The following is a 230,686-nucleotide window of genomic DNA, read 5'->3' on the forward strand; positions in this document are numbered from 1 at the left end:
AGGCTGTGGTGAGGACAATCCATGTGGTGGGAGATCCCGGTTCGGCACCTCCGCTCCGCTGCGGTTTGACCGGGATGACGGGTTTTTTCTACTCTACACCCTACCCAAGGGCTGTCATCCCGCACGAAGTGAACACGGAGATGCGGGATCTCCTTGACGCAACATCGCTCTGGCCACGGGCATCCACCTCATCCTTGTTCTATTCCTTATCATCCAAAAGAGTAAAAATTAGTCCGTCGTCCCAATGAAATGCGATGGGCGATGTGCGATGGACCGAACGGCGAAGGAATGGCAAGGACATAAACAAGCCAAGGTCTTCAGACCTGCATGACTAAGCCAACCAGGTCATTTCAAACAACCGGGACCCGTATCAGGGAGATTGCCGCGTTGTTGAAACTCCCAAACCCGCATTCCACCTCCCGGGCTCCTCACAATGACGAAATAAAAAAGCCTGCAGTTTTACAGCCGCAGGCTTTGGGTCTCCAACAACAAGATTTTGGTCAATTCAATTATACAAGACCTTTTTTAAGCTCGCGTGCAATAATCAATCGCTGCACTTCAGAGGTTCCCTCGCCGATGGTCATCAGCTTGGAATCTCTGAGGAAACGTTCTACATGGTATTCTTTGGTATATCCGTACCCGCCGTGAATTTGGATGGCATCCAGCGCAGCACGAACCGAGAGTTCGGAGGCAAAAAGCTTGGCCATGGAAGCTTCGGTGGTATAACGTTTACCATTGTCTTTGAGCCAGGCCGCTCTTAATACCAGCAGCCGGGCGGCATCAATTTCAGTAGCCATATCCACCATCTTCCCTTCTATATACTGGAAATTTCCGATGGCAGAGCCAAATTGTTTTCTCTCCATGGAATACTTCAGCGATTCTTCCAGGGCACCGCGTGCAATCCCGACGGATAATGCGGCAATCCCTACACGTCCGCCGTCCAATACTTTCATGGTATCCACAAATCCCTGTCCTTCTTCACCTAATAAATTTTCTGCGGGTACCTCCACATTCTCAAAAACAACTTCGGTGGTATCCGATGAATTCATTCCAAGCTTGTGCATCCCCGGTCCCGGTTTTACTCCGTCCCACTCCCGCTCTACGATAAATGCAGAAATACCTTTCGTTCCTTCATTTGGATCGGTTTTGGCAAGAACCACATAGGTATCACCTACAGAACCCTGGGTGATAAAAATCTTGGTGCCGTTAAGGATGTATTTATCTCCTTTCTTTATCGCTGTTGTCTTCATTCCCGAAGCATCACTGCCTGAACCGGGTTCCGTTAAACACCAGGCTGCCAATTTTTTTCCGGAAGTAAGTTCCGGCATATACTTCAGTTTCTGTTCGTGATTTCCTGCCAGGGCAATGTGTCCGGTTCCCAGGGAAGTATGGGAAGCCACCGTCAGCGCCAGGGAAGCATCCCACCGGGCTATTTCTTCCAGCACCAGACAAAAGCTGACCACATCAAAGCCGCCACCGCCATATTGTTCTTCATGATATATTCCCAGCATCCCCAATTCACCCAGTTCTTTTACAATTTCATGGGGAAATTCTTTGCTGTTATCTCTCTCCATCACCGTTGGGGCAACATTGCGCTCTACAAATTCCTTAACGCTGTCGCGAATCATTTTTTGATCATCGGTAAGCTCAAATGACATCTCTCGGTCTAAAACAGTGTCCATATTATTGTAATACTTTCTATCTAATTATATTTGCTTGTTGGAAACGCTTCCAAGATAACGGTTTGTTTGTTTAATATCGTTCAGGAAGGTGTAAAAATTGTCCAAACTGTTAAATTAGTTTCAAGGGGCAAGGTCCAAGTGTTTGGGATTTGGTATTTCAAACAACCGGGTGCTCGTTTCAAGGAGATTGCCGCGTCGTTGGACTTCCCAAACCTGCATTCCATCTCACAGGCTCCTCGCAATGACCGGTCTTTTTTGGAATTTTTTTCACCCGTCATCGCGAGGCATCCGTTAAATCCTGTCCATCCTGAAAATCCCGGTTCAGAGTGATGGATGCGCCACCAGCTCATGGGTAAAATATCATTCGTAAAAAAACCACTTAGCCCTTGCCACCACCGACCCTCCTCTTTATCTCCTCCCGGGAGGAGAAACTCTGTGGAAATTTCCGGGGAATTTCCACCTCAGAATCCATTTAAGGAGAAACTTGAAAACACGGGGAAAGAAGTAAACAACGGTTGAGAAGGTGGGTAAGCAGGAACCGTGCAAGTGTTTACCGGGCCTGCGATCTTCGTGTTTTCTTGATCTTTTGGTTCGTTTTGGATGACAGGAGCCTTTTAATACACACATAGCCATCCGCCGGTTGGCGGACGGGCATTGCCTTTCAGGCAACAGTACACCATGACCGGCACGGGCATCCACCACGACAGTGGCGCCTGATCAGCAAACACCGACCATGTCATCCTGAGGAGTGAGCGGAGCGAACAACGAAGGATCTCCATGACATGTCCGGGTGATCGCTTCAGGGAGATTGCTTCGTCGACCAACCTCCCAACCCTGCATTCCACCTCCCGGGCTCCTCGCAATGACCGGGCCTTTTGGAATTTGGTCATTGCAACTTGATCCTTGGAATTTACCCCCCTATTCTTCTCTTTGCTGCCAGTATGCCTTGGTAACTTTATCGCCTTCCAGGATTCGGTCCACCACCTCCATTCCCTCCGTTACTTCACCCACGATGGTATAGTCTCCATTCAGATGGGGTTTCCACTGGTGCATAATAAAATATTGGCTTCCTTCGGTATCCGTACCCGCGCTGGCTATCCCTACCATGCCTCGCTTATAATCTTTTTCGGAGCCCTCCGTCGGCACCACATATCCGGGACCGCCCGTGCCAAGGCCGGACTCCACATCCCCGCCCTGAATTACAAAGTTTGGCACCACCCGGTGAAAGGCTACTCCATCGTAAGCGCCGGCTTGAGTCAGGCTGTCCATTCCGGCAATGGTTGCCGGGGCAATCAATACATTCATTGCAATTTTAATGGTTCCTTTTTCTGTTTCGAGCACCCAAATCGGTTCGTATTCCAGTTCCGCAAGCCGTTGCCAGTTTGGGGTACGGAACGTTTGAGGTTTCCCTTCTTCATCCGGAATCTCCCAGCCCTGCCCGTGAAGCGCACTATTAAGGGCTGCATTCCCTTTCTGCACTAATGCATCAATAACAGGGGCGGCGCGATCTTCAAAATGCTCTTTCAACAAACTTCCATACGCCTGAAAAACCTCTACATCTTCCGGCAGCCGGTAATCAGACAAAAGTTCTTCAAGCCGTTCAAAATCATTTTCCTCAACCAGACCTGAAGCGGTTAAAAAATTGAGAGTGGTATAGGTGATACTCCGGTCTTTCTGCTCCAGAAGTTCAAACACCAGGGTCCTGATTCTTGTTCTGAACGAGGTGCTTTTACGGGCCTCACTCAAATTCGTCCACCATCCGGACAACGCCTGCACAGCAAATGTACCTTCCATCCTGTTTTCACTCACCGCATATTCTTCCAGCGTCTCCAAATACTCTTCAGCGGCCAATCCCTTTTGATAGATATTCAATTTCTTAATCAATAAGTATTCGCTTTCCTCAGCAAGGGTGTCCGCTAAACTCAGATATCCCGATACCTCGCTCAAAGCCAAAATACCTGATAGCCGAACCGATGCTTCTTTCTCTTCATTCTCCACCACTTCCGAAATTATGACCTCATCAAAAGCAGCAACTTTTCCGGGATGATTTTTGATCTGGCTGAGTGCCACCTCATTTACTGCGGGATTGGAATGATTTAGCAGCCGGCGATATAAATTCTCCAGTTTCTCACTCCAATTCAACTTTCCGGTATGCTGAGCCAGTTCAATGGCCAATTGCACATTCATTTGTGAGGCGTCCCCAATCGGCAGGCGCGCAAAGAACCATTCGGCATCGGTATTAAACAGAATCTTTGCCGCATATTGTTTTATTTCGGGCCTTTGTGTCCACTCATAAGTCTCCCAAAGCGTTTGACGCATATCATCGCCAGCCAGGGCTTGATTACTTCTATAGAGACCATAAAAATAGGCGCGGAATAATTCAGGATCATCAAGTATTGCAGCATACCGCAGTAGAACCTTTTGGTTCGATTCATTCAGTTCATGTTCAATGGATAACCGGCTAATAGCTAACGCTGTTTCGTATTCATAATCGGAATCCATGATGGTTTCAAAATTCTGTACCAAAAAATTTAATGAAGCCTGATTTCCCTGCCGCCCCAAAACCAAACTGATTCCATTTCGAAGAGAAGGGCGGATTTCCCATAAATCCTGCAGCCGGCTTAATTGCTCATCGGTAAGCTCCTGATGACTTAACGCCACCCAGGCTACCTCTGAATCAGCGTATTGCACCCTGGTTATAAATTCGTCCATACTTTCAACCGGGGTGCTTATCAACCCACGCCAGGCTTGATTTCGGATATATTCATTGGAATGATCCGTAAATGCTAACAATGAATCCGCATTTCTCTCAAAAACATAGGTGTACAACTCCGGGTAATCCTCAGTCAGCAGTTCCGAATAGGCACTTTCCCGGGCACAGGATATGATCATTAAAAACACCGTACACAGGGCTATCAGCCTGTACATGTTTTTTACACATTTACTATTGAACTTCATATATAAACTCCTTTTATTACACATATATTTTACATAAAATACAGATTACCATGGATAATGCACATTTAACGCGCAAACAGCACGAGTTTTTCAACTTCATTGTCGATTATAAAAAAGAACATGAAGTTTGGCCGACGTATAGAGAAATAGCCGATCATTTTGGGTATGCATCGCCCAACAGCGTCACCCAAAATATACAGGCGTTGCTTAAGAAAGGCTATCTGGTAAAACGGGATGATGAAGAATATGATTTACCGCCTGAAAAGAAAAGCTTACTGGGTGAGACGGAAGCTCAGGAAGGCATCCCGATTCGCGGATTGATTGCGGCCGGTTCTCTGCAGGAAGCCGTTGAAGCCAATTTGGGCAGTATTACCATGGATACCCTGTTCCCGGACCTGGATGATTTGTTTGCACTGCGGGTGACGGGATTCAGCATGAAAGATGTGGGCATCTATGACGGTGATTTTGTGCTGCTGATGGATACTGATGTAAAAAATGGAGATATCGGAGCAGTATTATATGACGGAGAAACCAGTCTTAAGAAAATTTACTGGGATGACAATGGTTTGCGTCTTGAGCCTGCCAATCCCGAGTATGACGATATTTTTATTGAGCCGGATGTATTTGAAGAGGTGCGCATCATTGGCAAATATATCGGCCATGTAAACCGTCAGGGCTTCCAGCGCGCGGTTCCAAAAGTGGCGTAGAGTGAATGGGCGGGAATAAGGGGCTACACACATATGACCCCGTTTGGGTCGGCTTGCCAACAGAATCCATGGAATCCTATCATCCGCCTAATCCGGGGTTCTCAGATGATGAGTCGGGGTAAATATTCCAAGCCGTATCAGGGAAATCCTTCACTCCGCATGCGCTTCGTTCAGGATGACAGCACATCATGACCGGCACGGGCATCTGCCACGACAGTGGCGCTTGGACACTTACCACCACCCCCGTCATCCTGAGGAGTGAGCGCAGTGCATACGCAGCGAACGACGAAGGATCTCCTTAAAGCGAGCAATGCACTTGCCAAAGACTCGAACCTTGTGTCCCTTTGGAGGGACAGGGTTTTAGCCGTTGTTGCACAGCCGGGTTCGTATCAGGGAGATTGCTTCGTCGTCCAACCTCCAGCCCTGCATTCCACCTCACAGCCTCCTCGCAATGACCGGGCTTATTTGGAATTTGGAGCTTGGAATTTTAAATAACGGGTATCAATCTATAAACCTAAGGAAGCGGAGAATTATCAGGCAGGTGTGAAGGAAGATCTTTATCATCTAAAATGGTTGTTTTCTTGTGGGGTACTTTCAGATCCCTGGCAATGGTAAGAAAACGGCCGTTGGCATCTTTGCGGGCCTCGTGAAGCTGCGAATCTTTAATCCATGCGCGGCCTCCGTCACGCTGCAATCGCTTGGTATTTTTATATTTGAATGCCTGTTCGTGCAGTGATGGTAATTTTTTCATGCTTCTAAGGTAATTTATTTTTCTCTAAAGTTAAGTGAACTTTCTGAATTAATCAGTTCAGATTTGCTTTGTTTTGTACGAAGTAAGCCTTATCTTTTCAAGCTCTGAATTAAATGCAAAAGAAAGAAATTAAACGATTATGTACGCTATAGTTGAAATCGGCGGACACCAATATAAAGTAGCAGAAAACGACGTGCTGTTTGTTGACAAGCAAAACGCCGACGGTGAAAAGCTTACATTTGATAAAGTGTTGCTGATAAAAGATGATAACGGAAATGTAAATGTTGGGACTCCGGTTGTTGAAGGAGCAGAAGTTTCCGCCACTATTTTGGATACTGTTAAAGCTGATAAAGTATTAGTGTTCAAGAAAAAACGTCGTAAAGGATATCAGAAGCTTAACGGCCACCGACAGGTAATGTCTCAAATTCAAATTGAGAGCATCTCCGCTTCCGGTGCCACTTCGTCCAAAAAGAAATCAAAATCATCCAAAAAAGATGAAGCTCCGGCTAAGAAGGCTGAAGCCAAGAAAGCAGCTCCTAAAAAAGAAAAAGAAGAGTCTGTTGATTTAAGTTCAATGACAGTTGCTGAGCTTAAAGAATTGGCAAAAGAAAGAGGCCTTACCGGTTACTCCAGCTTGAGAAAAGCTGAATTAATTGAAGCTTTAGAAAAATAAATTTTTCATTACTAAACCCTTATTGTTATGGCACATAAGAAAGGTCAAGGTTCTACCAGAAACGGTCGTGATTCCAACTCCAAAAGACTTGGCGTAAAAAAATTCGGCGGCGAATATGTTCGCGCCGGTGGTATTATTATTCGTCAGCGCGGCACTAAATTTCACCCCGGTGAAAACGTGAAACGCGGCGGAGACGATACACTATTTGCTACTGCTGACGGAACTGTAAATTTTGCAGTACGCTCAGGCGGCCGTAAGCACGTAAATGTAGATCCTGTAAACTGATCCACATATCTATGAAATTAAAAGCCCCGCACATAGTTTATGTGCGGGGCTTTTTTTATATCTTAGTGTATGCAAAATCCTGAAATCCCCGGCCTCGACCTACCCGTACGCAATATCTATTGTATCGGACGAAATTACGCTCAGCATGCAAAAGAAATGGGAAGCCCCATTCCTAAAATGCCCTTGGTATTTTTAAAACCCCTGGGTACCATTTGTTATAATAATGCGTCCATCTCACTTCCTGTACAAAGTAACGATATCCATTTCGAGGCTGAGATTGTTGTTGCCATTTCAAAATCAGGTAAAAATATCTCGCACGGCTCAGCCATGGATTATATTGCCGGATATGGAGTAGGAATTGATTTTACGGCTCGTGATATCCAGCAATTAGCCAAGAAACAAGGCCACCCATGGTCTGTTGCAAAAGGATTTGATGACTTTGCCCCAATCAGCGAGTTCCTCCCTCCTTCTGAAATTGAAGATCCGGATAATATGGATATCAAACTTTTTCAAAATGGCTTTGTAAAACAGCATGGAAATTCTTCTGAAATGATTTTCCCAATACCCAACTTAATTACTTTTCTTTCCCAGATTTATACTCTCCACCCCGGCGACCTCATTTTTACCGGCACCCCGGAAGGCGTGGGCCAGGTAAGTTCAGGAGATAAACTGGAAGTCCTCCTTAACAACGGGAAGCAATCTTTAACTGTGAATATCGGGTAAATTGTGCGGCTGTTATTAACTGTATTTTTATTTTTATCCATTCTGTTCTGCTCCCCTGTTGTGCATTCACAACATTACTTATGGCCGACCGACTCAGGACAATACCTGAGTTCTACTTTTGGAGAAACCCGGGAGGCCCATTTCCACGCCGGACTTGATATCAAGACCTGGGGACGGGAAGGTTATCGTGTTTTTGCTTCCAGGGATGGCGTTCTTTATCGGTTACTGGTAACCGAGCGGGGCTATGGAAAAGCCATTTACTTAAAACATCCTGATGGCACCTTCACCGTTTACGCTCATCTTCAGCGGTTTAATGACGAATTTCAGGCTTTGGCAGATTCCATTCGCTTAAAAGATTTTTCATTCGAGATGGACGCCCAGCTCGATACCCTCGGTATTTTCGTAGAACAGGGAGATGTGATTGGATACACCGGCTCCACCGGTATTGGCCCTCCCCACTTACATTTTGAGGTTCGGGATTCTTTGCAAAATCCGGTCAATGCCCTTACTACCAATCTAAGGGTCAAAGATGACATCCCTCCTGTTTTTTCTTCTTTAATTGTAGAACCGTTGTCAAAAAATAGCCGCATAGAACAACACCCCGTTTCCCACAATCGCCGCCCGGAGGTCAAAAACGGCATATATGATTTTGGCGAAGTTAAAGTATCCGGCAAGGCCGGGCTGGCTGTCAACGTCTACGATCAGGCAAATGATGTGTACAATGCATATGCCGTTCACACACTTGCTCTCATACATCAATCCGACACTTTATTTTACGAAGAGCTTAATTCATTCCCTTTTGATGAATCCGGTGAGATGTTTCTGGATAGAATTGCTCCTTTTGGGTCCACCCGCCGGGGACATCAGCGCCTATATGGTAAAGACGGAAACCAAAACCCGTTCTATCTCATCGACAAACCCGGGGCACGAATCCACGCATCAGACTCAACCCGGACCTATACCATTGTTGCCGCTGATTACTTTGGCAATACCTCCACGGCCCGGATAACAATCACACCCGACCCGGAGACGCCCTTTACTTTTAATCTGCCGTCCATATTGCCGGCTCTTGAAAACTGGTATTGGCATGAAGACTGGGTTTCCCCGGATCTCAACAATACATTCAGCTTGAACGAAGGTCTTGGTGGGTTTCACTGGAAAGAAACTCAGCAAATTTTTCTTCGGGGTTCACTGCCCCCCATAAATTTCGCCCGTATTTTCCCCGAATACGCTCAAAAAGTTCATACCCCGGACCGTCGTTTATCCGTTAAATTCAACGCGAATTCATTTTTTGACACACTGAGTGTGGCCGTTTCTTATGCACTCGATGATGAAATATTACTTTCCATTCAGCCACAAATGCTCGCTGTAAAGTCTGAATTCAGGATTGAGTTCTTCCTTGGGGATTATTTTGAGGAAGGAAACCGTTATCGCCTTTTTCGAGTATCCCCTTCTGATGGCGAATTATCTTACGTAGATTCTGAGCTCAGGGGTCAAACCGTACATGGCTATCCTTCAGAGCCGGGAAATTTTATCATTAAAGCGGATAATGAGCCCCCGCAAATGTCTGATTTCAAAGTATATAAAACCGATTATGGAAAGTGGCTGGCAACTGTTCATATTGAAGATGAACTTAGCGGAGTTAAAGCCTCTTCGGCTGAATTTATCATAAATGGCGAACAAGGAATTGCCGAGTATGATTATGAAGAAGAGTTACTCATCTATTATCATCCTCAATTCATGCCTGAAGAAGTAAATACTGTCATAATCAGCGTTGAAGATAAAGCCGGGAACCATACCTTATTCTCTGTAAAACATACAGTACCCGACTTTTGAAGTTTATTTATAAGTAGGCAATACAACTTATTTCTACCAGTACGTTCTTCGGCAAAGTTTTTACCGCTACCGTTTCCCGTGCCGGCGGATCGCTTTCAAAGCGTGCTCCATACACTTCATTAACGGCTCCGAAATCATCCATATCCGCTAAAAAGATGGTGCATTTTAGCACATTTGAGAAGCCAATACCCGCTTCTTTTAGAACAGCCTCTAAATTTTTCATCACCTGCCCGGCCTGTTCGGCGGCATTATTTCCTACTATTTCCATGGTTTCCGGATCTAATGGAATTTGGCCGGAACAATAAAGTGTGCCATTATGTGAGGTTGCTTGACTATATGGGCCTATTGCAGCCGGTGCTTTATCTGTTGAATGTATTTTTTTCATGTAAAAGTTCTATATGTTTAGTTTGATTTAGGAACCAAAAGCATATGTGCTAATAAATTGCAGAAAGCAACACATATGATTATTTTCGTGAACATATAAATTTGTTCTGACTACAACCAAATTCAATCTATACACAAAATGAAAAAGCTACTTAGTAATTTAATTCCCGTGCTCCTTTTCTTTGGGATACTTTCAGGGTGCGAAACTACTGACCCTGTTATTGATGAAGCCCAACTGAATATATATACTCAAAACTATGATAGCGCGCATGCCAGCCTTGATCGGTTTATCGAGCAGAACCCTAATAATGGCATCGGCTACTATTATAAAGCATTAGCTTACTCTCAGCAAGCTGCTAATATTCAGCCTCCAAGCGACAGAAAGCCCTATTACAGAGATTTCAGAGAGTCCATAGTTAAATCAAGAGATCTTTTTGAAGATGTTGAAGAGAAACCTGATGAAGCTGCAGAAGTTGATAATTTGATTCTAAATGCCTGGGGAAGGGAACATAATGCTTCTCTGGAATATGCAACCAATGACAGCGTAATGGCTTCCATGGAGGAACCGTTGAAAGTTGCGGTAGCTCACCTGGAAAATGCTATTATCGTAAATCCGGATAGTACACTTTCTTATGATGTGCTGTCTCAAATCCACTATATGGATGGCAATTTTGAAGCAGCTGCTGAGGTTTTAGCAGAGTCGATGGAGCTTAAAAACCCTCCCCCCGCTGAGGATTATGACCGTATTGCCGCTTTTTATGCTCAGACCGGTAAGAATGAAAAAGCCATTGATATGCTTCAAGAAGGATTGGAACTCTATCCTGACAGCGTAAGTCTTACCCAAAAGCTTGCTGACAATTATATGAACGTCGGAGAAAGAGGGCGCGCAATCGAAGTACTTGAAGAATTAATAGCCTCCGATCCCGACAACCCACAGTACCACCTTGTGTTAGGGACTATTATTCTAACTGAAACAGAAGGTTTTACTCAAAGAATCTCAGAAATATATGATGAGATTTATGATCTCAGAAGTGAGTTAAGAAATGCCAGCGGTAGCAAAGCAAATGATTTGGAAAACCAGATTGAAACTTTGGAAGAAGAAATTGACGAACGTTTGGCTCAAACCAATGAACTCAATGATCTTGCTGAAAAAGAACTGCTCAGGACTTTAGAATTAAGACCTGATGATGAAACTGCTTATAATGCATTGGGCGTTTTATATCAGAACCGTGCCGCCGTACTTTTTGGTCAACGTAACTATACTGATGACATTGACTTAGCTGATCAATACGATGCGGAAGCCAAAGCATTGCTTCAAAAAGCTATGGAAAACTATGAAAAAACAGTTGAACTCAATCCGGAAAACAAAGGTGCATGGCAGAGTCTGGCTAATATCTATATTACCCTCGACATGCAGGATAAGTACGAAGAAGCGATTGAAAAAGCAGGCAACTAATTGCCAAATGCACACAAATATATAAATATGAATGTATCAACCTTTACCCGGCTTGCAGGCTTACTACTTGTAGCCGGGTTTTTTTATTCTTGCGGTTCATCCGGGGCTAACCTTGATGAATTAATTGCAAACAATAATTATCAAAAAGCACTTACCGAAATAGACAGCCGGCTGGATGAGAATCCTTCACAACCTGCACTCTATATCCAACGCGGTGAGATAAATGCGGAATTGGCAAGAGAAACCGACCCTGAGCTAAGGGCGGAATTCTATACAAAAACAGCTGACGATTTTAACTCAGCCATAGAATATGATGCCAGTGAATCACAACTTTCAACCATCGACAGCCTGCGCCAGCAGTATTGGAAAGATGAGCATAACGCGGGACTGCGAATTTCAGAAAATGAAGCCGTGTCTGAAAGATACCAACGGTCTGAAATACATTTCCAAAATGCTCTAATTCTCAGGCCGGATGCCGTAAGCTCATATCGAAACCTTTCGGTTGCCCAGTTTAACCTTGGGGAAATTGATGAAGCCATCACGAGCCTGGAAACCGCCCTTGATTATGCTGATGAACCCTCAGCTGAACTCTACGAAAACCTTGGCTATTTATATCTTGAAAAAGGAAATCCTGCCGAAGCCGCACAATACTATGAGTTGGCTAATACAAATATGGAAGATGACCTGAATTTAGCTTTTGGGCTCATTAACGCATACATCTCAAATGGCAACAGCGCTGAGGCAGCAAACATGCTGGAAACACTTGTGGATGAAAACCCGCAAAATGCGAACCTGAGAAATGTTTACGGAACCCAGCTCTATGAGATTACATCCGATATATTGGAAGAGCTCAAAACGGCTTATTCCGATAACAACTCAGAATTGACCGAAGATTTACGTGCTGAAGCTGAAGAGATGGGGCAAGAAGCTGAAGAACATCTAATTGAGGCTTTTAAAAGAGATACATCAAATACAAAATACCTGGAAAGTTTAGCTGTTTTTTATAACAACCTGGCATCTCAATATCTTGCTTTAACAAAGGTATCATTCGAAAATGACCGGACTGCTCTTCGACAAAAAGCTTATACGCTAATCGATTTTGCCATTGAGTATTATGAGAAATTGATTGACATCGATCCCAATAACGATGAATATGGAGATAAACTCGAGGTACTGAAGAAATTAAAAGAACGTCAAACCGTCTCTGCGAATAATTAATTATGAAATTTAATACCAAGACTATTCATGCCGGCCAGAAGCCCGAAGAAACTTCCGGTGCGGTAATGCCCCCAATTTTTCAAACATCAACGTACGCACAGGAAGCCCCAAACCAGCACAAGGGCTATGATTATGCCCGTGTTGGCAATCCCACCAGAACGGCACTTGAAAAAATGATTGCAGGCCTGGAAGGCGCTGAAGAAGCGGCCTGTTTTTCCAGTGGCGTAGCTGCAATGGACGCCCTGATGAAGATGTTGCGTCCCGGTGACCACGTAGTTACCACTAACGATTTATATGGCGGATCCTACCGTCTTTTTACAAAAGTATTTGAACCGTACGGCATCAATTTTACTTTTGTGGACATGACTGATCTTGATAAAGTAAAAGAAGCTATCACTCCCAAAACCAGGTTGATGTGGATCGAAACCCCCACCAACCCTTTACTTCGGGTCGTTGATATTAAAGCACTGGTTGAGCTTGCAAAACCAAAAGATATTTTGACGGTTGTGGATAATACTTTTGCTTCACCTTACTTACAACGACCCTTAGAGTTTGGAGCGGATGCTGTTCTTCACTCCGCTACCAAATATTTAGCCGGACATTCAGACGTTATTCACGGCGCCGTGGCAAGTTCCAATAAAGAGATTATGGAGAATCTTCGGTTTCAGACAAAAACTTCCGGGGCTGTTCCCGGCCCAATGGATTGCTACCTTACTTTAAGAGGTATCAAAACGCTGAGTGTTCGTGTTCAGAGATCCGTAGATAATGCCAAACAAATAGCCGAATTTCTTGAAAACCATTCTGAAGTTGCTTCTGTCTTGTATCCGGGGCTTAGCTCACATCCTCAGCATGAATTGGCTAAAAAACAAATGGATGATTTTGGAGCAATGCTTTCCTTTACCCTCAAAAATGATTCTATCGAAGCAGCTGTTAAGTTTATGAGCAATACCAAGATTTTCACACTTGCAGAAAGCCTGGGTGGAGTGGAGTCACTCATCAGCCACCCGGCATCCATGACGCACGGCTCTATACCGAAAGACGTTCGGGAAAAAGCCGGATTGAAAGATTCTCTCATCAGAATTTCCGTGGGAATTGAAGATGCCGACGACCTGATTGACGACTTAAACCAGGCATTTTAACATATCATCATTTCCCGGGCTTTAGTATTTTTATTTATATAAAAAAGCGCTTACAGAACTTCTAATCTAAATTATTTTTGATCATGCGAGACGTAGTTATAGTATCAGCAAAACGAACACCCATGGGTTCCTTTGGAGGCAGCCTGTCATCTTTTACGGCACCGGAACTGGGGGCTGCGGCCATACTTGAAGCGGTAAAGGCAGGCGGTATCAAAGCAGATGATGTTCAGGAATTATTAATGGGCAATGTACTTTCAGCCGGAATCGGCCAGGCCCCTGCACGACAAGCCGGTATGAAAGCAGGCTTGAATCAAAGAACTCCGGCAACCACGGTGAACAAGGTATGTGCATCCGGGATGAAAGCAATTATGATTGCGGCCGACCAAATCCGTTTGGGTGAAGCTGACATCATTGTAGCGGGCGGCATGGAGAGCATGAGTAATGTTCCCTACTATCTTCCCAAACAGCGTTTTGGATCAAAATACGGACACACACAAGCTGAAGACGGTATTGTCAAAGACGGGCTTTGGGATGTATATAATGATTACCTGATGGGGAATGCCGGTGACCTTTGTGGGAGAGAATGTAACATAAGCCGTGAGCAGCAGGATGAATATGCTGTCACTTCATATAAAAGGGCTATTGAAGCTACGGAAAAAGGCTACTTCAAGGATGAAGTAATCAAAATGAAGGTTAAGGACCGCAAGGGGAATGTAACTGAAGTAGAAAAAGACGAGGAATTGGATAAAGTTCGTTTTGAAAAAATCCCCGAACTCCGTCCTGTTTTTGATAAAGAAGGAACCGTGACTGCAGCAAATGCATCCAGTATTAATGACGGGGCAGCAGCTGTTTTGGTTATGAGTGCAGACAAAGCCGAAGAATTGGGCCTCAAGCCTCTTGCTAAGATACTGAGTCATGCTAGTGCGGCTAAAGCTCCTGAGTGGTTTACAACCGCACCGGCTGATGCCATCCCCATTGCTTTAAAGAAAGCCGGGCTTACTAAAAATGATATTGATTTATTTGAAATCAACGAAGCCTTTTCGGTAGTTGCTTTAGCTAATAACCAAATTCTTGAATTGGATCCCGAGAAAGTTAATATCCACGGCGGTGCCGTTAGTATTGGGCACCCTTTGGGTTGTTCCGGGGCTCGCATTATTGTTACACTCATTCATGCCCTTAAGAGAACACAAGGCAAATACGGATGTGCCGGTATTTGCAACGGCGGCGGCGGCGCTTCCTCCCTCGTTCTTGAAATGCTTTAATCTTTTTTGAGCCCGTCTTGAAGCGGGCTCATTTTTCTATTGACATTTTTAGCTCACCAACATATTATAGTACTGACCTGAAACCAAAAATACCTGTCATATAATAGAACGCTACTATTTTTTGTTATTTATTAATGATACAGAACGGGTATAATACCCTTATCCCTAACAGGTCAATTTTAACTAATAGAACGGCACTTTATAGTTATACTGCTACAAAATTTTAAGCGTTTCATACGCATAGTGCATTAAATACTTTCAATTGGTTTTATATGCTAAACGGCTGCATATAAGAGTGGTTTGCTTTATTTATTAGTTTTCATTGTTCAAGGTGTTAAACCCCGGTAAGTGAAAGTGATAATAAAAAGCTCATAATTGTATGCTACTGTCGTAAATTAGACTTGAATCACTTATATTATATCTATACTAAAATTTAGCTCTATGAAAAGGACACTATCCATAATTGCAGCAGCGACGTTATTCCTGTGGCCTGCTATCTCAAATGCACAAGTTGCTATTACAGCCGTTCCCTTTCTTCAAATTGAACCGGATTCCCGTGGAGCAGGTATGGGCAACACCGGCGTAGCCATTGCTGACAATGCTTCCGCTTTATTCTGGAACCCGGCAGGCTTAGCTTTCCAGGATGAAACAAATCAAGCCGGTATCACCCATTCAAACTGGCTGGCTAATTTTAATGTAAGTGATCTCTTCTATGATCAGGTAGTAGGTAAGTACTATATTGAGGGTATTGGCACTATTGGAGCTCACCTGACTTACCTTAATATGGGAGAACAGGTGGTAACCCGTGAAACAGGACCTGAGCCTATTTCTCGTTTCAACAGTTATGAACTTGCTTTCGGCGCCTCTTACGGACATAAATTCAGCGAAAACTTTGCCGGGGGAACAAGCTTGCGAATTATTTACTCGAGCCTGGCAAGCGGCACCTCCATAAGCGAACAAAAAGTAAGTCCGGGCAGCAGTGTCGCAGTCGACCTCTCCGTCTTATACCGTACCGACCCTTTTGCTGTTGGAGGAAGAGATGCCCGATTTAGCTTTGGAACCAACTTGTCTAATATTGGGCCCGGAATCCAATACACTGACAATGCACAAAAAGATCCGCTGCCTACCGTTCTTCGATTTGGCTGGGCTTTTGATCTTGACCTCGATGATGCAGGCATCAACAAAATTACCATCGCCAATGACATTTCCAAAATAATGGCACGCACCAAACCTGTTTATACAACAGATAATGAAGGAAATGTAGATACCTCTCGTGTTGCTTCCGGACCGATTGAAGCCTTGTTTACTTCCTGGAGCAGTTTTAAACGATTTGACGGTCAAAGCACCATTGAAGTTGGGCTTATGCAACAATTTATGATTGGTGCAGGAGTTGAATATTGGTATGCCGATCAATTTGCACTCAGAAGCGGCTACTATTTTGAAGATCCGCAAAACGGAGACCGGGAATACATTACTTTCGGAGCCGGCATTCGCTATGACTTTCTCGGGGTTGACTTCAGTTACATAAAAACCCTTGAATCAGACCATCCACTTGCAAACACCCTGCGATTCAGCTTGCTGATTGACTTTTAATACATGTACGGTTTGAAGGACTTCTTTAAGAGCATGTTAGGTATCAGCATGCTCTTTCTATTTGGTTTTCAAAATCTTACAGCGCAAAATATATCTGCTCAACGCTCCCATGCTCTTTCTGAGCAGCAACCATTGCTCACAGAAAATCTAAACGCCACAGGGGTTTTAAATGTGGTTGCCATAATGGTTGAGTTTCAACCCGATGACAATCGCCTGACTTCGGGAACCGGCATTTTCGGACCGGACGGAATGGATGGGCTGCCCTATATTTCGGGCACTGATACCCGTATTGACCCTCTTCCCCATGACAGGAACTACTTTGAGGCACACCTGGAGTTTGCCAAAAACTATTATGAAAAATCCTCTGACGGACAACTGACCATTGATTATCAGGTACTGCCCGGTATCTATCGCCTCCCTAAAAAAATGGAAGAATACTCTCCCATCGGAGAAACATTTACGAATGAGAAAATAGCTGAGCTTGCCAAAGATGCCTGGCAACTAGTTGAAGACGGAGCTGATTTTAATGCTTCCGGGCTTGACCCCGAAACCACCGCTTTTATTATTTTTCATGCCGGTGTCGGGCGTGATATTGAACTCACCGGGACCAACCTCGATATCACTCCTTATGATATCCCTTCCCTTTATCTTCGAAAAGAAGACCTGGGTGATCTTTTAAATGAACCGGGATTCGATGGCTTCCCGGTAAATGATGGCACTTTTCAGATAACCAATTCCTTGATTCTTCCGCGAACCGAAAGCCGCCGCGGACTTGATATACAGGATAACGAATTTGTCTTTCCACTTTCCATCAATGGCCTTTTGATTGCTTCAATAGGCAGTCATCTGGGACTGCCTGATTTGTTTAACACCGAAACCGGAGATCCCGGAATTGGCCGTTTTGGCCTGATGGATGGAGCGGGATTTTTTGCTTACAACGGGCTGCTCCCACCGGAACCCTCAGCCTGGGAAAAGATTTACCTGGGCTGGGAAACTCCTATTATTATTGACAAAATCATGACCGGGGATATTTCCCTCCCGGCAAGTTCTTTGAATCAGCCAAACAGTATTGCGAAATATAAACTATCCGATTCGGAATATTTTTTGATTGAAAATCGCCACCGGGATCCCGATGGAACCGGTATCACTGTCACCATTCGGAAACCTGACGGCATTGAAGTACAACAAACATTTACAAATGAGGATGAGGCCTTCGTTTTTCAGGAAGCCAATTTTGAAAAATTGCTTGAAGCAGGAACTTTTGTAGATGCCTCAAACCTTGATTTCAGCCTTCCAGGAGGTTTTGATAATGCCGCCGATAGAAATTTAAACGGGGGAATTCTTATCTGGCATATTGATGAAGCCGTAATCAACACGCAACTCGACAGCGACCGTGTTAATGCAGATCCCAAACGCCGGGGTATCGACCTTGAAGAAGCAGATGGAGCTCAGGATATTGGTCAGGCAACCCCCGGAAGCCTGGATAACAGCGCAACATTCGGCACGGCTTATGATTTTTGGTGGAGCGGAAATGACTACCGTGTAATTTTGGAAACGGGACGCGAAGTGAGCCTTTATGAAAACAGGTTTGGCACCGATACCTATCCGAATAATAACAGTAATTCAGGTGCTCCGTCATTTTTTGAGCTGTACGATTTTTCCGATAACCAACCCATCGCTACTTTTAAAATCCGCGCCATCGAACCTAATAGTGAGTTATACACTTCCGGCTTTTCAATTCAATTAGACTCCACCAAAAACTACTTTACCCCTGACGATTCATATTATAACTATTTTCCCCTTTCACTTTCTGTCTTTGAAGCACAAAATGACACCTTCCTGATTGTCCCGGCTCAAGAATTTGTAACATCTGTATCCCTTTCTGATCCTGTAAACATGCAATACCGACTTACAGGAACTTCTATACAGCAACCTTTAATCAACAGAGAAGACCTCGTTTTGGCAACAAAACCAGATAATTCTGCCTCCGATATTAATGTGGCTGCATTGAGTTGGAATATAAGTTCTTTTGATACCGTCTGGACAGCTACCCTTCCGGCAAATCGCGGGTTCTTGAGTTCACAAAACGGGCAAATCATTCATGCTGATTTTACGGCAGCCGGTCTGAATGCAAACGACGGGAGTATCACATCGACAGGGCCGTCCCCTCTTCAGAGATCAGAAATTATAGTAGGAGATTTTTCCGAAGCATCAAATTCAGGGGTGGTTTTTTCTTCGATTCCCAATTTCATTTTTTACCCGGAATCTGCTCAAAACAGACTGTACACCGGGTCCATTCAATTAGGAAACCGGGTTTTGTTTTATGTGTTTGAAGACGCCCGCTTTTCACTTATTGATCCCTCACTTGACAATTCCTCAATTACTCTTTTTGAAGAAGATTCAGCAGGATGGCCGGCCATCCTGGATGATGCTTCAATTTTACGTATCGATAAAATCAATAATCAGTTGATCGGTATGAACAAAATTGGCGGAATACAAAACTATACTCCCATCCGGGCACCCGAGGGGATACAGTTTATTGGAACTCCGCTTTATACAGACCTCATTGTCCCGGGCGAGGAATATGCCACACTTGTTATGGGGCAAGATAATTACTCCCTGAACATCTATGCGTACAGAGAGGATGGTACACTTGTAAATGGATTTCCCCTATACGTGGGGAAATCGGTTTCTGCTGATACGCAACCTATCCACCCTATCATCTATAATGGCACTTTATATGCTCTCAGCCATAAAGGCTTCCTGAAATCATGGAATTTAACGCAGGTCTCCGATACCAAATGGAGCAGCCGATATGGGAATAATGATTTAAATAAGGTTTCAGCACGGGTACCCGATAATTCCGATGATCAATCATCCGGTTTTGGGGTGCTTAATGGAGCGGAAACCTATAATTGGCCCAATCCTGCCAATGATGAAACCAATATTCGTTTTCAATTGGCACCACCGGGAGGAACCGTTGAAATTACCGTAATTACTATGAGCGGACGTATTATATTTGAGGAAACTGTATCTACTTCAGGCGGTTTTCCACAAGAAGTACGGGTAAATACCCGGCAATGGGGAAGCGGAGGCTATGTAGCCCGGGTAAAAGCAACCGTTGAGGGGAAATCAGAGACCAAACTCATTAAAATTGGCGTGGTACACTAATGACAAGGATGAATCGGCTTTCAGTGTTATTTATACTGGCTGCAATGCTGCCTGTTATTTCTGCGGCTCAAACCGATATCCAACTTTATGATTATCCCGGAAATCACCTGGATTGGTTTACCATTGAAAGCGAGCATTTCCTCGTTCATTTCCAGCAGGGAAATAGCCGGTCGGCGCAAGTTGTGTCCCGTATTGCAGAAGAAATTTATCCGCCCATAACCGATTTGTATCAGCATCAGCCCGATGAAAAAGTAAGTATCGTCTTAAAAGACCGGGAAGACTATTCAAACGGCGCTGCCTATTTTTTTGATAATAAAATTGACATCTGGCTGCCCGCCCTTGATTCTCCTTTACGGGGCACTCATAACTGGCTGCGAAATGTGGTCACCCACGAATTTGTACACATCGTGCAAATACAAAAAGGAATGAAGCGGTCACGAAAGATCCCCTCTTTTTACTTACAGTGGCTTTCTTATGAAGATGTCCGCCGCCCCGATGTGCTCTATGGGTTTCCCAACGGCATCATTACCATGCCGTTTGCGACGGTGAATGTACCGGCCTGGTTTGCAGAAGGAACCGCCCAGTATCAAACCGCCGGACTTTATTATGAGACCTGGGACAGTCACCGGGATATGATTTTGAGAACGCGTATTTTATCTGACACTTATTTTTCTTTGGATGAGATGGCTACTTTTTCCTCCAAGTCAAGTTTAGAACGGGAAACGGTATATAACCAGGGGTTTGCATTCACCATTTACCTGGCTAACCATTTTGGAGACGAAATCCTTCGGGACGTCACTGAAGCTTTAGGACAAAAAGGCGTTTATTCGGTGGCCGAAGCCATTGAAATCGCTACCGGTACCTCAGGCTATGAAATTTTTGAGGATTGGGTTACCGACCGTAAATCATTTTATACCAATGCCATTGAAAATCTAAATACTACTCCTGCAGACACGATTGAGCCACGAGGTTTTTTCAATTTTTATCCCCAACTTTCACCCGACCAAACCAAATTAGCCTACCTTTCGAACAAAGGCTTTGATTACGGCTTGCTTTCACTTTATCTAAAAGACGTAACCGGTGAAAATGAAATAGCGATCGCAACCGTTGATAACCTTGCGAATTATCATTCTCCAAATCACGTGAATGCCCCGGACCGGGAAGTAACCTACCTGGAAACTTCCTTTTCATTCTCCCCTGCCGGAAACAAAATCGCTTATTCCATTAATAAGAAAAATAAATATGGCGAAAGGTTTCGCGATATTTTTGCATATGATATAGAATCACAAGAAAGTGAGCGGCTCACCCAAAGCGCCCGAATACAATTTCCGGCATGGAACCATAAAGGGGATAAAATAGCGGCGGTTCAATATTCACAAGGTACCCAGAACCTTGTTTTGATTTATCCTGATCATCCCGATTCTGTAACTCAGCTAACAACATACATGGACGGAGAATCAGTATACACTCCCCGCTGGAGCTCCGATGATTCCAAAATATTTTATGTGTCTTCCAATCTCTACAACCGAAATATTTATGTTTATGAAATAGAATCAGGGGCAATTATCCCTTTCCTGGATGACTCCTATATCGATTACCGGGATCCTTATGTGGGACCGGATGGCAACTATTTGTATTACTCTTCCAATGCAGACGGGATTTTTAATATATACAGGCTGCCTCTGAACGGTGGTCAGCCTCAGAAGCTTACGGCGGTCATCGGAGGAGCATTTATGCCATATATTGGGGAAAATGGCCGTTTATATTATTCAGAATATCAGAAAGACGGATATAAAATAATGGCTGCAGAGGAGCCTGACCTGCTCTCACATCCTGAAATGGGCTTTTATGAACCGTTGTATTCGGATGATATTTTAACTCCTGATAATGCTGATCTGGCGTATATCCATAAACTAAATGACTTTGATGACTCTGACATCAATCCCTTCTCTGAACAGGTCCATTCTGTAGTAGATACCGGAGATTATCACTTTACCATTAACGGTATCAATGATTATCAGGATCGAAGTTTCCGTAAATATGAAGACACCTATACCGACCTCGGTTTTTACCCGGTACTGCGCTTCGATAATTATTCTCAACTGCACGGAAATAACGGGGCCTTGATTCGAAATGGTAAGTATGGAGAATTTGGGAAGAACTTATTGCGGGATGCCAAACCAGGCGTTTATTTTTCCTCTCGTGATGTAATTGATAAGCTAAGCCTTTTTGGAGGCTTGATGGTTGGATTGGCTTCCCAACCTGCAGGCAGCATCGGTGAATTTTTTCGGCCGGATCGCCTGCTTGGGCTTGACCGGGATGCCTTCCTGATTGCAGAGCACCGCGGACTTCCCTTTATCGAACGCAGCTGGTCGCCCACCGTAGCCATCGAAATTTATAATATGAGACGCAACGTAGCCGATGGCCTCTCTATTGAAGAATTTCCCTGCACCTCCTGCCTGCCCGATACCCTCCATACCGATATTGCTTACGACATTTGGGAAGCCGGTTTATTTTTCCGAAGCAAGCTTAGCCGCCGCAGCCTTTTGGAACTTGGGATTTCTTATAGCCCATACCGGGTATCCACTGATAATTTTTACTCCCGGGAATTACAGCAACAGGTAAGCGGCTCCTCTTCTCAATATTTTAGCGGAACTACATTATCGGCTTCTTATACCTTTGACTATTACAGGTACTCCATTGATGCCGATATAGCCCCACTTGGCTTAAAAGGCTACATGAGATATCAATTCCAGCCATCGAAGTTACTGGAGGAATATCAAATTGATGACGGTGCCCTCAAACCTGTTTTTGAAAATTCAAATAATCACTCTGCCGAACTCCACCTTCGCTATGGATTCAAAACCATTGGCGATCAGGCTTTTCAGGCACGTATCAGAGGCTTCCATTATTTCAATGAACCCGGTGATTCTTTTTATGCGGATTATGTGGGTGGTTTTTCAGGCATGCGAAGTTATCCCTATTTTGCTTTGGGCGGCAATACTACCGGATTTACCAGTCTTTCCTGGTTTGCACCTATTTACCGGGGCATCAACAAGCAAGCCGGCCCTTATACCTTTGATAAAATTTTTGCCCGTTTCTTTTTTGAAGCCGGAAATGGCTGGAGAAGTCCTTACAAAACCGGTAATGATTTAAAATCAGGGGTTGGAGCTGAAATTCGTATGGCAATGAATGGCTTTTATATGTTTCCCCTGAAATTTTTTGTAAGTACTTCATATGGATTCAAAAATTTTACCCTAACCCTGCCCGATGATTTTATCACAAATTCACAAAGTAATCAGGTAACTTACGGGCGTGAACTTCTATTTCACTTTGGCTTAACTTTTGATTTTGAACTTTTATGAAAAAATTCATTGCTATAGGATGGGTGTCCTTCTTTCTGCCCCTGGCTGCATTTGGGCAATCAATTAATACGTTCAGTAACGGCATTTTCAAAAAAGCAGAATCTCCCCAAACAGTTCAGAAGAACGTTCGACTCTCAGATTTTCGATATCAGAATCCCTCATCAGCTAAACTATCTTTCCTGGAAGCTCCCCGAAATAACCCCGGCATAGCCTTTGCCGCATCTGCAATAGTTCCCGGAGCGGGCCAGGCAGCTAATGGAAAATGGGTACGTACCGGTATTTACTTTACAGCTGAAGTACTGGGCATAATTTTTCATCTTGACAGAAATGCCCAAGCCCAAAGGCAGGAACGAGCCTACAAGCAATTCGCTCAGGAAAACTGGAGTGTGGTTGCCTATTCCAAATGGTTGGTAAATTATTCTCAGCAACACCAGCTGAACAACGGATGGCAAACTCTTCAAAATGAAATTTCCGGAGAAAATCCCAATTGGAATAATACGAAACAGGACTGGGATCTCGTTTCCATTTCAACCCTGAGAAACGTTGAAAGGTTAACTCCTTTTTATTTTAAGGATCGTGTCGGAAGTAATTTCTCACATGAACTGCCTGATTATGGATCTCAACAATATTATGAACTCATAAGTAAATACTATCAATTTCAGCCGGGTTGGCGCGATTGGTATGAGGATATCACAATGGCCCAGGTTCAAGATGAATCGTTGTATCGCTATTTTTGGAATGGACAAGATGAACCATTTGAGCTTTTCCACGAAGGGCGTGACCGTGCACAGGAATTCAATCAGAATTACCGTGTAGCGGGGAACATCCTGAAGCTGATTTTGGTAAACCATGTGGTTTCAGCCTTTGACGCTTTATTCACTGTTCAGTTAAAAAAAAGCCGGATTCAAACAGAAACCAATTTATTGAAGATGGAACAGTTTTCAGTAACCTGGCACTTTTAACCCGTCGATAGTTCTCGTATTTTATGGATATGCTTAAATATTTTACATACCTCAAAAATATAATTACAAGTAAATACACCTACATAGCAATGGGGATACTCATTCTATTGGGAGCTTCGTCCATTTTATTGGTCGACAAAGTCATTATGCCTTTCTACACCAATTATAATGAAGGGGTAACGGTACCTGATGTAACCAAAATAACTTTGGATGAAGCTGAAGCTCTGTTAGAAAGCTATGGCCTCCGTTACGAGGTAACTGAGCGCAGGGCTAATTCTGCGTTTCCCGCTGATTATGTAATTGACCAAAGCCCGGTTCCTACCAACATTGTAAAACCTAATCGAAAAGTTTACCTCACCGTAAATACAGAAGTTAAACCACAAGTTGAGGTTCCCAAGGTTGTTGACCTCTCCTTGCGGAATGCTGAAATCCAGCTTCAAAATTATGGATTGCAGGTGGGCACACGCAGTTATGAGTCTTCCCGTTTTAAGAATGTAGTATTGCGACAATCTATTCCAGACGGTGCAACTGTTGCGAAAGGCACCGTAGTAGATTTGGTGATCAGCGACGGCTTAGGAGATAAAATGGTAACAGTACCTGAAATTATAAACCTCAGCTTGCCCCAGGCACAGCTCAAATTACGGGAAGCCGGATTAAATGTGGGGGAAGTTAAATTCCGCCCTACCAAAGATATTGTGCCCAATACTGTATTAGACTTCTCCCCTAAACGAGCAGAACTGCGGGAAGGAGAAACGCTTACATTGGTTATTTCAGAACGGTATGAAGCGATTGAACAAAGTGAAAGCGGTGCCGTGATTATTGATTCTACCGAAAACAATCCCGATTCCCTGAATACTTCTCCCCCCGACTCCCTCAACAATCAACCTAATAACAACAACCAGAACTAAATGAATTTTGAACTTCCGATTCTCGCACCATCAATTTTAGCCGCTGATTTTTCTAAACTTGGAGCAAACATTGAAGATGCAGTGAAAGGGGGAGCTTCCTGGATTCACTGTGATATTATGGACGGGCATTTTGTCCCGAATATCAGTTTTGGGCCAAGTGTGGTAAAAGCCGCCAAGAAGTCAGCCCCGGAAGCTTTTTTGGATGTTCATTTGATGATTGAAAACCCGGACGATTATGTGGAAGGATTTGTGGAAGCCGGTGCCGACTTGATTTCTGTTCATTATGAAACTTGTCCGCATTTGCATCGATCGATCCAAAACATAAAAAAATATGGCCTGATGAGTGGTGTAGTAGTGAATCCGGCTACCTCATTGCATAACATAGAACCCATACTGGAAGAAGTTGACTTGGTTTTGATTATGAGCGTAAATCCCGGCTTTGGCGGACAAAGTTTCATAGAGAGCAGTTACGAAAAATTAAAGCAACTGGCACAACTTCGGGAGGAAAAAGAACTTAGTTTTCTCATTCAGGTAGATGGCGGAGTAAACCTTAAAAACATCCAGAAGGTAGCCGATGCCGGGGCCGATGTTTTAATTGCAGGGAGCAGCGTGTTTAGTGCTGATGACATTACTGCACGGGTTGAAGAGTTGACTGCGAAGATGAGCTAAAATCCTGCCCGGATGATACAGCATTACAGTTTTGAACCTGAATTGCATTTTCACACTCCGCATCATTTCTGCTGCTAAATTCTTATCTTTAGTTCTTCCATTCACTTAAAAAATCATATAGCTATAGAAGACGAAAAAACACTCATAGAAAAAGTCATAGAATTAGAGGGAGCTGATCCGGTTGCTCTTTTCGGCCTCCATGATCATAACATCATTACTTTGGATAAAGCATTTCCTCACACCAAATTCAACGCCCGTGGAAATCGTATAAAAATAGCCGGGCCTGAAAACGAGGTTGAGACAGCTACCAATGTAATTAAGGGAATGCTGGAATTGCTGGATCGAAAAAGCAAAGTGGCCGAAGGCGATATAAATACCCTCGTTAATTTGACATCAGGAGAAAGTACGGCTGCCAAGCCCCAAATTCGCACTTTAGAGGAAACCGGGGATACGATTATCCATACCCATAACGGGGAAGCCATAACGGCTAAAAAACCGGGACAACGACGTATCGTTAAATCCTCTTCAGAAAATGACATTGTATTTGCCATAGGTCCGGCCGGTACCGGGAAAACGTATACCTCGGTTGCCTTAGCTGTTCAGGCTCTGAAAAATCGTAAGGTCCGAAAAATTATTCTGGCTCGGCCTGCAGTCGAAGCCGGTGAAAATCTTGGATTTCTGCCCGGCGACTTAAAGGAGAAAATTGACCCTTATCTCCGGCCGCTTTATGACGCGCTTGAGGATATGATTGACCGGGATCGGCTGGAACTGCATCTTGCTAAAAATATTATTGAAATCGCCCCTTTAGCTTATATGCGCGGGCGAACGCTGAATAATGCTTTTGTAATCCTGGATGAAGCTCAGAACGCCACTAATACCCAAATGAAGATGTTCCTGACCCGAATTGGGTTCAACAGCAGGGCTATCATAACCGGAGATATTACTCAAACCGACCTGCCCCACCGGCAACAATCCGGATTGATTTCCATTCAGAAAATCCTGCAGGATATTGACGGTATCGATTTTGTTTATCTGGGAGAGGAAGACGTTGTACGACATAAGCTGGTACGGGATATTATTAATGCCTACGAGAAATTTGAAGAGAAAGGGAAAAAGTAGCCGTCAGCATTCAGCGCTCAGCTTTCAGTTTTTTACGAGGAATAAAAAAACTGAAAGCTGAAGTCTGATAGCTGATGGCTTAAAACCTTATTCGCTTCAAAAATCATTTCAATTACGTCTCATTTTTTAAACTCTTTCTATTAATCAAACATGAACACCTACGCCTCAGTACTTTATGAAGGAACCTTTTCCGTTGGACTGGATAAAAAATTTGTTCGCATAAACCGGGAAGATCCTCCTGCAAAAGGAGCTTTGAAATTATCCTTGAATCCGGTCCTTATTCATACCCCTGAACGCAATTATCTATTTGATTGCGGGATTGGAGAATTTGGGGAAGATACAGGACCTGATGTCATTCGGGAAAACCTGGATGCCCACGGCCTCACCGAATTTGATATCACTGATATATTTCTTAGCCATCTTCATTACGACCACATTGGCGGACTTGCCCATCGAGAAAATGGATATTGGGAACTCACTTTCCCGGAAGCTAAAATCTGGGTTTCCAAAAAGGGATGGGAAAAAGTTATGGCTCAAGATGAATATTATGATGCCGAAAAAACCGAGTTCATCTCTTTTTTAGATGCTAAAGCCGACCTGCATTTTCTCGGAGAAGAGGAACAACCTTATCCTGACATAAAAGTTCGTAAAATCGGAGGGCATACTGAATTTCACCAGGTTCTGTTATTTGACGACGGTAAGCAAAAATACCTGCAAGCCGGAGATGTAATTGGCACCAAAGGAGCCATCAACCGAAAGTATGCCGCTAAGTATGACTTTGAGCCCAAAGTAAGCCAACAGCGCCGGGAAGAACTTGCAAAAATGGCCTTTGAAGAAGGTTATACAATTTTATCTTATCATGAAGACCTTAACCCTTTATTTAAACTCACGGGGTATGAAGAAAAAACCGGATATAGCACTGAAAACGTAGATTCATATGTCCCTGCCTGATTACATCACCGACATAAAAGATTTTTTAACCGATCACGGTTTTCCTGAACAAATGGAAGCAGCGGTTATCTTAGGATCCGGCTTGGGAAGCTTCGGTGATAAAATTGAAAACTCAGATTCCATTCCGTATGCTGATATTCCTTCTTTTCCTCAATCTACGGTAGAAGGCCACTCAGGGTCACTTATTTACGGTGAAATTGCCGGGAAACCCATACTCGCTTTCTCGGGGCGATTCCATCATTATGAGGGACATGATTTTGCAAAAACTGTGCTTCCCGTTCAGCTTGCCAGAGCTTTTAACGTGGAGAAGCTAATCATTTCCAATGCCGCCGGTGGCATTAATTTCCGTTACCGGGTGGGAGATTTGATGATCATTGACAGTATCATTAAGCAATATGTGATGATTTCCGAGCCGGCTCAACATACCTGGGATTCCAGTTTTGAAGAGTACGCCCGGGAAGTCAAACAAATAGCCCGTAATTTAAGCATAGAGACACACCTGGGAACCTATCTGTATGTGAAAGGCCCACATTATGAAAGCAAGGCCGAAATTCGTGCATTCCGAAGAATGGGCGGTGATGCCGTTGGAATGAGCACCGCACCCGAACTTATCGAGGCTGCAAAACTCGGTGTTAAAACCGCTGCTATCTCGCTTATCACCAATGCCGCGGCCGGAGTTACCGGTGCTAAATTAGACCATGCAGAAGTGAAGGAGGCCGCCGATCAGAAAAAAGAAGTTTTTGCGAAGCTGGTTGAGGGACTTATCAAAGATTTTTGAAGTATATACAAAAAAGGGCGTATGCGATACGCCCTTACTTTCAACTCTCAATCAGAGCGGCAGGTTGTCGTGCTTTTTCTTCGGTACGGCATCTACTTTATTTTGTAAAACTTCCATCTGTTTGATTAGTTTCTCGCGGGTTTCGGATGGCAGGATCACATCATCGATGAATCCGCGTCCGGCTGCAAGATATGGATGCGCAAAGTTTTCGCTGTACTCATCTTCCAGCTCTTTTTGCTTGGCTTCGGGGTCGTCAGCTTTAGCAATTTCTTTGCGGAAAATAATTTCTACTGCTCCTTTGGTTCCCATTACGGCAATCTCTGCTGTTGGCCAGGCCACGTTATAGTCAGCACGGATGTGTTTGGAGTTCATTACGTCGTAGGCTCCTCCGTAGGCTTTCCGTGTGATAACCGTCATCTTAGGGACGGTAGCTTCGCAAAAAGCATACAGCAGCTTCGCTCCGTGTTTAATGATACCGTTCCATTCCTGATCGGTACCGGGCAAAAATCCGGGTACGTCTTCAAAAACAACCAGTGGAATATTAAATGCATCACAAAAACGTACAAAGCGCGCACCTTTCAGGGAAGCATCAATATCCAATACGCCCGCCAGTGACAGAGGCTGATTGGCTACCACGCCCACGCTTCTTCCGCCCAGCCTGGCAAAGCCCACTACGATGTTATCCGCATAGTCTTTGTGTACTTCGTAGAACGAGTCTTTATCCATAACTCCCCCAATCACATCATGGATATCATAGGGTTTGTTCGGATTTAAAGGCACCAAATCCTCAAGTGCTTTAGCCTTGGCTGAATCCGGTTCTTTGGATTCCACCATCGGTACTTTTTCCTCGCAATTTTGGGGAACGTACTTCATCAATTCACGAATGTCATTCAGGCAAACCGCGTCATTGGCACTTGAAAAATGAGAGACACCCGATTTTGTGCTGTGTGTTGAAGCGCCCCCTAATTCTTCGGAAGTCACTTCTTCATGCGTAACGGTCTTCACCACATTCGGGCCGGTTACAAACATGTAGCTGGTATTTTCAACCATAAAAATAAAATCGGTAAGGGCAGGACTGTAAACAGCTCCGCCGGCACAGGGCCCCATCACCGCTGAAATTTGAGGAACAACCCCGGAAGCCATGCTGTTTCTCCAAAAAACTTCTGCATAGCCCCCCAGGGAAGACACGCCTTCCTGAATACGAGCTCCGCCGGAATCATTTAGCCCAATAATGGGTACACCGTTTTTAAGTGCTAAATCCATCACCTTGCAGATTTTCTCCGCATGTGTTTCAGAAAGGGAACCGCCAAACACTGTAAAATCCTGGCTGAAGACATAAACAGGCCGGCCGTGGATTTTACCCATCCCGGTCACAACCCCATCTCCTAAAAATTGCTGTTTATCCAAGCCAAAAGCCGTACTGCGATGTGTTACAAACTTATCAATTTCCTCAAAAGAATCTTTGTCCAACAACAGGTCGATGCGTTCTCGCGCGGTTAATTTGCCCTTTTCGTGTTGTTTTTCAATTCGGGCTTTTCCCCCGCCTTTAAGTGCTTCTTCTCTTAATTTTTGGAGTCGTTCTACTTTTGGATTGGATGCCATGAAATAATTTTTATTTAGGATTTAAATTCATCAAAATAAGACTGCAGTTTATCAGTAAAGTCAACTGCAACTTCAGAAAACATATCTACTTTATTCGGTGAAAATACGTTCTTTTCAAGATAATCGGATGCCTCATCCCAGTTCTCCAATTCCTGAATTTCCTCAAGAGCCTGCTCGTATTTCTTTTTCTTTCCCTTAAAAATGTTTTTCACAAACACTTTTTCCTTTCCGAGCATGAAGCTCTTCAGCTCCGGGCCCTCCCCTTTTTCCGACTCCGGATCTGCTTCATCCACTAACGTATCATCATCACTTAATTCCTCTTTATCCGAAGCTTTTTTTCCCCCCTTTCCCATGAGTACATCCATTTGATCCGGTCTCAGAAATTGCTGCCACATGGGTTCTTCCTCTCCTTCCCCGGAATCATCCGCAATCATACTTTCATCGGCAGCTTCATCCATCATGGTATTCAAATCATCAACTGCTTCTTCCGGCTCCTTTTTTTTGGGTGAAGCTTTTTTAGATCCTGATGATTTTGTCTTTTTTGAAGGCTTTTTCTCTTCTTTTTCTTCCTGCTCCTCTTTCGACAGATTCTGGAAAGAATGAGCTGCCTGATCGAGAACCGTCACCAGGTTTTTTCGAAACTTCTTTATCTCATCGGTTTGCTCTCCGGCTTTCAGTGATTTGGAAATCTCTTCAGCATCGGGAGCTTCCTCAAACTCCTCAAAAATGGTCTTATCTTTTTGCTCCGATTTAAAAAGTGCATTAAACGACTCTTCATCTGTCATCTGAGGGTCATTCTCATTATAATCTCCAAAAAAGCTGTCCAACAGCCTTTGTTCTTTTTCATCAATCTGTTCTACTTCCTCTTCATCAGGATGATCAAATCGGTTCTTTTGAGCAATTAACTCTTCCCGGAATTGATCCCGGAATTTTTCCTGCAGTTTTATATCCAGTAAATCCGGATACGATAAGATTTCGATGAAGCGTTCTTTAGTGATTTGCTCATCCAATTCATTAAAAGCTTTAGCCGTCAGGTACAGGCCTTTATCTTCAAAGAAAAGTTGAATGAGTTTTGCATCAATTTTTCCGCCAAACAAGGTGAAAAGCAATTCCAGCACCTTGGCCCAATCTTTGGCTGTGTAGGATGCCACTAAGTTTGCATCCAGATTGTGAATTAACAGCTTACATCGCTTTTTCTCTAATGTTTTCAGCTTCCGTTTTTGCATGTAAAGCGGGATAGCACGCCCAAAATGTTTGTAAACAGTAAGTTTTTCAGTTCTTTGAACCAGTTCCTCATACCCCAGCTCATCCTTCCCTTTATAAATATATTCAGCCATGTGCTGACGGGGTTCCAGATATACTTTAATAATATCCGTGACCACCTGTCCGGCTACTTCATAAAACTTGTCTTTAGGGATTCTCGAATTCGCAAATAATGCTTGCTGAAAATCTTTCCAGGCATCCTCAACTAAAGGCTGATCAATATTTGCCCATTCCGTTTCTTCAAGTACAAACTCTTTTTTAAGCTTTTCGTTTACTTCTATTCGAATTCTCTCTACGATAAACGATGGGAAGCCGGCTGTAAGAAAGTCCTTTAAAACATAATAGGGCTTATCGGATTTAACCGCGCCTACCAGTTTATCAATAATATTTTCTACCGATTGATGCATATCTTAATTTAGAATTTAACTGAAAATAAAGCCTACCGAGTCGCAATACAATTAAGGATTTAGTAATTCTATTAATGTTTTCAAATTTTATGAATTTTAAATGGATTCTTATTAATCATAAACTTGGTACCTTTAGGGCATGATTTCACTCCGGGTTAACAATCTTACAAAAAAATTCAACCGCCATACCATTTTTTCCGGGCTCAATTTTGAGCATAAAAATGGAGTGCTCGGGATTTCAGGAGCAAACGGGAGCGGGAAATCTACCCTGCTTAAATGCCTTGCCCATCTGTTACGATCAACCTCCGGTTCTATTATCTGGGAAAATGATGAACATTTAATGAACCAAAAACAGGTAAAAGCCCATTTGGGATTCGCAGCCCCCTATATAAATTTATACTCGGAGCTTTCTGTGCTCGAAAACTTGCGTTTCCTGGTTGAAGCCGGTGGTTTTTCTGCTGATGAACATAAATTACTGGAATTGCTTGAACAAGTTCAAATTCCGCATCTTGCTGATCAGCTCTATGGCAGCCTTTCAACCGGACAGCAGCAACGTTCTAAGCTGGCTGCCGCTTTAGTCCGGGACTCACACATTCTTATGCTTGATGAACCGGGTTCTAACCTCGATGAAAAAGGTCAAGCACTGGTTTCCCAAATTGTGAAAAATGCAACCGAGGCAGGGAAGTTAGTCCTGCTTGCCTCCAATAATCCCGATGAAATTACACTTTGCCATAATGTCATCAAATTGAGTTGATGGAGTGAGGAGTGATGAAGTGTGTTTTAATTACTATCTGATTTGATCTATACAATCTTGTTTATCATTAACCATCAAGAAAAACTTAGTAAAATAGTATAGCAACCTACTTCATCACTCCTCACTTTATCACTATGTTACCTATTGATTCAGAATCTTAACTTCTATTCTGATAGTTCATAATTCAAAACTTTTAATTCCCAATTTCCCTATGATTTCAGAACACGATCAACAACTGGCAAGTCTCATCCTGGAACACAGCACTGAAGTTCAAAAAGGCCAAAATGTGATGGTCCAGCTGATTGGACTCAATGGCATCGATTTACTTCGTGCATTGGTTGAACAAATAAGAGAAAAAGACGCCCACCCCTTTATCAAAATAGAAGATGCTGAAACTCAGCGAATTTTAGTGGAAAGCGGAAATGAAGAATTCTGGAAAAATCAGGCAAATGTAGATCAGCTTCCCCTCATGAAGCAGATGGACGCTTTTATCGGGATCCGAGCCTCGCAAAATATCTACGAAAACTCCCAGGCCGGTAAAGAAGCCAACAAAGCCTATTCTGAGCATTTTTTACATCCGGTACATTTTGAAGAGCGTGTTAATAACACCAATTGGTGCATCATGCGGTACCCTTCTGCAGCTTTTGCCATGAATGCCAAGATGCCGACCCGTGCCTTTACTGAGTTTTATTACAAAGCTTGTCTGGTAGATTATGGCCGTTTGGAAGAGGCCATGAAGCCCCTTGAAAAAAGATTACGGGCTACTGATGAAATCCACTTAAAAGGCGAAGGAACGGATATCAAGTTTTCCGTGAAAGGACAAAACTGGGTGCCCTGCTTTGGAAAGCGCAACATTCCTGACGGTGAATTATTTACCTCTCCTGTATTGGATTCAGTAAACGGTGTAATTTCTTACGCTCCTTCCGTATATCAAGGAAAACCTTTTGAATATGTAAAACTGGAAGTTGAAAAAGGTGTGGTAGTTGATTTTGATTCATCTAACAACGAAGCTTTGAAAGACATTCTGGATACAGATGAAGGTGCCCGCCGGTTTGGTGAGTTCAGTTTTGGACTTAACCCGGTCATCGAAAACCCTATGTATGATATCTTGTTTGATGAGAAAATCTACGGTTCCAATCACCTTACATTAGGCAAGGATTATGAAGTAGCTCCCAATGGAAATTCAAGTAACATTCACTGGGACTTGGTATGTATTGGTGCAGATGTCTACCTGGACGGGGAACTTGTAAGAGAAGGGCGTAATTTTGTCAGAGATGATTTAAAAGGGTTGAATCCAAAAGAACTGCTTTAGAACATTTATATGTCCGGTTCTACTTGTGTATCCGGAGTTTTTTGACTGAATGAAATGAGGTTTTTTTAATCCCCCGATTACCTGCAGGTTCTTATCTTGCAAAAAGAAAAAAAAACAAGAACTAAATGCGTAATTCAATTTGGATTTTTGGCGCTGCACTCGGCCTTGCCGCCCTGATTCTAAAAGGTATCGAAATTTATTATACCGTCAATCTGTTGCCAACCGGAATCTATATTGGCATTCTTGCGATCTTGATTGCTGGATTAGGGTTTTGGGTGGGGAAAAAGCTCATTTCAGCTTCATCTCAAAAAGCTGACCAAAGGCCATTCAAAATTAATGAGCAGGCCGCAGAGTCATTAGGCCTAAGTATGCGGGAACTCGATGTACTTGATCAACTGGGTAAAGGGCATTCCGATCAGGAGATTGCAGACAAGTTGTTCATTTCCGTCAATACGGTAAAAAAACACATTTCCAGTATCTATAAAAAACTAAATGTGAGCAGAAGAAGTATGGCCGTCAAGAAGGCCCGTTCGCTTAAGCTGATTCAGTAATTTTTACGGATCAAAATAAAAACCGCCGGTCACACGGGTAAACCGGCGGATTATTTTATTTTCCCAACTTCTCGAACTTTAGTGAACAGCCCGATGCGTTTATTTAGGCTTCAACTCCCACCTTAGGGCCGGCGTTAATTATGTCTTCACTACTGTCTGCTTTATACTTTTCGAAGTTCTTTTCAAAGAGCTTGCCAAGTTTTTCAGCCTGTTTATCGTATTCGTAGGGGTCATCCCAGGTATTCCGTGGTAACAGAATTTCAGCCGGTACATTCGGGCACTCTGTGGGAATTTCGAATCCGAATACTTCATCCGGTACACTATCCACATCGTCCAATTTACCTGCATGAATTGCATCAATGATCGCCCGGGTACTTTTAAGGTTCATACGGCTTCCTTTGCCATACGGCCCTCCCGTTAAACCGGTATTCACCAGCCAGGCACTTGATCCATGGGTACGCATTTTCTCAGCCAGCATTTCCGCATATTTAGCCGGTGGCCAAACCAGGAAGGCCGCTCCAAAACATGCTGAAAATGTTGCTTCAGGTTCAGTTACCCCCACTTCGGTTCCCGCAACTTTTGCCGTATAACCGCTTATGAAATGGTACATCGCCTGCTCAGGAGTAAGTTTACTTACCGGTGGCAGTACACCAAAGGCATCATAGGTTAAAAATATGATGTTCTTCGGATGCCCGGATACGCACGGGATCTTCGCATTTGAGATATACTCAATGGGGTAAGAAGCCCTGGTGTTTTGGGTGATGGAAACATCTTTGTAATCCACTTCCCGGGTTTCTTTATCATAACCCACATTTTCGAGGACGGTGCCAAATTTTATGGCGTTGAAGATTTCAGGCTCATTTTCTTCTGAAAGATTGATGGTTTTTGCATAGCAACCTCCTTCAATATTAAATATGCCCCGGTCACTCCAACAGTGCTCATCATCACCAATCAGCTTTCGGTTGCTATCGGCAGATAGTGTTGTTTTACCGGTCCCGGATAAACCAAAGAACAATGCTACATCATCATCGCTGTTTCCTTCATTCGCAGAACAGTGCATGGAAAGCACATTTTTTTTGGGCATCAGGTAATGCATAACGGTAAAAATACCTTTCTTCATCTCGCCGGCATATTCCGTCCCCAGAATGACCATTTCTTTTTTCTTAAAATTAACATCTACACTGGCGTCGGAAGTCATGCCCTGAGTGTATCTATTGGCAGGGAATTTCCCGGCGTTGTACACCACAAAATCGGGCTCGCCAAAATCAGCCAATTCTTCCTTGGTCGGACGAATTAACATATTATGCATGAATAGTCCGTGATATGGGCGCTCGGCTATAATTCGAACTTTCAATCGATATTCAGGGTCCCATCCGGCAAACCCATCGATCACATACAGCCGTTTACAGGTATTCAAATAATCCGTAGCCCGTTGATGATTGATATCAAATGTTTTCTCATCCAGTGAAATATTTACATTACTCCACCAAATATCATCATGGTTTTCGGGGGTATCCACCACGCGCTTATCGGCCGGACTTCTTCCGGTCCTTTTTCCTGAACGGACAACCAGTGCCCCTTCCCTGGTAATTGCAGACCCTTTATCGTATTTGATAGCCTCTTCGTAAAACGTAGCCGGGGCAGGATTTCTAAGTATATTTTTAACTTTGATGTCATGAGTAGACAGGTCAAATTTTTGTGCAGACATAATGGTGAGTGATTTAGTATTAGTCTTTAATTGACACCTTTATATAACCCATATTTAATGAATATTATGTGAACTCAGTTGTGTAATCTGAGTAGATTATTGCTTATTACAATTGATTAACCGGAAAATTCACATCCGAATAACTTGAACAATTAAATCTAATCCGGAATTATGAAAAAACGAGTAACAGGACTTGGTGGGATCTTTTTTAAAAGTGAAGATCCTGAGAAATCAAAAGCATGGTATAAGAAGCATCTTGGTATAGAAAACGGACAGTATGGCGGAACCTTTGAATGGCGACACGCTGAAAACCCGGATAAAAAGGGATTCACCGCCTGGAGTATCTTTGACCATAAAACCGAATACACCCATCCCAGTAAAAAGGACTTCATGATTAATTACCGGGTTGAGAATCTCGAAGAACTCTTAAAAACGCTGAACGAAGAAGGAGTTGATATAATCGGTGAAATGGAAGTCTTTGAATACGGGAAATTCGGCTGGATTATGGATCCTAACGGAATCAAAATTGAGCTTTGGGAGCCAAATGATGAGGAATTTGACAAGATTAAAGGGGAAACAAATCTTAGCAGTTGATCCGACCTTGTTTTCATTAATAATTCACATAAAAGTACTTCCTTATTCTTATCAATTCCTTAGAATAGGAGGTACTTATGTCAAGTTCAAAACGTGGTTGTGTTTCGAAATTGAAAATCATTACGCTCTTTGCTTTTCTAATAATGGGAATTGTCTTTTCGATCATTGCCCTGATGAATCTCAAGCTCCCTGATGAGTCTTTCATTATAGACCGGCTTAGCGTTGATGAACAACACCGGATCACGGAGATAACACATCTTAAAAATAGTCTTGGGAATGAAATCTGGCCGGGGTGGGGAGATCATAAAACACCTATCTTGGTTTATAATGAAGCCTATGCTTTTTTGATCGGAATCGAAAATCCGGCACCGGGCTGGGCGCGGGTACCATATACAAAACCTGAAGGGGAAGAATGGGAGCAAGTTTCCGAAATCATTAACTATCATCGTCAGCCGTTGCCCGAAAATGGCAAAACACCGCAAGCCTTTATAGTTAAAATTGGAGATGACTTTGTCGCAAGCATGACGACTAAAGATTGGACTCGAATCAGCTTAGTGAAAATGATTAAAGAGGACCTGCCCGGTTTCCTGGAGCCCATAATGCCTTACAGTTTGTTCATTAATCGGTTCAACAGCGACTGGCATATCGCCGGAATTTTGCACGAATCATTTCATGCATTCCAGGCACATCAATCCTATGAACGTGTTAAATCAGCGGAGACAATAACCGCTCTTCATGATTCCTATCCCTGGGAAGATATTGATTTCCGGGAAGCCTGGCTAAAGGAAAGACAGCTATTGGCCAAAGCTCTGCAAACCAAACAACCTGAACAAACAAAAGAAATTGTTCGGGAATGGCTAAGCATGAGAGGCGAAAGACAAAACCGGCTAAGCTCTAAACTTGTCAATTATGAAACTGAGCGGGAGTGGCTTGAGGGCCTTGCTAAATACGCCGAGTTGAAAAGCTGGAAGTTGGCTTCCAATCAAAAACTATATTCTTCTCTTCCTGAAATGGAAGCAGACGAAGATTTTAATCATTATCAGGATGCCGAAAGTCATCTAAAACAGGAACTGCTCCAGCTCCAAAGTGACCTTCAATTCAGTGAAACGATGTTTTATTACAGCGGATGGGCACAAGCAGAATTACTGGATCGCTTATATCCGGATTGGAAATCCCGGGCATTTGAACCGGGAACTTATTTGGATGATTTGTTAGCAGAAACCTGCGTGCCTTTATCTTGCCCGCTTTTATGAGATTCAGGTAATCTTACATCTTCAACAAATCATGAATTACCGGTAATCTCTGCGATGGTTTCTTCAAAAGCCGCCAGTGTATTACTGATATCTTCGGGAGTAAGTGCATTACTCAAGAAAAATGCCTCAAATGGAGACGGAGGAAGATGAACCCCACGCTTCAGCATGCCATGAAAAATCTTACCAAATAATTCTTTGTCGGTGCGATTGGCATCATCAAATGTTTCCACCGGACCTTCACAATAAAACACTCCAACCATGGAACCTACGCGGTTTATGGTGTATGTGATCTTATTTGATTCCAGAATTTGCGCAATACCATTAGCCAGTACTAAAGCCTTCTGCTCTAATTCCTCATAAATCTCCGGATTTTCTTTCAGCTTTTTCAACAATGTAATCCCGGCTGCCATCGCCAACGGATTTCCGGATAAGGTCCCTGCCTGATATACCGGGCCTGTCGGAGCCACATAATCCATGATTTCTTCTTTTCCGCCATAGGCACCCACAGGTAATCCCGCTCCGATAATCTTCCCGTAGGTTACCATGTCAGCCGTAACGCCATAGATTTTTTGGGCGCCTTTGAAATCTACCCGGAAACCGGTCATAACCTCATCAAAGATCAAAACAATTTCATGTTCATCACATAAATCACGAAGACCTTTTAAAAATCCTTTTTTGGGCGGAATACATCCCATATTTCCCGCAATGGGTTCCAGGATGATGGCTGCTATATCATCTTTATTGGCTTCCACAAGCTTCTTCACCGAATCCAGATTGTTGTACTCGGCATTCAACGTGTCTTTGGCGGTGCCCTCGGTTACCCCCGGGCTGCTCGGTTGCCCCATCGTCAAGGCACCGCTTCCGGCTTCAATCAGGAAGGAGTCTCCGTGGCCGTGATAATTTCCTTTAAACTTGATGAACTTATTTTTACCGGTATAACCCCGGGCTACCCTTATGGCACTCATCGTGGCTTCCGTTCCCGAGTTCACCATGCGCACTTTATCTACACCGGGTACTGAAGAGGTAATCAACTCTGCCATCTCTACTTCAAGACGGGTTGGAGCTCCAAATGAGGTAGAATGCTCCGCCGTTTGCTGAACCGCATTAACCACATCCGGGTCAGCATGGCCCAAAAGCATCGGCCCCCAGGAACTAATGTAGTCGATGTATTTATTACCGTCTTCATCCCACAAATAAGCACCGTTAGCTTTGGTAATAAAAATCGGGGTACCTCCCACACTATTAAAGGCACGTACAGGAGAATTCACCCCGCCGGGTATTACCTTTGATGCTCGTTTGTATAGGTCTTTGCTGTTTTTGTAATTCATTTTATTTATTTGTCCATTTTCAATCGGCATACCGTAGAGACGCGATGCATTGCATCTCTACGGTATGCCGGGATATTCATAATTGAATTTACCGACTCCAATGCCATAAACTGGTGCAAGCGTCTCGCTTGTACCAGATCTTTATCTTGATTTCTACGCTCTGCGTTGGAACTAGCTTTGGGCGAATGCGATTCGCCCCTGCGCTACTGAAATCATTGATCTTTGATCAACTTCGCGGCTTGCTTGGCAAAATAGGTCGCGATCAAATCTGCGCCGGCACGCTTGAAGGCCAACAACGACTCCATCATCACCTCTTCCTCATTCAGCCAGCCTTTTTCCGCTGCAGCTTTGATCATTGCATACTCTCCGGACACATTATATACTGAGACCGGAATATTGAAATTCTGTTTGACGGCCCGCACCACATCCAGGTATGGCATCCCGGGTTTCACCATCACAATATCTGCCCCTTCTTCGATATCCAACTCTACCTCGCGAAGTGCTTCATCAACATTGGCGGGGTTCATTTGATAGGTTTTTTTATCTCCAAATCCGGGAGCTGAATCCAAGGCATCCCGAAACGGGCCATAAAAAGAAGAAGCATATTTTGCACTGTACGCCATAATTCCGGTGTTTTCATAACCGGCTTCATCCAAAGCCGTTCGCATGGCTCCGATTCGGCCGTCCATCATGTCAGAGGGAGCCACCATATCGGCTCCTGCCTTGGCATGACTTACCGCCATCTTAGCAAGTACCTTCACCGATGGATCGTTCACAATTTCATCCCCTTCCACAATTCCATCATGCCCGTAGGAAGAATACGGGTCCATAGCTACATCCGTCATCACCCATAAATCAGGATAATTTTCTTTCATGAACCGAACGGAACGCTGCATGAGTCCCATTTCGTTTAATGCCTCTTTACCTTTATTGTCCTTTTTGGAATCCGGTACTTTCACAAACAACAATACCGATTTAATTCCAACTTCAATCAGCTCCTCCAACTCTGAACCAAGGGTATCTAACGAATACCGGTAATAACCCGGCATGCTGGAAATTTCCTCTTTCTGATTTTCTCCCTCCATAATGAAAATCGGAGCAATGAAATCAGATGGATGCAAGCGGTTTTCCTGCACCATCTCACGAATGGCCGGGGTGCGGCGATTTCGTCGTAAACGGTTGTTGGGGTATTTCATTTCAATATCACTTTTAAGGTGTCATTCTGAGCGAAAGCGAAGAATCTTCACAAATCTGAATATGAGAAGATCCTTCGGAAGTATCCTCAGGATGACTGTTAAGAAACTTAGTAATTAATCCAATCAATTGGCTTTAGGTGTTCCACCAATTTGGCTTCGGGACTACCGGGCTCGGGTTGATGGTCGTATACCCACCGGACTTGCGGGGGCAGGCTCATTAAAATGGATTCTATCCGCCCTTTGGTCTTCAACCCAAATAAGGTACCACGATCGTGAATCAAATTAAATTCTACATATCGGCCGCGGCGTATTTCCTGCCACTTGCGGTGTTCTTCCGTATACTCAATATCTTTTCTTTTTTTCAGAATCGGGATATAAGCATCGGTAAAGGCAAATCCACACGTTTTGGCAAACTTAAAAAAATATTCAGCAGTGCGATTCTCATTCGGTCGCTGATAATCAAAAAATAACCCGCCGATTCCGCGCGCTTCTTCCCGGTGATGATTGTAGAAATACGCATCGCATTCCGCTTTAAATGTGGGATAATATTCCGGATCAAATCGGTCACAAGCTTCTTTATGCACTTTATGAAAGTGCTTCGCATCTTCAGGAAAAAGATAATAAGGCGTTAAATCTGCTCCGCCGCCAAACCATTGATCTTTCAACTCACCGGTTTCTTTATCAAACAATTCAAAATAACGGTAATTGGCGTGAACGGTGGGGGCAAAAGGATTTCGGGGATGAATCACCAGGGAAACACCCGTGGCAAAAAACTCGGATTCAGGTACCTCAAACTTCTTCTGCATAGCCTCCGGAAGCGGTCCTCCAACAGCTGATACATTCACACCGCCTTTTTCGATTACCTCCCCATCAGCTATAATGCGGGTACTTCCGCCGCCAAACCCTTCCCGATCCCAATCCTCGATCAAGAATTGCTGGGTTCCCTCAACCGCTTCCAGTTCATCACAGATGTGTTGCTGAACATCTGAGACGTATTGGCTGAATTGGAGTTTTATGGATTTTAATTGATCATTCATATTACAAAGGTTGTCATCTTGAGCGATAGCGAAACACCTTCAAATCTATATTGCGATTCATAATTGTGTAGATCCTTCGGAAGTATCCTCAGGATGACCATTAATTTTTTTATTCCCTTAAGAAGGGGCTTTTTTCCTAATCAGGGCGAATGCGATTCCCCCCCCCTACAATAACATCCGGTTCCTACGCTCTGCGTTGGAACCAATTATCGGCTCATCGAGCAGATGTATATTCATTAATATCTAAAATTCTTTACGGTATCTACGAATGTTTTGGCGTTTTCTACGGGTACATTCGGTAAAATACCGTGGCCTAAATTGGCGATATAATTTCCTTTTCCAAATCTGCGCATCATTTCTTTGGCTTCGGTTTCAATTTGGCCGGGACTCATTAACAATTTAGAAGGATCGAAATTTCCCTGAACCACCTTATCGCCGGCAAATTGCCGGGCATGTTCGGGGGTGCATCCCCAGCCAATGCCAAAACCGGTTACATTGGTGTCGGCAAACAATGGATAACTCCATTCGGCATCCTTACAAAACATAATCAGCGGTACGCCATAATCTTCCGAAGCAATTCGTTTTAAATGAGGAAGGGCCAGTTTCCTGAAATCATCCGGGCCTAATGCTGCTGCCCAGGATTCAAACACTTGCAATACCTGAGCTCCGGCTTTCACCTGATGATGTAAATACTGAATGGTCTGCTCTGTCATCACTTCCAGTAATTTCCGGGCCGCATCAGGCTGAGAAAACAAAAATGACTTAGCTGTCGAAAAAGTTTTTGAACCCTGTCCTTCTACCAGATAGCAAAACAAGGTCCAGGGAGCCCCGGCAAAACCAATAAGCGGTACGCGGCCGTCTAATGTTTTCCGGGTTAAAGTGAGCGCATCATAAACATAGCTCAATTGCTCTTTGGCAGGAATGACATTCAGATTTTTTACTTGCTCCACGCTTCGGATTGGGTCAGGAAGATAAGGGCCAAAACCCGGCTTCAGCTGCACTTCAATATCCAGGCATTCAATCAGAACTAAAATATCGGAAAATAAAATTGCCGCATCAGTTCCCACAATATCGATGGGCTGAATGGTGATTTCACAAGCCAACTCCGGGGTTTTTACCCGCTCAAAAAAACTGTACTTCTTTTTGATTTCCATATACTCCGGAAGGTATCGTCCGGCCTGACGCATCATCCATACGGGCGGACGTTCCGTTTCCTTGCCTTCCAGCGTATCGAGTAACAATCTGTTTTTAAGTTCGGGGAATGACATGATGTAAATTAAAAGTTAAACTTATACTGAACCTAACTAATGGGGCGTATTATGATAAGCCCTCACTGGTCTTACTATCTTTCTTTTCTTACAAATAAAACTCTTGGATGGATTCCATCAGGGAATCCAGGGTTGAATACTCCGGGGTGATGCAATTTTCTATTCCGGCTTCCTGTGCCGCTTCTTCCGTTGTGGGGCCAATGCAAAAAACCACCGTCTTACTGTCGATACTGTTTTCTTTCATAAAAGAATCTATGGCGCTCGGACTCATAAATACAATACCGTCATATTGACCTGTGTTCACTTTATGTGTCTTCAATTTGGTCCGGTACACTTCCACGGAAGTAAGTCTTGTTTCGTCTCCCAGGAGCTTGTCTAAGTCAACGGCTTTCAGGTTACCACAAAAATGAACTACGTCCTTAAGTTCCAATCTCTGCATTTTCTCAGCAAGGGAGGCTGTATTGAATTCATCAGGTATGGTGACTTTTAACCCAAGTTTTTCCAGCTTTTCACCGGTTTTGGAACCGACTGCAAAAATATACGGCGGAATTTCCAGCTCCCTGACTACCGGCTTTAGGGCTTTCACAGCTTTTTTACTGGTGAAAATCCAGGCATCTGTTTTATCAGGAATTTGCCGTCTCCAAACGGCAGGTATCACATATTCGAAGCCTATAAACGGCCGGGTTTCGACGGTAAAAGAACCTGAATTCAGGGCTGCTAATTTCTTTTTTGAAAGCTGTGTGGTAAATAAAATCCGGGGCACTTTGATATTACTCATCATGACTTCGATGGGTTAACAAACCTGCTGCTCCTTCTTTTTTCAGTACTTTTGCCCACTCATTACCCTTCCCGGGATTTGCCGCATCCACCGGGATTTCTCTTTCGATGTCCAAACGTTGAGCCCCATCCGGAGAAAGCACTGCGCCTATAAAATAAAGCATATCATTTTTAATATTTGCATAGGCACCCAGCGGAGAAGAACATCCTGCATCCAGCTCATTCAGAAATGCGCGCTCTATATCCACACAAAGGCGGGTGTTGGTATGATTTATTTTCGCCAATAACTCCCGGTGATCTGAATTTTTCCGGCTCATGATGCCAACCGCACCCTGAGAAGGTGCCGGTATCATCCAGTCGAGCACATTGGAAATTCGATCTTCATAGCCAATTCGTTCTAATCCGGCATAGGCAAAAATAGCCCCGTGCCAGTTGTTGGAATCTACTTTTTGAAGCCGGGTAGGTACATTCCCCCTTAACCCCACAACCTGATCGCCCGGAAAACGATTTTTCCAAAAAGCCGTTCTGCGGATACTCCCCGTCGCTATCACTTTATGGAGGGAGTCTTTTCCCGAAACAGGTCTTACCAATACATCAGCCGGATTGCCCCGTTCGAGTACCGCCGCCAATTCAAGGCCATCCGGTAAAACAGTGGGAACATCCTTCAAAGAATGAACCGCCAGATCAATTTCTTCCGACAACAAGGCTTCATCCAATGCTTTGGTAAAAACCCCTTTATCACCCAGCTTGTGGATAGGAATATCTTGTTCTTTATCCCCAAAAGATTCAATTTCAACCAGTTCGGTTTCCACCTCATGGCTTTTTAGTTCTTCAGCTACTTTCTCAGCTTGCCATAGTGCCAGCTTACTTTTCCGGGTTCCTATTCTAAGCTTCATCTTGTGCCTTTTCAAATTCCCGGTCCATTCGGTCAATATGAATGGCAATAATCTTCTTCTTGATACGACGAGTCACCTCTTCCATTTGTGAATAGGACTCCTGATCCATCTTATTCTTCACTCGCGACAGTTCTGAATCAGTGATGTCGTTGAAACGATGCTCAATTTCTTTAATCCTTGGGAGTAAATACCTCGAACGTTTTACGTGCTTAATGAAATCACTCTTTTCTTCGTCAATGATTGCTTTTATTTCCGGAATTGCTTTTTCTCGCTCTTTAATTGCTTTTTCATTCGCTTCATGGATCGAATCCATATCTATCAGAGATATTTTTTCGATTTTAGCCACTTTTGGATCTACATTTCGGGGAACACTGAGATCCAGCACAAGCTGATGATGATCTACTCCTTCAAAATGTTCCGTATGCAAAATGGGATTCTTTGCCCCGGTTGCCGTAATAACCAAATCAGCTTTTTTGATTTCCTCATCCAAATCAGAAAATGCATGTGCCTTGATATCAAAAGAAGAAGCGAGTTGTTTGGCGCGATCTATGGTTCGGTTCACCACAGAGATATGCTCAGCACCGTTTGAGATCAAATTCTTGGCAGAAACCTTACCCATTTTTCCGGCACCTATAAGCAAGATCCGGATTTTGCTCAGATCTTTAAAATGCTCGAGGGCAAGTTGTGTAGCTGCGAACCCGACGGAAGCCGTACCTTTACCAAAATTGGTTTCGGTACGGCTCCGTTTGTGTGCTCGGAAAACGGATTGTATCAATTGATGAAATTCGCCGGAGAGCCCTTTTCCCTTCGCCTTCTTATAGGCCTGTTTTAGCTGCTGTACGATCTGAACATCTCCAAGTACCTGAGAATCTAATCCCGTTCCTACCCTATATAAATGATCATAGGCCTCGTCCTCGGTATAAACATATCCGTGCTTACGAAAAAACTTACGTTCCGTATTTGTAGACTTACAAAGCGCAGATATGAGTACGTCTGGATCACAAAAAGCATATAGCTCGGTTCTGTTACAGGTATCCATCATTAAAATTCCACCGGGTATATCTTTAGTGTGGAACTCCAACAGTTCCCTGCGATGGGCATCCAAAAAAAATAATTCACGAATAGAAACCTCACTCTTCCAGTGAGAAATACCTATTGCACTAAACCTCATAAGTTATTCTTAAAAATTTTCCGGCACATTGGTTGGCAATGTATTTTTCGAATATGAAGATTATGTGAAGAAAAAATTCATATTCGGAAAATACCAGCGTTTAAATTACAATTAAGCCTGTTTTCATCTTCATGTTATATGAAGTTCAAAGATAAGCCTTCTGCCAAACAATTGTAATTTGTAATATCAATTGAAGTGTTAATTTTTATACGCCCCAAAAACGAACATTAGAAATTTATGAACTCGAAGTTCGGCAAAGCTATCCCTATATTCTATTCTTATAAAATTATTCAGCAACAGAAATCAATCAACTGTCATGGATCTTCAGATCAACGGGAAAGTCACTAAAATTTTAGAAGAGCAATCAGGTGAAGGGAAAAACGGGCCGTGGAGAAAACGGGACTTCATTCTTGAGACCAAAGGAAAATACCCTAAGCAAGTTTGTATTACCCAGTGGGGTGATAATATTGATCAGCACGCGGTAAATGAAGGAGATGAAATAACCGCATACATTGATATTCAGAGCCGCGAATTTAAAGGTAATTGGTACACCGATGTAAAGGCCTGGAAAATTGAACAAGGCGAAGGTGCCGCAGAGGCACCGCCCAGCGCGCCGGGATTAACCATGGAAGGCAATCAGGAAATGGACTTAGATGACGACCTTCCATTTTAGGTTAAAAATCAATTCCTGAAATCCGGCTGAGCCTTTGGCTTGTTATCAAGGATACTTTCTATGGTTTCCATTACCTCATCATCCACCTTATCGATGACGTCCATGGTTTTCATGTTTTGCTCCACTTGACTCACCTTGGATGCTCCTGTTATTACCGTACTCACATTGGGATTCTTCAGGCACCAGGCGAGGGCCAGCTGTGGCATTGAAATCCCCAGATCCTGAGCTACAGGTGCCAGTTGCTTTACCTTTTCCAGCTTTTGGCGACCCCGTTCGGTTTCAAGTAATTTCTTTCGAAGCCAGCTGTATTTTTCCAGATCCAGGCGCGATCCTTCCGGGATGCCTTCGTTGTACTTGCCGGTCAATAAGCCACTGGCAAGCGGGCTCCAGATGGTTGTCCCCAATCCAATGTCTTCATACAAAGGGGCAAACTCAGCTTCCACTTTTTCCCGCTTAAACATATTGTACTCAGGCTGTTCCATTAGCGGCGGACGCAAATGTTCCCGACGTGCAAATTCATAGGCTTTGCGAATTTGCTCTGCACTCCACTCGCTGGTTCCCCAATACAAAGCCTTCCCTTCGCTAATCATTTGGTTCATTGCCCAAACCGTTTCCTCTATTGGGGTATGCAGGTCGGGGCGGTGACAGAAAATCAAATCCACATACTCTGTTTGAAGTCGTTGTAAAGCGGCTTCAGTTCCTTCTTTAATGTGCTTGAATGAAAGCCCCTGATCATTCGGGCCTTCCCCTCCCCAGAAAATCTTTGTTGAGAGCACCAAATCCGATCTCTTCCATCCGGCTTTCTTGATAACCTTTCCCATGATAATTTCCGACTGCCCGGATTCATAAGCCTCCGCATTATCAAAGAAATTCACCCCGGCATCATAAGCCGTTTTCATAGACTCGTAAGCCAGATCGGTATCCACCTGCTCTCCAAATGTAACCCACGATCCAAATGATAACGCCGATACTTTTAATCCTGAATTGCCTAAAAATCTATACTCCATTAATTCAATACTCCGTCTATTTTATTAATTAAATGACCTGTGGTACTTAATCAAAATCAGTGAATATTTTATGAAATTTGTGATCATTTAATAAAATCTTTGATTCATTTCCACAACAGCAGTTATTAAATCTGCGTTCTCTTTTGAACATCCGCTTGAAAGAACAATTTTGCTTATTTCCAGGCGTATTTTCTCGGCATACAGTCTTTTCGGAAGTCTTATTAAGAACACTTCAATCAGTGTTATTGTTCTATAGGTTTCTATTAGTTATATATTGATTTCTAAAAATCAACGAATATAAAATAGATTTGGTCAGCCGGGTGGTCTGTTCGTATATTATCAGGAGTTGCTTGAAACAAAAGCTCATCTGCAAGCAATCATCCCTTTTTTCACCTCTCTGTGGCCTTATTATGGCAATTACTGAATGGAATGTTCAATATTCGATATTCCCCCGGCCCTAGCGCAAAGGTAGATATAGCGGTAATTTAGTATAGTTTGAGGCGGAGCCTCCATAGGGTATTGCGGAGCAGAGCCCGCGCAACGAGAACAAGACTTCTCAGTAGTTTTTGCCTGTTTCCAAGCTTATGTTGGATCTGCTGAAGGTATTACTTTCAAGGAACTTAGGTTAATTCAGATCATAGGTAAAAGACAAACTGACGGTTCTTCCCGGATTCAATGCACTGTTTATAAAATACTCTCCATTATCTTCCTGGTATTGAATGATGCTGAAGTCCAGGATATTGCTCACTGATAATGCCGCCGACAATCCATTTACAAAGGTTTTGCGCACTTTGATATTTAAATCCGGCACGGGCCTTTCTGATTGCAGCTGCCCGTTTCCATCCAGCTTACCGTACATCTCAAAAATATCCGGGGCAGCCCCCGCACCGTTGGCCGTGAGGCGCGGTCCGAATACATTTGCATAAATATTACCATCCCATCCGGTTTCTTGATTTTCATAGTTCAGCATAAAGTTAACGATATAAGGCGATTGAGAAGGAAATGACCGGAATGCTTTAATGGAAGGATCCAGCCTTCTTCTGGTCTCCAGCTCATTATCACTGAGATCAACTCTTGAATTGATATAGGTGAAATTGGTTGAAAACTTAAAGTTGTCAAACCGCGAACTTATGAATCCCAGTCCTTTGCGAAACTCGAGCTCTACACCAAACAATCTTCCGCTGTTGGTATTTATATACTGATATTGCGGCTGATCAGAAGCCACGTCCAGTTCCATTACAATTGGGTTTTTGAAGTCTTTATAAAAAGCACTGATGGCAACCAGCTCTGTGGATTTTGGAAAGATTTCGTACCGAAAATCCAGATTCGTAACATTTGTGCGGGTGATTTCAGGGTTTCCGACTATTGGAAAACCGCCCAGCAAGTCAAAAGAAGCAAAAGGAGCCAACTCGCGGATGTTCGGCCTTGCCAGCGTTTGGCTTGCACTTAACCTTATATTCGTCTTTTCATTCAGTGAGTAGATCACGTTCAAAGATGGCAGTACATCCGTCACATCGATCTCCCCCTTTTGGGCGTTGACAGCCGACGACTGCACGTTGAAATCCGTTTTTTCTACCCTGGCCCCGGCGAAGGCTTTAAAATTATCCGTGAAATCAAATATCCCCATCAGGTAAAATGCTGATACCTGCTCAAAACCCGTATAGCTGTTTTGCGGGCGGGTTTGATCCCTGTACGTGATGCCAAGCAGATTATTTCCATTCCCGTCATTGCCGATCACGCCCGTATTTTCCGGCGAGAAATACCCTTCATAATTCCCCGAAGCTTCCCTGAAGCTGATGAAACCGTCAAAATCAGGATCGGTTCCGTTATTCTCTAACTGGTAACGAAATTCATTAAAATCCCGGTCTTTACGGGTATAAAATGCGCCGGTTTTAAGTTTAAACCATCTTGAGATGTTAGTCTCTCCATCTAGTTTTAGATTGTACTGGGTATCATCCAAATCTCTGAAAAAGTGAAATGGAAGCGGCACCTCTCTCACAAAAAAGTATTGTCCGCTGTTATCCACCGGTGCACCGATAAACCTTGTATCCGGTTCATACTGTGATGACTCGATGTAATTTGCCGACCATTTAACATCAAAACCATCAAAGTGATGCCGGCCTTTCAGCTGGTTGTTAAACAACTCCCGCTGCACAAAAGAGATGACCCGGTTATTATACGTTCCCGAAGAAAGAGCTCCCGGGTAGTAACCGTCCCTCATATCCAACACCGATTCCGATGCACTGTTGTTATAAATGGAGGTATAAGTAAATTCATGATTGGAACCCGGCTGATAGGTAACAGCCCCCATCAACCCGCTGTCCACCTGATCGCTGCTTTCCGAGCCGCTATTCAGCTGAAAAGCCTGCATCCGGCTTGCGCCCTCTTCAGGTATCCGGGCCGTAAAATTATTAATCTCCCTTTCATCGTACTGAACAAATGACTTCGAATAGTTCACACCCAGATTAAAACCAAGGTTGCCGCTCCCCAATGCATACCGGTTCCCAACCATCACATTCAGGCTGTGATTTAATCCCGGGGTCTCATTACTCACTGTGAATGCCCGGTTTGAAAAGGACCGCATGGTGCTGTTAAACGATTCAATCTCAGACGGAGAAAGCATGTTATTCTGAATCTGAATAATATAGTTGTTGAGTTTTTTCAGGTAATCACTGTCCGACCACAGGCTCTCCCTTGCCCTTGACCCGTCATCATAGCCCAAACGACTCAAACTGTTTTTAATCGGATCGCCCATAAAATTATTGTTAAAGGTCGTCTGATCATTATAGCTGACAGTACTGCTTAGTTTAAAATAGAGCCGGTCGGGCAACGATTTAGTAGTCACATCAACAGCACCTCCTGAAAAATTACCCGGTAAATCGGGAGAAAAAGTCTTTTTGACTACAATATTATCTACCGTGCTTGACGGAATCAGGTCAAGGCCCGCGCTGTTTCTGTACGGGTTCGTAGTAGGCAGCACCACACCATCCATGCTCGAAATACTGTAGCGGTCTCCAAGGCCTCTCATCACGATAAATTTACCGCCCTCAACCGAGGCACCGGTAACCTGCCGCATCGATTCAGCTGAATTACTAAAACCGGCCCGGCTCATTTCCTCCGAAGAAATGCCATCCTGAACCGGCAGCGATTTCTGCTGCAGCCTTAACAGTGAAGCTTCATTATTATCCAGCCTTCTTGCGGATATAATCACCTCATCCAGTGCCTCATTATCCGGTACCAGCACGATATCCAGCTGAAGGACTTTCCCGGCTTCCACTTCTACGTCTTCCACAATCTGTTTTTGAAAAGTGATGAAGGAGAACTCAAGGGTATAGACTCCCGGTTCCAGGCGGAGGTTATATCTTCCGGAGATATCGGTGGCCGCTCCTTGCGAGATGGATCGGATAAAAACATTGGCTCCAATCAGCTCTTCGCCCGTCTCTTTATCAACGACTACACCCGTGACAGTGCCTCTTTGGGCTAAACCCTGTGCGCTCATCAATAGAAAAAGTAGAATGGTAAGTAAGTATTTCATAAAGTGTGCTTTCATAATTTTATTTGGCAAAAAACTAAGGCCGGTATAATTACTCTATGTTATCTCTCTGTTATACTACTGTTAAGAAAAAAGGGACGAACCTCATGGCCCGCCCCTTTTTTACCGGATGATTAATAATTATTCAGACAAGTAGCCGTATCGCGCAAGTGAGGTCCATCCGGTAATCCATGCCGGTGATGCAGGATCAAATGCTCCTTTGTATGTGGTTTGATCTACATTGGCATCTGCTACCGTCGCGGCTCCCGATGCGGCCGCGGCTGAAGAAGGAACCGGATCAAGAATACCGCAACCCTGAGTCCGGCAAATGCCACCCAAAGCAGGGTCTTCAAAAACATTATCCCGGTCATTTAACCAGGCCGCTATGGTAGAGCCATCGGTATCCCTCGGGCTTCCGGAGGTAACCTCAATCATTGTTTCGATGCTTGAGGCATTTCCGGTGTACCAAATGTTACCTGTTACCGATGCACCGTCTCCGTTCACATCCAGAATAGTTTTGTCATACGAATCTTCGGATTCACTCCGGTCTTCAATCTCAATGCCAAGGCCATTAAAGTCCGTAATAATGGAGTTGTAGATGGAATAGGCAGACCCATCCCTCATTTTAACAGCAGGGGCATCTGCACCTCGCTCCGTACTGTTTTGTCCCAGGCCAATCAGGGTCATGTTATAAAGACGGGCAGTTGAGTACAGGGGCGCATTATCAGGACTCGCACCATCCCATTCACCTCCGTGATCCGCACCGTTTCCGCCTTGCAAGGCAAACATATACTGTCCTGTACCCGACCATCCAAGGTCAAAATCAAAAGCATCGTCTTCAGCAAAAGCAGCCGAGATATATTTGATGTCCACGGTTCCGCCAAAAATTTCGATTCCGTCATCTGCCGATACGAAAATATCAATGTATTCCAGTGTGGTTCCGCGTCCTACTCCGCCAAGGGTCAGCCCCTGAATTTCGTCACCGGGCCCGATTTCCGCGCCCGTGAAGCGGATAGATACATATTTCAGTATTCCCGAGCTGTGCTCTTCATCATCACCGCCATACTGAGCGCGTGCTTCGCCGTCGGGGATTCCTTCAATTTGAATGGCATCTGTATTACCTGCAGAGTAAGCCGGTGCATTTCCCAGAATAATCAATCCCGCCCAAAGCTTGGAGTTGGTCTGATTCAGGATCAGTGTCTCCCCAAAAGGCTCGCCGTCCAGTTCAGAAGTAAAGATAATGGGATTTTCGGCGGTCCCTTCCGCATCAATCCGGGCATTTCGTGTAATAATGAGGGCTGTTTCATTCCCGTCAGCTACCTCAGAAGGCTCTTCAAAGCCCATAATTACCGTTCCGGGCTCAATGGTAAGGGTTCCGCTTTCCACAAAAACATAACCATCCAGATAGTACACGGAATCAGCTGACAGGCTTCGGTTTCCATCTATTGAGCTTGGGAGGATTACGCCATTATCGCGAATATCACTTGCATAAGGATGTTGCTCAGTGTTATCATCATCGTCATTTCCATTCACCGGGTTATTATCGCTGCTGCACGACACCAGCACGGAACCGGTCAGGGCCGTAATCATAAATATTTTCAGAAGATCTTTGAAGTCCATAAGTATTGATAATTTTGAATTTTTTGATTTCAGTTGAAGTTCAACCGGTTCAAAACTATCTATCGCACATTATGGACAAGTAACTTCAATGTTATGAAATTGAGAACGATTGCCGGGATGGGACTTCAAAATTTTCGGGCTTGGGTGATGGGCTAAAAGCCCCTATCTTCCTGTTGACCGGCGAGTTTATTCCGCTCTTTTTAATTATAAAATCGTTGCAATAACATTCGATTCTGAAAGATAAGATATTTATCTTTGGCGCCTCACTTCGCTAACCAAGTGAACAGATTACAACACGGGCCCGTAGCTCAGTTGGTTAGAGCAGTCGACTCATAATCGATTGGTCGCAAGTTCAAGTCTTGCCGGGCCCACAATTATTGAGAGGGTGTAAAAACCCCCTCAATTCCCTTCTAAGCCAAAAAAAAGCCTAATTACTTACACTAAGTAAGCGAACGCAAAGGAACGAAAGTGTACACTTTCATACCCCTACATTCCCAACTACTATGTACACTACTATGTACAATTTTGGAATGGTCGTTTGCAAAGGCTGCTGAATTAAGAATTCGCTTACCGAACTTTAATTCAGAAGGCAACTACTATGGCATTTCTAATCAAACGCGGTAAATACTACTATGTGAACTTTTACTCTGAAGACCTGGGTAAAAAGAATGTTCGGAAATCATTGGGCACCAGGCACAAGGATGTTGCTCAAAAAATGGTAACTGAACTCGAAAAACTGGAATCGTTAGGCAAGATCAATCCCTTTTCGAAAGGATTCAATCCTAAGAAGGTTTTACAAAGAAACACCAGTAATGAAACCACTGATTGTAACACGGTTAGTGAATCCATTGAATTATTCTACAAATCAAAAAACCATCTCTCCCCGGCAACCATTGGAGCCTACCAGCGAGCTTTAGGTCATTTTGTAGAATTAAATGAGTTATCAGATGTGCATCCAACAAATGTACTGAGCTATCATTTTGAGAATGTGATCTTCAAAAAGAGCATTACTTCTGCTACAAGGCACTATTACTTTCGACATTTCCGGTCTTGGTGGAAGTTTCTGCTGAAAAAGAACATTGTGGAGAAGGATTACTTTCCTGAGATTAAAAAGGATTTGCCAAGAATTAGAGAAAATACCCGACCCAAAATGATTTCTGAGGAAGAACTTGGAATTCTTTTTAAGAAATTCGATGATGAGTTAGCCAGAAAGAAAGACTTACCTGAATTCGATCCTAATTTAGTCCAACACTGGTTCAAACCGATCGTAGCATTGTATTTCTATGGTGGTCTCCGAAAACATGAGGCGGCTTATGACCCTGAGCTTTCGTACTCAGGACTAAAAGGTGAAAACCTGATCTATGAAAGTAAAGAGCTTAGCTACATTTCACTACCACCCACCAAAGGTAGAAAAGAACGGTTAATTCCTATCATTAATGAATTGAAGAAAGAACTGGAGGTGTATTTAAAAGTTCGTGCTAAGATTAGTCCAAGTGATTATGTGTTTATTTACACGGGTGGAAATACAAAAGGTCAACCAGTTCGTGGAATGAGAGTGTATAGGGAATTTAAACGCTACTGTAAGGAAGCCGGTATTCCAACTTCTCGTACTTTACATGGAATGAGACACCAAGCTGTAACTACTTGGATTGAGAAAGGATTTCACACGGCTGAAGCGAGTTATATGGCTGGACATTCGAGCCAGAAAGTAACGGAAAAATACACCCATTTGACTGTGAAAAGACTTAAGGATAAAATGAAAGCTCTCTCCTGATTTATAAATTTATATGAGATTAAAACAATTTTATCAATTTTTAATTTGACTCTGTACCATACTCCAGGTCTTATATTGGTATTGAATTATGTTTCGAATAAAAAGAGGAAATATCATGCCATTTAAGAAAGGAGATGTTTATAAATGTCCAGATGAAAATTGTGGATGCGAGGTAACAGTAACTAAAGGAGCACCACCCAGTTGTGGTGGTAACCAAAACCCAACGTGCTGTTGTGGTAAAATTATGGAAAAGAAAGAATAACAATTAGTAATTAATGAGCCGGGTATTATGCCCGGCTTTTCTTAATAATTGATTGGTTTGTTAAACGTATAATAGAAGTCAGTGAAATGATGAGAGAAAACCAGAATGAAAAGTATCAAGACATCACCACTTTCAAAATTGGTGAAGTAGCTCGCCGTGCAAAAGTTAATAAAGAAACCGTCCGTTATTACGAAAAACGCAGTCTTATTCCCACACCTGACCGAAGACGATCAGGATATCGCATATTTACCCAACGGCATATCGACCAGATCAAATTTATCAAGCGTGCACAAGAGCTGGGATTCACGCTAAGCGAAATCAAGGAATTGCTGGAGCTACGAATTGATGAGGACACTACTTGCTCAGAGATCAAAAGTGAAGCGCAAGAAAAATACCAAGATGTGGTGGAAAAGATCGAAGACCTACAACGAATAAAGAATACCCTGGTAGATTTAATTGATTCTTGTGCTGGGGAAGGACCTAAAGGAGACTGTCCTATTTTAAAGGCTCTTGAAGGCGAAAATAAAAACATCCTTGGCAATAAGTGAATTTTTGAAAGTGTTGATTAGATATAGATTTATAACATAATTCGTTTACGATACTTTTGAGATAAGACAATAAACTTCGTTTAAAATTGGGTTTAGACTCATAATTAGTTCAACAGAATATTTGAAATTTGTCTAATTATGGATTTTGTTTATCGAATTATGTTCCATCTTTCATGGATAGAATTAATTACATATACTTGAAACGTGAAAATTTCTTTAACATATCGCTTTATTGCATCGGTGCTCAGTCTGAGTATCCTGATTGGGGTTTCGGTTCCAACCGGACTTCATGCTATGTCAAATGAACTATGTGAAGAGTTGCAGGAAATGGGAATCCATATGCAGGCTCAAAGTGAACATGCTGAAGATTGCCCAATGACTGTTGAGTTTGCCGAAGTACCGGAACACCAACATCATACTGAAACCAATGAAGATCAAGACCTTGGTATTGTTTGTGCCTGCTCTGTTGACGAATTATCAGTTAAGACCGAAGCTCCTTTATTTCAAAAAGTGAAAGTCAAGGTTCTGGCTGTTGTCCAGATAATTGCGGAAGTTCACACAAACCAAACTGAATCCGACTATCACCACGCTATTCAAACTTCGGATTCCTATTCACCACCCCCCATCTTTTTAGCCAACGAGTCCTTTCTGATTTAGGGATCGGTATATCTTTTCTCCCCTAAAGTCATTCCTGTAACGCCAGGAACCTTGATTCTTGTACTATCTATCTATTGTAAAAAATAGGCTTCAAGGTCTCAGATATCTATCGAGAGATGATCACCTTTTTAATTGTACCGATTCATCAATAATAAACTCATGCTAAATAAAACCATCCGGTTTTTCCTGGAAAATAAACTTGTAGCTGTACTATTCTTGCTAGTCTTAGTAGGCTGGGGACTTGCAGTAGCTCCCTTTAATTGGAATCTTGACTTTCTTCCTCGGGATCGTGTTCCTGTGGATGCTATTCCAAACCTTGGGGAGAACCAACAGATCGTGTATACCGATTGGGAAGGTCAATCTCCTCAGGATATAGAAGATCAGGTCACCTATCCTCTGACTACTCAATTACTGACTGTGCCTGGCATCAAAACCGTTCGAAGTAATTCGATGACCGGTCTTTCCATCATTTACATCATTTTCGAAGAGGATGTGGATTATTATTGGAGTCGCTCCCGCATCCTTGAAAAACTAAACTCACTTCCGGCAGGCACTATTCCTCAAACTGCAAAGCCCGCCCTTGGTCCTGATGCTACCGGACTGGGGCAGATATTTTGGTACACGCTGGAAGGCAGGGATCAAAGTGGAGAGCCCGCAGGTGGCTGGGACCCTCAAGAGTTACGGTCCATACAAGACTTTTATGTGAAATACGGACTATCAGGAGCTCAAGGTGTGGCAGAAGTTGCTTCCATTGGAGGGTATGTAAAAGAGTACCAGATTGACATCGACCCAAACAAACTAAAAACGTATGGGGTTACTCTGCCTGAAGTGATCGATGCAGTACGAAAAACCAATGCTGAGACCGGTGCCCGAACTATTGAGATGAATAACGTGGAATACCTGGTTCGGGGAATTGGGTACATAGAAAACCTGGAAGATTTGGAATCTGCTGTGGTTAAAGTAGTGGATAATACGCCCATTCGAATTCAGGATGTTGCCTTCGTAAGTATGGGGCCTGCTCCACGAAGAGGTGTGCTGGATAAGGCTGGAGCAGAAGCCGTTGGTGGAGTAGTCGTAGCCCGGCAAGGTGCCAATCCCCAGCAGGTAATTGATAATATAAAAGCACAGATCAAAGAGATTTCTGCCGGCCTGCCTGTAAAAACCCTTGAAGACGGAACCGAATCTCAAGTCACCATTGTACCATTTTATGATCGCTCTACGCTGATCTCTGAAACCTTGGGGACGCTCGAAGAAGCGCTCACACTTCAAATCCTGATTACCATTATCGTGATCGTTATAATGGTACTGAATTTGCGAACTTCGGTGCTAATTTCTGCCATGCTCCCCATCGCTGTACTCATGACCTTTATTGCCATGAAGTATTTTGGGGTGGATGCTAACATTGTGGCCCTTTCCGGGATCGCTATTGCCATTGGTACCATTGTGGATATGGGAGTCATTCTTTCTGAAAATATGCTCCGGCATTTGGAAGAGATGGGGGAAGATGAATCACTTCTGGAAGTCATATACAATGCTACTGTTGAAGTTGCCGGGGCTGTATTGACGGCCATAACCACCACCATTGTGAGTTTTCTCCCGGTCTTTACGATGATCGCTGCCGAAGGGAAACTATTCAAACCATTGGCTTACACTAAAACCTTCGCGCTGATTGCTTCCATCATCATTACAATCACACTTATCCCACCCTTTGCCCATTGGTTCTTCGGGCTGAAGATCAATAATAAGAAATTAAAACTTAGTTGGAACGGTTTGCTGGTGATCGGAGGATTCATTGCCATGTTGACTGTTTCAGGTTGGGGTGGTCTGTTGATCATGGGCTTCGGGCTCATCAATGGCGTGGGATTCTTTTTAGGCGAAGAATATCACAAACGAATTCCATTTCTCAATAATGCGCTTTCTGTAGTAGTAGTCACCTGGCTACTGACAGAATACTGGCTTCCTTTTGGGCCATCGGTCTCTTTTGCAGGTAATTTGTTTTTTATCGTTTTAGTGATCGCCCTTATTCTTGCCACCTTCTGGCTCATCATCAAATATTATCAACCCATTATTAGTTGGTGCCTGGATCATAAAAAGATTTTTCTAACCCTTCCATCCTTTTTCGTGATTTTTGGGGTGGTAATTTGGCTGGGCTTTGCAACTACCTTTGGGTTTGTAGCCAAAAGCTTTAATACGGTCGGGGTTGATATAAGCGAAACATCCGTTTGGACTTCAGCGTCCGAAGCTTTTCCAGGACTGGGTGAAGAATTTATGCCTGCCCTGGATGAAGGAGCTTTCCTTTTGATGCCTACTACGATGCCTCACGCCGGTGTAGAAGAGGCAGAAGACGTGATGCGTAAAATTGACCTGTCTGTTAACTCCATACCGGAAGTTGAAATGGTCGTTGGAAAAATGGGCCGGGCTGAATCAGCTTTGGACCCGGCACCTATCTCCATGTTCGAAAATGTGATTCAATATAAATCGGAATACAAAACGGATGAAAATGGCCGGCGGATGCGATTCGAGGTCAATGATTCAGGGGAGTTTGTAAGAGGTGAAGATGGAGAACTGATCCCGGATGAAAACGGTAAGTATTATCGCCAGTGGCGCGATCATATTCACTCCCCGGATGATATCTGGGATGAAATTGTAGCTGCCGCACGCATACCCGGAACCACCTCTGCCCCCAAACTTCAGCCTATTGAAACACGATTGATCATGTTGCAATCTGGCATGAGAGCCCCTATGGGGGTCAAAGTAAAGGGAAGTGATCTTCAAGAAATCGAAAATTTTGGTTTACAATTAGAAGATGTCCTGAAGAATGCTGAAGGCGTAAAAGCTTCATCGGTATTTGCGGAACGTATTGTTGGTAAACCCTATTTGGAAGTTCATTGGAACCGGGAACAGTTAGCCCGCTACGGGTTATCCGTTCAAGACGTGCAGCAATTTATGTCGATGGGTGTGGGTGGGATGGCAGTCTCAACCTCCGTTGAAGGGCGTGAGCGATACCCCATTCGTGTTCGTTTTGCCCGAGAGTTAAGAGATAACCCTGAGGCTTTAAATGAACTTTTGGTTCCCACCAAAACGGGTGTTCAAGTACCTCTTTCACAACTGGCTGAGATCAAATACCGCCAAGGACCACAAGCCATCAAAAGCGAAGATACGTTCCTGGTGGGTTATGTAATCTTCGATAAGTTAGATGGCTTTGCTGAAATTGAAGTGGTAGAAAATGCCAGACGTGCTATTGAAGAAAGTGTGAACTCCGGTAACATAGCGGTTCCCGCAGGTATCAATTTTGAATTCGCGGGCAACTATGAGAATCAGGTCCGAGCTGAGAAACGGCTAAGCGTTATTCTGCCTATTGCGCTGGTCATTATCTTCCTGATCATGTATTTCCAATTTCGGTCTGTGGCTACTACATCCATGATCTTCAGTAGCATTTTTGTGGCCTGGGCGGGGGGATTCCTGCTCGTCTGGCTTTACGGTCAAGGATGGTTTCTGAATTTTGATCTGTTTGGTCAAAATCTTCGGGATCTGTTTCAAATGGGAACCGTGAACTTAAGTGTGGCCGTTTGGGTAGGTTTCATCGCCTTATTTGGAATTGCAGCTGACGGAGGCGTAGTGATGGCAACCTATCTCGACCAATTGTTCGATCGCAAGAAGCCGAAGACATCGGCCGAATTACGAGAAGTAGTGATAGAGGCAAGTACACGCAGAATTCGCCCGACACTCATGACGACAGCCACCACCATCCTTGCTTTGTTACCCGTCCTAACATCCACAGGCCGAGGCTCGGATATTATGGTGCCTATGGCAATCCCGAGTGTAGGTGGCATGTTCCTGCAAATCATCACATTACTGGTTATACCGGTCCTTTATTACATGTGGAAAGAATTTAAAATGAAAAAAGAATTGTCATGAAAGAAGAAAATCGATTAAGGAACATTGAATATCCAATATTGAGCAGGATGGGAAGAAAGTCTTCAGCACTCTTTGCGAAACATCTGCACGCTCTGCTATTAATTGTATTACTTGGCATAATTGCACTGCCTTTTACCGTGCAAGCTCAAACTATTGCAGAATACCAACAACAAGCAGCTAAGAATAATCCCGAGTTGAAGGCTGAATATCAGCACTATCTATCAGCTCTTGAAGAAAGTCCTATTGTTGGTACTTTGCCCGATCCGGAAGTTGCTTTTGCCTATTTCATCAGTCCGATTGAAACCAGATTGGGACCACAAAAAGCAAGGATTTCACTAACCCAAATGTTTCCCTGGTTTGGGAGCCTCTCAGATAAACGATCAATATCGGAAGCGCAGGCTAAAGCGCAATACGAAGTATTTCAGGAGACCCGAAATCGACTGTTTTATCAAACCGAGAAAGCACTTATTGAACTTTATGAGTTGGACCAAAGCTTGGAGATTGCCAACGAAAACCTCGACATCCTAAACTCATTAGTGGAGATAAGTTTGAGCCGATATGAAACAGATCAGGCTTCGCAGGTGGATGTGTTACGGGCACAAATCGAACAGGAAGACCTGAAGACGCAAATTGCTTTGCTTGAAGACAATCGGAATGTGTTAATTCAAAAAGTGAATGAGCTTTTGAATGCTGAGCAAGAACAGGTGATCACCTTGCCGGATACGTTAATTCCTGAAATGAGTATAGAAAGCGAGCCGGAACTACTGAATAAATTGGTTCAACAAAACCCGGCATTAAATCGCCTTAAATATCAGGAGGACTCCGCCCGCGAAATGAAAACGCTGGCAGTAAAAGACGGGAAACCATCCTTTGGCGTAGGCCTGGATTATATCTTCACCGAAGAACGCTCAGATGTACCAACGCTAGCTGATAATGGTAAAGATGCCATCATGGCCAGAGCCAGTTTCAAAATTCCCCTGTTCCGAAATAAATACAATGCCAAGGTTCAACAAGCAGAGCTGAATATTCAATCAGTACAGTCGCAAATAACAAACAAAGAGAACAAGCTGGAAACAGATTTATCCTCTTCATTGAGGGACTATTATGATGCGCGGCGGCGGTTTGATTTGTATGACCAGAAGCAGATTCAACGAGTTAATCAGGCACTGAGCATTATGACACAGAACTATTCAACCGACAGCTCCAATTTTGAAGAAATTCTACGGATGCAGCGCAAGCTTTTGGGTTATCAGCTTAGCCGCATTCAGGCTTTGGTGGATATGCAGGTTTCATCGGCTTACATCGATTACCTGACGGGCAAACACAACATTAATCTACAATAAATAGACGTGTGATTTGAGCCATGAATAGTGAGAAAAACTAATCACTACTCTAATCTCACAACTCAATACTTACAACTATGAAAACAAAAAACATACTTATTTACTCTGGACTTATACTGGGTGGACTCTTACTCGGCTACCTCTTTTTCGGAGGGACTTCGGAACCACAAACACTTGAAGAGCATATATCAGAAACCCACACTGATGAGGAAGGCAATGTGGTTTATACGTGCAGTATGCACCCTCAGATAAGAGAAAGCGAGCCAGGAAATTGTCCAATTTGTGGCATGGAGTTAATTCCGGCCAATGATCTTGATGACAATGACTCAGAATCGCTCAACCCGAATGCTGTTACATTCTCGAAAGCCGCACTTGCGCTTGCTGAGGTTGAAACCACTCCGGTTAGAAAAGGAGTCCCAGTGGTTGAAACCCGGTTACCTGGCAAAGTGGCTGTAAATCAGAACTTGGTATCGAATGTGACGGCTCACTTCCCCGGTCGTGTTCGGGAGTTATATGTAGATTATACCGGTGATTACGTTCGTAAAGGGCAAAAACTGGTTTCTATTTATTCTTCGGAGTTAATTACGGCACAGAGTGAACTTTTGGAAACAGCCCGATTCAAAGAACAAAACCCTCGATTATATGAGTCTGCCCGGCGAAAGCTATTGCTTTGGGAATTTCCGGAAGAGACCATAAACCAGATTGAACAATCAGGAGAAGTGATGGAAGAGTTAGATTTTTTCTCACCAGTATCTGGCTATGTATCACAGATCAATATCTCTCGGGAAGACCATATTCAGGAAGGTTCAATGCTATACCGGATCGCGAAGCTTTCTGAGGTATGGATTGAATTTGAGGCGTATGAATCGTCAGTCAATAATTTAAAAATCGGAGATAAAATTGATTTTACGGTGAGCTCCATTCCTGGGTATACCTATACCGGGGAAGTCAGCTTTATCCAGCCTTTTTTAAATGATAAATCTCGAACAGTAGAAATACGTATTACTGTGGATAATCCGAGAAATGAGATGAAACCCGGCATGTTTGCTGAAGGAGTTATTTCTTCTCAATCAGACCAAGAACAGCAACTTCTTGTCCCCCGAAGTGCCGTGCTATGGACCGGAGAAAGGTCCATTGTGTTTGTGGATGTTTCCACAGCTGAAACTCCTGCTTTTGAAGCAAGGGAAGTTGTATTAGGCAAAAGGGCTGGTAACGAATATGTAATTGAATCTGGACTGGAAGTTGGTGAGCGTGTGGTATCAAACGGCACATTTAAAGTGGACGCAGCCGCACAGCTTAGCGATAAACTCAGTATGATGAATAGAGAACCGGGCTCAGGAGCAAATCGCGGGGCACACGATCACGGTGCTATGGACATGAATAACGGTGATATGAATGAATCCACTATGGATACAACTGAAGATCATTCAAATCATGAAATGGTTAAAAGCCTTGAGGTAGTAGTACCCCAGTACTTGAAACTTCGGGAGGCACTGTCCAAAGATGATTTTGAAACGGCTAAAGAACATGTCCGAGTGTTCTCAACGGATACATTCAGTGATATTGAAGAGCTCAGAGCCGAGTTCAAATCCATTTCAGAAACGCTTATTTCACGAATTGAAGAAGAAGGATATGAAGGAGCACTGTTCAAGCAATATTGCCCTATGTACGGCGGAGGAAGTACCTGGATAAGTGACAAAGAAGATATTGAAAACCCCTTTTATGGATCTCAAATGCACAACTGCGGAGAAACAGTTGAGCAGATGAATTAATGTATAAATCAAAAACAGAGGTATCATGAAATTAGTAAAAGCATACATACGCCCCATGCTACTTGAAGAAGTGTATAAAGCGCTACGTTCTGAAGGCCATTGTTGCATAACGGTTTTCAGAGGAGAAGGAGCAGGTCAATATACCGATCCTGACTATGCCCATGGCTCTTTGCAATTCCCGGCGATGCACTCCAAAGTTGTGAAAATAGAAATAGCAGCGGTAGACGAAGATGTCAATTCTATTATTGAAATCATTCAACAAACTGCTTCAACAGGTTCGCGCGGAGATGGAATTATATTTGTCATGCCTATTGAGAATATGATTAGAATCAGGGATGGTGAGGAAGGACCTAAAGTAATAGAATAATAGGCTTACACTAAATAAACGGTAAGTATTAATCATCATTGTATAAGCTTACCCCTTAGATAAATGATATTTTAAGTAAAGCAAACATTAACAAAACCATAAGATTATGAAAAAGATAAAATCAATCGCACTGTTACTGGCAATAGGTTTAGGTCTAACTATAACTGCTGTGGCTCAGCAACAAAATATGGAGCAGAAAAAGCAGCAAATGATGACCATGATGCAGGACTCATCTATGCAATCCATGATGATGGATCATATGATGGAAAACCCGGAAATGCGTGCCAAGATGATGCAGAGAATGATGAAATCACAAAAGATGGATCATTCTGAAATGATGGAAAATATGCACTCCATGATGAACAATCCTGAAATGAAAGAACGCATGAAAAAGCATATGGAAATGATGCAATCTATGATGGATGGAGATATGGATCACGCTAAAATGATGAATATGATGGATAACTCATCCATGATGAACATGCATATGATGTGTATGCAAATGATGCAGGGAGGAATGATGGATTCGGGAATGAAAATGAAATCAGATTCTACCGATAATAAAGGTATGAACCATCATTAGTAAAATTAAATGGGGATGCACTTCAAAGTCATCCCCGAATTCTAAAACTTTAAATGATAGCACTATGCATGATTTTCAATTTTTTGGAGGTGGCTGGATGATGTTCTTCTGGTGGTTCTTACTAATTGTTTTGGTCATTGTCTTGGCAAGGCCGTTATTCAAGACAAATCAACAAGAATCTGATAAAGAAACTCCACTTGAGATCCTTAAGCGAAGATATGCAGATGGAGAAATTGATCAAGAGGAATTCGAGAAGAGGAAAAAGGATCTGATGTGATCAAGTATTTAATAATACAATCATTATAGTTTCAAATTTATGAAAAGAAAACAATTTTTACGGAGGATAGGTTTTGGAACGGGTGCATTAGCCCTATCACCTTGGTTAACATCCTGCTTGACTTTTTCTGACGATGAGTTGAAGGGTTCTTTTAAAAACAGATTGCCTTTACCGGGTCAAATAACCGATCCTTCATTTAATTTATCTGCCTCTTCTGCAGAAATAGAGCTGCCAGAATCGCTAAGTCTGGCTGCTTTTCAATTTAATAACTCAGTTCCCGGTCCAACAATTCGCCATGTAAAGGGGCAGGAACTTGACATCAAGTTTACTAATAATATAGGTCAGGAAAGCATTATTCATTGGCATGGACTCATTGTTCCCCCCGAAATGGACGGGCACCCCATAGATGCTATATCAAGCGGTAGTTACAATTATCACTTCAAACTTGATCAAAGAGCCGGTACCTATTGGTATCATCCTCACCCTCACAGAATTACCGGAGAACAAGTTTATCGGGGGTTGGCAGGCTTTTTTATTATTGAAGATGAAGAGGAGAAAGCGCTCAACTTACCCGGTGGTAACTACGAGATACCTCTCGTTATTCAGGATCGGAGAGTTAACGAAAGAGGAGAGGTAATATATAATCCGTCTATGCCCGAACGGATGATGACCGGGTTTTTGGGAGATACAATCTTAATTAACGGAGCACCATCTCCTTACCATGAAGTTGAGCCGGGTGTGTATCGATTAAGAGTCTTAAATGGCTCAAATGCCCGAATTTATAATGTAGCGTTTCAAGATGATCTTTCCTTTATGGTCATCGGCACCGATGGAGGCCTTCTACCTGAAGCTATTGAGACGAATGAATTATTAATGGCCCCCGGGGAAAGAGCAGACATACTGATAGACTTCTATGGATTGAAGAAAAATAGTATTAACCTTATCAGTAAACCATTTGATGTGCCTTCCGGCGGCGGTATGATGGGAATGCAAAACATGATGGGGAGCTCCGGCCCCGAACAAGGCACTGGTTTTGATCTTATGGAATTCAGGATTGATGGAGAATCTAAGCAAGAATCAGTGGACCTTCCCGGTCAGCTGTCTGAATCGACCTTTCCTGAAGCTTCATCTGCTGATCGTACCCGCCCCATTCGGTTGGACATGCAAATGATGAACGGCCATACCATTAATGGGCGTCAGTTTGAGATGGAGCGAGTCGATGAACGTGTAGAGCAAGGAAGTACTGAAATTTGGGAGTTTATCAATAACTCAAACGTACCTCACCCCATGCACGTGCATGCCGTTCAGTTTAAAGTTCTTGATAGAAGTGGAAACAGAGGATTAACGCCTACCGAAACAGGTTGGAAGGACACGGTACTTGTCATGCCCGGCGAGACTGTTAGGATCATCATGAGTTTCAATGCGCCAAAAGGCCTGTACGTTTTTCACTGCCATAACCTGGAGCACGAAGACAACGGCATGATGGCTAACCTGGAGATTATATAACCTTTTGGACACAACAATTAATTTCTGAACTCAATTATTTAAAACTTTGGATAACTAATTATGGAATCTTTACTAACTCCTGAATGGGCTCCCAACATTCACCCACTGATCGTTCATTTTCCTATTGCGCTATTAGTGACGGCTGCATTGGCTAATTTTGTATCTCTTTTTTTTCAAGAAAAATGGTGGGATGAAACAAAGAGTACTATCCTTTATGTAGCAGGAGCACTTTTCGCCGGTGTCACCTATTACAGTGGCACCATTGCTGCAGATACGGTTTTTCTACCGGCTGAAGCACAATCGGTACTAAGTGAGCATTCTGACTGGGCGGAGTATCTTCTATGGTTCTTTGTAATATATGCTCTATTGAGAATCGCCTTTCATTGGTTTGATCTTTTTGAAAAGAAAGCCTTTAGAATCATTGCATTCATTACAGTACTTCCGGGATTATTTATGGTTTTTGAAACCGCGGAGTATGGCGGTAAAATGGTATATGGATATGGAGCCGGAACCGGTCAACTATTACAACAAGAAGAACCAGCTACATCTGAAGGCACCGACAGTACTGCAACGGTTCCATCCTCTTTTATCACTAAAGAAAATGGAGACTGGACCTGGGAGATCAACTCAAATTCAGTAAGTGACCTAATCACTAACTTTCACTGGGTGAACGGTTCTTTACAGGCATTAAAGCCAACTATCACTTCAAGTGGTAATCCGTTATTACAGCTTCAAGCTTCCGGGCAAGCGAATCTATTTGTTACCCATCAATCATACCAAAACATACAAGTTGATTACTACCTCAATCTGGATGATTTAGATGGAGAAATAGAACTCATTCATCACCTGCAGGATGCCGATAACTATGATTTTGTTTCACTGAATTCGGATGGGATTATTCGTCAAGGCAGAATCCAGAACGGGGAAACAACCATTTTCGAAGAAGGCACCTATGAAACCGAGGGTCTGTTATTTCTACGTGTAGTGGCAGATGAAACGCACTTTCGCGGATATATTAACAGAGAGATGAAAGTGCACGGCCACGGAGATGCTCCGAAAAGCGGAAGCGTAGGGCTAAAATTACAAGGCCAGGGATCAGTACTCGTATCTAAAATTGAAATGACGCAACTCTAAAAAACTATACCTATGAAACCATTTATAAAAATATTCGCACTTCTTGTGTTTTTATCAGGAACCGTGATGGCTCAAACAAACCAAAAAGAAACCAAGGTTTTAGAAGCACTTGACAACTTTAAAACCGCCATTGTTGACAACGATTCTGATGCCGCATCAAATGTAATGGCTGATGATGTCTTGATACTGGAAGGCAGCGGAATGGAAACGAAGGAAGAATATCTTTCCCATCACTTTCACTCTGATGGTAAATTTTTGAGTGCCATGGATCGTGAGATACTAACTCAAAAAATCAGCATTGAAGGAAATACAGCATGGGTCAGCACGGTTAGTTCCATGAAAGGAACGTATTCCGAAAGAGAAATAGACCTGACCTCTCTCGAACTTGCTGTATTAAAAAAAGAGGGTTCGGATTGGAAAATTACCGCTATTCACTGGTCATCCCGATAAGCAACAAACGATTTAACTAAACAGAGCAGAATATGAACCACGAACATCACAATCACGAAGACCATAACCACGATAAGGAACAAAACCATGATCATGATGGCCATGAAGGGCACTCCCACCATGAGCACCACAAAATGATGGTGCAGGATTTTAAATTCCGATTTTGGTGGGTGCTTGCACTCACGATTCCGATCATGGCCCTATCACCTATGATCCAGGATTTTCTGGGTGTGGACTGGAGATTCACCGGTGACAGCTGGATTTTAGCTGCGTTATCAACCGTCGTTTACTTCTTTGGCGGATGGCCATTTCTCACCGGCCTGATTGATGAACTTAAGAAAAAGCAACCGGGGATGATGACGCTCATCGGCCTTGCTATTTCTATCGCCTATCTCTATAGCACGGCTGTAATCTTTGGCTTTGAAGGCGACCTGCTCTACTGGGAGCTTTCAACTTTGGTAGGCATTATGCTTTTGGGGCACTGGATCGAAATGCGCTCCGTGATGAGTGCCTCTTCAGCATTGGAGGAGTTGGCAGCACTGATACCGGGTGAAGCCCATCGCGTTAATGAAGATGGGTCTACAGAAGACGTCCCTGTGGAAGAATTACAACAGGGTGATAAAGTGCTCATCAAACCGGGTGAAAAAGTACCCGCTGATGGATTGGTTGTGAAAGGGGAGTCGAGCGTAAACGAAGCTATGTTAACAGGAGAATCCAAGCCGGTTAGTAAAGAAAAAGATGATGAGGTAATTGGCGGGTCTGTAAATGAAAAAGGCTCTCTTACTATACAAATTTCTAAAACCGGGGACGATTCATTCTTATCTCAGGTTATTAGCCTGGTAAGAGAAGCACAGGAAAGTAAGTCTCGCACCCAGGATTTAGCCAATCGGGCTGCTTTTTGGCTGACCATCGTTGCTATTACAGCCGGCCTCATCACCTTTGGAGCCTGGATCTTTTTTACGGGACAAAGCTTTGACTTTGCGATGAACCGAACCGTGGCGGTCATGGTGATTACCTGTCCACACGCGTTAGGCTTGGCTATTCCTTTGGTTGTTTCCCGATCAACCAGTATTGCTGCGACCAATGGATTTCTTATACGCAATCGGTCTGCTTTTGAGCAAGCAAGAAACTTGGATTCCATTATATTCGATAAAACCGGTACGCTGACCGAAGGAACTTTCACGGTAACGGATATTCTGAATTTTGGGGATGGTCACTCCGATGAAGAGATACTCAAGTATGCAGCTTCGCTGGAGAAAAACTCCGAACATCCACTTGCAAAAGGAATCCTCGAAAAAGCCGGCGAAACCTGGGAGCCGGATGAGTTTAATTCCATTACCGGAAAGGGAATTGAAGGCAAGGTAAATGGAAAGTCGGTGAAAGTAGTAAGCCCCGGATATATTCGGGAGCAGGAAATGGAATACCCGACATCTGAAGTTGAAAAGGTATCATCTCAGGGAAAAACGGTGGTTTTTGTGATCATTGAAAATCAATTGACCGGAGCCATTGCTTTGGGAGACCAAATTCGAGAGTCGTCTAAGAATGCGATTGATGCACTGCACAAGATGGGGATTGAGTGCATCATGCTGACAGGCGACAATCAGCAAACGGCTGATTATGTGGCTGGAGAATTAGGCATTGATCAGGTGTTTGCTGAAGTGCTACCGGATGAAAAAGCCGATAAGGTCAAGGAGGTTCAGGGGCAAGGAAAACTTGTGGCCATGACTGGTGATGGCGTCAACGATGCGCCCGCACTTGCACAGGCTGATGTAGGAATTGCAATCGGTGCCGGATCTGATGTGGCCGTTGAAACCGGTGATATTGTACTGGTAAAAGATAACCCTCAAGATGTGACGGCACTTATTAAGCTCTCGAAATCTACCTACAGAAAAATGGTGCAAAACCTGTGGTGGGCTTCCGGATATAATATCGGTGCCATTCCTCTTGCCGCCGGAGTACTGTTTGCCTGGGGTATTATTTTAAGTCCTGCCGTTGGCGCCATTCTGATGTCGCTAAGTACCGTTATTGTTGCAATTAATGCCCGGTTCCTGAAACTCGAAAATTGAAGGATATAAAATGGTAACTAAGTTTATCAAAAGATGGGTTCAAAACTGCGAATCTAACTTTAATATTTTCAAATCACTAAATAAGTATATCAACCCAACAGAATAGAGGAGATACTATGAGAAAACTAAACACTAAGAAATTAGGAATAGCGGTTGGCGCAACAGGCGTGATTCTATACCTGGGCTGTGCCTTGTTGATGATTGTGCTTGGCCAGCAAGGAACTATTTCCTTTTTTAACGCCCTCTTGCACGGTTTTGATACGTCATCAATCATTCGAATGGATATTCCTTTGTGGGAATCACTACTTGGAATTATTCTGACCTTCATTATAGGCTGGATATCTGGGGCAATAGTCGCTGCCACGTATAATTATAGTCTAAACGATTCTGAGAATTGAACGTGATTAGTGAACCTGCCAAAAAAGTAATTTTTTGGGCCTTTATCCTTAATACCGTTTGGGAGTTTGTTCAATGTGGCTTTCTATATGGCATGTGGGACTGGCCTTTTCTCAAGGCTACAGTTTGGATGTGGGGAGCTGTTTTAGGGGATATCATCATTGTATTAGGGCTATGGAGAGCCACCTCAATGCTGACTTCATCCGTGCATCTGGAACCTCGTCTTGGTCGCAAAGGATATATTGTGCTTTTCGGCTTAAGCTTTGCAGCAAGTATTTTTCTTGAATGGGCTGCCATTTTTCTTAGCCTGTGGGAATATACTTCTGCAATGCCTGTGCTAACTATTTTTTCTTATGAGGTTGGCTTATCGCCGATTTTTCAAATTACGGTTCTTCCCGCTTTGAGTATTTTTCTTGCTTCAAAGGGAACTAAAATTTCACGTGTATAAAACATAAACAAGCTTCTAAGACTTATGGGCAATAACTACCTAAGGTTCAGTTTTTAAGTTTAACTGCAAAATTTGATATCTTTAAAACATAACTATGCAAGATCTTTTGCAGCTGATAGTCTATTATTAGCATTCACAAAATTTTAGCTTTGCTCAAGAAAATCCACAAAACAAAGATTTTTAAAATGTCAGCACGACTTCTGCTGATCATATTTGCTATGCATGTTCTAAGTGTGCATAGCCTGGCAGAGTCATTGGTGTATTGTTTTGAAGATAATGGCGATGTAAATGTTGAATCAAAGGCAGAGCTCGGACTATTCTTCAATAGTGAGGCTGAAGTTCACGAAAATGATGGTCATGATCACGAACAAGAAACCGTATTTCACCAAGATGGTGATCACCACAGAGATGTTCCTATTTCTTTACTCTGTGCCAAAGAAGACAAGCTGAATCGCTTTGACCAACAAAAGACAGTTGCTGATCTTAAACGAGCTGTTTTTCAAAAAAGTGAGATCACTCCGGCCTCCCGTTCCCTTCAGCAAACTATTTTCTTACCGCCGGTTATAGAAAATTCTATCACCACCAATCTACAGACCGTAGTACTTCTGAATTAGGCCATACAGCCCCTCCTATACCTAATTCACATTGAGAATGCCCTTCATACTTCACAGGATCATAGTATCCCGTGCGCATTTCTCATCAATCTACAACAGCTAAAAGGCTGAATACTACATGTCAAAATTTATCAAAACGATGCTGCTCATCGGTACGCTCGTGCTTGCTGCGGGTTGCGCTAGCGAACGAACGGTACTTCAAACACCATCTAAAAGCACGCTTATAGAACATGAATCCGAGGACTATTCTTCTCAGATTCTAAACAGAAATTCAAACTCTTCGGCCAATTCGATTACTATTGGCGACACGCTGAGCTATCGAACGGCACTGGCTAAAACGCTCCTCGAAAACCCCGGTCTGCAAAGTTATGCCTGGCAAGTTCGGGTTAAGGAAGCCGAGCGCATTCAAGCTGCTTTGTTGCCCAATCCGGAACTGGAAGCCGAAATGGAAAACTTTGGAGGAACCGGCCCTTTTGAAGGCTATGATTCCAGGGAAACCACAATAAGGCTCAGCCAAAAAGTTCTCTTAGGGGCTGATCGGATGAAACGAAAACGACTGGCCGGTTTAACCACTGAGCTCGCCGGGTGGGATTACGAAACCCAGCGTTTAAATACGCTCACCGGACTCACACAAGCTTATACGTCCGCTTTGGAAGCCCAACTGCAATGGGAGCAACAAAAAGAGTTATTAGATGTTGCCCGACAATTTTATGAAAGCGTGTCGGCGCAAGTCGAAGCCGGAAAAGTTTCAAAACTGGAGCAGACCAAAGCCCAGGTTGAACTCTCTCGTGCACGCATAGATCTGGAAAACAGGCGCAATGCGATGCAATCCGCTTTTACCACACTGGCTTCATTTTGGGGAAGTGATCAGGTTTCGTTTATGGCATTAGAGGGTAAATTGGAGATGCCTGAGTCTATTCCAAATTATCAATCAGTGGCCGAATTTATTGAACGAAACCCGGATGTAGCCCGCTGGTCAACCGAAATTCAGCAACGGGAAGCTTCCCTTTCGTATGAGCGATCCAAAGCCATTCCTGATATAAAAATCAGCGGCGGGTATCGCTGGATGGAAGATCTTGGAGCCGAAGCTGCTTTAGTAGGTGTCTCCATACCTCTTCCATTTTTTGACCGGAACCAGGGGAATGTAAAGGCAGCTCGCTATGAGCTCAACCGTGCAGAAACGTTGCGGGAGTCTGCCAGAATTGAGGTGCAAAAAGCCCTTCAAAATAGCTATAACAAGTTACAGGCTGCTTTATATGAGGCCGAGCAACTTCAAGCTGAAGTCTTACCCGGAGCCCAAACAGCCTATGAAGCTGCCCAAATCGGCTACCGGCAGGGAAAGTTTGATTTCCTGGAAGTTCTGGATGCCCAGCGAACTTTATTTACCAGCCGGACCCGCTACGTACAAGCGCTGGCTGAACTGAACCGTGCCATTGCACATGTAGAGCGACTGATAGGCACGCCCTTGAATGAAATTTCTACTAACTAATTATTTGAACCCCATGAAACAGAGATTAAAAACAATGAAGATCATTAACGTATTACTTCCGATGTGGATGTTGCTTTTGAGTGGAGTCGTCATAAGCGGCTGTAGTTCTCAAAATGAATCCACTCCTCAAACAGAAAACCATGCCACCGCTTCTGAACACGGCTCAGACGAAGCCCAACATACGGAGGCAGAAGGCGAGCAATCGGCAGAAGAAGGTGAGCATTCCGGTGAAGTCCATTTATCACAGGAGCAATTAGCTTCTCTAAATATCAACGTAAATACCCTGAAAGCCGGAAGTGCAAGCTCCATAATTCAACGGCCTGCCAGTGTGATGTATGATATGGATCGCATTGCAAAAGTGGGCCCAAGAATTGAGGCCAAAGTGGTTAAAGTGCTTAAAGATTTGGGTGACTACGTGGAAGAAGGCGAGCCCATTGCACAAATGAGCAGCGTTGGACTTGGTAAGATCAAAGCCGATTACATTCGCCTCAGAGCGGCCATGAAGAAAGAGGAAGCCCACTTTAAGCGTGAGCAAAATTTGTATGACCAGGATATCTCCAGTCAGGCTGAGCTGTTGCAGGCCGAATTGGAATATGAACAAGCGAAAGCAGAGCTTGATGCCGCCTCTGAAGCGTTGCGTTTATACGGATTATCCCATAATGATATCCAAAATATTAAGGCCGGAAGTGAGATTCCGCTTTCTTATTTTTACCTGAGCAGTCCCTTGAGTGGTACCATTCAGGAGCGAGACCTTTCTCCCGGACAGACTATCAGCCCCAGTGAAACGCCGGTTCATGTAGCCGACTTGTCTAAGGTTTGGGTGATGATAGACGGATATGAGCAAGATATTCGCTATCTGGAAACCGGACAGGGTGTTGAGCTTTCCATACGAAGCATTCCTGGAACCACCTTTGAGGGAACGACCGACTGGATCTCGTACGAGCTGGAAAAAGAAACCCGAACCATGCCCGTACGTGCGCTTTTTGATAATCCTGAAGGCCAGCTCCGTGCCGGTATGTTTGGTACTGCTCGCATCTACACCAATTCAAAGGAAACCGCTGCCCTCATTCCGGTGGACGCCGTTCAACAAATCGAAGGCACCGACCGTGTATTTGTGCCTGGTGAAGAGCCTGGAAGTTTTCGTCCGGTTGCCGTTACGCTTGGAAATGAACGAGACGGTTTTGTTGAGGTGATCTCTGGCTTAGAACCGGGACAAACAGCTGTTGTTTCCGGGGCATTTGACCTGAAATCAGCCTTAACCGCCGCAACCCGGAGTGCATCTCATGGCCACTAATGCAGATTGGATCAATAAAATTATCACCCTGAATATTTGACCTATGCTTGAACAAATTATTGATAAAGTATTAAAAAACCGGCTGACCATCTTTATTTTGGTAGCCGCAGTAGCGCTCTATGGCTATTTTTCCTTTCGGGATGTACCCATCGATTCTTTTCCCGATGTATCCCCCCCGCTGGTACAGGTATTTACTTCCAGTCCCGGACTATCTCCGGTAGATGTGGAAACGCAGATCAGTTACCCCATCGAGATCTCCATGTATGGATTGCCGAAGCTGGACCGGGTGCAGAGTACCTCCATTTTCGGCCTTTCCAGAGTGAATGTTTACTTTGAGGAAGGAACCGACATTTACTTTGCCCGGCGATTGGTAAACGAGCGATTGGCGCAGGCCAAAAGTGAAATCCCGGACGGACTCGGTGAGCCCCAACTTGGCCCCATCACCACCGGCCTTGGAACGGTATTGATGTATGAGGTCAAGAATAAAGAAGGCTACGATCACTCCCTGATGGATATCCGTACCGCTCAGGACTGGATCGTAAAACCGCAGCTGCGAACAGTACCCGGCGTAACCGGCGTACTGTCGATTGGTGGGGATGTTCGCCAATTTCAGGTCAAGGCCGATATGAATGCCCTGGTATCCCGAGGACTTACCCTGGAAGATCTCGAAGGGGCCCTCAACAAAAACAACCGTACGGTGGGCGCTTCCTTTCTGGAACGCGGAGGGGAAGAATACCTGGTGCGGGGTTATGGCTGGATTCAACCTGACGAAGAAGGTATCAACGATATCGAGAATATTATCGTATCCAACGAAAATGGCACTCCGGTGTATGTGAAAGATGTAGCCGAGGTGGAATTTGGCTCCGAAATCAAGCGGGGAACCCTGGTTGCCAACGGGGAAGAATCGGTGGGTGGTTTTGTGTTGAAACTCATCGGAACCAACACACAGGACTTGCTGGCCGAAATGGATAATAAAGTGGATGCCATTAATAGCGCCCTCCCCGAGGGTATGATTATGGAAACCTTCTATTCTCAAGGTGAACTGGTGGAAAAAGCGGTGGGTACCGTTACCAATGCCCTGTACATCGGGGCCATTCTGGTGCTCATTGTGCTGTACTTTTTTATGGGAGATATCCGGTCCACGCTGATCATTATTTCCACAGTTCCTATCGCTTTTTTGATTGCATTCATTGGGATGAAATGGCTGGGCATATCGGCCAACCTGATGAGTCTTGGCGGATTGGCAATCAGTATCGGGATGATCGGCGACAGTGCTACGGTTATTGTAGAAAATACATACAGGCTGCTTGAGGAGCGGAAAGAAGGGAATGTGTCGCTTACACGGATTGTGAGTGAGGCAGCGCGTGAAGTAATACGACCAGTATTTTTCGCCACCAGCATTATCATCATAGTATTTCTGCCACTCTTCTCGCTTGAAGGTGTGGAAGGAAAGATGTTCAAACCGCTGGCTTATACCATTACCTTTGCGCTGTTCGGAGCCATCTTTTTAGCGCTGACGTACATTCCTATTATCTCCAGCTTCATCCTTCCCGAAAAAGGCATGGACAAGGAACCCTGGTTGGTACGTACGCTCAAAAAATGGAGTGAACCGTTGATCGAGAAGACCTCCAAATATCCTAAAATGGTATTTGGTGCCGCTCTTGTTCTCTTTGCCGGAAGCATGGCCATCTTTCCGTTTTTGGGCACCGAGTTTCAACCTACTTTACGTGAGGGCACCTACGCCGTTCGTTCGGTATTACCACCGGGGGCCAATCTTCCAACCACTACCGAATACTCCAAGCGGCTTCAGGAATCGATGCTAACCTTTCCTGAAGTAGAAAGCGTCTATTCGCGTGTTGGTCGCGCCGAAGTGGGTGGAGATCCCGAGCCGGTGAACGTGGTCTTCAACGTAGTAAACCTCAAACCTTTGGACGCTTGGGAATGGGGACGTGATTACGAAGAACTTCAGACCGCAATGGCCGAAAAATTGTCGGAGGATCTGCCCGGAGTTTCTTCCAACTTCTCCCAACCTATTCAGCTTCGTACTGATGAGCTGCTAAGCGGCGTTCGGGCCCAAGTGGTTGTGAGTTTATATGGCGATGATCTGGACGTTCTGGCTGAAAAAGCAGGTGAAATCCAGGCCATTGCTGAAGGTGTGGAAGGAGCTGTAGATGTCCGCGCCCAGCAACAAGGCGGCAAACCGCAAATCCTGGTTCGTCCGGATCGTGAGCAGTTGGCTCGGTTGGGAATTAGCATGGATGACTTCCTTAACACCGTAGAAACCGGGATCGGTGGATCGGTAGCCGGGCAAGTCTTCGAAGGCATCCGACGCTTCGATATCTTTGTTCGCCTACAGGAATCTCAGCGAACCCACATTGACCAAGTTCGCGATCTTCCCATCCGTACGGCTAAAGGAGCATTGGTTCCGCTGTCACAAATAGCCGATGCGGAAGTCTTTACCGGACCAAAGCAGATCTCCCGAAATAAAGCCAGTCGCCGAACCTATGTGCAGCTTAATGTGCGAGGACGAGACATGGGAAGCGTGGTCAGTGAAATTCAGCAAAAGGTGGCTGAGCAGGTCGAACTACCTGCTGGATATTTCACCGAATACGGCGGACAGTTTGAAAATCAACAGCGGGCGATGGCGCGGTTGTATGTAGTGGTTCCGATTACGCTGGGACTCATCTTCTTCATGTTGTTTTCCACCTTCAGTAGCTGGAAATACGCTGTGCTCATCTTTCTGAATATTCCCTTTGCCACTATCGGGGGTATTGTGGCGCTTTGGGTTTCCGGTCTTTATTTGTCCGTGCCGGCAGCCGTAGGTTTTATCGCCATCTTTGGTATCGCGGTACTCAATGGCGTGGTGCTGGTGTCCTACATCAACCAATTGCGGGAAGAAGGTCTTGAGACCCATAAGGCGGTTGTGGAAGCAGCGCTGTTACGTTTGCGGCCGGTACTAATGACGGCCTTAACCACCGGACTCGGACTCATTCCACTGCTACTGGCAAACGATATCGGCTCGAATGTCCAGCGACCGTTGGCAGCCGTGGTAGTTGGTGGTCTGGTAACCTCGACCCTGCTAACATTGGTAGTACTGCCCACCATCTACAAGTGGTTCGCTGAACCGGTAGAACACGTTGAACTGTAATTTTCAAAATGTACCTGTCCGGATTTAATAACCGGACAGGTCTTAATTCAAAACACCTGATACTATGAAAGAGATTAAAGCATTTATTCGTACCAACATGATTGATTACGTCATTGATGGCCTTGAAGCCTTACCAGAACCGCCTGGTATAACCTTATCGGATGTGCGGGGATGGGGGCACGTTAAAGCCAAAGATAAAGCACGGCTCACCAACCGTATAAAACTGGAAACCGTTGTTCCCGATGAACGGGTTGCTGAAATTATTGATACGATCATCCAAAAAGGGAAAACGGGGAATTCGGGTGATGGTAAAATCTTTGTATCCGAAGTAGATAAAGCTATAAGAATTCGAACTGGGGAAATCGACGATGAAGTGATTCGATAGGCTAAGATTACATCACTTTATACCCCGAGATTGCTGCCATTTGACCGTGGCAGTAGTCATCTGAAATTATATTCGTGATAACAATGAACTGCGATTTGAAATGCACCGCTTAATTGTTGTTACAACAGCAACTTTTTAAACATAACTATGACCATGGAAGAACAAATTTTTCGTATAAAAAATATGGTGTGTGAACATTGCGGAGAAGTACTGGAGAGTAAATTAAATGAAGCTGGTTTTGTAGTAGAATCAATGAGGTTGGGTGCTATAAAGCTCCAAGAACCGGTGAACCGGCTACAGTTTATCAAACTAACAAATATTGTTCATCAAAATGGATTTGAAATTATAAGTGATAAAAGCAGTCAGTTGGTGGAACAAATCAAACATCTGATTCTTGAGATCATTTATGGCCGGAATAAACTGGAGGGTAATCTGTCGGAGTATATAGTGGAGAACATTCACAAAGACTATCAACATCTTAGCAGACTGTTTTCCAGTGTAGAGGGAAAATCTATAGAACGATACTTTATTTTACAGAAGATTGAGCGATCTAAAGAATTGATTGTTTATGGAGAGCAAAATTTAAGTGAGATTGCTTTCGAGCTTGGTTATAGCAGTCAACAGCACTTCTCTCGTCAATTCAAAAAGGAAACAGGACTATCACCATCTCATTTCAAAGAAATTAAAGAACAAAAAAGAACTTCCATTGATCGCTTGTAACATAAAATTGCATATAGATATCATATATGCATAAGATTTCAAAGGAGGAAATGGATACTATTGAACAAAGATGCCAGATGAATGATAAAAACAAGAAAATCATTTAGCTTATACTGGTTATAAACCATCATTAAATCTTTAAAATGAACTTTATAACGATGAAAAAATACAATTTAATATTATTGTTAGTTGCCCTCACTTTAACACTTTCTGCCTGCGGTGAAGGTACCGATGTGGTTGAATCTGGCACTTACACAGGAACTATTGCTGAACTCAACGCCGAAGAGACTGAAATATATGTAGAAACCGAAAACAATAAGCGGCTGGAGCTGTACTTTACGGATTCAACCACACTAACCCGGAATGGGGAAACCGTTCCTTTTAGCACGCTGGAGCAGGGAGATCGGGTAGAAGTGACCGTGGAAAAGGTGGGGCAACGATTGGAACCCAAAAGCGTTAAACTTCTCGAGTAAATGAGCGAGATTCCGAGTATCTGGCGTACGGAATTGTGGCACCCAATGATGGTTCATTTCCCGATTGTACTGCTATTGGGTGCCGCCCTGCTGAGAATTATTCACCCCCTTTTTTCTTCAGGGAATGCCCGGTTTATCAAGAATATGAGCCGGGTGTCATTATACACCGGCATTTTATCCGTTTGGATTACCATCTATACCGGCACGCTGGCCGATTCCATAGTCACCCGAACCTTGTGTGACCCGACGGTGCTGGAGGCTCACGAGAATGCTGCCTTTACCGTTGGATACTTTTTTTCCGCTGCCGTACTGTTGGACGTAATCGACTTCATCTCATGGAAAAAGCTTGCCATCATTAAAAACAAGTTCAAAGGATGGCTGATAACGTTGCTGCTGGTAGTTGGTAGCCTCTATCTGGGATACACTGCTCACCTCGGCGCCAGCTTGGTTTATCAGCAAAGTGCTGCCGTTTATCAACCGACTGAGGGGTGTACTGAGTTTGAGTAACAATGAGAAACATCCTGCAGAAAAAGGATTTCGCACCACTTTCCTTGGCATAGCAGTTAGTATTCTGCTTGCGGCAGGGAAAGCTGTCGCCGGTTTCCTGGGAAACTCCTTTGCCCTCATTGCAGATGCCGTTGAATCGGTAGGCGATATCTTTACGGCCATTGTCATGTATTTGGGGCTTAGAAAGGCTGCCCAGCCACCCGATGAAAACCATCCGTATGGTCACGGTAAAGCCGAACCCATTGCAGCTGTTGTTGTTGTCCTCGGTCTAACCATTGCCGCTGCGTTTATTGCCATTGAAAGTATTGGAAACCTTACGACTCGACATCACCCACCGGCATGGTGGACGCTTATTGTCCTTGCCGGGGTCATTATTATTAAAGAAACGCTTTCTCGATATGTTTCCGATGTTGGCGAATCGGTTGAAAGTAGTGCCATACAAGCCGATGCTTTTCACCATCGCAGCGATGCCATAACATCCGCTGCCGCTTTTATTGGCATCTCCATCGCCCTCATAGGAGGAGAAGGCTACGAGATAGCTGATGACTGGGCAGCCTTGTTTGCTTCAGCAAGTATTCTGTACAACGCCTGGCATATTGGCCGCCCCGCTATTGGTGAACTTATGGATGAACAACCCGCCCCAGAGTGGTTGCATGATGTAGAAAAGATTGCCTTATCCCATCCCGAAGTTCAAAGTATAGAAAAAGTTCGCCTGCGCAAACTGGGGTTCGATATCCTAATGGATTTCCATCTTCGAGTGCCTGCAGATTTATCCGTAGAAGAAGGACATCGCGTATGTCATGAAGTCAAGGACGAGTTGCTGGATTTACATCCTTATCTCAGAGATATTTTGATCCACTTAGAACCGGAATGATATCAGTTTAAATTAAAATTTAGATTTATATCTAAAGACAAAAGGCTCCTGTCTTAATCAATGAAATCATTGCCTCTTTGTAGAAATACAAAAAGGAAACAGGACTATCACCATCTCACTTCAAAGAAATTAAAGAACAAAAAAGAACTTCCATTGATCGTTTGTAACATAAAATTGCATATAGATATCATATATCTGCAAGATTTCTTTGGCGGAAATAGATAGTATGGGTCAAATATTGGTATAAGAAAATATCATTACTGATTAAAAAGGGAGCAATAAATTCTATGGAAATAATGAAAATCGAACTTGGAAAATTATTGAAAAGTGTTTCTGACTCAAGAGATTTTTGCATTGACCGGCTGTTAGGCAGCCTAAAAAAACGGGAAGGAATTTTAAAGATAAAAAAAAGTGAATCAGTTACAGATAAGCCCCAACTCACCATTTCTTTTGATCCAGAAATTATTAGTGAGCATCAGGTAAAAAGGATGGTCAGGGAAACTGCCAATTCGCTCGATCAAACCTTTGGCCACTTTCAAATTAGATTAAAAGAATTCACAGATTCCGAAAAGCTTAAGGCTGCTTCTTCTGTTCTGAAAAATTTGAAAGGAGTTATGAATGTTTTGATCGTACCAACCGGCAGCCTGATTGTTGAATTCAATAAATATATTACCCAAGAGTCTATTCTAAATGAGATAATTAAGAACTTAAATGTACTAAGCTAAATTTAATGAGTAGGTACTTTTGTGAACAAAAGGCACAATTATCATGGACCAAGAAATACTTTCGAAAAATCAAATCAAAGAAATCTACAGTGATTGGGCGGACCGATACGATCTTTCACTTTGGCTGTTCAACCTTATTGGGTTTCAGTATCAGTTTTACAGAAGAGAAGCTATTAAAGGATTATCGCTAAAACTGGGAGATACAGTTATTGACTTGGGATGTGGTACAGGACTAAATTTTTCCATACTCCAGCGAATGGTTGGATACAAAGGCACGATCATTGGAGTTGATTTATCGAAATCAATGTTAGATAAAGCACAGACACGGGTACGACGACACGGTTGGAAAAATGTGCAACTGGTCGAGTCAGATATGGCTGATTTTGCTATTCCAGAACATACGGATGCTGTGCTTTCTACTGCTGCATTGACTATGTCGCCAGAATATGATCAAATCATACAGTACGTTGCTGATGAATTAAAACCGGGCAAACGGATGTCTATTTTTGAATTCAAAAAACCGGAAAAGTGGCCTGAATGGTTAGTAGATGTCACCCTTTCATTCCTGAAAACCTATGGAGTACGAAAGGCTCACACGAAAAGAACTCCATGGAAATCTATGGAACAGCATTTTCAGCAATCAGAAATGAAGGAGTATTACTTCGGAGCTGTCTATGTTTGTTCCGGAACAGCTTGAATAAAAAAAGCTTTATCTATTACCCTGGCCTCTTTAGTCCCCAAAATTTAATTAAGGCGTACCCAAAGAACATTCCACCCAGATGTGCAAAATTGGCCACTCCGGCCTGTGTGCCTAATACTCCGTTCATTAGCTCAATGCCTCCAAATATTGCTACAAAATATTTGGCTTTAATGGGTATAGGAGGAATAAGAAGAACGATATAACGATTTGGAAACATCATGCCAAAGGCAAGCAAAATTCCATAAACCGCCCCCGATGCGCCAACAGTAGGAACGTTGGCATTTACAAATATCAATTGAATAATTGCAGCCCCAATTCCTGTTATAAAATAATAGATAGTAAATCGCTTAGAACCCCAATAGTTTTCAATAGCTTGACCAAACATCCATAGTGCAAAGAGATTGAAAAAGATGTGTGCAAACCCAGCGTGCAGGAAGAGATAGCTCACCGGCTGCCATATTTCAAACCTTCCGGATTCGAGAGGCCAAAGTGCCCCCAATTGGTATAGAAAGTTACCTAAACCCGGAATATTCAACCCTATGAAAACCAACGCGTTTATGATAAGTAAGTTTTTAACCGCGGTTGGGAATACAGAAAATTGTGAGTTTGGTTGATATTGATCGTTTTGATAATTCAAAGTTGAAGTCTTTACTGTTAACTTTTTCTTGTAAACCTTAAACCTGTGGTAGTCTCTTTAAGTTTCGTGAAGTCAGCTTAACAGCAAAATCCTGCACAAGTACCACATAAATCTGCAAGACTCAACAGAGGTAGTATTGTACATTATGGTAAATAATTAGCAACGGTACAGGAATGATCGAAAACTATTATGATAGAAGTTAGTGAACTTAGTGATTCGTCAGTTTTGGTTTTGAATATTTCAGGAAAATTGACAATGCAGGATCTTGATGAACTTATTCCAATGTTAAATAATCATATTTCTCAATCTGACGATCCTCATCTTTATATTAGTATGCAGGGCTTTAAAGGGTGGGAAAGTGTAGCCGCTGCCTGGAAAGATTTAAATCTTGATGCGGACTACATTGGGTATTTCGACCGAATTGCTATTGTTGGTGAAAAGAAATGGCAGGAATGGGGAACACAATTGGTCGATGCAATAAGCAAAGAAGAACTTAAATACTTTTATACAGAAGAAGCCTACAAGGGATGGAAGTGGATTAACAATACACACGAATAAAGTACCTATGCAAAATTATGTGAATAGTACATAAGAATGCACCGTTACAGCTATTCACAAGCTGGATTAGGTTGAATCCTGGTTCAGCTTTTTTTAACTCAAATTAGGACATTATGGAAAAACTTAAACTTGATTTACCTGTTTTATTGCCTGAAATACCTGATTTAAAAGATCAATGTGTGTCCCGGTTAACCGGAACCTTAGAGGGGCGGGAAGGTATTTTTCGGGTGCATGTCAAAAGCGAAGAAAATCCGCCCCAGCTTTGCATTCATTTTGATCCTGATGTCATTACACTGCATCGAATAAAAAGTATTGCCGAACAGACCGGGGCTCAACTGCACGATAAATTCGGCCACTTGTTGGTTGAAGTAGTTGGAAACAGACATGCCCGTCATGCCCGAAGCATTACCCGTATGCTAAATGAATTGGAGGGTGTAGTTGATGCCTTTGCCGGGTCCAGCGGATGGATTCGAATGGAATTCGACAAAAGCAAGACTACAATTAAAGATTTGATAATTGCTCTTCAAGATATGGGGCTGAGCGTTAAGCCAGCATCAATCAAACATCGAAATGAAGAGGTTGAAACTCTTCTTAAGAAGGAATCTAAGTCACGGGATAGAAGCTATGAAATGAATAATGATATAGAAAAACCACCTGCCAAAAATGAAGAGAATCATGAGGAAAGTGAGGCTAATCATGAAGATGATAGCCATGAGCATGATCACGATTCGGATTATGAAGACGAAGAATCGCACGATCATACCCACGATCACGGCGGCATCTTTGGCGAAAAGACCGAGCTGATCTTCTCGCTGATATGCGGTGGCTTGCTCGGCATAGGATTCGGCCTCTCCTATGTGAGCACGGTGCCCGGCTGGGTATCGCTTTCACTATATGTGAGCTCCTACTTCTTTGGTGGATTCTATCTGGTGCAGGAAGCTTACACCGAAGTAAAAGCCGGAAATTTCGAGATTGATTTCCTGATGCTGGTTGCCGCGATTGGAGCTGCAATCCTTGGGGAGTGGGCTGAGGGGGCGCTTCTGCTTTTCTTGTTCAGCCTTGGACATTCCCTGGAACACTATGCTATGGGTCGGGCGCGAGATGCCATCAAAGGGCTTGCTGACCTTGCGCCAAAAACCGCTCTGCGAAAAAAAGATGGAACCACCGAAGAGGTACCTGTTGAGGAGTTGCAGGTTGGAGATGTTATTGTGATCAAACCGAACAGTAAAATTTCCGCCGACGGGGTAGTTATCAATGGCGAGAGCAGCGTCAACCAGGCACCCATCACCGGCGAAAGCGTGCCCGTGGACAAGATGGAATATGACGATCCTGAATCCATCGATGAAGACGCCGATTCTATTGACGATAAGCATCGCGTGTTTGCCGGAACCATCAATGGAAATGGAAGTCTGGAGGTAAAGGTGACGAAACTTTCCAAAGATTCCACACTTTCTCGCCTGATCAAGCTGGTTAACGAAGCCGAAGCCCAGAAGTCGCCGACCCAACAGTTCACCGACAAATTTGAAAAGTATTTTGTACCGTCCGTGTTAGTATTAGTGGTGATATTGAATTTTGCTTTTCTGGTTATAGATGAATCTTTTTCAGCAAGTTTTTATCGGGCCATGGCGGTTCTTGTGGCAGCAAGTCCCTGTGCACTGGCCATTTCTACCCCTAGCGCAGTGCTTAGCGGTGTAGGACGAGCCGCAAGAGGTGGAGTTCTGATAAAAGGCGGTCGCCCCCTTGAAAACCTTGGAATATTAAAGGCGTTAGCTTTTGATAAAACCGGAACCCTCACAGAAGGCGAGCCCAGACTTACTGATGTAATTACCTTTGAAGGTGTCGAAGAGCGGGAGCTGCTGCAAACGGCTGTAGCGGTTGAAGGTTTGAGCGACCATCCGCTGGCTGCTGCCGTAGTACGTGATGGAAAAGAGAAGTTAGGGGAAACTGATTTTCCCGAAGCCGAAGATCTTGAATCCATTACAGGGCGGGGAGTAAAAGCAACGATTAAAGATACAACAGTGTATATCGGGAATGCGGAGCTATTTGAAGAGGCCGATGGTATTAAACTCTCTGAAGACCTTAGACGAAGGGTAGAAGAATTGGAAGGAGAAGGTAAAACGACCATGATTGTTCGTCATGGTGATCGATATCTTGGTATGCTGGGACTCATGGATACGCCCCGCGAGGATGCCAAGGATGTGATTCAAAAACTGCGAGACATGGGCTTGACCCACCTGATTATGCTTACGGGAGACAATCAGCGGGTAGCAGACGCTGTTGCTAAAGAAATTGGCATCGATGACCCCAAGGGTAATTTACTGCCTGAAGACAAGGTGGAAGCTGTCAAAAAGCTTCGTGAAGAGGAAGGCGACGTAGCGATGGTAGGCGACGGTGTAAACGATGCCCCGGCTATGGCCAACAGCACGGTGGGCATTGCTATGGGAGCAGCCGGATCAGATGTGGCCCTTGAAACAGCCGATGTAGCTTTAATGGCCGACAAGATTTCCGTTCTTCCGTTTGCCATCGGACTGAGCCGCAAAACCAAATCGATCATCAAGCAGAACCTGTGGATCAGCCTGGGTATGGTGGCTCTGCTTGTACCAGCTACGATTTTTGGCCTGAGCATGGGTTGGGCAGTCATCGGCCACGAAGGGTCAACAGTAGTTGTGGTATTTAATGCGTTGAGGTTGTTAGCTTACAAATCCTAACCTATTCAAAGATAAATTAGCTCGGCCAATATGTTGCACACTATAACTAAAGCAGTAAGCTTTTTCCTGATACTATTTATTGCAGCAACTTCTTCTGTAGACGCCGGGCAACCTAAACTTTCGCCGGAAGCTCAGGTCAGTCTCCTTACGACTTCTTCCGGTGCTGAATTGTACACTTTGTTTGGCCATACTGCCTTGCGCATTTACGACCCGGAAGCAGGTGTAGATCGCGCATATAATTATGGTACTTTTGATTTCAACGCTCCAGGGTTTTATTGGAAATTTGCCCTCGGCGATCTGCGATATTTTCTTTCGGTGAACAAGTTTGAGAATGCAAAAAAAGCATATTTGAATGACGGCCGCATTATTACTGAACAGCGATTAAATCTAACAGAGAATCAAACCAAACGCTTGTATGATTTTTTGGAGAATAACGCCCGGCCCGAAAATCGATATTATTCCTATGAGTTCTTCTATGATAACTGTACCACCCGGATCTATGAGGCTGTCAAGGCAGTAGCTGGGGATTCAATCCATTTTCAAGAGCCGCAAAATTCGGCAAAGAATAGTTTTCGGCAGTTTATTAATCCCTACGTGAAATCCGTTTCCTGGGTAAAATTTGGGATTAACTTGCTGTTGGGTACTCCCGCCGACCGCAACCCACCCGAGTCGGAAACGCTGTTCTTACCCGACCTGTTAAAAGAGGGATTTTCACACGCTCGGATACAGCAAGCTGATACAAGTCTTGCCTTGGTTTCAGAGCAGAGATTTTATGCTCCTCAGAAACGGTCTGTCATTAGTCCTGCGAGAGTAAGCCCCACTTTAAGCTTTTGGTTTTTGCTGATTACAAGCCTGCTTGCCGGGTTTTTCTATAGAACTAATCACACATTCTGGTTTTGGTTCGACCGTCTGTTATTCGGGATAATTGGGTTGATTGGAGTGTTGATCATTTTTTTGTGGTTTTTTTCTTCGTATCCCTCAACCAAATGGAATTGGAATATAGTGTGGTCTGCCCCGGCCTTGTCGGCCTTTATATTTTCTTTTATGGGCAGAAAACGACTTTCAGAAAATTATAAAGTGTTTTTGGTACTATATGCAGCTATTCTTCTGCTCTTTCTCCTAAGCTGGTCATTTATTCCTCAACAGATCCCCTCTGCAATTTTGCCTCTTCTTTTTTTGTTGGGATTTCGGAGTATTAAAAAGCAATCCGAATCAGTAAATCAGGAAAGGGTCAATGTGTTATAGCTTGCCAATCTTTCACTTATTTAGAATTTTGAAAACGTCAAGATAACTGCTCTGAACTCATATATTTTTATCAAGATCAATAAATATGAGTCTCAAAGATTTTAGTGGTAATTTAGAATTGAATTGGGAAAATTTATACAGGCGACCGGCCCTATGTATGAATATTACTTGTACACATTAATCAACGAATATTATTTCAATAAAGATGACTATTCATGAAAAAAGATTGCAGAGCAGAGATATACAACCGACCGCTATGCGCATGCGGATTCTTCTTTTCATGGCTGAAACTAAGTCGGTAATAAGCCTATCAGATCTTGAAGAAAAGTTTACCCATGCAGATCGGACAACGCTTTATCGTACCTTAAAAACATTCTTAGAACATGGTTTGGTGCATCAAATAAACGATGCAAGTGGGATAACTAAATATGCCCTTTGTTCTGAAAACTGTACCTGTTCGTACCCAGATGATGTGCACGTTCATTTTTATTGTTTCTCCTGTGAACAAACATTTTGTTTTCCACATCTTGGCATTCCTAACTACGATCTGCCCGAAAATTTTACTCCATCCAACGGCAATTTTGTGATAACCGGGAGTTGTCCTTCCTGTTCTTCCTGATCTTTGCAATTGAGTTGCATTACAAATAATCCTTATTATCTGCATTCTACTTAATCACAATATTTCCCCTTAAAGAATTGTATTTTTTCAGAGCATACTTACGTAATCTGAATGTTGCGACTATCGCATCTTTTCTTTTTTCATGGGCAGGGTTTTTCTTTTTTCTACCCTTAAGTGTTTCTGTATTAGCAAGTACTCATGATGTTTCCTCTACCTACAACTTAGATAAAGGCTGTTTTGAAATTGTATTACAACATTCAGAAGAGACTAATTCTGGGTACAAAACAGTTGAAAAAAAGCACCATCAATTTCAAAATCAGTGCTGCTATGATGATGCACTGTTAAGAAATGAGTGCCCGGACTGTAAGTTTATGTTTCCAATCATTCCTTATTTGTTTGGGAACTATGGTGAACCTGTTTTTCAAATTACGTTACCTGTATATCTAAAAGACAATTTATCCCCTCCAATAACTCTTAAGGTTATTAAAGTCACACAACTTCTGATTTAATACCTGCCTTTCTCTATTTAGCAGAAACAAATTCTGCCCCATCCATTTTTTTCAACGAGCTGTTTAACTCTGGTCATTCTGTGGTTTCAGCCAAAGTATTTGAAAAAGATCGGCATCAAAGACTAATCTATATTCACTCAGCTGTAAACATGATCAACAAAATTATTGCCTTTTCGATTAAGAACAAGTTTATCATCGGCTTGTTTATCCTGTCTCTAATAGGAGTAGGATTATATTCTATGATGACCATTAATCTAGGTTCGGTTCCTGATATTACAAATAATCAGGTACAGGTGATTACGGTATCGGAAAATCTATCTACCGAAGACATTGAACAATTTGTAACGTATCCCGTGGAGCTTGCCATGGGTAACCTGCCAGGAGTAACTGAAATCCGTTCGGTATCCCGATTCGGGTTATCCGTGGTTACCATCGTTTTCGAAGATGATATGGGTACCTATTTACCCCGGCAACTGGTACAGGAAAAACTCAGTGAACTGGGCGAAACGATCCCCGAGAATTTTGGAAGTCCATCCATGGGGCCCATTTCAAGTGGATTAGGCCAAATTTACGAGTACTCCATTCAGGTGGACCCTGCATATGAAGATCAATATACGCCTGATGAATTGCGCACAATACAAGATTGGATTATTAAGCGCCAAATGGTGCTCCTGGAGGGGGTTATAGAGGTCAACTCCTTCGGTGGAGGTATCAAACAATATGAAGTAGCCATAAGTCCTGATAAACTAAATGCAATGGGAGTTAGTATTTCAGAAGTATATGAGGCAATGTCCCGGAATAATGTAAATACCGGCGGGGCCTATATCGAGAAAAACAAGATGGCTAATTTTATTCGTGGCGAAGGATTGATACGCAGCCTTGAAGATATAGAAAACATTGTAGTCAAGAACGAAAACGGACTACCCATCCTAATCAGAGATGTAGCAGAAGAGGTTACCTTTGGAACTCAAATTCGTTATGGAGCTTTTACTCAGGATGGTGAGGAAGCAGTAGGTGGCATTATTATGATGCTGAAAGGCTCAAACCCGAATGCAACCATTCAAAACGTTCAGGATAGAATTGCTGAAATTCAAAAGTCACTGCCTGAAGGTTTAAAGATTGAGCCTTTCCTTGATCGAAGTGCTCTTATTGAACGAACCACCAGTACAGTTACCACAAACCTGGTGGAAGGTGCATTGATTGTAGTTTTCGTTTTGGTAATACTCTTAGGAAGTTTACGCGGAGGGTTAATAACCGCCTCACTTATTCCGCTTTCCCTGCTTTTTGCTTTTATAATGATGAAGGCCACCGGGGTGTGGGCCAATCTAATGAGTCTTGGAGCCATCGACTTCGGTATTATTGTTGATGGAGCCGTAATTATAGTGGAAGGCACGGTTCATGAAATTGAAAAAAGGGTGAAATCCGGAAAACGTGCTTTTAGTAAAACACAGATGAATGAAATTGCCTACAAGGCAAGCAGCACCATGATGAATGCTGCCTTCTTTGGACAGTTGATCATCCTTATTGTATTTGCCCCTATCCTGTTTCTGGAAGGAGTAGAAGGTAAGATGTTCCGTCCTATGGCATTCACCTTTGGGTTTGCTGTATTAGGTGCTATTATTTTATGTCTTACCTATGTACCAATGGTCTCGGCACTGTTTATGAAACCCTCACAAAATAGAAAGGGATGGTTTGCCCGGTTCGAGCGAGGCCTCGATCGGGTCAGCAACAAACTTATATCCTTTATTCAGAAGGGCTACGATCCGGTTATCCAATGGTCGTTAAAGCGAAAACCTGTTGTGATTGTAGCTGCCATACTGCTTTTTGGCGGTGCGATGTTCACCTTTTCGAGAATGGGAGGTGAATTTATTCCACAACTGGATGAGGGAGATGTTGCCATGCAAGCCCTATTCCGTCCGGGCAGTGGATTATCAGAGGCGATCGATCAATCCAAGAAAATTGAGACGACACTGCTGGAAGAATTTCCAGAGATAGAAACAGTAACAGCTCGAATTGGGGTAGCTGATATTCCCACTGATCCTATGCCCATGGACATTGCCGACATGTACATCATTCTGGACAAGAATAAAGAAAACTGGATCTCTGCCGAATCTAAAGAGGAGCTGATAGAAAAAATAAAGAGTAAACTCGATCAGACCATGATAGGTGTGAATTTCGTTTTTACCCAGCCGGTAGAGCTTAGGTTTAACGAACTTTTGGAAGGTGTACGAGAAGATATCGCCGTAAAGCTATACGGAGACGACATAGATGTATTGGCGGAGAAAGTTCAGGAAATGGCTCAAATTATTCAAACTATTCCAGGGGTGGGTGATGTGAGTCCCGAACGTACGGCTGGACTACCTCAAATGACCGTTAGGTATGACCGGCAAAAAGTGGCTCAATATGGACTGGATATCACGAAGCTCAATCAGTACGTAAGTTCAGCTTTTGCCGGAGGTGTTGCTGGAGTTGTATTCGAAGGCGAAAGACGATTTGATCTTGTGATCCGCTTTGATGAAGCTCATCGTACTGGCATTGAGGATATTCGCAATCTGTATGTAGATCTGGAAAACGGTGCACAGGTGCCGGTTAAAGAAGTGGCGGATATCAGTTATCAGCCGGGGCCTATGCAGATCTCGCGAGATAACACCTTTCGCAGGAGCTATGTTGGTGTGAATACACGCGGGCGGGATGTGGAATCGGTGGTTTTGGATATTCAAGAAAAACTGGAGGCCGAATTGAATCTGCCGCCGGGTTATTACATTACTTATGGGGGTGAATTTGAGAATCTGCAACGGGCCAAGAACCGATTGGCTATTGTAGTGCCTATAGCCCTGTTTCTTATCTTTGTGCTGCTGTACTTCGCACTAAAATCGTTCTCACAGTCGGTAATGATCTATCTGGCTATTCCCCTGGCTTCTATTGGAGGTGTCTTCTTCCTGGCTTTACGTGGAATGGACTTCAGTATTTCTGCCGGAGTTGGTTTCATTGTATTGTTCGGAGTGGCTGTGCTAAACGGCCTTGTGCTCGTCAGCCGGTTTAATTCATTAAAAATCGAAGGTGTTATGGATTTACAAGAACGAATTTTGACAGGTACCAAAGAGCGACTTCGCCCTATTTTATTGACCGCTACGGCAGCTATTATGGGTTTTCTTCCGATGGCGTTTTCAACAACAGCAGGTGCTGAAGTACAGCGGCCGCTGGCCACTGTTGTAATCGGCGGGTTGATTAGCGCCACGCTGCTTACGTTGGTCGTGCTGCCCATCCTTTATGCGTACATAGAAAAGCGTAAAATGAGAAAACACAAGCCGGGTAGTACTTCTATGGCCTCCGTTGTGTTGCTGATTATTGGTGGAAGCCTGCTGCTTTCTCCCGATTCTGTACAGGCTCAGGAACAGGTGCTGAATGATACCCTCCCGCAAATTGCGCTGGATCAGGCCGTTCAAAAAGCGATAGCAAATTATCCTTCTCTTGAGGCAGCCAGGCTTGGAATTGACAACAGGAAGGCTCTTCGAAAAACAGCCTGGGACTTTGGCGATACGAACCTCTTTACCGGAGGTGAAGAGTTCGGCAACGGTTCGGACGGTGTTACTACAAAATTTGGCATTCAGCAGCAGTTTGATCTGTTCGGTGTTTTACCAAGGCTAAATCATCGGAATGAACAAACAGAACTTGCCAGGCTGAACTATGAATTGTCTGAGTTAGAGCTCAGGCTCCGGGTGAAGCAGGACTGGTCAACGGTTTTCATCGCTAAACAACAATATGAGATCTATAATCGCTTGAACCAGCAATTCAGGGATATTGCTAGGGCTGCGGAAATAAAATTTGAAACGGAGGAAATTTCCAGGCTGGGATATCTTAATATCATGAATCAGGCCAACCAAATTACCATACAAACAGAACAAGCCTTCCGCGATTATGGGGCTGCTGTTCGAGCTTTTAACAAATGGTTTGAGGGGGACTCGTTATACACGGTTCAAAGTGTTTCAGCCGAACAGCTTGTTCAACCTTTACAGGTAGATTCTACATTCGACCATCCGCTGATTGCTTTATATCAACAAAAAATTGATGTGGCGGAAGCATCGATTAAAGAACAAAGAAGTCAGTTTTTACCAAGTTTTCAAGCCAGTTATGGCTGGCAGGAAATAGCTGGGCAAGGTGGCTTTAATTCCTATGAGATCGGGATCAGACTTCCGGTATTCTTCTGGTCTAAGGCCGGGAAAACTCAATCCGCCCGGATTGAACGAAATATTGCCCGTCAAAACCTAGACCAGGCTCAGAGAGAATTCAACAGTACCTATAACAGTATCCGGGAAAATTATCAGAAATGGTTGCGCTCGTGGGAATATTATCGACAGGAAGCACTCCCTCTTGCCAAAGAACAACAGCAAGGTGCCATCACCTCTTATGAAGAAGGAGCCATAGACTATGTGGCTTTCTTTCAAAGCATCAGAGATGCCATTCGCATTGAAATCGACTCATGGAATGCATTTGGCAATTATCTGAATAGCCATTTCCAATTAGAATACTACCTCAACAAAACTCAATAACAGATTTTAAATCAACAAAAAAATGAATAAATCTAATTTATATATAATTTTATTGGCTGTCCTTGCATCTGTTTTTACAGCCTGCGGCGAGATCAATACCGATGAAAAAGAACAAGAAGCAACAGAACTTGCCGGTGTGGCTGAGGCAAAAGAAAACATGGTTCATCTGTCGGAACTGAAGTTCAACAGCCTTGGAATGAAACTGGATACTTTGTCCCTGCGCTTTCTCTCAGAGAGCGTAGAAGCAAATGGTCAGCTGGAAGTTCCCCCGCAGCATGAGGCAAGCGTAACTGCGGTTTTGGGAGGTAATATTGGTTCCATAGAAGTTATTGAGGGAGATCAGGTGTCAAAAAATCAGACTATTGCCTTCCTTTCCCATCCTAATTTAACCAAAGTCCAAACTGAATACGTACGGTTGTACCAGCGCATGTTGTATTTAGATCATGAATTTAAGCGACAAGCAAGGTTATATGATGAAGAGGTAGGCTCCGGCCAAACTTACCAACAAACTAAAGCCGAATACGAATCAGTTAAGGCGGAGGTCAAAGGTTATGAGGCTCAGCTGAATCAGCTTAACCTGGACGTTGAACAAATACAAGACGGCGATATTTATTCGTCGGTGCCGGTAGTAAGCCCTATTGATGGGTACATCGAAAAGGTTCAGATTCAAATCGGTCAGTACGTTGATCCCCAAACAATCATGTTTGAAATTGTGGATAACGAACATGTTCATGCCGATTTGATGGTCTTTGAAAAAGATGTGCACAAAGTTAAAAGGGGCCAATCCATCTCTTTTACTGTACAGTCAGTACCGGATCAAATACTTACAGCTACCATTTACTCTGTAGGCAAACAATTCGAACAAAATCCTAGGGCAGTGCATGTGCACGGCGAAATTGATCAGAAAGAAAACTTCCTGATTCCCGGGATGTATATCAACGGCACGATTCACACTTCCAAAGATAAAGTCTATGCTTTACCCGAGAATGCCATTGTTGAGGACGAAGGCAAAACTTATATGTTCACCGCAGAGCAACAAGAGGAAAACGGAGATATTGAATGGTCTTTTACTCCGGTAGAAATTATGACCGGCATTGAGGAAGACGGCTGGGTTGAAGTGAAACTGTTAGAACCATTGGCGGATGGAGCACGAGTAGCTTGGAACAATGCCTACTACCTGATTTCTGAAATGAAGAAAAGCCAGACTTCCGACGATGATTAACAAAAACTTTCCGGCAAAGCCATATTCATGTTTTTATGGCTTTGCCGGGGTTAATGCATAACACAAAATATTATGAAAGAAATAAAAGCCTTTATAAAACCAAACAGAGTAGAAAATGTAGTTGCAGCACTCCAAGAAGCAGGACATGAAAGTGTTACGCTTTCCAAAGGAGAAGGTACCGGAGCATACAAACAGAAAGATGCGTCCCCATCGCTGGATTTTCACTTTACGGACAGTCCGGTGGTAAAATTGGAGCTGGTATGTCAGTGCAAAGAATCCGATAACGTTGTTCAACTTATCTGCGCCAATGCCAAAACACCGGAACGCGGTGACGGCATCATTTACGTTACAGATATTCAAAAAGCGTTTAGGATTAAAACCTGTGAGCCTTTTGAGGGGTAAGGAACAGGTGATTCTTTGTCACAGTTAAGTTGAAGATGAAAATAATCCCATACATTCAACCATGAAAAAATCTACATTTAACATTCCACAAATGGACTGCTCAGCCGAAGAGCAAATGATTCGAATGAGGTTGGAAGAGTTTGAAGATGTTAAATCTCTAAACTTTGATATCCCGAATCGTACATTAGAAGTGTATCACGAAAATAGGCTTAATGAGATTGAGAAAGCCCTTGACTCCCTGAGTTTGGGCTCTAAATTGGATTCAACAAATGAGGCTCAAATGTCGCCGTTCGCTTCTGATGAACAGCAACAAAAGAACATTCTATGGTGGGTTTTAGGGATCAACTTTCTCTTCTTTATCATTGAAATGACAGCCGGATGGATTATCAATTCTATGGGGCTGATTGCAGACTCACTGGATATGCTGGCAGATTCATCCGTATATGCGCTCAGCCTTTTTGCGGTTGGAGCAGCGGTAGCAAGAAAAAAGAAAGTAGCAAAAATTAGCGGATATCTTCAGATGGGTCTGGCATCACTGGGATTTCTTGAAGTACTGCGGAGGTTTCTTGGAGTGGGTGAAATGCCCGACTTTCAGTGGATGATCATTATTGCTTCAACGGCTCTTGTTGCAAATGTTTTTACCTTATGGCTTATCAATAAAGCGAAAAGCAAAGAAGCACACATGCAGGCAAGCACAATTTTTACCTCCAATGATATTATTGTAAATGGTGGTGTAATTTTGGCCGGAATTCTTGTTTATGCACTGGATAGCAGGTGGCCGGATTTACTCATTGGAGCTGTTGTATTCAGCTTCGTGATGCGAGGTGCAATAAGAATTTTGAAATTATCAAAATAGCAGGTGTTGTTGCTGTTATTTACTCCAGGGCATTCGTAATCTTTGTTATGATACCTTGCTTATCATCATCTGTTGTGATTTTATCAAGAACTTTATTGGTGTTGGCATCAAGCAACAGGACAAATCCGGTCATGCCTTCATTTTTCTCAAAAATTTCTGAAAGTCCTAACCTGGCTGCCATTAACTTTGATTGATGTGCCGTAAAATCATTGGTCATATCCATTTTGACGAAAAGCACCGGTTGTCCTTCAAACTCAGGTTTTGCTTCTTCCATTATTGGCTTTATTGCCTGGCAGGCTCCACACCAATCGGCATACATATACATAGCTATTACCTGAGGATCTTCATCTGAGTTAACCTGATTTGCGTTGAGAGTAAAAAATGATGTTGCAAATACTACGGCGATTAATAGAACTGGATAAGCGATAAATCGTTTCATTTTACTTCTGATTGGTTTAGTAAGTTTTTAAGGGATTACAAAAGCTATGCATTATCTTTGACAGATTCTAAAAATGATTAATGATAATAATGATCTATCTGAAATCAGTATTCTATTTTATCGTAGCGGGACTTCTGGAAATTGGCGGAGGGTATTTAGTGTGGATATGGCTCCGCGAAAGCAAAAGCTGGGTATATGGTATCTCTGGGATGATGCTGTTGGCGCTGTATGGATTTCTACCCACACTGCAACCCGCGCACTTTGGCCGAGTATTCGCAGCATATGGAGGGGTTTTTATTGTTCTATCACTCCTGTGGGGGTGGAAAATAGATGACATTCAGCCCGATAAATTTGATATGATTGGTGCCGGATTTGCCTTAATTGGTGTAATAATAATGATGTACTGGCCAAGAGGATAAAAAGATCCATGAAATTCTGAAATTCGCACTTATCCAATCGTGATTTCATTTTCAATCGGCTTTATGATTCTAAAACAGGGTGGCTTAACACTGTTAGTTGTTTAATGTATAAAAATGCTTGGCAATCATTCCTAAACCATTCCAATAGTTGATGCTTTCACCACTTCTCAAGGGATCAAACTGTTTATTCATTTCTCTTTTCTTACGGATCTTACTGTTTTATTTATCATAAAAAATTCGCATCAGCTAAGTATGGTAGTATTAATTGAACATTGTTTTTAATCAAGACAAATTATATTTTTAGTCAAGGCTAATAAATAATTTTGATTATTAAACATCATGAAATATCGTATTTGGATACCAGTATTGTACACCTGTTTCCTTCTGCTAATGATCGGCTGTGATACAGTTGTACCAGAAGCCCCGGCTGAGAAAGATTTACTGGATGGCCCCATACCCGGACTGACTCACGAAGAACAAGATCAATTTCTTAAAGGGGACATTGCCTTTAATGATGATGTTTTTACACCCCAAACGGGCTTAGGGCCTACTTTTGTGGCCACTTCGTGTGGGAGTTGCCACCCTGGCGATGGAAAAGGGCATCCATCAACATCACTTATCCGATTTGGACAAACCGAGCCTAATTCACCGATTAATGCGCCTGGTGCACCACAACTTCAAAACCGGGCTATTCCCGGATATCAGCCGGAAAAATTACCTGAAGGGGTTCCAAGTATGAAAATGACGCCTCCGGCCGTTACCGGGCTGGGCTTGTTGGCCGCACTGACAGATCAACAAATTCTAGAAAATACCGACCCCAATGATGAAGACGGAGATGGAATTTCAGGTGTTCCCAACTATGTTACTCCGCCGGATTACTTCATCCCGGAAGATCATCATCAGCCAGAAAATGGCAAGTATATTGGCCGGTTTGGTAAGAAGGCCTCAACTGTTAATTTGCTGCACCAAACCGCTACAGCTTATAATCAGGATATTGGGGTCACCTCTACCTTCGAACCTCTGGATGTTTACTCCGGTTTGACGACAGATCCGGAAGTATCGGATCAAGTGGTAAGAGATGTAGTTTTTTACCTGAAGACGTTAAAGGCTCCCATCCAGCGAAAGCCACAAAATCCCCTTGTTTTAAAAGGAAAAGGGATATTCACTACTATCCAATGCAGTTCGTGTCATACCCCGCAATGGACCACTCCGGAAACAGACATTGCCGCACTTTCAAACAAAACATTTTATCCATATACCGATCTATTGCTACACGATATGGGGCCTGAATTGGATGACGGAGCTACGGAAGGTTCAGCGGAAACATACGAATGGAGGACCCCTCCCTTATGGGGATTGGGGTTGTCACCCGATTCACAAGGTGGAAAGTACTTCCTGATGCATGATGGCCGGGCTGAAAGTATCGAAGAGGCAATTTTGATGCATGGCGGGGAGGCTCAAAACAGCCGTGATCAATTTCAATTGCTCTCCCCTGAAGAAAAAGAAGCACTAATCATGTTTTTGGAATCTCTTTAACCAAACACTATGGAACGAAAAGAATTTATAAAAACCTGCAGTTATAGTTGCCTTGGCCTTGTCGGGGCAGCATTTTTCCTGGAAGGGTGCTCAGGTCCAAAATATCTGAATGCTCAATTTGAAGATGAGTATTTACTTGTTCCCCTGTCTTCGTTTGAATATGAAAACAAGGAAGAAAATAAATTCAGGAAATATATTGTGGCCTATAATAACCGACTTAAATACCCGGTATCCATCTTCAGATTTTCTGAAACGGAATACCGAGCTTTGCTTATGAAATGCACCCACAAGGGCACTGAACTGCAAGTATATGGCGACCGGCTTCAGTGTCCCGCCCACGGAAGTGAATTTACCCAAAACGGAGAAGTGCAGAATGGTCCGGCAGAAGCTCCACTTCGAACTTTTCCTGTACAGGTTGAAGGTACTGTATTAAAAATCGATATGGGATAAGTACATCTTTAAAAAATATTTTTAGCCCTTATGAAAAATATAATACTACTTTTTTTAATTCTATTCTGTACAATGAACGCCAACGCACAGGTTGACAGTACCCTGTTCAAAGATACCCCGCGCGATACATTAGCGGAAGATACAATGAACATGGATGCCGTTTATGAGCGCCCGTTTTTCCAGGCGGGAACATCGCCTGTCTCTGTCGGTGGCTATATAGAGGCCGATTACCAATATATAGGAGAAGACGGGATTACCGAAGGCCATACCTTCCGCGTTCCTCGGTTTACACTTTTTGTAGGCTCTTCCATTCATCCAAAAGTCAAGTTTCTTTCAGAAATTGAATTTGAAGAAGGTGGTAACGAGATTGCCATTGAGTTTGCGGCATTGGATATCAATTTTTTCCCGATGGTTAATTTTCGTGGAGGGATTATTATGAATCCTATTGGGGCTTTTAACCAAAATCATGATGGCCCTAAATGGGAGTTTGTTGACCGGCCCATTGCCATGACCGAAATGCTGCCTGCTACTTGGAGCAACGTGGGTTTTGGCCTCTACGGAAAGCGATATGTTAACGATTGGGCCTTTGGCTACGAGGTCTATCTCACCAACGGATTTGATAACAGCATTATCGCAAACGGGGAAAACAAAACCTTTCTCCCCGCAGCCAAAGAAAATTTCGAACGTTTTGAAGAAAGCAACAATGGGCAACCTTTAATTACAGGAAAACTCGCTGTGAAAAATCAGAACATCGGGGAAATTGGCCTTTCTTATATGGGAGGGGTTTACAATACCTTTGAAGATGACGGACTCATTCTGGATGAAGAAAGGCGGTTGGATGTTTTTGCCATAGATTTTAATACCTTCCTGGATAAAACAAATACCTACATAACCGGCGAATGGGCATGGGTGATGGTTGATGTTCCGGAAACTTACGGGCAGCAATTCGGAGACCGGCAGCAAGGCGGATTTGTGGATATCGTGCAGCCGGTTTTCAGGCAGCCGTTGGCTGGTTTTGAGAATGCGGTACTAAACCTGGCTGTCAGGCTGGAATATGTGGACTGGAATGTGGGAACATTTCGAGAAACAGGAGCAAATATTTCAGATGATTTGTGGGCCATTGTTCCAGGTGTGAGCTTCAGGCCTTCTGCTCAAACCGTGCTGCGTTTGAACTACCGATATATGCAGCAGCAAGATATTTTGGGTAATCCAGCGGCAAAAATTGCAGGAATTCAAATCGGGATTTCCAGTTATTTTTGAAAATCTTCTCAAAAATGAAACCATTCTATTTATTATAAAAAAAAGCTTTCCGAATTTACTCGGAAAGCTATTAAATATTTACAGAATGATAGTCGGTTATTGACTTTCAAACTGTGCCAGTAAGGCTGGAATAACGACCATATTAAGTAAGGTCGAACTCAACAGCCCTCCAAGAATAACCTGTGCCATGGGAGACTGTATCTCATTCCCCGGTTCTCCGGCAGCAAGGGCCAGCGGGATGAGGGCGAGTCCTGCCGTAAGAGCAGTCATTAGAATAGGATTTAGTCGTTCCATAGCACCCTGACGGATAGCTTGCAGGAATTCTTTTCCTTCTTTCCGAAGCTGCTGGTAATGGGAAACCATCAGAATACCGTTTCGGGTAGCAATACCAAATAAGGTAATAAAGCCAACCAGTGAGGCAATAGAAATAATCCCGCTGGTAAACAGCACGGTATAGATACCGCCGATCAAGGCAAACGGAAGGTTTACCATGACCAACAAAGCTGTTTTCAGCGAACCGAATTCCAGATACAACAGCAGGTAAATGGCTGCTATGGCAATAATACTGAGCAAGGAAATAGTCCGGGTGGCCTGTGCTTCGCTTTCAAACTGACCGCCGTATTCCACAAAGTAGCTCTGCGGGAAGCTGACATTTTGAGATACATTGGCCCGGATCTCATCTACCGTACCACGCAAATCACGTCCTGCTACATTTGCTGAAACCACAATCTTTCGCTGCACGTTTTCCCGGCTGATGGTATTGGGGCCACTTCGGGATGTCACCGAAGCCAGTTCGGACAGCGGCACAATGGTTCCGTCTTCTAAATTGAAGGTCGCTTTTTGAACCGCTTCGATGCTGCCACGGTGGTCCTCATCAAAGCGAACCAGCAGGTCAAACATCTTGTCGCCTTCCAGAATCTGCGAGACCACTTCACCTGCAAAAGCCACATCCACCATCTCAGCGAGTTGCTGCATGGTAATTCCATAGCGAGCCAGTGCTCTTCGATCGGGACGAATTTGGATCTGCGGAACATTTTGCTGCTGTTCTACTGAGAGATCCACTACGCCTTCTACCGTTTCCATTTGTCCGCGTACTTCTTCCGCCAGTGCTCGAAGCCTGAACAGATCAGTACCAAAGATCTTGACGGCAATGTTGGCTCGGGTCCCGGACAGCATGTGATCAATGCGGTGTCCGATGGGCTGACCAATAGTGATGTTGGTTCCCGATACCACACTTAGGTCTTCCCGAAGCTGAGCTAAAACCTCTTCTTTGGTCGTGCCTTCAGGGATGTCGAGTTCAGCATCAATCTCAGAAGCATTTACGCCCTGTGCATGTTCATCTAACTCGGCGCGGCCAGTACGGCGTGAGGTCGATTCAACGGCCGGATGGTCCAGCAATATCTCTTCGATCCGTTTACCGATGGCGTTGGATTCGGTCAGAGAAGTTCCGGGTATGGTCACTGCACTGATCACCAGCGTGCCTTCATTAAACTCTGGAAGGAATGACCTTCCGAGAAATGGCAGAACCACCAGTGTTCCAAGAAAGAGTACCAAGGTTCCAATCAGAACGGTTTTCTTGATGCGAAGGACTACATTCAACACATGTTCATAGCCTGATTTTAACTTCTTGGTAAACCAGCTTTCTTCCAGTTTTCCTTTGGAGGCCTGACCGGGAAGCAAATAGTAACACATGGCCGGCGTAACAGTCATGGCAATTACCAGAGACGCGCCAATGGAAATGATATAGGCAAGTCCCAGCGGTTGTAACATACGTCCTTCGATCCCGCTTAAGAAAAACAGCGGTAGGAAAACGATCATAATGATTAGCGTGGCATTGATGATGGAAGACCGGATTTCTTTCGAGCCTTCAAATACCACGTCAATGGCCGGTTTCTGCTTAGCTTCCGGCAGCTCTGAGTTTTCCCTGAGCCGCCTGAACACGTTTTCCACATCAATGATGGCATCATCCACGATCACCCCAATGGCAATCGCCATCCCGCCCAAGGTCATGGTGTTGATCGTGATATCAAAGAATTCCAGCACAAAAATCGAGAAGATCAGAGCCAGAGGTATGGCAGTTAGCGAGATCAGTGTCGTTCGGAAATTACCGAGAAAAAGGAACAGGATCACGATCACCAAAAAGGCCCCATCCCGCAGGGCTTCAATGACGTTATCGATGGCCAGTTCAATAAATTCGGCCTGTCGAAACAGGTGGGTGTTGATCTCAAAACCGACCGGGAGGCTCGATTCGATCTGTGCCAGCGTTTCATCCACGCGAGAGGTCAGTTCCAGGGTATTTGCTCCGGGCTGTTTTTGAATAGAAATAATTACCGCCGGCTCAGCATCCACCGAGGCATCCCCGATCTTTTGAGCGGCTGCAATTTCTACCGTTGCCACATCCCCGATCGTGATCGGAATGTTATTGCGCTGGGTAATGACCGACTGCTCCAGATCCTCCACCGAATATGCCCGGCCTAGTCCACGAATGGTGTACTCCTGGCTGTATTCCCTGAAGAAACCTCCTGAGAAGTTTTCATTGGCCTGCTCCGTTGCCTGAAGTACCTGATCTAAGGTGATGTTGTATTGCTTCAGTTTTTCAGGGCTAACCCGCACCTGATATTGTTTCTGCCCACCACCGATGGGGATAACCTGAGCCACTCCTGGAATAGCCAAAAGCCTTCTTCTGATTTCCCAGTCGGCTGCCGTTCGCACTTCCAACTCAGAGTGCTCATCGCTGTTCACACTCACCAGCATGATCTCTCCCATAATGGAGGAGATCGGTGCCATAATGGGCGGCGGGACTTCTTCGGGCAGACTGGTTGCTACCAGCTGCAGTTTCTCATTCACAATTTGACGGGCCCTGAAAATATCGGTGCCCCAGTCAAATTCGACCCATACAATGGATATACCTTTGGCGGTTGACGAGCGAACCCTTCGGACACCTGTCGCTCCATTTACCGACGTTTCGACCGGGATGGTTACCAGCCGTTCTACTTCTTCCGGGGCCAACCCGTGCGCTTCCGTCATGACGGTCACTGTGGGGGCGGTTAAATCCGGAAATACATCCACTGGCATCCGGTCTGCGATATAAATTCCGGCTGCTAAAATAACGACCGAGCTTACCAATACGACCAAACGGTACTTTAATGATCCTCTGATTATTGCATCTAACATAATATATTCTCCTTGGTTTGATTAATGAGCGTGTCCTTCCGCAGGGGCTTCAGAAGACAACGAAGCCAACTTCACCTGATACGCATTGGTCGTTACGATATGCTCGCCTTGTTCGAGGCCGGAGGTCACCTCCACCCAGCCCCGGTTCCTGGTGCCCGTGGTAATAGCTCGCTTCTGAAACGACTCTCCTCCCACCTGCACATACACTGCGAAATTAGCCTCTTCTTCAATCAGGGCTGATTCCGGGATCGCAATCACGTTTTCTTTCTGATCCGTGTCGATCTCAGCGGTAACAAAGAGTCCGCTATGTAATCCTTCCCGGTTATCTATTTCATAGATTAAGGAAATCGTTCGGGTTTGGGGTTCCACTTGTTTCCCCGCGCTCAGCAAGCGTCCGTTCACCTCGTCCATGCCGTACATCTTCTCATTTCCCTGTACGTAAAAAACGACTGCTCCGGGATTTTGAATAGACATTCGCTCAGCAGCCGGAACATGAACGCTCAGCCACATTTTGGACATATCGACAATGCGAACCAGCGGCTCACCGGCTTTCACTTGCATTCCCGGTCGCACATAGGATTCAACTATGGTTCCGGAGATCGGGGCTTTCATGGCAAAGCGGTAGGAAGATTCTGAGTCGCCATAGGTATCTACAGTTGAGGTATCAATTTGAGCGATTTCATTAATCGTCTGAAATTGCGTGAGCGCCTGACGGTATTCAATCCGTGCTCTTTCCAGTTCTACTTCCGGAATTGCCTCTTTTTCAAACAATCGTTTCGAGCGTTCCAAATTCTTTTTAGCCAAAGACAATTGAGACTGTGCATTGATAAACTGCTGGGCATAGTTTTCTCCATCCGCTGATTGAATGGAAGGATTCAGCTGCACCAACGACGTGCCTTTGCTGATGTCCTGCCCTTCAACCGGCAGACTTTGATTGGCACTGCTCAGGATAATTCCTGAAAATGGAGCCGAAACCGTAACTTCTCTGCTTTGAACCGGCTTAATCTCACCGTGGGCATTTACTGTTTCAGATAGCGTCTGTCGGCTTACCTGCTTGGTACCAAACGGAATGTTCCACTGCTGTTCTTTCAGAAATGAGATCAAATTCGGATCTTCCTCAGTGGCCGTTTGTGGAATATCACCGGCTGAACTATACACCGGGATACCATCTACGTAGAGCGTATCATTCACCATTCCCTGAATGGCGATGGTGAGATTATATCGGCCGGCCTTTTCAAACGTAAAATCAGGACCATAAATACCAGGGATTTGAACCTCATCTTCAGTTAAAGAAACCGAGGCTCCGTTTTCAGAGCGCATTGAAAAATTCACTGTTGAATTATCCAAGCCAGCAAAGTCAGAAAGCCGAGTCAAGTGCACGGCAAAGGTCGCTTCCTGTCCTACGATAAGCTCTGGATACTCCATAAAAAGCTCGGTCTCGTCCGTCCATTGTGTGATCACACCTGCGCCTACCAACTGAGGTTCCGCATCTTCATGTTGATGAGCCGATTCCCCCTCATGGCTGTGGGTTTCTTCCCCATCCGAGTGAGTTTCTTCATTAGCTTGAGTACCTCTGTCTGTTTGTTCGGCTTCGTGACTGTGGGCGTCTTCTCCGGCATGGGAATGTTCCTGGTTGTCAGCTTCCTGATTCTGAGCGGGTGTAACTTCGTGGGAATGATCAGCATCCTCACCATGATTATGGTCTTCCTGTTCTGAGCCGCAACCGGCCAAAATAAATGCAGCGCCTATAAATAAGGCTGTAAATAAATTTTTCATTGATCTGTGTTATTTTGAGTTGAAAAGAGTTTTCCTGATGTAATGGTATCGAGTGTGAAAAGGGCTTGTTGGTAATCAGCGGTAATACGATGCTGAAGGCTACGGCCATCGACGTAGGCTTTGGTGGCATCCAGCAATTCGAATAGCGAATAACGTCCTTGTTGATAAGCAGAACGTGCCGTTTCCAGCATTTCAGCGGAAAGTGAATGCTGTTGCATCTCCTGCCACTGCGTATATAAATTCTGAACGCGTTGATAGGCCACATCCACCTGATCGCGAATAGCTCGTCGTTGAATATGTAGAGACGTTTCTACACTTCTTTGTTCTGCCTCCGCTACGGTAATATTTCCACTGTTTCGGTTAAAGATGGGCAGTTGTATGCCCCCGCCGATCACAAAACCTTCCGAGCCGTCCGACTGATTTTTATAGCCGAAATTTATCTTTAAGTCCGGCAAGCGCTCTCGTTTCTCGACTTTGTATTTTAGTCCGAGAGCTTCTGCTTCAAGCTCAATAGCTTGTAAATCGGCCCGGTATTCCAGGGCGTACTGTTTCAGTGTTTCCGAATCTTCCATGATCGGCTCCACCGGCAAATCTGCTTCTACCTGAAAGTCAAAGCCGGTTTCTTCCGAAGAAGTGATCATAGAAGCCAGTTGCTTCCCTGTTTGCATCATTTCCAGCTCAACTTCATTGCGCATACGCAAGTACCGATTTTTTTCCACCGTAAAACGCTGCACCTGAAGACCTGACTCAGTGCCTTCCGTTTGTCGGGCTATGGCTGATGCCAACACTTCGTGAATAACATCAAGTGCTTGGTTATATACCTGAAATTTGTGCTGTAAAAACCAATATTCGGCATACAAGCTTTTTACTTGTTGTATGAGAACCGAGCGGTTATACTCATAGCTCAATTCAGCGGCCTCACTGCTTTTATTAGCGCTTTTGTTTCGGAGGAACGGCTGACCCAGCAGTTCAATCGGCTGCGAGATCTGGTAGGTCGTTTCGTCATAATCGAGCGTACCGGCATTGAGCTGTTCGCTGAAGATGCTGACCTCGGGATTCATGTACGATTTATACTGTTGAGCTGCTCCTTGCTTTCGGAGCTTGTCAAGCTCTGCCAGTTCTTGCTGGAGACTGCGTTGCTTGAACCGTTCAACAACGTCCTCTAAGGAAAGTGTTTGGGATTGGGCGTGAACCTGTAATGGTACCCATAGGAATACCAAAAACAAGATCCACCACTTGGATGAATTCATAAATTTGATGTATTAATGGTTATAGAATGTTAATGGAGATAGCTGATAAGAGATGCTATCTGGCAAAGGGAAGTATTATCCCAGGGGTGGGCCGCGTAAAAAGAGAGGAGGAAAATCTTCTGGTGAGTTAATAAAGTCCGGCGGGGGTAAATCCAGTAATTCCGGGTTCTGATCTATAATCTTGGGTACTCTTGGAGATTCAACAAATTCAAAAAGGATATTTCTTTCGCTGAATGCTTTAGTAGTAGTTTTCTGAGTCAGCGTCCCCGTTAGATCAACCGTTGCCGTTGGGTGTTGGTGGGCATCTTTATCATCAAACTCTAAGTTGTGGCTATGATCTGTATCAACCGGATGGACATGTACATACGTATGAATGTCTCCATGATCGAACAAATGATTAAAAATAGAGTGCAGATGAAGGCCATTGCCAAATAGTGTACATAGAAATAGTGCAATCAAAACAAGATTGATTGTGAACTTTTTATATGTAGTCGATTTTTTTGGCATTGTTTTAATATAGTCTGTACATAAGGTAATTACAAACCTGTATGCTTTCAAAGAATCTTATCTATACAGTTGAGACAAGAAAATAATATCAATCATTTTCAAATTCGATCTAAGATAATGAATGAAGATTTAAGCATGGTATTTAAAGCACTGGGGCATCCACGCCGCCTAAAAATTGTCCGCCGACTGATGGATAGGATTCATGCCTGCTGCGAAGTCAATCAACAGGAGAATTGCTGTCTGGAAGAGCCAACCTGCGACTTTAGCGAACTAACAGAGGAACTGGGTATTCAAAAAGCAACGCTTTCTCTCGATCTAAAAGAGCTTCGCCATGCCGGGATTGTGCAAACAATCAAGGATGGGCGGAAGGTGGCCATTCAAATCAATCCGGAGCTGTTGGAAAAACTTCATACCTTTTTTGAAGTTTCAATAGACCAAAATACCCGTAATAGAATGAGTGAATTGGTTAACGAATAACGACAACAATAGCCGTTCATTCGGTTCGGTCTATATCCGTCGCTTAAGGGTGCCAGGCCTCGTCTGTTCTTGCCCGCTTTCCATTCAGGAGATAACCATTAATACGAAAATAAACTCAACACATTAGCGCTTTCACCTTATACTCAATGGCATTATAACACCTTCAAAAATCAAACTTGAGAACTTGCATTCTGTAGAATTATCCTCTCTTGGTGAAGTAACCTGAAAAAATCTAAACGGCACAGCAACTCAGTTTCTTAACGTCCTTGTCGAAGGTGAGCGCAGCCAGTTTGATGCCCTCTGACAGCGTTAGGTACGGGTGGAATTCGGATTTGAGCGACTGCACAGTCACCCCATGCCTCATAGCCAGAGCCAGTTCCATCAATAGTTCCGAGCCTTCCGGTGCCAAAATACGGGCTCCAATCAATCGGTCGTTGTCTTTGTTACGGATCAACTTGATATAACCACGGGTGTCCCGAGCGGCGATGGACCGAGGTACATTGTCCAGCGTAAGTTTCGTTGCTTGGTAGTTGACTCCCGCTTCTTCCGCTTGCTGTTCATCCATGCCCACACCGGCCACCTGTGGATCTGTGAAAATAACCCACGGTAAGACTGAAAAATCAGCTTTTCCATGACTATCTCTCATCGCATTTTCAGCCGCAATTTTACCTTCATAAGCCGCAGTATATACGAACTGCCGTTCGCCAAGTATATCGCCAGCAGCAAAGATGTTGGCTACATTGGTTCGCATGGTTTCATCAACGGGAATGTAGCCGCGTCCTTTGGTGTAAATTCCGGCAGATTCAAGATTTAAATGTTCTGTATTTCCCTGCCTGCCGGTAGCAACTAATATCTGATCGGCTTTAAATTCCTTTCCTTCTCCGTTCAACGTAAAGCGGATGCTTCTTTTGTTACCTGTTTTTGTTACTTCCAGAATGTCTGTGTTCGTTAAAATGGACAATCCTTCCTCTTCCAAATATCCCGTTAAGGCTGTTGCAAGCTCTTCGGGTTGATCACTTAACACGTGTTCAGATCGCTGCAATACCGTTACCTTGCTTCCAAGCCGACTAAAGAGTTGTGCATTTTCAAGAGCAATATATCCGCCGCCCAAAATGATGAGCTCTTCCGGGAGTTCCTCAAGTTCATAGGCCGATTCATTGGTCAGATATCCCGCTTCTTTCAGTCCGGGTATTTCAGGAATGAACGGGGAAGCCCCTGTGGCAATTAAAATGTTCTCGCCGGTGTAGGTTGAATTATTAACCTGAACCTGATTTGTTTGAATTAACTTTCCGTACCCCTCAATAAGGGTGATGCTTGGATCATCCTTTATCACATTCACATATTTTTCCTGGCGAAGATCACGAACCATCTCCCGTTTTTGCTCAATCACTTTTTTAAAATCACTGATGGTTGCCGTGGTTTCAATCCCTTCAAACCTCGGATGGGAAGCATTGTGAAAGGCTTCTGCTGTTCGGATCAGTGTTTTGGATGGCACGCACCCCACATTTACGCACGTTCCACCTGTTGGCAGACCTTTATTAATAATAAGCGCAGTTCCCCCCAATTCACTGGCTCGGATAGCGGCAGCAAAAGCAGCCGAACCGCCCCCGATAATAATCAACGAGTAATGGTTTTCACCAGTTTGCTCTTTTCCTGATTCGCCCACTACCTGATACTTTCCCGTCTGATTTACGGCTTCAATCACTGAAGCTTTATCAAGGGTGGATTCATCAAATGATACTGTAGCCTTGCCCTTCGGATAGCTTACATCCGTCTTCTGTATTCCGTTTAGTTTGGATAGGTTTTTCTCAATAGAAACGGCGCAATGATCGCACGTCATGCCCGCTATGTTCAGTTCCAGTTCTTTCATCCTATTATTCGTTATCTTGCTCTTGTTGAAGGTGGGCTGTAAATCCGGTCTTATTGATGGCATCCTGGAGGTCTTTTTCCGTGAGTTTCTTTTTTAAATACGAAATAGTAGCCGTTCCGCTGTCGTAGGATACCTCGGACTCAACAATTCCATCCAGTTTACCCAACTCATTTTTTACACTGGCTTCACACCCAGCGCAGGTCATGCCTTCCACATTGAAGGTGACATGTTCTACATCTGCCTCAGAAACATATTGTACTTGAGTGGGCTGAGCGTCAGAGAAAAACCAATGAGAGTAGTTTGGAAAAGCCAGCAACAGCGCCGCCACAACGGTTACGATGCCAAGAAACGATTTAGACTGGGTGAAATGGGCTTCTTCAGGATCACATTCACAGTCGATCTCTTTTGAGGGCTTCAGTTTTTGGTACCATGCAAACCCAAGTAAAAGAACAGTCAGCCCAATTAAATAAGGCCGGAATGGGTCCATGAATGAAAACGTAGAGGCGATACTACTTGTGCCTGCCAGAATAGCCAGCACCGGTGTGATGCAGCAAAGGGACGCAATAAATGCAACTCCGAGTCCCGCACTCAGCCATTTGGTGTCAGTTTTATTGTTTTGCTGCTTGTTCATGCTGCTAATACCTCCATAATGGCATTGTTTTCAATCTGGTTAAAAAGTGGTTTCAAAAGCTCGTCATAAGGTTCTTGCAGAGAATAGAAGATGAGTTTTCCCTCTCGTCTCGAATCTAAAAGTCCGGTGTCTTTCAATTTTCGCAGATGTTGCGATACCGCCGGTACGGTCATATCCAAAATGTCGCTCAAGTCACACGGGCATAAATCTTCCTCCGTGCTCAACAAGAACAGAATTTTCAGTCGAACATCATTTCCGGCCAGCTTTAGTATGTCCGAGAGTTTTAAGATGGATGATTCTACCGCATGGATAGAATCAATGCAGCGGTTGATCTGGCTCAGATCGGCTACATCACGAATACAGGATTGTTTGCTCATAGGAATTATTATTTAAGCGATTGCTTAAATGTAGGGTAAAGACATCATTTAAGCAAATGATTAAATGAACTGAGGAATTTATAAAGATATACTTGTATGAGTGAGACTCTGTTAGTAAAAAAACCTGGAATGATTGAGAGTGACTGAAGCATCAAAAGACCGGATCTTTATAAAGAATAGGAACAGTTATTATTAGACCTTGACGGAAAAAAGATTTAGCATTGTCTTTAAGCCCTGATTTTGTTAGCCTAAGCGCCAACCCAATTGTTTATCTATGACCATTCAGGAATACGTTGATCAGTTAAATCTGCGCTATAAATCAGGCATTTCGCGGGAGCACAGTTACCGGGGCGATTTACAAACATTGCTTGGTAATTTATTACCCGACCTACTCATAACCAATGAACCCTCCCGAACCGATGTAGGCGCTCCGGATTATATCCTCACCAAAGGTAAAATCCCGGTTGGATATATCGAAGCCAAAGACATAGGCGATCCAGATCTTGAGGGTAAAAAGAAGAATAAGGAGCAGTTTGAACGCTACAAAACCGGCCTTCCTAATCTGATCTTTACTGATTACCTCAATTTCCGTGTATATCGGGATGGAGAATTCCTGACCTCCGTTGCTATTGCTGAAATCAAAGACGGTAGCATAGTTGGGTTGACTGGGAATTACGACGAGTTCGAAAACATCATCAAAGATTTTGGAACGCATGTCGGGCAAACCATCCGCAGTGCCAATAAGCTGTCGAAAATGATGGCCGGTAAAGCCCGTATCCTCGCTGATGTAATTGAGAAAGCCCTGAATGCCGATGAAGAAAAGCAGAAAAACAAAGTGAACGAGTCGGCTAACAATACCCTGCGGGAACAACTTGCTGCATTTCAGAATGTATTGATCCACGATATCAAGGCTAAGGAGTTTGCGGACATCTATGCCCAGACGATTGCTTATGGCATGTTTGCAGCCCGACTACACGATTCGACCTTGGATACCTTTGATCGGCATGAAGCAGCTGCACTTATTCCGAAAACCAACCCCTTTCTTCGTAAGCTATTCCAATACATTGCAGGTTATGATCTGGATGATCGTATCGCATGGGTGGTAGATGGATTAGCTGATATTTTCAGAGCTACCGATGTAGATGGCCTTCTTAAGAACTTTGGAAAAGCTACACAGCAGCAAGATCCCATCATTCATTTTTATGAAACGTTCCTGGCTGAATATGATCCCAAGCTTCGAAAAAGCCGTGGAGTCTGGTACACGCCGGAGCCGGTGGTGAACTTTATAGTTCGGGCGGTTGATGACATTTTGAAAGACGATTTTGGGCTAAAAGAAGGCTTGGCTGATACCACCAAGACTAAAGTCAAAGTAAAAGTACCCACTCATGACAAACGTCACAAAGGCGGAATGGTGGAAGAAGAACGGGAAGTCCATAAAGTGCAGATTTTAGATCCGGCTGCTGGGACTGGAACATTCCTCGCTGAAGTGATCAAGCAAATACATTCCAAGTTTGAAGGACAGCAAGGCATCTGGGCTACCTATGTTGAAGAACACTTGATCCCACGCCTGAACGGATTTGAGATTTTAATGGCAAGTTACGCAATGGCTCACCTGAAACTGGATTTGCTGCTACGGGAAACCGGCGTGGAACCAAGCGGCAGTGAACGCTTTCGGGTGTATCTGACCAACTCTCTGGAAGAACATCACCCAGACACAGGAACCCTTTTTGCCGGGTGGCTGAGTGAAGAAGCAAATGAAGCCAACCATATTAAGCGTGATACACCTGTGATGGTTGTATTGGGTAACCCTCCTTATTCAGTCAGCAGTAGAAATAATGGAGAATGGATTGAAGAAAGAATCAAAACTTATAAGGAAGGTGTACAAGGTTATAATAAAAATGCCTTGTCAGATGACTATGTTAAATTTATTCGATATGGGCAGTATTTGATTGAAAAGAATAGTGAAGGCATACTTGCTTACATATCAAATAATAGTTTTATAGATGGTATTACCCACCACAAAATGAGAGAGGATTTACTTAATGCATTTGATAAAATATATGTTTTAGACTTACATGGTAGCTATAAAAAACAAGAAGTAACAGATGATGGAGAGAAAGATGAAAACGTTTTTGATATCCAACAGGGTGTTTCAATAAATATTTTTATAAAGAAAAAAGAGAATCACAATATGGCATCACTATTAAAAAATGATGTCTTAGGTAAGAGGAAAGAAAAATACAATTATTTAACTGACAATAGTTTATCAACAATTAATTGGAAAGCGGTAGCCCCCCAATCACCAGATTACTTTTTTAAAGAATTCAAGTATAAACTGAGAGATCAATTTGAAGAATGGATTTCCCTGGACAAATTATTCATTGAATCTGGTACTGGCATAAAATTCAGAAAAGACAATCTTTTGATTAAGCCTCACTTCGATAGGGATTCAGTAATTGAGTTATTTAAAGACATGAAAAATCTTGATTCTCAGCAAATACTTGAGAAGTATAATATTTCTGATACGAAAGACTGGAAAATTAGTGAGAAAAGGGACCTTTTTGAGGATGAAGCAGATGATATCATGGAAGTGCAATACCGACTATTTGATAGTAGGTTCACCTACTACCCTTATGAAAAAATCCATGAAATTATAGTTCGAGGTGATTCTCGAAGAGAACTAATGAGGAATTTATTTTTTGAAGATAATTTAGCTTTATTGTCTGCCCGTCAACAAAGTGCATATGATTTTCAACATGCGTTTATTTCAGATAGATTGGTTGATATGTGCACATTATCCGCTAAGTCAAAAGAAAGCACGTACACATTCCCTTTATATGTCTATCCAGAAAATAGCACCCAACAAACTTTGGATGGAAGTATAGAACGAAGGCCTAATTTAGAAAAGAAAATCGTAGATAAAATTGCCAAAAATCTGGATCTGAAGTTCTCTCCGGAAAAGATAGAAACCGAAGGCACCTTTGCTCCTATTGATCTACTTGATTACATCTATGCCGTTTTACATTCCCCAAGCTACCGGGAGAGATACAAAGAGTTTCTCAAGATCGACTTTCCAAGAGTACCTTACCCTGAAGATCCCGAGCTTTTTTGGCAACTCGTAGAACTTGGTGGAGAGCTCCGCCAAATTCACTTACTGGAGCATCCTATGGTAGAAGAATTTATAACTACCTATCCCATTGCAGGGAGCAATGTAATTTCCAACCGGCTTACAAAAACCGATCCCGGTTTTATTCCGGAAGACGATGATGAAACCACCGGCAAAGTGTGGATTAATGAAGAGCAGTATTTTGGCAATGTGCCCAAAAAAGCCTGGGAGTTCTACATCGGAGGCTACCAACCCGCCGAAAAATGGCTCAAAGACCGACGAGACCGAGAGTTATCCATAGATGAAATTCGACACTACCAAAAAATCATCGTGGCCCTTATGGAGACAGATAGGTTGGTGGGGGAGATTGATGAGATTTTGGAAGTTTGATGAGTCAAAGTTATTTCAGTTCGATCTACCTTTCATCCTCATCTGATATTTCATACACAAATTTATAGCATACTTTCGCCCACCACTCAAAATGTTCTTCTTTACCTGTATCGTGATAGTAGTTCAGCTTTCTTAGGAAGTCCCCTTTATCTTGCAGGTTTTTCCAATCAATAAACTTACCATAAGCCAGCAAGTAAAGGTTTACGAACAGTCGTGCAACCCTACCGTTACCATCATAAAATGGATGGGTAAACACAAACTTCTGATAGAACCGAAGTGCATCATCAACAGGTGTGTCACTGTTGAAGTCTAACAAGTGCTGAAAGGCTCCTTTTAAATCTTCTTCAATGTTTTCAGGTTTTGACCCTTTGAATCTTGATCGGAATTCTTGGCGTCTTTGGCCTCCAAAATATACCGACCCGGAGCCATCATGCTCAGTGCTTCTAAATTCTCCACTTATAGAAATGATCTCTTTAAAAATGACTATGTGAAAAGACTCACAGAGTTTTAGATAAATGTTTATAGAAGCTCTGGCTTCACCTTTTGTCAACACATTAACGAAGTAAGGGATCAGCTGGTTGTCTAAGGCGTCAAAACGAGTCCGGGCCAAACGGTTCGCTTCTTCAACATCATCAATAGAGTATTTAGCGGGAAAGAGTTCGATTAGCTCCCGTAGTTGCTCTAATTCAGCACTATCACTCAACGCTAATTGATCTGATTTACAAGGAATTTATAGTCTTCAGAAGCTTTTGAAAAGAGACTTTTGTATTCCTCAATAGAATCAAACATTACTTCCGCTGCTTTATCCGATTTGTCCATATCAAAGATAAAGGCATAGTGCGAAATGGTATTGGGCGGATAGTACCCTTGACTCTTGGTTAATGGAAAATTCTTGGCAAATGACTCGTAGGTATAATAATCCAGAATCTCCTGATCAGTAATTCTGCCATTTACTTCTCTCTTGTTAATCCAGGGATCTTCCGCATGCGTTGCTTTGGACAATGTAATAGCATTATAGAAACCATAACTATCCAAAATAAAATCTACTACTTCTTTTTCCTCTTTAGAGAGCGGAATGTAGCTTGGAGTATCTTCGATAGGGTTATTTTTATACTCCTTATACTCATGGTAAATACCGGGATTTACCGGCCCATGCTTCCAAGCGAAGAAAGCATCAGAAGATTTGATCATCTTTTGATCAGCAACAAGTGTCCATACCTTTACATAGTAGAGAAGCTTTTGGAGCTTCATCGGGGTAATTTCTCCTGGATACTTATTCAGGATATAAGACGCTATGTTGTGTAAAGAATGCATTTGTTGATTTTTTTCGGAACACTTAATATAACAAAACTTGCAGTTTCTTATTACCTGAACGTATTAAAAAAGTTCATCATTTCCATATTGGGTAATATGAAACTCTCCACTTAAAGTTCAACTTGTTGAGAAGAACCGGCAATTAAGGCAATAACCCCATACACGTAGCCAATAGCTTCCACGATAGCCAGTATTATGATTACCGTTTCATCCAATTCACCGGCATTAATTCGTCCGGTTGTGATCATTCCGGAGATACCCAAGCTGGTTAGACCGCTTTTGGCAATATCTTTACCTTCCTGCGGAGTTTCTTTTCTGAAAAACGTAATAAGTGTTGGTACGGATTTGATGACGTTTCTAAGTAGTTTTTTCATGAGGAATAAGGCTAAATTAGGTTAATAAGGCTTATTCACCCCCTCTTTCAAGGGACTGAATGCGTTGTTCGTGATTGTTTAGTTCCTGGTCGGTTTTAGTTCGGTAGGTCTCAATGGACTGCTTCAATGATTCCAGGTCAACACCCTGGATCTTCTGCTCGGCCCGAATATTGATCATCAGCTCGTACCACCTTTTGATTTCAGCTGTTTGGTTGTTGATCGAGTCGTAGATACCAGTCAAAAACAGGCAAATAATGGTCGTAATGATCAGCTCTTTATACTTACTGAGGTAATGCTCGGGCTTTGGTAATTTGCTCATAGCGTTGCTCGTAGTCCTGAATAGCTTCTGAAAGCGTTATGGTTTGTTTGTTCTCCCGGCAGTAAAACTGTCCGGTTTTGGTTGACTGGTAGTAGTAATGGCCATTAATCCGGAGCCATCGCAGTGGACGTTCGTTGATCTGCTTCCCACTCCACCCGTCCACATGAAGGCCAATTCCCGGAATCTTTTTTCCATTTACTTTGTGAGTGAATGTCCAGTCGAGATACAACCCTACTCCCTGAAAGGGCCACGTGGTTGCCAGCAGCCAGTGCTGAAGCGGACTTGCCTGTTTGGAAAGCCAGTCGGTAAAGAGCAGACAGTCAATGGCCAGGCCACTCCCATGTGATTTCGCATCGTTATCTCGCCAAGCAGAAGTGATCAGGGTTTTGATTCCCGTCCAATCTCTCCAGGCCAGAAACGAGCGCAGGAAATCCACATCCATTCGGGAGATGTTCCCCTGGACCTCAAAGTCTGACAAGGTAAAATTGCCCCCATAGCTTTCTATAAGGGCAATGTAGTCGGCTCGTATCATGGCTATTTCTTGAACTTTAGCCACAAAAAGCCAGCGCCAAGGGCAATGGCTGCCGCTTTGTACTTCATCGGCACTTCGCCGTTGATGTATTTCTTCGCGGTATCCACCAAATCCATTTTGGTGTTTTCGGCTTCGGCGTTTTTAACGTCCACGACGGGGGAAGAACCGATACCGGCTCCGTTGCATCCACAGCCGCATCCAAGGCCGTTATCAGAGGTATAGCTTGATTTACTCATGAGTTTTCAGGTTAGGTTAGCGTAAGATTTTGAATAGGATTCCGGCTCCAACAATACCAGCCCCGGCCAGCGCGATCATCTTTGTATTGATCGGTTTTTTCTGCGTGGCCACCGGCTCGCTTTTGGTTGTTGCAGGCTGGACAGCTGCCGTAGGCTTTTTGGTCAAATCACGTACCACCGGACTTACTTTGGGTGGTTTGATCTTTGGAAGCCCTGGGAGAATCGGTCTCCTGATTCTGGAAGATGGCCCTGGAGCAATGGAGATAGTGGGCCGAATTCTGCTGATTGATGAGACCGGCTGGATAGCTGTATTTAATTCAGTAGGTAAAGTTGGGTCGAGCATCATGCGTCCCAAACCGGGGGCGTTTTCCTCGCTGTAGATGTAACCGGAAGATGATTTCATAGTGGTTATTGAGTGTTAAAGATTTGGTAGGAAATAAATCCTGTGATGATTAGTGGCAGAATTACCATGCTGGCCGTGGACGCTTTGGAAATGCCCATTACCGACTCCACGATTTCTTTTCGGCGGAGCACATCGGAGGCGTAGTTTTGCCCGGTGGTTACCAAATTGGGATCAATGCCAGCACTTATCGTATTTCGTACTTTTGAGTAGCCTGCGTTGTATGCCGCCACGGCTGGGGTAAGCTTACCGCCAAACTTTCCTATCAGATCTGCAAGGAACTTGCTGCCATAGTGGATGTTGGCGCGATGGTCATTATTAGCATGAGCGTTTGTAAACTCCGAATGATAACGCCGATCAATTTGCATGATGCCAATGCCATTGCCGTTGTCGCCCGTCCAGTTGTCATCGAGGGCTAAGCCCATGTGACTTTCCCTGGAAGCGATGGCTAATAGCAGGGAAACCGGTACATTATTTGCCCGAGAAGCCTCATAAAAGTGCCCCATAATGCCTTTCACCCGAAGGTAGCTGAGCTGGGAAGATATGGACAGCGCGCTACTCACCTATACAATCGCTTTGCAGTTGAAAGTGACTTTAGCCGTTTCACCCGCTTCGATTGTAAACTGATCGACCGGAGCCAATGCTTTACGAGCCAACAGGTGCGGGGAAATCTGGTTTGAATTGTTTTTGTTGCCAAACAAACCAATCTCGCGAACCGTAATCGGTGTTGCGCCCCGGTTTTCAAAAATGCGTTCTACCGGGAAGTACACTTCATTAGCTAAGTCATCAACGACAAGCTCGCCGATATGCGTGCCGTGATGTACCAGTTCACCGTCTCCATAGCCATGTGGAACACCGTTCACTTCCGCATTTTCCGGAGTCAGTGATTGATCGGTCATAGAAACAAACTTGTTCGACTCACCCACACGAACGCCAAATTTCCAGCCGTCCAGGTTACGATAATAGTCAAAATTGACTCCTGTGCCCCCGCCACCCAATCCAGCAGTAAAATGATACTCGTTTTCCCAATTGTGAGCTGCACTTGGGTTAGCAATACGATGTAGGATGTACATGAAATTTTCCGTCCACCCGCCATTGGTTCCATTAGCGTCCGTGTCCTGATTGAAGTTTTCAATCATGGAAATAATCTCGTAATCCAGCGATAACGTAGAGGTGTCACCAAGACTGATCGGAGCCCCCAGCACGTCTCGTGCCATGAGCATGTAGGCACTTCGGTAATCCCCTGACATGATCCCAATTTCCTTGATGTCACGGATACCACCCGACATGTTCGTGAAGGGTCGAGAGAGCGTAAACTTGGAACTTTCTTGGTCGGTAATAAGAGAGGTAATGGACACAGCGCCTTGAGTGCACCCCCGCTTGAAATACCCCGGAAGGCACAAATCTGAGGCCTTTACCGCCTGATCGCTCATGCCAATTATAGGATTCCAGTTGAGAGGCAAGTGATAGTCATTGGACGCCCACTGGTTTCGGTATTTGGCCGCAATCGAAACTCCTGAATTTCCATCCCACACCCCGGTAAGGTGTGGCACAATGCCACGAATGTAATACTTGTACCGGCTATGGCGGTCAAGGGGAAATTGTCCTTTGGTGTTGTCGTGATAATACACCCCGTTTAATCCCTCCAGACCAATGACTCCCTGAATGGTAATTAGGTCATGCTCCACGGTGTTGTACTCGTGATAGTCCGCAATTTCAATGATCAGATCATCCCCCGATTCGACGATGCTAATAATGTTGGTAATGAGCTTTCGGGTGTTATACCCATCCCAGTACTCGTCCTGATTGGTTTTACCCATTTGGATGCGCATCCATTTGAGTAAGTTTCCAACAAAGCTTTCGCATTTCATGCGGTTCAGGTGTCGCTGTTCCAGGGACAGGTCGCAGTACATGTCGAGACCGCTTGCCGTTTTTCCGACGTTTAAATCCGTTGTGATGGTTTTCATGGGGGTATGTTTATGCAACTATGGGTTTATGTAATGGTGAATGTGATCCTGGTGGACAGCGAGCTGTTTGTAACCGGACTCACTGTGGCGGTTTTATCCACCGAAGCAGGCTCGGTGTATTCATGGGCAATCAAGGCAGGCTGATCGGATGAAATGGGTTCGGTTCTATACCCCGAAATGGAAGTGTCCGGAAAGTTCGTGCAGTCAATAATGGTGGCTTTGACCATTACCAGTTCCAATTTTATCTCCGTGGACATTCGACCTCTATTTTTGATGTCCAGATCCGGAGGAACCACGACCATGTATATGTCCGAGATCCCGGTTTTGCCATGCTCGGTTCGCGAGCGCACACGGAAATAATGCCGCTGATCGACCAGGGTTTGGGGCAGGTAGAGCTGGTGATAACGCACCATTTGGTCCGGTTCGGCGTGCACTTCTGGCGTCTGAAATGGAACCGAGTCGTCCCAACCCCAGTCAATCTGGCTCGATGCCGGTTCTCCGGTGGCCCATGAGATCAAAATGGAGCCATCCACAAGCATTCCACTCACGACCCGCATCTTGAAGGCTTCATTGAGACCAAATTCCTGTCCGCTAATCTTACTCATCTCAGCTGGTCCAGAAAATTTCGGTTACCAGGGCTTTGGACTCGGCTCCGGGATTTGTGGCTTCATCCCACAGTCCCATAAAGCCTCCTTTGTAGAGCTCGCCGAACCGGCGAAGATCAAAATGCAGGGTTTCACCTGCCCGCAGTTTGAAGGTGTAGTACTTGTCCGATATCCGCTGGCTATCCAGGGCAATCATCAGCTCGCCTTCGCTGCTGTTTTGGATAATCACTCCAAGCCGGTGTGGGTTTTCGTTGACCAGGCGCACAGGCTGCTCGCCCTGTTTCATCACCGGGGAAATGGAGGACGCAATCCGGGCCTGACTGGGCTGGTTGCCTTCAGTTTTTTGCAGGTTGTTAACCAGCGCTTCCACGTTGGCGGCCAGCTCGCAGAGTACTTTAATCAAGTCGTTTAGCATAGCTACTCCGCTGGGATGAATCCGGTTCTTATCTGCACGTAGCTCTCACAAAGGAAACTTACCTCGGCAGGCTGGGCACCGTAATTGGAAGCGTACACGTCAAAGGGTACGTTCGATCCCACTACAAAGGGCACGTTGATGTACTTGTCGTTGAACTCGTCGTTCACCTGCTCCAGGAATACTTCATCGCGAACCGTGGTGTTGTACACTTTCATCGAGGCGGTAATGACTCCGGGCTGGTTGCTGCTCATCGCCATGCGCCGAACCTGCACGTCCACGCTTTTGCTTTTCACGCCCAGGTCAATGTTGAGACCGCCTGCTGGAACCGTGTTATGTCCATACAGGAATCGGGGCACCGGAACCGAAGCTCCGATCTGCTGGTAGGCCGCGCTTAGTTTGGACAGGGCAAACTGGTCGTAGCCCACAAGCTGAATGTTTACCGTTTGCTTTGCAGCACCGGTATTGGTGAGTTCAAATACGATGTGGTTATTCTTCTGAATGATGAAGGGAGCAAACAGCCCGTCAATGGATTTGAATAGATTGTGCACCACCGAGAGCTGCACATCGCGAAACAGGTACAAATCTTCGTTCAGGCGGGCCGAGATCAAAATGGCATTCATGTTGGCACTGAACGGGAGAATCTTTCGGATGCCGTAGCGTTCTCCGCCCATGCCGTTCATGGTAAGTTGAGTTGTTGCTCCCGGTTGCACCTCGACCGATTTGGCCGGATTGTAGGCCGAACTTTCTTTAGGAGGTAAAAAATTGGAGATAATCTTCATGGTGTTGCTTTGAGGTAGTCAGGGTTGATTGAAAAAAGAATCCCGCCGGAACCGGCGAACCGAAACCGGCGGGACGGGATGGATTACTCAACTTCTGCGACTACCAGAGAAGCCCGGAGCCACAACTCTCCCTGACCGGATTGGTTCCAGTTCTCTGTGGTTGGGAACACTGAGGCGTCATCAAAATGGACGGCAAGGGAAACCGTCTGGTTGATGGCCAGATCAAACGGATCGGCCAGGCGGTACTCACTGGCAGATTTCATGGTAACAAGCCGGCGATACTCAGCTACGGCGTCAACGGTATTATTGGTGGCCGAGGTAAACTGAATACCGGTTCCAGCAAAGTTGGAGAACTCACTCATGGGAGCGCGGAGGAATTCCTTGTTGTCGTTATCGGCCTGAAGCAGAATGGCCGCGTCTTTGAGCCCGTTCACGATGGCGCGTGCATCGATGCCATTGGCTGGATCGTCTTCAATAAATTGTTTGGTGAGTTCAAAGGATAGGCCCAGAATCCGGCGTTTCATAGCTCCGGGAAACGGGTTACTTACATAGTTGTCCCGCGTTAGTTTTCGATCTGCATTAGCAGGAAAGAAATTAAGGACTGATTGATTTTGCTGTACTTTGCGTGTGTCAAAATAGGTCTTGATGCGCGCAGTAGCTGGAACAAGTGCTTTTTTGGAGATTTTATCGCTCATAACTGTGATTTAAAAGGTTTAGAAAATGGCTGATAGCCGGTTTGGTATTACCAGTACCCCTTTTGCAATGCAGAGCTATGAGGCGTTATTTCTAGACTTCGATGGTATTATCAACCTCTAAAGAATGTTCTACCTCATCCACATGGTGTGTTTTTTCCTGGATTTCAGGCAGGTTGTCATACACGTACCCGGAGCCATCCATAAGACCTTGCTGGGGTGTCCAGTCAGGGGTAATAAATTTGATGACTTCCATTACGCCTTGTACGCCCATACCCATGGCCAAACCGCGAACGTGTTTGTTTTTGGAAAGGAGCGTTAGAAGTACTCCAGCGGTGAGAGGGATACCTGCTCGGGTGGCTTGTTGAATAGTTGCTGAGGCGTTGCCTGTCAGCAAGGGGACGGCCAGGACATTCATCTGGGCTGCCACCGCTTGTCCACCAAGAATATATCCGGCGGTGATAGCCTGCTGCTTGAACTCAGAGACCGCCTTCTCGGTAGTGATTTTGCTTTCTGTTATCATATTACTGCGTCGTTTGTTTGGGTTTTCGATGATTTGTAGCTCGGAAGGGTTCTTGGCGAACACGCGCTCTTTCATAGGTGCCTTCGTTGTTCTGGCGGGTGGCTCAATTAAGAATGCCCCTGCCGTCTATGTTGACGTTAGCGATGATGTACACATCACCGTATTTAAACACCGGTCGCTTGCCCGCATCGAAGTAGTGGAAATAGTGATTGTCTTTGCCTTTTTCGTCATCGGCGTAGATAATCTTATCGCTCACATACAGTATGCGGTCGGCGTAACCGGCACTGATCAGTTTCTCGCCCGTAGGCGGAAACAGCTCATAGTCGTAGTTGTCTGCCGGGAAATGATGAAACTCCTCAAACATTTCTGCGGCTTTCGGGTCATTATAGGCTCCCTTTGAGAGCCTCATTAAACTGGTTGGAAACACATAAATAGTGGTGCCCTTGGCGTTGATGATCATCGCCAGATCATCGGATTCTGCTTCCATGCGCCGCATGTAGCCTTTGGCGTCGATGTACTCCAGTTCCTTGACGATGCCGGAATACACCAGCGGTTCTTCATAGAGAGTTTTGAGTACGCCATGCCGTTTGGATGTTTTTCCAGGCGCATGTTCCGTCTTGTTCTCGCGAAGCTGAGGGACGCTTTTAGGGGCATTCCCTTTCAGCGAACCCACATCACGGACGGTAATGGTCTTGCGGATCTTGTATTTCGGGGCGATGCGGTTGATCTCTTCGTAGAGCTCGTTCCGATCGTCGTAGCTCACCGCCACCAGCTGGTTGACCACATCGTTGAGTTCGATCACAGTCTTCTGGTTGTTTTCCCGAGCGGTTTTGGCCGCTTCGAGTTCACTCTTGGTGGATGCCAGCACCTTTTGAAGTTCGGTCAGGGTTTTCTCGGTCTGCCTGAGCTCACTGCTTAGCAGTTCCATCCGGCTTTCGGAAGTTCTGATCCACGCTTTTTCCAGCTCCAGAAATAGTCCAGCCAGTTTTCGGGTGATAATCGGCTGCCACTTTTTGATGGTAAACATCCCGGCGGACTCTTTGATGGCCTTGAAGCTTTGCTCGTTTCCGGCCTCGTCTTTTTTAGCTTTTTCGGCTTCAATGTCGATGCCGTATTCAGTGTAGAAATCTTCCTCAGTGGCAATGATGTTGCCGAGGTTGCCGGAGATGGATTTTCCTTGCCCCGTCTTTTCTTCCAGCGTCCACCCAAAAGCAGCAGCCAGCTCTTTAGAGGCCATGCGTTTGATGGAACCCCACGTCTGTTTGTTGTAAAATGAGCGGTCAGCGATATTGCTATCCGGGATCAGGTGAAACCACACCCGCCCGTTGGCGTTGTTTTCCGGCACGTCCAAGACGGTTTTCATGCGGTAGCCGGAAATGCGTTTGGAGTCGGCGCTAAGCTGGATATCGAGCTGGTACGGCTCACCGTTCCACCCGTACTGCACGTCAAAAAGGTTTTCTTTGAGGGCTTTATCAGCGCTTTCGGGAAGCTTCGAGTTTTGCAAAGCCGATTCCCGCTCTACCACACTTTTCATGCGATCCTGTCTCGTCTGTATATCGGTGGTCGCCTGCGCCTGACTGGCTTCGAGCCGTTGCACTTCAGATTCCAAATTGTCAATCCGGTCATCAAGCACGTTCTTTTGGGCTAAAGCCTCAAAAAACTGTTTTACCCTTGGGTCGGAGTTGGTGGCGGCTACCATTTGTTCATATTCCAGCGATTCGGAGTCGCCTCCGGTGGACACTTCACGCCCGGTGCCAAAGAACAGGTCGTCAATCCAGCTCTGCTTTTTGGAGACCAGCTCCAGCCGGTACTGATCAAAAGAGTCCTGCATCAGGTAGTAGTGAATTTGAACTTCCGGATACTGGTTGCCCTGGCGAAGCCCGCGCCCATTGCGCTGCTGAATTTGAGAAGGCGTATAGGGCACATCCATGTGGTGCATGTCGGTCGTCCACTTCTGAAGGTTCATGCCCTCGGCGATCGACTGGTTGCCAATGACCACCCGGTACTTACCCTGGTTAAACTCATCCTGAACTTCTTTCTTTAATGCTTCCTTGTCGTCCTTGCTGCTCACAAAATAGTCTTTGCCATCTTTTCCGGTGCCAATGATTGCTCCGTTGATGATGGCGATTTCACCTTCCGGGATTCCAGCTTTGACCAGCTCGGATTTGATGAGCTGGTGGAAGCTACCTCCCTGAGACTGATGAAGGCTGATCCAGTCGCAGAAAATAATCTGGTTGCGAATGGCTTGGCTCGCTGGATTGGATCGGCTGGCCTTGATCTGCTCCCACTCTTTATTGAGCTTTTCGGCTCGCTGGGTAGCTTCTTTTTCGCTACCAAAGATGCCTTCGCTCCACGTGTGTTCGGGTTTTTTGGGCTTCAGGATATGCAGGGGCTCATACACTTCTTTCTTTTCATCCCATACCACCCAGTAGCCGCTTTTTTCTTTTACCACACCTTTGCTGGTAATGACTTCAATATGGGTTGGGTTCTCCCGGAGGTGTGGTGGAGTTACGGCCAATTGCCCCCTGCCTGTCCGGTGAAAGTAGTCACCGTAAAGGTCTTCGGGAACGGCTTCGGGAGCTGGATTGGAACGGGCCCCGTAGGAAGCGGCCACATTTTCGACCATCGCCCCAAGCTTGAGGTAGGATCGGTCGATGCCTTCAAAATCTTTATCATATACCCTGAGATCGGTCGCAATCTTGCTGCCATCACCGGTTATTACGAGGAAGTTGTCGCGGGTTTCGCACTGCCGGTCTTTCATGCAGGCAATGACCTCGTTGGCTCGGAGGATAATGTCATCAAAAAGCAGTTTATGCAGCTCGCTGGGTTCAATAATCACATTGCGCGTACTGGCCTTGGGGCGCTTGAATTTGGGCTGGAGCACCTTGGGCTTTCCGTCTTTGCCTTTGACTGTGTTTCCGGACTCGTCCTGAATGTAGTCGGGAAACTCTTTGTAGAAACCGATGAGCTGATCGTAGCTCTTGATGTCCATCACCTCGTCAATGATCTTACGCATTTCCGGCAGGTTGTAGTACCCGGCCACGACGCGCTCGGAGCGGTATTCCCCGTTGGTCTTTTTGACGATCTTTTCTTCTTCCCGGACAAACAGGTTAATGAAGTTGTCGAGGTTTTCAATTTCGTATTTGGCCAGCAAATCCGGGGCGCACAGGTTGAGCATGTGCCATACTTCGACCGGGGAGTTCACCACCGGGGTCGCGGTAAGCACAAACACGTTCTTATGGCCCACTTTGCTGAACAGCCACCGCGTTTTTTGCAGGGCGTCTTCGGCGCGCTGGGAAGGTTTGTTGGCTGAAATTCCCAGCTTGGCGGCTTTGGCCGAACCAAGGGCGTTCTTATAGAAATGCGCCTCGTCAAAGAACAGGCAGTCCACACCCAGCTCGTCAAAGAAAATATCGGTCTCCAGGCGCTTAGCGTGGGCCACATTTCGGAGCTTGGTTTCCCATTCTTCCATCTGCTTTTCCATGCGTTTCATCATGGAGGTCTTGGCCGCTTTCGAGATCGCCTCGTCTTCTTCCAGCAGATCCTCGAAGTTCTCCAGCATCTGGTTGAAGTAGTCGATGCGCTCCTGGTAAATACGAGCCTGCTCAGCTGGGGATAATGGCAGCGATTTAAAGGCGTGGTCGGCGATAAAGATGGCGTCCCAGTTGTAAAGCTGGGCCATCGTAAGTTCTTTGTGCTTGTCGCCGGAGGCCATTTTCATGTTGAGGACTTTGGCGTCTGGAAAGAGCATCAGGTATTCTTCCACCCATTTTTCCTGCACTTTGCCGGGCACGACAAACATGGGTTTTCGGGCGGCTCCCTGCTGGAGCAGCACTTGGGAGGTGATGATGGAAGCGAGCGTTTTTCCGGCTCCAACATCGTGGCAGTTGGCTCCTTTGCCGTTCCACACCAGCTTTTCGGCAATGGCGCGATTGTGCTTGTACACAGTAAAGTCTTTCACCCCGTAAAAGGTGTCGCTCATGCCTCGAACCCGAAGGGTGTGCCCGTCAAAAGGCGGGTTGATCACCGCGTTATAGGTATGGTTGTAGGCGGCCTCGATCATGCCTCGGACTTCGGAGGAAGCTTTGGTGCGCACCCAGTTGTTGAACTTTTTGGGCACGTGCGTAAGCATCCGGTTGTTGTTCTGGCGCTGTATTTTTCGCGCCCGTTCGATGAGCATCTGACCGCGTTCTCCCTTCATGGATTGCGCTTCTTTGAGCGTCATAGACGGCATGAGGTTGTCGTCCTCATCATAGAATTTCAGCGGAAAGGTGCTGTCCTGAATGTACGAGGTAATGATTTTGGTAAATGGCGTCTCGCCCCAGCCCAGGTTGTTGTCGTCGGGGGTTTCATCGCCCGTGCCCACATAACGGCCCCATTTCCGAAGCTTCATGTAGAACCGGTTGCCCAGATCCGCTTTGTCTTTGACCAGACCGGTTTCCACCTTATCGTAGTTCATTTCATCTTTTATCCACTCTTCAATGGCTTTGGCAGGCAGGTAGGTGAACACGTGCTGCGGGTCCACAGTGATATTGTACACGTCGATCCATTCGGGTACTACCTCTTGTAGCGCCTTGATATTCTTTTCCAGCTCGTGCTCTTGAGCCAGTTGCAGCTTCTCGCGCACATTACCCGAGAGGTACTGGTAGCGAAATTCGTGGTTTCCGGTTGCCGGATTCCAGTAAAAGTCAGGGTGATCCTGGAGCGCTTTTTCCAGCTCCTCTTTGCTGGCTGTTCCTCCTTTGTACACCGACTGGTAGAAATCCACGTCCAAAGTTTCACCAATGCTTCGGCCAAACATGGCCAGCTCAGCCAAGTCGTCCGAATCTTTGACGGCGGGCACGTAGTTGCGGTTGAACATGGAATCAGCATCAATGATATCGGCGTGCACCAGTTCCCCGTTAAGCGGATCTCGCTTCACGAGCGTCGTGAGTTTGTAAAGCCGGTTGTCGAACTTGAACACCTTGCGGATGTCCTCGTCTTCATCGGGAACCCCGTACTGCTCGATGTGACCCGATAAAAGCTGCTTGAATTCAGCACGGAGGGCGTCTTTTTCGCTCGTTTCCTGCGCCAGTGCGGTTATATAGTCGTCGTATTTGTCCAGCAGCTGACAGGCCGATCGGGTGCGCGCCTCCAGTCCGGAGCCGCCTTTGAGGGTAAGCCGCTTGAAAAACCGTCGCTGTTTCTCGTAAAAATGGTTCTCGTGGAAGACGATATTTCCCGGATGGTACGACCTTGGTAGGTCGAGCATAATGCCATCATCGGGAATGTTGTACAAGGGCATCTCGACCGGAAGCGAGTAAGGAAAAGTCAGCCCGTCAGAAAGCACGGAGTTAATAACAGATTCAGAAAGTTCACCTTTCACTCCCATACGGGAATAAAACTGTACGTGGTGCCCCTGAATATGCTCACCCAACACGTGGTTTGGGTGTTCTTTATAGTACGGGTTGTAAGAAGCGGTATAGGTTTCACCATTATAGGAGACCTGACTTTCAATCAGCTCCTCTTGGGCAAAAAGTCGGTTGAGTTTCGAGTCCACGTCCGGATGAATGTCGCCCTGATGCTCTCCATATTTCTGGAAGAAAAGAATATCGGTAGTTACCGTGGTATCGGCGTTGTCTTTAAACGCCGTTGAAGGCAGCCGGTAGGCCCCTACAAAATGGGCGCGTTGTACCATTGCCTGCCGAATGGATGGGTCTTTTTTGTCCATCGTGCCGGTTGAGGTAATTACTACCAAGAAACCACCGGGTTTTAGGGCGTCCAGGGATTTCAGGATAAAATAGTCGTGAATGCGGGGGCTAAGTGGAGCCAGCGGGTCGCGGGTGGTATGAATTTTCAGGTCCCCAAAGGGCACGTTCCCAACCACGCCAGTCAGGTTGTATAGGGAAAGATCGGTGTCGGCAAAGTTTTCGTGGCGCACGGTCTGCATTGGGTATAGCAGACTCGCAATACGCGAACTGATGGCCGAGCGTTCGATCATGACCATCCGAAACTTGTCGCGGTCGGGAAGGAATCCGGCAAAGTTGCCCACGCCAGCGCCCGGCTCTAAAATATTGCCACCCGTGACACCCATTTGTTGAAGCTTATCCCAAATGAGTTTGACCACGGGGTACGAGGTGTAGTGCTCATTTAGCAAGCCCCGCTTGGACTGCTCGGTGGATTCGGTGTAGCCTAACCCGCCCGCCCCGGTGTAAGAGCGGAGTAGGTCGATATCGGATTTGGTAATCGCGCGGTCTTCTTTTTGAAGCACCCCGATGGCCGCTTCGTTGGCCTTGCGACGCTCGGAAGCCGTTAGTTTGATGGGAGTAAATTCCGAAAGCTCGGTGTCACTAAACTTAAAAGTTGATTGCCCTGATTTCTTTTTGGGCTGTCCGGCGGGCTTCGATTTTTTGGTAGAGGCCTTATTAAATACCCCATCAAAATCGACGCCAATGATTCGCCCGTGTGCCCTGAAAAGCTCCAAAGCTTCTTCTTTATGCTCCGCCGGAAACTTGTCCAGCTGAAATGCCAAGGCCAGTTTACCTATGGTCTGCTCAAAATCTACCTGAAGCTGTTGGAGCTCGCTGCCTGGATTAGACCGAAGGGTAAGCTGGGTTTCAAGCGCTTCCAAATCGACCAAATAAGGTTCGAGTTTTTCCGCTGATTCGGTGTCGCCTTTGTCGGCTTTCCACGCGAGTTGGGTGAGTTCTTCCAGCAGTGCCCCGTTAAGCTGGCCCACTTTATAGGGCTGGTGCGAGGCCGCCGAAATCATGGACATGCGTTTGGTTTTTACCTGGATTTCGACTGGGTACTGCTCGTCCACAACAAGGATAAAATGATGAGCGCGGTAGCCATTTGCCGGATGTTTATATTTGTCTTCGTGTTCCCAGACTTCACCTAATTCGCCCGAGAGGATACGCTTCACCATCTGATCGACCTGCGCCTGTGTTTCGGCAATAGCCATACAGCCTGCCACATCGGTCAGGCCGGTAGTATATTTTTCTCCGGCTTTGGTAGCAAGCTTTTCGGTAAAGGGGAACCGTTTGCGAATGAGTTTGCCCAGAGTGGAATACACTTCTTTAATGCGCCCCTTTACAACCAAAGCTAAATTCATCCCGATTAGGCCTTTCATAACTTTTTTCAGGGCCGGGATGTAGTTGTTTTTCGCCTGGATCACTGCCTTGATTTGCGGTGCCAGTTCGGCCTCAGAAACCGGGGCGGTATCGCCCGGAGTAAGCGGGTTGGGATCATCAATATTGACAATGCCGTCGGAGTCCCAGTCACCCAGCCAGTGATCAAAGTCGCCGGTGGACAGGTGGGTAATCTGGTCGATATTTGTATAAACTGCTGGCATAGCTTAGCTAAGGACTTTTTCTAAAAAGGTGTCAAGTTTGGCTTGGCTTTTTCGAGCGGCTTCCAGGTCCACCTCAGCCTTTGGAATGGCCTGCTCTTTGGGCTTAGGTGCCGGTTTGGATTTTTTTGCGGCCGGTTTTTTCTTGGCTGTTTTCTTCTTGAGCGGAGTAGGCTTTCGCTTAGGCTTCTTCTTTGTGTTGGATTTTCTTGCTGGCGGACAATCTGAATTCTTACTCTGAAGCTTTTCCTGCCTTCGGTACTCCCGCGCGCCCAGTACTTTTTTCGCGTGATCTTGGGCGAGGATCTGTACTTCCAGATTTCCGTGCTTTTTCACCAGCTGGGCCCAGGATGCCGCAAATCCGCCTTTGGCCCCCTCGGTGCAAATCTGGGTTTTCAGCTCTCCGTCAATGAGCAACTCCACGATGTAGCGTTTGTTGTAGTAGTCGGGCACATAGCGAATGCTCAGTGTTGCCCGTTCGGACTCCCCGGAATGCTGTTTGGCGTAGCACGGCATTTTGGAGCCGAGCAGTGAATTCACCCGTTTCCAGGAGCGCAGTTTGTGGAGGGTATTGATTTTTTTGAGTGAGATCGTAAATGGCAACTCTACGGGATTTTCGCGTGGCTCGCTGTGCGTGGGATTCATCAAATAGCTTCCTCTTTTTGACACCCAGTGGGCTGCCTGCTGTTTAGTGAGACCAAATTCATCCTGAAAAAAGTCGATGAGTTCCTCATCAGTTGAGGTCTCATTATTAGAAAGCTGGTCTTCCACGCCTTCATGCTGGCTTTGCGTAAGCGGGGGAATAATTTTTAGAGTTTCGGCAGTGGCTAATGTGCCAAATGGAACATCGATGGCATTTAATAACTGATAGCGGTTTTTTTCGGTCTCAGCCAGTCCCTCTTTGGTTACTTTAATTTCAATGTCGCATTCGTGTGCGATACTGGTGTTGCCCTTATACTTGCCATCTTTGGTCGCATGGGCCACCATGATGAAACCAATGCCTTGTTCGCGGCACCACTGTGCCAGTTCTACCGTGGAGGCGTCTTTGGCGTCAATGACAGAAATGGAATCCAATACGCAAAAGGCAGATCTGTTTTTCAGCAGGGTTTCTTTTAGCGATGTGAGTGATTTCCACTTAGTAAAGTTCAGGTTGTTGTGGGTCGCTTTTAATCGCTTGACTCGGTCAATGAGTGTTTTACCGAAATGTTCTTCGGCTGGTATATATTCGACTCTACCGTGCTGTGCAAGAGCGTTTGCAAGGCCTAAACTGAAGGTGGACTTTCCGGCCCCTTTCTCACCCCAGATAAAGATGACGGCATTTTTCTCCGGTTCCCCAAGAAGTGTACCATAAGGTTCGGCAATCTTGATGCCTTTGATGTTTATTTTTGCCAGTTCTTTGGCGCTCAGAGTATTCTGGATGTCCATATCAACGGTTCCTCATTTTTTTAGCGATCACAATTAAAGCACCGATGGCAATGCCAGCCAGAACAGCTTTGGTCAGCATGGCTTTTTTATCTGTTTTCATGTTTATTTGAGCATTGGATACCCCCAGTTTTGAAAGTAGTGTTGGCCCGGCCTCTCCGGTTACCGGAAGAGAATACCTACGTTGAGCTTTCATAACGGCAGATTGTGTTTCACTTCCAAATTTTCCGTCAATACCATATTGAGGTAGATCAAATCCTGCTTTTTGCAATCCTGCTTGGAGCCTGATTACCTGTTGTCCTGAGGCGCCTTTACTGAGAGTCATTTCTTCGATTTTGAGTTATACATTCGATGTGCAAGCACACCTATTGTGATACCGATCAGAAGCGTAGAGCTATACTTTATCAGTGGTGATTTAGCTGAGGATGATAAAGGATCATCGGTAGTTAATTTTTTTGCCAGAGCCACCAGATCCACATACTCGAAGTAGGCGTCAATGACTCCGGCGTTCTGTTCATATACCCTGGTGATACCTGCTTTACTGGTGGTCAGGTTGGCCAGGTTGAGTCCCATCGTGGCAAGCTGGCCGCGACGACCACTTGTGGCGCTCTGAAGTTTCCCCGCAAACAGCTTAAAGGCGTTTTGCGAAGTGCGTTGCAGGTAATCGTCCATGCCCTGTAATGCAGTACCGGTATGTGGTATAAAAGTTGATTTCATTCGGCAGGTACTTTAGGAGCTAAGGCTTTTACACCCGCCCGAAGTCCAGGGAGCATGGGGGCTAAGAAATAAAGCCCCGCACCAGCAACCGATATAATGATCACCCGTTTGAGTAGCGTATTCACCTCCCCAAGGGTGTTACCCGGTCCAAGTTCGGGCATCTTGTACCACGACTCGGTGGGTGGAGAATACACCCCGGACTGCTCGCCGGTTTTCTGGTCCAGGTCGAGGGAAATGGGTGCTGACTTTTCGATGAGATCTGAAGCGGGTAGCTTGCTTAAATCGACATCATCCGGGTACACTTCAAAAATTACTTTATGGCCCGAGGTTGGAACAAACGAGCGGTCAAAAACGAGTCGTCCCTGTGCGCGGCAACCGTCCATCATCGACGTTCGGAACCGCTGGAAGCCTAACACCGATCTGGTCTGCTCCGAGCGAACCACCACAAGGGCGTCGGGACATTGACCCCAGCTGGCCATAAACGGTAGAAAAAGAACTTTTGCCCAATTACGGAAGGTTTCAATTTCAAGGTCGAGCGAAAACGGAACCCCGCTGGGTGGGTTCCCCGAGGCGGGGTTTCGTCCGATAATGCGAAGTTCTACCGCCTCGGAGCTTATGATATTGCTGGACAGGTTGAGCTGCCCAAGCCCGGTGTCGATATATCCTGATTGCGCGTTCATGTTACCTCCGCAAAAACCGGTAGCCTACATAAAGGCCGCCCGCGATTAGTAAGTTGTTCTGGTTATCCCGTATCCATTGCGAGATGGAAATGGGCTGCTCCTGAAGTCGCTGGCACAGTTTTTTGGCTGTTGGCTGCTCGCCTTCACCCACTTCAATGACCTGCATATCAGGCTGCTCGTAAGAAGTGTCTTCTACCTCTGGCAATACCATAGGAGCATGGCCACCTGGAACCCCTCCATCGAGAAATCTTGAAATTCGTCCGGCTTGCATACTTACTTTTTCAGAACTTTGAGTAGAATAATTCCACCGCCAATGGCGATGCCTGCTATGCCCGCATACTTTATTAGCTCACCCGAGCCGCTGGAAGCAGGTGCGCCTTGGCCTGGGTAAAGCACGGTCGGTTGTCCGCCTCCGGACTTGTTGCCTCCTTTATTGACGACCCCGTCTATGGTCACCACGGTATCGGTCGCCGTCTTTAGCAGGTCACTGATAGAGGTCAAAGCCGAGCCAAATTTGGTTTGAGTGGGCTGGGCAACGGTAGCCGCTTTCTGGTTGAGAAGATCAAAACTGGTATATCCGCTGGGTTGTTTGGTCATGGAAAAGGCCTGCTTAGTTAGAAGATTTCTTTTTTCGTTTCAGCATTAAAACCGCCAAAGCAATAGCTCCGGTAAGGGCAACACCACCCACAGCAATGCCTGACTTCATGGTTGAATTGGCCGTTTGTTGATGCTGTGCAGTCGTCGTGATATTGGTCTGGAGCGCCTGCATCATTTCCTCGCGCTGTCCTTCCCACTGGGCTTTCTTTTGAAGGGAAGCTTCGTGCGCTTTGCATAGCGCCTGACTTTTCTCGCGTTGACGCCGGCAGCTTTTCAGCTTGCCAAACATTTTGCCTTTACAGCTTTGGTTGGCGTACCGGCACGGGTCGGTTTCTTCCCAATTGCCCAGTCCGGGACTGATGGCCACGGCAATCACCGCATTTTCCTCTCCAATGACAGTATCCTCTAAGGGAATGATAAATCCACTTTTACTCATGGTCTATTTATTTAGAAGCATATACCCGCCACCAATCAGAACCAAGGTTCCAATGGCAAGACCAGCATACAGCCCCATTTTTTTGGTTTTATTTGCTGCTTGTTGTTGAGTAACCCAAACCGGGGAAAGTTGCCCGTAGCGATTCAGTTGCTGAACCGCCGGGGCACCAAGTTCATCTATAATCTGTGCGTAGCGCTGAAGTGTGGCATTATCCTTTTGGGAAAGACTGATGACCTCGGATTGCACGCCTCGCTGCATGAGGTGATCTCGAAGGGCTCCGCGCATTTGGCGCTCACCAGAATCCTTGGCTCCAAATATGCTGGACAAGGTATTTTTTAGCGTCATCCCGGTACTGGCCATTGTTGTAGCCGTGGTGAGTAGCGTAATAGGGTCAAGCCCCAAACCTTCCGGCATCAGGTTGGTGACGTGCCTGGATTTTTTAATGAGCCGCTCATCAAATACGTAACCTGGATATTTCAGCACAGTTGTATCGAAAGATTTCCAGCCGGTAGGTGATTGGTACACCGCGTAAATATGGTCAAAGTGACGTCCCGTTCGCGAGACAATGCGAAAGCCCGTTTGAATACCTAAGCTTTGCAGCAAGGCAGCACCTAAAATGGCATGATCATCGCAGTCACCGGCTCGCTGAGTAATGGTGACAAAGGGCGATTGAATACGCTCGACATCCCATGGGTCGCGCACGTAATTCACGTTGCGCACCATCCACTTGTATATGGCGGAGGCAATAGCGTCAATGTTTCGCAGGTCGGGTTGTCCGGTAAGCCGGTGTCGCCGGATTGTGCTTGTAATTTTGAGAGCAAGTGAGCGAATGCGCTCGTCGCCGGTATATTTAGTAACCAACCTGCTGGCTGCCGAAAGTACGCCTTCCACACCGGGGTAGGCCTGGCGTCGTGTAGAAAGAGGTACTGTGGATGCTTCCAAAGAAGCATCCACAGCCCGTGCTCTGGCATGTTGCTGCTGGGTATCTGGTAATATCTGTACGTAGCCACTTTGCATCAACGTATGAACCCTTTGGTAAGCTGGCTAATCGAGTGGACGGGATTTTCCTTGATTCTTTTATGGGTTAAAGATACCAATCCATATGTGGGAAAATTTTCGGTAATTAGGACTCCAATAAATTGTCGATTTCGGGTCACGGTGGTAATACTTGCTTCCTCGGCTATGGAGAACAGCTGATTTCGCAGTTGGGAGATCGTTTTAGTTTGGACTGTCCTCATGAGTGGGCAATTGGATTAGTTCGCGTTATGTATAGCTTCTGCAGTTCTGCAATTACATCAACCAATAGCGCTTTTTCTTCTGGTCGAAGTGAAAAAGTACCCGACCAAATAAGTAATAGGTTGGTGGCAGCACTGGCAGAGATACCGGCATAGGTCGAAAATTGCCCTGATCCATCCACTAAGGGATATATACTTTCTGCAATTCGTTTCGCGCCGATATCTCTTTCCAATGCCCTTCTGCCCAATTCAATAGCGATACTGATCCAGTCCTTGGCCGTCAAAGGTCTGTTTTCAATGCCCTGAATGATTCCAATTTGTGATTGTATGGCCCGTACATAGGTTATATAGCGGGCCGCAGAAGGGGAGTCGATAGCCATAAAATCCAAGGCAGCCTGTATTAATTTTTGATAGGGGAAGTGCATGCTCATTGATTGGGGGTAGTTGGGTTATTTGCCTGAGTTTGCTCTTTCGGCTGAGCTTCCTCTAGAAGGGGCTCTGGTTGTGATGGCCTGGAAGTTTCAGGAAAATGTTCTGTAGGTTCACCAGATGAGATTGCTTCGTTTTCAGGTGCAGTGTTAATGGTCTCCGAAGGAGGTGTATAGGTTGCAATAGGGCCTAATCCATGCCGCTGCCCAACGATGATGCTTATTAATCCGCCAAGGGTATCAATTACCTCCGGGGTCTTTTTGACGAACTGTTCTACAAATTGATTTCCCGGAGACTGCTGAGCATTTTGATATTCCAGGTCTTTTTTGAACTGTTCACGGTCCAGTTTTTCAATTTCTTTTTCCAATTCATGGACCTTTGACGTGTTAGCTTCTTTAAGCCCATCGAGTTTATCTCTGAATTCCTCCTTCAGCCTGGCGATCTCATTCTGGTGGGCTAACAGTAATTCGGTTTTATCTTGGGAAAGGTCTTTTCTGGCTTGAAAAAGCTCGTCGGTAATCTGTTGGATTTTGCGATTTGCATCCGTTAGTTGTCCTTCGAGCTGGAGGCAGCGCTCGTGGTAATAATTTCCAGCCATAGAAAACTTAGCCGGAATATTCATACTCGAATAAAACTCAGCCGGCGGTCGGCCGGGAGAAGCTTTTATAGCTCCGCCTATTTTATCATCAGCAAGCGTGTCGTGTATATGTTCTGAATGATCTGCCATCTGTGTTCTGTTTGGTTCGAACACAGAATAGGCAGGATATAAATGGAGTTAAATGGCCCTTGGAGGAATAACTGGGGATGTGAGCAAGTAAAAATTTTCTGTAAGCACAAAAAATTGGAAAAAATTTATTGAGTGAATTGGAATTATTCTTTTTTACTCAATTTGTTTTTTCATGCTGAAAATGACCTGCTCAACTTGTTCTTTAGCAACTACAAAATGAGCGGGTTTTCGGGTGCGTTGATTGATAGCCATGGGACGGGGAGAAAGAAGAGGACGCACGCAATCATAAAAAAGGCTGCTTTTCATCCCCGTTTTTTCCTCTACATATACCTGGGCTTCTTTGATGGTCATTACTTCGCGGTCAATTATTTCTTGCATGGATTTTTCAGTCTGCATGGAGTTTCTAATTAGTGATGGTTATGTATTGATTTTCCGGTAAAACTCATTTTATTCCAAAAAAATGTTTCAAATACCTAAAAATTACACTGAGGCATATTTAAAGGCTGATTTCTATGAAACATTTCCTGAAACATGCCTGTTTCACGATGGATTGCGTTTATTTTTGGGGTAAATAATTTCAATGATTTAGAAGAATTGCCCGTGAAACACAGATGAAACATTCTTGTTTCAGTAAAAAGGGTGAATGTTTCATGGTGTTTCATAAATGTTTCAGCAAAAGTTTCATAAAAAAGTGTATTAAAAGTATCATAAAGTATGTTTTTAGTATTTTGAAACATTGAAACATAGATTTTCTTCTTTTTCGGTCTTTTCTATTCTATAGCTAAAAAAATAGCTCACGCCGAAGCTATTTCTTCTTTAAACAGTTCGGTGTTTTCCGTCCAGGGCTGGCTTCCAGCAGGCTTAAATTTGTCCCAGTTAAAGGCGTTGCGAAACAGCTCGTTTTCTACCGCATTCGGGAGGTAATAGCCCCGCTGACGAATGGTATCGGTCTTTAGGTTGCTGTAACTGTCAACAATGGTCCAGTTCACCACCTTAAGTTCGCCTTCCGGAGTCAAATCGCTTAAATCCCGAAGCTTCTCATCCACGATATCACGGCGAACCATGCCATCGGTGCCTCTTTTTTCGTATTCGTAGATGTCCCAGATCGCCTTGGCCCAAATTTTGAGTGTGCCGTCCTTGGTCCAATTGAAATGATGTACGGTTACCTTCAAAGATTGGATAAGCGTACCGATGGTTTCAATAAATTCGGTCAGTGGATCTTGAGAGGAGTAACGGATGGCGGTTTTAACGACTTCATCGCGAGCAAAAAGGAAAAGATCTTGCCCGGTAACAGAAAGAAGCCGTTCGTCATTACGCTCCTTGGTAAAATTGCGGTAGTAGTCATCGTACATGGCCTTGTCTTTTACCTCATCGAGTTCTTCCAAAACACCCGAAATAACGTTCCGGTAGTCAGGGTTGAGCCAGTAGGAAACGGTAACCAGCGAGGCAAACTGGTTAATTTGCCGGTCTTGAAGCACCACGTCTTTCATTTTGTCGCCCAGTTCGTTTTTTACCGCTTCTTTGAGCTTGAGCCTGATACGTTCCATATCCCGAATGAAGTCTTTTCGGTTGAGAAGGTGGTAGTTTTTTAGAAAAGAAAGCATGAGCCGCTGAAGGGTAACCCGATCATTGAGTAGCTCTTTTACGTGATCTTCAGGTCCACGCGTCTTTTTGCTGTAATGAATGATCAGCGAACGGCTAAGCAGGTGATCGGTGGCCGGTAGAAAGTTGCTGCAAAAAAGTGGCATGGTACGCACGACTTTATGTTCCTTACCCCATTTGTTGCCTTTTTTGATGTTGGTGGGACGTGGCTTGAGTTCGAACCAAGAGTTCCAGATCTGGTCTTCAATCTTGGCCTTTTTACCAGGTACTTGGGGAACGTGCTCATCAATCCACTGGGGGATGTGGGATTTTTGTTCCAGCGCCTCGTCCACAGATCGAGCCGGTGGAGTGTTCAAACTATCCAGGTGATTTATTCCAAAAAAATCCTGAATAAGCTTGGCCATTTCTCCTTTACCCACGTTTCCCTCACCATACAGGTAGAGGAAGATGACATGCTTGTGAAGGGTGTAGATCTCGTCAAAAAACACGAAGGCAAACACGTAAGCGATAATTACCTTACCCCAAAGCCTGAATTCCGTATTACCGCCCACCATACCGCAAAAGTGAAACTCAACTTCTACCAGTTTTTTATAAAATTCCTGGTCATTGTATAGGCTTTCCTGAGCATTTTGGAAATAACCATCGGGATTAGCGAGCCCTAAATCGTAATGAGGTAGGTGAATAGCATCTTCCGGGGGCTTTAAAAACTTGTTATCACCTACCGGAAAGGCTCCATCGCGCTGGGCAATGAGCTTTAGGTGATCAGATGGTTTTTTTGGGAAGCATACCAGCACGTTTCCGGCGAGTAAATACCGGGTTTTTTCAAATGAAATGATCCCAAAGTGGTCAAACTCACGGACAATGCGTGGTTTAAACTCGATGTTTACATGCAGCCAGAAGCTTCGCATGTCTTCGTTCTTCATGTTTTTCACCTGGAGCACGTCTTTATTCCATACGCTTTTGGAAAATTCCTCAACGCTATGGGTTTGGCCAGGCTCAAAATTGAAGGGTTTGTACATGGGAATGCCTCCCCGTAGATACCGGAGCTGTCCAACATAGGTGCGTTCCCATTCTTTCTTTTCCGGATTCCATTTTTCGATGATGGACTCCAAAATCAGATCAAAATCGGTTACGGGTACTTTTTCTCCACCTCGTTTTCGTACCCATTGGTAGTTATCGAAATCCCGTTCGTATTCTTTGGCCGCATTTTCTTGAAACTTTTGGGCCAACCAGCGCTCATAGTCAACGGCCAGGTTCATTTCCGCGTACTGCCGTTCGCAGTCCTCTTTTATGGCAATAAATTCAACCATATTAAATTCATTACCATCGGAATCTTTACAAATTTCTGTGTCGAGGTTTACTGTGAGGAAAGAATCGGGATTGTTTTCAGTGAACACATTCGGAATTCTTTCAATAAGAGTGGTAGTATCTGCTAAATGGGTAAATTCTTTAAACTCTTTTCGCAGATACCAACGCCAAAAATCGGCGTTGAACATGGGGTTTGTCATTATATAGTCAATTCTTTGAAATTATCTGTTGCATAAGTGATGTACACAGACCGGGTGATGTTGTCAGGTATCCCTGCAATAAGCTGTATCACATCTTTTGTTGTAATTTTTTGAGTAGTCTGAGCGGAGCAATAGTCCACCCAGTCCATTTCCTGGAATTCATTGGAATAATCTGGAATAGCGAATACCTCCAGTTCTGCTTTTAAAGCTGCTTCAAAGGAAGGTTTAAGTATTTCCCAAGGAGTATCCTGAGCCACAAAAATGATTTTTTGAGCTCGTTTTTTTAAAAGTTTTGCCGCATCAAGGCTTAGCTTGTCATCTATGAAAAGAATAGGGGTGAATGACGTGTTGCCTTGTTTAAATGCTACGTAAACTTTCTTTGTCTTAAGGATTTCAGACTTCACAGAGGAGTACCCTGGAAGTATATCGTTTTCTTTTTTTATAGCCTTCAGGTATTTTTTCCTACTTTTTTTTGAAATAGTTAGGTGATACCGGTCGGCGAATAAATAAATGACTTCATTGAAGGTGAGCCCATCGTAAAACATTACGAAACTAATCGCATTGCCCCATGCATCACAACCGTGGCATTTATATGTGCCTTTGATTTCATGCACATAAAATGATGCTGTCTTTTCATTGTGAAAAGGACATAGTGCTTTATAGTAACTGCCAGATTTTTTTAAGGGAATGCGTTCAGAAATGATTTCGATAATATCATTTCTGGATGCTTCCCTTACATGAGGTATAGCTTCGTAGAATGTCAATCAGGTCTGACCTATTGCAAGATCACTCGGTTAAGTTTTTGTTTAGCCTCAATCAGAATCACTGCGACTTGTTTGATATCTGCGTTCTTTTTATCCCTTATCAATAAGGAAAAGTCTTTAAGGTTCACTTCGTTTTCTATAAATGCAGCAAGCCCCCAAATGGTAGTTCTGAGATCTTTGGTAAGTGGTTTCATACTCATACTGAGTGCCTCTTTAACTCCGATACATGTATCAGGTGCTTGCCGTGTATATCTCTCTTTGTTTTTTTGTACTTACCTTTTCCAACATTATTTGAAACTGACTTGGGTTTGACATTAGCTAATAGCGCAAATTCTTTTGAATTCAGCCACTTTTTGTTTTGGAGGAGGGTATCGTTTACCAGTGAGCGTATAAGCTCCAATTGATTAGATAAGCCATCAATTGCATTAATTATTTGTTTTTGTTTTGTCTGAGTCATTTCCTTTCAAAAATTCTTCCCAAATGCTTGGGTGCTTCCTTTTACTTTGATTAATGGTTCTATTAATTACTTCACGTATCCAAGGGGTTTTGTCTGTGTCTTGCGCTACCCGAATTAAAGCGGCGTGTGAAATTCCAATGGAACCATCTGGCTTGGTAAGAGTGTTAGCAAAACCTTTTAAACTTCTTTGACTGATACCCAACGCAAATTTTAATTGTGAATGTGTATTAGGTATTTGATTAGACATAATTATATTTAGTTACTTACACAGTGTAAGTAGATGAATTATAGTTAATTAACGAATGGACGAAATTACAGATTAAATGCATTCAAGCACAATTAAAAAAAACAGTATAGCCGAAAGAATTATTTTAATTAGCAATAGATATGGTTCGGCTAAAGAATTTCTTATGAAATGTGGAATTAACAATTATTCGTTAATTACTGATTTGAAGTATGGCAGAATTAAAAAACCGGGATCTGAAGTATTAGCTCAGGTTGTTTTGGGCTCCGGATGTAATGGAACTTGGTTGCTTACCGGAAAGGGAGATATGTTTGGGAGCGTATCGGAAAGTTCAAATCTTAACTTTTCTGAGAAAGAAAAAATCGAAAACGCACTTACACTTCTTTTGAATTTTGATTTTAGTGAAAGTCAGAAAGGAATTTCAGAAGCGAAAGAGCTTGAAATTAAAGTTGCGGAGGCACTTGTAAGACTTCTCAAAAAACACTCAAAATTAGATTGAACCGAGGCACTTTTTATTTCTATATTTACTTACACAATGTAAGCGAACGAAAAGGAACAGAATTGTACACAGTTAAAAACATAAAACCTCATTCTAATGCCAATGTACTATGTACAATCGGTAAAGAAAGTAGAGCTATGTACAATACTATGTACAATTTTGATTCAGTTTTGGCTTATAAGGTGGGAAATCGCCGTTTATGATATCTCAGGATCCGTAGCTCAGTTGGTTAGAGCAGTCGACTCATAATCGATTGGTCGGCATTCCGGCGAAATCATCCTGTTTGAGAATATGAGGCGGAGCCTCAGGCGGGCGTTACGGAGCGGAGTCCCGGAACGAGGGTAAAGGCAACCAACCCGGCGAGGACACATATTCATTCGAACCGGAGGTTCTCTCATGCATTCCAAACCGGGAGGTTGGGAACGAGGACAAAATTTTTTTCCGTCTAGACAGAAATTTCAAAGCGTCCGGATCAAAATCTGGAAGCATCTATATGAAAATATAAAAGGCGCCGGGTTCATGAATAGCAGGGGCAGAGAAAAGTTCTCTAAAGAACTCGAAACACTTTTCTATAAAACTGAAATGAGTTTTCTAAAGAACTTGAAATAGTTTTCTAGAGAACTAAAATGAGTTTTCTATAAAACTCTTCTGACTTTTCTAAAGAATATCGAATGCAGAATAAGGAATATTGAAGTTTTACGATAATCTGATGCATTGCCAATGGGCAACCAACCCAGCTCGCCCCGCCAACGGACCCTTCCTTGTTCCTTCCCTCCGTGACGCTGACGCTCCGCAAGGAAGGAGACGCTTATAGGATCTCAGTGATTAATTTTGACTTCCATTCCGAAAAGATTATTTCTAAAGCCCAATTCACAATCACAACTGTCACCAAGGCGTACCCTTTCCCTTGACGCATACCGGTTGGTATGCAACGGTTCCTCAAAAAGACAAAACAGCCCAATCAACCCCGGCCCTAACAACAAAGTGCGTTAGGGAAAGGGACAGGGATAGGGTCCGTACGGAAGGCCAACCAACCCCTATAAAAAATGAGCATCACTCAACCAGCTTATCAAGCATACCCTGAAAAATGAATCCGTGAAACGGCAAAACTGAGTACCAGTAAAGACGCCCTGCCACGCCGAGCGGCCTGAATGTGGCCGTTTGAATAAGGGTGTCTTTTTCAATTTTGAACTCAAGCCACGCTTCTCCCGGAAGATTCATTTCGGCATAGAGGAGCAGGCGACCATTCTCTTTATCGGCATGCAGCACCCGCCAGAAATCCAGGGCATCACCCGCCGAAATGATCTCCGAACTCCTTCGCCCCCGTCTCAGGCCCACACCGCCCACCAGTTTGTCGAGAAACCCCCTTAGTTTCCAGAGCCAATCGGCATAGTACCAGCCGGTGTCACCGCCTATGGCCCATATTTTTTCCAGGGTCTCCCGGGCGTCTCTCATGGAAGCCGTTCGCCGGTCGGTGAAGCAGCCGTAACCGGGGACTTCAATTAACTGTGCCACCCCCTTGTCAAGTTTATTACTGGATGTGGCATCCAGCCAGCTGGAGAGTACCCCCTGCTGTTCAATTTTTCCGAAAGCCAGTTCAATGGCCTCACTGTAGGGGATCAAATCAATGCCCAGTTTTTCATGCAGGTCATTGGGTTTACAAACCACGTCCACCATCATGCTGCCTACCAGGCTGGAGGCAAGATTGTAGGAGGTAGAGGTGATGAAATAGAGCCAGTACGAAGAAAGCTTGGGTGTCAATACCGGGACCGTCATGATGATCCTGTTGAGTCCGCGCACCCGGCTGAATGTTTTCAGCATCTCTCTGTAGGTCATCACTTTGGGACCGCCAATATCATAGTTCTGATCATAGGTAAACGGTTTCAGCAGGACTCCGCTCAGAAACTGGATGACATTTCGGATGGCGATCGGCTGCGTACGGGTATTCAGCCATTTCGGGGCAATCATGACCGGAAGTTTTTCCACCAGGTCCCGGATAATTTCAAAGGAGGCGCTTCCCGAACCCACGATGATGCCGGCCCGGAGGGTGGTCAGATGAAAGGATGAATCTGACAGAATCTCCTCCACCGCCTTCCGTGACCGCAAATGGGTCGAAAGGTGTTCGTCATTGACAATCCCGCTAAGGTAGATCACCTGTTCCACGGATGTTTTTTCAAGAGCTGCCCTGAAGTTCAGTGCCGACTCCCGTTCCAGCTCTTCGAATGAGTCTTTTGAGGAGGTCATGGAATGTATCAGGTAATAAGCGGCATCTAAATCTCCGGGGATGGAGTCTAAGGTTTCAGGTTTAAGAAAGTCTGCTTCAATGACTTCAATGCGGCCGCTTTCATAGGGTGTGGTATCGAAGCGTTGCCGGTCTCGCACGCAGCAATACACCATACAATCTTCTTCAAGCAGCTTCTGAAGCAGTCGTTTTCCGATATATCCGGTTGCTCCGGTGAGGAGTATCTTTTTTACAGCTGCCTGAGATGAGGATGGGGAGTTTTTCATATATACTAAAGCTATTCTTTTCCCGAATTAATTCATAACAGCAGGGAAATTGTATTCAGCTTCCATTCCGAAAAGGATATTTCTAACGTATAAATACCATGCATACCCAAAATAGTTGCCTAACTCGCCCCAGCGGACCCTTCCTTGTTCCTTCCCTAACGCGCATGCGCGCCAAGGAAGGAGACGCGTATAAGGATTCAGGTACAAATTTTAGCCTCCATCCCAAAAAGAATATCTCTAACGCCCAATTACCTTTCACAACCACAGTCATAACCAAGGCGTCCTCTTGCCCTGACCGAGCGAATGCGAGGTTAGGGAAAGAGACAGAGAAAGGGTCCGTAAGGAAGGGCAATCACCCCAACATAAACCCCATAATCCGCTCAACCACACCATCCATATCCGCCAACTCCTTATTGTTAATCCGAAGCACCTTTATACCCAGCCCATTCAACACCAAATCCCGCTGATAATCATCCTCCTTTTGGTATTCGTGGATTTTCCCATCCACTTCAATCACCAGCTTAAGTTCCGCACAGTAAAAATCAGCGATATAGAAAAAGCGTTCGTGGTCGTGTTGCTCATAGACAAAGGGCTTCTGGCGGAGAAATTTATACCCCTTCAATTGCCGCCTTCTCAAAACACCCCATAATTTCTTCTCGGCCACGGTGGGGCTATTCCGAAGTTCACGGGCTATTTCAGTGATGGATTTCCATGTGAGATTCATGGTTTAATTAGATTTATTTTTGGGAAAACCGCAAGCCCTCCCCGCCAGCGGACCCTTCCTTGTTCCTTCCCTCCGGCGGCTTGCGCCTTGCAAGGAAGGAGACGCTTATAGGATCTCAGTGATTAATTTTGACTTCCATTCCGAAAAGATTATTTCTAAAGCCCAATTCACAATCACAACTGTCACCAAGGCGTACCCTTTCCCTTGACGCATACCGGTTGGTATGCAACGGTTCCTCAAAAAGACAAAACAGCCCAATCAACCCCGGCCCTAACAACAAAGTGCGTTAGGGAAAGGGACAGGGATAGGGTCCGTACGGAAGGCCAACCAACCCCTACCTTTCCATCGCACTCATAAAAATCGGATTGAATATCAGCTTATAGGTGCCATGGGGCTGACCTCTGAATTGCGGGCGGAAACCGTAGAGTACTACATTTCCTTCTCCGTATTTCACGTCCATCAGGGCCGCTTTGTCGCTCAGGTGCCGCTTTTCTCCCAGGGCCCATCCGCTCATTAACAAATCATCTTCGGCATACCGGACTACGATATCAATAGGCAGTTCCGGAGCTTCTTTGATGTCTTCTTTTCCGCCCTCTCCTTCGCGGTCAATCTTAATGATTTCAAAAGCACGGCTGTGGGAGAATGAAGTTGCAACCTCGGGCTGCACTCCGTGGGCGATTGGGTTTTCGGTTGAGACATTTGCCCGAATCAGCGAACCGGGGATAAAGAACGAGGTATTGGACAGCCCGGAAATCACATTATCCACCGGCAGGCCAAACTGGCTGATTACAAAATCACTGGCAGAATCGAAGGCGAGTAATGTACCTCCTTCTTTTACATATTTCTGGAGCATCAACGTACCTTCAAGCCCCATGCCCCCGGTATATTCTTCCGGCATGGTTCCTTCCGGGTGGCCGTTCAGTATTCGGCCCGGACTTTGATCGGGGATGATAATAGAATGGTACTGCGAAAGATCCTTTTCCACCAGATCACGGTCATGCAGGGTATCGATATCAAACACATACTCTTTCAACACCCACCGGGTCCAGCCTTCGTCCATATTGGCTACCCAGGATTTATACAACCCTACTTTAGGCCGTTTCACCTCATATAACTCCACGGAAGGTTCGGATGAAATGCCCGTGAAATCCAGCCCGTACATCCGGGCCATATCCCAAACGGCGGTTTCCGTTTCATCCTGCGTTTCGATGATGATCGATCCGGCTGCAAATTCATTTCCTCCGCTGCTGAATCCTGACTGGGTGCGATATACTTTCTCGCCGACCGCCAGCAGCCTGTTCATGGCTTTCACCCCTGCATTCGGTTTGGGCGAGAGCACGTAGCCGTAACCTGCATTGCCTGTAATTTCTCCGGCTTCCGGCTCCACAAATTCATTAACAGCGCTTTCTCTGAACTCAAAAGATTCATTGATGCGGTCTGCTTCCACTCCCATCTGCATGGGTAATGTCCACCCTGCCAGGTCATACGGTGGGTCGGGCGGGCCGCCGGGATATTGAAGCCGGGTAGGATAATTCTGAGGTTCCATCATGTCCATCACAAACGGACGGTACGCCTGGCCTGCTTTTACCACAAAAGAACCCGCAGGATATTGTTTGTCTCCGGCAGTGAATGTTCGCTCTGCCCGGTGAATTTCAACTCCGCCTTGTTTTAAAATGTTTACCAATTCAATGGCTTCCCCGTCATCCCACTGATTTTTCGGGATTACATACGCATAAGGATCACCTGATTCTCCCGCTTCAATGGCATCGCGCCCCATCTTGTAAATATTATGGAGGAACTGGCTTTTGCGTTCTGCCGACAAGTCCAATACGGCCATGGAGCCTGTCAGCATATAATCAACGGCATCCCTGAAATGGGATTCTCCCCCTTTCCATGGATCGGGATAAAAAATATCGGTGCCGTCGGTGGGAATCCCGCTGCCTATGGTTTCAGGCATGGTTTCCGGATCATAATATCGCGGCGTTGGGGTGGCATGAGCCGTTTCCGTTAAAATCCCAATCTGATTGTGGTAATAGGGGGTTGTGCGTCCGCCACCGTTCCAAAACATGGTATAGCTGTTATCGGATACTACGCCCGGCATGCCTTCAAGGGCAAATCGCTGCGCCATGGCAGATCCCACCTGATTGACACCCGTGGTTATCCCCGGATGAATATTAGGGTTCACGGGATCCGAAAACGGGGGTAAAAAGATCCGGGCCCAGGATGGGGCAGTCTGATGGTGATTGTATACAATTTGAGGGTACCACTCATTATACAGCACTTCATTCACATGATAGGTCTCCGGCATATTATTCATGAACCAGTCCCGGTTGTTATCATGACCAACATAATGATGATATAACCATGGCGGGCCGGTAGTCTCAAAAGGAGTACCCAGGTTTCTTTTATACCAGCTTCCCACAATATCCAGTCCGTCGGGATTCATAACCGGCATTAGCAAAGTGATGACATTATCCCGGATTTTTTGCATCTCGGGGGTTTCTTCGGACGCAATCCGGTAGGCCAGTTCGGAAGTCATTTGTCCGTGTGCAAGTTCCGTAGAGTGCATGCCCCCGTCAATCCAGACGATAGCTTTTCCTTCTTCCGATATCCGGACCGCTTCCTCATCATCGATCCGGGCCCGTGATAGTTTTTCGCTTATCTCGCGGTATTTTTCCAGGTTCTCAATGTTTTCCCGGCTGGAGATAAACAGCAGGAGCATCGGCCGTCCCAGTACCGATTCTCCAATAGTAATTTTTTTCACCCGGTCGCTGGCTGCATCCAATTGATCATAGTATTCCAGCATTTGATCGTAATCCGCCAATTTATAATCGGCTCCCACCTCAAAACCAAATACATCTGAAGGCTGGGGAATTTGCTGCGCGGTTGCCTGAATAGAACAGAACACCAGCATTAAAAAAAGGAATGAAATTGGTTTGGCTGCAATTCGGAACATTTTATCTGACATAACGGACTGATTTGAACTGTTTAAAAGTGAATGGATTATAAGGTATCTGGAGATTCTTATAAAAAAAGATTTATCCTTATAACAGAGGTTAAATTGGAATGAGGCGATAAATTTAATTTTTTAAACAAAAAACCCCACACAAATCACGGATCTGCATGGGGCTTGTACTTGTCTGTGTTTATATCAAAACAAGCTGAGTTAGCCGGGTCTTAAAGTCATCAAGGGTTTATTCAGATGCTGGGCTACAATACCGGTTGTAGATCCAAGAAGCACCCTCGCAATCCCTGTTCTTCCGTGGGTACTCATTACCACCAAATCAATATTTTCATTGGCATAGTCACAGATTTCCGTATGAGCAGAAAATCCTTTCTTCACTATACTTGTCATCTTAACAGACTTAGTGTTTCCATCTGCTTCACGCACAAGGTAATCTTCAAATTCATCCCCTTCGCGTTTGATGCTAAATCCCAGCTCAGGATTTTTATCAAAATATTTTACAATATTCTTAATCAGGGAATGATATACGGCTTTATCGTCTTCAATCGTCATTGGCATCACTTCCATACCCAATGAGTACGGTTCAATGATATGCATCAATACTAACTCTGCATCGAAGGTCAAAGCCAAATCAAATGCCTGAACCAGCGGTGCTGCAGAATCATCTGAACCATCCACGGGTACCAGGATTTTATTGATGGCCTTTTCGTCAAAAGCAGTATTTAAACTCAAAACGGGTTTCTGGGAGAACCGTATTACTTTTTCAGTAACTCCGCTTCGAAGGGCATCGGTATCATGGCTTCCTTTGTTGGCCATGATCACCAAATCATACTGACTTTTACCGGCCTGATCCGCTATTACCTGAGCCGGTTTCCGGCCGACCAAATTGATCAGCTGTCCGCGATGCTCTTTAGGTATAAATTCTTCTGCAATTTCATGCAGTTTCTGACTTGTTTCTTTCAACACTTTGGGATAGATATCTTTCTCCATATCAAAAGGCACGCCCAAATGCTGCATGCTCTCATCGTAATAACTCATAAGCGGAATTACGTGGATTAAGTCGACGGTACTGTCATACAATTCAACGAATTTAGCCGCCATTTTTACTGCTTCGAGCGAAGCTTCGGAAAAATCGGTAGGGACTAAAATATGCCGGGCTTTCATAACAACCTCCACATTGATTAGCTGTTAATTGAAGGTGTAAATCTACTGTGAAGGTTGAATGAAGAAAATGGAGTGAATTGTCTAATGAGGAAACTTAATTACACACTGCCCTCCCTGTATGACCGGGAAAGTGCTTTCCCATTCATACGGTCCCTCCGAAGGGACACAGGGTACGGGGCATTAGTAAATCACTACCTCAAATCAGGGTATAAAAAATACCCCACCCCGTATGTCTCTCTTCGGAGAGAGACCGATTTCGGCACATGTGCCGAAATCAGAGAGAGGAAATTCCTGCAAAAAACCCTCATTTTAATTACCATCCAATAAAAGAGGGGAAATATGGGATACAATCCAATACATCACCACTATAATAAACAATTAAAGCCGATCGCTCGAAGGCTTCGGAAAAATATGACTAAGGCTGAAGCCGCTCTCTGGAAATACGGGTTAAAAAAGAAACAACGCAGAGGATACACCTTCAACCGTCAACGTCCGGTATTAGATTATGTAGCGGATTTCATGTGTAAAAAGCTTTCTCTGATTATTGAAATCGACGGGAGCAGCCATGATCACCCTCAAGCCCGGAGACACGACCAAGAACGACATGATAAATTGGAGGCAGCCGGTTATACCGTATTGAGATTTACAAATGAAGAAGTCTTAGATGATATGACCACTGTTTGTATGAGAATTGATGAAGAGATTGCCCTTTTGGAGGCAAAAGAAACTTAATCACACACGACCCTCCCTGTATGATTGGGAAAATGCTTTCCCATTCATCCGGTCCCTCCGAAGAGACACAGGGTACGGGACATTAGTAAATCACTACCTCAAATCAGGGTATAAAAAATACCCCACCCCGTATGTCTCTCTTCGGAGAGAGACCGATTTCGGCACTTGTGCCGGGATCAGAGAGAGGGCAGCCATCAATCCTCAAGATCAGGTTTTATGGTGATTTGAGGTTTTTCGAGGTGCTGAATCACTTGCTCCGTAGTTGAGCCAAGCAACATGCGGGAAAGCCCCGTTCGGCCGTGAGTACTCATAACCACCAAATCAGCGTTTTCATTGGCATAATCAACAATTTCATGGTGTGCGGCTATCGACTTGAGGATTACCGTTTTGAACTCAACCGTCTCTTTCTCTCCGTTATTGTTATGTACCAATATGTCATGATACATCTCTTCCCCATCCTGAACTTCAAAGTTATATTCATCAAAATCCGAAAAGAAAGATCTCAGCCGGCCTTTTATTCCTCCATACACGGCCTTTTCATCAATCCCAATGGTTGTTGGTTCTATGCCATGTACATCATGCGCATACATTTCAACCACATTCAGCAGCTCCAGCTTTGCCCCAAATCTTTTAGCCATATCAAATGCCATGGGTATGGCAGCCAAAGAATGATTGGAAAAGTCACAAGGAACAAGAATGGTATTAATTTTTTCCAGAAACATGGTTTCTGAAAGCGTAAGTACCGGAGTTTTCGATCGGCGAATAATTTTATCTGTAGCACTCCCATGAAAGAAATCAGCGTAATGTGAGCCCCGGGCACTCATAATCACTAAATCATAATTCCCTTTTTTGATTTGATTGAGGATGGAGTCCGAAGGTTTACGGTCAATAGTTACAATATACTCACCTCGCCGTTTCTTGTCTTTAATGTGTTCATTGGCAAACGCACTCAGTTCCTTCCGCTGATTTTCCACCAATTTTGGATATATATCTTTATCCATATTTAAAGGCACCCCAATTTTATCAAAACTGTCTCCCAAATATTTTGACAACGGGATAACATGCATTAAATCTACCGTGCAATCGAACATCTCGATAAATAAATCGGCCGATGCCAGTGCAGCGTTTGATTTTTCGGAAAGGTCGGTTGGAATTAATATTCTCTCAACATTCATAATGGCTCCTTTTATTTGATAACTCTATTAATAAAATAAGTTAGCACCCGATAATGTTCCATCCTTTACTCAAATTTATGTGAACCGTGATATTCTCATAAATCTTCTAACTGCTTTCAAGAACCTCTATTTCTCTCTCAGGCGTTCCAATCCGCCAACCATTACCATACCTGCTAAAATCCCAATAATACCTCCCCAAACATTCGGATCATCTTCAGGTTCAGAGCCAATCCACCCGGGAACATAAGGTTCTGATTTAATCATCTTATTCTTGACGGTCTCAATTTCTACCTTTTTCATCTCATCAAAGGCAGAGTCCGCATTCGAGATTTCCCCCAGCCGTTTATATTCCGGTAAATTCGTATTCGGCGGATTTTCCATAAGCTCCTGCACCTTAGGATGCGTCATATACTGAACGTCCGATACGCTTACCTGCTGCACAAATTCCCGATGCTGATACGGCCAGATTACATACAGGGAACCGATTAAAAACCCAATCAACACAGCTATGGTTTGGGGGTGATATCTGGAAAGCAACCAGGATAAAAATCTTGAAAAGGCCGCTAAACCAACAATTGCACCTAAAATAAATGGTAACAAGCCCATCATCCCATCTGCTGTTTCAACCCCACCCAGCTTTCCGATTTCTGAAAGCAGGTAATCATATTTACGCATAATCAGCAGCAAATAGGATCCGGAAATACCGGGTAAAATCATGGCACAAATGGCAATACTTCCGCTTAGAAAAACAAAAGCAGGGTGTTCGGGCGTATCTGCCGGAACCAGAGATACAATCCATATCCCAAAAGCCATTCCTAAAATGAGCATACCTTTTTCTATATTTGAGAACCGCTCAAGTGCTTTGATAAGAATGTAGATAGAACCCACAATCAACCCGAAAAACAAGCCATATACAATTTCCGGGTGCGTAAACATATATACCTGAAGCGGTACTACTTTAGTGAAAAAAGCAAGAGCAGAGAAAATCCCAAAAAACAATACCATCAGGAAAAACAGGTGGACTTCACCTAAGGCTTCTTTCCACTTAAAGGTGAAAAAGAATTTCAGGAATTTACCGTTTACACTTTTAATGGCATTTAGCAAGCGTTCGTAAATCCCTACAATCAATGCCATGGTTCCACCGCTTACGCCGGGCACAATATCCGCTGACCCCATCAAAAAACCCTTAAGGGCGAGAAAGGGAGCTTCTTTAAGAGTAGTCGTGTCTTTGGGAGGAATAGGTTTTTCTTCTGCCACTACGACTCTCCCCAACCTTTTTCACCGATAAGCGGAACAAACTTAAAGTCGGCCAGTTCCTCACGTTCATACTCATTCTCTGAAACGCGGGTAATCCGAAGCATCATTTGTTTCTCATCATCTCCAACCGGGATCACCAGCCTCCCTCCCACACTCAACTGTTGCACAAGATCATCCGGCACCACGGGCGCGCCTGCGGTTACCACTATACCATCATAGGGGGCGTAGGTTGACCACCCCAGTGTACCGTCTCCAACCTTCAGCATGGCTTTATATCCTAACTCCTTAAGTGCTTCTTTAGCCCGGTGGTACAGTTCCTTGTGGCGCTCAACACTATAGACCTCTGCCCCAAGTTCACACAATATCATGCACTGATAACCGGAACCTGTTCCAATTTCCAGAACCTTGTCGCCGGGTTCAATCGCTAATAACTCCGTTTGTGCCGCCACCGTGTACGGCTGTGAAATGGTTTGGCCCATCCCTATTGGAAGTGCCGTATCATTATAGGCTTTGGAGTGAAGTGCGGTATCAATAAGTTTGTGACGCGGAATTTTACCAATAGCCATGAGTATACGTTCGTCTTTAATGCCTTTTTTCTTCAAAAGCTCCACCAATTGCTTTCTGGGCCGTACAAACCTTCGATCTTGCTGCAAAATAATTTCGTTTAAGTGCCTGTTGATTTGTTTTTCAAGTATAGGCATTTGACTTAAAAAATGAGTCAGGAAATTTTTGTTAATTGAATGATCTGCAGATCTTTATGTAAATGGATTTTTTTATCGTAGTCAGCTTCTTATTTTCTAATTCAAATTTTCATCAATTAATGATATGATTTTAGCACTGCTGGAAAACCTGACCTGGGGCATTGACCCTGAAATTTTTTCACTTGGCCCTATTGCCCCCCGCTGGTACGGAGTATTGTTTGCCGGAGCTTTTGTTACCGGCTATTTGTTCGGGGTAAAAATGTGGAAAGATGCCGGACGCAAAGTCGAAGAAATGGAACACATTCTCACCTGGATTTTGGTTGCAACCGTGATTGGTGCCCGGCTTGGCCATGTCATTTTTTATGATCCTTCCTACTATCTCCGCAATTTAGATCAGGTGCTGGCCATCTGGAATGGAGGGCTGGCCAGTCATGGGGCTGCCATCGCGATTATTATTGCAATGTATTATCTGGCTAAAAAAACTCCCAAAATGAGCTTTATGTGGCTGGCGGACCGCGTGGTAATTCCCACGGCCATTGGCGGTGCTTTTATACGGATAGGAAATTTTACCAATTCTGAAATCTACGGGCACGAAACGGACGCTCCCTGGGGAATTATATTCAGTAACCTTCCCGGACCGGCCGGCATGGTTCCCCGCCACCCAACCATGCTTTATGAGGCCCTTCTCTGCATCATTATTTTTGCAGTAATATGGACCATTTATAAGAAATATAAAGCGAATCCGCCGGAAGGTTCAATCTTCGGAGTGTTCCTGATTCTGCTGTTCTCAGGCCGTTTTCTGCTTGAATACACCAAAATCCCACAAGCTGATTTTGCCAGTGACTGGATATTTAATATGGGTCAGTTGCTAAGTATCCCCTTGGTATTAATCGGGCTTTTTATTGTCATCAAAACGGTGAATTGGAATGAAAAGGGAACAAACTTGAATCGGGCTGAATCCTAAAACCCATATTCAATCGAATTCCGCTATCTAAGTTGTTATCAATTGTCTCGTTAAGCAGGGATTGATTGATGGCATACTGTATTGAGGCCCGAGTTAAATAGCTCGTCTTATCCCACGTTCAATTTTTAAAATAGGTTGAAAATAAAAAAGCTGCGACTAACAAATTGGAACCTGGCTTAATCAAAGCTTTGTTACTAAGCTTGTCTGTTCATTCTTTAGCTAAAAGTAAATATGGCTATCAAGCACTAAGCCATGGGGTCTGAATACTGTATCGTCAATAGACAGTAAATAATTCAGTCTGCCTGTTCATATCTTTAGATCTATTTTTGACCTTAAGTTCCAAAAAAGAGGGTTTGTATTCTTATTTAATTCCCTTCTAAATTATTAATAAAGTTAGGTCATCAATGAAAGAGCCCATATATTTTCCCGAACTTTTTATCCTTCATTATGAGTTATCAATCCATACGCAACAATTTAAAAGGGATGTCTGGAGAACACAGGGCTGAAGTTTTCCTGACCCTGATCTGTACCCTAAGTCTCAGCTTTGGTTTTTTTGGCTCCTTATTTGATCTGATCTCGGAAGACACTGCACGCTATTTTTATATAGTCTCCTACTTGTCCGGCGGCTACTTTGGACTGATTGAAAGCGTGCAATTTTTAATGAAAGGTAAGTTCAATGTTGATGTGCTGATGATATTGGCCGCAGCCGGAGCTGCTGTTATCGATTACTGGCTTGAAGGCGCTATGCTGCTCTTCTTGTTTTCACTTAGTAATACCTTACAGCACTTTGCCATGGGACGCAGCCGGAATGCTATCCGCGCTTTGATGAAATTAAGGCCATCAGAGGCATTGGTAAGAAATGCAGATGGCACAGAACAAAAAGTACCCGTCGAAGAACTAAAACTCGGAGACCTCATTGTGGTAAAACCCGGAGAACGAATCCCCATTGACGGAACCATCAGGTCCGGAAAAGGAACCGTTGATCAATCTGCTATCACCGGAGAAAGTGCCCCTGTATTTAAAGAAGAGGGAGCTGAGGTCTTTGCCGCTACATTCAATGAAAACGGTATTCTCGAGGTCAAAGTAACCCGGCTCGCCGGTGATACCACACTCGCCAAAATCATTAAAATGGTAGAGCAGGCACAAAGCAAGAAAGCCGAAACGCAGCGATTCCTTGATAAGTTTGAATCCAAGTATGCTCTCAGCGTAATACTTTCGACCATCGCTCTCATCCTCGTTCCCTATTATATATTGGATCAGCCTTTTGACCCCGTTTTTTACAGGGCCATGACTGTTCTGGTGGTAGCCTCCCCCTGTGCTTTGATCATTTCTACCCCGGCCAGTATTCTTTCTGCCATAGCAAATGCAGCTCGTTCCGGTATTCTTTTTAAAGGAGGAGCACACCTGGAACAAGCTGCTGAAATCCAGGCTATTGCATTCGATAAAACAGGAACGCTGACAAAAGGAAAACCGGCTGTTACTGAAATAATTTCAATTTCAGGATCGGAAAACGAACTACTTTGCCTTGCTGCATCAGCTGAAGAACATTCTGAACACCATCTTGCCGAAGCCATCGTGAATGAGGCCAGGAAAAGAAAGATCGATCTTATAAGAGCTGAAGATGTACAAGCTATCATCGGGAAAGGAATCTCTGCAAAAGTAAATGGTGCAGTGCTGAAGATAGGTAACCGGTATTTATTTGAAGAAATCCTTAAAGATCAGCCGGATGACTTTAACCGTACATTAGAAAAATTCAGGGATCAGGGTAAAACTGTGATTTATGTGGCAAAAAATGATTCAATAATCGGAGCGATGGCTTTAGCTGATCAGATTCGAGAGCAAGCTGCCTCTACTTTACTTGAACTTGCGGATTTGGGCATTGTTGACATCACCATCCTTACCGGAGATTCATTGAATGTAGCTAAAAATGTAGCCGAACAACTTAATATTTCAAACTATCATGCCGGACTGCTGCCGGATCAAAAGGTTGAGCTTATCGAAAAGCTATCTCAAAAAAAAGCAGTTGCTATGATTGGAGATGGCGTTAATGATGCCCCGGCACTTGCCGCAAGTCATTTGGGAATAGCTATGGGAGCAGCCGGAACCGATGTGGCTTTAGAAACTGCCGATGTGGTATTAATGTCAGACGACCTTACCAAACTTCCATATATGATCCGACTGGCCCGGCGTGCAAAAACGGTGGTATGGCAAAATATCATTTTCAGCCTGGCTGTGATCGCTATGCTGGTAAGCTCTGTTTTCCTTTTCGAATTGCCCATGACACTTGGAGTGATTGGACATGAGGGAAGTACTCTGTTAGTTGTCTTGAATGGTTTGAGACTATTGAAGAACTCTTAAATTTTCCCAAACTGTTTTAAGTTTTTTACCCTGAACAGTGGTAACCATGGGATTAGGTATATGGGCCATAATCTGGGTGGTGTTTAATAACCTAATCCCCGAGGCCCTTGAAAAATGTGAAGCAAAAAAGTCGGGCTTTGGGTCACGCTGGCAATTTTAGCCATGAGCGCCTTTCAAATTCCGATTGGTCACTAAATACAGATTTTAGTTGCTCAATTTTTTATCATCAAAGCTGTTACTAAATTCGGTACTCATTCGTTCACCACATTATATTATCACTGAGCAACTCATTCCTGAAAGATTATGAAAAGAATATCCCAAATCTCCATTTTGTCACTTCTGTTTCTGACAATCACAGCCCTTAGCACAAACATCCATGCCCAGGAAAAAAGCAAATATGCCAGTTTTGAAGAGGCATTATATGCAGGAAGGCAACTCAGCGGTAATAGCGGGCCGGGTAACGTAGTATGGATTAATGATGGAAATCAATATTCATATACGCAACAAAACTCTGAGACCCGAGCCTCAGAAATCCGCTCCTACAATCCGGCCACGGAAGAAGATCAGCTTATATTTGTGAACTCTGACTTTAACACACCCGGCACCGAAGAGACATTTCAATACAACTCCTTCCAGTGGACCGATGACTCCCGGTTCATCGTATTTCAGTCAAATTTCCGCCCTATCTATCGCCGTTCAGGAATTTCCGACTACTATTATTATGAAGTGGAAACCGGCGAGCTGAAAGTACTGGTAAAAGATGCCATGACCGCCCAACTGTCGCCTGACGGATCTAAAGTTGGATATGAACGCGAAGGGGATCTCTTTGTATTTGATCTGGATGAACAAAAGGAAACCCGGCTAACTGACTCCGGCGCTGAAAACTTTTATAACGGGCGTTTTGGATGGGTCTATGAAGAAGAATTCGGGCTTGCCCAGGCATGGGGCTGGTCGCACGACAGCAAATATATTGCCTACTGGCAAACTGACGAGCGCGATGTTGAACTTTTTGTATCTACTGATTATTCCGGTACCTATCCTGAGTATGTTCAAATTCCGTATCCAAAAGTCGGACAGGATAATCCCGGGATTAAGATTGGAACCGTAAATGTTGAAACCGGAAAAAATACATGGATGGATCTGGATCTCAAAGATGGATACGTACCAAGATTTTACTGGACAAGTAAACCCGGAAATCTGGCTGTCGTTTGGTTGAACCGGCCGCAAAATCATCTGCAACTTCATTTCTTTGATGTAACCTCAGGAAAGGGAACCCTCATTATGGAAGAAAAAAACGAAGACGGCTGGATCGATGTATTTGATTTCTTTGCCGGGGTCAATCACTATTTCTTTTTCCCTGAGGATCTAGAACAATTTTTCTGGGTTTCAGAACGGGATGGATTTAATCATATCTACAGATATAATTATTCCGGTGAACTCATGAATCAGGTTACTGAAGGTGACTGGGAGGTGACCAACATCCATGCTATTAATTCCTCTTCGGAGTTTATTTATTACTCTTCAACAGAGGAAAGTCCGCTGGAGCGCCATTTATATTCCATTAAATTTGACGGATCACAAAAAGGAAAACACACTTCTGAACCCGGAACCCACTCTATTTCAATGGGAGATAATGGCTTGTTTTACATTGATCGATATTCAAGTATAGATACTCCGCGTCAAGTTGAACTTTGGTCTACTGCCAATGAATTACTGAATAAACTGGAGGATAATGCTGCTGTATCGGAGTACATCAAAAAGAAAGTTTATGCCCCAAAAGAACTTTTTTCATTTACCACTTCAGACGGACAACAGCTGGACGGTTCCATCATCAAACCTATCGACTTCGATCCTAACCAGTCTTATCCCCTGCTCTTTAACATTTATGGGGGACCCGGAGCCCAGGGAGTCTACAATTCCTGGGAAAGCAGCGGCTGGACTCAATGGCTTGCACAAGAAGGCTATGTGACTGTAAATGTAAACAATCGCGGAAGCGGTGGCTATGGGCATGGTTTTGAAAAAATTGTGTATGAAAATCTCGGTCATTGGGAAGCACATGATTTTGCTGAAACCGCCAATTATCTGGTTGATGAGTACGAATGGATAGACGGAGACAGAGTGGGTATTCGCGGCCACAGTTATGGCGGGTATATGAGTAGTTTTGCGATCTTAACTCATCCCAATGTATTCAAAGTAGCCATAGTAGGAGCTCCTGTAACCGACTGGAGATTATATGATACCATTTACACTGAACGATATATGGGGCTTTTAGAAGAAAATGAGGAAGGTTACGCCCAAAGCGCAGTAACCACCCATGCTGCAAAACTCCAGGGTAAAATGTTCATTGCTCATTCCTCCATGGATGAAAACGTACATATGCAAAATACCATGCAGCTTATAAAAGCACTCACCGATGAAGGCCATGATGCCGACCTGAGAATCTATCCTCCCGGCACCCATGGGGTAGCCTACAACAGTTCAAGTTATTTATTGCTTTACCAAACATATACGGAATACTTAAACGAGCATCTAAAAAACCTTAAGCAGTAATTAAAAAGTAAGGCGTCTCTTGCAAAGTCGATCTTCTAAAATTAACTATTGATCGTTCGTAAAGATTAATCCTAAAAGATTTTTAGCTTTTTTTGCAAAGCTTAATCTTCAGCTTTCGTAAGTTGCAGGAATTAAATATTAACGTTCTATTGGTCGGACATTGTACATCAAACGCCTTTTATTTCTATTATTTTTATTCCCTTCTTCACTTCTCTACGCACAATCTGACCGTGAAGAAACAAAACAAACAATAAATGTTTTTTTGGATTGCCGCGGTTGTAACGGAAGTTACGTACGCTCTGAAGTAAACTTCATAAATTTTGTAAGAGATCAGACAGATGCAGAAGTTCATTTACTTGTAACACTGCAACAAACCGGAAGTGGGGGCTGGGAACATACCCTAAACTTTATCGGGTTGGGACACATCTCAAATAAGTCTCATATCTTAAAATTCATAAGCCCAAATTCTGATACCAATGACATGATGCGCCGCAAATTGGTGAGGCATGTTAAACTCGGCCTTATCTATTTTCTTGCGGACAGAGATGTATTATCTGATTTAAACGTAAACTTTTCCGGAACTTTAAATGAAGGCTCAGATGAAGTAGACAATACAGATCCCTGGAATAGCTGGATATTTGAAATAGGACTGAGTACAAGTTTCAGCGGGGAACAATCAAAAGGTAATTTCAGGCTTGGAGGAAATTTTGATGCAAGCAGGATAACTGATGAACTGAAAGTAAGGTTTGAATATCGCCAAAATTATAACCGGCAAGTTTTCAGAAAAGAAACTGAAACCGGCACCACTAAAGATATTTTTATAACTGAGAATCAAAACTTTACTTCATTAGTTGCCCGAAGTATAAATCAGCATTGGACTATTGGCGGGTATGCACGGGTGCGTTCCTCATCTCAGGATAATATAAACCTGAGTGTTGGCGCAACACCCTCCATTGAATACAGTTTATTCCCTTACAGAGAACATAATCGGAGAGAAGTAACTTTTAGGCTGGGCGTACTTGGTTCGTATTATGACTATACTGAAGTCACCATTCTTAATAAAAAAAATGAGTTTCTGTGGAGAAATGAACTTAACATTCGAGCCGACTTTACTCAGCCATGGGGTGGAGTTTTTGGCTGGATGAATGCAGGAACTTATGTCCATGATTTAAGCAAAAACCGCGTAAACATGGGGTTTAGGGTAAATATGAGAGTAGCCCGGGGATTATCCATTTTCTTTTCCGGGCGATATTCACTGATTAATGACCAGATTAGCCTGCCGGCCGGAGAATTAACTGAAGAGGAACGCTTGCTTAATCTAAAACAACAGGCTACTTCATATAATTATGGCGGTTCAGTGGGGTTCTCATTTAACTTTGGATCAATCTATAGTAATGTAGTAAATCCGAGATTTTAGCCATTTTTACCCGGCTTCAGCCAAATTCCTATATATATTATTTATTGATAACTTCTTTTTTATTCCGATTGAGGTTATATGATATGATCCCAAATAATTATTCTGAATTTTTTATCGGTCCCCGCCAACAATAAATATTAATATTTTAACTCCTTTATTATGCGGTATTTGTCTAAGCTACTGCTGTTGTTGTTTGTTTTAACCGTGCTTCCTTTTCAACTTCTGTTGGGGCAACAAGTGGCTCCAAGTGCCGATAAAGTTACCCCCCTCTTGATAAGCTCGGAAATTCCGGACGTCTCTCTTAAAAATATTAACGGTGAAACGCTCAGCCTCCGAACTGAAGTTGCAAAACAGCCTTCAATTCTCATTTTTTATCGTGGCGGATGGTGCCCTTATTGCAGCCGGCATCTTGCGGATCTGCATAAAATAGAGGATGAGCTCTATGAAATAGGTTACCAAATCTTAGCGATTAGCCCTGATAAACCTGAGAAACTCAAAGCTACCCTACAGAACATTGAGTTAAACTACACCCTACTTTCAGATAGCCCCATGACTGCAAGCAAAGCTTTTGGATTAGCTTTTAAAGTGGATCAGGAAACGGTAGCTCGATATAAGAGCATAGGCCTTGATCTTGAAGGCGATTCGGGACATGATCATCATTTACTCCCCGCCCCTGCCGTATATATTGTAAATACTGACGGTATCGTAAAATTCAATTACGTGAACCCAAATTATAAAGAACGCATAAACGGTGAAGTTTTGCTTACTGCAGCAAAAGCTTATTATGAAGAATAAGACAGCATCTTAATGGCGCGTAAAAAAACATTTAGCACCAGCCATTTACATATCTCAGGATTACAGGTTGAGGTTCTGCGCAAAAATGTTAAAAACCTGAACCTCAGAGTTTATCCTGCGGAACAGCAAATACGGATTTCCGTTCCCCGGCGAATTCCTGAAAAAAAAGTTATCCAATTCATACACCACAAGCTTCCCTGGATTAAAAAACATCTTTCCAACTATCAGAACAAAACGGCCCGCGAACCTCTAAGATATATCTCCGGAGAAAAACACCTCTTTCGGGGAAAGGAATATAGTCTTAAAGTCATAGAGAGGAATAAACCTCCCAATGTTTCTGTTATTGATGATGAAGTACTGATACTGCAGGTACGGCCCGGTTCTACGGCATCCAAAAAAGCTTCCGTATTAAATGAGTGGTATAGAACTGCGTTAAAGACCGAAATTCCGGAATTGATCGAAAAATGGGAAACACCCATGGGGGTTTCAGTAAAAGAATTCGGAGTAAAGTTAATGAAAACCCGTTGGGGGACATGCAATATCCGGGCTCAAAGAATTTGGCTGAACCTGGAATTAGCCAAAAAACGGCCGGAGCTACTGGAATATGTAGTAATTCATGAAATGGTGCATTTACTGGAACGACTTCATAATAAGCGCTTCTATTATTTTATGAGTCGGTTCCTGCCAAACTGGAAAGAGTTAAAAGATGAACTGAACGGCAAATCATCTATTTCTGATTGTTAATTTATACCTTCGAAGGTTTTTTCATTATCCGGCATCTAAGTAAATGAACACCAACTTAGTTGTGGAGCTTTCCCATGAAATCAATCTTAAAATTATCTGTTCTTACAGCTTTGGTTTTTGCATTGTCCGTAAACGCATCAGCACAACAACGATTAAATAATCCTGACAGGCTGCGCGGCGACCGACAAACACAAATGCAAAAAATGCGTTCAAATCAGGGTAATCAGCATCAACGGATGATGAATATGCTTGACTTGAATGAAGAACAAAGCGAGCAAATCGAAACCATTCACCTGAATGGCCAAAAAAGCATGTTGCCCCTTCGAAATACCTTGCGAGAGAAAAATGCAAGATTACGAACTCTTACCACTTCTGAAAGTTATGATGAAAAAGCTGTAAACGAAGTCATTGAAGAGATCAGCGAAATAAGAGCAGCAATGCTAACTATGCGAACTTCTCACCGCCGTCAAATACGTGAATTATTGACCGAAGAACAACGCATAAAATTTGACAGTTTCCAACAAAATTCCTTACGAAGACAGCATAAACGAGGAATAAATAAGTAGCTAGAAATCAAAATGCAGGAAGTAAAATTCCTGCATTTTATTTAAACCCTGCGGTTAGTATAATGTATCCTCAAACTGTCACTTTAAAACATATAAAAGCGAAAAAAATCGAAGAACCGGGTTTTATACAGCGGCTTGAAAATGGAGAAGAAGCGGCTTTTAAACAATTGGTAGAAGAGCATAAAGATCAGGTTTATAACACCTGTCTGGGTTTTTTGCGCAACCCGCACGATGCTGAAGATACTGCCCAGGATGTATTTATACAGGTATTTGATTCTATTGGCGATTTTAGAGAAGATGCTTCGCTTTCCACATGGATATATCGAATAGCAGTTACTAAATCTCTGGAGTTAATTCGATATCGAAAGAGAAAGAAGCGATCGGCATTTTTCGAGGCCTTGAGTTCGATGTTCAGTGAACCGGATGAAGCAGCTGATGAATCTGAATTCATGCATCCCGGACTTCAGCTTGAGAATAAAGAACGGGCTAAAATTTTATTTCGGGAAATTGAAAAATTAACAGAAAAACAACGCGTGGCCTTCACTTTGCAAAAAGTTGAAGGGTTGAGCTACCAGGAAGTAGCTGACGTTATGGAGTTAAACCTCCCTGCGGTAGAATCGCTTATATATCGGGCAAAGGAAAACCTGAAGAAGCAGTTATACAGTTATTACCAACAAAATGAACTGGACTAAATCATGAGCACAAAAAAACAAACAAATCGCGAAGTCGAAAAAACCATGCAATCGCTGGACGAAATTGAACGAGCTCAAACTGATCCGTTTTTTTACAGCCGTTTGGTTACAAAACTTGAATACCGAAATAAGATGCAATTTGAACCCAAAGAGTCTATGGAGTTTGGCTTTGCTTTTGGGGTAGCCGCGGTGCTTTTAATTGTATCACTGAATTTAATTTCAATTTCTCAATATCAGCGTTTAAATGTCGGAGACGGAGAAGTACCCGAACAACAGGAATGGGTGGAAGAATTAGCATCTGATTATCAGGTACTTGACATAAGTTACTACGAAACCTTTGAAGAAGAATAATATGGAAACCACAAAAAAATATAAATGGGCACTAACCGGATTGATCGTTATGATCTTGCTAAATGCCGCCACTTTGATCACGATCTGGATAAACCAGCCAGATGGCAAAGATTGGAGGAAACATCGTAACCAGAAACATGATCGCGGGTCAATTCAAGAATACATGAAAGATCAACTTGATATAACTGATCAACAAGCGGAAACCATTGTTGAACTTCGCCGGGAGCATTATCGGGAAATACGGTCGTTCAGAGACAGCCTTGATCAACATCGAAGAGCTTATTTTAAATTTGTAATGAGTGATGATGCCGGTGACCAGACAAAAAGAGATTCAGTATTAAACCTGCTCACAGGTCAGTATGAAAATATCGAAGGATTGCTCTATAGCCATATGACTGAAATAAAAGAGCTCTTGAATGAGGAGCAACAAGCTAAGTTTGAGAAAATGATGCTCAACACCTTCTTTAAAGAACACAATAAAAGAAAAGAAGGAAATCAGAAAGGCAACTAATTACAAGATACTCTTCCTTTATACCTTCAGTAATTAAAAACCTATGGGCATCCCGAAATTACTTAGTTGCAAAGACCTGCTTCGGTGATTTAAATATTTAGATACTGTTGAACGCATTCTATGGTTTTAAACTAATCAAGTTGAGTTCTATAGTTCATTCGATGTTCGAGCGATTATTGCGTATCTTTATTTCCTATGGATATTACCGAAACGACTCAAAAAACCGACCTCAAAGCTCTCACCAAAGACGAATTAGCCCATTTTTGTTCAGAACTGGGATTGCAAAGCTTTCGTGCCGACCAGCTCTTCCAATGGATGTATCAAAAAGGTGTTGCTGATTTTGGAGATATGACCAATCTCTCCAAAGACCTGAGAGATCAATTAAGAGAAATTGCTACGGTAAACAGGATTAAGCCGGTTCAGCAACAAGAGTCTAAAGATGGAACCATAAAGTTTTTATTTCAGCTGAATGATCCGGAAGAAGAATACAAAATTGAGGCTGTCCTTATCCCGGATTTTTTTGAAGATGGTGCGGCGCACCGGTTAACGGTTTGTGTTTCCTCACAAGTTGGGTGTGTATTCGGCTGTGCTTTTTGTGCCACCGGTAAAATGGGGCTTTTCCGAAATCTAACCCACGGGGAAATTGTAGATCAGGTTCAGTATATCAACGATATTGCGGAAGAAAAATACGGCAAGAAGATCACCAATATTGTGTACATGGGAATGGGGGAACCTCTTCATAACTACAAAGCCATTGTAAATTCAGCTCATATTATTTCTGATCCGCTCAGTATAGAACTTTCACCTAAACGTATTACCGTTTCCACAGTTGGACTGACAAAACAAATCAAGAAACTGGCGGATGACGAAGAAGAATTTAATCTGGCAATTTCTCTTCACGCCCCTACCGATGAGAAGCGGGATAAAATCATGCCTATCAATGCTTCCATGAACCTGGAAAGCCTGGAAGAAGCCGTCAGGCATTATTACAGAGTGACCGAAAAACCGCTTACCTACGAATATCTGCTTTTTGATAATTTCAATGACAGTCCTCAGGATGCCCGGGATCTTGCTAAAATTGTAAAGTGGGCCCCCAGTAAGGTAAACATCATCATGTATAATAACGTGGCCGGTGTGGAGCTTAAAAGAGCTCGCGAAGAACGCTTAGATAACTTTATGCGTGAACTCATCAAGAATGATGTAAGAGCTACCGTCCGCAGAAGCCGCGGAGATGATATTGATGCCGGGTGTGGGCAGCTTGCCATTCGGGAAGGAGCACCCAAAGGAAAAACCATGGCGAAAGAAGAGTAGTCAGAATTCAGAAGTTACTGAGTCCTGACTTCTGAGTCCTACTTAATTACTGTGAAGATGCGATCGAAACGAGGAACAAAGTTATCCGTTGAGAACCAGACCAGCGATGCCTTTCCAATAACATGATCTTCGGGTACAAATCCCCAAAACCGGGAATCCTGACTGTTGTCCCTGTTATCCCCCATGCCAAAATAATAGTTTTGCTTTATGGTATAGGTATTGGTCTCTTCGCCATTGATAAAAATTGAATCCCCTTCTCGTCGCAATTCATTACGCTCATATCTTTCAATAATGTCTTTATATACGTACCAATTCTCACTGGTTATCTCAATTTCCTGACCTTCAAACGGTACTACAATTTCCGGAAGCTGATCGGAGTTATTGAAAGCCTTGGAAAAGTCACCTGCACTTTGAACGTAATTACGATCCACCCTTCCTTCCGGCATCACATTTAAATACATGGTGTCAACTTCAGCCCAATTATTTACCGTTTCAGCCACATCTTTCGTCATATTCACGATATAAGTGTCCTGGTTGTTATAACCGATCAGCTCTCCACCAACCGATTCCATTTTTGCACTGCTTAAGCGTACCCGGTCAGCCATTCGCAAAACATAATGATGCTGTACGCCCTCATGCGATTTTTCTACCTCGCCATTTATATACAAGGTTTTATCTTTTATGGAGATCGTATCACCGGCAATAGCTGCTGCCCGTTTGATATAATTGGTTTTTTGTGAAACAGGCTTAACTTCCCAGGGTACATTAAACACAAAAATATCATTGCGTTCTATATCACGAAGGCCGGGTAAACGCGTCCACGGTAGCTGAACACCCGGAACACACCATCCTTGTAAAAAAGGCACACAAAGTCCCATCGGAGTTCTTGGTCCATAGGTAATGTTAGAGACAATTAGAAGATCACCGGTCATTAAGGTTTTTTCCATCGACGGTGTCGGGATCTTATAGGAGCCAAAAAGAAATGCGCGAAGAATAGCGGCAGCTATAAAAGCAAAAACAATGGCATCAATCCATTCCCGAAGCCATGATTTTGCCTTTTTATTTTCTTCCTCTGCTTTGTCCTTCTTTCTTTTCCAATATGAGCTGATTCCCTGCTCATCGGGATTTTTATTTTCTTCCAAGATTCACGTTTATTTAAGTTTTATATGCGAGGGTTGTTTTATTTCCTCTTTCTTGTATTCGCCGGACGCATAAGATACTTTAAACCATTGCTCGCGTTCCGGTGAGTAAAAATAATCAACATATTCCTTAGGAGACGCTTCCCTTAACTCTTTAGTAAGGGTGCGTTTTACCTGTGGCATTAAATCCACATAGCGGCTGGCCCCAACATATACCAATCCATTGTCAAATGGGCCTTCCAAATCCAACACCATCATCGGTATATAGCCGTCAATGATAAACCAATATTCAAACTGAATGGATTTTCCATCCCGCAGATACCCGTCTTTTTTAATGATGTCTTCCACGGTTTGCGTGGGATCCCCATAGGCACTTTGCAATACCGCCCGGATTTCAATAGCCGGCATTCTGTCTAACTCATTGTACCGGAATCCCTGTCCCGTCCATTTAATATCAGAAAATTGAGACTGAAATTTAGCCCGGTCTTCATGTTCAACTTTTTTAATCACGGGCTCTTCAAACTGCGCCTGTGCGGCAGTTGAAATCATCACCATCATGATAAAAAAGAAAAGTATTCGTTTTGTTAATTGCTGCATAGTTTTTTACCTGTCGTCTTCATCCATAGATAGTACGGCAAGGAATGCTTCCTGAGGTATTTCAACCGTTCCTACCTGTTTCATTCTTTTCTTACCTTCTTTTTGTTTTTCGAGCAGTTTTCGTTTCCGCGAAATATCACCGCCATAACATTTGGCCGTAACATCCTTACGCATGGCACGAACCGTGTCACGGGCTATAATCCTGCTTCCGATAGCTGCCTGTACAGCTACTTCAAACTGCTGCTGAGGAATAAGTTCCTTCAATTTTGCACAAACTTTCCGACCAAGGTAATAAGCCTTGTCACGATGGGTAATACTTGACAGTGCATCTACCTGATCGCCGTTCAGCATGATGTCTAAACGAACTAAATCACCTTTTCGGTATTCAATAAATTCATAATCCAGGGACGCATATCCTCGCGTTCCTGATTTAAGGCGGTCGTAAAAATCAAATACAACTTCCGCCATCGGTAGTTCATACGTAATTTCAACCCGATTATTCTGCATAAACAGCTGATTTACATAAATCCCTCTCCGATCCTGGCATAATTTCATAATTGGGCCAATATAATCAGCCGGCGTAATAATACTCGCTTTTATATAAGGTTCATATATGGCGTCAATATCTCCCACTTCCGGCATTTGACTGGGGTTGTCAACTTCAATGCGTCCGCCGTCTTCAAGTTCAACTTCGTACTGAACATTGGGAACCGTTGTTATAATGTCGATATCAAATTCACGGTCGAGTCGCTCTTGCACAATTTCCATGTGGAGTAACCCAAGGAAACCGGCACGAAACCCAAAACCAAGTGCTTTGGAAGTTTCCGGCTCATAGGATAATGAAGCATCATTCAGCTGAAGTTTTTCGAGGGCCGCACGAAGGTCTTCAAAATCATCCGAATCCGTTGGAAAAATCCCGCTGAACACCATGGGCTTTGCTTCCTGATAACCCGGAATCGGTGTTTCGGCAGGATTGTCTACTTTGGTAATGGTATCGCCAACACGCACATCCTGCAGCGATTTCACGCTTCCGATCACGTATCCAACTTCACCGGCTCTTAATTCTTTAGTCGGCTCTTTTTTCATCTTCAAGTAGCCAATTTCTTCAGCGTAATATTCTTCTTTATTGGCCATGAATTTGAACAAATCCCCTTTTCTCAATACTCCTTCCATAACGCGTACATAGGCAACAGAACCACGATAGGTATTGAAAATCGAATCAAAAATAAGAGCGCGAAGGGGTTTGTCTTCTTCCCTTTTTGGGCCGGGAACTCGTTCTACAATTGCCTCAAGTAATTCCTTAACCCCTTCCCCGGTTTTTCCTGAAACGTGTAAAATTTCTTCATAATCACAGCCGATTAAATCTACAATTTGCTGTCCGATACCTTCAGGGTCTGCGCCGGGTAAATCAATCTTATTCAATACCGGAATAATCTCAAGGTTTTGATCGATAGCCTGATACAGGTTTGAAATGGTCTGAGCTTCAATTCCCTGGGCGGCATCTACAATTAAGAGTGCTCCTTCACAAGCTTTCAGGGCCCGGGAAACTTCATACGCAAAATCCACATGACCCGGAGTATCTATGAGATTAAAAATATACTCCTCACCATTGGGACGCTTATAATCCATACGGATCGCGTGACTCTTGATGGTAATGCCGCGTTCACGCTCCAATTCCATATCGTCCAGCATCTGCTCCTTCATATCCCGTTCACTGATGGAACCGGTAAGCTGAAGCAAACGATCTGCCAATGTTGATTTCCCATGGTCAATATGGGCAATGATGCAAAAATTTCGAATATTATTCATGAATTAAACAGGATATGGTGCGTCTCACTTAAGCAAGAAAGATACAAAGAAGGTTGGAGCTGTTAAAATATGGTTATTGGTTATTTGTGAAACAGTTATTTGGTATATCATCTTTAGAAAATACAGCCAGTAACCATTAACGAATAACTAACAACTATTCTCCAATATGCTTATGCGTGCCTTTGCTGTGCCGTTTTCGGAGCTTTTTTATCACTTTATGCAGGGGGATTTCTTTTTCGGCAAGCAGCAACATCAGGTGGAAAATCAGATCCGCCGCTTCGTTGATAGTCTCTTTGTCCTTATTATTTTTTGAAGCAATCACCGTTTCAACTGCTTCTTCCCCGACCTTCTGAGCGATCTTATCAATTCCTTTTTTGAACATGGAGGTGGTATAAGAACCATCCGGCATCTCTTCTTTTCGGTCATAGATCAATTCTTCCAGTTCCACCAGAAATTCGTAATCCTTTTGTGTAATCGTTTTGATATCAGCCATGCTCAATTAAAATCCTGTTTGCGTTTTGCAGGTGTGAAGTTCTCCAATTTATCCCACCCAAACAACGTGTTTTCTGAAAATTAACATTGGGTTTTTGAGTGTAAGGTGAAAAGATAAAAGTGAAAGGTTCTTACACTTGTTACTTTCACCTTGATCCTTGTACCTAATCCTGCTCATAACCCGTCATCTCAATAAAACCATTTCCAGTGATTTCCTGCCCGTCCATTTCGCCTGAGATCCCCAATGTGCCTTCAAAATATCGTACCGAGACATCCATTTCCTGATCCGGAAAAAGTGTAGCCAACTCTAATTCCAAATCAAACCTTGGAATCTTCATATTCCATCGCGAAGGATAAATGGATCGGCTGTGTGGGCTTTCCCAGGTATCCAGCACCTCTAACTTCACATCTTGCGGATTGATCGTCGTTTTATTTCCATCCGGATCGATAAGCGAACCTATAGTAAAAGCACTGACCGAACCATCACTGTTTCTTAATTGATAATACATCAGATCGTAGCCGTTGGATAACTGAATGGAAAACCAATCCCAGCCCTCCTGATTTTCATCCAGGGCCGAGGTGCTCCACTCGTGATCCATCCAGCTTAACCCAGAAACCGGATATTCCTGCCCGTCTTTTGTGATCACTCCTTTCGTTTCCATTCGGGTGAAGGCTAAATAGTAGGAAGCATTTCCTTCTTCAGCACCTTTTTTGTCGTAGCCTTCTTCTCCTTGAAGCACCAATGGTTTTGCCGGAGTGATGTCCAGTTCAATAGAATCACCGTCTTCCATCATTGCCCTAACTCGTACCGGAAAATTTTTGCCGTCGGTAATTTCCGATGTGATGCGCTCAATCTCCCAATCTTCCAGCCAAATTCGATAGGGTTCCGTCTGGGCGCCGGCCAAGCCGACAGCACCTCTGCTGTATCGTTCTTCAAATACATGTTCTTCATTTTCAACATCAGAAATGGCAAAATGACCTAAGTAAAGCTGGTTGGTGTTCCAGTCTTGGCTATATGCTTCTCCTTTAGCAGTACTTTCTGGCGGACTGATTTGATTTCGAAAAATGGTAAACTGATAGCCAAACTGTCGTCCGTTTTCCGTGAACACATTTCCGGTGTAATACCACCATTCCGTCCGAAAACCCGGGTGTGGGCCGTGATCTTCCGGGAAAACAAACTCTCTCGGCCCTGTTGCCCGTAAATATCCCTCATCATCTCCACCACCCATTGCTTCGGCTACAGAAACGGATGCACGAATCTCTTGCTTCTGCTTCGGCCACAGCCATACGATTCCTGCAATAAATGTAAGTACCAATACATACCAATAAAGTTTTTTCATCATCTCAGTATCCCTGAATTGATATTATACAAGCGAAACACTTGCACTGGTTAATCATAAATTTTTCATCAACATATCTCATTCATTCCGTAATGCATCAGCAGGATTGGCTTTCGACATCTTCCAGGAGGGGTACAAGCCGGCCAGTAAAGCGGCAATTATTGCCAGGAAAACAGCTTCAAGCAGCACACTCCATGGTATAACAAACTGGAGTGTCCATCCGAATGAACGCAGGTTAATTACATATACAAGGATGTAAGCCATCAATATTCCCAGCGGAACCGAAAGAATTCCGGCCATCACGCCCATCACTCCTGTTTGGGTGATTACATAATTCCAAAGCTGCCCGGGGGTCATTCCATTTGCCCTGAGCACTGCCAATTCTCTGGATCGTTCTAACTGAAGTGCCATTAATGCGCTTAAAACACCTATAAAAGCCACTAAAATAGCCAGCATTCTCAACACAACTGTTACCGTAAAGGTACGGTCAAATATTTCGATGGAGGCTTCCCTCAAACCACGGTTCGAACGGATAAAAACATCCTGTATTCCATTTGATTGCTCCCTCAGTCGCTCGATCAATTCATCCACTTCCACACCGTCGGCTGCATACAATGCCAGCCCCGAAATTGCATCATCATCATCAAAATACTGATCATAGATATGGCGACTGATGGTAATGGTGCCAATATCCGAAGCGTAATCAAAATTAATGGCCTGAATTTCGAAGCCGGCCTTTCCCTCATCCGTTTCTATGAAAAGTGAGTCACCCAAACTCACATTATTTCGATAACCATATACTTCAGAAACCATAATGATATTTTCCCGGGTATACCGTTGCCAGAAATTATTCCGGCTTTCTTTCAGCTCATAGGTAGTTTGAGCGGCAATTCCCTGGTCAATCGCTACTAAATTATCGGTTCCTTTATTGGTTCGGACATCCACACTGCGAACGGTATGTGCTTCAGTCACCCCCTCTGTTTCTATAAGGAGATTGACCAACATGGGCTCCAGTTCGGAATCTGCTTTTCGGGCCACTGAACTTGGTGGCTGTACATACACATCCGCCTGAAGCTGAGCTTCCAGCCATGATACCACCGTGGTTCTGAAACTGTCCACCATCACCCCAACTCCAACAGTTGCGGCTACAGCTACCACTAATGCGGCGATAGCAACGGAAGTTCTGCTAAGTTCCGTTACTATACCCCGAACGGCCATTTTTCCAATCAATCCGCTAATTTTTCCCAATATCGGGCGAAATAGTTTTGCCATTCCCTCGATCAAAAGTGGAATAATGAGTGAAAACCCAATGATCATGAACAAAAGAGAGGAATAGCCGGCTAAAATTCCTCCACCCGGAATCATTATAATGCCAACTCCGGCTAAGCCAATCAGCAACCCAAAAATTGAAAGAAGAAAAATTCGGCCGGTTATTTTTGATTCGCTGCTGGAACGTCTCAATACCGTGGAAACCTCGGCTTGTGAAGCCTCTCGCGCCGGCCAAAAAGCAGCGATCAGCGTGGCAAAAATTCCTAACACCGCTCCTTTGGCCAGCGGAAATAACCCAAGGGATAGTTCCTGCACCGACAGTACAAAATACAGGTCGTTGATGGACTGTGTAACCAACTTTACCAATCCCTGGGCCAGGATAATACCGGATACAATGCCAATCAATGTTCCTAAAAATCCAATCAAAAGTGCTTCTTTGAGGATGGTAATCAGAATCTCATTCCGTGTTACCCCCAAAGCACGAAGCCGGCCGATCAGCGGACGACGCTGAACCACAGAAAAAGTCATGGTATTATAGATCAAAAACATCCCCACTAAAAGCGCCAGCATGCTTAAGGCCTGAAGATTAAACTCAAAAGCACGGGTCATTTGAGCAACTGTTTCTGTGCGGGAATCGGAACGGACAATAGAGGTTCCCTCAGGAAGAAATTCTTTTATCTTCTGTTCTGCTGAATCGGTTTCATTTTCCGGCAAGATCAGATCGATCCGGGTTAACATTCCCTGCATATTATACAAACGCTGAGCAGTACTGACATCAACTACCACCAAGCTTTCAAGCGCCTGCTGACTTCGGTCATTTCCGGCTTCAATGAGCCCAATGAGCTTGAGCTGAAAATCCTTTCCGCCCACAACCAACTGCAATGTATCTCCAATTTCGGTTTCCAATTCCCGGGCCACCGACTCTGCAATTAAGCCCGTATTTTCGCCGCTCATAAATTCTGATAATTCAATACCGGTCTCCTGACTGGCAAAATCCCTGAACGGAGCTTCAGCAATCGGGTCTACTCCCAGCACCTGGAAAGTTCGGTTCATTCCTTCGACGCGGGCATAGCCCTCTACAACAGGGGCTGATTGCCTGATTTTAGCTTTTACTCTAATATCGCGGTACACTTTTTCATCCAGGCTTTCACCTGCTCCCCTAACCTGATGTGTCGCCTTTCCTGTCACTGCTTCAGTTGATAAAGAAAAAGCTTTTTTAGCACTTGAGTTCGACAAATCAATGGAGATGACGACTGCAACTCCGAGGGCTACACCCAAAATAGAAAGCAGAAAATGCCAGGGATGGCGAATCAAAAACCTGAAACTGGAAAGCCAAAGTAGATTCGAGTTGTTATTGCTCATAATTGCACAGCTGAATCTTCGACTTCCGTCAACTTACCACCGCGAATCTCCAACACCCGGTCCGCAATTTTGCAGATGTCACGGTCGTGCGTAGCCAAAATAATGGTGCGACCATTTTTACGAACCAGATTTTCTAAGATGTCGAGAATTTGCTTCCCGGTTTCATAGTCCAAATTACCGGTAGGTTCATCAGCCAAAATTAACATGGGTTCGTGAGCCAGTGCACGGGCAATAGCCACCCGTTGCTGTTCTCCTCCGGAAAGCCGGTCCGGGTAACTGTCACCCCGATCACCTAGTCCCACATCTTGTAAAAACTGATCAGCTTTGCTTAGGGTTTCTTCATCTGTTACGCCTTTTAGCTTTAGGGGAAGCAATACGTTTTCATAGGCGTTAAGAGTTGATATTAAGTTGAAGGACTGAAACACAAAGCCAATGTTTTTACGCCGGAAAAGAGTACGCTCTTTCTCATTGAGCTCAGCAAGATTGGTCCCGCCTATTATTACCGCTCCGGAATCAGGCTTGTCTATTCCACTTACTAAATTTAGCAGAGTACTTTTCCCGGAACCCGACCGGCCAAGCAGTACAATCAACTCTCCTTCCGTTATAGATAATTCCAAATCGTCCAATACCGCCCGGGTTTTGTCTCCCTCTTGGTAACTTTTGGTCAGCTTATTGAGCCGGATGTATGCCTTGTCTTTCATCTAATTAATTTCATTAATAAATACTCCGACCAAACATCACCAAGCTTTTATTTGTTCCTGATTTTAAATGATTAATGATTCTCTAACACTTTACCCCTACCTTTGCAGCAAAAAAAAAGATCTTATGCAAACTATTCCTGCTATCGACCTCCTGAACGGACAAGCCGTTCGCCTTCATAAAGGCTCCTATGAGGAAGTTACTGTTTACGACAAATCCCCCCTCAATCAGGCGAAAAAATTTAAGGAAGCAGGATTTAATCATATTCATGTGGTTGACCTGAACGGTGCCAAAGAAGGGAAGTTTGTAAATCTTCCACACATCAAAGAAATCATTAAGGAGCTTGGGATTTCCGTCCAAACCGGCGGTGGAATCCGGGTTTTTGATGATGTAGAAATGCTATTGGACGCCGGTCTTTCAAAGGTAATTTGCAGCTCCATGGCCATCAAAAATGAAAAAGACTGGCTTAAGTCTTTGGAAGAATACCCCGGGAATATGATCCTCGGCATGGACCTGAAAGATGGGAAAATTGCTTACTCCGGGTGGCTTGAGACAGCAGAAGAATCTATGGATTCTTTTTTGAGCCGGATGATAGATCACGGGTTGCAAGAAGTTCTTTGCACAGATATTTCTAAAGACGGAACGCTCTCTGGGCCCAATTTCGAGCTTTACAATTCCCTTAAGAAGGATTTCCCACAGATCAGGATCATAGCTTCAGGCGGAGTATCCTCTATGGAGGATCTGCAGAAACTGGATAAAGCTGATATTGATGCCGTGGTTATTGGCAAGGCTTATTACGAGAACCGCATTTCGTTAGAAGCCATGGCAAATTTTAACAACTAAACACCCGGGTTATTAATTTTACCCATAAACAAAATGGCCCCGCTGTTTTGTTCTCGTGTCACAAACACAAAAGGCCGGTTCACTGAAAATGTTTGCGGTGCAGAAGTAACTTCTATAGCCACTGAAGTTACCGCAGCGGCCTCGGTACCTGCTTCATCCACCTTTATAAAGGTTTTATGCTTTACCTCACTGATAGATAAGCCTCCATTGGAATTGATACCGGTCAAATCAGCTTTACTGCCGTTAAAAGCATCCTCCATTCCCATAGAAATCAGAATGTCATTTAACTTCACTTTATACTCCAATTCAAATTTCGGAAACCTGAGAGGTATTTCACTTCCTGATAAATTTGCAGTCCACGAATCAAAATTCTCTTTGGTTAAATCCTGCTCGATGAACTCATTCAAGATAGTCCCCTCGTCAGCAGGCATCATCACAGTCATGCTAAATAGGCTATCGCCATATGGCAAGTCTATCATATGCACTTTATCAGAAAAGTGAGTGTTGAAATCTCTTTTTTGACTCATCATATCTACCATCACCTGCTCTCCATTTTCCAGATAAAAAGGCCCTTCCTGCGTATCTTCTTTATCAAACTGATACATCCAATCTCCTTTAAAATAAATGGCATTTATCAGGTACATAATCATTTCAGCGGGGATACCTCCTTCAATAATTTGTTCAATCAGACCATTGGTGTTATCGGAAACCCAATCATTAATAATATCGACAGAAGCCGGATCATCGAAATCAAGCTCACGAGCCTCAGCATTAAAATATTCCTCCAGGTTATCCGTGAATTCTTCTTCTATGGGAAAGCCTTGCCGGCTCCAAACTGAATTGGCAATTTCCATTTTTACTTTTGGATCCGCATTCATCAACAGCTCGATTAAGGTTTGGTAGCCTGAATTAATCTCTTCCATATCAAGCCCCTGAAAAGCCAGTGTCTCACGCATTTGATTATAGGTTTCTCCACGTGCTCCATTCATAGTCATACCAAGCGCCAAAGAAATACTAAGAGGCGAAATAAAAATATTCTCAGACTCATCTCCCAAAACGGTGCTCTTGAACATATTAAAGCTAAAAGACTGCCCGTTTTCCACCAATTCCATCTCGACTTTTGACAATTCTCTTGGAAGTTCTCCATTCAAATCAGGCCCGGTCACAGAACTGGTACACCCTGTTAAATAAATAAGAATGGAAAAAATGATTAACAGTAAATGATTGCCTTTCATAATGTTCTCCTGTTTATTGGATAATGTATCATAATAAATGAAATACGAGCAATAAAATTGTGAGCAATTTTCTGGAATGCTGAAATTCCTTTCTTTTTACCTGAATGAAAAACACGTTTAGATAATTTTCTATATTCCTTTTTAAAATTATTTCAAAGCAACCTCATCGGTTTTACTGAATACAAACAACCTCATGCTCACTAAAAGAATTATCCCCTGTCTCGATATTAAAAATGGACGCACTGTAAAAGGCGTGAACTTTGAAGGGCTGCGTGATGCCGGAGATCCGGTTGAATTGGCCAAACGATACAGTGAGGAAGGTGCGGACGAGCTTGTTTTTCTGGATATAACAGCCACCCTGGAAAAGAGAAAAACACTGGTTGATTTGGTTAAAAGAATTGCCGCTGAAATTAATATCCCGTTTACCGTTGGGGGCGGCATCAAAACGGTGGATGAAATCGAAGAGTTATTAAAATCCGGTGCTGATAAAGTTTCCCTGAACAGCAGTATTGTTAAAAACCCCGATTTGATCAATGAAGCATCTGCTATTTTTGGAGCACAGGCTATAGTAGCTGCCGTAGATGCCAAAAAGAAAGGTGACAGCTGGAATGTATACATCAAAGGCGGAACAGAAGATACCGGACTGGATGCCCTGGAATGGATGAAGGAAGTGGAAGAACGGGGAGCCGGTGAAATTTTATTAACCAGCATGGATCGTGACGGAACCAAAAGTGGCTTTGATATCGAGATCCTTCAGAAAGTAAATGAAGTTGTCAATATTCCGGTAATTGCAAGCGGAGGAGCCGGAACCATACAGCATTGTATTGATGCGATACAACTGGCTAATGTAGATGCGGTATTGGCGGCAAGCATATTCCATTTCAAGGAAATTGAAATCAAAGATCTAAAAGCCCGGATGGGAAAAGCGGGAATTGAAGTTCGCCCTGTTTGATTATCCTACGTGGTTGACTCTTCCACTTCCACCAAAAACACTTCGCTTGCTACAGCCTGACCTAATACTTGTTCATTATCTTCTTCAAGCTTTACTTTTATGGGGCCGCTGAACGGTGTTTTTTCCAGAACTTCAATCTTCATTCCCGGTATCACCCCGATTTTCTCGAGGTATCTGAGCAGCTTGGGATCCTGATCTTTAACACGGCCAATAATGTACGGTGTATTTACTTCGGCTTCTGCAATGGAAAGCTGTGCCATTTCCGGCATTATGCCATCTTTAGTTGGAATGGGGTCACCATGGGGATCATGAGTGGGATGGTTTAACAATTCAGCTATTCGATCTTCAAATTGTTCAGAGATATGATGCTCAAGGTTTTCAGCTTCATCATGTACTTCATCCCAGGAATACCCCATTATTTCTTTTAAGTACAGCTCCAATAGCCGATGATGACGCAATACCTCGAGTGCTATTTTGTTGCCGGCCGAAGTTAGCTTTGCTCCTTTATAGGATTCATGATCCAATAAATTCATTTTTGCTAAACGCTTCAGCATATTCGTCACCGAAGCAGAAGACACGTCGAGTGCTTTTGCAATATTTGTAGTTGTGGCAGATTTCCCCTCCGATTGTAATATATAAATTGCTTTAAGGTAATCTTCAACAGACTGGCTGAGTCCCATAAATATAATGTTTGGTTAGTTCCACTAATGATACGAATTGCCGAATAAGATATTAAGGTATTTTTTTATTTACTGATTGACAGAAGCATCTGCTTTTATAATAACCAGAGTCATATCATCATGTTGCTTGGCCATTCCTTTAAATTCATTTACATCATCAATGATAATTTCCAGAATTTTTTCAGATGATGCTTTTCGCACTCCTTTAACCAAACGTTTTAGCCGTTCCTCCCCATAAAAATGATTACCGGAATTCAACATTTCCGTGATCCCATCGGTATAAAGAATCACTACATCACCTTCTTTAAGCTTTAATGTGGCTTCCTGAGTATGCTTTAGGAATTTATCACCTTTTGTAACCCCAATCCCCAGGCCATCCGGTTTAAGCCATTCGGTATCACCGTTGTTACGTACAATTAACATTGGGTTATGCCCCGCACGGGCAAACGTAAATACTCTTTTATCTGCTTCCAGAATTCCATAAATCATAGAGATAAATGTACCACGGGTGGCATTTTCATTAAATAAGCGGTTAAGTTGATTTAATAGTTCAACGGGAGATAAAATCAATGCACTTAAACTGTGGAGCACTCCTTTGGTGAAGGTCATATAAAAAGCAGCGCGAATTCCTTTTCCACTCACATCTCCAATCGCAATAGCGGTACGTTGTTCCCCCAGAGAAATCATATCATAATAATCACCCCCTGTTTCCTGTGCTGGAATACAAACTCCTGCAATATCTATTCCCGGCAGATGGTGAATTTTAGATGGAAGAAATGTTTGCTGCACGACCCTGGCAATAGAAAGCTCCTGCTTCAGGCGTTGTTCTTTTGCCTGTTCTTCTATATAAGCCGGAACATACTCAGGCAATTCTTTCCTGTCGCGACCTTTCACAATGAAATATAATCCCAAGACTGAAAAACTCAGCAACACCAAAATAAACAGATAGAAGGTGTTTGCATCCGGAGAACCCTCAATGACCCATCCTTTTGAAGTGGATACCAAATTTAAGAAAACGAAAAAGCCAAAAACGATCGTCAAAAAATCATGTCTTAAATAGAAGTACCCAAGCACAAGGCCAAGGGTTGCGTTCATCATACGATTATAAGCATCAGGCTCAATACTAAAGGGCAGAATATCAAGGAGACAAAATAACAAGGCACTCATTATAGGAATAACCCAATCACGATTAATTACTCCTTTAATCTGATTTCCCAAGATAAGATATATGGGAATTACTATGATCAGAACCAGGCTGGCAGTCACCATTAAATTAGCCAGAGAGGGTAAAAAATAATTATCGGAAATAAATTCTATGTCGGCAGACAAATAAGAGGATGGAATCCCTGCAAAAAATATCCCCACTATTCCCGATAGCAGCCCGGCAATGGCAATTGCGTTAATAATACCCCATCCCACCGGTTTATTTGTAAAAAGGCCTCTTCGTACTAAATCCCATGTTTTTAGTTTAGATGGCCAATATTGCCTGGTTATGGAGTCACTGACTGCGGTTATTACGAAAAAGCCAATAGCGCTGACAGCGCCTAATACGGCTAACCCCATTACATTGTTAATAATTTGATTGGCGCCGGATAAACCATACATCAACCCAAGCTCATTCACAAGCTGAAGTATCCAGGCCCCGGGAATTATGAAACCAGCCAGAACAGCAATAATCATCGCGGGCTGGGTATCAATGGCACGAGCTTTAATCCTTAAGTAGAATACAAATAACAGCCACATCCCGAAAACAAGCATCACAAAAAGAGCTGTGCTTTTCAATACCTCTGTGTAAATACCTCTTTCGGCCTCCAGCTTAGGATACAGTTCGTATTCCAGTGATTTAAGAGAACCGGCAGGGAGCACATCTAAGGTGAGTTCAACGCCAACTCCCGTAAGCGAATCCTCGGCACTCATAACAGCTCTTGCAAATCGAATCCCTCCCTCATCTATAAGCTGGACAGTATCTTGCTTTAAGTCAAATTCAGACCATGCTGTTCTATTGATATAAAAATCCACGAGATCCCAGATGTTATTCGTGGTATAAACTTCTTCATCCTTACTGCCCCGGATTTCCCTCAGCCGTTCAATTACAACTGATGAATGTGAACCAGATGTTGAGGTAGTATTTAAATGCTGATAATCGGTAAGTCCTCTGATCAAAGAGTCCTCAAGGGCCCTTGCATAGTTCTGTACCTGATTCTGAAAAACAGAACGCACAGCATACCGATTAAAAGGGCGCTGTCGGGATATTAATTCGTTACTCGCTGTAAAGCTTATGACCTCCCCCGAGGTATTCAATCCAAACCTAACCTGAACACCACTTAATTCGGGTTGACTGGTGTATTCCCTGATTTCCCAGCTTAACAAAGGGAGTCTTTGAAGGAATTGGGACTCTTCTATCTTTTTTTTGAATTCTCCTTTTCCCCACTTTACCTGAACAGTATCAATAAACTCTGAATTAGGACTGAAGTTTGTTGATGGAAAAAATTCTAAGGATTGATATTGCCAGCTTTGAAAAACAGAATCTGCTTTTTCAATAATCTTATCTTTTGATTGAGTAATCTTCCCGGTGGAAAAAGGATGGTATTGAGAAAACGAATAGAAAAACCACCCTATACCGGCGAGCCCGAATAGAAGTATAATTAAGTCCCTAAAGAGTTTTTTACTCAGTTGCATGGTGTACTCTACGAAAAACTTGGAATAGGTTTCACGAATATGCTTAGATTCATTGAAATTTCGAAACCCGGATTGAATAAATTTTTATGTGTCTAATTACTTTTGCTTATAAAAATCATCCCAAATATAATCTGATTTTAGCCGGAAATCGGGATGAATTTTATGGCCGTCCCACCCGCAAAGCCCAGTTTTGGACAGACGAAAATCACCCCGAGATTTTAGCAGGAAAAGATTTAAAAGGCGGCGGAACTTGGTTGGGGGTTCACAAAGATGGACGATGGGGTGCCCTGACCAACTACAGAGACCCTTCCATTATTAAAGAGGATCCCCCCTCACGCGGAGAGCTGGTGCTGGATTATTTGAAATCAGGTAAATCTGGTATGGATTACCTACAAGATATAACCAAGAAAGCCGATGAATACAATGGATTTAACCTATTGCTGTGGGATTCTAAAGGATTTTATCACTACTCTAACCAAAATAAAAAAGTAACCAATATAAGTGATGGAATCCATGGCATAAGCAATGCCCTGCTCGATACCCCCTGGCCAAAAGTCACTGCAGCAAACCGGCAACTTGAGGAAATTATATCCCGAGAAGAAATTAACAAAGCAAAGCTATTTGAATTGTTGAGAGATGATACCAGAGCTTCCGAGGATGATCTTCCCGTGACCGGCATCCCAAGGAATTTAGAAAAAGCTGTTTCATCCATTTTTATTAAAACAGAAAATTACGGCTCCCGTTGTTCTACGGTTTTATTGATTGATAAGGAAGGAAAGATTGATTTTACGGAAAGAAGTTTTGAACCGGGTTCTGCCAAATTATTTGACGAAAATTCTTTTGTTATTCAATAACGTTTCTTTAAATATAAAAAGCAGAAAATCTGTGCATTGCTTTTAAATCTTATGGGCCTGTTATACAGTTTTTGCATTAGAAAAACACCAAATGTTCCTACGGAACATGACTTTAATCCATCATTTATTGCTGACCCACCAAGCGTTCCTGTCAAAACGAAGCATTTCTTTTCATTAAATATCTTCCGTTAGGACGATTTGGTGGGTACCACAAATATAACAAGAATACCGCGTTCCAGCGGAACGCTCGGTTAGGAATTGCCCATTACTCAATATCAAGCATCTAATCCAGGCTTGTAATTGCCGCTTCCTTCCCTTCCGGTGTGTATTCTTCAGGATCAGGGATTTTACCGAATTTGTAGATAATAGCGATAATCAGCGCCACTCCTGCCGGGTAAATGATCCATACTGAAACGTTCAGTACCAATGCACTTATCATTGCCAAAATACTGATCCCTCCAACTATCAAGGCATAAGGTAGCTGCGTATTTACGTGTTCCACATGATCACACTGAGTGGCAATTGAACTCAAAATAGTGGTGTCGGAGATAGGAGAGCAATGATCACCCCAAACCGATCCTGCCAGCACCGCACTTACACTTGCATAGATAACTTCTAAAGTCATTTCAGCCGGAATACCGGTAGCATTTCCAATTTCCCAGCCTAAAGGAACCACCAGCGGCATTAAAATTCCCATCGTTCCCCAACTCGATCCTGTGGCAAAGGCCGTGAGTGCTGAAAGCACCAGGACAATAGCCGGCATCCAGTAAGGATTCAGGGTTTCCCCAAATACTGAAACCAGGTAATCGGCTGTTCCAAGGGCAACGGTTACATCACTCAATGCCCAGGCTAAAACAAGAATGAGGACCCCGTCGAACATCACATGCATTCCGTTCATCATACCCTCCAGTGTTTTTTCCACATCCAGAAGTTTTTGTCCAAGGGTCATAGCAACAGCCACCACTACCGAGGCAAGAGAACCCCATAGGAGCGCATCATAGGAATTTGCCGTTTCAATGATTCCCTGGATATTGTCTCCTTCACCGGTCACAAAAAGACCAATGATTGTTCCAAAAACCAACGTTAAAATAGGAAGTGCTGCATTCGCCCAATGCGATTCACTTTTCTTTTCCTCATCTTCTTCAATCTTGTCTTTATAAAGATTGTATTTATCCAATTTGGAATCGTGCTTGGCTTTATAGAGCGTGATTCTGGCTTTAAGCATGGTTCCGAAATCGCGTCCGGAATAGGCAATTAAAATCACGAATAAAATTGTGAAAAATGCATAAAAATTATACGGAAGTGAATTTATAAATACTGAATAGGCCGCCTCGTTAAAATCAGGCATTTCAGCCTGAGCGGTTGCAATAAAACCAACCATAGCCCCAATCCAGGTGCTCACCAAAGCCACGGTAGCAACAGGTGCCGCTGTAGCATCCACCAAATAGGCCAGCTTTGCACGAGAAATTCGCAGTTTATCGGTTAGCGGCCGCATGGTATTCCCCACCACCATAGTATTCGCATAGTCATCAAAAAACACTATAAAACCCATAAGTGACGTCACCACCATCCCCTGAACTTTAGTCCGTACAAAGCGAGTGATGGCTGTAATTACTCCGCGGGTTCCCCCGTTGTCAGTAATGATCCCTACCATCCCCCCGATTAGAATAGAAAAAACAACAATGCTCATCCGGTCAGGATCTGATACTCCGGGCACTATATATCCGCTCAATGCCTCAAAAAAGCTGTCAAAAATGCCTGTGAAGGTTAAATCTCCAATCAAATAAGCCCCCATCCAAATACCCAAAAACAGGGCAAAAAGCACCTGACGGAATGCCAAAGCAATGGCAATAGCCACTAAAGGAGGTAGAATACTTACCCAGCTTCCAATTATTCCCGATGATGCCTCTGCAGCTTGAACATCTGCCCAAGCCACTTGTGAGACTAAAATAAGAAAGGTTCCCACTCCAATAAGTGCTGCTATTTTCTTTTTCATATATAGATATTATCAGTTTTTAAAAGCCGCTCAGAAAATAACATCTATTCCGTTAAAACCAAGATTGAAAGTAAAATGGGGTTCTGTTATTAATTTTTAACAGTTTGCCCTTTGAATTACACAATTCTGTAAGTTACTATCCTAAAGTAACAACCTGAACAATCATTTCATTTTATGAAAAACAAAATACTGCGATCGGGGTTAATGGTTCTGATATGGACTTTCGGTTTAATGAACTTGTTATCAGCCCAAGATTTATATAGCAATTTTAATGACTTAACGAACCGTTTAAATCAACTGACTTCTGGTTATGAAGACCTCTCCTCCCTTCAGTCATTAGCGAAAACAACCGATGGCAGGGACATCTGGGTGTTAACTATTGGCAGCGGAGACGTTGAAAATCACCCGGCCGTTGCTGTAATTGGTGGGGTCAAAGGATCGCATATTTACGGCAGTGAACTTGCGATAGCTTTTGCTGAAAAATTATTAAGAGACTCTTCTTCCGATGAAATCCGTGAATTATTAGAAACCACCACTTTTTATGTACTCCCGCGTATTAACCCGGATGCAACCGAGCAATATTTTGCTAATTTGAAGTATGAACGTGACGTAAACACGGTTTCTACCAATGATGACCGGGACGATGCTTTTGATGAAGATCCGTTTGAGGATTTAAACGGAGATAACCTCATAACCATGATGCGCGTGGCAGATGAAACCGGAAAATGGATGATAATGCCGGAAGATAACAGGCTCGTTCGCAAAGCCGATATTTCCAAGGGTGAAAAAGGGGGTTACCATGTATTTACCGAAGGCATTGATAATGACAAAGACGGCCAATTCAATGAAGACGGTGAAGGGGGAGTCAACATCAACAAGAATTTCACTTACGACTACCCGTATTTCACCCCCGGAGCCGGAGAAAATATGGCTTCTCAAATTGAAACCCGTGCCGTTTTGGATTTCCTTTATGAAGAGACTCCCAATGTATTTTCTGTTGTTTCTTTCGGGCCCGCAAACAACCTTAGCTCTCCGGTTAAATTTAACAGGGGTGCGATCAGTCAGCGGGTAATTAAAGGTTGGTATGAAGAAGATGTGGCTGTTAACAGCCTGGTTTCTGAAGCCTACAACGATATTACAAAATTAAAGGATGCACCTGCCGTATCGGGCCAGCCCGGTGATTTATTTCAATGGGCTTACTTCCATTACGGACGATACAGCTTCAGTACTCCGGGATGGGCCGTTCCTGATGTAATGGATGAAGATGAAAAACCGGTCAAATTTGATTCCAATGAAGCCAAATTCCTGGCTTGGGCAGACCAAAATAACCTTGACGCCTTTGTAGATTGGCAAGAAGTGGATCATCCGGATTTCCCTGGCAAAACTGTGGAAGTTGGCGGCATTAAACCCTTTGTAAGTGATAACCCGCCATATGAATACGTGGACTCACTTAGCCGATCGCATACAGATTTTCTCATCAGGCTCGCCGGAATGAAACCGGATATCCGGCTTGTGAATTTTGACACGGAAGAAGCAGGAAGGAACCTGACCCGTATCACCGTAGATGTGTATAACGCCGGCACCTTGCCTACCGCTTCCAGGTTAGGCGAGAGAACCAATTGGGTAAAAGAAGCCGTGGTCAAAATTGACCTTTCAAATAATCTTCAACTGGTAAGTGGCGACGCCCTTGAAACCATCGAATCTATTGAAGGGGATGGAACGCTTAAGAAATCATGGCTTGTGCGTGGAAGCGGATCTTTCACCATTTCAGCCGGAGCACCAAATACCGGAATTTCAACCATAGAACAAACAATCAGATAGTGATTGCCATGAAGAATATTATATACACAACCTTATTTACATTTTTAGTTACCGGCTTATTATTGAATCAGTCTGCGGAGGCTCAAACCTCAGTAGATGGTTTTTTCCCGGCGGCCGGCTCCCCCGTAAATCCTGAAGTGCAGGCAAGCTGGAACCGCTATTATAACTACCAGGGAATTTCTGATTTAACCAAGGAACTGGCAGACGCCCATCCCAACCTTATTAAACGAGAATCCATCGGGAAATCATACGAAGGGAGAGACATCTGGCTACTCACGGTTACAAATTTCGCTCAGGGAAATCCGAACCGCAAACCCGCCATGTATATCGACGGTAACATTCATTCCAATGAAATACAGGGAACGGAAGTGTCGATGTATACCGCCTGGTACCTGGCAGAAATGTTTGGGGACAATGAGTTTATCACGCAATTAATGAATGAAAAAACATTTTACATTGTCCCAACCATAAATCCTGACGGTCGCGAAAATTTCTTTGATGCTCCAAATACAGCAAGTTCACCCCGGTCCGGCATTAAACCAATTGATAATGATCTGGACGGTGAAATGAATGAAGACGGCTACGATGACCTGAATGGCGATGGCAGTATCACCATGATGCGTCGTAAAAATCCGCGCGGTCAATTTGTGGAGCATCCCGATTATCCGGAATTTATGCAACGGACGGAAGCCGATGAATTCGGTGAATATGAGATGCTTGGATACGAGGGTCTTGATAATGACGGAGACGGACGAATCAATGAAGACGGTGAAGGCTATTACGATCCCAATCGTGATTGGGGATGGAAATGGCAGCCCGACTATATTCAGGGCGGAGCCCACAAATACCCATTTTCACTGCCTGAAAATCGGGCGGTAATGGAATTTGTAATGAATCATCCGAACATTGCGGCCGCACAGAGTTATCATAACAGCGGTGGTATGATTTTACGCGGACCCGGTGCCGAAGAAGATCGTGATACCTATAACCGGCAGGATATCCGGGTGTATAATGCCCTTGGTGAAATGGGCGAACGCTTGATTCCCGGCTATAATTATTGGGTAGTTTATGATGATCTCTATACCGTTTTTGGCGGAGAATTGGATTGGTTTTACGGAAGCCGCGGCGCCTTCACATTTACCAACGAGCTTTGGGCTTCATTTGAAATGTTTAATGAGGAAAGCCGTGGACGCTTCAGTCCCGACACTTATGAGTTTAACAAAAACCTTCTTTTCAATGATGCTCTTGTTGAATGGGAACCTTACAATCACCCTCAATACGGAGAAATTGAAATCGGTGGTACGAAGAAAAACTTCGGGCGTGCTCACCCCGGGTTCCTGCTCGAGCAGATGGCACATCGAAATATGGCTTTTACCATTTATCACGCTTACCACACTCCAAACCTTGTGATTGATGAAATTGCTGAAAAAGATTTAGGTGGCGGCTTGAAGGAAGTAACGGCTGTTGTGACTAACACCCGCATGATACCTACACACGCCAGCCAGGACCTGAAATATAAGATCACTCGTCCAAACTATATCAGTATTGACGGAGCTAATGTGGAAGCTGGGATGATCGTCACCAACCGAGATTTAAACCAAACGGTGGAGCAAAAGAATAATCCGCAAAAAATTTCTGTAGATAACATTCCCGGTATGGAATCGGTAACCGTTCGCTGGATTATCAGCCGCGGAAATGGTTACACCGTAACCGTTGACAGTGAGAAAGGCGGTGTGGTTTCTAAAAGTAAATAGCCCCTCTGATTAAAACTGACACTATTTAAAAAGTCCCGCACATAATTTATGTGCGGGACTTTTTTGGGTATGAGGCAGCGGAGCTACGTCATGAGGTCCAAATTAAATGTTCTACAGCTTTTCAAGTGCTGTGTCAATTCTGGAAAGCACTTCGTCTTTTCCGATGAGTTCCAGGGCCGGGGTTAAATCGGGGCCGAAGCCCTGCCCGCTTACCGCTACCCTCAGCGGCATCATTAGTTTGCCAAAGCCTACTTCATGCTCTTCAATGGTTTCCTTGATCTTATCTTTCAGCGTAACGGCTTCGAATTCTTCTTCTGAAAGTTTTTCAATTTTATCCCGGTAGGCTTTCAAAATTACGGGACTGTCATCCTTCCATTTCTTAAGGGCATTCTCATCATACTCCTTCGGAGCTTCAAAAAAGAAGGCCCCCATGCTTACAAACTCATCTACTTTGGAAACGCGTTCGTGAAGTAACTCGATCACTTTCGTCAGGAATTCATCACCTGGTATTTTAAACTTCGATTCTTCAAAAAGGGGTTTAACCCGCGGCTTCAGCTCATCCACAGAATGCTCGCGAATGTAATTTTCATTATACCACATTAGCTTCTTGTAGTTGAAAACCGCTCCGCCTTTGGATACACGATCGAGCGTAAACAACTCACACAGTTCTTGCATGTCATGAATTTCAGAATCGTCGCCGGGACTCCACCCCAGATACGCCAGAAAATTCACCAGGGCATCGGGCTCGTAGTGTCCGGAAATATAGTCTTTGGTGTTTATCGGGATTCCTTCGCTCTCGGCTTTACGCTTGGAGAGCTTCCCTCCGCTTGGAGACATGATCAGCGGCAAGTGTGCCATCACTGGCGGCTCCCAGCCGAAAGCATTGTATAGCAGCATGTGCTTCGGCGTACTGCTCAGCCACTCTTCTCCGCGGATAACATGGGTGATTTCCATGGTGTGATCATCCACCACATTGGCCAGATGATAGGTTGGCATACCGTCCGACTTCAGTAATACCTGATCATCCAGCCCCTCCGTATCAAATGAAACAATACCGCGGATTTCATCTTCAAACTTAATGCTTTCTCTGCGGGGTACTTTGAGCCGAACCACATATTCTTCACCGGCTTCCAGCTTCTTCTTTACTTCATCCTGTGGAAGCGTAAGGCTGTTTTTCATAGACTGACGGGTGATGGCATCATATTTTGGAGATGGGTTGCCTGACTTCTCCAGCCTCTCCCGCATTTCATTAATTTCTTCTACGGTATCGAAGGCATAATAGGCATGCCCCTTTTCTATCAGTTGCTCTGCATATTTGTGGTAAATATCTTTGCGCTCGCTTTGCCGGTACGGACCAAAATCGCCGCCTTTGCCCGGCCCTTCATCAATTTCCATTCCCGCCCATTCCAGGGAGTCGATGATATCCTGCTCGGCATCTTCTACATAGCGGGATTGATCAGTATCTTCAATTCTGAGCACAAAGGTTCCGTCGTTGTGGCGAGCAAATAAATAATTATAAAGTGCGGTCCGGAGTCCGCCAATGTGTAAAAATCCGGTAGGTGAAGGCGCAAATCGTACGCGAACTGACATATGTTTATTTTGTTTTGATGAATTCTTCTATTTTCAACCCTTTAAGATAAGAATTATAAATGTTGAATTTTGAATGTTGAATTAGTTTCTGCACAATTCAACATCCAAAATTTAGAATTCAAAAATTTCTATGCGCATAGCTCTTCTTCAACCACAATTTGCCCCAAACCTGTACGACCTTTCTGCCATGCTGAAGGCAGACTTAATCGTATGGGAAGACGTAGAGAAATGGTCTCGTAAGGGACGCTCACACAGGGCTCAGGTCCGCGGGCATAACGGCTTGCAATGGATTAACCTTCCGGTAAAAACCGAAGACAAGAATAAGGCCATCAAAGACGTACGTATCGATCATTCCCGGGATTGGCTGGAACCCCTTTGGAATGCCATATATCATAATTACCGCACCTCTACTTACTTCGATTTTTATATTGATGAACTTCGTAACGACTTTGAAACAGCTTCTCAATTCGAAAAGCTTCTCGAGTTTGATTTATATTTTTTTGAACGAATGATGACTTACCTGGAAGTTGACCTTCAACCCAGGCTGTCCAGCTCCATTCCTGAATATGATACTTACCCGGATGCATTTATTAAGAATATCGAAGCAGATACTTTGTTCCTGGAGCACGAATCCAAGAATTACCAGCGCCAAACCGATAAAGCCGTTGAACCATTAAAAAACCACCCCGTTTACCCCCAAGCCGTAGAGGGTTTTGTTGAAGGGTGCAGCCTCCTTGACTTACTCTTAAATTGTGGAAAAGAGAGTTACAGAGTTTTGGATAAATTGAGAAAAGAAGGCAAATGAAATGATTCGCTCTGATCAGCAAAAAAGGTTCCCGAGAAACTCTGCTCATATTCTGCTTTCAAAAGAAACTTACATTATCTATTATCGGACATGGAAGAAAAACCGACAAGCGAATCTACCTGGCTTAAAGATTATACCGCCGTTGCCATACTCGGTGTGATTTATATCTTACTGTTCTTGTGGTTCACCTCAACCTTCAATCTTCCATAAATGAGTTGGATTGACTGGTCGGTTTTAATCGCTTTTCTTGCCTATACCATCTGGGACGGTACGCGCCGAGGTAAAGATTCATCTACTATAGAAGATTATCTGCTTGCTAACCGCTCCATGCCTTGGTGGGCAGCCGGGCTATCGGTAATGGCAACCCAGGCCTCCGCAATCACTTTTATAGGCACCACCGGGATTGCTTATGTGGAAGACATGAGGTTTGTACAAACCTACCTCGCCATTCCCTTTGCCATGATTTTTATCTGCATGTTCCTTGTTCCTTTTTTCAATAGAATGCAGAATTTTACTGCATATGAAGTTCTGGAAGAACGTTTTGGTTTAAAAACCAGGTTGGTCACCAGCGGACTTTTTCTGATTTCCCGCGGACTAGCTCTTGGAGTTGTTATTGCGGCTCCTTCTTATGTGTTAGCTCTTTTACTGGGGCTTCCGCTTAACATCACCATCCTCATCATCGGTGTGATTGCAACTTTTTATACCACAGTTGGCGGAATCGCCGGGGTCATTACGACCGATGTAAAACAAATGATCATCATGATGTTTGGGCTGGTTTTTTGTTTTTTCCTGATCTGGACAAATCTTCCCGAAGAAGTCGGTTTTGACGGGGCCCTTTACCTTGCCGGAAGCCTGGATAAACTTACTGCACTGGATCTCAATTTCGACCTTACTGAAAAATACAATGTGTGGAGCGGTTTGATTGCCGCTTTTTTTCTGATGGTTTCCTATTTCGGAACTGATCAAACCCAGGTACAGCGTTACCTGACGACTGATTCAGTCAAAAATGCTCGCAAATCACTGCTGATGACGGCCTATGCCAAAGTCCCCATGCAGTTTTTCATTCTTTTGCTTGGAGTAATGCTGTATATATTTTTCATCTTCAATTCAGCTCCGGCATCTTTCCGGGGCACAGAGCCAGTAGCACAGACCGATCAGCAACAAATTGCCGAACAGAAAATCCTTAAGGATTACGAAATCGCTCATCTTTCACGAAAGGAAGCAGCTTTGGAAGCCGTTCAAAAGCGTGATGCCCAGACCCAGCAATTGTTTGTTGAATCTGATGCCGCAATGAATGAAGCCCGGGATGCAGAATTAGCTTTACAAGCTGAAATTCGTCAGGCAGATGTAAACGATACCAATTATATCTTCCCCTATTTTATTCTGAATCATGTTCCCATTGGAATCATCGGGTTAATCGTAGCCGGTATTTTTGCCGCCGCCCTCAGTAGTATTGACAGCGAGTTGAATGCCCTTACCACCGTCTCCATTGTGGATTGGTATCAACGTCTGAAAGGTGATTTACACACCGAAGCTCATTATGTGAAATCATCACGGGGTGTCACTTTTTTCTGGGGAGCTCTTGCTACGGTTTCTGCCTTGCTCATGGGGGAAACACGCTCCATCATTGAATTAGTAAATCAAATTGGCAGTTATTTCTATGGATCTATCCTGGGGGTTTTCATCTTGCTGCTTTGGGTGAAGCGGGCAACTGGAACCGGAGCTTTGACCGGCTTGATTTGCGGAATGCTCTCTGTCTTCGCTTTCGACCGTTTGTTTTATAATGCTGCATCCGGCGATCACTCCTTCATCTTCCCCTGGAGTACCATACCTGATGGCTACATCAAAGCAATTGAGTTTTTATGGCTGAACCCTGTTGGAACTTTTATGGTAGTAATTGTAGGGATTGGGGTGAGCTTAATTTGGCCACGGAGAACTAATTCTTAAGAAAATACTACCCCTTAAACATAAACAACCTTGAAGCATCGTCGGCTCCTTCCAGCGTTGGAATTGCCACAATAAAAAGCTTATCGAGAAAGCCCGGCTTAAAGCCGCCAAAGAAAAAACTACACTTAACAAGCGATTTCGGAAATGGCTTAGCAGCTATGCCAAGCAAGACGATGTGGTTGGCAACTATGATAGATTAATGGAAGAACTTGACCACATAGACTCCGGTGGAAAGTTCACAAGAGATGAGATGAATGAGCGATAAAATATTTTTGCATACTCTTTTCATCATTCAGATTTAGAGAAAAAGAAAAAAGCTTCTAAACTCATTAAAACCCATTTGGAAAACAGAACGGGGGTAAACAGCTATCAAGTTGTTCAGGAATTTATAAATGTAGCCTATAGAAAGTTTAAACATCCTATGAGCCTGCGAGAACTTGAACAATTTATTGAAAACGTCTTATCTCATTTTTGGGAGGTCTATGCCAATAAAGATTTGATTTATTCCGCAATAGGAATCAAAGAACAGTTCAATTTCTCTTTTTACGATTCTCTCATTATTGCAGCCGCCTTAGAAGCTGGTTGCTCCACACTGTATTCAGAAGATTTACAGCATAACCAAAACGTATTTTCGGTTCAAATTATCTATCCTTTTGCTTAAATCAGCTTTTGCCAGAGATTTCAATCTCATCCTCTTTCCCAAATTTAGAACCCACAGGCGGACGATAAGCCTGAAAAGGAATCTTCAGCAAATTCCCGAGGTCGTCATTTTCCTTGGGATCCATGTGGGTATCAATACCGTATTTCAGCTCTTTGATGTCTTCTACTTCGGCAAAAGTCCCAAACATCCGGTCCCAGACTGCGAAGATATTCCCGTAGTTGGTATCCGTTAATGGTTGTGTATAATGGTGGTGCACTTTATGCATTAGCGGAGTTATAAAGATCCAGGACAAAGCACGGTCCACTTTTTTGGGCATGTTTATATTGGCGTGGGTTAAATGGGCAAAGAGTGCCGAAATACTTTGATATAAAAACACTATCCAAATTGGGACCCCGACAACAATCACCCCAATAATAGTAAAAACCATCCTGAATACGGCTTCCCCGGGATGATGACGGAGTCCGGTAGTCACATCAACAGTAGTATCACTGTGATGTACAAGATGAAACTTCCACAAAAATTTTACCTTGTGTTCAATCCAATGAATGAGATAAGCACCAAAAAAATCAAGCAACATTACCCCTACAATAGCTTGTGCCCAAACGGGCATGGCTATCCACTGTAAAACACCGAATTCATTGGTCGTTACATAATTTGAAGACCACACCAATATTCCTGCAAACCCTAAACCGATCAGCACAAAAAAGCCATTCAAAACTAAATTAATAGCAGCATGACGTACTTTTTTATAGCCAAATTCAAATAGCGGGAAAACGCCTTCTATCACCCAAAAGAGAAAAATACCTCCGATTAAAATACCGGCTCTAAACGTAGTAGGAACGTTTTCAAAAAATTCTATCAATGATTCCATAATAATTCCAACATTTAGTATTTAACGTAGTTCATTTACACAATAATTTCCAAAAAAAATCCTGTATACCAAGTTAGGCATACAGGATTTTCGAGCTTAAATGTTCAGCTTGGTTATTCTTTAACCACAGGCTCCAGATCTTGAAACGGACTTAAGTCTGCTTCTTCTACAGCACGCTGGTATTCAGCCCAATCTTCTGTAACAAAGGTATTTATTTTTGAGACTGCATCATTAACTGCTTCGCGAGCCATTCCCAAGAGGTTTTCCTCTCTCTTACCCGGTCCGTCATAATCTCCCCCCAAATATCTATTTACAGCATATAAATGGGTGAGCACGGTTGGATCCGGATTTCTTACTATTCCCTGTGCATCACTTTCTTCACCAAATACCATTGCAAATAACTCTTCTAATTGTTCTTTGATTTCCACACTGGCATCATTAAGCTCTTCCAGGTCTTCTTTGTTGCGTGCATCAGAGGAAATAAGTTTGTCATTCAGCTCAATTATTTCTTCTGCTTTAGCCAGGTTTTTGACCGCCTTAGCAAGATAAGCGGTTAGGCCTTCTACCTCAGCCGCTAATTCTGAAGTCGCTTTTAAAGCACTTATCGACATCTCAATTCTTGGGTCAGTGTGTACCGTTACATTTGTTGAATCAGAATAATCACCATATGTAAATTTCACTTTATAGGTGCCGGGGAGTACATCTCTTCCTCCGGGCTCTGAATTATTCTTACGAATTCTTCGGCTTGGCCTTTCAGTACCTGCCCGTTCAAGGCCCCAAGTAGTACGATTGATACCATCTGCTTCCGGAGTTCTTTCCAAAGTTCTGATTTTGTTTCCAGACGCATCAAAAACCTCTATAACAACCTTTTCTTCTTTGTCTTTTTCATCGCCGTTTTCCTCAGTGGTCTTTGAAACAGCCTCCTTATTAACCGAGTAACTCAGCATTGCCCCGGATGGGCGATTATCCCCCGAAAACATCGCATCTGCAGAGAAACGGACTCCCCGAGCCTGTCTCCATTCAGCCAGGTAAGCATCCGGCGAAGGAAAAGCTTTAATCGGTTTATTCAACTCATTTACCCCTTCGCTCGCTATTTCCCTTAGGGGACGAATATCATCAATCACCCAAAATGAGCGGCCAAAAGTTCCAATAACAAGATCGTGTTCACGCGGATGGATGACCATGTCATACGTTGAAACTGAGGGATAATTGTCACCCCATTTAGTCCAATTATCACCGGCATCCACACTTACATAAAGTCCGAATTCAGTTCCCAAAAACATCAAGTTGCTCTCAACAGGATCTTGTACAAATGAGAGTGTATATCCCTCTACTTGGTCGGTATCTACAAGATTGCTCCAGCTTCTGCCATAATTGGTGGTATGCATTAAATAAGGAGTCCAATTATCTCGTCGGTAATCATTAATTACCGCAAAAGCTTCTCCCTCATTGTGAGCCGATGCCTTAACCTGCACTACCCAACTGCCATCCGGTACACCTTTCAGGTTTTTGCGTAAATTGGTCCATGTTTCACCATCATCCCTGGTGATCTGAATATTCCCGTCATCTGTTCCTGCCCAAATCACTCCTTCTTCAAGGGGACTCGGCTCAATAGCCATAATGGTTGTGTAATTTTCCGCCCCGGTAGCATCGAGTGTTAAACCACCACTTTCATGTTGTTTTTGTTTGGTGGTATCATTCGTTGTTAAATCAGGTGAAATGATTGTCCATGTTTCGCCCCGGTCGTTACTTCTATGGACATACTGGCTTCCAAAGTATATAGTTTCATCATCAAAAGGATCAATATTAATGGCAGAGTTCCAGTTAAATCTCAGCCTTTCCCCTTCCGGATGGGTAGGTTTCACAAAACGGGAGCTTCCGGTTTCGGTATCAACTCTCCCAACGTTACCCTGCTGGGACATCGCATAAACATATCGCCCACTACTTTGATCAATAGCTACATCAAAACCATCTCCAAAGAACAGTTCTTCCCAATATGAATTTCTTATACCGCCTGAGCGCCATACATATGCAGGTCCTTGCCAGGTACCGTTGTCTTGCATGCCGCCGTAAATATTGTAAGGAATCTCCATATCTACATTCACGTGATAAAATTGACCAACCGGAATATTCTCTACGAAACGCCAGGTTTTACCCATGTCGTAGCTTATATTTAATCCTCCGTCATTTCCGTCAATTAAATGATTGGGGTTTTCCGGGTTTATCCAAAATGCATGGTGATCGGGGTGTACCCAATTATAATAGGGATACATGCTTTCAAAAGACTTTCCGCCATCCTCACTTATTGAGAGCATACTATATAAACTGTAAACACGATTCTCATTTTTTGGATCTACATATATCTCAGCATAATAGAAAGGCCTGTTTCCTATGTCTGAATCATTTTTAACTTTTTCGCGCAATTCCCAGGTATATCCACCATCTTCGCTTCGGTAAATAGCATTTTCTGAAGATTCAATGAGCGCATAAACAATCTTAGGGTTACTTGGAGCAATGGCTAGTCCCATTCGTCCCAGTTCTCCTTCGGGCAGTCCGTCTTCGGAAGTCAGTTCCTCCCAGTTTTCTCCTCCGTCAAGGGTCATATATAAACCGGATCCTTCTCCACCCGATTTAAAAGTCCATGGCCATCTCCGAAATTCCCACATATTGACAAAAATCTTATTGGGATTTTCAGGATCCATTACCATTTCACCTACCCCTGTTCGATCATTATTGTATAATATTTTCTCCCAGGTTTCACCACCATCTGTGGTTTTATAAACTCCTCTGCTCTCACTGTCACCCCAGGCAGACCCTTGTGCTCCCACATAAATGATATCAGGGTTATCCGGATGAATGATCACACGATGAATATTACGGGTATTCTCAAGACCCATTAACTTCCAACTCTTTCCCCCATCGATGCTTTTATAAATTCCGGCACCGCTGTTTTGGCTATTACGCGGGTTACCCTCACCCGTTCCCATCCAAACAATGCTTGGATTCTTCTGATAAACATCAATAGCCCCTACTGAAGCCGGACCATAATCATTAAAAACTGGAGTCCAGGTTATACCTCCTGTTTCTGACTTCCATACTCCTCCGGAAGCCGCTCCTACATACATTACGTTAGTATTAGATTGCACCACATCAATCGCAGTAATTCGACCGCTCATTCCGGATGGGCCAACATTACGAGGTTCCATACCCTTCAGAAGGTTCATGTCTAGCTGCTGCGCATGAACTGAGGTCATGGGCAAAAAGCCAAATATCAATATTGCAACAAAAAAAGTGCTTCTTATATATAATTTCATCGATCTGAGTTTATTAATTTTAATGTGCACTACAATACTAATTGAATCTTCTGAAAACAATTTTGAGATTGTTAAATTTTTTCATAAAAAAACCCCCGCACATAAAATTATGTACGGGGGTTTTGAAGAGCTAATTTATTTAGCTTTAGTCGTCGCCATCAAGAATATCTTCAATTCTGTATTGGGCATCTTCTAAATGTGTTCTTGTCGCGCGGTCGAAGCCTCCGCTTCCAAGTGCACGATCAATATCACGATTTAAAATATTAAGCTGATTTCTTACAATCGGATGAATATCGGATTGATTCACATTCACAGACGGGCCAAACCATCCGCCGCCTACTTCATCGGCCGACATCAGTTCTTCCATCTCGTCAATATAGGCGCGTTGCAGGTTTCTGCGATATACATCTATATTTTCGTTTGCACGCACTTCACTGAAAATACCATTACGTACATCATCCATCATTTCGAATGCGGTATAGGTTTCTTCATCAGATCTTTTTTCATACTCAATTAATCTGGCTATGCGTTGTGCACTTGTCAGTCTTGAGAGTACACTGGCTTGAGCACCTCTGAAGTTTTCAATAACCGAAGCTTCATTTATACGATCAAGAATTTCATCATTGATCGCCCATGTAGGAGAACTAAAAGCATGTGTCTGAAGGAACTTCATAGCGCGTTGTTGCCTTTCCTTTTCAACCGGAGTGTAAACAACGCCTTCCTGTTCAAATGTTTTTTCATCCTCATAAACTCCACCAACATTATTTAGCACGTGTCCCATATACCTGTTCCACTGTCCGATAATATTGCTATAGAGCTCACTCAATTCAGTAAAGTCTTCGCCTTCTTCTTCAATCCAATCAATGAGATTCTCAGTGATAATCTGGAGGTTAGCTATACCAAGTTCGCTGGCTCTCATAGCATCGTTGGTAAGATCTTCAGTTTGTACACGAGGATCACTTCCACCGCTTCCATAGAAATATCGCGGATCATCGGCGCGTTCCCTGGTCCATACATTTAGAGTAGCTTCGATTTCTTCATCACTCATATCATCAGGAAACCAAGTATATCCCCATTTAGCAGCCCACTTATCGTAAGTGCCAACTGCAGGATAGAAATTGGTAACCCCATCACCGGGTTGGGCAACGTAGTTAAAACGGGCGTAATCCATAATTGATGGAGCAGTTCCGTGTTCACTTGTAAAGCCAGGTGACCTCAGGTCATCTACTGAATAAGCAAAACTCGATCCCATATTATGAGGGAATCCAAGCGTATGCCCAACTTCGTGAGCTGATACAAACCGAATCAATTCACCCATAATATCATCATCAAACTCTACTCCACGAGCATCTGGGTTTGCAGCCGAAGTTTGAATAAAGAACCAGTTACGAAGCAAGTTCATAACATTGTGATACCAACCGATATCACTTTCCAAGATCTGACCTGTGCGTGGATCATGAACGTGAGGTCCATATGCGTTTTGTACCGGAGATGCAAAATAACGAATTACGGAATAACGTACATCTTCCGGGCTGAATTCAGGATCTTCTTCTTTTGTAGGAGGAAGTTTTCCTACGATTGCATTTTTAAATCCGGCTTCTTCAAAAGCCACTTGCCAGTCATTTACACCTTGAATAAGGTATTCTCTCCATTTTTTTGGAGTTGCAGGATCTACATAATAAACAATTGGGTTTTCCGGCTCCACTAACTCATCACTTTCACCTTCCAGCCATGCTTTGTAAGCTTCTTTGTCTTTCGGGATTAACTTCCATCTTGTAATGTGACGAATTTGTCTGGCTTTTTGAGCTTCGTCAGTATATTCGGTCTTGGTCACACTGAAAAATCCAACTCTATCATCATGAGAACGCGGCCTCATTTCCTCTTCAGGCAGTACGATCATACTGTGATTAACTTCCATTGAAATAGTTCCCGTAGAAGAATTAGATGGCGGCTGACCGGCATCATAAGTAAGCACATTACGGGCTTCTATATTCTTAGGGTAACTGTTAACGTGCTCAATAAAAGTACGGTCACTATCTAAGCGCCGAACTTGATAGGCTTTTCTCCGGCTGCTTTGCAAACCGAGTGATGGTATATCTGAAGTAAATAAACTGGTGATCTCAACCACAGACCCTGTTGAATCTTCGTTAAGCGCTTCGATATCAAAAGATGATATAATCGGCTCAAAGTTTGAGTTTTTAACGGCCTCAAAAATCGGTTCTTCCTCGGAAGCTACATTTTCAAAAGAAACATGTCGAAGTAAAATCTTGTCATCCTTCTTTTCCCAGCGAATGACCTGAGTGTTTAATTTTTCACCGCCGTAACCTATATTATCAGCTGTTTTAGTCACACGGGTTACAAGAAGCATCTCTTTTCCTAAATGCTCATCAGGGATTTCATAGTAATACTTGTCATCAACTTTATGGACATTGAATAGACCTTCGTCCGATTCAGCATCCTCAGTTATAACATCGCTGAACTTCTTCATCTTATCATCACCGCCGGCTGTTTTGGTACTTCGTGATGGACGTTCAGACTCCGATACCGTTTCTGAAGATTTGCAACCCGAAATAACAAAGGCAAAGCTCAGAAATAGTACAGAGAATTTCATAAAAGTAAATTTTCCGTAATTCATATTTCATATAAGTTTAATTATTAAAAAAACAGGCTCGTAAAGTGAGCTTAGTAAATAAGCTAATCAAGTCTTTAATCAAAATTACTTTGTAAAAACTTATTTTTACAACATCCTTCTACTGAAGAAATAAAAATATGCGGAACCAGCGAAAATCTTTCATCATAATTAGTCTGTATTAATTTTTAAAAACATAAAAAAAGCACCGGAAATCCGATGCTTTTAAAATTTACGGTTCTAAACCAACAATTTAGCAGGCGGGTCCCTGATAACTTGCGTTCTGGCATAGACTTGGGTTCGCGTCAATCTCACGGCGCGGGATCGGCAGCACTAACTTAGGATCATCGTAATTACGAGTTCCAACAGTGCCTTGTGTTCTCTTGATGTCATGAAGTAACTGCCCTTCAAACATAAGCTCCAGCTTACGTTCTAAAAGAATATCATCCAGATTGAATTCAGTTGGTAATACGTAAAGAGGCAGGTTAACCCGATCCCTAATTTCATTCAAGTCATCGATCGGGTCTGCACCAACATAAGGGGTTCCTTCACGATAGTTAGCTTCTGCACGGGTCAGGTACATCTCAGCGAGCCTGATTTGCTGCACGTTGCCATTAACACCGTCATTCCACTTACCTGATCGAAGTACTCCATCACTCGGATCATTATAGAAAAGATCGAGTCTGTCATCACCGGCCTCGTACTCATCAATATGTGCCTGATTGATGTCTATATCACCACGGCTATCTGCGCTATAGAAAGTAAACATACTGTTTACTCCATCCTGTGCACTAACCTGCATAGAGAATATATCTTCTGAAGAATTCTCAACATTGTTGAATGCATCAGCATAAGTTCCCGTCAGGGAATAATTCTGGGATGAGATTACACGGTCAGCTTCCAACCTTGCATTGTCGTAATCTTCCATTTGAAGATACACTCTCGATAGAACAGCACTTGCTACCATCGAGTTTGCATAGTATGAGCGCTCTGGATTAACATCAGGAAGTAGATCTTTAGCATCAGTGAGATCACTTATTACCTGATCATAAACTTCACCTACAGTAGAGCGAGCAATATTGCTTGACTCATCAATACTTCTTGTCGGCGTCAGTACCAACGGCACACCTGCCTGATCATTAGGTCCACCCGTTACGTACTGAGGTGCGTATAAACGAACTAGATCAAAGTAGATCATTCCTCTGATGAACTTGGCTTCACCTTCTACACGATCTCTTTCAGAACCTTCCAGCAAGTCAAGTCCATCCAATGCACTATTCGCAATGTTTATTGCATCATAGGCATCAATCCAGGTACTGGCTACATTACCATTATCATACTCCTGTTCTTTAAGTCTAATTTGTCGGGGACTAAAAAAGGTACCAGAAAAATCAAACTCATCATTAGCTGCCAGAAAATCCGGTATCATAAGGAACCAGCCACCATAAAGGTCTCCGCCTCCTATTGCGTCATATGCACCAATCAATACAGACTTCACATTTTCCGCATTTGTAAGTGCCTCTTCGGCATCAATGGATTGCTTCGGAGTCGTATCAAGCAAACCGTCACACGCTGAAAACAGAAATGAACTCAAGAAAAGTGCTCCTGCTATTAGTTTTAGTTTTTTCATAATCTTATATAGTTTTTTTAAAAAATTTATCTGAATGAATCTGTTTTAGAAACCAATGTTTATACCAAAGGAAATGGTTCTGGCCTGCGGTGCAGAATAGAAATCATTACCAATGTTCAGGTTATTAGACAGATCATAAAGGTCAGTGTTAACCTCTGGATCCCAACCTTCATAATCAGTAAAGGTCAGCAAATTTAATCCGGTCATGTATATTCTGACATCTCTCAACTGCAATTTGGAAAGCAGGTCTTGAGGCAGGGTATATCCCAGTGTCACGGATTTGAGTCTCAGGTATGAACCGTCAGAAATATATCTGGAAGATGGGTTACTACCATTTGAACCAAATAACCTTGCTTCAGGCACATCAGTTACATCCCCTGGTTCTTGCCAGCGATTAAGCTGATCTTTGGTTTGATTATCAAAGAAATCACCATTAGCTGACTGATAACGACCACCACCGTTGTAGATATCATTACCGGAAACAAACTGCAGTAAAACACCCAGATCAAAGTTTTTGTAATTGAAGTTATTCGTTAGCCCACCTACAAAATCAGGATTCGGATTACCTATCACAACATCATTGGCAGCTGAATAATCGTTGGTAGTTCCTGCATCGTAATCTTTACCATCTGCACTATGTACGTAATACAAGGCATCACCATTGTCAGGATCAACACCGGCATATTCTTTTCCGAACATAACAGCAATTGGTTCGCCTTCAATGGCACGGTTAAGAAATCCGCCTTCAATAACCTGACCATCTAAGTCAGTGACTTTATTCTCATTGTATGCAATATTAAAGCTGGAACTCCAACTGAAAACACCAACTGTATTTTGCGTATTGATCACAAACTCAAAACCTTTGTTTTCGAGCTCACCTACGTTTCTAAGTTGACTGGTATAACCTGTAGTTGCAGGTACGTTTACATTCAACAAAAGATCATCTGTTTTCTTAACGTAGTAATCGATCTCACCACCAATCCTGTCATCGAAGAAAGCAAAATCAAGACCAAAGTTGTACTGTGCAGTACGTTCCCACTTTAGATCCGGGTTAGGAGTCTGCGAAGGCACCAATCCAGAACTTCCGCCATATCCGGTTCCGCCATAAAGTCCGCGGGATGGAAAATTACCTACGTTAGAGTTACCTGTAAGACCGTAACTTGCTCTCAGTTTAAGGAAGCTAAGGGCGTCCAAATCGCTCAAAAAATTCTCTTCAGACATGATCCATCCGGCAGAAACTGCTGGAAAGAAACCATATCTGGAGTTTTCACCAAAACGGGAGGAGCCATCTACACGAGCACTACCTGATAACAGGTAACGGTCACTGAATTTATAATTCGCACGAGCAAAATAAGACAAATATTTATATTCCGTCTCAGTCGTGTTACCACCTGTTATTTCAGCTGCACTGGCTAGCTTTCTAAAACTATCAGTTGGGAAATTTGTACCCGATACAAACGTTTGATATCGATCAGAGCTCTCAAAAGTCACACCAGCCACAGTGGTAAGCTGATGATTATCGTTAAACTGCTGATTCCAAGTCAGGTAGTTATTTAAGGTGTAATTCACCAAGTTTACCCATCGGGAATCACCGTAACCATTGGTGTTTTCCCCAACATTAGTATTGCTGTCTGCAAAATAATCCTCATTTTGAAAAAGCAGATCCAAACCGGCTTCACTTCTGAAAGCAAGATTACTCATGATCTCGTAATTTGCATAGAGATTGCCAATGTTTCTGAATACGGTCTGATTATTATTTACACCCTGAACATGTCTCAGGAAGTTGTAGTACAAGGTATTTTCGTTAGGAACATCACTGAAGCCAGTCAAATTACCATTCTCAAATTGAGGAGTGTACACTGGTGACATCGGAGGTTGTGCAATTGCCTGCAGGGGAGTTGAAAAGGCATTATCGTTAGAAACACGGATATTTTCAGTTCTGGAAAGACCAAGGTTCATTCCAACTTCAAATTTGTCGGAAGCAGTATGATCCAGATTTAACCTGGTATTTATTCGGTTAAACTCATTTCCACGGATGATACCAATCTGATCACTGAAGCCACCGGATACAAAGAAACGGGTTTTCTCCGTACCGCCGCTTATTTGAACACCAAAATCTGTATTGCTGGCATCTTGAAAAGATTCATCCTGCCAGTCTACATCTATCTCCCGATTTTGCCAATCAGTACCTTGAGCAAAGTAATCAAACCAGTTATTTTCCAAATAAGCACCAGAAAGATCTCCAAAAGGCGACCGTTCAGCTGCTTCTGTAAATAACTCGATATATTCATCGGTGTTCAAAAATTCTACCCGGTTTGTTTCTGTACTGTATCCTCGTTCGTACGAAACATTTATTTGGGTATCTCCTGCCTGGCCTGATTTTGTAGTGATCAAAATCACCCCATTTGCTCCGCGTGAACCATAAATAGCGGCAGCAGATGCATCTTTAAGGATATCTACAGATTCAATGTCATCAATATTAAGATCCGCAAGAGGGTTTGTGTCAGCAGTTTGGGACTGACTTTCTGAAATCACCGGAATGCCATCAATCACATAAAGGGGTTGACTGCTTGCAGATACGGATGAGGTACCACGTACCCGAATATTAATACCCTGTCCTAGTTTTCCATTACTTTTCTGAATAAATACACCGGAAGTTTTACCCTGAAGTGCTGATTCAAAACTGTTTACCGGCACCTCTGCAAGTTCCTTGCTTTTAACACTTGCAATGTTTCCGGTCATGTCTTCCCGCACAATCGACCCAAAACCAACTACTACTACTTCATCAAGAAGTTGAGTATCTGTTGCAAGTTCTATATCAATTGTTCGCCGACCGTTAACAGCGACTTCCTGACGAACAAACCCTACACCTGAAAAAACAAGTGTACCGGTCTCAAATTCTTCGCTTGTTAGTTCTAATTCATATTCACCGTCCAGATTAGTGGCAGTACCTTTGTTGGTACCTTTAACCAAAACTGTAATACTGGGTAATGGTTCATTGTCTTCAGCAGAAACTACTACACCTGAAACTGTTTGTGCCTGTAGCGTCCCAACTGATACAAATAACAGCAACATAAAACAACTGCTGAGTTGGAGGAGCTTTTTCATAACTATTGATTTGTTAGGGTTAATATAAGTACCGCTACAATACTCTAATTTTTCATTAAATAAAACCTAAAATCTTATCCAAATGAGTCTGAGCGCTTCTTTTTAAGTCTTTTACAAACAAGCAAAACTGATCGTATGACCAGCTTTCTTTAATGAGTATGTGGATGAGGTATTGTTATCTCAAATGTTCTACAAACCAACCCTCTGTCCAATCCAATACTTCTGAGAAAGGCTTGGGGAAGTCCTGATCTTCGAATGGGTGTCCCGCACCATATGTATGCGTACCGTTGGCCACTAACCGAAGTTCTTTATCACGGGCTTCACATGCAATGTGCAGTTTTTCCGAATCGGTATAGGGAACGGATTCATCATCTCTGCCGTGAATAAACAAAGTGGGTATGCGGAGTTCTTTCACCCGCTCTATTGCTATCACCCGGTCTGCATTATCTATCGAATCTTCATATACAACTTTTCCGACTTTCATTTTCTGGCCGGTACGGCTGTTTTCGATTTCGGTATATCCCTGTTTTTCCCAATCTTTTTTCATCTCCTCGGTCCAGCGCTCCCGGTAATCAGCTACTGCCGACCATGTCACCAAACATTGAACCGGGTCATATTCAACCGCTGCCGATATTGCAGTATGCCCCCCACGGGAATGGCCAAGCAACCCAATAGTATCTGTATTTAAGCTGGAATGTTTGTCCGTGACCTCTCCTTTTTGAAGTGCATCAATCACTGTTCCAATATCATCGAGGTCTTGGGAAAAAGTCTCGCGCTCAAATAAATCCATCTCGGTGAATTCGGTTTTATTTTCCCCAATACCATTTAAAGAAAAATTCATGGCAACTACTCCATATCCGGCTCGTGCCATTTCCTCACACACGTCCGGAAATGGGCCCCAATCTTTAAATCCTTTAAATCCATGCAGAAAAATAATCACCGGAAAACTTAATCCGTTTCTTGAAATAGGTGAATATAAATCATAGCGGATGGGTAACCCTTCAGTCGATTTTACCTGTCCGGATGATATTGAAATGCTGCTAACTTCCATGAAATAATTATTTTATTTACTCTTATTAAAATCCAAGGTGTCCAGTTTAACCAATTTTCGCATCGCATTAATTTCATTTTGCCGCAAAAATCTCCAGCGGCCCATAGGAACATCTTTAAGAGTGAGCCCGGCGTATTCAATCCGCTTGAGCTTGGTGACTACCGTTCCATGAAATTCAACCATCCGACGGATTAACCTATTGCGCCCTTCGAAAACGGACATTTCAAAAGTTGTGGGGTCATCTACAAACTGAGTGATATTGTAACCTTTGGCGATCCCATCCTCCAGCTCCACTCCTTCAAGGAATTGTTCCAGCTGAGCTTCCGTCAGCGGTTTTTCGGTTCCAACTTGGTAGGTTTTCCGAACGCTGTAACTGGGGTGCATTAAACGATGTGCCAAATCCCCGTCATTGGTTAAAATCAATAACCCGGTTGTATTCCGGTCCAACCTTCCGACAGGATAAACCCTGTAACCGGTGGCATCCTCGATCTGATCCATCACGGTGGTGCGATCTTTTTCATCATCCGTGGTTGTAATCACATCTTTTGATTTGTGAAGCAGCAGGTACACAAATGGTTCCAGGCTCAGGTTTTGCCCGTCAACTACCACGGTATCTTTTCGGCGGACTTTCGTCCCAAGCTCTGTGGTAACCTGACCATTCACTTGCACTTTCCCGGCTGAGATATACGTATCTGCCTCCCTGCGTGAGCAAAAGCCTGCGTGTGCTATAAATTTGTTAAGCCGTATTTCTTCCGTCTGCGAATAATTCTGGTCTACCTTGGCAGCCTTCTTATCATCCGCCTTATTTTTCGGCCTTCTCTTTCCTTTATTTTTATTATTGCTCATTCTTCCTCATCCGTAGTTTGGTCTTCTCCATTTTGTTCGGCGGGATTTTTTGATTTAGCCTGTTCCTCATTATTAGACATCGGGGCGTCCTCTTGTTCCCCGGTTTCATTTTCGTCCTGACCCTCTGCTTCCATTTCATCCATCATCAGCTGACGCTCCATCAATAACTGCCGGTGCTCCGCCATGTCATCATCTTTGAGGATCTCGTCAATCTCACGCGGTTTCGGCAATTCATCTACCGAATTGATTCCGAAATGGGTTAAAAAATGCTTAGTGGTTCTGTACAGCAGCGGTTTCCCGGGACTATCAGCGCGCCCTGAAACTTCAATAAGTGCCTTTTCCATCAGTTGGCGCAGAATATAGCCGGAGTCCACGCCGCGAATTTGATCTACTTCCGGCTTGGTAATGGGCTGGCGGTAGGCTACAATAGCCAGCGATTCAATAGCCGACTGAGACAATTTCCGGTATGCGTTCTCATGCTGAAAAACACTCAGCCAGTAATGGTATTTCGTTTCGGTCACAAACGTATATCCCCCACCCAATAACTGAATGCGGAAACTGAGGCCGTTTTCATCATAGCGCTCGTTCAGCTTGTCCACAAAATCCTGAACCGTATCTTCCGTGATCTCAATTTGTTCTTCATTCTCCACAATAATCTCGCGGATCTTGGACCCCGGAATCGGTTCGTCGCTGGCGAAAATCAGTGCTTCAATCACCGAAGAAAGCCGCGTGCCGTCAATAAATTCGTAATCGTTTTTCATCTTTAAATCACAAAGTTCACAAAAATTTTACCAAAATATATAGTTTATAAACATACGGAAACTGTAGCCCACCCAACAAGAACTAATTCCGGATTAAAAAATTAGTATTCAAGGTTTTGTGGTACAGTTATTCACACTCCTGTACAATAAAAAATCCGTCCTCGCCCTGCTGCTGGTAGAGCGGCATCAGGATATAGCCGGTTCGCTGTGCCAAAATTTTCCCGTGGCGGTCGTTGGCCAGCCAGTCTCCTTTTTGAACGCGGTCAAAGTTTTTAAAGCCGGGGCGCATTTCAAAGCGGTCGTCCGGTTCAATGATGTGCTTGTATAGAAATTCAACTTTGTGCGGCAGATCGTCTGTTTGAGCCTTCAAATAATCATAGTATCGGGCAAAGTCGTCAATTTCTGAGGCGGAAATGCAGCCTGCGGCTACCAGCATGCACATAAGCCCAGCGGTGGCATTATCTTCGGCAAACTCCGTGAAATGCTGCCCCGTTTCAAATGCAAAACCGATATTGCCGGTATTCTGTATATACTTGAGTGCCGTTCCGTGCAATGCTTTTTCAATTCCAAAAATGAGGGGGACCCGAAGCTGAGCCAACAGCTCAATATTACGCTCATCCCGCGTGCTGATTACAAACAACCCGCTTTCAGCCGAAAAACTGTGTAAATCTACAAATATAACCGGGTGTTTGGGTTTTTCCTCCAGGATAAACGGATCGATAATTTCGAGCAGTTTCTTGGTTTCTCTCCGTTCAGCCGTCATAACCTCATCAATTGAAGTGCGCCGGATTTTATCCAAGATAGAAGTAAACCATATGCGGTTCATGTCTTCGTCAATATATCTTTTGCGCTCCCGGAGGGCCTCAATGTTCCCAATCAACCCCAAAAAGCGGCCATGAAATACTGATCTTTTGGATTCCAGCTTTTCCAAAATATGCCGGATAGCCTCAATGCCGGTAGGTTCATTCCCATGAATCCCTGACAATGCGATAACTATTGGGCCCGAGCTTGTGCCTTTCAAATCCCCAATCAGGCGGTCTGAGTATTCAATGTTTTCTGTTTGTGATATTTCCTTTTTTGTCTCCTGCAAAATATTCAATTTTAAAAGTGATAAAGTGACGAGTGATAAAGTATTACTTAGCAAATAACTTCGTAATGCTTACTTCATCACTTTTATAACTTCATTCTTCCTTATTCTTTTTCTCGTTATCTAATACCTGAAGCAGGCGGCGGGTGATGTTCATAAAATTATCTTCGGTAATCACCCCGACCAGCCGGCTGTTTTTCACTACGGGCAGGCAGCCTATTTTTTGATCCTGCATAATCTCCATCGCCTCCATAATGGATGCTTCCGGATGAATGGTAACCGGGTTTTGCTCCATAATATCATCCACAGTTTGAGTAATGGACGCTTCTTCATCTTCGTTCACTACTTTCGTGTATTCACGCAGCACTTTACGCATGGTGATGAGTCCCATCAAGTGCTTTTGGTCATCTTCAACCGGGATATATCGAATCCTTCGCCAGTCGAGCAGGTTGGCTACAAATTCCAGAATATCATCTTTCCTGACGGTGAACAAATCAGTAGTCATAAATTCTTCTACCATCAGCTTTGACGGCTTCCAGTGATCCATGTCTTCGATCTTAGCAAGCCCCCACTTATGCGCCGGTTCTCCTTTTTTCTGATTTTTGATCATCGCGTTGGTAATAGCCGATAGCGTTTGTTCGCGATTACCTTCCTTAATAAGGTTTCCATACGACTTCACCACCCAATACGATCCGGTCTGAGCCGTATTTACCCGCTCTTCAATTACACTTAAATACGTATCGATATCCGAAGCATTAATATCTGCCTTTTTCAACCCGTTGCGGGCAATGGGGATGAGTTCTTCTTTGATTAAATCTACAGCAGTTATTTTACGGTCATTGGTCCAGTTAAATTTTGTATCCAGCCCCAGTTTAGCAGCTGCAAAGAAATTCATGCGGGCATCGTCAAAATCCATTTCTTTGGTGATGTCGTCATATTCATCTTCAAATCCATTGAGCAAACCTAACCAAAAAGCAGCGTTGGCTACTTCATCCACTACCGTAGGCCCGGAGGGAAAGACGCGGTTTTCAATACGTAAATGAGGTTTTCCATTAGAAATCCCATAACAAGGGCGATTCCACCGGTACACCGTAGAATTGTGGACTTGCAAAGCCATCAAATCAGGAGCCCTTCCCTCTTTCATCTTTTCTTCTACCTTTTCCTCTGCATTAGAGCTGAGCATCACGCGGTAGCGGGAAATATCTTCTTTATAAATATCAAGGATACTGCCTTCCAACCATCCGTTACCAAAGGTTACGCGCGGACTCGAATCCCGCAGGTGTTCACCCACCTGTCGCGTATCCACTGATTGATGAAAAAGTGCAATCCGGGTTTCCGCCCAAAGCCGTTTCCCGAATAAAACCGGAGAATTCACCGCACATGCTAAAACAGGGGCCGTAACAGCCTGTGCAATATTGTACCGGCTCGTAAATTCATCCGGCCTCACCTGCTGATGAACCTGGAAACCGGTATTACAAGCCTCGAGCAGGGGCGAATCAAATTTCATAAGCAACTCATCCATTCCCTGGATTCGAAGCTCATATTCCTTTCCCCGCAATTTGTTGATGGCCTCGCATAAAGCTTCATACCGTTGAAGCGGGGTGAGGTTTTCTATATCCACATCCATTTTTCGGATAGTAGGTAAAATTCCGGTCAACAAAATGTCCCCGCCCATCTCCCGCACAGTTTTCCGCACATTCTCTACTCCACTATGCAGGTTATGCTCCATCTCCGAAAGACAATTACCGCTGAACTCCAATGGAGTCATATTGATTTCAAGGTTAAACCGGGCAAATTCAGTCGTATAATTTCCCTCGCCGAGCGCATCCAGCACTTCCATGGATTTTGGAAGTACCTTTCCATGACTGTCTACCAAACACAATTCCTGTTCAGCTCCAATCCGCATAGTGTCAGTCTCAAACCAATCTTCATCCAGCATTGTTTTGAGTGCCCGCATATCGCGAAGCACGTGCTTCATGAAGGTTTGAACCTGTTCATTATCGTCTGCTAGCTTAACACGCTCTTCTCCCATAATCAGTTCCGTTTATATAGGGTACAAATCAGCTCTTAAGTACCAACTTTGCTTGGCCTTTTGCAAGTTTTTTACGCTGTACCTTTTATTGTATTGCGTCCACATTAACATTTACCCGCACAGATGAAAATTTTCCTTTGATATCCTGCTCATAAACTTTCATCACTCTAACAAGCAATAATTCAATATAATTTGCTCCCTTTTCCGGATCTATTTTTAAGGTAAGCTCCCAAATGAACTTTTTATTCATCCAGGGGATAGCTCCCGGCGAAGGCCCTAAAACAGGAGCCTCCGGTACGACTCGTTCTATTGAAGTTTTCAGGGCGTGAGCCGCCATATTCACTTCATGGTCTTTGGAAGACTTTAACTCAAATCGTATCAACCGGGAGTAAGGCGGATAGTAAAGCGGCTTTCGGAATTCCATTTCCTGCCGGGCAAACCCCCGGTGATTGTGTTCTTTCGCGTATTGAATGGCCGGATTCTCAGGCTGTCGTGTTTGCAGGAAAACGGTGCCCGGCTTGTCGCCCCGGCCCGATCGCCCCGAAACCTGGCTCAACAGCTGATACATTCGCTCGGTGGCCTGAAAAGACGGGAAAGCAAGTTCGGTATCCGCATTAATCACCCCAACTACGGTCACATTCGGGAAATCCAGTCCCTTGGCAACCAACTGTGTCCCGATCAGGATATCTGCATCGCCATCTCCAAATGAGTTTAGAATACGCTCATGAGCGCCTTTCCGGGAAGTGGAATCCCGGTCAAACCGTATGATATTGGCTTCCGGAAATAACTCCTCCAGTTGCTCTTCTATATTCTGGGTTCCCGATCCCTGAATTTTCAGGTTGGGGGAACCGCATTGTTCACAGTGCGTGTCTTTCCGCCTGGAATAACCTGAATAATGATCCATCAGCAAATTCTTGCGCTTGTGATAGGTAAGGCTCACGGAGCACTCAGGACTTTGTGGGATATGGCCGCAATCTTCGCACTGTAAATAACTGGCATATCCGCGGCGATTGTAGAGCAGGATGATTTGTTCCTTTTTCTTCAGGGCTTCTTCCATAGCCATAAAAAGCGGGACAGCCAGTTCACCTCTCATCGCTCCCTTGTACTGTTTCAGATCCAAAATTTTCACCTCAGGGAGAACGGCTTCGGCATGGCGCTTTTTTAACTCCAGTAAATCACACTTGCCTTTGGCAGCCATGTTCAGTGCCTGCATGCTGGGAGTCGCCGACCCCATGATAATAACGGCATCATTCATCTTAGCCCGAACAATCGCTGTTTCCCTGGCATGATATCTCGGCGCCGGATCCATTTGTTTATAGGAGCTGTCATGTTCTTCATCCAGGATAATCAGCCCCAAATTTTGCACCGGTGCAAAAATGGCTGAGCGCGGCCCTATTGCTATACTCTTCTTCCCTGAATTCAGATCTTTCCAGGCACGCAGTCTCTCACGATTAGTCATTCGGCTGTGAAGTACTGCAATTTTATCTCCAAAAATTTTGTAGAACCGTGACACCGTTTGGGGGGTGAGAGCAATTTCAGGAACCAACACAATTCCGCCCTTGCCACTTTCAACCACTTGCTTAAGCGCATGAATGTAGACTTCCGTTTTTCCACTTCCTGTAATTCCAAATAACAAATAATTGGCAAATTCTTTTTGGGTCAGTGAATCGCTTATTTTCTGAAAAGCGTGCTGTTGATCCTCATTCAATGTTTTAATGGAACCCGGATCATATTGCAAATGCTCTATCTCTGTTTTCTTTTCCACTTCCCGGAACGTAATCCAGTTCTCATCCTGTAATTTTTTGAGGGTATAAGAAGTGAACACCGAATCCTCCGGAATTGCCGATTGGCGAATGGGCAGTTTTTCGGACAGCTCTTCTAACGCTGATGTCCATTTTAACTCTCTATTCGTTTCTTCACTTTCCAGGAACGCCTTGGCCGTTTTTTGATCTTTACCATCCGCCCAAATCCATTCCCGTTCAGTAGCAACCGTTACTTTGAGATCAGGCTCTTCCCAGATCTCAACAACCTTTTTTTTCAGTAATCCTGAAAATACTTTATTTAAACCTGTACCCTTCCACCGCTTTTTGGCTTCGTCCAAGGTAGATTTGTTTTCTTGCAGATCATGTATGATTTCCTGTTCATCTGAATTAAGCTTTTCCGGGTTAACAGACTCAGGGATCTTGAGGTACTTCCGGGAAACAAAATTGAGTCCGGCAGGCAATACAGCTTGTATCGTTTCCCCCCAACTGCTGTAATAGAACTTTGAAATCCACTCGGTCAGGTTAAGGAGTTCTTCGGATAAAATGGGCTCTTCATCCAGGATTTGTCGAACCGGCTTTGTTTTAAAGGAAGGCTTTTGCTGATGAATATATACAATCACCCCAATAGCATAATAGTTTCGAAAAGGAATCCATACACGTTGTCCGGGCTGAACCGATGCTTCGAGCGGACTGGGAACGTAATATGTAAACTGCTTTCGGACTGCGGCCGGCAAAGCTACATCAACAAAAGTGGACAAAATATATGCGTAATCTTGGATTAATATGCGAAGGAAAGCTTATCCAATTTCACGGCCTGAATCAACTGATTTATAGCACCAACAACAAATAAATCAAAATGATCAAAAACGGTAAACTGAAAATCATTCCACCTTTCCAATATGCTGTTCTTTTTTTCATAGCCGCCTCTTTTTTTACTTATATCTGACTATAATCTTATTAAAATCATTCACTAATAACACCGCATGAAGATGTGAAATAAACATCCAACATCGAGCAAGGAACATCGAAGGCAGAACTACTTCGCTTTTAAGTTCTTTCTTGCAGTTTTGATGCTGCTGACAAAAATTGAAATCAATTCGTCATTTTCTTTTAGAAGAGCTTTAAACTCAAAAGAATCCAATATTTTTGTTCGTTTAAGTATTTGAAGATTTACAAATGTCTCCCTTAGCTCCTTAAGTCCAATTTTTAGTTTGTGAATGAAATCCTTTCTCGATTCAGCACTTTGCGCTTCCGCATGATGAAATGCGGAAGATGTACCACTTTTAATAAGCTGTTTGGCAAAATGTACACCAACTACTGTTTTTGGTAATCTATTTACTATCTGAATTATCATAACAGAAAACAAAATTAACCTTTCCTGTAAATCATATTTCTTCCTATTCATAATTCATCTTTAATCGTTAAATGTTGAATGTTCCTTGTTCGATGTTGGATGTTCAATATTCCTAACCAAGCCATCCCTCACGATCAAGGCTCCGATACTGAATCGCTTCCGCAACATGATTGGATTTAATGGCTTCAGAATGATCCAGATCGGCTACGGTGCGGGCTACTTTCAGAATACGATCATAGGCTCTTGCGGAAAGCCCCAGAGAGGTGATCGCTTTTTTGAGGATTTTGGATCCGGCGTCATCCAGCTTACACACCTTGCGCACCATACGCGTACTCATCTGGGCATTGCTGTACACGCCTTTCATCCCCATAAAGCGTTTGGATTGTATTTCCCGGGCTTTGATAACCCGCTTCCTGATATCCGCTGATGACTCCCCTTTGGCTTTTCCGGAAAGTTCTTCATAACTCACTTTATGGACCTCAATATGCAAATCAATCCGGTCCAAAAGCGGGCCGCTTATTTTACTGAGGTATCGCTGCATTTGCATAGAAGTAGTCCCATTCATTTCCTGGGGGTTGTACCAATCACCTGATGGTGATGGATTCATCGAAGCAACCAGCATTACCCGGCTGGGGTAGGTTACGCTCATCCTTGCCCGCGAAATGGAAACAAACCCATCCTCCAGTGGCTGACGCATTACTTCCAATGCACTTCGCTTGAATTCCGGCAGCTCATCCAAAAACAACACCCCGTTGTGTGCCATAGATATTTCTCCCGGCATGGGAATGCTGCCGCCTCCCACCAATGCCACATCCGAGACGGTGTGATGTGGAGAACGAAACTGCCGTTTAGTGATCAGTGCCTTCCCCGATTCCAAAATTCCCGATACTGAATGGATTTTGGTGGTTTCCAGCGCTTCTTCTAAAGTCAGGGGTGGCAGAATAGTGGGAATCCGCCGGGCCATCATAGTTTTCCCGGAACCGGGCGGGCCGACCATAATCACATTATGCCCTCCGGCCGCCGCGATTTCCAGGGCACGTTTTACATTTTCCTGTCCGCGCACGTCGCTGAAATCCAGGGGTGTATGTTTTCCGTTTTGATTGAAATACTGTTGCACATTACTTCTCAGCGGTTCCATACTGCCGCGATTTTCCAGCCAGTCTTTTACCTGGTTTAAGTGTTCGAAGGGAAATACCTCCAATTCCTCTACCACAGCAGCCTCTCCTCCATTTTCTTTGGGTACTATCAAGTATTTGAATCCCTTTTTCGCGGCCTCAACGGCTACCGGAAGCACACCTTTTACCGGGCGAATCTTTCCATCTAAAGCCAGCTCCCCCAGCATCACGGTATCCTCTAATTTATCCGTGTGAAGCTGTCCCGACATATTCAGAATCCCAATAGCGATGGGCAGATCAAAGCCATTTCCTTCCTTGGGGAGATCAGCCGGAGCCAGGTTTGCCGTTATCCTTCCCAAAGGATAATAAGAACCGGTATTTCGAATAGCCGCTTCCACCCGGTCCCGCGACTCTTTAACAGCGCGGTCCGGTAAGCCTACCAAAAAGAATTTTACCAACCCGTTGGTGTGATGAGTCTCTACGTCAATAATTTTTGCATCTACCCCGACAGTAGATGCGCAATAAACTCTTGAAAGCATGTTTTGTACCTGAATCTTTTTTATTCTATTTACGTAGTTAGAGCGGTGGGAAAGCAATTCCTTACAAAAAAATTTCATAAATCTTACATATCATGAAAAAAGAAGAAGCTAAAGACAAGGCAAAAACCATCTATCAAGAGATTCAGGGTGGTGTTAATGAAGTAATCAAGCAGATCAGAAATTTGATTAAAGAAGGAAGCGCGCGGCGACTGATTATCAAGAACAAGGAAGGAGAAATTAAATTTCAGACCCAGTTAGCCTTTGGGGTAACCGGGGCAGCATTGGTTGGAGCCATGGCACCGGTAATTTCAGCCATCGGAATGTTTGCCATGTTCATAAATGATTACCAAATCATTGTAGAGCGTGAAGTCACAGACGAAGATGAGTATTCCGTAGATGCTGAGATCATTGATATTGAAGATGAAGATGAGGAGGAAGAACCGGAGACTAAATCAAAAAAAGAAAAGTCTGATTCTAAGGAAGAAGAGAAAACGGTAGGGAAGAAGAAAAAGAAGTGATTAAGTGATGAGTGATGAAGTGAGCGCTGTTCAAATTTTTGCCCACTTCATCACTTTATCACTCGTCAATCATTTCCAATGCGACTCGGCGATTGCTTTTTCATCAAGTGCTTCGCTTAAATAACGCTCGGCATCCAGGGCAGCCTTACAGCCGGTACCTGCCGCTGTTACCGCCTGCCGATATACGGCATCCATTGCATCACCGGATGCAAACAACCCGGGCTGGTCAGTTTCTGTTGACTGGCCTTTCGTTTTAATATAGCCCACATCATCCATTTCCACTACGCCTTTAAACAAATCTGTATTTGGCTTATGGCCGATGGCAATGAAAACACCGGTTACATCATCTAATGTTGTAACTTCACCGGTATTTCGATTTTTAACTTTCACCCCTTCTACCACCTGCTCGCCAAGAACTTCTGCGAGCTCACTGTCCCACATAAATTCGATTTTCTCATTATTGAATGCGCGGGTTTGCATTGCTTTGGAGGCACGGAGTTCATCTCGCCGGTGAATGACGGTTACCTTGCTTGCGAATTTGGTCAGGAAGGTAGCTTCTTCCATTGCGGTATCACCGCCACCCACCACTACTACATGCTGATCGCGGAAAAAAGCCCCGTCGCACGTTGCACAAGCGGAAACACCTTTACCACGTAATTTTTGCTCGCTTTCCAGATGCAGCCATTTTGCAGAAGCTCCTGTAGAAGCAATGATGGAGTGAGCGTATACCTCGGTTTTTTCATCAACGGTAATTTTGTAAGGCTGTTCACTAAAATCAATATCGGTTACATACCCATAGCGGCAATCTGCGCCAAAGCGTGTGGCTTGTTCACGGAAATCCTGCATCATTTTAGGCCCCATCACTCCTTCCGGGTATCCGGGGTAGTTTTCTACATCAGTAGTAGTCATAAGCTGACCCCCGGGCTCAGGCCCTTCAAATACAATAGGGCTCAAATCAGCTCTTGCTGCATACAAAGCAGCTGTTAATCCTGCAGGGCCACTCCCTACAATTACAACATTAAATGTTTTTCCGGCAATATCTTCCATAATAGTTTTTCCTTTGTTTATTCGACCCCAATAATAAGGTTTTATCAGACAAAATTACCTCTCTAATTCTCTATGTATTTGATAGAGTGAGCTTATTTCGAGTTCATAAATAATTCATATTCTTTATGTATTAAAGCACCCACTTAAATTTGTTGCCTATATTTGTGATATCCATTGATTTCATTATGTTGTTTTTAACGTTTTAATAAAGGATACAAAGTGATAGTTGGAGTTTTAAAAGAAACAGCGGAACATGAACGACGGGTTGCTCTTACCCCTGAAGTGGCCACACAGATCGTAAAACAAGAGCTGGAAGTTTGGGTTGAAGCAAATGCGGGATCCTCCTCTAATTTTCCCAATGGGGAATATGAAACAGCAGGAGCACAGATTGCAGCCAACCGGGATGAAATTATATCAAAATCTAACATCCTGCTAACCATCCATCCACCTTCTGAAGCAGAATTAACCAAGCTCAAAAAAAACAGCATCCTGATTTGTTTGCTGTGGGCACGTCAACATCCTAAATTAGTAGATACCTTGAAGAAACTGGGGATCTCTGCATTGGGAATGGATTTCATTCCACGAATTTCCCGGGCCCAAAATATGGATGTTCTATCATCCATGAGTTCCATTGCCGGATATAAATCTGCTTTGATCGCTGCCAATGAACTCGATAAATACCTGCCCATGATGATGACTGCCGCGGGCACCATACCGCCTTCCAAATCATTGGTATTGGGAGCCGGAGTTGCCGGATTGCAAGCTATTGCCACACTTAAAAGATTAGGCTCTGTTGTAGAAGCTTTTGATATCCGCCCGGAAGTAAAAGAACAGGTGGAAAGCCTTGGGGCTAAATTTGTGGAAGTACCGCTGGAAGAAGCAGTCACCCAAACCGAAGGTGGTTATGCTAAAGAACTGGACAAAAGCAGCCAGGATCGCCAACGTGAAGTTATTCATGAGCATGCCAAAAAATCGGATATCGTTATTACGACCGCCTTAATTCCCGGACGCCCAGCCCCTTTACTGATAACCAAAGAAATGGTGGCGGATATGTCACCCGGTTCGGTGATCGTAGATATTGCCTCAGAAAATGGCGGGAATTGCGAACTTACTGAACATGGAAAAACCGTTGAAAAGCACGGAGTAAAAATCGTAGGACCCAATAATTTACCCAGCCAGCTTTCACTGCATGCAAGTAAACTTTATTCCAAGAATATGTATGCTTTGTTAAATCTGTTAATCAAAGACGGCAAACCCAATTTTGATTTTGAAGACGAAATTTTACTGAACACCACCGTTACGCATCAAGGTGAAATTATAAGCCCAATGCTTAAAGAATAACGAACATCGAACATCCAACAAGGAACATCGAAGTTGGATGTTCGATGTTCTAAATAAAAATATTATGTCAGCCTTAATTTTTTCATTATTTATTTTTGTTCTGGCCTGTTTTATTGGCTTTGAACTTATTTCAAAAGTTCCTCCAACCTTGCATACGCCACTTATGAGTGGAGCTAATGCGATTTCAGGGATTACCATTGTGGGGGCCCTCATTGTAGCCGGTCATTCCGGGCTTGATTCCCAAATGAGTCAGATCATTGGATTCGTAGCCATTGTGTTTGCGACCATTAACGTGGTAGGCGGATTTATGGTCACCGACCGCATGCTGGAGATGTTCAAGAAAAAGGGGGATGAGCAATGAGTCAGTTTTTACCGGAAGCTATTCTGCCATTTGTACCTGACGCCATCCAAATCATTTACCTGATTGCCACCTTCTTTTTTATACGTGGGTTGAAGTTATTGAATTCCCCGGCTACTGCTCGAAAGGGTAATCAGTTGGCTGCCCTGGGAATGTTTATTGGAATTGTGGTTACGCTCTTTGACCAACAAATCATTTCTTTTGAGTGGATCATTGCCGGTATTTTGATTGGTGGTTTAATCGGAGCCGTACTTGCCAAAAAAGTAGCCATGACCGCCATGCCGGAACTGGTTGCCGTATTTAATGGATTTGGAGGCGGTGCCTCTGCTTTAGTTGCCTGGGGGGAATTTTCCCGGTTGGTGGATCCTACCACCATGTCGCCCGACAGTTTGGTTACCACCGGTTTGGGTATTTTTATCGGTTCCCTGACATTCACCGGAAGTTTTATTGCCTTTGGAAAGCTCAAGGGATTCATCTCCGGAAATGCCATCACTTTTCCAGGCCTGAATGTCATCAACATCGGTTCTATGATCGCCGTTTTGGGCCTGATCGGCTTCTTCACTTTTGATCCCACCAACCAAACTATTTTCTGGATTATACTTGGGCTTTCTCTGTTGATCGGGGTCACTTCCGTAATCCCTATTGGAGGAGCTGATATGCCGGTGGTTATTTCACTGCTTAATTCTTATTCCGGATTGGCGGCATCCATGGCCGGTTTTGTGATCGGCAACAATCTGCTCATTATTGCAGGTGCCTTGGTGGGTGCAGCCGGACTAATCCTTACTCAAATTATGTGTAAGGCTATGAACCGTTCGCTAGCCAACGTGATTTTTGGTGCTTTTGGCGGAGACTCCGGAGGTTCTGACAGTGGTGAAGACGGTGACAAAACAGTTCGGGAGACCTCTGCTGAAGACCTCGCTATTCAGGTAGCTTATGCCTCTAAAGTTGTGATCGCGCCGGGTTACGGATTGGCTGTAGCACAAGCTCAACATATTCTCAAAGAAGTTGCCATGAAACTCGAAGCACGTGGAGTGCAAGTTAAGTACGGTATTCACCCCGTAGCCGGACGCATGCCCGGTCACATGAACGTACTCCTAGCCGAAGCGGATGTTCCTTACGATCAACTCCTCGATATGGATCAAATCAACCAGGAATTCAAAACAACGGATGTGGTACTTATCATAGGAGCCAATGATGTGGTGAACCCGGTAGCTAAAACTGAGCCCGGAAGTCCCATTTACGGCATGCCGATTCTCAATGTGGATGAAGCTAAGCGCACAGTAATTTTCAAGCGAAGCCTGAGTCCAGGTTACGCAGGCATCGACAATCCACTGTTCTATGATGAAAAAAATCAGATGTTTTTCGGGGATGCCAAGAAGAGTCTGCAAGCACTCAACGAAGCCCTGAATGATGTTTAGGATGGATGATTTTTGATGGATGATGGGAAATCTCTATCATCCATCAAAAATCATCCATCCATCTACATCTCACATTTCAAAAAAATGCGTCTTTATTTCAAAGCTATTCTGGCCATACTTTTTCTTACCATCATTGTATTATCAAGTGGTTGTCGCAACAACTCTGATGAATGTAATTACGATTTGAATCTCGCGGGAGTAGATGCTACTCAACTTGAAGAAGACATAACTGCCATTGATGCCTATCTGTCTGAGAATAATATCGAGAATGTGCAGGAACACTCATCTGGTCTTCGATATGTAATAAAAGAACAGGGTTCCGGTAAAACACCTGAACTTTGCAGTCAGGTCAGCGTTAATTATCAGGGTAAATTGATGAGTGATGGCACCACATTTGATCAATCCCAAAGTCCGGTCACATTCCCATTGCGAAATCTTATCTATGGCTGGCAGATTGGAATTCCTTTGTTGCAGTCCGGCGGATCCATCACCCTGTACATTCCATCCGTTTATGCTTACGGGTCCACCGGTTCAGGGGAAAGCATTCCCCCAAATGCCAACCTGATATTTGAGGTCGAATTGGTCCACGTTCAGTAATTTCCACCTGATGATTTTTGATGGATGATGGGAAATCTCAATCATCAATCATCACCCCCCTCTTAAACCTCGTCATATAAACAAAACCTATCACTCCTTAAACCTTTATTGATTTGGTTCGGGAGCTTGGAATCGCTTTCTTTAAAACCTATCAAGAAGAAATTTTAAACGTGAAGTAACTATGGCTGATAAAAATGAAAGTTCTGTAAATAAGGCAGGGACTTATAAAGTAAACGAAGAAAGTAAATGTCCATTTCATAACGGTTCGATGAGAGAAAGTGCCGGGGGAGGCACCGGGAACCGTGAGTGGTGGCCCAACCAATTAAACCTGGATATTCTAAGGCAACACTCTGAGAAGTCTGACCCCATGGGTGAGGATTTTGATTATGCTGAGGAATTTTCAAAACTGGATCTGAAAGCGGTCAAAAAAGATCTGGAAGAAGTGATGACTGACTCCCAGGAATGGTGGCCGGCCGATTATGGACATTATGGTCCCCTCATGATCCGTATGGCCTGGCATAGTGCCGGTACTTACCGCGTAGTTGATGGTCGCGGCGGCGGAGCAACAGGAAATCAACGTTTTGCCCCGCTAAACAGCTGGCCGGACAACGTGAATTTGGATAAGGCACGACTTCTGCTTTGGCCCGTTAAACAAAAATATGGAAACAAGCTTTCCTGGGGAGATTTGATGATCCTGGCCGGGAATGTTGCTCTTGAATCCATGGGTTTTGAAACTTTTGGTTTCGGCGGTGGACGTGTTGATGTTTGGGAACCGGAAGAGGATATCTACTGGGGTTCTGAAGGTGAGTGGCTTGAAGACCAACGCCATACTGACGACGGGACGCTCGAGGAACCGCTTGGTGCCGACCACATGGGTCTAATTTACGTGAATCCTGAAGGGCCAAACGGAGAACCGGATCCTAAAAAAGCAGCCGACTTCATTCGACAAACATTCGCACGAATGGCCATGAATGACGAAGAAACCGTCGCGCTGATTGCCGGCGGACACACATTCGGCAAAACCCACGGTGCTGCCCCGGAATCTCACAAAGGACCGGAACCTGAAGCAGCCCCCATTGAACAACAAGGGCTTGGCTGGAAGAGCAGCTACGGTTCCGGGAAAGGAGCCGATACCGTGAGCAGCGGACTGGAAGGAGCCTGGACGCAAACTCCTACCGAATGGAGTAACAAGTTTTTTGAAAACCTTTTCGAATATGACTGGGAAGTCCATAAGAGTCCTGCGGGCGCATGGCAATGGAAACCCAAAGACGGAGCCGGCGAAGGTACTGTACCTGATGCCCATGATCCGGACAAAAAACATGCACCGTTTATGCTGACCACTGATCTTTCCCTAAAAGAAGATCCGGCTTACGAGAAAATTTCCCGCCGTTTTTATGAAAACCCGGATGAATTTGCCGATGCTTTTGCCCGTGCCTGGTACAAACTGACGCACCGGGATATGGGACCGAAATCACTCCTTCTGGGACCTGAAGTTCCCGAGGAAGAACTGCTTTGGCAAGACCCGATCCCTGAAGTGGATCATGAACTGATCAATGAAAAAGATATCGAAGCACTCAAAGGCAAGATCCTCGATTCAGGACTTTCTGTTTCTGAACTGGTTTCTACCGCCTGGGCTTCTGCCTCCACCTATCGCGGTTCTGATAAGCGCGGCGGTGCCAACGGTGCCCGAGTCCGACTGGCTCCTCAGAAAGACTGGGAAGTGAATAATCCCGAGCAACTTGCTAAGGTATTGGACACGCTGGAAGAAATTCAGAATGAGTACAGCAAAACAGTCTCCATGGCCGACCTGATCGTTCTTGGCGGTGTTGCTGCTATTGAAAAAGCGGCCAAAGATGCCGGTCATGATGTGACCATACCATTTACACCGGGACGTGCGGATGCCACCCAAGAGCAAACCGATGTAGAATCTTTTGCATGGCTCGAACCCCCGGCAGATGCTTTCCGCAACTATTACAATCCAAAGCACAACACTTCGCAGGAAGAGATGCTGGTGGACAAAGCGCAGCTTATGACGCTTACTCCTCCTGAAATGACGGTTCTTCTGGGCGGGATGCGCGTACTGGATACCAACTATGACGGTTCTAAAAAAGGCGTATTTACCGAAAAGCCCGAAACACTGACTAACGATTTCTTCAAAAACCTGCTGGACCTGAATACTACCTGGCAGGCCACAAATGATGATCAAAACGTTTTTGTTGGAAGTGATCGAAAGTCCGGTGACGTGAAGTGGAGCGGCTCCCGCGCCGACCTGATATTTGGTTCAAACTCCGAACTCCGCGCCCTTGCCGAAGTGTACGGAAGCGAAAATGCTGATGAGAAGTTCATTAACGACTTCGTCAAAGCCTGGACCAAAGTGATGAACCTGGATCGTTTTGATTTGAAGTAATCATTTCATCATACATTTAGTGACTATTCAAAAGGCAGCCTGATTTTTCAGGCTGCTTTTTTTGTTTTGCTCCCGTTCCCAATAGTGGTGCTAGTGGCGAGATAAAAACAAGGGATGTCATCGCGAGGAGGCCATTTGTCTATACTGGAACTTCACGGACTGCCGACGCGGCGATCTGTTGAATCGTAGCAACGCCATTTCCATCGTTTCGCTGTTAAACATTCGGGCAGTATCCGGAATGAGGTAAGTCCTTCCTCGAGGGAGGTGCCGACCGAATGGGAGGCGGAGTACTCTCCTCAAGGAGAGACTTTTCTCTTACCTAAATTCTGTCCTCGAATTATCTAACATCTACAGCAATGACGTTTTATTAAATGAATCGTAAGTTGTACAAGCTATATTTCTGACTACAATTATTATTTCCGGATCAATAGCGAAACCGTGAACAAGAAGAAAAAAGGATCTAAAACAAAAAAGGAGCCCTGGCCTACTAAAGATGCCATGGAACAGGTGTATGAAATGAAGCTTTGGGGGGAGGACCATAATGCTGATTTTTACTCAGGAGCCGGGTCTCATCATCCCGAATATGTAGATCCCTATATAGAGGTTCTGACCTCATTTTTGGAATCTTTTGAAACTCCTCCCGTGGTATGTGACCTGGGCTGTGGAGATTTTAACGTGGGAAAAGAATTGGTCTGGCATACCCGAAAATATATTGCGGCAGATATCGTGGCAGATCTTATAGAACATAATAAGGAAACCTTTAAAGCAGAAAACCTTGAATTCCATTGCCTGGATATCGCATCTGATGACCTGCCTTCAGGAGATTGTGCCATATTAAGACAGGTACTTCAGCATTTGTCGAACGCAGAAGTGCAACGTATCGTGAAAAAGCTGACTGATTTCAAATATGTCATTTTAACCGAACATGTACCGGAAGGAGACTTCATCCCTAATAAAGACATCATATCAGGACAGGGAACCCGGCTAAAAAAACAAAGTGGTTTAGACCTGTTAGCCCCGCCTTTCGATCTTAAAGTAAAAGAAGAAAAACAACTGTTGTCGGTACCTTCTCAGCATGGTGAAGGGATCATCGTTACTACACTTTATACCATGTTTTGACAGTTGGGCTATAACGGTTGGATCAATTCTTCTTTATCCTCCTTTGAAAATTGTTTGATCTCATATTCACGTTTACAGGCCTCTGACTGGTCTGGCTTTTCCTCCATATAGACCAGCAACTCCGGCGGGTGAGCTCGCAGGTAACGGGCTCCGGTTCCTTTTCTGTGCTGATACCACCGTCGTATGAGATGATTAGTGCATCCGGTATACAAGCTACCGTCGACGCATCGGATGATGTAAACAAACCAACTGTTCATTGAACTAAAATATTTGCTTTAATTTAACTAATCAATTGTTCCAAATTTGCGTTCTGGATATTTTTAGTGCTCAACATCGGCCTTTCGGAACGAGTTTCAAAAGAAGAAAAGTAAGATTTGAGAATGATGCCTGTTTCAACATCGGACCGGAGGTCCGGGCAGGCGTTCCCGGCAAGGACGTTGGGAACGAGTCAGTATTCAACATATCGGCTCAGCGAGCCGAGGTACGTACCACGGCTCGCTGAGCCGTGAAGGTTGACTTAGCTAATCCATCTCTACCCAGTGATTTTCTTTACCGCTTTCTATGGCCTTGTGGATGAATTTTACACCTGTCAAACCATCCTGAACCGTAGGGAAATCTGTGGCTAATTTGTCCGGCTCTTTGCAATTTTTCTTTGCTTGTAGGGTGAGGGCCACATTCTTGTAGATATTGGCAAAAGCCTCTAAAAATCCTTCGGGATGTCCCGGCGGAATTCGGGTATTGAAACCGGCCGCATCAGATAAATAAAGGTTGCCCCGCTTATGGATTTCCTCCGGCTTGTCGGGATACTTCACCCTTAAATAATTCGGTGATTCCTGATTCCATTCAAGTGAAGCCTCCGTACCATAGACCCTGATGTTCAACGGGTTTTCTTCCCCCACCGATACCTGCGAGGCGTACAGGATTCCCCGGACTCCACCCTCGTAGTGGACCAGCATATTGGCGTCATCTTCGAGAGCCCGGCCTTCCACAAAAGAGGTGGTGTCCGCAAACAGTTTTTCGATCTGCAGTCCGGTAATATATTCCACAAGATTCTCTGCATGGGTTCCGATATCTGCAATCGCTGCCGAAACGCCGGCCTTTTGGGGATCTGTCCGCCACTCCGCCTGCTTATTTCCCTGCTCTTCCACGGGTTCAGCCAGCCAGCCCTGCGGGTATTCAACAACGACCTTTCGAAGCGATCCCAGTTTTCCGCTTTGAACCAGATGGCGGGCTTCTTTCACCATGGGGTAGCCGGTATAATTATGGGTCAGGGCAAACAGTACCTCATGCTTTTCCACCAGCCGGCAAAGTTCCTCGGCTTCTTCAATCGTGTTGGTCATGGGCTTGTCACATACCACATGGATGCCCTGTTCTATAAACGCCTTGCAAATCGGAAAGTGCAGATGATTGGGCGTGACCACCGAAACCATATCAATGCGCTCATCTTCAGGAAGGGCGGCTTCTTTTTTAGCCATCTCTTCGAAGGAGCTGTACACCCGACGCGGATCCAGTCCCAGCTCCTCGCCCATTTGCTTCGACTTTTCAGCGGATGAGGAAAATGAGCCAGCGACTAATTCCAAATGGCCATCCAAAGCGGCTGCCTTTCGATGTACCTCTCCGATAAATGCCCCCGGACCGCCGCCGACCATCCCGTATTTGATCTTGTCCTTCATAAAAATCAGTCTAGCTTTTTGATCTTGATATTCCGAAATTGAATCGTATTTCCATGATCCTGCAAACCGATATGTCCCTCATGCATATCTCCGAATTCGGGGTGATCCACAAACTTGCTGTTGCGCAGCATTTCGTACCATTTTGGAGTCCAGAGCTCATATTCCAGCACCTTTTCCCCATTCTGCCAGTGTTCGATCTTAGAGCCATTGGCTACGATCTTCGCACTGTTCCACTCGCCATAGGGATTTGCATTTTGAGGTTTAGCGGGAATCAAGTCATACAGGGATCCGGCCTTCCGGTTTCCATCTTCACCACGGGTTGCATCCGGGTGGTTTTCATTATCCAGGATCTGAAATTCAGGGGCCGACCAATAAATGGCCTGCGTGGGTTGTTCCAGAGCACGATAAAAAATACCGCTGTTACCGCCTTTTTCGGCTTTCCATTCCAGCTTCAGAATAAAATCGCCGTAGGTTTCCCTAGTGATGATATCACCGCCGCCACCGCCGGCCAAAACCATAAGCATGCCGTCTTCAACTTTCCAGCCTTGCTCAGGAAATCCATCCTTTTGATAGCCTCTCCAATCGTCAGGGCTGGCTCCGTCAAATAGCAGTTCCCAGCCGTCATCCTGTTCTTCTTCCGATAATGTGTTTTGTTTAGTTTGAGCCATGCATTGGGTTACCGTTAAACATAAGATCATTGATAATGATATAACGATTCGCTTCATGTGTAATAAATTTATGGGAGTTATGATTTTTAACCGGTGGCTTTATCTTCAAGCCCCAAATGCTCCAGCGCATCATGAGAACATCCCTGCCAGTTGTGAGGGCGGTTGCCTATGTATCCGATATCTTCGATACCTATTTTACTCGACCAGAAGCCGGAAGCTACCAAATCTCTAAACCGGTTAAAGAATGCGACGCCTTGCTGCATTTCAGGCTTTGCTTCCTCAGGATAAGCGATCTCATCAAGCATATTTGTCTTTTCATCATCCGTACAATCAATGAAATTCTTGCCGTATCTCTTTTGGCACTGGATATCCAGCCATTTCAATCCACCCCGAATTGGGGTTTGATTGCCCGGCTTGTCGAGCATCATAAAGTCGATAAATTGAGGTACTCCGGCATCCTCGGCATTCCCGGACCGTTCATCGGCAGGAATGATCATATTGGCAAGCTGGCGAACCGTTTCAAACTCATGATCGGTAAAAAATTGCGCATTCCACTTTTCAAGATCTTCCTCCGTAACACGTTTCCAAAACTTATGCTCTTTTGCGGCTTCTTCGGGGGTGATTTCACAACCCGTCAATGAAAAACCGGCTACAAGCGTGCCCAGGGATAGTGCTTTTATTGCTTCTCTTCTGTCCATAATTCTATTTTTTTGGCCGTTTATATTTACAGCAGTATTAAAGATTTCCTTTCTTTTTTTGATCAACGATATATTCCGAAGCACGCATCGACAGTGCCAGGATAGTCCACGTTGGGTTCTTATGCGGCTGGGACACAAAGGAACCTCCATCCACTACAAAGAGATTGTCAACATCATGAGCCTGGCAGTATTTGTTCAACACGGATGTATTCGGATCATCGCCCATCCTGGTGGTACCCACTTCGTGAATGATCTGGCCGGGATTGGTGATACCGTATCCATCTTCTTTTGAAGGCATATCCCAGAGTAAATGACCACCCATTTCATCAATAATTGATCTCAAGGTGGTCTGCATATGTTTTACCTGGTTATATTCATGATCGCTCCAGTTATAATTGAACCGAAGGGTTGGAATTCCCCATTTATCTACCCCATTGGGGTCGATCTCACAGTAATTATCTTCGTAAGCGATACCTTCACCACGACCGGAGAAGCCAACCACCGATCCGTAATACCGGCGATAATCGTCCTTCAATCCTTTGCCGTATCCGCCGCTTCGCTTGGGGCCATCCTGAAACATAGCATTGTAATTTTGGATACCGCCCATGAATCCATAACTCGGCATACCGCGGCCTCCCCACATTTCAACATGATAACCTCTTGGGAAATCGAGTTTGCTGTTATCCAGCCACCACGGAATATACAGGTGCATACCCCCTACTCCATCTTCGTTATGAGCCGGCATATCCATCATTTTAGGAATAAGACCGGCTACACTGGTTCCGGTAGAATCCATGAGATACTTACCGACCACTCCGCTTGAATTCGCCAGGCCATCCGGAAAATCTGAGGATTTGGAATTCAATAAAAGCCGAGCAGATTCACAGGCACTTGCAGCCAAAATAACTACTTTGGCTCGTACCTTATATTCCTGGGTATCAACTTTGTTGACATAGGAAACACCGGTTGCTTTGCCATCGCGATAGGTAACCTCGCGCACCATGGCATTGTTGATGATCTCAAGCTTACCCGATCTCAATCCGGGAGGAAGCAACACCGACGGAGAAGAAAAATTGGAGTGTGTGGCACAGCTTCGGTTACACTGCCCGCAATAGTGACAGGCAGCACGCCCATTGTGTGGCTCTGTGATAATGGACAATCGTGAAGGAATCACCGGAATGTCCATGGTGTCACAGGTATCTTTGATCAGATGCTCATAGCAACGCGGCTCCGGCGGTTTCATGTAAATACCACCCGGTTCATTGGGAATGTCTTCGTTGGTACCAAAAACACCGACCAGCCGATCTACCTTATCATAGTAGGGCGAGATCTCATCATAGGTTATGGGCCAGTCATCCCCGAGTCCGTCTTTGCTTTTTGATTTGAAATCATCAGGTCCAAATCGCAGGGAGATTCGTCCCCAGTGATTGGTTCGCCCACCGAGCATCCGGCCCCTGAACCAGTTGAATGTAGTTCCGGGCGTGGTCGAATAGGGTTCACCCTCAAGATTCCATCCTCCAAAACAGGCATCAAATTCCCCAAAAGGCTGATCCGGAGTGGAAGCTCCCCGCCGCGGGGTTTCATAAGGCCAGGTAAACATAGCGAAGTCCTGAGAGTCGAACCAGCCACCGGCTTCAAGCATAAGTACGTCCAATCCGGCATTGGTGAGCTCATGGGCAGCCATACCTCCGCCTGCCCCCGATCCCACGATACATACATCATATTCTTTAGTGCTTTCTTTAATTTGCATAAGTTTATCCTTCTGTGATTTTAGATCCCGCTTCTATTAATAGTCTTTTGGTGGCTTTAATGCCTTCAAATTCACTTAATTCATCGCCTTCATATTCAATGCCAATATAGCCTTTGAAGCCTGAAGCATAAATAATTGATAGCATTTTTGAAAAATCTATGGTCGTTTCTTGCCCTTTTTCATCAAAATCATAGCTTTTAGCACTTACAGCTTTCGCAAAGGGCATGAGTTCTTTCACACCTCTATAGCGATCATATTCCTCCGTACAACTTCCGTCCCATAACCCTCCATTTTCCCGTTTTACGCAGAAATTGCCAAAATCAGGCAGTGTACCGCAGTTTTCCATTCCAACCCGGGATATCACATCACTGAGCCAGCGGCCATCCGAAGAATAGCCACCATGATTTTCTACGATCACATTAATGTTATGATCTTTCGAAAACTCAGCCAGTCTTCCAAGGCCATCAACAGCATATTGTTTTTGCTCTTCTTTACTACCTTCGCCATAGGCATTTACCCTGATAGAATGGCATCCCAAATATTCTGCGGCCTTCACCCACTTATAATGATTTTCTACGGACTCGGCACGGGTTTTATCATCAGCAACTGCCAACCCGCCTTCCCCGTCAACCATAATGAGAAGCTGCTCAACTCCCAGGTCATTACATCTCATATTCATTTCATCCAGGTAGGAATAGTCTTCAGCTCTGTCCTGAAAAAACGTGCTTACATACTCTACTGCCTCTATACCGAATTCATTTTTTGCAATAGCGGGAAAATCAAGATGATCCAGATCACCACTTCTTATGGTTCGATGAAGGCTCCACTGGGCAAGAGAAATATTAAAGAAGAGTTCGGAAGCGGGCCCAGATTCAGAATGAAGGACAGTTAAAAACCGGGATACCGGCAGTGATAAAGCGGCAACTCCTCCCAATTTTAAGAATTTTTTTCTATCCATGTGATCTTTAACAGCGGTACCGATATTATTCTATCTTTTCTACATTCTGCCAATGTAATAAAAGAATTGAGTGATTCAATTTGCTCTTCGGTATTTTTTATATTTTGTACAACTTTTTAAAAGAACATATAAAAATATTTCATAAGTAGTCGAATGTGCTATTTTCTGACCAACATTAAACAATAAATAAATTTCAGGGGTTATAGATGAATAAGATATTGCAAGCCAAACTCAGCCTGATGATGTTCTTAGAATTTTTCATCTGGGGTGCATGGTATTCAACGGTTGCTGTTTTCATGACGTCCAACGGCATGGAAAACCTTACCCACTGGCCGTTTACGGTAAATCCAATTGCTGCTATTATAGCACCTTTCTTTGTTGGGTTAATCGCTGACCGATACTTTGCCACCGAAAAAGTATTGGGCACACTGCATATTCTCGGAGCGTTCTTTATGTTCCTGACACCGATGGCTGTTGAGCAGCCCGTCTTATTTATCTTGTTGCTGCTGGCCTATAACCTTTGCTACATGCCAACTATGAGCCTGGCTAACACCCTATCTTTCCATCATATTGATGACCAGGAAAAAGATTTTCCTATCATTCGGGTGTTTGGCACCATCGGCTGGATCGTGGCCGGACTCGCCATCAGCTTTGTATTGGGTATGTTTGTTGCCGAGAACGTAAAGCCGGAGCAAACGGCCCTGCCTTTGTATATGACGGCAGCAGCAAGTCTTCTCCTGGGAGTTTATAGCTTTTCACTTCCTCATACTCCGCCGCCGGCCGCGGGAGAAAAAGTTTCTATTCGCAGTATTGTCGGGATCGATGCCTTTAAACAGTTGGGGAGCAGGTCTTTCTATGTGTTCCTCTTCAGCTCGTTTTTACTGTGTATTCCGCTGGCCGCTTACTATAATTTTACCCAAATTTTTATCGGGAATGCCGGCTTTGAAAATATTGCCGCTACCCTCACTATCGGCCAGATGTCTGAGGTACTCTTTATGGTTCTGATACCGGCCATGTTTATCCGGTTGGGCGTAAAGTGGATGCTTGCCGCCGGGATGCTGGCCTGGGTACTTCGTTATGCACTATTTGCCGTTGGAGCGACTGAGCCCACCACCTGGATGATCCTTGCCGGTATTGCACTGCACGGTATCTGCTACGATTTCTTCTTCGTAACCGGCCAAATTTATGTAGATAAAAAATCCACCGCCGAAATTCGCGGACAGGCACAGGGACTTATTGTGCTCATCACTTACGGTGTAGGAATGCTTATAGGCGCCCAGATAGCAGGGATGGTGTACAACAGTTTCCTTGGTACGGCAGAATCTTTAACCCTGAGTCAGTGGTATGATTTCTGGTGGATCCCTGCCATTTTTGCTGCGGCAGTTATGATCTTCTTCATCATCTTCTTTAACGACAAAGTCTTGGATGAAGAGACTACAGCAGATGATATCACCATATAATTTTCATTAAACCTCTTTACTATGTCCAGACCTGTTACGCTATTTACCGGGCAGTGGGCTGACCTCAGCCTTGAAACCCTTGCTAAAAAAGCTTCCGATTGGGGCTATGACGGATTGGAACTGGCCTGTTGGGGGGATCACTTCAATGTCACTAAAGCCCTTGAGGAAGACGGGTACTGTCAAGAGCGCAAAGAGTTGCTGTCAAAGTACGATCTTAAAGTGTGGGCTATCAGTAATCACCTGGTAGGACAGGCAGTTTGCGATCTCATTGATGAGCGCCATAAAGAAATCCTTCCGGAACATGTTTGGAAAGACGGCGATCCTGAAGGCGTGAGGCAGCGAGCTGCGGAGGAAATGAAGAACACCGCCCGGGCAGCAAAAAAGCTGGGCGTTGATGTGGTCAATGGATTTACAGGAAGTTCCATCTGGTCAAAACTGTACTCCTTCCCTCCCAATACGCCGGATATGGTTGAAAAGGGATTCCAGGATTTTTCCGAGCGATGGAATCCTATTTTGGATGTATTTGACGATGCAGGTATACGGTTTGGGCTGGAAATCCACCCCACCGAAATAGCATTTGATATTTCTACGGCTGAACGTGCCATTGATGCACTTGGCGGACGTAAAACTTTTGGATTCAATTACGATCCCAGTCACCTTGGCTATCAGGGTGTTGATTATATTAAGTTCATCAGAACGTTTTCTGACCGTATTTACCATGTGCACATGAAAGATGTGTGGTGGTCAGATAAACCCACCAAGGCCGGTACTTTTGGCGGACATCTGGACTTCGGTCATCCCGACCGAAACTGGGATTTCGTTTCCGTGGGAAGAGGAAACATCGATTTCGACCGGATCATCAGGGCGCTTAATGAGATCAAGTACTCAGGCCCCCTTTCCGTTGAATGGGAAGACAGCGGCATGGACAGAGAATATGGCGCCGGGGAATCCTGTGAATATGTCAAGAACATCGATTTCCCTCCTTCTGAATCTGCCTTTGATTCCGCATTCTCTGAGAAGGATTGACAGGTTTATTAAACCGCTCTTAGTTGCAGCAGATTCACAAATCTATGACTTTTATTTACAAAACTCTCGCTTGAATTTCTCCTGATTGTTGATAGTTTAGGCTCGAAAAAATTAACCAATAAGGCATATGAAATTTTTCACTAAATCTATTCTTTTATCTGCTTTGATCTTTGGGATACTTGGATGTTCCACCTCACCTAATATTGAGCCTGGCGTCTCCCTTGAATTGGCTCAGTTCCGAAAGGCGAATATCTCGGATATTACTTATGAATTGTATTTTAAGATACCGGAGGAGGAATCCGAATCCATCCCTGCATCAGCTACGATTTTATTTGAGCTAAAGGATGGTAGTCATGACATCCAGCTTGATTTTCGGGAATCTGAAGAACTACTGACATCGATCTCCATAAACGGGGTAACGGTGGAGATCAACTTTGAGAAAGAACACATTATTTTGCCGGCTGAGTACTTGACGGAAGGCCAAAACTCCGTCGATATTGATTTCACTGCCGGGGAGTCATCTCTCAACCGAAATCCCGAATACTTGTACACCCTTTTTGTTCCGGACCGCGCCCGTACCGCATTCCCGCTTTTTGATCAGCCGGACCTGAAAGCTATCTATGACCTAACATTAGAGATTCCGAAAAACTGGGAAGCAATCTCCAATGCACCATTGAATTATCAGCATGAATCCGATTCCACCAAGACCCTCAATTTTGCCCCTTCCGACCTGATCAGTTCTTACCTGTTTTCTTTTGTGGCCGGAGATTTTGAAAAGGTTACCCAAACCGTGGAAGGCGTTGAAATGACCATGCTGCACCGGGAATCCGATCAGGAAAAAGCAGACCGAAATATAGATAACATCTTCCGCCTGCATAAAGCTTCGCTCGACTGGCTGGAGGAATACACCGGCATCGACTACCCATTCCAGAAATTTGATTTCGCCCTCATTCCGACTTTTCAATACGGAGGCATGGAACATGTGGGAGCTATTCAATATCGAGCTTCGGCTTTGCTCCTGGATGAAGACCCGTCGGAGTCTCAGTTACTGAGTCGCGCCAGCCTGATTGCTCACGAAACTGCGCATATGTGGTTTGGCGATCTGGTTACCATGGAGTGGTTCAATGATGTATGGACCAAAGAAGTCTTTGCCAACTTCATGGCTGCCAAGATCATGAATCCCAATTTCCCGGAGATCGACCATGACCTGAATTTTGTGCTGCGCCATCACCCAAGTGCGTATTCTGTGGATCGTACTGAGGGTGCCAATCCCATTCGCCAGTATTTGGGAAACCTGAACGAAGCCGGACAAATGTATGGGGCCATCATTTACAACAAAGCTCCGATCATGATGCGTCAGCTTGAGTTACTCGTAGGGGAAGAAATTTTCAAAGAAGGGATGCGGGAATATCTAAGCGCCTATTCTTTTGGAAATGCCACGTGGCCTGATCTTATTAATATTCTGGATGACCTTTCCAACCAGGACCTGAAATCATGGAGTGAAGTTTGGGTTAATACTCCCGGTCGACCCCATTTCAGTTATGAATTCAAGGAAGACGAACTACCCGGTCGGGAGCCACTATTATATGATATCTTAGTGCAAACCGATCCTGCAGGAATGGGACGGGTGTGGCCGCAGCAAGTGGGTATCTGGACCATCAGTCCGGAGGATAGTTCCTTCAAATTTTTTGATATCCTCAGTGATGATGACACCAAGTTTGCAACACTAAATGAGTTGAAAGCTGAAACAAAGGTTTTCAATGCCAACGGCCGGGGATATGGTCTTTTTCCTGCTAAACTTGAAACGCTGGAATACTGGGAACACATGAAAAATGTTCGTAAGGGTTCTCAACTTATCAACCTTTACGAGAATATGCTGGAGCAAAATGAGGTGGAGCCCGGAGAGTATTTATCTAAACTCCTCGAGCTTATTCAAACTGAAGAAAACCAGCTTTTGATCGGGCAGATATTGGGCCAAATTCAAACTATCTACTGGGATCTGCTGAATGAAGAAGAACGGAATGATGTAGCATCTGATATTGAAGAAATTTTATGGGATCAGATGATCGATCAGGATGAACCAAGTAAGAAAAAGACTTTCTTCAACGCCTTCAGAAATATCGCCATCAATGAATCCGAGATCCAAAAAGTATATGATATTTGGAGTGATGAGATGGAGATCGATGGGCTGAACCTTTCCGAAACCGACTACATCAGCATGGCGGGAAATCTGGCAATCAAAATGCCGGAAGAATCTAAGGACATCATTTCAAGCCAACTGGATGATATTGAAAACAGCGACCGCAAGCGCAGGTTTGAATTCATCAGTCCTGCCCTTTCCAACGATCAGCAGGTTCGGGATGATTTTTTTGAATCCCTGAAAGATGAGGAAAACCGGCAGACGGAATCCTGGGTGCTCAGCGCCTTGGGATATTTGCACCATCCGCTTCGGGTGGATTATTCCGAGAAATACATTCTGCCCAGTTTAGAATTGCTGCAGGAAATTCAGGTCACCGGCGATATCTTTTTCCCCAAACGCTGGCTGGATGTGACCTTAGGAAATTACTCCTCCGATACCGCTGTTCAAACCGTTCGTGATTTCCTGAATAAACGCCCCGATTATAATGATCAGCTACGAATGAAGATCCTGCAGGCCGCAGATGGGATGTTTCGGGCTAATGAGATCAAGAATTGATCAGTTTCAATTCGTATTAGTCGGACCAAGTGTCCGGGCAGGCATTCCCAACGAGGACGTTGGGAACGAATTTAAGTCAGCTTTAACTCTTTTTTCGCAGTCGG

At 44.1% G+C, this 230,686-nt stretch carries 190 protein-coding genes and 1 tRNA gene; 97 read left to right on the forward strand and 94 right to left on the reverse strand.

The genetic code is table 11. The annotated features are described in order from the left end of the window. Positions 1 to 509: 509 nt before the first annotated feature. Both HUJ22_RS13740 and HUJ22_RS13745 read right to left on the reverse strand, forming a co-directional pair. The gene (locus HUJ22_RS13740; protein WP_290878268.1) at positions 510 to 1,682 is read right to left on the reverse strand and encodes an acyl-CoA dehydrogenase family protein; all 1,173 of its coding nucleotides are present in this window, start codon (positions 1,680 to 1,682) and stop codon (positions 510 to 512) included. A gap of 918 nt (positions 1,683 to 2,600) precedes the next feature. Then, positions 2,601 to 4,610, reverse strand: a complete 2,010-nt coding sequence (locus HUJ22_RS13745) for a peptidylprolyl isomerase (RefSeq protein ID WP_290878269.1) — start codon at positions 4,608 to 4,610, stop codon at positions 2,601 to 2,603. A gap of 80 nt (positions 4,611 to 4,690) precedes the next feature. Here HUJ22_RS13745 and lexA point away from each other — a divergent pair, with 80 nt between their 5' ends. Next, positions 4,691 to 5,347, forward strand: a complete 657-nt coding sequence (lexA, locus tag HUJ22_RS13750; RefSeq protein WP_290878270.1) for a transcriptional repressor LexA — start codon at positions 4,691 to 4,693, stop codon at positions 5,345 to 5,347. A 514-nt stretch (positions 5,348 to 5,861) separates the two neighbouring features. Here the strand turns inward: lexA and HUJ22_RS13755 are convergent. Continuing rightward, complete coding sequence (locus tag HUJ22_RS13755) at positions 5,862 to 6,098, reverse strand: hypothetical protein (RefSeq protein WP_290878271.1); 237 nt, start codon at positions 6,096 to 6,098, stop codon at positions 5,862 to 5,864. A gap of 139 nt (positions 6,099 to 6,237) precedes the next feature. On the opposite strand from HUJ22_RS13755, the gene rplU reads away from it, so the two are divergent. From rplU to HUJ22_RS13775, 4 genes are all read left to right on the forward strand, one after another. Next, complete coding sequence (gene rplU, locus HUJ22_RS13760) at positions 6,238 to 6,771, forward strand: 50S ribosomal protein L21 (RefSeq protein ID WP_290878272.1); 534 nt, start codon at positions 6,238 to 6,240, stop codon at positions 6,769 to 6,771. 27 nt (positions 6,772 to 6,798) lie between these two features. Then, positions 6,799 to 7,056 (forward strand): 50S ribosomal protein L27, encoded by a 258-nt coding sequence (rpmA, locus tag HUJ22_RS13765; RefSeq protein WP_290878273.1) that lies wholly within the window; start codon positions 6,799 to 6,801, stop codon positions 7,054 to 7,056. A gap of 69 nt (positions 7,057 to 7,125) precedes the next feature. Further along, the gene (locus HUJ22_RS13770; protein WP_290878274.1) at positions 7,126 to 7,779 is read left to right on the forward strand and encodes a fumarylacetoacetate hydrolase family protein; all 654 of its coding nucleotides are present in this window, start codon (positions 7,126 to 7,128) and stop codon (positions 7,777 to 7,779) included. Positions 7,780 to 7,839: 60 nt separating this feature from the next. Beyond that, positions 7,840 to 9,615 (forward strand): M23 family metallopeptidase, encoded by a 1,776-nt coding sequence (locus HUJ22_RS13775; RefSeq protein WP_290878275.1) that lies wholly within the window; start codon positions 7,840 to 7,842, stop codon positions 9,613 to 9,615. Positions 9,616 to 9,622: 7 nt separating this feature from the next. Here HUJ22_RS13775 and HUJ22_RS13780 read toward each other — a convergent pair whose 3' ends face one another. Beyond that, positions 9,623 to 10,000 carry a RidA family protein gene (locus tag HUJ22_RS13780; RefSeq protein WP_290878276.1) on the reverse strand — a complete coding sequence of 126 codons (378 nt, stop codon included), beginning with the start codon at positions 9,998 to 10,000 and terminating at the stop codon, positions 9,623 to 9,625. Between the two features lie 138 nt (positions 10,001 to 10,138). On the opposite strand from HUJ22_RS13780, the gene HUJ22_RS13785 reads away from it, so the two are divergent. From HUJ22_RS13785 to HUJ22_RS13845, 13 genes are all read left to right on the forward strand, one after another. Next, positions 10,139 to 11,455, forward strand: coding sequence for a tetratricopeptide repeat protein (locus HUJ22_RS13785; RefSeq protein WP_290878277.1), 1,317 nt, complete (start codon positions 10,139 to 10,141; stop codon positions 11,453 to 11,455). 27 nt (positions 11,456 to 11,482) lie between these two features. After that, entirely contained in the window at positions 11,483 to 12,673 is a 1,191-nt protein-coding gene (locus HUJ22_RS13790) for a tetratricopeptide repeat protein (RefSeq protein ID WP_290878278.1), read from the forward strand. A 2-nt stretch (positions 12,674 to 12,675) separates the two neighbouring features. After that, on the forward strand, positions 12,676 to 13,812 hold the full coding sequence (locus HUJ22_RS13795) for a cystathionine gamma-synthase (protein ID WP_290878279.1): 1,137 nt from the start codon (positions 12,676 to 12,678) through the stop codon (positions 13,810 to 13,812). Between the two features lie 83 nt (positions 13,813 to 13,895). After that, a complete protein-coding gene (locus HUJ22_RS13800; RefSeq protein WP_290878280.1) occupies positions 13,896 to 15,074 on the forward strand; it encodes an acetyl-CoA C-acyltransferase in 1,179 nt (392 codons plus the stop codon). A gap of 441 nt (positions 15,075 to 15,515) precedes the next feature. After that, positions 15,516 to 16,667 (forward strand): type IX secretion system outer membrane channel protein PorV, encoded by a 1,152-nt coding sequence (gene porV / locus HUJ22_RS13805; protein ID WP_290878281.1) that lies wholly within the window; start codon positions 15,516 to 15,518, stop codon positions 16,665 to 16,667. A 33-nt stretch (positions 16,668 to 16,700) separates the two neighbouring features. Continuing rightward, a complete protein-coding gene (locus tag HUJ22_RS13810; protein ID WP_290878282.1) occupies positions 16,701 to 19,838 on the forward strand; it encodes a T9SS type A sorting domain-containing protein in 3,138 nt (1,045 codons plus the stop codon). An 8-nt stretch (positions 19,839 to 19,846) separates the two neighbouring features. Further along, a complete protein-coding gene (locus HUJ22_RS13815; protein WP_290878283.1) occupies positions 19,847 to 23,203 on the forward strand; it encodes a hypothetical protein in 3,357 nt (1,118 codons plus the stop codon). Next, a complete protein-coding gene (locus HUJ22_RS13820; RefSeq protein WP_290878284.1) occupies positions 23,200 to 24,165 on the forward strand; it encodes a DUF5683 domain-containing protein in 966 nt (321 codons plus the stop codon). Before HUJ22_RS13815 ends, HUJ22_RS13820 begins: the two co-directional genes overlap by 4 nt. 29 nt (positions 24,166 to 24,194) lie before the next feature. Then, on the forward strand, positions 24,195 to 25,073 hold the full coding sequence (locus tag HUJ22_RS13825) for a PASTA domain-containing protein (protein ID WP_290878285.1): 879 nt from the start codon (positions 24,195 to 24,197) through the stop codon (positions 25,071 to 25,073). Then, positions 25,074 to 25,742, forward strand: a complete 669-nt coding sequence (rpe, locus tag HUJ22_RS13830) for a ribulose-phosphate 3-epimerase (RefSeq protein ID WP_290878286.1) — start codon at positions 25,074 to 25,076, stop codon at positions 25,740 to 25,742. A 219-nt stretch (positions 25,743 to 25,961) separates the two neighbouring features. Beyond that, positions 25,962 to 26,861 carry a PhoH family protein gene (locus HUJ22_RS13835; RefSeq protein WP_290878287.1) on the forward strand — a complete coding sequence of 300 codons (900 nt, stop codon included), beginning with the start codon at positions 25,962 to 25,964 and terminating at the stop codon, positions 26,859 to 26,861. A gap of 150 nt (positions 26,862 to 27,011) precedes the next feature. Next, positions 27,012 to 27,812, forward strand: a complete 801-nt coding sequence (locus HUJ22_RS13840) for an MBL fold metallo-hydrolase (RefSeq protein WP_290878288.1) — start codon at positions 27,012 to 27,014, stop codon at positions 27,810 to 27,812. Further along, positions 27,799 to 28,590, forward strand: coding sequence for a purine-nucleoside phosphorylase (locus HUJ22_RS13845; protein WP_290878289.1), 792 nt, complete (start codon positions 27,799 to 27,801; stop codon positions 28,588 to 28,590). The genes HUJ22_RS13840 and HUJ22_RS13845 overlap by 14 nt, the downstream gene beginning before the upstream one ends. Before the next feature lie 51 nt (positions 28,591 to 28,641). On the opposite strand, the gene HUJ22_RS13850 is transcribed toward HUJ22_RS13845, so the two are convergent. Then, a complete protein-coding gene (locus tag HUJ22_RS13850) occupies positions 28,642 to 30,192 on the reverse strand; it encodes an acyl-CoA carboxylase subunit beta (protein ID WP_290878290.1) in 1,551 nt (516 codons plus the stop codon). A 14-nt stretch (positions 30,193 to 30,206) separates the two neighbouring features. Beyond that, entirely contained in the window at positions 30,207 to 31,862 is a 1,656-nt protein-coding gene (locus tag HUJ22_RS13855; protein ID WP_290878291.1) for a hypothetical protein, read from the reverse strand. A gap of 139 nt (positions 31,863 to 32,001) precedes the next feature. On the opposite strand from HUJ22_RS13855, the gene HUJ22_RS13860 reads away from it, so the two are divergent. The 3 genes from HUJ22_RS13860 (at position 32,002) to HUJ22_RS13870 (ending at position 34,479) form a co-directional block, all read left to right on the forward strand. Beyond that, entirely contained in the window at positions 32,002 to 32,616 is a 615-nt protein-coding gene (locus tag HUJ22_RS13860; RefSeq protein ID WP_290878292.1) for an ABC transporter ATP-binding protein, read from the forward strand. 211 nt (positions 32,617 to 32,827) lie between these two features. Further along, the gene (locus HUJ22_RS13865) at positions 32,828 to 33,928 is read left to right on the forward strand and encodes an aminopeptidase (protein ID WP_290878293.1); all 1,101 of its coding nucleotides are present in this window, start codon (positions 32,828 to 32,830) and stop codon (positions 33,926 to 33,928) included. A gap of 125 nt (positions 33,929 to 34,053) precedes the next feature. Continuing rightward, positions 34,054 to 34,479 (forward strand): response regulator transcription factor, encoded by a 426-nt coding sequence (locus HUJ22_RS13870; RefSeq protein ID WP_290878294.1) that lies wholly within the window; start codon positions 34,054 to 34,056, stop codon positions 34,477 to 34,479. A 103-nt stretch (positions 34,480 to 34,582) separates the two neighbouring features. Here the strand turns inward: HUJ22_RS13870 and pckA are convergent, their stop codons facing one another. Further along, positions 34,583 to 36,187 (reverse strand): phosphoenolpyruvate carboxykinase (ATP), encoded by a 1,605-nt coding sequence (gene pckA / locus HUJ22_RS13875; protein WP_290878295.1) that lies wholly within the window; start codon positions 36,185 to 36,187, stop codon positions 34,583 to 34,585. A 171-nt stretch (positions 36,188 to 36,358) separates the two neighbouring features. Between pckA and HUJ22_RS13880 the strand changes: the two genes are divergently transcribed. Together HUJ22_RS13880 and HUJ22_RS13885 are read left to right on the forward strand one after the other, a co-directional pair. Next, complete coding sequence (locus HUJ22_RS13880; RefSeq protein WP_290878296.1) at positions 36,359 to 36,781, forward strand: VOC family protein; 423 nt, start codon at positions 36,359 to 36,361, stop codon at positions 36,779 to 36,781. Positions 36,782 to 36,858: 77 nt separating this feature from the next. Further along, entirely contained in the window at positions 36,859 to 38,034 is a 1,176-nt protein-coding gene (locus tag HUJ22_RS13885) for a hypothetical protein (RefSeq protein ID WP_290878297.1), read from the forward strand. Positions 38,035 to 38,063: 29 nt separating this feature from the next. Here HUJ22_RS13885 and hemL read toward each other — a convergent pair whose 3' ends face one another. From hemL to hemA, 7 genes are all read right to left on the reverse strand, one after another. Beyond that, positions 38,064 to 39,362 (reverse strand): glutamate-1-semialdehyde 2,1-aminomutase, encoded by a 1,299-nt coding sequence (gene hemL / locus HUJ22_RS13890; RefSeq protein ID WP_290878298.1) that lies wholly within the window; start codon positions 39,360 to 39,362, stop codon positions 38,064 to 38,066. A gap of 212 nt (positions 39,363 to 39,574) precedes the next feature. Then, positions 39,575 to 40,558 (reverse strand): porphobilinogen synthase, encoded by a 984-nt coding sequence (gene hemB / locus HUJ22_RS13895; RefSeq protein ID WP_290878299.1) that lies wholly within the window; start codon positions 40,556 to 40,558, stop codon positions 39,575 to 39,577. Between the two features lie 107 nt (positions 40,559 to 40,665). After that, the gene (gene hemF / locus HUJ22_RS13900) at positions 40,666 to 41,595 is read right to left on the reverse strand and encodes an oxygen-dependent coproporphyrinogen oxidase (protein ID WP_290878300.1); all 930 of its coding nucleotides are present in this window, start codon (positions 41,593 to 41,595) and stop codon (positions 40,666 to 40,668) included. Between the two features lie 236 nt (positions 41,596 to 41,831). Then, positions 41,832 to 42,863 (reverse strand): uroporphyrinogen decarboxylase, encoded by a 1,032-nt coding sequence (gene hemE / locus HUJ22_RS13905; RefSeq protein ID WP_290878301.1) that lies wholly within the window; start codon positions 42,861 to 42,863, stop codon positions 41,832 to 41,834. 88 nt (positions 42,864 to 42,951) lie between these two features. Continuing rightward, positions 42,952 to 43,644, reverse strand: a complete 693-nt coding sequence (locus tag HUJ22_RS13910; protein WP_290878302.1) for a uroporphyrinogen-III synthase — start codon at positions 43,642 to 43,644, stop codon at positions 42,952 to 42,954. Further along, the gene (gene hemC / locus HUJ22_RS13915) at positions 43,634 to 44,536 is read right to left on the reverse strand and encodes a hydroxymethylbilane synthase (RefSeq protein ID WP_290878303.1); all 903 of its coding nucleotides are present in this window, start codon (positions 44,534 to 44,536) and stop codon (positions 43,634 to 43,636) included. The genes HUJ22_RS13910 and hemC overlap by 11 nt, the downstream gene beginning before the upstream one ends. Then, entirely contained in the window at positions 44,526 to 45,707 is a 1,182-nt protein-coding gene (hemA, locus tag HUJ22_RS13920) for a glutamyl-tRNA reductase (protein ID WP_290878304.1), read from the reverse strand. Before hemA ends, hemC begins: the two co-directional genes overlap by 11 nt. 316 nt (positions 45,708 to 46,023) lie before the next feature. On the opposite strand from hemA, the gene HUJ22_RS13925 reads away from it, so the two are divergent. After that, positions 46,024 to 46,380 (forward strand): DUF3127 domain-containing protein, encoded by a 357-nt coding sequence (locus HUJ22_RS13925; RefSeq protein ID WP_290878305.1) that lies wholly within the window; start codon positions 46,024 to 46,026, stop codon positions 46,378 to 46,380. An 8-nt stretch (positions 46,381 to 46,388) separates the two neighbouring features. Here the strand turns inward: HUJ22_RS13925 and HUJ22_RS13930 are convergent, their stop codons facing one another. The 3 genes from HUJ22_RS13930 to HUJ22_RS13940 form a co-directional block, all read right to left on the reverse strand. Continuing rightward, positions 46,389 to 47,387, reverse strand: a complete 999-nt coding sequence (locus HUJ22_RS13930) for an aldo/keto reductase (protein ID WP_290878306.1) — start codon at positions 47,385 to 47,387, stop codon at positions 46,389 to 46,391. A gap of 625 nt (positions 47,388 to 48,012) precedes the next feature. After that, positions 48,013 to 50,922 (reverse strand): TonB-dependent receptor, encoded by a 2,910-nt coding sequence (locus HUJ22_RS13935; RefSeq protein WP_290878307.1) that lies wholly within the window; start codon positions 50,920 to 50,922, stop codon positions 48,013 to 48,015. A 138-nt stretch (positions 50,923 to 51,060) separates the two neighbouring features. After that, entirely contained in the window at positions 51,061 to 52,539 is a 1,479-nt protein-coding gene (locus tag HUJ22_RS13940; RefSeq protein ID WP_290878308.1) for a hypothetical protein, read from the reverse strand. A 297-nt stretch (positions 52,540 to 52,836) separates the two neighbouring features. On the opposite strand from HUJ22_RS13940, the gene HUJ22_RS13945 reads away from it, so the two are divergent. The 27 genes from HUJ22_RS13945 (at position 52,837) to HUJ22_RS14075 (ending at position 80,966) form a co-directional block, all read left to right on the forward strand. Further along, positions 52,837 to 52,910 (forward strand) — tRNA-Ile (locus tag HUJ22_RS13945). Positions 52,911 to 53,137: 227 nt separating this feature from the next. Further along, complete coding sequence (locus HUJ22_RS13950) at positions 53,138 to 54,313, forward strand: tyrosine-type recombinase/integrase (protein WP_290878309.1); 1,176 nt, start codon at positions 53,138 to 53,140, stop codon at positions 54,311 to 54,313. A 348-nt stretch (positions 54,314 to 54,661) separates the two neighbouring features. After that, a complete protein-coding gene (locus tag HUJ22_RS13955) occupies positions 54,662 to 55,123 on the forward strand; it encodes a MerR family transcriptional regulator (RefSeq protein ID WP_290878310.1) in 462 nt (153 codons plus the stop codon). 204 nt (positions 55,124 to 55,327) lie between these two features. Then, positions 55,328 to 55,780, forward strand: coding sequence for a hypothetical protein (locus tag HUJ22_RS13960; protein ID WP_290878311.1), 453 nt, complete (start codon positions 55,328 to 55,330; stop codon positions 55,778 to 55,780). A gap of 159 nt (positions 55,781 to 55,939) precedes the next feature. After that, positions 55,940 to 59,698: an efflux RND transporter permease subunit gene (locus HUJ22_RS13965; RefSeq protein ID WP_290878312.1), complete on the forward strand. Its 3,759-nt coding sequence runs from the start codon at positions 55,940 to 55,942 to the stop codon at positions 59,696 to 59,698. Then, positions 59,695 to 61,041 (forward strand): TolC family protein, encoded by a 1,347-nt coding sequence (locus HUJ22_RS13970; protein WP_290878313.1) that lies wholly within the window; start codon positions 59,695 to 59,697, stop codon positions 61,039 to 61,041. The genes HUJ22_RS13965 and HUJ22_RS13970 overlap by 4 nt, the downstream gene beginning before the upstream one ends. A gap of 77 nt (positions 61,042 to 61,118) precedes the next feature. After that, complete coding sequence (locus tag HUJ22_RS13975; protein WP_290878314.1) at positions 61,119 to 62,813, forward strand: efflux RND transporter periplasmic adaptor subunit; 1,695 nt, start codon at positions 61,119 to 61,121, stop codon at positions 62,811 to 62,813. A gap of 25 nt (positions 62,814 to 62,838) precedes the next feature. Beyond that, positions 62,839 to 63,180 carry a P-II family nitrogen regulator gene (locus tag HUJ22_RS13980; protein WP_103665344.1) on the forward strand — a complete coding sequence of 114 codons (342 nt, stop codon included), beginning with the start codon at positions 62,839 to 62,841 and terminating at the stop codon, positions 63,178 to 63,180. A gap of 106 nt (positions 63,181 to 63,286) precedes the next feature. Beyond that, positions 63,287 to 63,763, forward strand: coding sequence for a hypothetical protein (locus HUJ22_RS13985; RefSeq protein ID WP_290878315.1), 477 nt, complete (start codon positions 63,287 to 63,289; stop codon positions 63,761 to 63,763). 64 nt (positions 63,764 to 63,827) lie between these two features. Then, positions 63,828 to 64,040: an SHOCT domain-containing protein gene (locus HUJ22_RS13990; RefSeq protein WP_290878316.1), complete on the forward strand. Its 213-nt coding sequence runs from the start codon at positions 63,828 to 63,830 to the stop codon at positions 64,038 to 64,040. A gap of 39 nt (positions 64,041 to 64,079) precedes the next feature. Next, on the forward strand, positions 64,080 to 65,546 hold the full coding sequence (locus HUJ22_RS13995) for a multicopper oxidase family protein (RefSeq protein ID WP_290878317.1): 1,467 nt from the start codon (positions 64,080 to 64,082) through the stop codon (positions 65,544 to 65,546). 60 nt (positions 65,547 to 65,606) lie between these two features. Then, entirely contained in the window at positions 65,607 to 66,680 is a 1,074-nt protein-coding gene (locus tag HUJ22_RS14000; RefSeq protein WP_290878318.1) for a DUF2231 domain-containing protein, read from the forward strand. Positions 66,681 to 66,692: 12 nt separating this feature from the next. Next, positions 66,693 to 67,130, forward strand: a complete 438-nt coding sequence (locus HUJ22_RS14005; protein ID WP_290878319.1) for a nuclear transport factor 2 family protein — start codon at positions 66,693 to 66,695, stop codon at positions 67,128 to 67,130. Between the two features lie 32 nt (positions 67,131 to 67,162). Beyond that, positions 67,163 to 69,196: a copper-translocating P-type ATPase gene (locus tag HUJ22_RS14010; RefSeq protein ID WP_290878320.1), complete on the forward strand. Its 2,034-nt coding sequence runs from the start codon at positions 67,163 to 67,165 to the stop codon at positions 69,194 to 69,196. Between the two features lie 116 nt (positions 69,197 to 69,312). Next, a complete protein-coding gene (locus HUJ22_RS14015) occupies positions 69,313 to 69,594 on the forward strand; it encodes a DUF5676 family membrane protein (protein ID WP_290878321.1) in 282 nt (93 codons plus the stop codon). Positions 69,595 to 69,596: 2 nt separating this feature from the next. Beyond that, complete coding sequence (locus HUJ22_RS14020; RefSeq protein ID WP_290878322.1) at positions 69,597 to 70,040, forward strand: hypothetical protein; 444 nt, start codon at positions 69,597 to 69,599, stop codon at positions 70,038 to 70,040. A gap of 185 nt (positions 70,041 to 70,225) precedes the next feature. Then, complete coding sequence (locus HUJ22_RS14025) at positions 70,226 to 70,654, forward strand: hypothetical protein (protein WP_290878323.1); 429 nt, start codon at positions 70,226 to 70,228, stop codon at positions 70,652 to 70,654. Positions 70,655 to 70,772: 118 nt separating this feature from the next. Then, positions 70,773 to 72,143, forward strand: coding sequence for a TolC family protein (locus HUJ22_RS14030; protein WP_290878324.1), 1,371 nt, complete (start codon positions 70,773 to 70,775; stop codon positions 72,141 to 72,143). Between the two features lie 34 nt (positions 72,144 to 72,177). After that, a complete protein-coding gene (locus HUJ22_RS14035) occupies positions 72,178 to 73,437 on the forward strand; it encodes an efflux RND transporter periplasmic adaptor subunit (RefSeq protein WP_290878325.1) in 1,260 nt (419 codons plus the stop codon). A 43-nt stretch (positions 73,438 to 73,480) separates the two neighbouring features. After that, positions 73,481 to 76,585: a CusA/CzcA family heavy metal efflux RND transporter gene (locus tag HUJ22_RS14040; RefSeq protein WP_290878326.1), complete on the forward strand. Its 3,105-nt coding sequence runs from the start codon at positions 73,481 to 73,483 to the stop codon at positions 76,583 to 76,585. A 64-nt stretch (positions 76,586 to 76,649) separates the two neighbouring features. Continuing rightward, entirely contained in the window at positions 76,650 to 76,970 is a 321-nt protein-coding gene (locus HUJ22_RS14045; protein ID WP_290878327.1) for a P-II family nitrogen regulator, read from the forward strand. A gap of 153 nt (positions 76,971 to 77,123) precedes the next feature. Then, a complete protein-coding gene (locus HUJ22_RS14050) occupies positions 77,124 to 77,690 on the forward strand; it encodes an AraC family transcriptional regulator (RefSeq protein WP_290878328.1) in 567 nt (188 codons plus the stop codon). 158 nt (positions 77,691 to 77,848) lie between these two features. Beyond that, positions 77,849 to 78,163: a hypothetical protein gene (locus HUJ22_RS14055; RefSeq protein WP_290878329.1), complete on the forward strand. Its 315-nt coding sequence runs from the start codon at positions 77,849 to 77,851 to the stop codon at positions 78,161 to 78,163. Then, positions 78,164 to 78,670 (forward strand): DUF2231 domain-containing protein, encoded by a 507-nt coding sequence (locus HUJ22_RS14060; RefSeq protein WP_290878330.1) that lies wholly within the window; start codon positions 78,164 to 78,166, stop codon positions 78,668 to 78,670. Next, positions 78,663 to 79,544: a cation diffusion facilitator family transporter gene (locus HUJ22_RS14065; protein ID WP_290878331.1), complete on the forward strand. Its 882-nt coding sequence runs from the start codon at positions 78,663 to 78,665 to the stop codon at positions 79,542 to 79,544. Before HUJ22_RS14060 ends, HUJ22_RS14065 begins: the two co-directional genes overlap by 8 nt. Before the next feature lie 287 nt (positions 79,545 to 79,831). Continuing rightward, a complete protein-coding gene (locus HUJ22_RS14070; protein WP_290878332.1) occupies positions 79,832 to 80,269 on the forward strand; it encodes a hypothetical protein in 438 nt (145 codons plus the stop codon). A 43-nt stretch (positions 80,270 to 80,312) separates the two neighbouring features. Next, a complete protein-coding gene (locus HUJ22_RS14075) occupies positions 80,313 to 80,966 on the forward strand; it encodes a methyltransferase domain-containing protein (protein ID WP_290878333.1) in 654 nt (217 codons plus the stop codon). A 19-nt stretch (positions 80,967 to 80,985) separates the two neighbouring features. Here HUJ22_RS14075 and HUJ22_RS14080 read toward each other — a convergent pair whose 3' ends face one another. Continuing rightward, positions 80,986 to 81,606, reverse strand: a complete 621-nt coding sequence (locus tag HUJ22_RS14080) for a rhomboid family intramembrane serine protease (protein WP_290878334.1) — start codon at positions 81,604 to 81,606, stop codon at positions 80,986 to 80,988. A gap of 189 nt (positions 81,607 to 81,795) precedes the next feature. On the opposite strand from HUJ22_RS14080, the gene HUJ22_RS14085 reads away from it, so the two are divergent. The 8 genes from HUJ22_RS14085 (at position 81,796) to HUJ22_RS14115 (ending at position 94,275) form a co-directional block, all read left to right on the forward strand. Continuing rightward, on the forward strand, positions 81,796 to 82,164 hold the full coding sequence (locus tag HUJ22_RS14085) for an STAS/SEC14 domain-containing protein (RefSeq protein ID WP_290878335.1): 369 nt from the start codon (positions 81,796 to 81,798) through the stop codon (positions 82,162 to 82,164). 113 nt (positions 82,165 to 82,277) lie between these two features. Next, a complete protein-coding gene (locus HUJ22_RS14090) occupies positions 82,278 to 84,872 on the forward strand; it encodes a heavy metal translocating P-type ATPase (protein WP_290878336.1) in 2,595 nt (864 codons plus the stop codon). Positions 84,873 to 84,902: 30 nt separating this feature from the next. Next, positions 84,903 to 86,117 carry a DUF4105 domain-containing protein gene (locus HUJ22_RS14095; RefSeq protein ID WP_290878337.1) on the forward strand — a complete coding sequence of 405 codons (1,215 nt, stop codon included), beginning with the start codon at positions 84,903 to 84,905 and terminating at the stop codon, positions 86,115 to 86,117. 256 nt (positions 86,118 to 86,373) lie between these two features. Next, positions 86,374 to 86,736, forward strand: coding sequence for a transcriptional repressor (locus tag HUJ22_RS14985; RefSeq protein ID WP_366871105.1), 363 nt, complete (start codon positions 86,374 to 86,376; stop codon positions 86,734 to 86,736). Positions 86,737 to 87,394: 658 nt separating this feature from the next. After that, positions 87,395 to 91,795, forward strand: coding sequence for a CusA/CzcA family heavy metal efflux RND transporter (locus HUJ22_RS14100; protein ID WP_290878338.1), 4,401 nt, complete (start codon positions 87,395 to 87,397; stop codon positions 91,793 to 91,795). Between the two features lie 22 nt (positions 91,796 to 91,817). Then, a complete protein-coding gene (locus tag HUJ22_RS14105) occupies positions 91,818 to 93,017 on the forward strand; it encodes an efflux RND transporter periplasmic adaptor subunit (RefSeq protein WP_290878339.1) in 1,200 nt (399 codons plus the stop codon). Positions 93,018 to 93,089: 72 nt separating this feature from the next. After that, positions 93,090 to 93,419 (forward strand): P-II family nitrogen regulator, encoded by a 330-nt coding sequence (locus HUJ22_RS14110; protein ID WP_234573542.1) that lies wholly within the window; start codon positions 93,090 to 93,092, stop codon positions 93,417 to 93,419. Positions 93,420 to 93,480: 61 nt separating this feature from the next. Continuing rightward, positions 93,481 to 94,275, forward strand: a complete 795-nt coding sequence (locus HUJ22_RS14115; RefSeq protein WP_290878340.1) for a cation diffusion facilitator family transporter — start codon at positions 93,481 to 93,483, stop codon at positions 94,273 to 94,275. 19 nt (positions 94,276 to 94,294) lie between these two features. Here HUJ22_RS14115 and HUJ22_RS14120 read toward each other — a convergent pair whose 3' ends face one another. Then, positions 94,295 to 94,714 carry a thioredoxin domain-containing protein gene (locus HUJ22_RS14120; RefSeq protein WP_290878341.1) on the reverse strand — a complete coding sequence of 140 codons (420 nt, stop codon included), beginning with the start codon at positions 94,712 to 94,714 and terminating at the stop codon, positions 94,295 to 94,297. Positions 94,715 to 94,803: 89 nt separating this feature from the next. Here HUJ22_RS14120 and HUJ22_RS14125 point away from each other — a divergent pair, with 89 nt between their 5' ends. The 4 genes from HUJ22_RS14125 (at position 94,804) to HUJ22_RS14140 (ending at position 98,379) form a co-directional block, all read left to right on the forward strand. After that, positions 94,804 to 95,133: a YnfA family protein gene (locus HUJ22_RS14125; RefSeq protein ID WP_290878342.1), complete on the forward strand. Its 330-nt coding sequence runs from the start codon at positions 94,804 to 94,806 to the stop codon at positions 95,131 to 95,133. A 339-nt stretch (positions 95,134 to 95,472) separates the two neighbouring features. After that, positions 95,473 to 96,669 (forward strand): di-heme oxidoredictase family protein, encoded by a 1,197-nt coding sequence (locus HUJ22_RS14130; RefSeq protein ID WP_290878343.1) that lies wholly within the window; start codon positions 95,473 to 95,475, stop codon positions 96,667 to 96,669. A gap of 9 nt (positions 96,670 to 96,678) precedes the next feature. After that, positions 96,679 to 97,119: a Rieske 2Fe-2S domain-containing protein gene (locus HUJ22_RS14135; RefSeq protein ID WP_255135944.1), complete on the forward strand. Its 441-nt coding sequence runs from the start codon at positions 96,679 to 96,681 to the stop codon at positions 97,117 to 97,119. Between the two features lie 30 nt (positions 97,120 to 97,149). Continuing rightward, positions 97,150 to 98,379 carry a hypothetical protein gene (locus HUJ22_RS14140; protein WP_290878344.1) on the forward strand — a complete coding sequence of 410 codons (1,230 nt, stop codon included), beginning with the start codon at positions 97,150 to 97,152 and terminating at the stop codon, positions 98,377 to 98,379. A gap of 96 nt (positions 98,380 to 98,475) precedes the next feature. Here the strand turns inward: HUJ22_RS14140 and HUJ22_RS14145 are convergent, their stop codons facing one another. From HUJ22_RS14145 to HUJ22_RS14160, 4 genes are all read right to left on the reverse strand, one after another. Continuing rightward, entirely contained in the window at positions 98,476 to 101,553 is a 3,078-nt protein-coding gene (locus HUJ22_RS14145) for an efflux RND transporter permease subunit (protein ID WP_290878345.1), read from the reverse strand. A 21-nt stretch (positions 101,554 to 101,574) separates the two neighbouring features. Beyond that, on the reverse strand, positions 101,575 to 103,329 hold the full coding sequence (locus tag HUJ22_RS14150; RefSeq protein WP_290878346.1) for an efflux RND transporter periplasmic adaptor subunit: 1,755 nt from the start codon (positions 103,327 to 103,329) through the stop codon (positions 101,575 to 101,577). Then, positions 103,326 to 104,579, reverse strand: coding sequence for a TolC family protein (locus HUJ22_RS14155; protein ID WP_290878347.1), 1,254 nt, complete (start codon positions 104,577 to 104,579; stop codon positions 103,326 to 103,328). The genes HUJ22_RS14150 and HUJ22_RS14155 overlap by 4 nt, the downstream gene beginning before the upstream one ends. Before the next feature lie 75 nt (positions 104,580 to 104,654). Beyond that, complete coding sequence (locus HUJ22_RS14160; RefSeq protein ID WP_290878348.1) at positions 104,655 to 105,086, reverse strand: hypothetical protein; 432 nt, start codon at positions 105,084 to 105,086, stop codon at positions 104,655 to 104,657. A gap of 117 nt (positions 105,087 to 105,203) precedes the next feature. On the opposite strand from HUJ22_RS14160, the gene HUJ22_RS14165 reads away from it, so the two are divergent. Next, positions 105,204 to 105,563 carry an ArsR family transcriptional regulator gene (locus tag HUJ22_RS14165; protein ID WP_290878349.1) on the forward strand — a complete coding sequence of 120 codons (360 nt, stop codon included), beginning with the start codon at positions 105,204 to 105,206 and terminating at the stop codon, positions 105,561 to 105,563. Between the two features lie 232 nt (positions 105,564 to 105,795). Here HUJ22_RS14165 and merA read toward each other — a convergent pair whose 3' ends face one another. Genes merA through HUJ22_RS14180 form a run of 3 tightly spaced genes read right to left on the reverse strand, consistent with a single transcriptional unit; the run spans position 105,796 to position 108,441 of the window. Continuing rightward, positions 105,796 to 107,433, reverse strand: coding sequence for a mercury(II) reductase (merA, locus tag HUJ22_RS14170; RefSeq protein WP_290878350.1), 1,638 nt, complete (start codon positions 107,431 to 107,433; stop codon positions 105,796 to 105,798). Between the two features lie 4 nt (positions 107,434 to 107,437). After that, entirely contained in the window at positions 107,438 to 108,064 is a 627-nt protein-coding gene (gene merTP / locus HUJ22_RS14175) for a mercuric transport protein MerTP (RefSeq protein ID WP_290878351.1), read from the reverse strand. Further along, a complete protein-coding gene (locus HUJ22_RS14180; protein WP_290878352.1) occupies positions 108,061 to 108,441 on the reverse strand; it encodes a metalloregulator ArsR/SmtB family transcription factor in 381 nt (126 codons plus the stop codon). The genes merTP and HUJ22_RS14180 overlap by 4 nt, the downstream gene beginning before the upstream one ends. Before the next feature lie 274 nt (positions 108,442 to 108,715). Between HUJ22_RS14180 and HUJ22_RS14185 the strand changes: the two genes are divergently transcribed. Further along, positions 108,716 to 111,937, forward strand: a complete 3,222-nt coding sequence (locus tag HUJ22_RS14185; protein WP_290878353.1) for a type ISP restriction/modification enzyme — start codon at positions 108,716 to 108,718, stop codon at positions 111,935 to 111,937. Between the two features lie 25 nt (positions 111,938 to 111,962). Here the strand turns inward: HUJ22_RS14185 and HUJ22_RS14190 are convergent, their stop codons facing one another. The 6 genes from HUJ22_RS14190 to HUJ22_RS14215 all read right to left on the reverse strand — a co-directional run bounded on the left by HUJ22_RS14190 (position 111,963) and on the right by HUJ22_RS14215 (position 114,712). After that, positions 111,963 to 112,640, reverse strand: a complete 678-nt coding sequence (locus HUJ22_RS14190; RefSeq protein WP_290878354.1) for a Fic family protein — start codon at positions 112,638 to 112,640, stop codon at positions 111,963 to 111,965. 2 nt (positions 112,641 to 112,642) lie between these two features. Continuing rightward, the gene (locus HUJ22_RS14195) at positions 112,643 to 113,251 is read right to left on the reverse strand and encodes a type II toxin-antitoxin system antitoxin SocA domain-containing protein (RefSeq protein ID WP_290878355.1); all 609 of its coding nucleotides are present in this window, start codon (positions 113,249 to 113,251) and stop codon (positions 112,643 to 112,645) included. Positions 113,252 to 113,361: 110 nt separating this feature from the next. Then, positions 113,362 to 113,625 carry a hypothetical protein gene (locus HUJ22_RS14200; protein WP_290878356.1) on the reverse strand — a complete coding sequence of 88 codons (264 nt, stop codon included), beginning with the start codon at positions 113,623 to 113,625 and terminating at the stop codon, positions 113,362 to 113,364. A gap of 31 nt (positions 113,626 to 113,656) precedes the next feature. Then, positions 113,657 to 113,944, reverse strand: a complete 288-nt coding sequence (locus tag HUJ22_RS14205; RefSeq protein ID WP_290878357.1) for a hypothetical protein — start codon at positions 113,942 to 113,944, stop codon at positions 113,657 to 113,659. Next, a complete protein-coding gene (locus HUJ22_RS14210; RefSeq protein ID WP_290878358.1) occupies positions 113,907 to 114,500 on the reverse strand; it encodes a hypothetical protein in 594 nt (197 codons plus the stop codon). Before HUJ22_RS14210 ends, HUJ22_RS14205 begins: the two co-directional genes overlap by 38 nt. Further along, entirely contained in the window at positions 114,479 to 114,712 is a 234-nt protein-coding gene (locus HUJ22_RS14215; protein WP_290878359.1) for a hypothetical protein, read from the reverse strand. Before HUJ22_RS14215 ends, HUJ22_RS14210 begins: the two co-directional genes overlap by 22 nt. A 29-nt stretch (positions 114,713 to 114,741) precedes the next feature. Here HUJ22_RS14215 and HUJ22_RS14220 point away from each other — a divergent pair, with 29 nt between their 5' ends. Then, positions 114,742 to 115,092, forward strand: coding sequence for a hypothetical protein (locus HUJ22_RS14220; protein WP_290878360.1), 351 nt, complete (start codon positions 114,742 to 114,744; stop codon positions 115,090 to 115,092). A 28-nt stretch (positions 115,093 to 115,120) separates the two neighbouring features. Here HUJ22_RS14220 and HUJ22_RS14225 read toward each other — a convergent pair whose 3' ends face one another. The 23 genes from HUJ22_RS14225 to HUJ22_RS14335 form a co-directional block, all read right to left on the reverse strand. Further along, the gene (locus HUJ22_RS14225) at positions 115,121 to 115,675 is read right to left on the reverse strand and encodes a transglycosylase SLT domain-containing protein (RefSeq protein ID WP_290878361.1); all 555 of its coding nucleotides are present in this window, start codon (positions 115,673 to 115,675) and stop codon (positions 115,121 to 115,123) included. Beyond that, the gene (locus HUJ22_RS14230; protein ID WP_290878362.1) at positions 115,676 to 117,079 is read right to left on the reverse strand and encodes a hypothetical protein; all 1,404 of its coding nucleotides are present in this window, start codon (positions 117,077 to 117,079) and stop codon (positions 115,676 to 115,678) included. 26 nt (positions 117,080 to 117,105) lie between these two features. Continuing rightward, entirely contained in the window at positions 117,106 to 117,513 is a 408-nt protein-coding gene (locus tag HUJ22_RS14235; RefSeq protein ID WP_290878363.1) for a hypothetical protein, read from the reverse strand. A 172-nt stretch (positions 117,514 to 117,685) separates the two neighbouring features. Next, positions 117,686 to 118,099: a hypothetical protein gene (locus tag HUJ22_RS14240; protein ID WP_290878364.1), complete on the reverse strand. Its 414-nt coding sequence runs from the start codon at positions 118,097 to 118,099 to the stop codon at positions 117,686 to 117,688. Between the two features lie 2 nt (positions 118,100 to 118,101). Further along, a complete protein-coding gene (locus HUJ22_RS14245; protein ID WP_290878365.1) occupies positions 118,102 to 118,878 on the reverse strand; it encodes a hypothetical protein in 777 nt (258 codons plus the stop codon). 83 nt (positions 118,879 to 118,961) lie between these two features. Next, the gene (locus tag HUJ22_RS14250) at positions 118,962 to 119,573 is read right to left on the reverse strand and encodes a hypothetical protein (RefSeq protein ID WP_290878366.1); all 612 of its coding nucleotides are present in this window, start codon (positions 119,571 to 119,573) and stop codon (positions 118,962 to 118,964) included. A 91-nt stretch (positions 119,574 to 119,664) separates the two neighbouring features. After that, positions 119,665 to 120,168: a hypothetical protein gene (locus HUJ22_RS14255; protein WP_255135359.1), complete on the reverse strand. Its 504-nt coding sequence runs from the start codon at positions 120,166 to 120,168 to the stop codon at positions 119,665 to 119,667. 28 nt (positions 120,169 to 120,196) lie between these two features. After that, positions 120,197 to 127,426, reverse strand: a complete 7,230-nt coding sequence (locus HUJ22_RS14260; RefSeq protein WP_290878367.1) for a helicase-related protein — start codon at positions 127,424 to 127,426, stop codon at positions 120,197 to 120,199. Positions 127,427 to 127,429: 3 nt separating this feature from the next. Then, complete coding sequence (locus tag HUJ22_RS14265) at positions 127,430 to 128,848, reverse strand: hypothetical protein (RefSeq protein WP_290878368.1); 1,419 nt, start codon at positions 128,846 to 128,848, stop codon at positions 127,430 to 127,432. Position 128,849: 1 nt separating this feature from the next. After that, on the reverse strand, positions 128,850 to 129,170 hold the full coding sequence (locus HUJ22_RS14270; RefSeq protein ID WP_255135356.1) for a peptidoglycan-binding domain-containing protein: 321 nt from the start codon (positions 129,168 to 129,170) through the stop codon (positions 128,850 to 128,852). Further along, positions 129,167 to 129,562, reverse strand: a complete 396-nt coding sequence (locus HUJ22_RS14275; RefSeq protein ID WP_290878369.1) for a hypothetical protein — start codon at positions 129,560 to 129,562, stop codon at positions 129,167 to 129,169. The genes HUJ22_RS14270 and HUJ22_RS14275 overlap by 4 nt, the downstream gene beginning before the upstream one ends. After that, positions 129,559 to 130,242, reverse strand: a complete 684-nt coding sequence (locus HUJ22_RS14280) for a hypothetical protein (RefSeq protein ID WP_255135354.1) — start codon at positions 130,240 to 130,242, stop codon at positions 129,559 to 129,561. The genes HUJ22_RS14275 and HUJ22_RS14280 overlap by 4 nt, the downstream gene beginning before the upstream one ends. A 1-nt stretch (position 130,243) precedes the next feature. Continuing rightward, positions 130,244 to 130,513, reverse strand: coding sequence for a hypothetical protein (locus HUJ22_RS14285; protein ID WP_290878370.1), 270 nt, complete (start codon positions 130,511 to 130,513; stop codon positions 130,244 to 130,246). A 2-nt stretch (positions 130,514 to 130,515) separates the two neighbouring features. Continuing rightward, positions 130,516 to 130,839 carry a hypothetical protein gene (locus HUJ22_RS14290; RefSeq protein ID WP_290878371.1) on the reverse strand — a complete coding sequence of 108 codons (324 nt, stop codon included), beginning with the start codon at positions 130,837 to 130,839 and terminating at the stop codon, positions 130,516 to 130,518. Between the two features lie 13 nt (positions 130,840 to 130,852). Further along, a complete protein-coding gene (locus HUJ22_RS14295) occupies positions 130,853 to 131,275 on the reverse strand; it encodes a hypothetical protein (protein WP_290878372.1) in 423 nt (140 codons plus the stop codon). Positions 131,276 to 131,278: 3 nt separating this feature from the next. Next, complete coding sequence (locus HUJ22_RS14300) at positions 131,279 to 132,292, reverse strand: transglutaminase family protein (RefSeq protein ID WP_290878373.1); 1,014 nt, start codon at positions 132,290 to 132,292, stop codon at positions 131,279 to 131,281. 217 nt (positions 132,293 to 132,509) lie between these two features. Then, the gene (locus HUJ22_RS14305; RefSeq protein WP_290878374.1) at positions 132,510 to 132,935 is read right to left on the reverse strand and encodes a hypothetical protein; all 426 of its coding nucleotides are present in this window, start codon (positions 132,933 to 132,935) and stop codon (positions 132,510 to 132,512) included. 2 nt (positions 132,936 to 132,937) lie between these two features. Beyond that, the gene (locus HUJ22_RS14310) at positions 132,938 to 133,666 is read right to left on the reverse strand and encodes a hypothetical protein (RefSeq protein ID WP_290878375.1); all 729 of its coding nucleotides are present in this window, start codon (positions 133,664 to 133,666) and stop codon (positions 132,938 to 132,940) included. Positions 133,667 to 133,819: 153 nt separating this feature from the next. Next, on the reverse strand, positions 133,820 to 134,062 hold the full coding sequence (locus HUJ22_RS14315; protein ID WP_255135347.1) for a hypothetical protein: 243 nt from the start codon (positions 134,060 to 134,062) through the stop codon (positions 133,820 to 133,822). A 398-nt stretch (positions 134,063 to 134,460) separates the two neighbouring features. After that, positions 134,461 to 136,764 (reverse strand): hypothetical protein, encoded by a 2,304-nt coding sequence (locus HUJ22_RS14320; protein WP_290878376.1) that lies wholly within the window; start codon positions 136,762 to 136,764, stop codon positions 134,461 to 134,463. Between the two features lie 11 nt (positions 136,765 to 136,775). After that, complete coding sequence (locus HUJ22_RS14325) at positions 136,776 to 137,540, reverse strand: CHC2 zinc finger domain-containing protein (protein WP_290878377.1); 765 nt, start codon at positions 137,538 to 137,540, stop codon at positions 136,776 to 136,778. A gap of 11 nt (positions 137,541 to 137,551) precedes the next feature. Continuing rightward, entirely contained in the window at positions 137,552 to 137,734 is a 183-nt protein-coding gene (locus HUJ22_RS14330; RefSeq protein ID WP_290878378.1) for a hypothetical protein, read from the reverse strand. Positions 137,735 to 137,965: 231 nt separating this feature from the next. After that, positions 137,966 to 138,244, reverse strand: coding sequence for a hypothetical protein (locus HUJ22_RS14335; RefSeq protein WP_103663958.1), 279 nt, complete (start codon positions 138,242 to 138,244; stop codon positions 137,966 to 137,968). Positions 138,245 to 138,320: 76 nt separating this feature from the next. Between HUJ22_RS14335 and HUJ22_RS14340 the strand changes: the two genes are divergently transcribed. Beyond that, positions 138,321 to 138,740 carry a hypothetical protein gene (locus tag HUJ22_RS14340; RefSeq protein ID WP_290878379.1) on the forward strand — a complete coding sequence of 140 codons (420 nt, stop codon included), beginning with the start codon at positions 138,321 to 138,323 and terminating at the stop codon, positions 138,738 to 138,740. 1,053 nt (positions 138,741 to 139,793) lie between these two features. Here HUJ22_RS14340 and HUJ22_RS14345 read toward each other — a convergent pair. The 4 genes from HUJ22_RS14345 to HUJ22_RS14360 form a co-directional block, all read right to left on the reverse strand. Continuing rightward, positions 139,794 to 141,248 carry an SDR family oxidoreductase gene (locus HUJ22_RS14345; protein WP_290878380.1) on the reverse strand — a complete coding sequence of 485 codons (1,455 nt, stop codon included), beginning with the start codon at positions 141,246 to 141,248 and terminating at the stop codon, positions 139,794 to 139,796. A gap of 352 nt (positions 141,249 to 141,600) precedes the next feature. Next, positions 141,601 to 141,972, reverse strand: coding sequence for an endonuclease domain-containing protein (locus HUJ22_RS14350; protein ID WP_290878381.1), 372 nt, complete (start codon positions 141,970 to 141,972; stop codon positions 141,601 to 141,603). A gap of 334 nt (positions 141,973 to 142,306) precedes the next feature. Continuing rightward, positions 142,307 to 144,940, reverse strand: a complete 2,634-nt coding sequence (locus tag HUJ22_RS14355) for a M14 family zinc carboxypeptidase (protein ID WP_290878382.1) — start codon at positions 144,938 to 144,940, stop codon at positions 142,307 to 142,309. A 198-nt stretch (positions 144,941 to 145,138) separates the two neighbouring features. Then, positions 145,139 to 146,101, reverse strand: a complete 963-nt coding sequence (locus tag HUJ22_RS14360; RefSeq protein ID WP_290878383.1) for a universal stress protein — start codon at positions 146,099 to 146,101, stop codon at positions 145,139 to 145,141. 339 nt (positions 146,102 to 146,440) lie between these two features. Between HUJ22_RS14360 and HUJ22_RS14365 the strand changes: the two genes are divergently transcribed. Beyond that, the gene (locus tag HUJ22_RS14365) at positions 146,441 to 146,833 is read left to right on the forward strand and encodes an endonuclease domain-containing protein (RefSeq protein ID WP_290878384.1); all 393 of its coding nucleotides are present in this window, start codon (positions 146,441 to 146,443) and stop codon (positions 146,831 to 146,833) included. Between the two features lie 194 nt (positions 146,834 to 147,027). Here HUJ22_RS14365 and HUJ22_RS14370 read toward each other — a convergent pair whose 3' ends face one another. From HUJ22_RS14370 to HUJ22_RS14380, 3 genes are all read right to left on the reverse strand, one after another. After that, positions 147,028 to 148,008: a universal stress protein gene (locus HUJ22_RS14370; protein ID WP_290878385.1), complete on the reverse strand. Its 981-nt coding sequence runs from the start codon at positions 148,006 to 148,008 to the stop codon at positions 147,028 to 147,030. 126 nt (positions 148,009 to 148,134) lie between these two features. Beyond that, a complete protein-coding gene (locus HUJ22_RS14375; RefSeq protein WP_290878386.1) occupies positions 148,135 to 149,265 on the reverse strand; it encodes a DUF368 domain-containing protein in 1,131 nt (376 codons plus the stop codon). Further along, positions 149,265 to 149,966, reverse strand: a complete 702-nt coding sequence (locus HUJ22_RS14380; RefSeq protein ID WP_290878387.1) for a protein-L-isoaspartate(D-aspartate) O-methyltransferase — start codon at positions 149,964 to 149,966, stop codon at positions 149,265 to 149,267. Before HUJ22_RS14380 ends, HUJ22_RS14375 begins: the two co-directional genes overlap by 1 nt. Before the next feature lie 124 nt (positions 149,967 to 150,090). Here HUJ22_RS14380 and lgt point away from each other — a divergent pair, with 124 nt between their 5' ends. The 11 genes from lgt (at position 150,091) to rlmN (ending at position 162,225) form a co-directional block, all read left to right on the forward strand. Further along, positions 150,091 to 150,930 carry a prolipoprotein diacylglyceryl transferase gene (gene lgt, locus HUJ22_RS14385; RefSeq protein ID WP_290878388.1) on the forward strand — a complete coding sequence of 280 codons (840 nt, stop codon included), beginning with the start codon at positions 150,091 to 150,093 and terminating at the stop codon, positions 150,928 to 150,930. Between the two features lie 483 nt (positions 150,931 to 151,413). After that, positions 151,414 to 153,288, forward strand: a complete 1,875-nt coding sequence (locus HUJ22_RS14390) for a heavy metal translocating P-type ATPase (RefSeq protein ID WP_290878389.1) — start codon at positions 151,414 to 151,416, stop codon at positions 153,286 to 153,288. Positions 153,289 to 153,591: 303 nt separating this feature from the next. Then, positions 153,592 to 155,838, forward strand: a complete 2,247-nt coding sequence (locus tag HUJ22_RS14395) for a S9 family peptidase (protein ID WP_290878390.1) — start codon at positions 153,592 to 153,594, stop codon at positions 155,836 to 155,838. A 160-nt stretch (positions 155,839 to 155,998) separates the two neighbouring features. Further along, positions 155,999 to 157,255, forward strand: coding sequence for a hypothetical protein (locus HUJ22_RS14400; protein ID WP_290878391.1), 1,257 nt, complete (start codon positions 155,999 to 156,001; stop codon positions 157,253 to 157,255). Positions 157,256 to 157,423: 168 nt separating this feature from the next. Then, a complete protein-coding gene (locus HUJ22_RS14405; RefSeq protein ID WP_290878392.1) occupies positions 157,424 to 158,050 on the forward strand; it encodes a peroxiredoxin-like family protein in 627 nt (208 codons plus the stop codon). Positions 158,051 to 158,062: 12 nt separating this feature from the next. Then, positions 158,063 to 158,794, forward strand: coding sequence for a SprT family zinc-dependent metalloprotease (locus tag HUJ22_RS14410; RefSeq protein ID WP_290878393.1), 732 nt, complete (start codon positions 158,063 to 158,065; stop codon positions 158,792 to 158,794). Positions 158,795 to 158,868: 74 nt separating this feature from the next. Further along, positions 158,869 to 159,360: a Spy/CpxP family protein refolding chaperone gene (locus HUJ22_RS14415; protein ID WP_290878394.1), complete on the forward strand. Its 492-nt coding sequence runs from the start codon at positions 158,869 to 158,871 to the stop codon at positions 159,358 to 159,360. 62 nt (positions 159,361 to 159,422) lie between these two features. Next, on the forward strand, positions 159,423 to 160,052 hold the full coding sequence (locus HUJ22_RS14420) for an RNA polymerase sigma factor (RefSeq protein WP_290878395.1): 630 nt from the start codon (positions 159,423 to 159,425) through the stop codon (positions 160,050 to 160,052). A 3-nt stretch (positions 160,053 to 160,055) separates the two neighbouring features. Continuing rightward, on the forward strand, positions 160,056 to 160,403 hold the full coding sequence (locus HUJ22_RS14425) for a hypothetical protein (protein ID WP_290878396.1): 348 nt from the start codon (positions 160,056 to 160,058) through the stop codon (positions 160,401 to 160,403). A gap of 1 nt (position 160,404) precedes the next feature. Beyond that, positions 160,405 to 160,914, forward strand: a complete 510-nt coding sequence (locus HUJ22_RS14430; RefSeq protein ID WP_290878397.1) for a hypothetical protein — start codon at positions 160,405 to 160,407, stop codon at positions 160,912 to 160,914. Between the two features lie 195 nt (positions 160,915 to 161,109). Further along, positions 161,110 to 162,225, forward strand: a complete 1,116-nt coding sequence (gene rlmN / locus HUJ22_RS14435; RefSeq protein ID WP_290878398.1) for a 23S rRNA (adenine(2503)-C(2))-methyltransferase RlmN — start codon at positions 161,110 to 161,112, stop codon at positions 162,223 to 162,225. Between the two features lie 38 nt (positions 162,226 to 162,263). Here rlmN and lepB read toward each other — a convergent pair whose 3' ends face one another. From lepB to HUJ22_RS14470, 7 genes are all read right to left on the reverse strand, one after another. Next, positions 162,264 to 163,367 carry a signal peptidase I gene (lepB, locus tag HUJ22_RS14440; protein WP_290878399.1) on the reverse strand — a complete coding sequence of 368 codons (1,104 nt, stop codon included), beginning with the start codon at positions 163,365 to 163,367 and terminating at the stop codon, positions 162,264 to 162,266. 9 nt (positions 163,368 to 163,376) lie between these two features. Further along, complete coding sequence (locus HUJ22_RS14445; protein WP_290878400.1) at positions 163,377 to 163,961, reverse strand: hypothetical protein; 585 nt, start codon at positions 163,959 to 163,961, stop codon at positions 163,377 to 163,379. 6 nt (positions 163,962 to 163,967) lie between these two features. Beyond that, positions 163,968 to 165,770: a translation elongation factor 4 gene (gene lepA, locus HUJ22_RS14450; protein ID WP_290878401.1), complete on the reverse strand. Its 1,803-nt coding sequence runs from the start codon at positions 165,768 to 165,770 to the stop codon at positions 163,968 to 163,970. Positions 165,771 to 165,924: 154 nt separating this feature from the next. Further along, complete coding sequence (gene hisE / locus HUJ22_RS14455) at positions 165,925 to 166,263, reverse strand: phosphoribosyl-ATP diphosphatase (RefSeq protein WP_290878402.1); 339 nt, start codon at positions 166,261 to 166,263, stop codon at positions 165,925 to 165,927. A gap of 163 nt (positions 166,264 to 166,426) precedes the next feature. Continuing rightward, positions 166,427 to 167,605: a lipocalin-like domain-containing protein gene (locus tag HUJ22_RS14460; protein ID WP_290878403.1), complete on the reverse strand. Its 1,179-nt coding sequence runs from the start codon at positions 167,603 to 167,605 to the stop codon at positions 166,427 to 166,429. A gap of 75 nt (positions 167,606 to 167,680) precedes the next feature. Further along, the gene (locus tag HUJ22_RS14465; RefSeq protein WP_290878404.1) at positions 167,681 to 170,233 is read right to left on the reverse strand and encodes an ABC transporter permease; all 2,553 of its coding nucleotides are present in this window, start codon (positions 170,231 to 170,233) and stop codon (positions 167,681 to 167,683) included. Then, the gene (locus HUJ22_RS14470) at positions 170,230 to 170,934 is read right to left on the reverse strand and encodes an ABC transporter ATP-binding protein (protein ID WP_290878405.1); all 705 of its coding nucleotides are present in this window, start codon (positions 170,932 to 170,934) and stop codon (positions 170,230 to 170,232) included. Before HUJ22_RS14470 ends, HUJ22_RS14465 begins: the two co-directional genes overlap by 4 nt. Before the next feature lie 124 nt (positions 170,935 to 171,058). Here HUJ22_RS14470 and hisA point away from each other — a divergent pair, with 124 nt between their 5' ends. Next, the gene (hisA, locus tag HUJ22_RS14475) at positions 171,059 to 171,775 is read left to right on the forward strand and encodes a 1-(5-phosphoribosyl)-5-[(5-phosphoribosylamino)methylideneamino]imidazole-4-carboxamide isomerase (protein WP_290878406.1); all 717 of its coding nucleotides are present in this window, start codon (positions 171,059 to 171,061) and stop codon (positions 171,773 to 171,775) included. Here hisA and HUJ22_RS14480 read toward each other — a convergent pair. Next, positions 171,772 to 173,010, reverse strand: coding sequence for a serpin family protein (locus HUJ22_RS14480; RefSeq protein ID WP_290878407.1), 1,239 nt, complete (start codon positions 173,008 to 173,010; stop codon positions 171,772 to 171,774). The two genes, hisA and HUJ22_RS14480, sit on opposite strands and share 4 nt — an antisense overlap. 193 nt (positions 173,011 to 173,203) lie before the next feature. On the opposite strand from HUJ22_RS14480, the gene hisF reads away from it, so the two are divergent. Then, a complete protein-coding gene (gene hisF, locus HUJ22_RS14485; RefSeq protein ID WP_290878408.1) occupies positions 173,204 to 173,962 on the forward strand; it encodes an imidazole glycerol phosphate synthase subunit HisF in 759 nt (252 codons plus the stop codon). A gap of 5 nt (positions 173,963 to 173,967) precedes the next feature. Here the strand turns inward: hisF and HUJ22_RS14490 are convergent, their stop codons facing one another. Next, complete coding sequence (locus HUJ22_RS14490; protein ID WP_290878409.1) at positions 173,968 to 174,642, reverse strand: metal-dependent transcriptional regulator; 675 nt, start codon at positions 174,640 to 174,642, stop codon at positions 173,968 to 173,970. Between the two features lie 69 nt (positions 174,643 to 174,711). Next, on the reverse strand, positions 174,712 to 177,321 hold the full coding sequence (locus tag HUJ22_RS14495; RefSeq protein ID WP_290878410.1) for a SpoIIE family protein phosphatase: 2,610 nt from the start codon (positions 177,319 to 177,321) through the stop codon (positions 174,712 to 174,714). A gap of 86 nt (positions 177,322 to 177,407) precedes the next feature. Here HUJ22_RS14495 and HUJ22_RS14500 point away from each other — a divergent pair, with 86 nt between their 5' ends. Next, complete coding sequence (locus tag HUJ22_RS14500; RefSeq protein WP_290878411.1) at positions 177,408 to 178,175, forward strand: NRDE family protein; 768 nt, start codon at positions 177,408 to 177,410, stop codon at positions 178,173 to 178,175. Positions 178,176 to 178,458: 283 nt separating this feature from the next. On the opposite strand, the gene HUJ22_RS14505 is transcribed toward HUJ22_RS14500, so the two are convergent. Next, complete coding sequence (locus tag HUJ22_RS14505) at positions 178,459 to 180,171, reverse strand: Na+/H+ antiporter NhaC family protein (RefSeq protein WP_290878412.1); 1,713 nt, start codon at positions 180,169 to 180,171, stop codon at positions 178,459 to 178,461. Positions 180,172 to 180,345: 174 nt separating this feature from the next. Here HUJ22_RS14505 and HUJ22_RS14510 point away from each other — a divergent pair, with 174 nt between their 5' ends. Together HUJ22_RS14510 and HUJ22_RS14515 are read left to right on the forward strand one after the other, a co-directional pair. After that, positions 180,346 to 181,992, forward strand: coding sequence for a M14 family metallopeptidase (locus HUJ22_RS14510; protein WP_290878413.1), 1,647 nt, complete (start codon positions 180,346 to 180,348; stop codon positions 181,990 to 181,992). 8 nt (positions 181,993 to 182,000) lie between these two features. Continuing rightward, positions 182,001 to 183,746: a M14 family metallopeptidase gene (locus HUJ22_RS14515; protein ID WP_290878414.1), complete on the forward strand. Its 1,746-nt coding sequence runs from the start codon at positions 182,001 to 182,003 to the stop codon at positions 183,744 to 183,746. A 111-nt stretch (positions 183,747 to 183,857) separates the two neighbouring features. Here HUJ22_RS14515 and gltX read toward each other — a convergent pair whose 3' ends face one another. Continuing rightward, positions 183,858 to 185,336 (reverse strand): glutamate--tRNA ligase, encoded by a 1,479-nt coding sequence (gltX, locus tag HUJ22_RS14520; protein ID WP_290878415.1) that lies wholly within the window; start codon positions 185,334 to 185,336, stop codon positions 183,858 to 183,860. Between the two features lie 130 nt (positions 185,337 to 185,466). Between gltX and HUJ22_RS14525 the strand changes: the two genes are divergently transcribed. From HUJ22_RS14525 to HUJ22_RS14535, 3 genes are all read left to right on the forward strand, one after another. Continuing rightward, positions 185,467 to 186,141, forward strand: a complete 675-nt coding sequence (locus tag HUJ22_RS14525; RefSeq protein WP_290878416.1) for a WbqC family protein — start codon at positions 185,467 to 185,469, stop codon at positions 186,139 to 186,141. 210 nt (positions 186,142 to 186,351) lie between these two features. Continuing rightward, a complete protein-coding gene (locus HUJ22_RS14530) occupies positions 186,352 to 188,088 on the forward strand; it encodes a sodium:solute symporter (protein WP_290878417.1) in 1,737 nt (578 codons plus the stop codon). Positions 188,089 to 188,356: 268 nt separating this feature from the next. Beyond that, the gene (locus HUJ22_RS14535; RefSeq protein WP_290878498.1) at positions 188,357 to 188,749 is read left to right on the forward strand and encodes a PIN domain-containing protein; all 393 of its coding nucleotides are present in this window, start codon (positions 188,357 to 188,359) and stop codon (positions 188,747 to 188,749) included. A 1-nt stretch (position 188,750) separates the two neighbouring features. Here HUJ22_RS14535 and HUJ22_RS14540 read toward each other — a convergent pair whose 3' ends face one another. The 13 genes from HUJ22_RS14540 to HUJ22_RS14600 form a co-directional block, all read right to left on the reverse strand. Beyond that, positions 188,751 to 189,620, reverse strand: coding sequence for a sterol desaturase family protein (locus HUJ22_RS14540; RefSeq protein ID WP_290878418.1), 870 nt, complete (start codon positions 189,618 to 189,620; stop codon positions 188,751 to 188,753). 113 nt (positions 189,621 to 189,733) lie between these two features. After that, positions 189,734 to 192,934, reverse strand: coding sequence for a hypothetical protein (locus tag HUJ22_RS14545; RefSeq protein ID WP_290878419.1), 3,201 nt, complete (start codon positions 192,932 to 192,934; stop codon positions 189,734 to 189,736). Positions 192,935 to 193,079: 145 nt separating this feature from the next. After that, complete coding sequence (locus HUJ22_RS14550; protein WP_290878420.1) at positions 193,080 to 195,545, reverse strand: zinc-dependent metalloprotease; 2,466 nt, start codon at positions 195,543 to 195,545, stop codon at positions 193,080 to 193,082. 271 nt (positions 195,546 to 195,816) lie between these two features. Next, on the reverse strand, positions 195,817 to 197,193 hold the full coding sequence (locus HUJ22_RS14555; RefSeq protein WP_290878421.1) for a RagB/SusD family nutrient uptake outer membrane protein: 1,377 nt from the start codon (positions 197,191 to 197,193) through the stop codon (positions 195,817 to 195,819). A gap of 45 nt (positions 197,194 to 197,238) precedes the next feature. After that, on the reverse strand, positions 197,239 to 200,301 hold the full coding sequence (locus HUJ22_RS14560) for a TonB-dependent receptor (protein WP_290878422.1): 3,063 nt from the start codon (positions 200,299 to 200,301) through the stop codon (positions 197,239 to 197,241). A gap of 175 nt (positions 200,302 to 200,476) precedes the next feature. Next, entirely contained in the window at positions 200,477 to 201,352 is an 876-nt protein-coding gene (locus HUJ22_RS14565) for an alpha/beta hydrolase (RefSeq protein WP_290878423.1), read from the reverse strand. Between the two features lie 12 nt (positions 201,353 to 201,364). Beyond that, entirely contained in the window at positions 201,365 to 202,198 is an 834-nt protein-coding gene (locus HUJ22_RS14570; RefSeq protein ID WP_290878424.1) for a pseudouridine synthase, read from the reverse strand. Next, complete coding sequence (scpB, locus tag HUJ22_RS14575; RefSeq protein ID WP_290878425.1) at positions 202,195 to 202,959, reverse strand: SMC-Scp complex subunit ScpB; 765 nt, start codon at positions 202,957 to 202,959, stop codon at positions 202,195 to 202,197. The genes HUJ22_RS14570 and scpB overlap by 4 nt, the downstream gene beginning before the upstream one ends. Positions 202,960 to 203,086: 127 nt before the next feature. Beyond that, positions 203,087 to 204,049 (reverse strand): succinylglutamate desuccinylase/aspartoacylase family protein, encoded by a 963-nt coding sequence (locus HUJ22_RS14580; protein ID WP_290878426.1) that lies wholly within the window; start codon positions 204,047 to 204,049, stop codon positions 203,087 to 203,089. A 91-nt stretch (positions 204,050 to 204,140) separates the two neighbouring features. Then, positions 204,141 to 206,078, reverse strand: a complete 1,938-nt coding sequence (locus HUJ22_RS14585; RefSeq protein ID WP_290878427.1) for a CBS domain-containing protein — start codon at positions 206,076 to 206,078, stop codon at positions 204,141 to 204,143. Positions 206,079 to 206,163: 85 nt separating this feature from the next. Continuing rightward, positions 206,164 to 208,599 (reverse strand): primosomal protein N', encoded by a 2,436-nt coding sequence (gene priA, locus HUJ22_RS14590; RefSeq protein WP_290878428.1) that lies wholly within the window; start codon positions 208,597 to 208,599, stop codon positions 206,164 to 206,166. Positions 208,600 to 208,877: 278 nt separating this feature from the next. Then, positions 208,878 to 209,246, reverse strand: coding sequence for a four helix bundle protein (locus tag HUJ22_RS14595; RefSeq protein WP_290878429.1), 369 nt, complete (start codon positions 209,244 to 209,246; stop codon positions 208,878 to 208,880). A 61-nt stretch (positions 209,247 to 209,307) separates the two neighbouring features. Next, positions 209,308 to 210,849 carry a YifB family Mg chelatase-like AAA ATPase gene (locus HUJ22_RS14600; RefSeq protein WP_290878430.1) on the reverse strand — a complete coding sequence of 514 codons (1,542 nt, stop codon included), beginning with the start codon at positions 210,847 to 210,849 and terminating at the stop codon, positions 209,308 to 209,310. A gap of 92 nt (positions 210,850 to 210,941) precedes the next feature. Between HUJ22_RS14600 and HUJ22_RS14605 the strand changes: the two genes are divergently transcribed. Then, on the forward strand, positions 210,942 to 211,367 hold the full coding sequence (locus HUJ22_RS14605; RefSeq protein ID WP_290878431.1) for a DUF4342 domain-containing protein: 426 nt from the start codon (positions 210,942 to 210,944) through the stop codon (positions 211,365 to 211,367). Between the two features lie 69 nt (positions 211,368 to 211,436). On the opposite strand, the gene trxB is transcribed toward HUJ22_RS14605, so the two are convergent. Continuing rightward, the gene (trxB, locus tag HUJ22_RS14610; protein WP_290878432.1) at positions 211,437 to 212,414 is read right to left on the reverse strand and encodes a thioredoxin-disulfide reductase; all 978 of its coding nucleotides are present in this window, start codon (positions 212,412 to 212,414) and stop codon (positions 211,437 to 211,439) included. Positions 212,415 to 212,633: 219 nt separating this feature from the next. Here trxB and HUJ22_RS14615 point away from each other — a divergent pair, with 219 nt between their 5' ends. The 6 genes from HUJ22_RS14615 to HUJ22_RS14640 all read left to right on the forward strand — a co-directional run bounded on the left by HUJ22_RS14615 (position 212,634) and on the right by HUJ22_RS14640 (position 219,654). Beyond that, on the forward strand, positions 212,634 to 213,755 hold the full coding sequence (locus tag HUJ22_RS14615; RefSeq protein WP_290878433.1) for a Re/Si-specific NAD(P)(+) transhydrogenase subunit alpha: 1,122 nt from the start codon (positions 212,634 to 212,636) through the stop codon (positions 213,753 to 213,755). 61 nt (positions 213,756 to 213,816) lie between these two features. Beyond that, positions 213,817 to 214,116, forward strand: coding sequence for an NAD(P) transhydrogenase subunit alpha (locus tag HUJ22_RS14620; protein WP_366871106.1), 300 nt, complete (start codon positions 213,817 to 213,819; stop codon positions 214,114 to 214,116). Then, entirely contained in the window at positions 214,113 to 215,531 is a 1,419-nt protein-coding gene (locus HUJ22_RS14625; RefSeq protein WP_290878435.1) for an NAD(P)(+) transhydrogenase (Re/Si-specific) subunit beta, read from the forward strand. Before HUJ22_RS14620 ends, HUJ22_RS14625 begins: the two co-directional genes overlap by 4 nt. 15 nt (positions 215,532 to 215,546) lie before the next feature. After that, positions 215,547 to 216,128, forward strand: coding sequence for an FKBP-type peptidyl-prolyl cis-trans isomerase (locus HUJ22_RS14630; protein WP_290878436.1), 582 nt, complete (start codon positions 215,547 to 215,549; stop codon positions 216,126 to 216,128). 181 nt (positions 216,129 to 216,309) lie between these two features. Then, entirely contained in the window at positions 216,310 to 218,535 is a 2,226-nt protein-coding gene (katG, locus tag HUJ22_RS14635) for a catalase/peroxidase HPI (protein WP_290878437.1), read from the forward strand. Positions 218,536 to 218,973: 438 nt separating this feature from the next. Then, positions 218,974 to 219,654: a class I SAM-dependent methyltransferase gene (locus tag HUJ22_RS14640; RefSeq protein ID WP_290878438.1), complete on the forward strand. Its 681-nt coding sequence runs from the start codon at positions 218,974 to 218,976 to the stop codon at positions 219,652 to 219,654. An 8-nt stretch (positions 219,655 to 219,662) separates the two neighbouring features. On the opposite strand, the gene HUJ22_RS14645 is transcribed toward HUJ22_RS14640, so the two are convergent. The 6 genes from HUJ22_RS14645 to HUJ22_RS14670 form a co-directional block, all read right to left on the reverse strand. Further along, complete coding sequence (locus tag HUJ22_RS14645; RefSeq protein ID WP_290878439.1) at positions 219,663 to 219,911, reverse strand: GIY-YIG nuclease family protein; 249 nt, start codon at positions 219,909 to 219,911, stop codon at positions 219,663 to 219,665. Positions 219,912 to 220,175: 264 nt separating this feature from the next. Then, positions 220,176 to 221,327: a Gfo/Idh/MocA family oxidoreductase gene (locus HUJ22_RS14650; RefSeq protein ID WP_290878440.1), complete on the reverse strand. Its 1,152-nt coding sequence runs from the start codon at positions 221,325 to 221,327 to the stop codon at positions 220,176 to 220,178. Positions 221,328 to 221,332: 5 nt separating this feature from the next. Then, positions 221,333 to 221,995 (reverse strand): DUF1080 domain-containing protein, encoded by a 663-nt coding sequence (locus HUJ22_RS14655; protein WP_290878441.1) that lies wholly within the window; start codon positions 221,993 to 221,995, stop codon positions 221,333 to 221,335. Between the two features lie 86 nt (positions 221,996 to 222,081). Next, positions 222,082 to 222,693, reverse strand: coding sequence for a gluconate 2-dehydrogenase subunit 3 family protein (locus tag HUJ22_RS14660; protein ID WP_290878442.1), 612 nt, complete (start codon positions 222,691 to 222,693; stop codon positions 222,082 to 222,084). A gap of 37 nt (positions 222,694 to 222,730) precedes the next feature. Beyond that, positions 222,731 to 224,443, reverse strand: coding sequence for a GMC family oxidoreductase (locus tag HUJ22_RS14665; RefSeq protein WP_290878443.1), 1,713 nt, complete (start codon positions 224,441 to 224,443; stop codon positions 222,731 to 222,733). Between the two features lie 4 nt (positions 224,444 to 224,447). Continuing rightward, positions 224,448 to 225,401, reverse strand: coding sequence for a TIM barrel protein (locus HUJ22_RS14670; RefSeq protein ID WP_290878444.1), 954 nt, complete (start codon positions 225,399 to 225,401; stop codon positions 224,448 to 224,450). A 206-nt stretch (positions 225,402 to 225,607) separates the two neighbouring features. Between HUJ22_RS14670 and HUJ22_RS14675 the strand changes: the two genes are divergently transcribed. The 3 genes from HUJ22_RS14675 (at position 225,608) to HUJ22_RS14685 (ending at position 230,582) form a co-directional block, all read left to right on the forward strand. After that, positions 225,608 to 226,861: an MFS transporter gene (locus HUJ22_RS14675; RefSeq protein WP_290878445.1), complete on the forward strand. Its 1,254-nt coding sequence runs from the start codon at positions 225,608 to 225,610 to the stop codon at positions 226,859 to 226,861. A 21-nt stretch (positions 226,862 to 226,882) separates the two neighbouring features. Beyond that, positions 226,883 to 227,887, forward strand: a complete 1,005-nt coding sequence (locus tag HUJ22_RS14680) for a sugar phosphate isomerase/epimerase (RefSeq protein WP_290878446.1) — start codon at positions 226,883 to 226,885, stop codon at positions 227,885 to 227,887. A gap of 127 nt (positions 227,888 to 228,014) precedes the next feature. Beyond that, entirely contained in the window at positions 228,015 to 230,582 is a 2,568-nt protein-coding gene (locus tag HUJ22_RS14685; RefSeq protein ID WP_290878447.1) for a M1 family aminopeptidase, read from the forward strand. Positions 230,583 to 230,686: the final 104 nt, after the last annotated feature.

This window comes from Gracilimonas sp., assembly GCF_014762685.1.
Lineage (GTDB): Bacteria > Bacteroidota > Rhodothermia > Balneolales > Balneolaceae > Gracilimonas.

Excerpts from the sequence above, each read along its gene's own strand:
- HUJ22_RS13740 (WP_290878268.1), bottom strand. The coding sequence starts at position 1,682 with ATGGACACTGTTTTAGACCGAGAGATGTCATTTGAGCTTACCGATGAT.
- HUJ22_RS13745 (WP_290878269.1), bottom strand. The coding sequence starts at position 4,610 with ATGTACAGGCTGATAGCCCTGTGTACGGTGTTTTTAATGATCATATCC.
- lexA (WP_290878270.1), top strand. The coding sequence starts at position 4,691 with ATGGATAATGCACATTTAACGCGCAAACAGCACGAGTTTTTCAACTTC.
- HUJ22_RS13755 (WP_290878271.1), bottom strand. The coding sequence starts at position 6,098 with ATGAAAAAATTACCATCACTGCACGAACAGGCATTCAAATATAAAAAT.
- rplU (WP_290878272.1), top strand. The coding sequence starts at position 6,238 with ATGTACGCTATAGTTGAAATCGGCGGACACCAATATAAAGTAGCAGAA.
- rpmA (WP_290878273.1), top strand. The coding sequence starts at position 6,799 with ATGGCACATAAGAAAGGTCAAGGTTCTACCAGAAACGGTCGTGATTCC.
- HUJ22_RS13770 (WP_290878274.1), top strand. The coding sequence starts at position 7,126 with ATGCAAAATCCTGAAATCCCCGGCCTCGACCTACCCGTACGCAATATC.
- HUJ22_RS13780 (WP_290878276.1), bottom strand. The coding sequence starts at position 10,000 with ATGAAAAAAATACATTCAACAGATAAAGCACCGGCTGCAATAGGCCCA.
- HUJ22_RS13785 (WP_290878277.1), top strand. The coding sequence starts at position 10,139 with ATGAAAAAGCTACTTAGTAATTTAATTCCCGTGCTCCTTTTCTTTGGG.
- HUJ22_RS13790 (WP_290878278.1), top strand. The coding sequence starts at position 11,483 with ATGAATGTATCAACCTTTACCCGGCTTGCAGGCTTACTACTTGTAGCC.
- HUJ22_RS13795 (WP_290878279.1), top strand. The coding sequence starts at position 12,676 with ATGAAATTTAATACCAAGACTATTCATGCCGGCCAGAAGCCCGAAGAA.
- HUJ22_RS13800 (WP_290878280.1), top strand. The coding sequence starts at position 13,896 with ATGCGAGACGTAGTTATAGTATCAGCAAAACGAACACCCATGGGTTCC.
- porV (WP_290878281.1), top strand. The coding sequence starts at position 15,516 with ATGAAAAGGACACTATCCATAATTGCAGCAGCGACGTTATTCCTGTGG.
- HUJ22_RS13810 (WP_290878282.1), top strand. The coding sequence starts at position 16,701 with ATGTTAGGTATCAGCATGCTCTTTCTATTTGGTTTTCAAAATCTTACA.
- HUJ22_RS13815 (WP_290878283.1), top strand. The coding sequence starts at position 19,847 with ATGAATCGGCTTTCAGTGTTATTTATACTGGCTGCAATGCTGCCTGTT.
- HUJ22_RS13820 (WP_290878284.1), top strand. The coding sequence starts at position 23,200 with ATGAAAAAATTCATTGCTATAGGATGGGTGTCCTTCTTTCTGCCCCTG.
- HUJ22_RS13825 (WP_290878285.1), top strand. The coding sequence starts at position 24,195 with ATGCTTAAATATTTTACATACCTCAAAAATATAATTACAAGTAAATAC.
- rpe (WP_290878286.1), top strand. The coding sequence starts at position 25,074 with ATGAATTTTGAACTTCCGATTCTCGCACCATCAATTTTAGCCGCTGAT.
- HUJ22_RS13840 (WP_290878288.1), top strand. The coding sequence starts at position 27,012 with ATGAACACCTACGCCTCAGTACTTTATGAAGGAACCTTTTCCGTTGGA.
- HUJ22_RS13845 (WP_290878289.1), top strand. The coding sequence starts at position 27,799 with ATGTCCCTGCCTGATTACATCACCGACATAAAAGATTTTTTAACCGAT.
- HUJ22_RS13850 (WP_290878290.1), bottom strand. The coding sequence starts at position 30,192 with ATGGCATCCAATCCAAAAGTAGAACGACTCCAAAAATTAAGAGAAGAA.
- HUJ22_RS13855 (WP_290878291.1), bottom strand. The coding sequence starts at position 31,862 with ATGCATCAATCGGTAGAAAATATTATTGATAAACTGGTAGGCGCGGTT.
- HUJ22_RS13860 (WP_290878292.1), top strand. The coding sequence starts at position 32,002 with ATGATTTCACTCCGGGTTAACAATCTTACAAAAAAATTCAACCGCCAT.
- HUJ22_RS13865 (WP_290878293.1), top strand. The coding sequence starts at position 32,828 with ATGATTTCAGAACACGATCAACAACTGGCAAGTCTCATCCTGGAACAC.
- HUJ22_RS13870 (WP_290878294.1), top strand. The coding sequence starts at position 34,054 with ATGCGTAATTCAATTTGGATTTTTGGCGCTGCACTCGGCCTTGCCGCC.
- pckA (WP_290878295.1), bottom strand. The coding sequence starts at position 36,187 with ATGTCTGCACAAAAATTTGACCTGTCTACTCATGACATCAAAGTTAAA.
- HUJ22_RS13880 (WP_290878296.1), top strand. The coding sequence starts at position 36,359 with ATGAAAAAACGAGTAACAGGACTTGGTGGGATCTTTTTTAAAAGTGAA.
- HUJ22_RS13885 (WP_290878297.1), top strand. The coding sequence starts at position 36,859 with ATGTCAAGTTCAAAACGTGGTTGTGTTTCGAAATTGAAAATCATTACG.
- hemL (WP_290878298.1), bottom strand. The coding sequence starts at position 39,362 with ATGAATTACAAAAACAGCAAAGACCTATACAAACGAGCATCAAAGGTA.
- hemB (WP_290878299.1), bottom strand. The coding sequence starts at position 40,558 with ATGAAATACCCCAACAACCGTTTACGACGAAATCGCCGCACCCCGGCC.
- hemF (WP_290878300.1), bottom strand. The coding sequence starts at position 41,595 with ATGAATGATCAATTAAAATCCATAAAACTCCAATTCAGCCAATACGTC.
- hemE (WP_290878301.1), bottom strand. The coding sequence starts at position 42,863 with ATGTCATTCCCCGAACTTAAAAACAGATTGTTACTCGATACGCTGGAA.
- HUJ22_RS13910 (WP_290878302.1), bottom strand. The coding sequence starts at position 43,644 with ATGATGAGTAATATCAAAGTGCCCCGGATTTTATTTACCACACAGCTT.
- hemC (WP_290878303.1), bottom strand. The coding sequence starts at position 44,536 with ATGAAGCTTAGAATAGGAACCCGGAAAAGTAAGCTGGCACTATGGCAA.
- hemA (WP_290878304.1), bottom strand. The coding sequence starts at position 45,707 with ATGAGGTTTAGTGCAATAGGTATTTCTCACTGGAAGAGTGAGGTTTCT.
- HUJ22_RS13925 (WP_290878305.1), top strand. The coding sequence starts at position 46,024 with ATGGATCTTCAGATCAACGGGAAAGTCACTAAAATTTTAGAAGAGCAA.
- HUJ22_RS13930 (WP_290878306.1), bottom strand. The coding sequence starts at position 47,387 with ATGGAGTATAGATTTTTAGGCAATTCAGGATTAAAAGTATCGGCGTTA.
- HUJ22_RS13935 (WP_290878307.1), bottom strand. The coding sequence starts at position 50,922 with ATGAAATACTTACTTACCATTCTACTTTTTCTATTGATGAGCGCACAG.
- HUJ22_RS13940 (WP_290878308.1), bottom strand. The coding sequence starts at position 52,539 with ATGGACTTCAAAGATCTTCTGAAAATATTTATGATTACGGCCCTGACC.
- HUJ22_RS13950 (WP_290878309.1), top strand. The coding sequence starts at position 53,138 with ATGGCATTTCTAATCAAACGCGGTAAATACTACTATGTGAACTTTTAC.
- HUJ22_RS13955 (WP_290878310.1), top strand. The coding sequence starts at position 54,662 with ATGATGAGAGAAAACCAGAATGAAAAGTATCAAGACATCACCACTTTC.
- HUJ22_RS13965 (WP_290878312.1), top strand. The coding sequence starts at position 55,940 with ATGCTAAATAAAACCATCCGGTTTTTCCTGGAAAATAAACTTGTAGCT.
- HUJ22_RS13970 (WP_290878313.1), top strand. The coding sequence starts at position 59,695 with ATGAAAGAAGAAAATCGATTAAGGAACATTGAATATCCAATATTGAGC.
- HUJ22_RS13975 (WP_290878314.1), top strand. The coding sequence starts at position 61,119 with ATGAAAACAAAAAACATACTTATTTACTCTGGACTTATACTGGGTGGA.
- HUJ22_RS13980 (WP_103665344.1), top strand. The coding sequence starts at position 62,839 with ATGAAATTAGTAAAAGCATACATACGCCCCATGCTACTTGAAGAAGTG.
- HUJ22_RS13985 (WP_290878315.1), top strand. The coding sequence starts at position 63,287 with ATGAAAAAGATAAAATCAATCGCACTGTTACTGGCAATAGGTTTAGGT.
- HUJ22_RS13990 (WP_290878316.1), top strand. The coding sequence starts at position 63,828 with ATGCATGATTTTCAATTTTTTGGAGGTGGCTGGATGATGTTCTTCTGG.
- HUJ22_RS13995 (WP_290878317.1), top strand. The coding sequence starts at position 64,080 with ATGAAAAGAAAACAATTTTTACGGAGGATAGGTTTTGGAACGGGTGCA.
- HUJ22_RS14000 (WP_290878318.1), top strand. The coding sequence starts at position 65,607 with ATGGAATCTTTACTAACTCCTGAATGGGCTCCCAACATTCACCCACTG.
- HUJ22_RS14005 (WP_290878319.1), top strand. The coding sequence starts at position 66,693 with ATGAAACCATTTATAAAAATATTCGCACTTCTTGTGTTTTTATCAGGA.
- HUJ22_RS14010 (WP_290878320.1), top strand. The coding sequence starts at position 67,163 with ATGAACCACGAACATCACAATCACGAAGACCATAACCACGATAAGGAA.
- HUJ22_RS14015 (WP_290878321.1), top strand. The coding sequence starts at position 69,313 with ATGAGAAAACTAAACACTAAGAAATTAGGAATAGCGGTTGGCGCAACA.
- HUJ22_RS14025 (WP_290878323.1), top strand. The coding sequence starts at position 70,226 with ATGTCAGCACGACTTCTGCTGATCATATTTGCTATGCATGTTCTAAGT.
- HUJ22_RS14030 (WP_290878324.1), top strand. The coding sequence starts at position 70,773 with ATGTCAAAATTTATCAAAACGATGCTGCTCATCGGTACGCTCGTGCTT.
- HUJ22_RS14035 (WP_290878325.1), top strand. The coding sequence starts at position 72,178 with ATGAAGATCATTAACGTATTACTTCCGATGTGGATGTTGCTTTTGAGT.
- HUJ22_RS14040 (WP_290878326.1), top strand. The coding sequence starts at position 73,481 with ATGCTTGAACAAATTATTGATAAAGTATTAAAAAACCGGCTGACCATC.
- HUJ22_RS14045 (WP_290878327.1), top strand. The coding sequence starts at position 76,650 with ATGAAAGAGATTAAAGCATTTATTCGTACCAACATGATTGATTACGTC.
- HUJ22_RS14050 (WP_290878328.1), top strand. The coding sequence starts at position 77,124 with ATGGAAGAACAAATTTTTCGTATAAAAAATATGGTGTGTGAACATTGC.
- HUJ22_RS14055 (WP_290878329.1), top strand. The coding sequence starts at position 77,849 with ATGAAAAAATACAATTTAATATTATTGTTAGTTGCCCTCACTTTAACA.
- HUJ22_RS14060 (WP_290878330.1), top strand. The coding sequence starts at position 78,164 with ATGAGCGAGATTCCGAGTATCTGGCGTACGGAATTGTGGCACCCAATG.
- HUJ22_RS14070 (WP_290878332.1), top strand. The coding sequence starts at position 79,832 with ATGGAAATAATGAAAATCGAACTTGGAAAATTATTGAAAAGTGTTTCT.
- HUJ22_RS14075 (WP_290878333.1), top strand. The coding sequence starts at position 80,313 with ATGGACCAAGAAATACTTTCGAAAAATCAAATCAAAGAAATCTACAGT.
- HUJ22_RS14085 (WP_290878335.1), top strand. The coding sequence starts at position 81,796 with ATGATAGAAGTTAGTGAACTTAGTGATTCGTCAGTTTTGGTTTTGAAT.
- HUJ22_RS14090 (WP_290878336.1), top strand. The coding sequence starts at position 82,278 with ATGGAAAAACTTAAACTTGATTTACCTGTTTTATTGCCTGAAATACCT.
- HUJ22_RS14095 (WP_290878337.1), top strand. The coding sequence starts at position 84,903 with ATGTTGCACACTATAACTAAAGCAGTAAGCTTTTTCCTGATACTATTT.
- HUJ22_RS14985 (WP_366871105.1), top strand. The coding sequence starts at position 86,374 with ATGCGCATGCGGATTCTTCTTTTCATGGCTGAAACTAAGTCGGTAATA.
- HUJ22_RS14100 (WP_290878338.1), top strand. The coding sequence starts at position 87,395 with ATGATCAACAAAATTATTGCCTTTTCGATTAAGAACAAGTTTATCATC.
- HUJ22_RS14105 (WP_290878339.1), top strand. The coding sequence starts at position 91,818 with ATGAATAAATCTAATTTATATATAATTTTATTGGCTGTCCTTGCATCT.
- HUJ22_RS14110 (WP_234573542.1), top strand. The coding sequence starts at position 93,090 with ATGAAAGAAATAAAAGCCTTTATAAAACCAAACAGAGTAGAAAATGTA.
- HUJ22_RS14115 (WP_290878340.1), top strand. The coding sequence starts at position 93,481 with ATGAAAAAATCTACATTTAACATTCCACAAATGGACTGCTCAGCCGAA.
- HUJ22_RS14120 (WP_290878341.1), bottom strand. The coding sequence starts at position 94,714 with ATGAAACGATTTATCGCTTATCCAGTTCTATTAATCGCCGTAGTATTT.
- HUJ22_RS14125 (WP_290878342.1), top strand. The coding sequence starts at position 94,804 with ATGATCTATCTGAAATCAGTATTCTATTTTATCGTAGCGGGACTTCTG.
- HUJ22_RS14130 (WP_290878343.1), top strand. The coding sequence starts at position 95,473 with ATGAAATATCGTATTTGGATACCAGTATTGTACACCTGTTTCCTTCTG.
- HUJ22_RS14135 (WP_255135944.1), top strand. The coding sequence starts at position 96,679 with ATGGAACGAAAAGAATTTATAAAAACCTGCAGTTATAGTTGCCTTGGC.
- HUJ22_RS14140 (WP_290878344.1), top strand. The coding sequence starts at position 97,150 with ATGAAAAATATAATACTACTTTTTTTAATTCTATTCTGTACAATGAAC.
- HUJ22_RS14145 (WP_290878345.1), bottom strand. The coding sequence starts at position 101,553 with ATGTTAGATGCAATAATCAGAGGATCATTAAAGTACCGTTTGGTCGTA.
- HUJ22_RS14150 (WP_290878346.1), bottom strand. The coding sequence starts at position 103,329 with ATGAAAAATTTATTTACAGCCTTATTTATAGGCGCTGCATTTATTTTG.
- HUJ22_RS14155 (WP_290878347.1), bottom strand. The coding sequence starts at position 104,579 with ATGAATTCATCCAAGTGGTGGATCTTGTTTTTGGTATTCCTATGGGTA.
- HUJ22_RS14160 (WP_290878348.1), bottom strand. The coding sequence starts at position 105,086 with ATGCCAAAAAAATCGACTACATATAAAAAGTTCACAATCAATCTTGTT.
- HUJ22_RS14165 (WP_290878349.1), top strand. The coding sequence starts at position 105,204 with ATGAATGAAGATTTAAGCATGGTATTTAAAGCACTGGGGCATCCACGC.
- merA (WP_290878350.1), bottom strand. The coding sequence starts at position 107,433 with ATGAAAGAACTGGAACTGAACATAGCGGGCATGACGTGCGATCATTGC.
- merTP (WP_290878351.1), bottom strand. The coding sequence starts at position 108,064 with ATGAACAAGCAGCAAAACAATAAAACTGACACCAAATGGCTGAGTGCG.
- HUJ22_RS14180 (WP_290878352.1), bottom strand. The coding sequence starts at position 108,441 with ATGAGCAAACAATCCTGTATTCGTGATGTAGCCGATCTGAGCCAGATC.
- HUJ22_RS14185 (WP_290878353.1), top strand. The coding sequence starts at position 108,716 with ATGACCATTCAGGAATACGTTGATCAGTTAAATCTGCGCTATAAATCA.
- HUJ22_RS14195 (WP_290878355.1), bottom strand. The coding sequence starts at position 113,251 with ATGCATTCTTTACACAACATAGCGTCTTATATCCTGAATAAGTATCCA.
- HUJ22_RS14200 (WP_290878356.1), bottom strand. The coding sequence starts at position 113,625 with ATGAAAAAACTACTTAGAAACGTCATCAAATCCGTACCAACACTTATT.
- HUJ22_RS14205 (WP_290878357.1), bottom strand. The coding sequence starts at position 113,944 with ATGAGCAAATTACCAAAGCCCGAGCATTACCTCAGTAAGTATAAAGAG.
- HUJ22_RS14215 (WP_290878359.1), bottom strand. The coding sequence starts at position 114,712 with ATGAGTAAATCAAGCTATACCTCTGATAACGGCCTTGGATGCGGCTGT.
- HUJ22_RS14230 (WP_290878362.1), bottom strand. The coding sequence starts at position 117,079 with ATGAAAACCATCACAACGGATTTAAACGTCGGAAAAACGGCAAGCGGT.
- HUJ22_RS14240 (WP_290878364.1), bottom strand. The coding sequence starts at position 118,099 with ATGCTAAACGACTTGATTAAAGTACTCTGCGAGCTGGCCGCCAACGTG.
- HUJ22_RS14245 (WP_290878365.1), bottom strand. The coding sequence starts at position 118,878 with ATGAAGATTATCTCCAATTTTTTACCTCCTAAAGAAAGTTCGGCCTAC.
- HUJ22_RS14250 (WP_290878366.1), bottom strand. The coding sequence starts at position 119,573 with ATGAGCGATAAAATCTCCAAAAAAGCACTTGTTCCAGCTACTGCGCGC.
- HUJ22_RS14255 (WP_255135359.1), bottom strand. The coding sequence starts at position 120,168 with ATGAAAGAGCGCGTGTTCGCCAAGAACCCTTCCGAGCTACAAATCATC.
- HUJ22_RS14260 (WP_290878367.1), bottom strand. The coding sequence starts at position 127,426 with ATGCCAGCAGTTTATACAAATATCGACCAGATTACCCACCTGTCCACC.
- HUJ22_RS14265 (WP_290878368.1), bottom strand. The coding sequence starts at position 128,848 with ATGGACATCCAGAATACTCTGAGCGCCAAAGAACTGGCAAAAATAAAC.
- HUJ22_RS14270 (WP_255135356.1), bottom strand. The coding sequence starts at position 129,170 with ATGACTCTCAGTAAAGGCGCCTCAGGACAACAGGTAATCAGGCTCCAA.
- HUJ22_RS14275 (WP_290878369.1), bottom strand. The coding sequence starts at position 129,562 with ATGAAATCAACTTTTATACCACATACCGGTACTGCATTACAGGGCATG.
- HUJ22_RS14280 (WP_255135354.1), bottom strand. The coding sequence starts at position 130,242 with ATGAACGCGCAATCAGGATATATCGACACCGGGCTTGGGCAGCTCAAC.
- HUJ22_RS14285 (WP_290878370.1), bottom strand. The coding sequence starts at position 130,513 with ATGCAAGCCGGACGAATTTCAAGATTTCTCGATGGAGGGGTTCCAGGT.
- HUJ22_RS14290 (WP_290878371.1), bottom strand. The coding sequence starts at position 130,839 with ATGACCAAACAACCCAGCGGATATACCAGTTTTGATCTTCTCAACCAG.
- HUJ22_RS14295 (WP_290878372.1), bottom strand. The coding sequence starts at position 131,275 with ATGAGTAAAAGTGGATTTATCATTCCCTTAGAGGATACTGTCATTGGA.
- HUJ22_RS14300 (WP_290878373.1), bottom strand. The coding sequence starts at position 132,292 with ATGCAAAGTGGCTACGTACAGATATTACCAGATACCCAGCAGCAACAT.
- HUJ22_RS14305 (WP_290878374.1), bottom strand. The coding sequence starts at position 132,935 with ATGCACTTCCCCTATCAAAAATTAATACAGGCTGCCTTGGATTTTATG.
- HUJ22_RS14310 (WP_290878375.1), bottom strand. The coding sequence starts at position 133,666 with ATGGCAGATCATTCAGAACATATACACGACACGCTTGCTGATGATAAA.
- HUJ22_RS14315 (WP_255135347.1), bottom strand. The coding sequence starts at position 134,062 with ATGCAGACTGAAAAATCCATGCAAGAAATAATTGACCGCGAAGTAATG.
- HUJ22_RS14320 (WP_290878376.1), bottom strand. The coding sequence starts at position 136,764 with ATGTTCAACGCCGATTTTTGGCGTTGGTATCTGCGAAAAGAGTTTAAA.
- HUJ22_RS14330 (WP_290878378.1), bottom strand. The coding sequence starts at position 137,734 with ATGAAACCACTTACCAAAGATCTCAGAACTACCATTTGGGGGCTTGCT.
- HUJ22_RS14335 (WP_103663958.1), bottom strand. The coding sequence starts at position 138,244 with ATGTCTAATCAAATACCTAATACACATTCACAATTAAAATTTGCGTTG.
- HUJ22_RS14340 (WP_290878379.1), top strand. The coding sequence starts at position 138,321 with ATGCATTCAAGCACAATTAAAAAAAACAGTATAGCCGAAAGAATTATT.
- HUJ22_RS14345 (WP_290878380.1), bottom strand. The coding sequence starts at position 141,248 with ATGAAAAACTCCCCATCCTCATCTCAGGCAGCTGTAAAAAAGATACTC.
- HUJ22_RS14350 (WP_290878381.1), bottom strand. The coding sequence starts at position 141,972 with ATGAATCTCACATGGAAATCCATCACTGAAATAGCCCGTGAACTTCGG.
- HUJ22_RS14355 (WP_290878382.1), bottom strand. The coding sequence starts at position 144,940 with ATGTCAGATAAAATGTTCCGAATTGCAGCCAAACCAATTTCATTCCTT.
- HUJ22_RS14360 (WP_290878383.1), bottom strand. The coding sequence starts at position 146,101 with ATGAAAGCCCGGCATATTTTAGTCCCTACCGATTTTTCCGAAGCTTCG.
- HUJ22_RS14365 (WP_290878384.1), top strand. The coding sequence starts at position 146,441 with ATGGGATACAATCCAATACATCACCACTATAATAAACAATTAAAGCCG.
- HUJ22_RS14370 (WP_290878385.1), bottom strand. The coding sequence starts at position 148,008 with ATGAATGTTGAGAGAATATTAATTCCAACCGACCTTTCCGAAAAATCA.
- HUJ22_RS14380 (WP_290878387.1), bottom strand. The coding sequence starts at position 149,966 with ATGCCTATACTTGAAAAACAAATCAACAGGCACTTAAACGAAATTATT.
- lgt (WP_290878388.1), top strand. The coding sequence starts at position 150,091 with ATGATTTTAGCACTGCTGGAAAACCTGACCTGGGGCATTGACCCTGAA.
- HUJ22_RS14390 (WP_290878389.1), top strand. The coding sequence starts at position 151,414 with ATGTCTGGAGAACACAGGGCTGAAGTTTTCCTGACCCTGATCTGTACC.
- HUJ22_RS14395 (WP_290878390.1), top strand. The coding sequence starts at position 153,592 with ATGAAAAGAATATCCCAAATCTCCATTTTGTCACTTCTGTTTCTGACA.
- HUJ22_RS14410 (WP_290878393.1), top strand. The coding sequence starts at position 158,063 with ATGGCGCGTAAAAAAACATTTAGCACCAGCCATTTACATATCTCAGGA.
- HUJ22_RS14415 (WP_290878394.1), top strand. The coding sequence starts at position 158,869 with ATGAAATCAATCTTAAAATTATCTGTTCTTACAGCTTTGGTTTTTGCA.
- HUJ22_RS14420 (WP_290878395.1), top strand. The coding sequence starts at position 159,423 with ATGTATCCTCAAACTGTCACTTTAAAACATATAAAAGCGAAAAAAATC.
- HUJ22_RS14425 (WP_290878396.1), top strand. The coding sequence starts at position 160,056 with ATGAGCACAAAAAAACAAACAAATCGCGAAGTCGAAAAAACCATGCAA.
- HUJ22_RS14430 (WP_290878397.1), top strand. The coding sequence starts at position 160,405 with ATGGAAACCACAAAAAAATATAAATGGGCACTAACCGGATTGATCGTT.
- rlmN (WP_290878398.1), top strand. The coding sequence starts at position 161,110 with ATGGATATTACCGAAACGACTCAAAAAACCGACCTCAAAGCTCTCACC.
- HUJ22_RS14445 (WP_290878400.1), bottom strand. The coding sequence starts at position 163,961 with ATGCAGCAATTAACAAAACGAATACTTTTCTTTTTTATCATGATGGTG.
- lepA (WP_290878401.1), bottom strand. The coding sequence starts at position 165,770 with ATGAATAATATTCGAAATTTTTGCATCATTGCCCATATTGACCATGGG.
- hisE (WP_290878402.1), bottom strand. The coding sequence starts at position 166,263 with ATGGCTGATATCAAAACGATTACACAAAAGGATTACGAATTTCTGGTG.
- HUJ22_RS14460 (WP_290878403.1), bottom strand. The coding sequence starts at position 167,605 with ATGATGAAAAAACTTTATTGGTATGTATTGGTACTTACATTTATTGCA.
- HUJ22_RS14465 (WP_290878404.1), bottom strand. The coding sequence starts at position 170,233 with ATGAGCAATAACAACTCGAATCTACTTTGGCTTTCCAGTTTCAGGTTT.
- HUJ22_RS14470 (WP_290878405.1), bottom strand. The coding sequence starts at position 170,934 with ATGAAAGACAAGGCATACATCCGGCTCAATAAGCTGACCAAAAGTTAC.
- hisA (WP_290878406.1), top strand. The coding sequence starts at position 171,059 with ATGCAAACTATTCCTGCTATCGACCTCCTGAACGGACAAGCCGTTCGC.
- HUJ22_RS14480 (WP_290878407.1), bottom strand. The coding sequence starts at position 173,010 with ATGAAAGGCAATCATTTACTGTTAATCATTTTTTCCATTCTTATTTAT.
- hisF (WP_290878408.1), top strand. The coding sequence starts at position 173,204 with ATGCTCACTAAAAGAATTATCCCCTGTCTCGATATTAAAAATGGACGC.
- HUJ22_RS14490 (WP_290878409.1), bottom strand. The coding sequence starts at position 174,642 with ATGGGACTCAGCCAGTCTGTTGAAGATTACCTTAAAGCAATTTATATA.
- HUJ22_RS14495 (WP_290878410.1), bottom strand. The coding sequence starts at position 177,321 with ATGCAACTGAGTAAAAAACTCTTTAGGGACTTAATTATACTTCTATTC.
- HUJ22_RS14500 (WP_290878411.1), top strand. The coding sequence starts at position 177,408 with ATGTGTCTAATTACTTTTGCTTATAAAAATCATCCCAAATATAATCTG.
- HUJ22_RS14505 (WP_290878412.1), bottom strand. The coding sequence starts at position 180,171 with ATGAAAAAGAAAATAGCAGCACTTATTGGAGTGGGAACCTTTCTTATT.
- HUJ22_RS14510 (WP_290878413.1), top strand. The coding sequence starts at position 180,346 with ATGAAAAACAAAATACTGCGATCGGGGTTAATGGTTCTGATATGGACT.
- HUJ22_RS14515 (WP_290878414.1), top strand. The coding sequence starts at position 182,001 with ATGAAGAATATTATATACACAACCTTATTTACATTTTTAGTTACCGGC.
- gltX (WP_290878415.1), bottom strand. The coding sequence starts at position 185,336 with ATGTCAGTTCGCGTACGATTTGCGCCTTCACCTACCGGATTTTTACAC.
- HUJ22_RS14525 (WP_290878416.1), top strand. The coding sequence starts at position 185,467 with ATGCGCATAGCTCTTCTTCAACCACAATTTGCCCCAAACCTGTACGAC.
- HUJ22_RS14530 (WP_290878417.1), top strand. The coding sequence starts at position 186,352 with ATGAGTTGGATTGACTGGTCGGTTTTAATCGCTTTTCTTGCCTATACC.
- HUJ22_RS14540 (WP_290878418.1), bottom strand. The coding sequence starts at position 189,620 with ATGGAATCATTGATAGAATTTTTTGAAAACGTTCCTACTACGTTTAGA.
- HUJ22_RS14545 (WP_290878419.1), bottom strand. The coding sequence starts at position 192,934 with ATGAAATTATATATAAGAAGCACTTTTTTTGTTGCAATATTGATATTT.
- HUJ22_RS14550 (WP_290878420.1), bottom strand. The coding sequence starts at position 195,545 with ATGAAATTCTCTGTACTATTTCTGAGCTTTGCCTTTGTTATTTCGGGT.
- HUJ22_RS14555 (WP_290878421.1), bottom strand. The coding sequence starts at position 197,193 with ATGAAAAAACTAAAACTAATAGCAGGAGCACTTTTCTTGAGTTCATTT.
- HUJ22_RS14560 (WP_290878422.1), bottom strand. The coding sequence starts at position 200,301 with ATGAAAAAGCTCCTCCAACTCAGCAGTTGTTTTATGTTGCTGTTATTT.
- HUJ22_RS14565 (WP_290878423.1), bottom strand. The coding sequence starts at position 201,352 with ATGGAAGTTAGCAGCATTTCAATATCATCCGGACAGGTAAAATCGACT.
- HUJ22_RS14570 (WP_290878424.1), bottom strand. The coding sequence starts at position 202,198 with ATGAGCAATAATAAAAATAAAGGAAAGAGAAGGCCGAAAAATAAGGCG.
- scpB (WP_290878425.1), bottom strand. The coding sequence starts at position 202,959 with ATGAAAAACGATTACGAATTTATTGACGGCACGCGGCTTTCTTCGGTG.
- HUJ22_RS14585 (WP_290878427.1), bottom strand. The coding sequence starts at position 206,078 with ATGGGAGAAGAGCGTGTTAAGCTAGCAGACGATAATGAACAGGTTCAA.
- HUJ22_RS14595 (WP_290878429.1), bottom strand. The coding sequence starts at position 209,246 with ATGAATAGGAAGAAATATGATTTACAGGAAAGGTTAATTTTGTTTTCT.
- HUJ22_RS14600 (WP_290878430.1), bottom strand. The coding sequence starts at position 210,849 with ATGCTTTCAAGAGTTTATTGCGCATCTACTGTCGGGGTAGATGCAAAA.
- HUJ22_RS14605 (WP_290878431.1), top strand. The coding sequence starts at position 210,942 with ATGAAAAAAGAAGAAGCTAAAGACAAGGCAAAAACCATCTATCAAGAG.
- trxB (WP_290878432.1), bottom strand. The coding sequence starts at position 212,414 with ATGGAAGATATTGCCGGAAAAACATTTAATGTTGTAATTGTAGGGAGT.
- HUJ22_RS14625 (WP_290878435.1), top strand. The coding sequence starts at position 214,113 with ATGAGTCAGTTTTTACCGGAAGCTATTCTGCCATTTGTACCTGACGCC.
- HUJ22_RS14630 (WP_290878436.1), top strand. The coding sequence starts at position 215,547 with ATGGATGATGGGAAATCTCTATCATCCATCAAAAATCATCCATCCATC.
- katG (WP_290878437.1), top strand. The coding sequence starts at position 216,310 with ATGGCTGATAAAAATGAAAGTTCTGTAAATAAGGCAGGGACTTATAAA.
- HUJ22_RS14645 (WP_290878439.1), bottom strand. The coding sequence starts at position 219,911 with ATGAACAGTTGGTTTGTTTACATCATCCGATGCGTCGACGGTAGCTTG.
- HUJ22_RS14650 (WP_290878440.1), bottom strand. The coding sequence starts at position 221,327 with ATGAAGGACAAGATCAAATACGGGATGGTCGGCGGCGGTCCGGGGGCA.
- HUJ22_RS14655 (WP_290878441.1), bottom strand. The coding sequence starts at position 221,995 with ATGGCTCAAACTAAACAAAACACATTATCGGAAGAAGAACAGGATGAC.
- HUJ22_RS14660 (WP_290878442.1), bottom strand. The coding sequence starts at position 222,693 with ATGGACAGAAGAGAAGCAATAAAAGCACTATCCCTGGGCACGCTTGTA.
- HUJ22_RS14665 (WP_290878443.1), bottom strand. The coding sequence starts at position 224,443 with ATGCAAATTAAAGAAAGCACTAAAGAATATGATGTATGTATCGTGGGA.
- HUJ22_RS14670 (WP_290878444.1), bottom strand. The coding sequence starts at position 225,401 with ATGGATAGAAAAAAATTCTTAAAATTGGGAGGAGTTGCCGCTTTATCA.
- HUJ22_RS14675 (WP_290878445.1), top strand. The coding sequence starts at position 225,608 with ATGAATAAGATATTGCAAGCCAAACTCAGCCTGATGATGTTCTTAGAA.
- HUJ22_RS14680 (WP_290878446.1), top strand. The coding sequence starts at position 226,883 with ATGTCCAGACCTGTTACGCTATTTACCGGGCAGTGGGCTGACCTCAGC.
- HUJ22_RS14685 (WP_290878447.1), top strand. The coding sequence starts at position 228,015 with ATGAAATTTTTCACTAAATCTATTCTTTTATCTGCTTTGATCTTTGGG.